181 protein-coding genes, 1 tRNA gene and 2 rRNA genes (1 of these 184 cut by a window edge) are annotated in these 230,686 nt (G+C 68.1%); 102 read left to right on the top strand and 82 right to left on the bottom strand.

Going from position 1 to position 230,686, the window contains the following annotated elements; all coding sequences use genetic code 11:
* Positions 1-84 (top strand): 23S ribosomal RNA (locus EBN03_RS11135); the annotation flags it as partial.
* 58 nt (positions 85-142) lie between these two features.
* Positions 143-259: ribosomal RNA gene (gene rrf / locus EBN03_RS11140) — 5S ribosomal RNA — on the top strand.
* A 132-nt stretch (positions 260-391) separates the two neighbouring features.
* Here rrf and EBN03_RS11145 read toward each other — a convergent pair.
* Both EBN03_RS11145 and EBN03_RS11150 read right to left on the bottom strand, forming a co-directional pair.
* On the bottom strand, positions 392-937 hold the full coding sequence (locus EBN03_RS11145) for a hypothetical protein (protein WP_122187924.1): 546 nt from the start codon (positions 935-937) through the stop codon (positions 392-394).
* Between the two features lie 234 nt (positions 938-1,171).
* Positions 1,172-1,516, bottom strand: coding sequence for a hypothetical protein (locus EBN03_RS11150; RefSeq protein WP_122187925.1), 345 nt, complete (start codon positions 1,514-1,516; stop codon positions 1,172-1,174).
* A gap of 418 nt (positions 1,517-1,934) precedes the next feature.
* On the opposite strand from EBN03_RS11150, the gene EBN03_RS11155 reads away from it, so the two are divergent.
* The 4 genes from EBN03_RS11155 to EBN03_RS11170 all read left to right on the top strand — a co-directional run bounded on the left by EBN03_RS11155 (position 1,935) and on the right by EBN03_RS11170 (position 4,501).
* Positions 1,935-2,705, top strand: a complete 771-nt coding sequence (locus EBN03_RS11155) for a rhomboid-like protein (RefSeq protein ID WP_122187926.1) — start codon at positions 1,935-1,937, stop codon at positions 2,703-2,705.
* Complete coding sequence (locus EBN03_RS11160) at positions 2,702-3,421, top strand: rhomboid-like protein (RefSeq protein ID WP_122187927.1); 720 nt, start codon at positions 2,702-2,704, stop codon at positions 3,419-3,421. The genes EBN03_RS11155 and EBN03_RS11160 overlap by 4 nt, the downstream gene beginning before the upstream one ends.
* An 88-nt stretch (positions 3,422-3,509) precedes the next feature.
* A complete protein-coding gene (gene nucS / locus EBN03_RS11165; RefSeq protein ID WP_122188349.1) occupies positions 3,510-4,190 on the top strand; it encodes an endonuclease NucS in 681 nt (226 codons plus the stop codon).
* An 8-nt stretch (positions 4,191-4,198) separates the two neighbouring features.
* Entirely contained in the window at positions 4,199-4,501 is a 303-nt protein-coding gene (locus EBN03_RS11170; RefSeq protein WP_122187928.1) for an ATP/GTP-binding protein, read from the top strand.
* Between the two features lie 96 nt (positions 4,502-4,597).
* On the opposite strand, the gene EBN03_RS11175 is transcribed toward EBN03_RS11170, so the two are convergent.
* Complete coding sequence (locus EBN03_RS11175) at positions 4,598-5,563, bottom strand: hypothetical protein (protein WP_122187929.1); 966 nt, start codon at positions 5,561-5,563, stop codon at positions 4,598-4,600.
* Between the two features lie 86 nt (positions 5,564-5,649).
* Positions 5,650-6,120: a methylmalonyl-CoA epimerase gene (mce, locus tag EBN03_RS11180; RefSeq protein WP_233608318.1), complete on the bottom strand. Its 471-nt coding sequence runs from the start codon at positions 6,118-6,120 to the stop codon at positions 5,650-5,652.
* Positions 6,121-6,260: 140 nt separating this feature from the next.
* On the opposite strand from mce, the gene EBN03_RS11185 reads away from it, so the two are divergent.
* The 3 genes from EBN03_RS11185 (at position 6,261) to EBN03_RS11195 (ending at position 8,834) form a co-directional block, all read left to right on the top strand.
* Positions 6,261-7,442: an acetyl-CoA C-acetyltransferase gene (locus EBN03_RS11185; protein ID WP_122187930.1), complete on the top strand. Its 1,182-nt coding sequence runs from the start codon at positions 6,261-6,263 to the stop codon at positions 7,440-7,442.
* Positions 7,443-7,561: 119 nt separating this feature from the next.
* The gene (locus EBN03_RS11190) at positions 7,562-7,927 is read left to right on the top strand and encodes a DUF3817 domain-containing protein (RefSeq protein ID WP_407671120.1); all 366 of its coding nucleotides are present in this window, start codon (positions 7,562-7,564) and stop codon (positions 7,925-7,927) included.
* 61 nt (positions 7,928-7,988) lie between these two features.
* Positions 7,989-8,834 (top strand): tetratricopeptide repeat protein, encoded by an 846-nt coding sequence (locus EBN03_RS11195; protein WP_122187932.1) that lies wholly within the window; start codon positions 7,989-7,991, stop codon positions 8,832-8,834.
* 86 nt (positions 8,835-8,920) lie between these two features.
* On the opposite strand, the gene glgB is transcribed toward EBN03_RS11195, so the two are convergent.
* Both glgB and EBN03_RS35005 read right to left on the bottom strand, forming a co-directional pair.
* Positions 8,921-11,077 carry a 1,4-alpha-glucan branching protein GlgB gene (glgB, locus tag EBN03_RS11200; RefSeq protein ID WP_233608319.1) on the bottom strand — a complete coding sequence of 719 codons (2,157 nt, stop codon included), beginning with the start codon at positions 11,075-11,077 and terminating at the stop codon, positions 8,921-8,923.
* Entirely contained in the window at positions 11,074-13,080 is a 2,007-nt protein-coding gene (locus EBN03_RS35005) for an alpha-1,4-glucan--maltose-1-phosphate maltosyltransferase (RefSeq protein WP_122187934.1), read from the bottom strand. The genes glgB and EBN03_RS35005 overlap by 4 nt, the downstream gene beginning before the upstream one ends.
* A gap of 207 nt (positions 13,081-13,287) precedes the next feature.
* On the opposite strand from EBN03_RS35005, the gene EBN03_RS11210 reads away from it, so the two are divergent.
* Together EBN03_RS11210 and glgP are read left to right on the top strand one after the other, a co-directional pair.
* Positions 13,288-14,046 (top strand): dienelactone hydrolase family protein, encoded by a 759-nt coding sequence (locus EBN03_RS11210; protein ID WP_122187935.1) that lies wholly within the window; start codon positions 13,288-13,290, stop codon positions 14,044-14,046.
* Positions 14,047-14,112: 66 nt separating this feature from the next.
* Positions 14,113-16,689: an alpha-glucan family phosphorylase gene (gene glgP / locus EBN03_RS11215; RefSeq protein WP_122187936.1), complete on the top strand. Its 2,577-nt coding sequence runs from the start codon at positions 14,113-14,115 to the stop codon at positions 16,687-16,689.
* Between the two features lie 123 nt (positions 16,690-16,812).
* On the opposite strand, the gene EBN03_RS11220 is transcribed toward glgP, so the two are convergent.
* Positions 16,813-18,315: an MFS transporter gene (locus EBN03_RS11220; RefSeq protein WP_199742737.1), complete on the bottom strand. Its 1,503-nt coding sequence runs from the start codon at positions 18,313-18,315 to the stop codon at positions 16,813-16,815.
* A 79-nt stretch (positions 18,316-18,394) separates the two neighbouring features.
* Here EBN03_RS11220 and EBN03_RS11225 point away from each other — a divergent pair, with 79 nt between their 5' ends.
* Both EBN03_RS11225 and EBN03_RS11230 read left to right on the top strand, forming a co-directional pair.
* Entirely contained in the window at positions 18,395-19,039 is a 645-nt protein-coding gene (locus EBN03_RS11225) for a TetR/AcrR family transcriptional regulator (protein WP_122188352.1), read from the top strand.
* Positions 19,040-19,153: 114 nt separating this feature from the next.
* A complete protein-coding gene (locus tag EBN03_RS11230; RefSeq protein WP_122187937.1) occupies positions 19,154-19,624 on the top strand; it encodes a hypothetical protein in 471 nt (156 codons plus the stop codon).
* Here EBN03_RS11230 and EBN03_RS11235 read toward each other — a convergent pair.
* Both EBN03_RS11235 and EBN03_RS11240 read right to left on the bottom strand, forming a co-directional pair.
* Complete coding sequence (locus EBN03_RS11235) at positions 19,619-21,676, bottom strand: AMP-binding protein (RefSeq protein WP_122187938.1); 2,058 nt, start codon at positions 21,674-21,676, stop codon at positions 19,619-19,621. The two genes, EBN03_RS11230 and EBN03_RS11235, sit on opposite strands and share 6 nt — an antisense overlap.
* A 329-nt stretch (positions 21,677-22,005) precedes the next feature.
* Positions 22,006-24,045, bottom strand: a complete 2,040-nt coding sequence (locus EBN03_RS11240; protein WP_122187939.1) for an ATP-dependent DNA helicase — start codon at positions 24,043-24,045, stop codon at positions 22,006-22,008.
* A gap of 309 nt (positions 24,046-24,354) precedes the next feature.
* Here EBN03_RS11240 and EBN03_RS11245 point away from each other — a divergent pair, with 309 nt between their 5' ends.
* The gene (locus EBN03_RS11245; RefSeq protein WP_122187940.1) at positions 24,355-25,212 is read left to right on the top strand and encodes an alpha/beta fold hydrolase; all 858 of its coding nucleotides are present in this window, start codon (positions 24,355-24,357) and stop codon (positions 25,210-25,212) included.
* Between the two features lie 116 nt (positions 25,213-25,328).
* Here EBN03_RS11245 and aosR read toward each other — a convergent pair whose 3' ends face one another.
* Together aosR and clpS are read right to left on the bottom strand one after the other, a co-directional pair.
* Positions 25,329-25,898 (bottom strand): oxidative stress transcriptional regulator AosR, encoded by a 570-nt coding sequence (gene aosR / locus EBN03_RS11250; RefSeq protein WP_122187941.1) that lies wholly within the window; start codon positions 25,896-25,898, stop codon positions 25,329-25,331.
* 52 nt (positions 25,899-25,950) lie between these two features.
* Positions 25,951-26,307 carry an ATP-dependent Clp protease adapter ClpS gene (gene clpS, locus EBN03_RS11255; RefSeq protein WP_199742738.1) on the bottom strand — a complete coding sequence of 119 codons (357 nt, stop codon included), beginning with the start codon at positions 26,305-26,307 and terminating at the stop codon, positions 25,951-25,953.
* 95 nt (positions 26,308-26,402) lie between these two features.
* On the opposite strand from clpS, the gene EBN03_RS11260 reads away from it, so the two are divergent.
* From EBN03_RS11260 to EBN03_RS11300, 9 genes are all read left to right on the top strand, one after another.
* On the top strand, positions 26,403-27,713 hold the full coding sequence (locus EBN03_RS11260; protein WP_122188354.1) for a nicotinate phosphoribosyltransferase: 1,311 nt from the start codon (positions 26,403-26,405) through the stop codon (positions 27,711-27,713).
* Between the two features lie 25 nt (positions 27,714-27,738).
* The gene (locus EBN03_RS11265) at positions 27,739-28,338 is read left to right on the top strand and encodes an isochorismatase family protein (RefSeq protein ID WP_122187942.1); all 600 of its coding nucleotides are present in this window, start codon (positions 27,739-27,741) and stop codon (positions 28,336-28,338) included.
* A gap of 72 nt (positions 28,339-28,410) precedes the next feature.
* The gene (locus EBN03_RS11270; RefSeq protein WP_122187943.1) at positions 28,411-28,827 is read left to right on the top strand and encodes a Mov34/MPN/PAD-1 family protein; all 417 of its coding nucleotides are present in this window, start codon (positions 28,411-28,413) and stop codon (positions 28,825-28,827) included.
* An 18-nt stretch (positions 28,828-28,845) separates the two neighbouring features.
* Positions 28,846-29,124, top strand: a complete 279-nt coding sequence (locus tag EBN03_RS11275) for a MoaD/ThiS family protein (RefSeq protein ID WP_122187944.1) — start codon at positions 28,846-28,848, stop codon at positions 29,122-29,124.
* A gap of 2 nt (positions 29,125-29,126) precedes the next feature.
* Positions 29,127-30,089 (top strand): PLP-dependent cysteine synthase family protein, encoded by a 963-nt coding sequence (locus EBN03_RS11280; protein ID WP_122187945.1) that lies wholly within the window; start codon positions 29,127-29,129, stop codon positions 30,087-30,089.
* 138 nt (positions 30,090-30,227) lie between these two features.
* Complete coding sequence (locus EBN03_RS11285; RefSeq protein WP_407671124.1) at positions 30,228-30,878, top strand: rhomboid family intramembrane serine protease; 651 nt, start codon at positions 30,228-30,230, stop codon at positions 30,876-30,878.
* Positions 30,879-30,950: 72 nt separating this feature from the next.
* Positions 30,951-31,718, top strand: a complete 768-nt coding sequence (locus tag EBN03_RS11290; RefSeq protein ID WP_122187946.1) for a cyclic nucleotide-degrading phosphodiesterase — start codon at positions 30,951-30,953, stop codon at positions 31,716-31,718.
* A gap of 216 nt (positions 31,719-31,934) precedes the next feature.
* A complete protein-coding gene (gene rph, locus EBN03_RS11295) occupies positions 31,935-32,696 on the top strand; it encodes a ribonuclease PH (RefSeq protein ID WP_122187947.1) in 762 nt (253 codons plus the stop codon).
* Entirely contained in the window at positions 32,696-33,325 is a 630-nt protein-coding gene (locus tag EBN03_RS11300) for a non-canonical purine NTP pyrophosphatase (RefSeq protein ID WP_122187948.1), read from the top strand. The genes rph and EBN03_RS11300 overlap by 1 nt, the downstream gene beginning before the upstream one ends.
* A 174-nt stretch (positions 33,326-33,499) precedes the next feature.
* Here the strand turns inward: EBN03_RS11300 and EBN03_RS11305 are convergent, their stop codons facing one another.
* The 3 genes from EBN03_RS11305 to EBN03_RS11315 form a co-directional block, all read right to left on the bottom strand.
* Positions 33,500-33,910 carry a DUF3817 domain-containing protein gene (locus EBN03_RS11305; RefSeq protein WP_122187949.1) on the bottom strand — a complete coding sequence of 137 codons (411 nt, stop codon included), beginning with the start codon at positions 33,908-33,910 and terminating at the stop codon, positions 33,500-33,502.
* A 38-nt stretch (positions 33,911-33,948) separates the two neighbouring features.
* Positions 33,949-34,365: a transcriptional regulator gene (locus EBN03_RS11310; RefSeq protein WP_407671126.1), complete on the bottom strand. Its 417-nt coding sequence runs from the start codon at positions 34,363-34,365 to the stop codon at positions 33,949-33,951.
* A 71-nt stretch (positions 34,366-34,436) separates the two neighbouring features.
* Entirely contained in the window at positions 34,437-35,312 is an 876-nt protein-coding gene (locus tag EBN03_RS11315) for an oxidoreductase (protein WP_122188357.1), read from the bottom strand.
* A 132-nt stretch (positions 35,313-35,444) separates the two neighbouring features.
* Between EBN03_RS11315 and EBN03_RS11320 the strand changes: the two genes are divergently transcribed.
* The 3 genes from EBN03_RS11320 (at position 35,445) to yidC (ending at position 38,871) form a co-directional block, all read left to right on the top strand.
* Positions 35,445-37,469, top strand: coding sequence for an MDR family MFS transporter (locus tag EBN03_RS11320; protein WP_122187950.1), 2,025 nt, complete (start codon positions 35,445-35,447; stop codon positions 37,467-37,469).
* Positions 37,470-37,556: 87 nt separating this feature from the next.
* On the top strand, positions 37,557-37,850 hold the full coding sequence (locus EBN03_RS11325; RefSeq protein ID WP_122188358.1) for a DUF6412 domain-containing protein: 294 nt from the start codon (positions 37,557-37,559) through the stop codon (positions 37,848-37,850).
* Positions 37,851-38,016: 166 nt separating this feature from the next.
* Complete coding sequence (gene yidC, locus EBN03_RS11330) at positions 38,017-38,871, top strand: membrane protein insertase YidC (RefSeq protein ID WP_122187951.1); 855 nt, start codon at positions 38,017-38,019, stop codon at positions 38,869-38,871.
* Between the two features lie 4 nt (positions 38,872-38,875).
* On the opposite strand, the gene EBN03_RS11335 is transcribed toward yidC, so the two are convergent.
* The 4 genes from EBN03_RS11335 to EBN03_RS11350 all read right to left on the bottom strand — a co-directional run bounded on the left by EBN03_RS11335 (position 38,876) and on the right by EBN03_RS11350 (position 42,275).
* The gene (locus EBN03_RS11335; protein ID WP_147471537.1) at positions 38,876-39,313 is read right to left on the bottom strand and encodes a hypothetical protein; all 438 of its coding nucleotides are present in this window, start codon (positions 39,311-39,313) and stop codon (positions 38,876-38,878) included.
* Between the two features lie 227 nt (positions 39,314-39,540).
* Positions 39,541-39,963, bottom strand: coding sequence for an uL11 family ribosomal protein (locus tag EBN03_RS11340; protein WP_122187953.1), 423 nt, complete (start codon positions 39,961-39,963; stop codon positions 39,541-39,543).
* A gap of 75 nt (positions 39,964-40,038) precedes the next feature.
* Entirely contained in the window at positions 40,039-41,631 is a 1,593-nt protein-coding gene (locus EBN03_RS11345; RefSeq protein WP_122187954.1) for a GMC oxidoreductase, read from the bottom strand.
* A 104-nt stretch (positions 41,632-41,735) separates the two neighbouring features.
* Complete coding sequence (locus tag EBN03_RS11350) at positions 41,736-42,275, bottom strand: YdcF family protein (RefSeq protein ID WP_325052074.1); 540 nt, start codon at positions 42,273-42,275, stop codon at positions 41,736-41,738.
* 159 nt (positions 42,276-42,434) lie between these two features.
* On the opposite strand from EBN03_RS11350, the gene EBN03_RS11355 reads away from it, so the two are divergent.
* Positions 42,435-42,917, top strand: a complete 483-nt coding sequence (locus EBN03_RS11355; RefSeq protein ID WP_122187956.1) for a methylated-DNA--[protein]-cysteine S-methyltransferase — start codon at positions 42,435-42,437, stop codon at positions 42,915-42,917.
* A gap of 1 nt (position 42,918) precedes the next feature.
* Here the strand turns inward: EBN03_RS11355 and EBN03_RS11360 are convergent, their stop codons facing one another.
* Complete coding sequence (locus tag EBN03_RS11360; RefSeq protein WP_122187957.1) at positions 42,919-43,293, bottom strand: hypothetical protein; 375 nt, start codon at positions 43,291-43,293, stop codon at positions 42,919-42,921.
* Between the two features lie 185 nt (positions 43,294-43,478).
* On the opposite strand from EBN03_RS11360, the gene EBN03_RS11365 reads away from it, so the two are divergent.
* The 3 genes from EBN03_RS11365 (at position 43,479) to EBN03_RS11375 (ending at position 44,898) form a co-directional block, all read left to right on the top strand.
* A complete protein-coding gene (locus EBN03_RS11365; RefSeq protein ID WP_122187958.1) occupies positions 43,479-43,682 on the top strand; it encodes a DUF2191 domain-containing protein in 204 nt (67 codons plus the stop codon).
* A complete protein-coding gene (locus EBN03_RS11370; RefSeq protein ID WP_122187959.1) occupies positions 43,676-44,092 on the top strand; it encodes a PIN domain-containing protein in 417 nt (138 codons plus the stop codon). The genes EBN03_RS11365 and EBN03_RS11370 overlap by 7 nt, the downstream gene beginning before the upstream one ends.
* An 80-nt stretch (positions 44,093-44,172) precedes the next feature.
* Positions 44,173-44,898 carry a VIT1/CCC1 transporter family protein gene (locus EBN03_RS11375; protein ID WP_122187960.1) on the top strand — a complete coding sequence of 242 codons (726 nt, stop codon included), beginning with the start codon at positions 44,173-44,175 and terminating at the stop codon, positions 44,896-44,898.
* Between the two features lie 37 nt (positions 44,899-44,935).
* On the opposite strand, the gene EBN03_RS34090 is transcribed toward EBN03_RS11375, so the two are convergent.
* Together EBN03_RS34090 and EBN03_RS11380 are read right to left on the bottom strand one after the other, a co-directional pair.
* Entirely contained in the window at positions 44,936-45,091 is a 156-nt protein-coding gene (locus EBN03_RS34090; RefSeq protein ID WP_158675594.1) for a hypothetical protein, read from the bottom strand.
* A 74-nt stretch (positions 45,092-45,165) separates the two neighbouring features.
* Complete coding sequence (locus tag EBN03_RS11380) at positions 45,166-46,161, bottom strand: acyl-ACP desaturase (protein ID WP_122187961.1); 996 nt, start codon at positions 46,159-46,161, stop codon at positions 45,166-45,168.
* Between the two features lie 360 nt (positions 46,162-46,521).
* Here EBN03_RS11380 and EBN03_RS11385 point away from each other — a divergent pair, with 360 nt between their 5' ends.
* The 5 genes from EBN03_RS11385 (at position 46,522) to EBN03_RS11405 (ending at position 54,769) form a co-directional block, all read left to right on the top strand.
* Complete coding sequence (locus tag EBN03_RS11385; protein WP_122187962.1) at positions 46,522-47,769, top strand: KasA/KasB family beta-ketoacyl-ACP synthase; 1,248 nt, start codon at positions 46,522-46,524, stop codon at positions 47,767-47,769.
* A 94-nt stretch (positions 47,770-47,863) separates the two neighbouring features.
* Positions 47,864-49,723 (top strand): long-chain-fatty-acid--AMP ligase FadD32, encoded by a 1,860-nt coding sequence (gene fadD32 / locus EBN03_RS11390; RefSeq protein WP_199742740.1) that lies wholly within the window; start codon positions 47,864-47,866, stop codon positions 49,721-49,723.
* Positions 49,724-49,886: 163 nt separating this feature from the next.
* Positions 49,887-50,093, top strand: coding sequence for a hypothetical protein (locus EBN03_RS11395; protein WP_233608320.1), 207 nt, complete (start codon positions 49,887-49,889; stop codon positions 50,091-50,093).
* A gap of 92 nt (positions 50,094-50,185) precedes the next feature.
* Positions 50,186-51,733, top strand: coding sequence for a hypothetical protein (locus tag EBN03_RS11400; RefSeq protein WP_122187963.1), 1,548 nt, complete (start codon positions 50,186-50,188; stop codon positions 51,731-51,733).
* Between the two features lie 270 nt (positions 51,734-52,003).
* Complete coding sequence (locus EBN03_RS11405; protein WP_158675595.1) at positions 52,004-54,769, top strand: MFS transporter; 2,766 nt, start codon at positions 52,004-52,006, stop codon at positions 54,767-54,769.
* Positions 54,770-54,976: 207 nt separating this feature from the next.
* On the opposite strand, the gene EBN03_RS11410 is transcribed toward EBN03_RS11405, so the two are convergent.
* A complete protein-coding gene (locus EBN03_RS11410) occupies positions 54,977-56,098 on the bottom strand; it encodes a DUF475 domain-containing protein (RefSeq protein WP_122187965.1) in 1,122 nt (373 codons plus the stop codon).
* A 203-nt stretch (positions 56,099-56,301) separates the two neighbouring features.
* Here EBN03_RS11410 and EBN03_RS11415 point away from each other — a divergent pair, with 203 nt between their 5' ends.
* Both EBN03_RS11415 and EBN03_RS11420 read left to right on the top strand, forming a co-directional pair.
* Positions 56,302-58,017 carry an aldehyde dehydrogenase family protein gene (locus tag EBN03_RS11415; RefSeq protein ID WP_199742741.1) on the top strand — a complete coding sequence of 572 codons (1,716 nt, stop codon included), beginning with the start codon at positions 56,302-56,304 and terminating at the stop codon, positions 58,015-58,017.
* A 21-nt stretch (positions 58,018-58,038) separates the two neighbouring features.
* Positions 58,039-59,622, top strand: coding sequence for a GMC family oxidoreductase (locus EBN03_RS11420; RefSeq protein WP_122187967.1), 1,584 nt, complete (start codon positions 58,039-58,041; stop codon positions 59,620-59,622).
* 188 nt (positions 59,623-59,810) lie between these two features.
* On the opposite strand, the gene EBN03_RS11425 is transcribed toward EBN03_RS11420, so the two are convergent.
* The 6 genes from EBN03_RS11425 to EBN03_RS11450 form a co-directional block, all read right to left on the bottom strand.
* Positions 59,811-60,176, bottom strand: a complete 366-nt coding sequence (locus EBN03_RS11425; protein WP_122187968.1) for a histone-like nucleoid-structuring protein Lsr2 — start codon at positions 60,174-60,176, stop codon at positions 59,811-59,813.
* 184 nt (positions 60,177-60,360) lie between these two features.
* The gene (locus EBN03_RS11430) at positions 60,361-63,111 is read right to left on the bottom strand and encodes a DUF5682 family protein (RefSeq protein WP_122187969.1); all 2,751 of its coding nucleotides are present in this window, start codon (positions 63,109-63,111) and stop codon (positions 60,361-60,363) included.
* The gene (locus EBN03_RS11435; protein ID WP_122187970.1) at positions 63,108-64,220 is read right to left on the bottom strand and encodes an ATP-binding protein; all 1,113 of its coding nucleotides are present in this window, start codon (positions 64,218-64,220) and stop codon (positions 63,108-63,110) included. Before EBN03_RS11435 ends, EBN03_RS11430 begins: the two co-directional genes overlap by 4 nt.
* An 8-nt stretch (positions 64,221-64,228) precedes the next feature.
* The gene (locus EBN03_RS11440) at positions 64,229-65,635 is read right to left on the bottom strand and encodes a vWA domain-containing protein (protein ID WP_122187971.1); all 1,407 of its coding nucleotides are present in this window, start codon (positions 65,633-65,635) and stop codon (positions 64,229-64,231) included.
* Positions 65,632-67,017 (bottom strand): hypothetical protein, encoded by a 1,386-nt coding sequence (locus EBN03_RS11445; RefSeq protein ID WP_122187972.1) that lies wholly within the window; start codon positions 67,015-67,017, stop codon positions 65,632-65,634. Before EBN03_RS11445 ends, EBN03_RS11440 begins: the two co-directional genes overlap by 4 nt.
* A complete protein-coding gene (locus EBN03_RS11450; RefSeq protein ID WP_122187973.1) occupies positions 67,014-67,520 on the bottom strand; it encodes a hypothetical protein in 507 nt (168 codons plus the stop codon). Before EBN03_RS11450 ends, EBN03_RS11445 begins: the two co-directional genes overlap by 4 nt.
* A 192-nt stretch (positions 67,521-67,712) precedes the next feature.
* On the opposite strand from EBN03_RS11450, the gene EBN03_RS11455 reads away from it, so the two are divergent.
* Together EBN03_RS11455 and EBN03_RS11460 are read left to right on the top strand one after the other, a co-directional pair.
* Positions 67,713-68,888: an NAD(P)/FAD-dependent oxidoreductase gene (locus tag EBN03_RS11455; protein WP_122187974.1), complete on the top strand. Its 1,176-nt coding sequence runs from the start codon at positions 67,713-67,715 to the stop codon at positions 68,886-68,888.
* Positions 68,889-68,903: 15 nt separating this feature from the next.
* Positions 68,904-69,797, top strand: a complete 894-nt coding sequence (locus EBN03_RS11460) for an RNA polymerase sigma-70 factor (RefSeq protein ID WP_122187975.1) — start codon at positions 68,904-68,906, stop codon at positions 69,795-69,797.
* Positions 69,798-69,800: 3 nt separating this feature from the next.
* On the opposite strand, the gene EBN03_RS11465 is transcribed toward EBN03_RS11460, so the two are convergent.
* Positions 69,801-70,700, bottom strand: coding sequence for a LysR family transcriptional regulator (locus EBN03_RS11465; RefSeq protein WP_122187976.1), 900 nt, complete (start codon positions 70,698-70,700; stop codon positions 69,801-69,803).
* 101 nt (positions 70,701-70,801) lie between these two features.
* Here EBN03_RS11465 and EBN03_RS11470 point away from each other — a divergent pair, with 101 nt between their 5' ends.
* Entirely contained in the window at positions 70,802-71,839 is a 1,038-nt protein-coding gene (locus tag EBN03_RS11470; protein ID WP_122187977.1) for a YeiH family protein, read from the top strand.
* On the opposite strand, the gene EBN03_RS11475 is transcribed toward EBN03_RS11470, so the two are convergent.
* Positions 71,825-73,339, bottom strand: coding sequence for a carboxylesterase/lipase family protein (locus EBN03_RS11475; RefSeq protein WP_233608321.1), 1,515 nt, complete (start codon positions 73,337-73,339; stop codon positions 71,825-71,827). The genes EBN03_RS11470 and EBN03_RS11475 overlap by 15 nt on opposite strands.
* A gap of 220 nt (positions 73,340-73,559) precedes the next feature.
* On the opposite strand from EBN03_RS11475, the gene EBN03_RS11480 reads away from it, so the two are divergent.
* Positions 73,560-75,113 (top strand): acyl-CoA carboxylase subunit beta, encoded by a 1,554-nt coding sequence (locus EBN03_RS11480; protein ID WP_122187979.1) that lies wholly within the window; start codon positions 73,560-73,562, stop codon positions 75,111-75,113.
* Positions 75,114-75,156: 43 nt separating this feature from the next.
* Here the strand turns inward: EBN03_RS11480 and EBN03_RS11485 are convergent, their stop codons facing one another.
* Entirely contained in the window at positions 75,157-75,423 is a 267-nt protein-coding gene (locus EBN03_RS11485; protein ID WP_122187980.1) for a hypothetical protein, read from the bottom strand.
* A 503-nt stretch (positions 75,424-75,926) separates the two neighbouring features.
* Between EBN03_RS11485 and EBN03_RS11490 the strand changes: the two genes are divergently transcribed.
* The 4 genes from EBN03_RS11490 to EBN03_RS11505 are packed head-to-tail and all read left to right on the top strand — an operon-like array spanning position 75,927 to position 79,011.
* Entirely contained in the window at positions 75,927-77,999 is a 2,073-nt protein-coding gene (locus EBN03_RS11490) for an MMPL family transporter (protein WP_233608361.1), read from the top strand.
* Positions 78,000-78,058: 59 nt separating this feature from the next.
* Positions 78,059-78,325, top strand: coding sequence for a metal-sensitive transcriptional regulator (locus EBN03_RS11495; RefSeq protein WP_122187982.1), 267 nt, complete (start codon positions 78,059-78,061; stop codon positions 78,323-78,325).
* A gap of 13 nt (positions 78,326-78,338) precedes the next feature.
* The gene (locus EBN03_RS11500; RefSeq protein WP_122187983.1) at positions 78,339-78,581 is read left to right on the top strand and encodes a YgaP-like transmembrane domain; all 243 of its coding nucleotides are present in this window, start codon (positions 78,339-78,341) and stop codon (positions 78,579-78,581) included.
* Between the two features lie 28 nt (positions 78,582-78,609).
* Positions 78,610-79,011, top strand: coding sequence for a DUF302 domain-containing protein (locus tag EBN03_RS11505; protein ID WP_122187984.1), 402 nt, complete (start codon positions 78,610-78,612; stop codon positions 79,009-79,011).
* Here EBN03_RS11505 and EBN03_RS11510 read toward each other — a convergent pair whose 3' ends face one another.
* Genes EBN03_RS11510 through EBN03_RS11530 form a run of 5 tightly spaced genes read right to left on the bottom strand, consistent with a single transcriptional unit; the run spans position 79,012 to position 83,787 of the window.
* Positions 79,012-79,635, bottom strand: a complete 624-nt coding sequence (locus EBN03_RS11510; RefSeq protein ID WP_122187985.1) for an ester cyclase — start codon at positions 79,633-79,635, stop codon at positions 79,012-79,014.
* 14 nt (positions 79,636-79,649) lie between these two features.
* A complete protein-coding gene (locus EBN03_RS11515; protein WP_147471538.1) occupies positions 79,650-80,141 on the bottom strand; it encodes a hypothetical protein in 492 nt (163 codons plus the stop codon).
* A gap of 21 nt (positions 80,142-80,162) precedes the next feature.
* Complete coding sequence (locus tag EBN03_RS11520) at positions 80,163-82,655, bottom strand: FtsX-like permease family protein (RefSeq protein WP_122187987.1); 2,493 nt, start codon at positions 82,653-82,655, stop codon at positions 80,163-80,165.
* A complete protein-coding gene (locus EBN03_RS11525) occupies positions 82,652-83,389 on the bottom strand; it encodes an ABC transporter ATP-binding protein (protein ID WP_199742742.1) in 738 nt (245 codons plus the stop codon). The genes EBN03_RS11520 and EBN03_RS11525 overlap by 4 nt, the downstream gene beginning before the upstream one ends.
* On the bottom strand, positions 83,389-83,787 hold the full coding sequence (locus EBN03_RS11530) for an SRPBCC family protein (RefSeq protein WP_122187988.1): 399 nt from the start codon (positions 83,785-83,787) through the stop codon (positions 83,389-83,391). The genes EBN03_RS11525 and EBN03_RS11530 overlap by 1 nt, the downstream gene beginning before the upstream one ends.
* A 384-nt stretch (positions 83,788-84,171) precedes the next feature.
* Between EBN03_RS11530 and EBN03_RS11535 the strand changes: the two genes are divergently transcribed.
* The 10 genes from EBN03_RS11535 to EBN03_RS11580 all read left to right on the top strand — a co-directional run bounded on the left by EBN03_RS11535 (position 84,172) and on the right by EBN03_RS11580 (position 104,655).
* Positions 84,172-90,558, top strand: coding sequence for a type I polyketide synthase (locus tag EBN03_RS11535; RefSeq protein WP_267899275.1), 6,387 nt, complete (start codon positions 84,172-84,174; stop codon positions 90,556-90,558).
* Positions 90,555-91,484 carry a metallophosphoesterase family protein gene (locus EBN03_RS11540; protein WP_122187990.1) on the top strand — a complete coding sequence of 310 codons (930 nt, stop codon included), beginning with the start codon at positions 90,555-90,557 and terminating at the stop codon, positions 91,482-91,484. Before EBN03_RS11535 ends, EBN03_RS11540 begins: the two co-directional genes overlap by 4 nt.
* Positions 91,481-91,717 (top strand): hypothetical protein, encoded by a 237-nt coding sequence (locus EBN03_RS11545; RefSeq protein WP_122187991.1) that lies wholly within the window; start codon positions 91,481-91,483, stop codon positions 91,715-91,717. Before EBN03_RS11540 ends, EBN03_RS11545 begins: the two co-directional genes overlap by 4 nt.
* Positions 91,714-92,286 (top strand): hypothetical protein, encoded by a 573-nt coding sequence (locus EBN03_RS11550; RefSeq protein WP_122187992.1) that lies wholly within the window; start codon positions 91,714-91,716, stop codon positions 92,284-92,286. The genes EBN03_RS11545 and EBN03_RS11550 overlap by 4 nt, the downstream gene beginning before the upstream one ends.
* Complete coding sequence (locus EBN03_RS11555; RefSeq protein ID WP_199742743.1) at positions 92,283-93,818, top strand: flavin-containing monooxygenase; 1,536 nt, start codon at positions 92,283-92,285, stop codon at positions 93,816-93,818. Before EBN03_RS11550 ends, EBN03_RS11555 begins: the two co-directional genes overlap by 4 nt.
* Positions 93,815-94,675 carry a class I SAM-dependent methyltransferase gene (locus EBN03_RS11560; RefSeq protein ID WP_122187993.1) on the top strand — a complete coding sequence of 287 codons (861 nt, stop codon included), beginning with the start codon at positions 93,815-93,817 and terminating at the stop codon, positions 94,673-94,675. Before EBN03_RS11555 ends, EBN03_RS11560 begins: the two co-directional genes overlap by 4 nt.
* Positions 94,672-96,066 (top strand): NAD(P)/FAD-dependent oxidoreductase, encoded by a 1,395-nt coding sequence (locus EBN03_RS11565; protein WP_122187994.1) that lies wholly within the window; start codon positions 94,672-94,674, stop codon positions 96,064-96,066. Before EBN03_RS11560 ends, EBN03_RS11565 begins: the two co-directional genes overlap by 4 nt.
* A 62-nt stretch (positions 96,067-96,128) precedes the next feature.
* Positions 96,129-97,043 carry an alpha/beta fold hydrolase gene (locus tag EBN03_RS11570; RefSeq protein ID WP_158675596.1) on the top strand — a complete coding sequence of 305 codons (915 nt, stop codon included), beginning with the start codon at positions 96,129-96,131 and terminating at the stop codon, positions 97,041-97,043.
* Positions 97,040-103,174 carry a type I polyketide synthase gene (locus tag EBN03_RS11575; RefSeq protein ID WP_122187996.1) on the top strand — a complete coding sequence of 2,045 codons (6,135 nt, stop codon included), beginning with the start codon at positions 97,040-97,042 and terminating at the stop codon, positions 103,172-103,174. Before EBN03_RS11570 ends, EBN03_RS11575 begins: the two co-directional genes overlap by 4 nt.
* 17 nt (positions 103,175-103,191) lie before the next feature.
* The gene (locus EBN03_RS11580; RefSeq protein WP_122187997.1) at positions 103,192-104,655 is read left to right on the top strand and encodes a beta-ketoacyl [acyl carrier protein] synthase domain-containing protein; all 1,464 of its coding nucleotides are present in this window, start codon (positions 103,192-103,194) and stop codon (positions 104,653-104,655) included.
* Between the two features lie 94 nt (positions 104,656-104,749).
* Here EBN03_RS11580 and EBN03_RS11585 read toward each other — a convergent pair.
* Positions 104,750-104,834, bottom strand: a tRNA-Leu gene (locus EBN03_RS11585).
* A 380-nt stretch (positions 104,835-105,214) separates the two neighbouring features.
* Here EBN03_RS11585 and EBN03_RS11590 point away from each other — a divergent pair.
* Both EBN03_RS11590 and acpS read left to right on the top strand, forming a co-directional pair.
* Positions 105,215-114,520 carry a type I polyketide synthase gene (locus EBN03_RS11590; RefSeq protein ID WP_199742744.1) on the top strand — a complete coding sequence of 3,102 codons (9,306 nt, stop codon included), beginning with the start codon at positions 105,215-105,217 and terminating at the stop codon, positions 114,518-114,520.
* Positions 114,521-114,893: 373 nt separating this feature from the next.
* Positions 114,894-115,313: a holo-ACP synthase AcpS gene (gene acpS, locus EBN03_RS11595; RefSeq protein WP_122187999.1), complete on the top strand. Its 420-nt coding sequence runs from the start codon at positions 114,894-114,896 to the stop codon at positions 115,311-115,313.
* A gap of 12 nt (positions 115,314-115,325) precedes the next feature.
* On the opposite strand, the gene EBN03_RS11600 is transcribed toward acpS, so the two are convergent.
* Positions 115,326-115,937, bottom strand: coding sequence for a TetR/AcrR family transcriptional regulator (locus EBN03_RS11600; protein ID WP_122188363.1), 612 nt, complete (start codon positions 115,935-115,937; stop codon positions 115,326-115,328).
* A gap of 333 nt (positions 115,938-116,270) precedes the next feature.
* Here EBN03_RS11600 and EBN03_RS11605 point away from each other — a divergent pair, with 333 nt between their 5' ends.
* Positions 116,271-117,569, top strand: coding sequence for a hypothetical protein (locus EBN03_RS11605; protein ID WP_147471539.1), 1,299 nt, complete (start codon positions 116,271-116,273; stop codon positions 117,567-117,569).
* Positions 117,570-117,629: 60 nt separating this feature from the next.
* Here the strand turns inward: EBN03_RS11605 and bcp are convergent, their stop codons facing one another.
* On the bottom strand, positions 117,630-118,103 hold the full coding sequence (bcp, locus tag EBN03_RS11610; RefSeq protein WP_122188001.1) for a thioredoxin-dependent thiol peroxidase: 474 nt from the start codon (positions 118,101-118,103) through the stop codon (positions 117,630-117,632).
* A gap of 127 nt (positions 118,104-118,230) precedes the next feature.
* On the opposite strand from bcp, the gene EBN03_RS11615 reads away from it, so the two are divergent.
* Positions 118,231-118,458, top strand: a complete 228-nt coding sequence (locus EBN03_RS11615) for a DUF3618 domain-containing protein (protein WP_122188002.1) — start codon at positions 118,231-118,233, stop codon at positions 118,456-118,458.
* 66 nt (positions 118,459-118,524) lie between these two features.
* Here the strand turns inward: EBN03_RS11615 and EBN03_RS11620 are convergent, their stop codons facing one another.
* From EBN03_RS11620 to EBN03_RS11635, 4 genes are all read right to left on the bottom strand, one after another.
* On the bottom strand, positions 118,525-118,851 hold the full coding sequence (locus EBN03_RS11620) for an excalibur calcium-binding domain-containing protein (RefSeq protein WP_122188003.1): 327 nt from the start codon (positions 118,849-118,851) through the stop codon (positions 118,525-118,527).
* Positions 118,852-119,050: 199 nt separating this feature from the next.
* Positions 119,051-119,386, bottom strand: coding sequence for a hypothetical protein (locus EBN03_RS11625; protein WP_122188004.1), 336 nt, complete (start codon positions 119,384-119,386; stop codon positions 119,051-119,053).
* 4 nt (positions 119,387-119,390) lie between these two features.
* Positions 119,391-119,846: a MarR family winged helix-turn-helix transcriptional regulator gene (locus EBN03_RS11630; protein WP_122188005.1), complete on the bottom strand. Its 456-nt coding sequence runs from the start codon at positions 119,844-119,846 to the stop codon at positions 119,391-119,393.
* Positions 119,847-119,928: 82 nt separating this feature from the next.
* Positions 119,929-120,570 carry a TetR/AcrR family transcriptional regulator gene (locus tag EBN03_RS11635; protein WP_233608322.1) on the bottom strand — a complete coding sequence of 214 codons (642 nt, stop codon included), beginning with the start codon at positions 120,568-120,570 and terminating at the stop codon, positions 119,929-119,931.
* A gap of 383 nt (positions 120,571-120,953) precedes the next feature.
* Between EBN03_RS11635 and EBN03_RS11640 the strand changes: the two genes are divergently transcribed.
* Together EBN03_RS11640 and katG are read left to right on the top strand one after the other, a co-directional pair.
* The gene (locus EBN03_RS11640; RefSeq protein ID WP_407671143.1) at positions 120,954-121,358 is read left to right on the top strand and encodes a Fur family transcriptional regulator; all 405 of its coding nucleotides are present in this window, start codon (positions 120,954-120,956) and stop codon (positions 121,356-121,358) included.
* Positions 121,359-121,361: 3 nt separating this feature from the next.
* Positions 121,362-123,578 (top strand): catalase/peroxidase HPI, encoded by a 2,217-nt coding sequence (katG, locus tag EBN03_RS11645; RefSeq protein ID WP_407671144.1) that lies wholly within the window; start codon positions 121,362-121,364, stop codon positions 123,576-123,578.
* Between the two features lie 58 nt (positions 123,579-123,636).
* Here the strand turns inward: katG and EBN03_RS11650 are convergent, their stop codons facing one another.
* Together EBN03_RS11650 and EBN03_RS11655 are read right to left on the bottom strand one after the other, a co-directional pair.
* Entirely contained in the window at positions 123,637-124,761 is a 1,125-nt protein-coding gene (locus tag EBN03_RS11650; protein ID WP_122188365.1) for a nitric oxide synthase oxygenase, read from the bottom strand.
* 276 nt (positions 124,762-125,037) lie between these two features.
* A complete protein-coding gene (locus EBN03_RS11655) occupies positions 125,038-126,474 on the bottom strand; it encodes a glycoside hydrolase family 27 protein (protein ID WP_233608323.1) in 1,437 nt (478 codons plus the stop codon).
* 304 nt (positions 126,475-126,778) lie between these two features.
* Between EBN03_RS11655 and EBN03_RS11660 the strand changes: the two genes are divergently transcribed.
* Together EBN03_RS11660 and EBN03_RS11665 are read left to right on the top strand one after the other, a co-directional pair.
* Positions 126,779-127,615, top strand: a complete 837-nt coding sequence (locus EBN03_RS11660) for a helix-turn-helix transcriptional regulator (protein ID WP_122188008.1) — start codon at positions 126,779-126,781, stop codon at positions 127,613-127,615.
* A 72-nt stretch (positions 127,616-127,687) separates the two neighbouring features.
* Positions 127,688-128,449 carry a glucose 1-dehydrogenase gene (locus EBN03_RS11665; RefSeq protein WP_122188009.1) on the top strand — a complete coding sequence of 254 codons (762 nt, stop codon included), beginning with the start codon at positions 127,688-127,690 and terminating at the stop codon, positions 128,447-128,449.
* A 3-nt stretch (positions 128,450-128,452) separates the two neighbouring features.
* On the opposite strand, the gene trpF is transcribed toward EBN03_RS11665, so the two are convergent.
* A complete protein-coding gene (trpF, locus tag EBN03_RS11670; RefSeq protein WP_122188010.1) occupies positions 128,453-128,995 on the bottom strand; it encodes a phosphoribosylanthranilate isomerase in 543 nt (180 codons plus the stop codon).
* 151 nt (positions 128,996-129,146) lie between these two features.
* Positions 129,147-130,370: an oxygenase MpaB family protein gene (locus EBN03_RS11675; RefSeq protein WP_122188011.1), complete on the bottom strand. Its 1,224-nt coding sequence runs from the start codon at positions 130,368-130,370 to the stop codon at positions 129,147-129,149.
* Positions 130,371-130,527: 157 nt separating this feature from the next.
* Between EBN03_RS11675 and EBN03_RS11680 the strand changes: the two genes are divergently transcribed.
* On the top strand, positions 130,528-131,223 hold the full coding sequence (locus EBN03_RS11680; RefSeq protein ID WP_122188012.1) for a TetR/AcrR family transcriptional regulator: 696 nt from the start codon (positions 130,528-130,530) through the stop codon (positions 131,221-131,223).
* A gap of 172 nt (positions 131,224-131,395) precedes the next feature.
* On the opposite strand, the gene EBN03_RS11685 is transcribed toward EBN03_RS11680, so the two are convergent.
* Positions 131,396-132,628, bottom strand: a complete 1,233-nt coding sequence (locus tag EBN03_RS11685) for a glycosyltransferase (RefSeq protein WP_122188013.1) — start codon at positions 132,626-132,628, stop codon at positions 131,396-131,398.
* A gap of 294 nt (positions 132,629-132,922) precedes the next feature.
* Here EBN03_RS11685 and EBN03_RS11690 point away from each other — a divergent pair, with 294 nt between their 5' ends.
* The 6 genes from EBN03_RS11690 (at position 132,923) to EBN03_RS11715 (ending at position 140,916) form a co-directional block, all read left to right on the top strand.
* Positions 132,923-133,744 (top strand): FAD binding domain-containing protein, encoded by an 822-nt coding sequence (locus EBN03_RS11690; RefSeq protein ID WP_122188014.1) that lies wholly within the window; start codon positions 132,923-132,925, stop codon positions 133,742-133,744.
* Positions 133,741-136,455 (top strand): molybdopterin-dependent oxidoreductase, encoded by a 2,715-nt coding sequence (locus EBN03_RS11695; protein ID WP_122188015.1) that lies wholly within the window; start codon positions 133,741-133,743, stop codon positions 136,453-136,455. The genes EBN03_RS11690 and EBN03_RS11695 overlap by 4 nt, the downstream gene beginning before the upstream one ends.
* Positions 136,456-136,465: 10 nt before the next feature.
* Positions 136,466-137,425 (top strand): antibiotic biosynthesis monooxygenase, encoded by a 960-nt coding sequence (locus EBN03_RS11700; RefSeq protein WP_122188016.1) that lies wholly within the window; start codon positions 136,466-136,468, stop codon positions 137,423-137,425.
* 241 nt (positions 137,426-137,666) lie between these two features.
* Positions 137,667-139,160, top strand: a complete 1,494-nt coding sequence (locus tag EBN03_RS11705; protein ID WP_122188017.1) for a WS/DGAT/MGAT family O-acyltransferase — start codon at positions 137,667-137,669, stop codon at positions 139,158-139,160.
* A gap of 82 nt (positions 139,161-139,242) precedes the next feature.
* Positions 139,243-140,241, top strand: a complete 999-nt coding sequence (locus EBN03_RS11710; protein WP_122188018.1) for a S8 family serine peptidase — start codon at positions 139,243-139,245, stop codon at positions 140,239-140,241.
* Positions 140,242-140,469: 228 nt separating this feature from the next.
* Positions 140,470-140,916 (top strand): SRPBCC family protein, encoded by a 447-nt coding sequence (locus EBN03_RS11715; RefSeq protein WP_122188019.1) that lies wholly within the window; start codon positions 140,470-140,472, stop codon positions 140,914-140,916.
* A gap of 99 nt (positions 140,917-141,015) precedes the next feature.
* Here the strand turns inward: EBN03_RS11715 and EBN03_RS11720 are convergent, their stop codons facing one another.
* The gene (locus EBN03_RS11720) at positions 141,016-141,201 is read right to left on the bottom strand and encodes a hypothetical protein (RefSeq protein ID WP_147471540.1); all 186 of its coding nucleotides are present in this window, start codon (positions 141,199-141,201) and stop codon (positions 141,016-141,018) included.
* A gap of 216 nt (positions 141,202-141,417) precedes the next feature.
* On the opposite strand from EBN03_RS11720, the gene EBN03_RS11725 reads away from it, so the two are divergent.
* A complete protein-coding gene (locus EBN03_RS11725) occupies positions 141,418-142,341 on the top strand; it encodes an SGNH/GDSL hydrolase family protein (protein WP_158675597.1) in 924 nt (307 codons plus the stop codon).
* Positions 142,342-142,422: 81 nt separating this feature from the next.
* Positions 142,423-143,214 carry an SAM-dependent methyltransferase gene (locus EBN03_RS11730; RefSeq protein WP_122188022.1) on the top strand — a complete coding sequence of 264 codons (792 nt, stop codon included), beginning with the start codon at positions 142,423-142,425 and terminating at the stop codon, positions 143,212-143,214.
* A gap of 19 nt (positions 143,215-143,233) precedes the next feature.
* On the opposite strand, the gene EBN03_RS11735 is transcribed toward EBN03_RS11730, so the two are convergent.
* Positions 143,234-144,241, bottom strand: coding sequence for a hypothetical protein (locus EBN03_RS11735; protein WP_122188023.1), 1,008 nt, complete (start codon positions 144,239-144,241; stop codon positions 143,234-143,236).
* 210 nt (positions 144,242-144,451) lie between these two features.
* Here EBN03_RS11735 and EBN03_RS11740 point away from each other — a divergent pair, with 210 nt between their 5' ends.
* From EBN03_RS11740 to EBN03_RS11755, 4 genes are all read left to right on the top strand, one after another.
* Entirely contained in the window at positions 144,452-145,474 is a 1,023-nt protein-coding gene (locus tag EBN03_RS11740) for an alpha/beta hydrolase (RefSeq protein ID WP_233608324.1), read from the top strand.
* Positions 145,475-145,511: 37 nt separating this feature from the next.
* Entirely contained in the window at positions 145,512-146,402 is an 891-nt protein-coding gene (locus EBN03_RS11745) for an aromatic prenyltransferase (RefSeq protein ID WP_122188024.1), read from the top strand.
* A 37-nt stretch (positions 146,403-146,439) separates the two neighbouring features.
* Positions 146,440-147,330 (top strand): helix-turn-helix domain-containing protein, encoded by an 891-nt coding sequence (locus EBN03_RS11750; protein WP_122188025.1) that lies wholly within the window; start codon positions 146,440-146,442, stop codon positions 147,328-147,330.
* 86 nt (positions 147,331-147,416) lie between these two features.
* Positions 147,417-148,289 (top strand): SDR family oxidoreductase, encoded by an 873-nt coding sequence (locus EBN03_RS11755; protein ID WP_199742745.1) that lies wholly within the window; start codon positions 147,417-147,419, stop codon positions 148,287-148,289.
* Positions 148,290-148,348: 59 nt separating this feature from the next.
* On the opposite strand, the gene EBN03_RS11760 is transcribed toward EBN03_RS11755, so the two are convergent.
* Together EBN03_RS11760 and EBN03_RS11765 are read right to left on the bottom strand one after the other, a co-directional pair.
* Positions 148,349-163,114, bottom strand: coding sequence for a GNAT family N-acetyltransferase (locus EBN03_RS11760; RefSeq protein ID WP_122188026.1), 14,766 nt, complete (start codon positions 163,112-163,114; stop codon positions 148,349-148,351).
* Positions 163,114-163,986 carry a zeta toxin family protein gene (locus EBN03_RS11765; RefSeq protein ID WP_147471541.1) on the bottom strand — a complete coding sequence of 291 codons (873 nt, stop codon included), beginning with the start codon at positions 163,984-163,986 and terminating at the stop codon, positions 163,114-163,116. The genes EBN03_RS11760 and EBN03_RS11765 overlap by 1 nt, the downstream gene beginning before the upstream one ends.
* A 130-nt stretch (positions 163,987-164,116) precedes the next feature.
* On the opposite strand from EBN03_RS11765, the gene EBN03_RS11770 reads away from it, so the two are divergent.
* Positions 164,117-164,695, top strand: a complete 579-nt coding sequence (locus EBN03_RS11770; RefSeq protein WP_158675598.1) for a TetR/AcrR family transcriptional regulator — start codon at positions 164,117-164,119, stop codon at positions 164,693-164,695.
* Here the strand turns inward: EBN03_RS11770 and EBN03_RS11775 are convergent.
* From EBN03_RS11775 to EBN03_RS11795, 6 genes are all read right to left on the bottom strand, one after another.
* Entirely contained in the window at positions 164,682-166,313 is a 1,632-nt protein-coding gene (locus EBN03_RS11775) for a hypothetical protein (protein WP_122188029.1), read from the bottom strand. The genes EBN03_RS11770 and EBN03_RS11775 overlap by 14 nt on opposite strands.
* A gap of 138 nt (positions 166,314-166,451) precedes the next feature.
* Positions 166,452-166,913, bottom strand: coding sequence for a hypothetical protein (locus EBN03_RS11780; RefSeq protein ID WP_122188030.1), 462 nt, complete (start codon positions 166,911-166,913; stop codon positions 166,452-166,454).
* A gap of 913 nt (positions 166,914-167,826) precedes the next feature.
* Positions 167,827-168,177, bottom strand: a complete 351-nt coding sequence (locus EBN03_RS33685; protein ID WP_147471542.1) for a hypothetical protein — start codon at positions 168,175-168,177, stop codon at positions 167,827-167,829.
* Positions 168,159-173,690 (bottom strand): putative T7SS-secreted protein, encoded by a 5,532-nt coding sequence (locus EBN03_RS11785; protein ID WP_158675599.1) that lies wholly within the window; start codon positions 173,688-173,690, stop codon positions 168,159-168,161. Before EBN03_RS11785 ends, EBN03_RS33685 begins: the two co-directional genes overlap by 19 nt.
* 59 nt (positions 173,691-173,749) lie before the next feature.
* Complete coding sequence (locus EBN03_RS11790) at positions 173,750-174,334, bottom strand: type VII secretion target (protein WP_147471543.1); 585 nt, start codon at positions 174,332-174,334, stop codon at positions 173,750-173,752.
* Entirely contained in the window at positions 174,327-174,713 is a 387-nt protein-coding gene (locus tag EBN03_RS11795) for an SseB family protein (protein WP_122188033.1), read from the bottom strand. The genes EBN03_RS11790 and EBN03_RS11795 overlap by 8 nt, the downstream gene beginning before the upstream one ends.
* Positions 174,714-175,049: 336 nt before the next feature.
* Between EBN03_RS11795 and EBN03_RS11800 the strand changes: the two genes are divergently transcribed.
* Positions 175,050-176,453 (top strand): amidase, encoded by a 1,404-nt coding sequence (locus EBN03_RS11800; protein WP_122188369.1) that lies wholly within the window; start codon positions 175,050-175,052, stop codon positions 176,451-176,453.
* Positions 176,454-177,175: 722 nt separating this feature from the next.
* Here EBN03_RS11800 and EBN03_RS11805 read toward each other — a convergent pair.
* The 4 genes from EBN03_RS11805 to EBN03_RS11820 all read right to left on the bottom strand — a co-directional run bounded on the left by EBN03_RS11805 (position 177,176) and on the right by EBN03_RS11820 (position 180,666).
* On the bottom strand, positions 177,176-177,598 hold the full coding sequence (locus EBN03_RS11805) for a DUF6463 family protein (protein WP_122188034.1): 423 nt from the start codon (positions 177,596-177,598) through the stop codon (positions 177,176-177,178).
* Between the two features lie 280 nt (positions 177,599-177,878).
* Positions 177,879-178,901 carry a 4-hydroxy-2-oxovalerate aldolase gene (gene dmpG / locus EBN03_RS11810; RefSeq protein ID WP_122188035.1) on the bottom strand — a complete coding sequence of 341 codons (1,023 nt, stop codon included), beginning with the start codon at positions 178,899-178,901 and terminating at the stop codon, positions 177,879-177,881.
* Positions 178,898-179,863, bottom strand: coding sequence for an acetaldehyde dehydrogenase (acetylating) (locus EBN03_RS11815; RefSeq protein WP_267899279.1), 966 nt, complete (start codon positions 179,861-179,863; stop codon positions 178,898-178,900). Before EBN03_RS11815 ends, dmpG begins: the two co-directional genes overlap by 4 nt.
* 11 nt (positions 179,864-179,874) lie before the next feature.
* The gene (locus EBN03_RS11820; protein WP_122188037.1) at positions 179,875-180,666 is read right to left on the bottom strand and encodes a 2-keto-4-pentenoate hydratase; all 792 of its coding nucleotides are present in this window, start codon (positions 180,664-180,666) and stop codon (positions 179,875-179,877) included.
* 103 nt (positions 180,667-180,769) lie between these two features.
* Here EBN03_RS11820 and EBN03_RS11825 point away from each other — a divergent pair, with 103 nt between their 5' ends.
* The 13 genes from EBN03_RS11825 to EBN03_RS33695 all read left to right on the top strand — a co-directional run bounded on the left by EBN03_RS11825 (position 180,770) and on the right by EBN03_RS33695 (position 191,645).
* A complete protein-coding gene (locus EBN03_RS11825) occupies positions 180,770-181,549 on the top strand; it encodes an IclR family transcriptional regulator (RefSeq protein WP_407671130.1) in 780 nt (259 codons plus the stop codon).
* 96 nt (positions 181,550-181,645) lie between these two features.
* Complete coding sequence (locus tag EBN03_RS11830; RefSeq protein WP_122188039.1) at positions 181,646-182,488, top strand: alpha/beta fold hydrolase; 843 nt, start codon at positions 181,646-181,648, stop codon at positions 182,486-182,488.
* 11 nt (positions 182,489-182,499) lie between these two features.
* Entirely contained in the window at positions 182,500-182,775 is a 276-nt protein-coding gene (locus EBN03_RS11835; RefSeq protein WP_122188040.1) for a hypothetical protein, read from the top strand.
* Positions 182,768-183,616, top strand: coding sequence for a DODA-type extradiol aromatic ring-opening family dioxygenase (locus EBN03_RS11840; RefSeq protein WP_122188041.1), 849 nt, complete (start codon positions 182,768-182,770; stop codon positions 183,614-183,616). The genes EBN03_RS11835 and EBN03_RS11840 overlap by 8 nt, the downstream gene beginning before the upstream one ends.
* Complete coding sequence (locus EBN03_RS11845) at positions 183,613-183,963, top strand: non-heme iron oxygenase ferredoxin subunit (protein ID WP_199742746.1); 351 nt, start codon at positions 183,613-183,615, stop codon at positions 183,961-183,963. Before EBN03_RS11840 ends, EBN03_RS11845 begins: the two co-directional genes overlap by 4 nt.
* Positions 183,960-185,285 carry an aromatic ring-hydroxylating oxygenase subunit alpha gene (locus tag EBN03_RS11850; protein ID WP_122188042.1) on the top strand — a complete coding sequence of 442 codons (1,326 nt, stop codon included), beginning with the start codon at positions 183,960-183,962 and terminating at the stop codon, positions 185,283-185,285. Before EBN03_RS11845 ends, EBN03_RS11850 begins: the two co-directional genes overlap by 4 nt.
* On the top strand, positions 185,269-185,808 hold the full coding sequence (locus EBN03_RS11855) for a 3-phenylpropionate/cinnamic acid dioxygenase subunit beta (RefSeq protein WP_122188043.1): 540 nt from the start codon (positions 185,269-185,271) through the stop codon (positions 185,806-185,808). Before EBN03_RS11850 ends, EBN03_RS11855 begins: the two co-directional genes overlap by 17 nt.
* 13 nt (positions 185,809-185,821) lie before the next feature.
* Positions 185,822-186,640 carry an SDR family NAD(P)-dependent oxidoreductase gene (locus EBN03_RS11860; RefSeq protein ID WP_122188044.1) on the top strand — a complete coding sequence of 273 codons (819 nt, stop codon included), beginning with the start codon at positions 185,822-185,824 and terminating at the stop codon, positions 186,638-186,640.
* Positions 186,637-187,794 (top strand): NAD(P)/FAD-dependent oxidoreductase, encoded by a 1,158-nt coding sequence (locus tag EBN03_RS33690; protein WP_158675600.1) that lies wholly within the window; start codon positions 186,637-186,639, stop codon positions 187,792-187,794. Before EBN03_RS11860 ends, EBN03_RS33690 begins: the two co-directional genes overlap by 4 nt.
* A gap of 17 nt (positions 187,795-187,811) precedes the next feature.
* On the top strand, positions 187,812-188,783 hold the full coding sequence (locus tag EBN03_RS11875) for an NAD(P)H-dependent flavin oxidoreductase (protein WP_122188046.1): 972 nt from the start codon (positions 187,812-187,814) through the stop codon (positions 188,781-188,783).
* A gap of 49 nt (positions 188,784-188,832) precedes the next feature.
* Positions 188,833-190,383 (top strand): class I adenylate-forming enzyme family protein, encoded by a 1,551-nt coding sequence (locus EBN03_RS11880; RefSeq protein ID WP_147471544.1) that lies wholly within the window; start codon positions 188,833-188,835, stop codon positions 190,381-190,383.
* A gap of 104 nt (positions 190,384-190,487) precedes the next feature.
* Entirely contained in the window at positions 190,488-191,090 is a 603-nt protein-coding gene (locus EBN03_RS11885) for a TetR/AcrR family transcriptional regulator (protein ID WP_158675601.1), read from the top strand.
* A 126-nt stretch (positions 191,091-191,216) separates the two neighbouring features.
* Complete coding sequence (locus tag EBN03_RS33695; protein WP_147471545.1) at positions 191,217-191,645, top strand: hypothetical protein; 429 nt, start codon at positions 191,217-191,219, stop codon at positions 191,643-191,645.
* On the opposite strand, the gene EBN03_RS11890 is transcribed toward EBN03_RS33695, so the two are convergent.
* Positions 191,615-192,103: an SRPBCC family protein gene (locus tag EBN03_RS11890; protein WP_233608325.1), complete on the bottom strand. Its 489-nt coding sequence runs from the start codon at positions 192,101-192,103 to the stop codon at positions 191,615-191,617. The two genes, EBN03_RS33695 and EBN03_RS11890, sit on opposite strands and share 31 nt — an antisense overlap.
* Before the next feature lie 85 nt (positions 192,104-192,188).
* Here EBN03_RS11890 and EBN03_RS11895 point away from each other — a divergent pair, with 85 nt between their 5' ends.
* Positions 192,189-192,818, top strand: a complete 630-nt coding sequence (locus EBN03_RS11895) for a TetR/AcrR family transcriptional regulator (protein WP_122188050.1) — start codon at positions 192,189-192,191, stop codon at positions 192,816-192,818.
* Between the two features lie 388 nt (positions 192,819-193,206).
* Positions 193,207-193,824: a TetR/AcrR family transcriptional regulator gene (locus EBN03_RS11900; protein ID WP_122188372.1), complete on the top strand. Its 618-nt coding sequence runs from the start codon at positions 193,207-193,209 to the stop codon at positions 193,822-193,824.
* Positions 193,825-193,881: 57 nt separating this feature from the next.
* Here the strand turns inward: EBN03_RS11900 and EBN03_RS11905 are convergent, their stop codons facing one another.
* Positions 193,882-194,391 carry a hypothetical protein gene (locus EBN03_RS11905; protein ID WP_122188051.1) on the bottom strand — a complete coding sequence of 170 codons (510 nt, stop codon included), beginning with the start codon at positions 194,389-194,391 and terminating at the stop codon, positions 193,882-193,884.
* 1,054 nt (positions 194,392-195,445) lie between these two features.
* On the opposite strand from EBN03_RS11905, the gene EBN03_RS11910 reads away from it, so the two are divergent.
* Entirely contained in the window at positions 195,446-195,817 is a 372-nt protein-coding gene (locus EBN03_RS11910; protein ID WP_233608326.1) for a DUF6463 family protein, read from the top strand.
* Positions 195,818-196,003: 186 nt separating this feature from the next.
* Here the strand turns inward: EBN03_RS11910 and EBN03_RS11915 are convergent, their stop codons facing one another.
* The 13 genes from EBN03_RS11915 to EBN03_RS11975 all read right to left on the bottom strand — a co-directional run bounded on the left by EBN03_RS11915 (position 196,004) and on the right by EBN03_RS11975 (position 215,392).
* Entirely contained in the window at positions 196,004-196,597 is a 594-nt protein-coding gene (locus EBN03_RS11915) for a DUF2867 domain-containing protein (RefSeq protein WP_122188053.1), read from the bottom strand.
* Between the two features lie 359 nt (positions 196,598-196,956).
* The gene (locus tag EBN03_RS11920) at positions 196,957-198,036 is read right to left on the bottom strand and encodes a quinone-dependent dihydroorotate dehydrogenase (RefSeq protein ID WP_122188373.1); all 1,080 of its coding nucleotides are present in this window, start codon (positions 198,034-198,036) and stop codon (positions 196,957-196,959) included.
* A 278-nt stretch (positions 198,037-198,314) separates the two neighbouring features.
* A complete protein-coding gene (locus tag EBN03_RS11925; RefSeq protein ID WP_122188054.1) occupies positions 198,315-199,160 on the bottom strand; it encodes an alpha/beta fold hydrolase in 846 nt (281 codons plus the stop codon).
* A gap of 28 nt (positions 199,161-199,188) precedes the next feature.
* On the bottom strand, positions 199,189-199,977 hold the full coding sequence (locus EBN03_RS11930; RefSeq protein ID WP_122188055.1) for an alpha/beta fold hydrolase: 789 nt from the start codon (positions 199,975-199,977) through the stop codon (positions 199,189-199,191).
* Between the two features lie 111 nt (positions 199,978-200,088).
* The gene (locus EBN03_RS11935; protein ID WP_122188056.1) at positions 200,089-200,502 is read right to left on the bottom strand and encodes a DUF6463 family protein; all 414 of its coding nucleotides are present in this window, start codon (positions 200,500-200,502) and stop codon (positions 200,089-200,091) included.
* Entirely contained in the window at positions 200,499-200,909 is a 411-nt protein-coding gene (locus tag EBN03_RS11940; RefSeq protein ID WP_122188374.1) for a DUF6463 family protein, read from the bottom strand. Before EBN03_RS11940 ends, EBN03_RS11935 begins: the two co-directional genes overlap by 4 nt.
* A 1,390-nt stretch (positions 200,910-202,299) precedes the next feature.
* Positions 202,300-205,029: a caspase, EACC1-associated type gene (locus EBN03_RS11950; protein WP_122188058.1), complete on the bottom strand. Its 2,730-nt coding sequence runs from the start codon at positions 205,027-205,029 to the stop codon at positions 202,300-202,302.
* Positions 205,026-205,397, bottom strand: coding sequence for an effector-associated constant component EACC1 (locus EBN03_RS11955; protein ID WP_122188059.1), 372 nt, complete (start codon positions 205,395-205,397; stop codon positions 205,026-205,028). Before EBN03_RS11955 ends, EBN03_RS11950 begins: the two co-directional genes overlap by 4 nt.
* 321 nt (positions 205,398-205,718) lie before the next feature.
* Positions 205,719-207,530, bottom strand: a complete 1,812-nt coding sequence (locus EBN03_RS33700) for a hypothetical protein (RefSeq protein WP_147471546.1) — start codon at positions 207,528-207,530, stop codon at positions 205,719-205,721.
* Between the two features lie 59 nt (positions 207,531-207,589).
* Positions 207,590-208,339 carry a Wadjet anti-phage system protein JetD domain-containing protein gene (locus EBN03_RS33705; protein ID WP_147471547.1) on the bottom strand — a complete coding sequence of 250 codons (750 nt, stop codon included), beginning with the start codon at positions 208,337-208,339 and terminating at the stop codon, positions 207,590-207,592.
* A gap of 272 nt (positions 208,340-208,611) precedes the next feature.
* The gene (locus tag EBN03_RS11965; protein WP_122188061.1) at positions 208,612-213,093 is read right to left on the bottom strand and encodes a coiled-coil domain-containing protein; all 4,482 of its coding nucleotides are present in this window, start codon (positions 213,091-213,093) and stop codon (positions 208,612-208,614) included.
* On the bottom strand, positions 213,090-213,824 hold the full coding sequence (locus EBN03_RS11970; protein WP_122188062.1) for a hypothetical protein: 735 nt from the start codon (positions 213,822-213,824) through the stop codon (positions 213,090-213,092). Before EBN03_RS11970 ends, EBN03_RS11965 begins: the two co-directional genes overlap by 4 nt.
* The gene (locus EBN03_RS11975; RefSeq protein WP_122188063.1) at positions 213,821-215,392 is read right to left on the bottom strand and encodes a hypothetical protein; all 1,572 of its coding nucleotides are present in this window, start codon (positions 215,390-215,392) and stop codon (positions 213,821-213,823) included. Before EBN03_RS11975 ends, EBN03_RS11970 begins: the two co-directional genes overlap by 4 nt.
* A gap of 388 nt (positions 215,393-215,780) precedes the next feature.
* On the opposite strand from EBN03_RS11975, the gene EBN03_RS11980 reads away from it, so the two are divergent.
* Genes EBN03_RS11980 through EBN03_RS33710 form a run of 3 tightly spaced genes read left to right on the top strand, consistent with a single transcriptional unit; the run spans position 215,781 to position 220,434 of the window.
* Entirely contained in the window at positions 215,781-217,787 is a 2,007-nt protein-coding gene (locus EBN03_RS11980) for an ATP-dependent nuclease (protein ID WP_158675602.1), read from the top strand.
* Positions 217,787-219,292, top strand: coding sequence for a UvrD-helicase domain-containing protein (locus EBN03_RS11985; RefSeq protein ID WP_122188065.1), 1,506 nt, complete (start codon positions 217,787-217,789; stop codon positions 219,290-219,292). Before EBN03_RS11980 ends, EBN03_RS11985 begins: the two co-directional genes overlap by 1 nt.
* A 50-nt stretch (positions 219,293-219,342) precedes the next feature.
* Complete coding sequence (locus EBN03_RS33710) at positions 219,343-220,434, top strand: AlbA family DNA-binding domain-containing protein (RefSeq protein ID WP_147471549.1); 1,092 nt, start codon at positions 219,343-219,345, stop codon at positions 220,432-220,434.
* Here the strand turns inward: EBN03_RS33710 and EBN03_RS12000 are convergent.
* The 4 genes from EBN03_RS12000 to EBN03_RS12015 form a co-directional block, all read right to left on the bottom strand.
* The gene (locus tag EBN03_RS12000) at positions 220,431-220,766 is read right to left on the bottom strand and encodes a creatininase family protein (RefSeq protein WP_233608327.1); all 336 of its coding nucleotides are present in this window, start codon (positions 220,764-220,766) and stop codon (positions 220,431-220,433) included. The genes EBN03_RS33710 and EBN03_RS12000 overlap by 4 nt on opposite strands.
* A 147-nt stretch (positions 220,767-220,913) precedes the next feature.
* The gene (gene metG / locus EBN03_RS12005; protein WP_122188069.1) at positions 220,914-222,647 is read right to left on the bottom strand and encodes a methionine--tRNA ligase; all 1,734 of its coding nucleotides are present in this window, start codon (positions 222,645-222,647) and stop codon (positions 220,914-220,916) included.
* Positions 222,648-222,714: 67 nt separating this feature from the next.
* On the bottom strand, positions 222,715-223,410 hold the full coding sequence (locus tag EBN03_RS12010; RefSeq protein WP_122188070.1) for a hypothetical protein: 696 nt from the start codon (positions 223,408-223,410) through the stop codon (positions 222,715-222,717).
* Positions 223,407-224,954, bottom strand: coding sequence for a pyridoxal phosphate-dependent decarboxylase family protein (locus tag EBN03_RS12015; protein ID WP_158675603.1), 1,548 nt, complete (start codon positions 224,952-224,954; stop codon positions 223,407-223,409). Before EBN03_RS12015 ends, EBN03_RS12010 begins: the two co-directional genes overlap by 4 nt.
* Before the next feature lie 353 nt (positions 224,955-225,307).
* Between EBN03_RS12015 and EBN03_RS33715 the strand changes: the two genes are divergently transcribed.
* A complete protein-coding gene (locus tag EBN03_RS33715; protein WP_147471550.1) occupies positions 225,308-226,378 on the top strand; it encodes a hypothetical protein in 1,071 nt (356 codons plus the stop codon).
* The gene (locus tag EBN03_RS12025) at positions 226,375-227,268 is read left to right on the top strand and encodes a PfkB family carbohydrate kinase (protein ID WP_122188073.1); all 894 of its coding nucleotides are present in this window, start codon (positions 226,375-226,377) and stop codon (positions 227,266-227,268) included. Before EBN03_RS33715 ends, EBN03_RS12025 begins: the two co-directional genes overlap by 4 nt.
* On the opposite strand, the gene EBN03_RS12030 is transcribed toward EBN03_RS12025, so the two are convergent.
* Entirely contained in the window at positions 227,244-227,915 is a 672-nt protein-coding gene (locus tag EBN03_RS12030) for a nucleoside/nucleotide kinase family protein (protein WP_122188074.1), read from the bottom strand. The genes EBN03_RS12025 and EBN03_RS12030 overlap by 25 nt on opposite strands.
* A gap of 221 nt (positions 227,916-228,136) precedes the next feature.
* Between EBN03_RS12030 and EBN03_RS12035 the strand changes: the two genes are divergently transcribed.
* From EBN03_RS12035 to EBN03_RS12040, 3 genes are all read left to right on the top strand, one after another.
* A complete protein-coding gene (locus EBN03_RS12035; RefSeq protein WP_147471551.1) occupies positions 228,137-228,820 on the top strand; it encodes a DUF5753 domain-containing protein in 684 nt (227 codons plus the stop codon).
* 645 nt (positions 228,821-229,465) lie between these two features.
* The gene (locus tag EBN03_RS33720; RefSeq protein WP_147471552.1) at positions 229,466-229,792 is read left to right on the top strand and encodes a hypothetical protein; all 327 of its coding nucleotides are present in this window, start codon (positions 229,466-229,468) and stop codon (positions 229,790-229,792) included.
* A gap of 161 nt (positions 229,793-229,953) precedes the next feature.
* A protein-coding gene (locus EBN03_RS12040; RefSeq protein ID WP_122188076.1) for an N-6 DNA methylase crosses the window boundary here: on the top strand, positions 229,954-230,686 show its start. It continues 1,337 nt past the right edge of the window; the window shows 733 of its 2,070 coding nt (coding positions 1-733); the start codon lies at positions 229,954-229,956; its stop codon lies beyond the right edge, outside the window.

Below are 230,686 nucleotides of genomic sequence, written 5' to 3' on the forward strand. Positions count from 1 at the left end.
CAGATCATTGGGTTGATAGGCCGGAACTGGAAGCCCTGTAAGGGGTGGAGGTGACCGGTACTAATAGGCCGAGGGCTTATTAACGAAGGTGCTACGCGTCCACTGTGCGGTTCTGGAGCAACACACGATAGCTCCATAGAGTTACGGCGGTTATAGCGGTGGGGAAACGCCCGGTCCCATTCCGAACCCGGAAGCTAAGCCCACCTGCGCCGATGGTACTGCACTCGCCAGGGTGTGGGAGAGTAGGACACCGCCGGAACATACATTGCCGAGAGCCCCGACCGATACGGTCGGGGCTCTCGTGCGTTCGGGGAGTGTTTCTCGAATTATGAAGGCCCCCAGCTGATGCTGGGGGCCTTCGTGCGTTCGGTGACGCTCACGCGCGGAAGCGCTACATGACAACCACGTGCTGCGGTACGACGTTCGGATCAGCGGCACCGACGGCCGCGCCGACCGCCGCACCCGACAACGCGAAGCTTCCGCCCCCGATCAGGGTGGCTGCCGTGACTGCCAGGGTCGCCGCGGCACCGCCGGCGAGTACGGTGGCGGCACTGCCGGCGGCCTGCAGCAGCAGCACCGGAACGACGGGTCCGGCGGTGAGAGCCACCAATTCGTCGACGGCCGAACCGATTCCGGCGCCGACGACAGCGCCGTTACGGACCGGGTCACTGGGCATCGCCCCTCCGGCACTCCCCAGCGTGCTCGGCGCGGCGGCCGGGACGTCCGGGTTCTGGATCGCGTCGCTGTTCTGCGCGGTCGGGTTGTCCGCGATGTTCTGCAGTGCGAGCGGCGCGGTGGCCGGCTGCACCGCCGGGTCCGGCTGCGCGACGGGGTCGGCGGCCGCGGCCCCGGCACCCGCCAGCGTGACGGCAGCGGCCAGCGGTAGCGCGGCGGCGATGAGCAGACGGCCGGTGCCGGCGGAGACTCGTCGAGTCATGAAATATGTCCTCCCCGACGCCCGAACCGCAGGCCGGTATCGAACGAGACACGCCCCCAACCGAATCGGACGTCAAAGCCTGATTCGTACTCGGATATCTGTACCGGACCGCGCACACCCGCGCAATCCGGCGTCCGGTGATCAGGACTTCGAACGCGCCATAGCCGAGCGTCCCGGTATTGCGGTCAGGGCTCTTGCCTCCCGGTCGACGAATCCGATTGGTGCGCTTATCACTCAGGGCAGGACCTGCGGCACCACGTCCGGGGCGAAGAGGCCGACGAGTGCTCCGATTCCGGCACCGGCCACGCCGTCGACGACCGCCTCCAGCGGTACGGTGATCGGTGCCATGAAGACGCCGAACAGACCCTGGAAGGCGCCGAAGGCAGCGCCGATCCCGGCGCCCAGCGCGGCACCGTTCTGAATCGGGTCGGGGAACTGCGCGTTCGGGTTGGTCGCGATGTCCGCGGCCGGGGTGGACGCGGGTTCCGCCGATGCGACGCCGGCACTCAGGCCGATCGTCAGCGGAACGAACGCGATGAAGCAGGCGCGGCGCGCGGCCGCAGCGAGGGTACTGGTCATGGCGCGACAGTAATGTCGGTCCGCTGTCTCGTCGGGGCGTCGAATCGGGTGTCGCCGAATCGGTCCGAATCACCGGCGCAATAATCGTTTTCGCCGGAATTCCACTGCTGAGCGCAACCGGCGAATTGGGCAGTATTGTGCCGGGGGTTGCACATCGGAGCCCGCATTCTCGATGCGACGGCCGCCTCCAATTCGGGTCGACCGGATCGGCTGGACCCACACCGCCGCGTCCTGAACCTCGGTTACCTGCGGAATTCGCCCGTTAAGGTCCTGTATCCGCCGGGGCGAGGTCCCTTGACGGCCGGTACGCTCACAGGGCTCTCCCAGCCGACGGCGAGGATGCCTGTAGGGCCGGGCTTCAGTATGGAAGCGATCCGGTGATGCGCCGGGAGTCCGTCCGTACCGAGGAGGCGAGAACATGGTCGTGCTGGAGACGCCGCGTGCCGACGCGGGATCCGGGCTCGTGCTCGCGTCCACCCCGCACACGCACCGCCGGCTGGGCCGGCTGCTGCTACCGGTCACCTGGGGGTACGCCGCGCTGCTGGTGGCGGTGACCGTGGCCGTCGCGTCGGCTGACGAGGCCACCCGGTCGAAGCTGGTGCGGCACGCCAGCACCAACCTGCACAACCTGCTGCACGGCCGGCTGGGCACGTTGTTCTCCAGTGCCTTCGTGATCGGCGACAGCGTCACCGCCCTGGTGGTTATTCCGCTGCTGGTGTGCCTGCTGGCCCTCGCCGAACGGCGCTTCGGATCCGCACGCCTGGTCCACATCTTTCTGTCCGGGCACGTCGGTTCCACCCTGCTGGTGGCGGCCGGGCTGCTGTTCGCCGTGCGCCACGGCTGGGTGTCGGCCGCGGTCATGCGGGTCGACGACGTCGGCATCAGCTACGGCGCCATGGCGTTGATCGGCGCGTTCGTGGCGGTGGTCCCGGCTCGCCTGCGGGTGGCCTGGATCGTCTCCTGGCCGGCCGTGGCGGTCGCCGGCATGGTGCTGGGCGGGACGTTCACCAACGTCGGCCACTTCGTCTCGGTCTGCATCGGCCTGCTGGCCGGAGCGTGGCTGTGGCGCACGGGCCGGATCACCGCCATGCGCGGCGGCCGGATCACCGCGCTGCGCTGGTCCGCGCGGATCGATCTCGTGTTGCTGGCTTCTGCGGCAGTGCTCGGGTACACCATGCTGATCGGGTGACGATCTTCGGCGGCACCCGACGCGGTTCCGGTGTGGTGCCGTCGGCGCGGGCCGGTGGCCGTCGCTGGTTGCCGGTGACGGTCGGTTACACCGCGGCGCTCGCGCTGGTGTCGGCGCTCTGGGCCGGAGCCGACCCGGACATCCAGCTGCGGACGATCGCGGACACCAGCACCAATCTCGACAACCTCGCTCACCACCGGTTCGGCACGCTGCTGACGAGCGCGTTCGTGATCGCCGACAACGGCACCGCGCTGCTGGCCGTACCGTTGCTGGCGGGCCTGCTGGCCCTGTCCGAGCGGCGCTTCGGTTCCCGGGCCACGGTGTCGGTGTTCCTGACCGGTCACGTCGGCGCGACGCTGCTGGTGGCGGCCGGGCTGTGGTCGGGGGTGCGGCGCGGCTGGTTCGACGCCGACGTGTGCTACGCCGTCGACGTGGGTGTCAGTTACGGCGCGATGGCGGTGTTCGGCGCCGTGGCGGCGGTGGTGCCCGCGGTGTGGCGCGCGCCGTGGACGGTGGCCTGGCTGGCGGTCGCGCTCGAGGGCGTGGTGCGGGGCGGCGATTTCACGAATGTCGGCCACCTGCTGTCCTACCTGCTGGGTTCGGTGGCCGGTCTCGTGCTCGCCCGGAACTCGCCAGCCGCACGTTCGCCCAGCTGGCTCGACCTGCAACTGCTCGCGTGCGGCGCCTTCCTCGCGAGTGCCTTCCTGCCCGCGTGAGTATCGGGTGCGCGCTGCCCGTTGCGCGGGAGTCGCGTCCGAGGTACCCGTTGTTCGGTGGGCGGCCCGCTGTCCTAGAGTGGCCCGGGTGCGCCTCGTGATTGCTCGTTGTCAGGTCGACTACGTGGGTCGGCTCACCGCTCATCTCCCGATGGCCCGCCGGCTGCTGATGATCAAGGCGGACGGCTCGGTGCTGGTCCACTCCGACGGCGGTTCCTACAAGCCGCTGAACTGGATGAGCCCGCCGTGCTGGCTGGAGGAGCGGGATTCGGAAAGCGTTGAGCCGGCGAAGCTCTGGGTGGTCACGAACAAGGCCGGGGAGGAACTGCGGATCACCCTGGCCGAGATCGAGCACGACTCCGAGCACGATCTGGGTATCGATCCCGGCCTGGTGAAGGACGGCGTCGAAGCCCACCTGCAGGAGCTGCTGGCCGAGCACATCGAAACCCTCGGTGCCGGTTACTCGTTGATCCGCCGCGAGTACATGACCGCGATCGGCCCGGTCGACATCCTGTGCCGCGATTCCACCGGTGCCACGGTCGCGGTGGAGATCAAGCGGCGCGGTGAGATCGACGGCGTGGAGCAGCTGACCCGGTATCTCGAACTGCTGAACCGGGATCCGCTGCTGGCGCCGGTGACCGGCGTGTTCGCCGCCCAGCAGATCAAGCCGCAGGCTCGCACGCTCGCGACTGATCGCGGAATTCGTTGTGTCACTCTCGATTACGATGCGCTGCGGGGCACCGAGAGCGACGAGTTCCGGCTCTTCTGAGGTTCCGTATGCCCAGACGAAGGCCGAAGCGGCCGAATCCGCGGGGGGACCGGGAACCGCGCCCGATCGGGGACGTCTTCGGCCGCACCGAATCCGGTCCGGGTGACGACGAGAACTATGTCGTGCGAACCGTTTCCGGTGCGCGGGCGGTGAAGACCTATCGCTGCCCGGGCTGTGACCACGAGATCGCGCCCGGCACACCGCATATCGTCGCCTGGCCGGCCGACGGCGGCGAGGACGACCGCAGGCACTGGCATACCGGTTGCTGGCGCGGCCGTCGGACCCGCACCATCACCCGCCGCTGGTCTTGACCGAAACATGAAGGCCGCCTCCGGAATCCGGAGGCGGCCTGGGTCGGAATGGGTCTAACTTTTACGTTGTCGCCCTACTGGTGTGGTGCGCGTCGATCAGGCTTTCGCGTCTTCGAGAACGTCTTCCTCGGAAGAGTCCGCGATGGCCTTCTGCCGGCCGTTGGAGGGCTTGCCGGCCAGGGACCGGGCTTCGGGTGCGCCGTCGAGCAGTTCGCTCTCGCGGTTGACCGCGGCCAGCATGGCCGGCACCGAGTCGAGCTGACCACGAATACCCAGCAGCTGGGCCAGGACCCGGCCGCGCAGCACCCGCATCTCCTCCGCCAGTTCCTTGGCGTGGGCGATCTTGCGGTCGGCGGACTGGGTGGCGTTGTTGACCAGGCGGGTGGCCTCTTCGGTCGCTTCCTTGATCCGCTGTGCGGCATCGGCGCGGCTGGAGGCCTCGAGCTCTTCCATGGCCTTGGTGAGCTTGGTGCGACGCTCGGCCATGGTGGTCTCGAAGTCCTGCTGGGTGGCCTTGCGCTTGGCTTCGGCCTCCTTGGTCAGGCGGTCGGCCTCGGCGTTGGCCGCTTCGATGATCTTGGTCTGCTCGGTGCGCGCGTTGGTCAGCGTCTTCTCGAACTCGACCTCGAGCGCCTCGCGCTTCTCCTGAGTCTCCTTCAGCAGGGACTCGTACTTGCCGCGCATCTCGGTCGCCTGCTGCTCCGCGATCGAGATCATCTCGGCCGCTTCGGCCTGCGCCTGCGCGCGGACCTCGGAGGCCTCGTCGGAGGCCAGCCGCAGCATGCGCGAGATGCGGTCACTCATGCCCTCGGCAGTGGTCGGGGGAACCGACAGCCGGTCGACCTCCTTGCGGAGCTCGTCGATCTCGTCGCGCGCATCCTCCAGCTGGGCGGCCAGGTTACGGGCCTGGGCGGCGGCGGCATCGCGATCGGTTGCGGTGACCCGCAGCTCGGCATCGAAACGGTCGAAATAGTTACTCACCTCGTCGCGGTCGTAACCCTTCCGAACTACGGAGAAGGGCAACGCAACGAAGCGATTGCGATCGGGCTCAGTGGACGACATGCCCCACAAACTACAGCCTGTGGTGCGGGCATGCGGACTCGACCGGGAATGTCGTTACGACAAGTTTGCGCGGCCGGAATCCGCTACTAGTGAGTAGGATTGGCGCTGGGCTCGACCAGCTCGATGAGCACACCGCCAGCATCCTTGGGGTGCACGAAGTTTATCCTCGAACCCGCCGTGCCGCCGCGAGGCGCGTCGTAGAGAAGTCGCAGCCCGCGTGCACGCAAATGAGTCGCGACGGCCTCGATGTCCGTGACCCGGTAGGCCAGTTGCTGCAGGCCGGGACCGTTCCGGTCGATGAACTTCGCGATCGTCGATTCCTCGTTGATCGGGGCCAGCAACTGCAGGGCAGTCGCGCTGTCCGCCGCGGCCGGCAGCGAGAGCATCGCCTCGTGCACACCCTGGGCCGCGTTGACCTCGCGATGGGTCTCGACCATGCCGAGGTTCGCGGCGTACCAGGCGACGGCGGCGTCGAGGTCGGGAACCGCGATTCCGACGTGGTCGACGGCGATCACATAGTCGCCGGGAATGAATTCGGACGTTTCGGTGGCACTCACCCTTCGAAGGTAGCGCGACCTCGTGCCCGATGAGGTGGTGGTACCGGTTACCGTGGAGTAGGTACTTGGGCCGGTCCTGGATCCGGCATCTCGTACCGTGGCGAACGTCCAGGGTCTGATCCACAGAAGCGAGGCACATCGTGACCACAACCTCCGTCATCGTCTCCGGTGCGCGCACCCCGGTCGGCCGGCTGCTCGGCGGTCTGAAGGACTTCTCGGCCGCACAGCTGGGCGGTATCGCCGTCAAGGCCGCGCTGGAGAAGGGTGGCGTCGCGCCCGAGCAGGTCGACTACGTGATCCTCGGTCAGGTGCTGCAGGCCGGTGCCGGGCAGCTGCCCGCCCGCCAGGCCGCCGCGGCCGCCGGTATCCCGCTGAGCGTGCCCTCGCTGCTGATCAACAAGGTCTGCCTGTCCGGGATCAACGCGATCGCGTTGGCGGACCAGCTGATTCGGGCCGGCGAGCACGAGATCGTGGTGGCCGGCGGCATGGAGTCGATGAGCCAGACCCCGCACCTGCTGCCCAAGAGCCGCGAAGGCTTCAAGTACGGCGACACCACCCTGGTCGACCACATGGCCTACGACGGCCTGCACGACGTGCTCACCGACCAGGCCATGGGCCTGCTCACCGAGGAGCGCAACGACCTCGACAAGGTAAGCCGAGAGGACCAGGACGCCCTGGCCGCCCGCTCGCACCAGAACGCCGCCCGCGCCTGGAAGGACGGCCTGTTCGCCGACGAGGTCGTGCCGGTGCCGGTCCCGCAGCGCAAGGGCGACCCGATCTACGTCACCGAGGACGAGGGCATCCGCGCCGACACGACGGTCGAGTCGCTGGGCAAGCTGCGCCCCGCCTTCCGCAAGGACGGCACGGTGACCGCAGGTACCTCCTCGCAGATCTCCGACGGCGCCGCCGCGGTGGTCGTGATGAGCAAGGCGAAGGCCGAGGAGCTCGGGCTGAGCTGGATCGCCGAGATCGGCGCCTCCGGTCAGGTCGCGGGCCCCGACTCGACGCTGCAGGACCAGCCGGCGAACGCCATCCTCGCCGCCTGCGCGAAGGAAGGCATCACCCCGGCCGACCTGGACCTGATCGAGATCAACGAGGCGTTCGCCGCGGTCGGCGTCTCCTCGATCCGCAAGCTCGGCTACGACGAGGACAAGGTCAACGTCAACGGTGGTGCGATCGCGATCGGCCACCCGCTCGGCATGTCGGGCGCCCGCATCCTGCTGACCCTGGCCCACGAGCTCAAGCGCCGCGGCGGCGGCGTCGGTGCCGCGGCCCTGTGCGGTGGCGGCGGTCAGGGTGACGCCCTGATCATCAAGGTTTAGGAAGTATCGACCGGTCCGGACCGAGCAGGACATTCCTGCTCGGCCCGGACCGTTGTGCTGCCCACGGTGTGACGGGTCCAACTACGAATGGTCGTAGAAGGTCCGGCACAATGGGGGTCATGTCTCTCTTCGATCTGAGCACCACTGCCAAGCGGTTCCGCTTCGTCGCCGTGCTCGAGGCGATCTCGTGGGTCTTCCTGATCATCGGCATGGTGTTCAAGCGGTTGGAGCACCCGGTGCTGTGGCCGGTGAAGGTCTTCGGCATGACCCACGGCATCATCTTCGTCGCCTTCGTCGTGGTGACGATCCTGGCTGCCCGAGAGCTGCGGTGGTCGCCCGGTGTGACCGCACTGGCCCTGGTGTCGAGCATCCCGCCGTTCTGCACCGTGCTGTTCGAGGTGTTCGCGGTGCGCAAGGGCCTGCTCGGTGAGCTGAGCGCGAGCCCGATGGGTGCCGCCCCGGCGTCCGCCGCTGTGGGTTCGTGACACACTGGAGATCGTGACCCGACCTGCCGCTCGCCGTCCCTCACCCGCCGCTGCCGCTGCCATGTCCGGTGCGGTCGACCTGTCCGCGCTCAAGCAGCCGCCCGTCGCGGCCGGTGACATCCCCGCCGCCCACGCTGTGACCGAGGCCGACTTCGAGGCCAAAGTCCTGCAGCGCTCCATGCAGGTGCCGGTGATCGTGGCCATGTACTCGCAGCGCAGCCCGGGCAGTGTCGAGCTGGTGAAGCTGCTGGAGCGGCTGGTCGGCGAGTCCGGCGGGCAGTGGGATCTGGCCACCGTCGAGGCCGAGGCGAACATGCGCATCGCGCAGGCCTTCGGCGTGCAGGGCATCCCGACGGTGATCGCGGTGGCCGGTGGCCAGCCGCTCGCCGACTTTCAGGGCGCGCAGCCCGAGGAGCAGGTCACCCAGTGGCTGTCGGCGGTCGTGGACGCGGTGCGCGGCCAGCTGCCCGGTGTCGGCGAGCCCGCACCCGAGCCGGAGGACCCGCGTTTCGTCGCGGCCGAGGAGGCCATCGCCAACGGTGATCTGGCCGGCGCCGAAGCCGCCTACGAGGCCATCCTGGCCGCCGAGCCCGCCAACGGCGAGGCCAAGGCGGCGCTGCGTCAGCTGCGCTTCTACTCCCGCGCCCGCGACCTCGAGCCCGCCGCGATCGCCGCGGCCGACGCCGCCCCCGACGACATCGACGCCGCGTTCGCCGCCGCCGACCTGGAAATGTTCAACCAGGAGCCCGAGGCCGCCTTCGATCGCCTCATCGGCCTGATCAAGCGCACCGCCGGCGACGACCGCACCCGGGTCCGCACCCGCCTGATCGAGCTGTTCGAACTCTTCGACGCCGCCGACCCGATCGTCAAGGCCGCTCGGCGCAAGCTCACCACCGCGCTGTACTGACGCCGCGAATTCTGTCGGCCTGCCTCGTCTTTCGATGAGGCAGGCCGATTGCGTTGCGGCCCTTTGGCTGCGGACGGGCCCCGCCGCTACTCCGGCGCGAGCCAGATCGCGCTGTTGGGGGCCAATGTGACTGTGGCCGAGGCCGGGCGCCCGTGCCAGGGTTCGGCGACCGCGTCCACTCCACCCAGGTTGCCGATTCCGCTGCCGCCGTAGGCGATCGCGTCGGTGTTGAGGATCTCGCGCCAGCGGCCGGTACTGGGCAGGCCGAGGCGGTAGTCGCGCAGTTCGGCGCCGGAGAAGCTGAAAACGCAGGCGACGACCGCGGATTCACCGGTGCCGTGGCGGAGGAAGGCCAGCGTGTTGTGCTCGCTGTCGTCGGCCTCGATCCACGCGTAGCCGCCGGGCGAGGTATCGCGGGACCAGAGTGCCGGGTGGGCCCGGTAGGCCGCGTTCAGGTCCCGGACCAGAACCGAGATGCCCTGGTGCAGCGGATTTTCCAGCTCGTGCCAGTCCAGTCCGTCGTCGTGGGACCACTCCAGCGACTGTCCGAAGTCCTGGCCCATGAACAGCAGCTGCTTGCCCGGGTGCGCCCACATGTAGGACAGCAGGACGCGCACCCCGCAGGCCTTGGCCCAGTCGTCGCCGGGCATCCGTGACCACAGTGTGCCCTTGCCGTACACGACCTCGTCGTGGCTGATCGGCAGCACGTAGTTCTCGCTCCACGCGTACACCGTCGAGAAGGTGATCTCGTTGTGGTGCCAGCGGCGATGCACCTGGTCGCGGGCCAGATAGCCGAGCGTGTCGTGCATCCAGCCCATGTTCCACTTGAAGGTGAACCCGAGGCCGCCGACATCGACCGGCCGGGTCACCCCGGGCCAGGTGGTGGACTCCTCGGCGATCGTCACAACGCCCGGATAGCGTTCGTGCACAGCGGCATTCACCTCGCGCAGGAACTCGACGGCCTCCAGGTTCTCCCGCCCGCCGTGGATATTGGGTTCCCAGCCGCCGGACGGCCGCGAATAGTCCAGGTACAGCATCGATGCCACGGCGTCGACGCGTAGCCCGTCGATGTGGAATTCCTCGATCCAGTACCGCGCGTTGGCGACCAGGAAGTTGCGCACCTCGTGTCGGCCGTAGTTGAAAACGTAGGTGCCCCAATCGGGTTGCTCACCGCGCCGCGGATCCGCGTGCTCGTAGAGCGCGGTGCCGTCGAACCGGGCCAGCGCCCAGTCGTCGCGCGGGAAGTGCGCCGGTACCCAGTCGAGAATGACGCCGACCCCGGCTCGGTGCAGCCGGTCGACGAAGTAGCGGAAGTCGTCCGGGGTGCCGAAGCGCGCGGTCGGCGCGTAGTACCCGGTGACCTGGTAACCCCACGAACCGCCGAACGGGTGCTCGGCGACCGGCAGCACCTCGACGTGCGTGTACCCGTGCGCGGTGACGTACGCGGCCAGCTGGTCGCCCGCCTCGCGATAGGACAGGCCGGGCCGCCAGGAACCCAGGTGCACCTCGTAGACGCTCATCGGATCGTTGACCGGTTCGGACCGGGCGCGGGCGGCCAGCCACGCGTCGTCCTGCCAGATGTGCTCGCGTTCGGTCACGATCGACGCGGTGGCCGGCGGCACCTCGCCGGTGAACGCGAACGGGTCGGCGTGGTTCGTGGTACGCCCGTCCGCGCCGTGCACCCGGTACTTGTACAGCGCGCCCGGCCCGATCCCGGGCACGAACACCTCCCACACGCCCGACCCGCCGAGCCGCCGCATCGGGGCGGCGTTCCCGGTCCAGCCGTCGAAGTCGCCGATCACCGCCACACCGCGCGCGTTCGGTGCCCACACCGCGAACGAGGTGCCGTGCACCGGGCCGCCGGGTGTGTCGTAGCTGCGGGGATGCGCCCCGAGGACCTCCCAGAGTCGTTCGTGCCGGCCCTCGCCGAGCAGGTGCAGATCCATCTCGCCCAGCGTCGGCAGGAACCGGTAGCCGTCGGCGTCCACCACTGTGCGGCCCTCGGGATAGACGGCCAGCACCCGGTAGTCCCCGACTTCGGCGTAGGGCACCATGCCCTCGAACACGCCGTGCCCGAGGTGCTCGAGCGGATGCTCGGCGTCGCCGATCCGGATCGCGACCGCCTCGGCGTGCGGCCGCAGCACCCGGATCTCGGTGCCGTCGGCACGGCGGTGCGCGCCCAGGACCGTGTGTGGGTCGGGGTGCGTACCGGCCGCGAGCAGCAGCAGGTCCCGCCGGTTCACGGGTGAAAGGTCCTGCGGTAGGCCAGTTCCCGGCGTGCCGCCGCCGACACCGGCGGCAACGTGAAGATGTGCGCGGCCGCGTGCACCGGGTCGAGACGAACGTAATTGGTTTGGCCCCAGTGATATTCGGCGCCGGTCACCTCGTCGAACACCACGGGGTGGTCGTGCCATTCGCGGCCGATGGCCGGCATGTCCAGCGACACCATGCCCTGTTCGGCGCCCCACGGGTTGAGGTTCACCACGATCAGCACCGCGTCCCCGGTCCCCGGATCGACTTTCGAGTACGCGAGCAGTGAGTCGTTGTCGGTGTGGTGGAAGGTGATACAGCGCAATTGCTGCAGCGCCGGGTGCGCGCGCCGGATCTGGTTGAGCCGGGTGATCCACGGCTCCAAGGATTCTCCGCGGGCGGCGGCCGCGGTGAACGGGCGCGGCCGCAGCTCGTACTTCTCCGAGTCGAGGTACTCCTCGCTGCCGGGGCGCACGGCCTGGTGTTCGAACAGCTCGAAACCGGAGTACATCCCCCAGGTCGGGGCGAGGGTGGCGGCCAAGGTGGCTCGGACGGCGAAGATTCCGGGCCCGCCGTGCTGGAGGCTCTCGTGCAGGATGTCGGGGGTGTTGACGAACAGGTTGGGCCGGGCCTCGTCGGCCTTGGCGGCCAGTTCGCGGCCGAACTCGGTCAGCTCGTGTTTGCCGACCCGCCAGGTGAAATAGGTGTAGGACTGGCCGAATCCGCGCCGGGCCAGGCCGTAGAGCCGTGCCGGGACGGTGAACGCCTCGGACAGGAAGATCACGCCGGGGTCGGTGATCCGGATCTGGGCCAGCAGCCATTCCCAGAAGTCGGCCGGTTTGGTGTGCGGGTTGTCGACCCGGAAGATGGTGACGCCCAACGCGATCCAGTGCCGCACCAGGCGCAGCACCGCGGCGTAGAGACCGTCGGGATCGTTGTCGAAGTTCAGCGGATAGATGTCCTGGTACTTCTTCGGCGGGTTCTCCGCGAAGGCGATGGTGCCGTCGGGCAGCGTGGTGAACCATTCCGGGTGCTCGGTCACCCACGGGTGGTCCGGTGCGCACTGCAGTGCCAGGTCCAGGGCCACTTCAATGCCCAGTTCCTTTGCCGTGCCGACGAATTCGACGAAGTCCTCGACGGTGCCCAGCTCGGGGTGGATGGCGTCGTGGCCGCCCAGCGCGGAACCGATCGCCCACGGCGAGCCCACGTCACCGGGCTCCGCGGTCAGAGAGTTGTTGCGGCCCTTGCGGTTCACCTCGCCGATCGGATGCACCGGCGGCAGGTAGACCACGTCGAAACCCATGGCCGCGATCCGCGGCAGGTCCGCCGCCGCCGTGGCGAAGGTGCCGTGCACGGGCCGGCCCTCGCTGTCGCGGCCCCCGGTGGACCGCGGGAAGAACTCGTACCAGGAGCCGTACAGCGCGCGGGTGCGTTCGACGAGCACCGTGTGCTCGCGACCCCGGGTGACCAGCTCCCGCAGCGGCGTCTCGCGCAGGATCTCCCCGACCTCCGAGCCGAACGCCGGCCCGACCCGCGCGGGCAGCTGCGCGTCGCTGCGCAGGGCGGCGGCGGCATCGGTCAGCAGCTGCCACTGGGCGCGGGGCACCGCCTGGGCCGCGCGCTCCAGCAGCCGGGCACCCAGTTCCAGATCGTTGGCCAGGTCGGCCGCGCTCTGGCCGACCGCCAGTTTGGCTTCGACCGCCGCCCGCCAGGTCGTGATCGGGTCACTCCAGCCCTCGATTCGGTAACTCCACAACCCGGGCTCGGTGGGGGTGAACACGGCGTTGTACACGTCGGGCTGGTATTCGGGCTGCATCCGGATGCGCTGGGTGCGGCCGCTGCCCGGGGCGCGCACGGCCAGCGTCGCCGCGACGGCGTCGTGCCCCTCGCGCCACACCACGGCGCGAACCGGAAATACCTCGCCGACCACGGCTTTGGCGGGGTACCCACCGGGAATCGCCGGTGCGGTGTCGTCGATGGCGATGCGGCCGGTCACCGCACCACCCTAACGGCTGGATCGGACCGCCGGGGGCAGCCGCAGCGCGCACCGGCCGACAGGCGACCCCGACGCGGCCGGATCGAGCGCCGGCCGCCCGGCCCCGGCGTGCACCGGGCGGTCCGGCCCGCGAATCCCCGATCAGGCACCCACCCGGTGCTACGGTGTCGGATTGCCGTGCCGGATTCCGTCAGGAAGGTGCCCCAGATGACTGCGGTACAGGGTGCGTCGGTGGATGTGCAGACCTCCGACGGTGTAGCCGACGCGTACTTCGTCCACCCCGCGGACGGTGCCGCGCACCCGGCCGTACTGGTGTACACCGACGCGTTCGGGCTGCGGCCCGTGGTCCGCGCCTTCGCCGACGATCTGGCCGCGCAGGGCTATACGGTCCTGGTGCCCAACCTGTTCTATCGCGCGGGATCCGCGCCGGTGCTCGAACTGCCGGGATATATCGACACCTCGGTGCGTCACGACGTCTTCGACTCGATCCGCCCGCTGATCGCCGCGCTGACCCCCGCCACCGCCATCTCCGATGCCGGTGCCTACCTGGACTTCCTGGCCGCCGCACCGCAGGCCGCGCCGGGTCCGGTCGGGATCGCCGGTTACTGCATGGGCGCCCGCCTGGGCTTGCGCACCGCGGCCGCCTACCCGGACCGGGTCGCCGCGGTCGGCTGTTTCCACGGCGGGAACCTGGCCAACGACGCGCCCGACAGCCCGCACCTCGAGGTGGGCGCGATCACCGCGGAACTGTATTTCGGCCACGCCGACCAGGATCCCTCGCTGCCCCCGGCCCAGATCGAGCGCCTGGAACAGGCCCTCCAGACCGCTGGTGTGCGCTATGCCGCCGAGGTGTACCCGGGCGCGCACCACGGCTACACCCAGCCCGATACCGCCGCCTACAACGCCGAGGCCGCCGACCGGCACCGCACCGCGCTGCTGGCGCTGTTCGAGCGCACGCTGAAGTAGACGCGGCACGGTTCGCTCCGGCTCGTAGCCGCCGCCGGAGATGTCCGGACCTGTAGTGTCGTCCCGGTGAAGGCACTTCGTCGATTCACCGTCCGTGCCCACCTGCCCGCCCCGCTGGCGGCGCTCGGCGACCTGGCAACGAATCTGCGCTGGTCCTGGCACACACCGACCCAGGATCTGTTCGCCCAGCTCGACCAGGCACTGTGGGTGCGGGTCGGCCGGGACCCGGTCCGGATGCTCGGTGAGGTTCCCGCCGCGCGGCTCGACGAGCTGGCCGGTGACGAGGCGTATCTGCGGGCGGTCGAGTCGGCGGCGGCCGGGCTGCGGGAGTATCTCGGCCGGCCGCGCTGGTACCAGCAGTACCGGGCCGAGGGCGGCGCGCCGGTGGCGGGGATCGCCTACTTCTCCATGGAGTTCGGTGTCACCGAGGTGCTGCCCAACTATTCCGGTGGTCTCGGCATTCTGGCCGGTGACCACCTCAAGGCCGCGTCGGATCTCGGCCTGCCGCTGATCGGTGTGGGCCTGCTGTACCGCTCGGGCTATTTCCGGCAGTCGCTGACCGCGGACGGCTGGCAGGTGGAGCGCTATCCGGATCTGGATCCGCAGGGCCTGCCGTTGACCCTGCTGACCGACGGCGGCGCGCCGGTCCTGGTCCACGTTCCGATGGCGGAGGGGCGGATCCTGCGGGCCCGGGTGTGGATCGCGCAGGTGGGCCGGATTCCGTTGCTGCTGTTGGATTCCGATATCGCCGACAATGATCCGGACCTGCGTTCGGTCACCGACCGGCTCTACGGCGGCGATCAGGATCACCGGATCCGGCAGGAGATCCTGGCCGGGATCGGCGGGGTCCGCGCGGTGCGCGCCTACACCCGCGCGCACGGCCTGCCCGACCCCGACGTGTTCCACATGAACGAGGGCCACGCCGGCTTCCTCGGCATCGAGCGGATCCGCGAATTCATGGCCGGCGGACTGGATTTCGACGCGGCGCTGGCCGCGGTGCGGGCGGGCACGGTCTTCACCACGCACACCCCGGTGCCGGCCGGGATCGACCGTTTCGCCGCGGCACTGGTCCGCCGGTACTTCGGCGGCGCGCATGGGGAACGCGAATCTCCGCTGCTGCCAGGCGTTTCGGTGGACCGGATCCTGGCCCTGGGCCGGGAGGCGGACCCCTCGGTGTTCAACATGGCCCACCTGGGGCTGCGACTCGCGCAGCGGGCCAACGGCGTGTCGCAGCTGCACGGTGAGGTGAGCCGGGACATGTTCGCGCCGCTGTGGCCGGGCTTCGATCCCGCCGAGGTGCCGATCGGCTCGGTCACCAACGGGGTCCACGCGCCGACCTGGGCCGCGCGGGAATGGATCGACAAGGCAAGGGAATTCGTCGGTCCCGAACTGGTCGAGGAGGCGCGCGGCTGGGAGCGGCTGCACGACGTCGACCTGCGGGAGCTGTGGTCGACCCGGAATGCGTTGCGCGGCACCCTGATCGATGAGATCCGCCGTCGGCTGCGCGTGTCCTGGCTGGAGCGCGGTGCCGTCGCGGCCGAATTGGACTGGGTGGACCGGGCATTCGACCCGAACGTGCTCACCATCGGTTTCGCCCGCCGGGTACCGACCTACAAGCGCCTGACCCTCATGCTGCGCGACCCGCAGCGGCTGCGCGCGCTGCTGACCGATCCCGAACGCCCGCTGCAGCTGGTGGTGGCCGGTAAGAGCCACCCCGCCGACGACGGCGGCAAGGCGCTGATCCAGCAGGTGGTCCGCTTCGCCGACGACCCCGCGGTCCGCGACCGCATCGTGTTCCTGCCCGACTACGACATGTCGATGGCCCGCTACCTGTACTGGGGTTGCGATGTGTGGCTGAACAATCCGCTGCGCCCGCTGGAGGCGTGCGGCACCTCGGGCATGAAGTCGGCGCTCAACGGCGGCCTCAATCTCTCCATCCGCGACGGCTGGTGGGACGAGATGTACGACGGCGAGAACGGCTGGGCCATCCCCACCGCCGACGGCGTGCGCGACGAGCACCGCCGCGACGACCTGGAGGCCGCGGCCCTCTACGACATGCTGGAACGCTCGGTTCTGCCGCGCTTCTACGACCGCGACGCCGACGGCACTCCGGTGCGCTGGATGGAGATGGTCCGCCACACCCTGCAGACCCTGGGCCCGCGGGTCCTGGCCTCGCGCATGGTCCGCGACTACGCCGTCGGCTACTACACCCCGGCCGCGGCCGCCTATGCGGCCGTTGCGAATTCGGACTTCGCCGGCGCGCGCGACCTCGCCGAGTACCGCCGCCGGATCGAAGCCGCCTGGCCGCAGGTGAAGGTCCGCGGCGTGGACAGCTCCGGTCTGCCCGGCTCACCGCTGATCGGCGCGCCGTTCTCGCTGCGCACGCAGATCGACCTGGCCGGACTCGACCCCGCCGACGTCACGGTCGAAGCCGTGCTGGGCCGGGTGTCCCAGGACGACGACCTGTCGGACGTCACCACCGTCCCCATGATCCACACCGGCACCGACAACGGCGCCCACACCTACACGGTGGACACCGAACTCCCACTGTCCGGTGCGGTCGGCTATACCGTGCGGGTGCTGCCGAACCACGAACTGCTGGCCACACCGGCCGAATTGGGGCTGGTCGTCGCGGCCGTGTAGCGCCGCGACCAGGACGAGCCACGACCGATCGGACGGACCGGCGCACCGCAGCAGACGGCACATCCGGACAGCCGAAGGCCACACCTGCTCGGCAGGTGTGGCCATCGACGCTCCGGTGTGTGATCAACGGGCAAGGGCGAGTTCACCGTTGGGCTCGGCGACCGTAGGCGCGACCGGCTCGCGCAGGCGAGCGGACAGCAGCAGCGCGACGGCGCTCAGTGCGGCGGCGGCCAGGAACACCAGGCCGGTGCCGGACACGAAGGCGGACATGGCGTGCTCGTGCGCGGTCCCGGTCAGGCCGGTGATCCGGGTCATGCTGACGCTGGGGGCGGTGGATTCGAAGTAGCCGTTGAGCAGCGTGCCCGAGGCGGCCGCGCCGACCGCGGTGCCCAGTGACTGGAAGAAGCGGATGCCGGTGGTGGCGACGCCGAGCTGGTGGCGGGGCGCGGCACCCTGCACGGCGGTGATCAATTTGCCCAGCAGCTGGCCGAATCCGAGCCCGAGCAGCACCAGTTCACCGCGGATCAGCCACAGCGAGGTGTGCTCGCCGGTGCAGGCCAGGGCGGTCAGGGCGGCGGTGAGCAGCGCGGTGCCGGTGAGCAGGGCGGTGCGGGTCGACCAGTCGAACTTGCCGCCGGCCAGGCCGGACACCATCAGCCCACCGGCCATGAACGCCAGGTAGGTGCCGGCGTCGGTGGCGCCGATGCCGCGGGCGGTCTGCAGGTAGAGCATGAGGTCGATCATCGCGCCGCCCATGACGGCGCCGACCAGCGCTTGGATCGCGAAACCCTGGCGCAGCACCGGAACCGAGAACAGTGACAGCGGCAGGATCGGCTCGTCCGCGACGGCCTGCCGCCACACGAACAGCGCGAGCAGCACCACGGCGGCGGTGATCAGGCTGAGGATCGTGGGCGAGCCCCATGCATACTGGGTGCCACCCCATTCGCAGGTCAGCAGCAGGGCACCGGTGAAGCCGGCGACCAGGGCCGCCCCGATCAGGTCGATGGCCGCCCGGGTGGTGTGGGCGGGGATGCGGACGGCCCACAGCAGGCCGGCGACGATCACGGCGCCGAGCGGCAGGTTCAGGTAGAAGATCCAGCGCCAGTTGCCGTTGTCGGCGAACAGGCCGCCGACCAGCGGGCCGAGCGCCATGCCGAAGCCGGCCATCAGGCCGCCCAAAGCGCCTGGGCCCTTGCCCTTTCCGGGTCCGGCGAGCTGGGCCATGACCACCATGGTCACGCTCATCAGGCCGCCGGCGCCGAGTCCCTGCACGACGCGGAAGGCGATCAGTTCGGTCATGGTTGCGGCGGCGCCGCAGAGGGCGGATCCGGCCAGGAAGACCGACAGCGCGCCGACCAGCACGCGCTTGGCGCCGAAGATGTCGCAGAGGCGCCCGTACAGCGGCAGCATCACGGTGGCCGCGAGGGTGAATCCGGCTACCAGCCAGGTGACGTGGCCGAGTCCGTGGACCGGGTCGAGATCCCGCACGATCGGGACGATGGCGGCGGACACGATATTGCTGTCCAGGATCGCCAGGATCATCGTCAGCAGACAGAGCAGCTTGGCCACGCCGATCTGGTTGGGGGACATGGGGTTCGCCGGTGCGTCGGCGGTGTTCGCGTTCATGGGAACGACTGTAGAGAATAATTTATACCCGGTCAATATTTGATCTGGGATCAACTTTGATCCTGGTACAGTTATGGTCATGACCGAGAGACTGAGCCTGCGTGAACGCAAGAAGATCGAGACCGCGCGGTCGATCTGGCGGGTGGCACTGGAGTTGTTCGTGGAGCACGGATTCGACAACGTCTCCGTCGCCCAGATCGCCGCCGCCTCGAACGTCTCGAAGATGACCGTCTTCAACTACTTCGGCACCAAAGAAGACCTGGTCCTCGGCCCGATGGAGGAACACCTCGGCGAACTGGCCGCCGTCGTGCGCGAGCGCGAGCGCGGCGAATCGGTGGTCGCGGCGGTGCGGCGGCACTTCCGCGCCGCACTCGCCGACTTCGACCCGGCCAGCGGCCTCAACGACCAGACGGGTGTGCTGGATGTGCAGCGACTGGTCCGGCAGACCCCGGCCCTCGCGCAGCGCGCCCACGACTTCCACAACCGCGCACAGGAATTGCTCGCCGCCGAACTCGTCACCGAAGCCGGCGACAGCGACCCGACCACGGCGCGTGTGGTCGCGGCCCTGCTCGTCGCGGCCCGGCGCGCCCTCGTCGCCGAGAACCACCGTCGGCTGCTCGCGGGCGAATCCGCGGATCAGGTGCTCCCCGACGCGATCACCGCGGCCGACAACGCCTTCGAACTCCTCGAACGCGGGCTGGGGGACTACGGCACCCGCGCCTGACGCCGTCCCCGGTGTCGCCGGAAATGTCTGCCGCACAAGCGCATCGCAAGCCGATCATTGGCGATCCCGGCAACAGTTCGGGTCGTCACAGCGATTCGAACCAGGGGAGCGGTCATGTCGGACGTACAGGACGGATTCGGCCGGACGAGTACCGCGGTCGACCAGTCGGGACTGCTCGCCCTGGTGTTGAGCGCGGACGTACCGCGCCTGCGGGAGGAGATGGCGCAGGCCGCCACGCTCGCGGCCACCGTGCCCGAGGCGACTGTCGACGGTGTGGTGGTGGCACGAGGCTGGGGGACCTGGACGGTTCCGGTCGCGCCCGGCACGCACAGTGTGATGTTCCGCTGCCACGTCTACGGAAACGTCCGCCGGGTCGCGCAGGCGCAGGTGCGGGTGGAACCGGCGGGCAGAGAACAGGTGTACTACCGGGTGCGGCGCGACGGGACCGCCGGTGCACGAGCCGGGCGGCTGCCGGGTTCGGCCGGGTCCGTGGGAATCGCCCGGATGGTCGTGGGACTGACGATGCTCTCGATGATGCTCGGCCTGCTGGTGCTGATGCTCGCGCTCGTCGCCGCGATCCTATGAGCCCGGCGGGCCGGTGAGGCTGTTGCGCAGGATCTTTCCGGTCGCATTGCGCGGCAGCGCGTCGACGAAGGTGACGTCACGCGGTACCGCGAAGCGGCCCAGGCGATTTCGGACGTAGGCGCGGACCATGTGCTCGTCCAGACCGGAATCGGGGTACTTGACGATGAAAGCGGCCAGGCGCTGGCCGAATTCGCGATCCGGCACCCCGACCACGGCGACGTCGAAGACCTGCGGCAGGTAGGCCAGGGCCTCCTCGATCGGCCGGGGGAACACGTTCTCGCCGCCCGAGCTGATCATCTCGTCTTCGCGGCCCGCCACGAACAACCGGCCGGCGGCGTCGAGGTAGCCGAGATCGCCGGTATCGAGCATGTCGTCGACGGCCTCGGGCGCATTCGCGTCGACGTAACCGTCGAACAGCAGCTGGTTGCCGACGAAGATGCGCCCCACCACGCCGACCGGCACCGGCCGACGGTCGGGGCCGAGGATCGCGATCCGGGTGCCCGACGGCGGTTTTCCGGCCGTGGTCGGTGCGATCCGCAGGTCGCCGGGGTCGGCGATCGCCGCCCAGGACACCTCGGTGGAACCGTAGATGTTGTAGAGAATCTCGCCGAACGCGGCGCGGAAGCTCGTCACGGTCGCACCGGAAAGCGGTGCGCCGCAGCTCAGTACGACCCGCAGGCTGGACGTGTCGTAGCGGGCCCGGATCTCAGGGGGCAGGGCCAGGATCCGGTTCACCAGCACCGGCACCACGATCAGGGTCGTCACCTTGTGCGCGGCGACCAGACGCAGGCAGTCTTCCGCGTCGAACCGCTGCGCGAGCACGACGGTCGAACGCAACGCGGTACTGAGCTGCAGGGCCGCCAGACCCCAGGTGTGGAACAGCGGTGCCGGGATCAGCATGATCGCGTTCATCTGCAACGGAATTCGGGACAGCAGTGATACCACGGGCCCGAAACCCTTGGGGTGTGGACGTTTCGCGCTCTTCGGGCAGCCCGTGGTGCCGGAGGTCAGCACGATCAGCTGACCGGGCTGGCGCGGTTTGGTGGAATACGGTGCGCCGGAATCGATCAGTGCGCTGACCGTACCGCGCCACCCTGCCGGTGCGGGCCCACCGGTGGCGTAATGCGGTACTTGGTCGGGAAGGTAACGCAGCAGTTCGGCCAGCGCAGGTTCGGCGAATATCGCGGCGAATCTGTGAATTTCGGCCACTTCGGCTATCCCGACCGCCGCCATGCCGGTGTTCAGCAACACCATGTCGACACCGAGTTTCGTAGCGGCGACAAGTATTTCGACCAGTTCGGCGGAATTGCGGGACAGGACACCGATCGTCGTCCCGGCGCCCTGCCCGGCCGCGGCCAGTGCGCCGGCCAGGCGTGCGCTGCGCTGGTGGACCTCGGCGAAGGTGCGGACCCCGCCGTCGTCGATCAGGGCGGTCCGGCGTGGCGAATGAGCTGCGGCACTGGCATATCCGCCCGCCAGGGTGAACCCCCAGGTGTTCAGCTCGGCGAGCTGGCGCATAGCGATGTCGGGGCGGACCGTACGCATCACGCCCGTGCTGAGGACCTGCCGCACGGTCTCGGCCTGACTGCGGATCCCGGTGCCCTCCACCTTGACCACGGTCGCGGTCGGCGCGCCGGTGGCGATATCGGCCATGCGCTGCAATCCGGCCCGGATCCATTCCTGCACAACGGAATCCGATACCGAGTCCAGGGCCGGGTGCAGCCGATCGACCGCCACGCACGCGACCCGCACCTGTGTGCCGTCACCGTGCTCGAGCAGCCGGACCGACGCCGAGGCGTCCAGTTCGGCGCACCGCAGTTCCAGCGCCTCGGGCTCGCGGCCCGGGATCAGCGTCACATCGAGCGTCCGGATCTCGGAGGTCTCGGTGCCGAGCCGGAGATGGAGCCGGATACCGGTAGCCGAACTCATCGGTTCGCACGCGCCGATACCCGGGAACAGGCGCGCATAGCTGTCGGCGTCCAGGAGCAGATCCCAGAGCTCTCGGCGCGGGACCGTCACCTCGGTCGCCACGTCGATCACATCGGTAACCACGGGTGCACTTCCGAGCGGGCCGGGTCGAGAATTCTCGGTTCGGCAGTCATCGCATTTCTAACTACCGAAGCGGGTGCGGGTCAAGCGGAAGCGGACGGGAATGCCGGAGCCCGAGGGAATTTCGCAAGTCGATGCCCCCGGTCTGCCGCTCGGGCGACGCGGGGGCATCGGGGCGATGCGGCGATGAGGGAATTGGGGGGTCACCACCGCACCGCAGTCCAGAATAATTCCGATCGAAACAAATGTCCCGATTGTGTGACGGCATCGATCGTACGTCGGCGATGTGCCCGCAATCACGGCCTGCGTGGGGTGAACTCGGGGGTGATAACTCAGTTCGGTGCGCCGGTGAGCCGCCGCAGCGCCTTCTCCACGATCTGTGGGTCGGAGGTCTCCCAATACGGCGGCAGCGACGCCCGCAGGTAGCCGCCGTAACGGGCCGACACCAGGCGGGAGTCGAGGATCGCCACCACACCGCGGTCGTCGGGGGCCCGCAACAGCCGGCCCGTGCCCTGGGCCAGCAGCAGCGCGGCGTGATTGGCCGCCACCGCCAGGAACCCGTTGCCGCCGCGGGACTCGACCGCGCGCTGCCGGGCGACCAGCAGCGGGTCGTCGGGCCGCGGGAACGGGATGCGGTCGAGGATCACCAGGCTGAGCGAGGGGCCGGGCACGTCGACGCCCTGCCACAGCGACAGCGTGCCGAACAGTGAGGTGGCCGGGTCCTCGGCGAACTTGCGGACCAGCAGGCCGGTGGCGTCCTCGCCCTGGCACAGCACCGGGGTGTCGAGCCGCTCGCGCAGCGCCTCGGTCGCGGCCTTGGCCGCGCGCATCGAGGAGAACAGGCCCAGGGTGCGGCCGCCGGCCGCGCGGATCAGGCGCTCGATCTCGTCCAGGAAGGCCGGTGTCAGGCCGTCGCGGCCGGGCGGCGGCAGATGTTTGGCGATGTAGAGGATGCCGGCCTTCGCGTGATCGAACGGCGAACCGACATCGAGCGAATTCCAGCGCAGCACACCGGCGTCCGCGGGCGCCTCGGCGCCGTTGGCCAGCGCCGGGTCGACCTTCCCGCCGGACTGGGCGGGCAACCCCCAGGTGACCGCGAGCCCGTCGAACGACCCGCCCACCTGCAGCGTCGCCGAGGTCAACACCACCGTGGCGGTGGCGAACAGGCGGCTGCGCAGCAGGCCGCCGACCGACAGCGGGGCCATGTGCAAGGTGCGGCGCTCGACGTTGCGGACCTCCTCGGCGGCGAGCCAGATCACGTCGCGCTGGGCGGCCGGATCGGGCTCGTCGAAGGTGGTGAGCACGCGGACGGCCGCATCGTGCACCTCGTCGATCGCGGCCAGGGCCAGATTGCGGGCGGCCGTGGTCTCCGGGTCGGCGGGGGCGCCGCCCTGCGGGGACAGCGCGGTGCGGCAGTTCCACGCGGCATCGCGGATCAGGGCCAGCACCGGTGCCGCGCCGTCGGGGAGACTGGACCACCGGCCGGGCGTCAGCTCGTCGAGGAAGGTGTGCCAGGCCTCGGCGGCCTGGTCCAGCCGGTCGATCTCGCGTTCGTCGACGAGTTTGCCGCAGCGGCGGGCGGCCGCGGTGATGGCGGTGGTGGACAGTTCGGCGGTGGCGACGCCGGTGACCCGGTCGACCAGGTCGTGGGCCTCGTCGATCACCACGACATCGTGTTCGGGCAGCACCTGGATGCCGCTGATGGCGTCGATGGCGAGCAGGGCATGGTTGGTGACGACCACGTCGGCCTGCCCGGATTCGGCGCGGGCCCGCTCGGCGAAGCAGTCCTGGCCGAACGGGCAGCGCGACTTGCCCAGGCACTCGCGCGCGGAGACGCTGACCTGCCGCCAGGCGCGATCGCTGACGCCGGGGGCCAGCTCGTCGCGGTCGCCGGTCTCGGTGTCGGAGGCCCATTCGTTGAGCCGCTGCACCTCCCGGCCCAGCCGGGAGATGGCGAACGCGTCGAACAGCTCGGCCTCGGCCGGCTCGTCCGGGATCACGCTGTTGATCTTGTTCAAGCAGAGATAGTTGTTGCGGCCCTTGAGGATCGCGAACTTCGCCGCCCGCCCGAGCGGCTTCTCCAGCGCCTGCGCCAGCCGCGGCAGGTCGCGGTCGACCAGCTGGCGCTGCAACGCGATGGTGGCCGTGGACACCACGACCGTACGACCGCTGGCGACCGCGTGCCGCAGGCTGGGCACCAGGTATGCCAGCGACTTGCCGGTGCCGGTCCCCGCCTGCACCGCGAGATGCTCCTTGGTGTCGATGGCGTGCGCCACCGCGGCGGCCATGGTCTGCTGACCGCTACGCGACACCCCGCCCAGCGCCTCGACCGCGGTGGTCAACAGGCGGGGGACGGTGGGGAGTTCAGGCACCCGAGCAGAGTACTGCGCGGCACCGACAAGGCCGCGCGGGCCCGAAGCGCCGGCGCGGGCCCCGAAGGGCTCGGTGCGGGCTCGAGCGGGCGGCGGAGGCTCGAGCGGGCGGCGGTGTGGCCCGGGCGGGCGGCGGTGTGGCCCGGGCACGCTCGCCGGTGCGGCGGTGTGGCCGCGGCACGATCGGACCGCGTGCGGCCGCTGCGGTTCGGGCGCGGCAAGGTGTGCGGGAACGGATCGCGGTCTGGTCGGCGGCAGCCCGGTCGGCGTAGCGTCCTGGGGGAAATCGCATCCGAGCGAGGGGGACTCATGGCATCGACCTGGGCGGAATGGGTAGCGGGCGGGGAGCGCGTCGATCTCGACGGATCGACGGTGTTCGTGCGGCAGGACGGCCCGCCCGAGGGGCGGCCGGTGACCCTGCTGCACGGGTATCCGACGTCCTCGCACGACTGGGCGCCGATCCTGCCGGCCCTGGTGGACGCGGGGTGCCGGGTCACCGTGCTCGACTTCCTGGGCTTCGGCGCGAGCGCCAAGCCATACCCGCACGAGTACCGGCTCACCGCGCAGGCCGATCTGGTCGAACGGGTCTGGGAGCACTTCGGCGGCACCGAAACAGCTTTGGTCGCACACGATTACGGGGTCAGTGTGGGCCAGGAGCTGCTGGCCCGGGATCCGGCCCGGATCACCCGGATGGCCTGGCTCAACGGCGGCCTCTACGTGGACCTGTACCGGCCCTTGGCGATTCAGCGCGCGATGATCGGTCCGGCCGGAAAACTACTGGGCCGCTTGATGACCGAGCGCAGCTTCCGGCTGACCCTGGACCGCATCCTGGGCCGCCCGGTACCGGTCGCGGAGCTGCATCAGATGTGGCTCGCCATGACCGCCGGTGGTGGACTGCGAGTTCAATGGGCGCTCAACCGCTATCACGCCGAGCGGCGGGCGCAGGCCCAGCGCTGGCAGCGGGCTCTCGAGTCGTATCCCGGTCCGACACTGTTCGTCTGGGGCCCGGCCGATCCGATCAGTGGCGGTCATCTGCTCCCGCGACTGCGGGAACGGTTGCCGCGGGCCGAATTCGTCGTGCTCGACGACGAACCCGCGACCGGTCACTATCCGCAGGTGGAGAACCCGGCCGCGGTCGGATCCGCCCTCGCCGCCTTCCTGGCCTGAGCCGATCACCGCGACCGACGGGTTCGATGCTCGGCAACCCAGCTGTCCAGTGGGCTTGACGTAGCCGGATGTGCGGCACGGTTGCGGCGGTCGTACAGCGCTGTCTCCGGGCCCGGCTAGGGCGCCATGGCGGTCAGCAGGGAATCCTGCATCCAGGTGAGCCAGTGGTAGACGTCCAGATGCGGCGCCCGCGGGTCGGCGGAGTCGAGGCGATCCGGGGTGTCCGCGTCCACGCCCAAGGCGGTGCCCAGGGCCAGCCGCACGTCGTTGAGCGCGGTCAGCCAGGCGTCGGCCTGCTCGGCGGTGAGCACGATCTTGCCGCCCTGCGGCGGCAGCGTCTCCAGCACCACCGAGCCGGCGGCGATCTTGGTCGCGATGATCTCGGGCTCGTGCAGCCCACGCAGCGCGCTGTTGAGGCCCGCGCGCTCGGCATCGGGGGAGCCCGGCTCGCTGCGGTGGAACTCCGGCAGCAAGCGGGCCAGCCGGGGGTCTTCCGGCGGGGTCGTATTGCCCACCTGCAGCCCCGTCAGGGCGGCCAGGTCGTCCTGGGGGGCGGACTGGGCCCGATCGGTCAGCAGGCCGGTGACGGCGCCGACGAGCGATCGCAGCACCTCGGCCTCCCGCGCGTCCATCTCCGAGCGCAGGCGCAGCCCGCTCAGCGAGGTCTTCCTGGTCCACTTGCGCACGGACCTACGGTATCGCCCGAGCGTGCCGGTGCCCGGAGGTGGTGGTCGCGGGTTATTTGTCGCGTTGCATCGTGGCCCAGAGTCCGGCCGCGTGCAGGCGCTGGACGTCGTGTTCCATCTTGTCGCGGGAACCGGCGGACACCACGGCCTTGCCCTCGTTGTGGACCTGCATCATCAGTTCGGTAGCTCGCGATTTGCTGTAGCCGAAGAGCTTCTGAAAGATGTAGGTCACGTAGTGCATCAGGTTCACCGGGTCGTCCCAGACCACGGTCACCCACGGGCGGTCCTCCGCCTCCAGGATCTCGGTGGCCTCGACCGCTTCGGGCGTGGCCTGCGCCGCCGACATACCCGAGTAACCACCGGCCGGACCGGCAACGACCCGGACGATGTCCTCTTTGCACAGAGCCATAACCAAGAGGGTACGACCTCACCCCGAATCCACAACAGAGGTGTTCACGTGCGCGCCACAGGCGGCGTGGTCCGGGGCGCTCTACAGTGGCGACCGTGTCCACCCCCTTGCGTGCCGCCACGTCGCTGCTGACCGACCAGTACGAGCTCACCATGCTGGCCGCCGCGCTGGCCGACGGGTCGGCGGCCCGCGACTGCAGCTTCGAAGTCTTCGCCCGGAGGTTGCCGCCCGGCCGCCGCTACGGTGTCGTGGCGGGCACCGCCCGCCTGCTCGACGCGCTCGCCGAGTTCCGCTTCGCCGAGCCCGAACTCGAGGTCGTCGCCGCCTTCTCCGACGAGCGCACCCTGAACTGGTTGCGCGAGTTCACCTTCGGTGGCGATATCGACGGATACCGCGAGGGCGAGCTCTACTTCCCCGGCTCGCCGATCCTCACCGTGCGCGGCAGCTTCGCCGAATGTGTGGTGCTGGAGACCCTGATCCTGTCGATCCTCAACCACGACAGCGCGATCGCGTCGGCCGCCGCCCGGATGGTCAGCGCGGCCGGCGGCCGGCAGCTGATCGAGATGGGGTCGCGCCGCACCCACGAACTGGCGGCGCCGGCCAGCGCCCGCGCCGCCTACCTGGCCGGCTTCGACGCCACCTCGAACCTGGAGGCGGTCCGCAGCTTCGGGATTCCCGGCGCGGGCACCAGCGCGCACGCGTTCACGTTGCTGCACAGCGGATCCGACGGCGCTCACGAGGCCGCGGCCTTCCGCAGCCAGATCGAGACCCTGGGCCTCGGTACCACCCTGCTGGTCGACACCTACGACATCGCCCAGGGCGTAGCCACCGCGATCGAGGTCGCCGGACCCGAATTGGGCGCGGTCCGAATCGATTCCGGAGACCTGGGCGTGATGGCCCGTCAGGTTCGCGAACAGCTCGACGCGCTCGGCGCGGTCCGCACCCGGATCGTCGTGTCCGGCGACCTCGACGAGTACGCCATCGCGGCACTGCGCGCCGAACCGGTCGATTCCTACGGCGTGGGCACCGCGCTGGTCGTCGGATCCGGGGCGCCGACGGCCGGGATGGTCTACAAACTGGTCGAGGTCCAGGGCCGTCCGGTCGCGAAACGGTCCAGTCACAAGGAGTCCCGCGGCGGCACCAAGCGTGCGGTGCGGCTGTCCCGGCGCAGTGGCACGATCGTGGAGGAACTGGTGTTGCGGGCCGGGCAGGACGCCCCGGCCCAGGAGGCGTTCACCGTGCGGGACCTGCAGATCCCGCTGGTCCGCGGCGGTAAACCGGTCGCCGACCTGCCGACCCTGGCCCAGTCGCGTGAGCTGGTGGCGCGCGGCCTGATCAGCCTGCCCTGGGAGGGCCTCAAGCTCTCCGCCGGCGAACCCGCGATCCCGACGACCTTCCTACAATGAGGGCAAGCCGGTCGATGGGAGCGAAATGACCACGGCACTGATCGTCGTCGACGTCCAGAACGACTTCTGTGAGGGGGGATCACTAGCGGTGAACGGGGGCGCGGCGGTGGCGGCCCGGATCAGCGCACACCTGGCGTCCCACGACTACGACGTGGTCGTGGCCACCCGCGACTACCACGTCGACCCGGGCGGCCACTTCTCCGATCAGCCCGATTACGTGGACAGCTGGCCGCCGCACTGCCGCGCCGAGACCCCGGGCGCGGAATTCCACCCCGCCTTCGACACCACCCGGGTCGAGCAGGTGTTCTCCAAGGGCGCCTACAGCGCCAGCTACTCCGGTTTCGAGGGCGTGACCCCGGTCGGCGAACCGCTGGCGGACTGGCTGCGCGGCCGCGGCGTCGACAGGGTGGCGGTCTGCGGTCTCGCCACCGACCACTGTGTGCGTGCCACCGCGCTCGACGCCCGGGCCGCCGGTTTCGACACCGAGCTGCTGCTGGATCTGAGCGCCGCGGTCGCGCCGGCGAACACCGGCAGGGTGCTCGACGAACTGCGCGACGCGGGCGTCGCGGTGAGCGATGAGCAGCGGGATCGATCACAGGGCCCGCAGGGCGCCCGCCGGGAATAGGCGAATATTCTGGACAGTTGACGACAGCTGTGCGCCCTGGTGCTGCTGTGGCGCTAGCGGAAGGAATCGACTGTGCTGGTTATCCGGGCCGACCTCGTGGCGGCCATGGTGGCGCACGCTCGCGCCGATCATCCGGACGAGGCGTGCGGGATCATCGCCGGACCGGAGGGATCGGACCGCCCGGAACGAATCGTGCCGATGATCAACGCCGAGCGCTCGCCGACCTTCTACCGCTTCGACTCCGGCGAACAGCTGAAGATCTGGCGCGAGATGGACGACAACGACGAGGAACCGGTCGTGGTGTACCACTCGCACACCGCCACCGAGGCCTACCCGAGTCGCACCGACATCTCGTTCGCGTCCGAGCCCAACGCGCACTACGTCCTCATCTCGACCCGCGACCCCGAGCAGCACGAGCTGCGCAGCTACCGCATCGCCGAGGGCGTCGTCACCGAAGAGCCGGTGCAGATACTTCCCGCACAGGTCTGACAGATACAAGGAGTAACCATGCCGGTCACCGTGTCCATCCCCACCATCATGCGTCCCCTCACCGGCGGCGAGAAGCGGGTGCAGGCCAGTGGCGCCACCCTCGCCGCGCTGATCGACGACCTGGAGAGCAGCTACGCGGGCCTGAAGGCGAAGCTGCTGTCGGACGGCAAGCTGAACCGCTTCGTCAACATCTACATCGACGACGAGGACGTGCGCTTCGCCGGCGGCCTGGACGCCGAGGTGCCCGAGGGCGGCTCGGTCACCATCCTTCCCGCCGTCGCCGGTGGCGCCGCGTAATCATGGCGCGCTACGAGTCGCTCATCGCCACCCTGGGCAACACCCCACTGGTGGGCCTGCGCACGCTGTCGCCGAAATGGGACGGCGACGACCACGTGCGGTTGTGGGCCAAGCTGGAGGACCGTAACCCCACCGGATCGATCAAGGACCGTCCGGCGCTGCGGATGATCGAGCAGGCCGAGGCCGAAGGCAAGCTCACCCCGGGCTGCACGATCCTCGAGCCGACCAGCGGCAACACCGGTATCTCGCTGGCCATGGCGGCCAAGCTGAAGGGCTACCGGCTGATCTGTGTGATGCCGGAGAACACCTCGGTCGAGCGGCGTCAGCTGCTGACCATGTTCGGTGCCGAGATCATCGACTCCCCGGCGGCCGGCGGCTCGAACCAGGCGGTCGCCATGGCCAAGGAGATCGCCGCCGAGCACCCGGACTGGGTGATGCTGTATCAGTACGGCAACCCCGGCAACGCGCTCGCCCACTACGAGGGCACCGGCCCGGAGATCCTGGCCGACCTGCCGGAGATCACGCACTTCGTGGCCGGCCTGGGCACCACCGGCACCCTGATGGGCACCGGCCGGTTCCTGCGCGAGAAGGTGCCGGGCATCGAGATCGTCGCCGCGGAACCGCGATACGGCGAACTCGTCTACGGCTTGCGCAATCTCGAAGAGGGTTTCATCCCGGAGCTGTACGACGAGTCGGTGCTGACCACGCGTTTCTCGGTCGGCCCGTACGACGCGGTGCGGCGCACCCGGGAGTTGGTGGGCGAGGAGGGCATCTTCGCCGGCATCTCCACCGGCGCGATCCTGCACGCCGCGATCGGCATCGGTAACAAGGCGCTGAAGGCGGGCAAGACCGCCGACATCGCGTTCGTGGTCGCCGACGGTGGCTGGAAGTATCTGTCGACCGGCGCCTACGACGGCACGCTCGAAGAGGCCGAGGAACGGCTCGAAGGCCAGCTCTGGGCCTGACGAATACCTGAGCACCCCTGCGGCCGGGCCGCGGATCGGTACCCTCGAAGAAACGAGGACCGGTTCCGCAGTCCGGCCGTCGGCGTCGAGGCGCCGGCCGCGCTGTTCAACCAGCCCGGTCCCACGGGAGGTGATCGCGTGACCACTCCGATCGGGAGTTCCGGTGTGCCGCAGCAGCGTTCGAGTGGCACGGGAGTCGAGGTGGCGAAGCAGTCGGTGGTGCTCACCGTCGGGTTCGTCGCCCTGCTGTACGCGATCGAGGCCGTCAATGTCGCGAGCGGGCAGCGACTCGATCAGCAGGGGGTGCGCCCACGCAGCCTCGACGGGCTGACCGGCATCCTGTTCGCGCCGCTGCTGCACGCCAATTGGACCCATCTGATCGACAACACCGTGCCGGTTCTGGTGCTGGGTTTCCTGACCTTGCTGTTCGGGGTCGGGCGCGGACTCGCGGCGACCGCGATCATCTGGGTGGTCGGCGGCGTCGGGGTGTGGCTCACGGGAGATATCGGCACAGTGGAGATCGGGGCCTCGGTGCTCGGGTTCGGCTGGCTGACCTATGTCATCGCGCGCGGCTGGTTCGTCCGCTCGTTGTGGCAGATCGTGGTAGGTCTGGTGGTCGCGGTGTTGTGGGGCTCACTTCTGCTGGGTGTGTTGCCCGGACAGCCCGGAATCTCCTGGCAGGGCCACCTGTTCGGGGCGGTGGGTGGATTGGTGTCGGCCTGGGTACTCTCTGGGGATGCACGTCGTCATCGTCGCGAGGAAATCGGCCGGCGCGCGTCGGCCGGGTGAGCAAACGTCCGGCCGGGTGCGAAACGGGGGGATCGTCCGGTGAGTGAATCCGCAGCGTGGCAGCATGGGGACATGCGCCTCACGGTCATCGGATGTTCGGGCAGTGTGGCCGGTCCCGATTCGCCGGCGTCGGGCTATCTGCTGACCGGTACCGACATGACGCCGACCGTCATCGATTTCGGTCCCGGCGTCCTGGGTGCCCTGCAGCGGCACGTGAATCCGTCCGATGTCGACATCTTCCTGACTCACCTGCACGCCGACCACTGCCTGGACCTGCCGGGGCTGCTGGTCTGGCGGCGCTATCACCCGACCCCCGCGGTCGGGCGGGCCACGGTGTACGGCCCGTCGGACACCGCGCTGCGCATCGGTAACGCGTCCGCGGAGATCGGCGGCGAGACCGACGACTGGTCCGACGTCATCGACATGCGGCAGTGGACGGTCGGCGAGCCGATCCCGTTCGGTCCCGGCCACACCGTCGAGGCCCGCCGGATGTTCCACCCGCCGGAGTCCTACGGCCTGCGCATCACCACCGCCTCGGGCCGCGTGCTGGTCTACACCGGCGATACTGCGCTCTGCCCGGAGGTGTTCGAGCTCGCCGAGGGCGCCGATTTCCTGCTGGCCGAGGCCTCCTGGACCCACGACCCCGACAACCGCCCGCCCGGTATCCACCTCTCCGGCACCGAGGCGGGCATGATCGCCGCCCGCGCCGGCGTGCGCGAACTCCTGCTCACCCACATCCCCCCGTGGACCTCCCGCGAGGACGTGATCGCCGAGGCGAAGGCACAGTTCGACGGCCCGGTCCACGCCGTCTCACCGGGCGAGGTCATCGACATCTCGTAGAGCTCGAGGATCGGTTCGCGGACAGAGGTCTGTGTCCGCCTCGGGATACGGTCGCATGTGGGTCGTCTCGGTGATCGAGATCGGGTCGCCGGTGCCGTCGGCCCGAGTGGTGCCCGCCGTAGCGTTTCGGTCCTGCCGTCGCCCGGCGTCCGGGCGCGGACCCGCCGTTTCGGTGCCGTGCTCGGTGACGGGCGGGTGGCACAGTAAGGTGCTCGTGTGTCGAGACGAGCGGATGGCAGGGCGGACGACGAGCTTCGCCAGGTGACGATCACGCGTGGATTCACCACGCATCCTGCGGGTTCGGTGCTCGTGGAGTTCGGGCAGACGCGGGTGATGTGTACCGCCAGCGTCACCGAGGGGGTGCCGCCGTGGCGGCGTGACTCCGGATTGGGCTGGCTCACAGCGGAATACGCGATGCTGCCGGCCGCGACGCACACTCGCAGCGGGCGAGAGTCGGTGAAGGGCAAGGTCGGCGGGCGCACCCAGGAGATCAGCCGGCTGGTCGGGCGCTCGCTGCGGGCCTGTATCGACCTGGCGGCGCTGGGCGAGAACACCATCGCCATCGACTGCGACGTGCTGCAGGCCGACGGTGGCACCCGGACCGCGGCGATCACCGGAGCGTATGTGGCGCTGTCGGACGCGATCACCTACCTGGGCGCGGCCGGCGCGCTGACCGACCCGCAGCCGATCTCGTGCGCGCTCGCCGCGGTGAGTGTGGGCGTGGTCGACGGCCGGGTGCGCCTGGACCTGCCGTACGAGGAGGACTCGCGCGCGGAGGTGGACATGAACGTGGTCGCCACCGACACCGGCACGCTGGTCGAGATCCAGGGCACCGGTGAGGGTGCCACCTTCCCGCGTTCCACCCTGGACAAGATGCTGGACTCCGCGCTCGCCGGTTGTGAGCAGTTGTTCGCGATCCAGAAGCAGGCGCTCGCGCTGCCGTATCCGGGCGTGCTGCCCGAGCCGAAGAAGAAGTGATGGTCCGCCGGGTCCTGGTCGCCAGCCGGAACAGCAAGAAGCTGAACGAACTGCGCCGCATCCTGGCCGACGCGGGCGTGGCCGGGCTCGAGGTCGTGGGCCTGAACGAGGTGCCGGCGTACCCGGAGGCCCCCGAGACCGAACCGGACTTCGAGGGCAATGCTCTGCTGAAGGCCCGCGAGGGCTTCGCGGCCACCGGATTGCCCTGTGTCGCAGACGATTCCGGGCTGTCGGTGGACGCGCTCAACGGTATGCCCGGTGTGCTGTCGGCGCGCTGGTCGGGCCGCCACGGCGACGATGCCGCCAACAATGCCCTGCTGCTGGCCCAGCTGGCGGACGTCCCCGACGACCGTCGCGGCGCCCGTTTCGTCTCGGCCTGCGCCCTGGTGAGCGCCGCCGGAGAAACCGTGGTCCGCGGCGAATGGCCGGGCACCCTGCTGCGAACCCCGGTGGGCACCAACGGCTTCGGCTACGACCCGCTGTTCGTCCCCGAGGGCGGCACCCGCACCTCGGCCGAGCTCGACCCGACCGAGAAGAACGCCGTATCACACCGAGCCCGCGCCCTGACGGCCCTACTTCCGGCGCTGCGCTCCCTGGCGATCTCGGAAAATGCCACCAGCGACAACTGATTTCGCGCGGGCCGGGTAACTCGCCGGGTACGCCCGGGATCGGTGCGGCGACTCACCGCCGCCACGGGTTGCCGACAAGCGACGGCATTCGGCCGTCCGCTCAAACGCGGAGTGGCGGGGGAGCACTAGGCCGTCCGCTCAAAAGCGGAGTGGAGGGGAGCACTCGACCCCCGCTCAAACCGCGGAGAGGCGGTAAGCGGCGCGGACTTCGCGCGTGCGGTAGTGCTCGCACACGAACGAGAGCAGCGGAATGGTGCCGGCCAGCGCGGTGATCAGCGTGGTGGTCCACTTCCACCGTGCCTTGATCGCCAGGTCGACGGTGACGACCAGGTAGATCATGTAGAAGATGCCGTGGACCTGGCCGATGTAGAACAGCCAGTGCGGTGCGGTGTGGCTGTCGGACAGGATCAGGTACTTGTAGACCATCTCCGCGCACAGCACGAGCAGCCATACACCGGTGATGTAGGCCAGCACCCGGTACCGGGTCAGCGCCGAGGCGATCCGTGCGGTCTTCGCGGTTGCCTGGGGTGCGGCGGCCGTGGCCTGCGCGGTGGCGGTTTCGGTGCTGTTGTCGGTGCTACTCACCGGCGTTCCTTTCGGGATTCGATTCTCGGTGCGTGCCCTCAGCCGGCCCGGCGGGCGTCGTCCGCTGACGGTAGCCGCCGTCCGTGCAGGGCCGCCAGCTGCCGGTTGTACTCGGTCACGACGCGGTCGGCTTCCTCGACCCGTGCGGCCGGGCGCTCGGGCAGCAGGCCGGCGGGCAGTTCGGTCGGTGCGGCCGTGCGGGTCGCGACCGGCCGGGGTTCGCCGTCCTCCTCGACTCGCGCTTGCCGCTCGAGCCGCAGGAACCGGAAGAAGGCGTACACCACGAACCCGGCGAACAACGGCCACTGCAGGGCGTACCCGAGGTTCTGCGCGGTGCCGGAGTTGGAGTCGAACCGTCCCCACTGCCACCAGCCCAGGAGCAGGCAGGTCGTCGCGGCCGCGATCACGAGCAGGATCAGGCCGAGGCGGCGGAACAGGGCAGGCACGCCCACCACGGTACTCCGCTACTACAAGTGGCCGTAGTCGGAGTGCGCGCGGACCGGCCCGGGCAGCGGGGACGGCGGGTTCAGAACCGGTAGTGCACGTCGGTGAGTTTCTCCGATTCCTCCCACAGCCGTCGCTGCAGGTCACGGTCCTGGGAGAGCTTGCTGGAACCGCACGCCCGGACCGGCCCGCGCATCCCGCCGAGCTGCCGCGGACCCCAGTAGACCTCCGGGTCGGCGTCGGTCTCGGTGGCGGCGAACAGGCTGGACTCGGCCGCCTTGCGCGGCGAGTGGCCGAATATCGCGACGAACGGCTTGGACACCCAGTCCAGTGGTGTCTCGGTGCGGGTGAACAGGTCGGTCGCGGCGACGCCCGGATGCACGCCGTAGGAGCGGACCGTCGAGCCCGCGGCCGCGAGCCGGTGCTGCAGTTCGCGCGCGAACATCAGGTTCGACAGCTTGGCCTGGCCGTAGGCGACATTGCGCTGGTAGCGCCGGTTCTGGTAGTTGAGGTCGTCGACCCGCAGGGTGGGGGTGTGGCGGTGGGCGATGCTCGCCAGCGTCACGACCCGGTCCCGGATCCGGTCCAGCAGCAGGCCGGTCAGCGCGAAGTGCCCGAGATGGTTGACGCCCCACTGGGTTTCGAAGCCGTCCTTGGTGCGCGAGAACGGGATGTTCATCAGGCCGGCGTTGTTGATCAGGACGTCGATCGGTCCGGTTTTGTCGGCGAATTCGCGGATCGAGGACAGGTCGGCCAGGTCCAGCGCGGCGACCCGGACGTCGCCCTGCATGCTGTTGGCGACCGACTGCGCGGCCATGGTGTTGCGGCAGGCCATGATCACGGTCGCACCCCGGTCGGCCAGGGCCCGCGTGGTGTGGGCGCCGATTCCGCCGTTGGCGCCGGTGATCACGATGGTGCGGCCGGACTGGTCCGGCATCTGGCTCGGCTTCCAGGTCATCTGTGTCATACCTCACGAGTGTCGTCGGAGATCGGTGCGCGGCGGGTACCGGACCGATCTTACTTCAGAGTAAGTTACTGGCGCCTGCCGTGTCGTAGCTCTCGGTTACGGGGGCCCGACAATACTGACCGAATGACCGTCGCGACCTCGAACGACGCGCCTGTGCAGGTGAGTCGGGCACGCGCCAATGTCGTGTTCGTCACAATTGTTCTCGGCATGCTCATGGCCGCCCTCGATCAGACCATCGTGTCCACCGCGCTGCCCACGATCGTGGCCGATCTCGGCGGCTCCGGGCGCATGTCCTGGGTGGTCACCTCCTACCTGCTGGCCGAGGCGGTCGCGACCGCGCTGGCCGGAAAGTTCGGTGACCTGTTCGGCCGCAAGGTGGTCTTCCAGATCAGCGGGCTCGTCTTCATCACCGGTTCGGCGGTGGCCGGGATCTCGAACGGCATGGCGATGCTGGTCGCGGCGCGCGCGGTGCAGGGCGTCGGCGCCGGCGGGCTCATGGTGACCGCGATGGCGCTGATCGCGGACGTGATTCCGCTGCGCGATCGCGGGCGCTACCAGGGTGCGATGGGCGCGGTCTTCGGCGTGACGACGGTGATCGGCCCGACCCTGGGCGGCCTGTTCACCGACCACGCCAGCTGGCGGTGGTGCTTCTATGTGAACGTTCCGATCGCGATCCTCATGGTCTTCGTCGCGCAGCGCACGATCCCGCGGATCCGGGCGGCGGCCAAACCGGTGGTCGACTACGCCGGGATCGCGGTCATCGCGGCCGGGGTCAGCTGCCTGATCCTGGCGCTGGAGTGGGGTGGCCACCAATACGCTTGGGGGTCACCGGTCATCATCGGCCTGTTCGTGGCGGCGGTGATCCTGATCGCGGTCTTCGTCTTCGTCGAGTCCCGCGCGCGCGAACCGATGCTGCCGTTGCGGCTGTTCCGCCGCAACGTCTTCACCGTCTGCTCGATCCTCAGCTTCATCGTCGGCTTCGCCATGCTCGGGGCGATGACCTACCTGCCGACCTATCTCCAGTTCGTGGACGGTGTTTCGGCGACCCAATCGGGTTTCCGGACTCTGCCGCTGGTGGCGGGCCTGATGTTCACCTCGATCCTGTCCGGGCAGATCGTCGGCCGCACCGGCCGGTACAAGATCTTCCCGATTCTCGGTACGGCGGTGATGGCGGTGGCGCTGTGGCTGATGTCCACGATGGGTCGCGATACCGGTACGTTGCGGGAATCGTTGTACATGGCGGTCATGGGCCTGGGAATCGGGCTCGCCATGCAGGTGCTGACCATCGCGGTCCAGAACACCGTGCCCTATTCCGATCTCGGCACCGCGACTTCCGGGGTGACCTTCTTCCGCACGCTCGGCAGCACATTCGGCACGGCGATCTTCGGCACCTTGTTCGCGAATCGGATCGGGCCGAATCTGCGCGACGCGCTGGCGAAAGTGCCCGAGGTGCCGCCAGCGGTGGCGCAGAGTCCGCAATTGTTGCGCAAACTTCCACTGGCGCAGGCACTTCCGATCATCGACGCGTATGCCGAAGCGATCAACTATGTGTTCGAGTGGGTGATTCCGGTGGCGGTGCTCGGTTTCGTGGTGTCCTGGTTCCTGAAGGAGGTGCCGCTGCGCGGTGCGGCGCGGGCCGAGGCGCCGGAGATGGGCAACGGCTTCGCCGCCCCGGACTCGCCGGATCGCGAAGTGCTGCTGGAGCATTCGATCGCGTGTCTACTGGGCAAGCTGCGGGCCAAGGAGATTCCCGGACCGGACATCCTGACCGAGGTGGACAGCGAACTCGGCCCGGACCAGGCCTGGGCCCTGGCCCAGGTGCGGCTGCTGCAGCGCTTCCGCGGTGGCGCCACCCTCGCCGCGATCGCGGCGCCGCGCCGGATGCCCCCGCAGGTACTGCAACCGGTCTACGACCGCGCCCACCGCTACGGCTACATCGAATGGGACGGCGACAAGGTCCGGTTGACGCCGACCGGCCAGGCCGAATTCGACCGGGTCGCCGCGGGCTGGCGGAACTGGGTAGGCAGCCAGATCGCCGAGTGGGACGGCGAGGATCCGCGCGATCGCGTGCAACTCGAGCACGCCATGGACAATGTAGCTATGCGATTGCTGGACGAATTCGAGGGCGCCGCCGCCTTCGCCGAGTGAGTGCCGCACCGCCGCATCGCGAATCGGACCTGTGCGGGTGACCGACAAGTCGCCGTCGGGGCCCGATCGCGGAGTACTGTGCGAATCATGGACACCCGGATTCGATCGACGGCAGTTCTGCTGTGCGCGCTCGTCGTTTCCGTCTGGGCCGCGGTGGCCCTGTCGGCCGGTGAGCCGAATTCGCTGCTCGCGGTGGGCACCGCGGCCGTGCTGGCCCTGGCGGCGGTCGCCGCGCAGGCCGCGCACCGCCGTCCGGTTCCCGCGCGGGTGCGGACGGGTCTGCCCGTCTCCGCCCAGCAGCGGCGGGGAAGTTATCTGCGCCAGAGCAATCCGGATACCGCCGGCCGCACGCGCCCGCGCGCGCCGGGCGGGTGCGCCTGACCGGTCGCGTCGCGGACTCGTCCGTGGACGCCCCCCGGTCGCCGTGTGATCCCGCCGGGCCGCATTGTGGACCGGCGGTAACCCGCCCGACGTCCCCTTCGCTCGTCGCGTGACCCCGCCGTCCCGGCCCCGGTGCGCGGCGGGCACCTCACAGTGAGGTGTCCCGATGCTCGATTTCGTGTATTACCCGGTGTCCGCGGTGCTCTGGCTGTGGCACACCGGATTCGCCACGGTCCTGGGTGTGGCCGACGGTCCCGCCTGGGCCCTGGCCATCGTCTGTCTCGTCGCGACGTTGCGCGTGCTGCTCTACCGGCCGTTCCTGGCGCAGGTGCGGTTCTCCCGGCAGCTGGCCGTGATTCAGCCCCGCATGCGGGAACTGCAGCAGCGGTACGCCGACGACCGCGAGCGGCTGGCCGCCGAAGTGGCCGCGCTGCAACGCGAGCACAGGTTCAACCCGCTGGCCGGCTGCCTGCCGGTGGCGGCGCAGCTGGTGATGTTCATCGGCCTGTTCCACGTGCTGCGCAGCTTCGACCGCACCACCGCCGGATCGTCGCTGCTGCCGTTCGCGGGCAGTCACGCGCGCCTGACCGCCGCGCAGAACGCGGCGACGGCGAACTACGTGTTCTCCCCGGAGCAAGTGCAGTCGTTCCTGCACGCCAAACTGCTGACCGCGCCGCTGTCGGCCACGCTGGCGACCTCGGGCGGTTCGTTCCTCGCGGTCGCGGTGGTGGCCGTTCCGCTGGCGGTGCTGTCGGGTGTGATGTCGCATCTGACCGCGCGGCATTCGATCACCCGGCAGACCGCGCCGACACCGCAGCTCGCGGTGATCAACCGGATGACGCTGTGGCTGTTCCCGTTGGGCAGCTTGATCAGCGGGCTGCTGATGCCGATGGGCATCCTGGTCTACTTCGCCAGCAACAGTGTCTGGACGTTCGTGCAGCAGTATCTGGTGCACAAGCACCTGGGTCCGGTCTCCGAGGCCGTGGTGGTCGGCACGACCACGGAGTCGCCGGACGACTGAGGTGTCACCGGTGGCCCGGCCGGGTGCAGACCGTGCGCCGGGCCGGGCCGGCGGCGACGGCCGTCGCGACGGTGACGATCTGGTCCAGGGCCACACCGGCCGTCGCGAGCCGGGCGACGATGCCGAGCCGGCGTTCGGCGCTGTTGGGCCGGATGGTCACGTCGTCGCGGCCGCGGCGGGCCACGAACACCCGCTGGCGGGCGTCGTAGCGCAGTGGCAGTCCGTCGCGCACGGCGAGATACGCGCGGATGTCCAGGTCGCGATGACGTACCGGGTCGATCTGCAACGCCTCGATCCGCCGTTCGGCCTGGTCGCGCAGCAGCTGGGCGCGGCCGGGCTCGAGGTATTCGGTGCGGCGGGACAGTTGCCAGCGGTACTCCGTGACAGCCTTCTGCAGCACGGCGCGGTGCCGGTCGCATACTGCAGCCAGCTCATCGGACATCGATATGCCTTTCCTTGGGATGCGGGATTACTTTGTGCTGCACCCGGATCGGCGTCCGATGAGTCGATTGTGGCAGGAGGGTCCGACAACTCCCGCCGGTCACCCACCGTCCGCGATCGCCGAGTCGACCGATCTCCTCGCCGGTGGAGTCTATCGAACATGTGTTCGAAATTCGACTCCGTTCGGCACGGCGGCTCGGCTGGGCGTGTCGCGCGCCGCGGTCGTGGTCAGTCGACGACCGCGATGCCCATCGAGCGCGCGGTACCGGCGACGGTCCGCATGGCGGCCTCGACGTCGGTGGTGTTCAGGTCGGGAAGTTTGCGGAGCGCGATCCGGCGCAGCTGAGCGCGGGTGATGGTGCCCGCGGTCGTGTGCCCCGGCCGGGCCGAACCGGCGTGGCCGGCGGCGGCGCGGATCAGCGTGGCCGTGGGCGGCGTCTTGAGCCGCAGCGACCAGCGCTTGCGCGCGTCGACGGTGACGACCGCGGGGACGATCTCCCCGCGTTGCCCGGCTGTGGCGGCGTCGTACCTACGCTTGACCTCGATCACCGGTACGCCGGTGGGCCCCAGCATCTTTCCCAGCGTCATCATCGACGCGTTGCCGGCCTCGAGTTCCATCGTGATGGTGAGAACGGCCTTTCCGATAGCCATAACTCACGGTGGCGCGACGGCACCTCGGTGTGGTGTCACAGTGATAACACTTGGACATCAACGCATTCCGGCTGATCATGACCTTCCGGACAGCGCCTTCAGGGTGTCGGCCAGGCGTACCGCGAGGGCGACGGCAGTGAGGGTCGGATTGGCGTGTCCGGCGGTCGGGAACACCGAACTGCCTGCGATGTACAGGTTTTCGACCCCGTGCACCCGGCAGTTCACATCCACCACACCGTGTCGCGGATCGGACGACATCCGGGTGGCTCCGGTCGGATGCGCCCAATCGGTCAGGGGCACCGCGAGTTCCGAGCCCGGCCGCGCCCAGTCGGCGAGTTCCGGTGCGGGACAGCCGAGCCGGGCGAACTCGGCGACGGCCAGGCCCGCGGCACGCCGCGCGGTGCGGTCCTCGGCCGGATGGGTGCGCCAGTCGATCCGTGCGACCGGTTGGCCGAGCCGATCGGTCCGCTCGGACAGGGTGATCCGGCTGTCCGGGTCCGGTGGCTGTTCGAGCATGCAGCGCAACTCGATTCGATCGAGCCGCCGGGGCAGCCCGGTGTGCTGGAACAATCGGCGGCGCGCCCCGCGGGCCAGCAGTCCCGCATCGGCCACCGCGCGTCGTAGATCGTGCCGGTCACCGCGGCCGCGCAGCAGCCGTTTGACCGAGTCCCAAGGGTCGTCCGCGCTCGGCACCTCCTGGAACCACAGCGCGCAGTTGAGTAGTTCCTCGCGCCGCTGGATCGCCTCGGACAGCGCGACGCCGTGCAGGAAGGTGTGCGATCCCTGCGCGGTGCGGACCACGTACTTGCCGAAACGCCCGACGTCGCCGGTGGGCCCGAGCGTGGCGACCACACCGCAGCGGTGGTCCATCAGATAGCGCCCGACCCGGTCGTGTCGATTGCCCACCCCGGCCGGCACGATCCGCCGCGAGGCCAGCAGCAGGCGCGCGTTCTCGATTCCACCGGCCGCCAGGACGAACCGCTGGGCGCGCACGATCCGGACCCGCCCGTCTGCGCCGGTCACCTCCACCTCGTGCACCCGGCCGCCCGCCGGATCGGTGGTCAGGTGGGTCACTGTGGCGTGCAACAGGACTCGCACACCGGGCGCGGTCCGCTCGGCCAGGTGCGGGCCCAGCCGCAGGCAGTCGAACCGGTCCACGGGGTCCCGGCTGATCTGCCAGAAGTAGGGGCGCAGCAGCTCGGCGTCGAGTTCACCGGCCGGCCGCGCGCGCCCGGCCAGCGCCCAGAACGCGTCGTCGTTGAACCCGCTGCCCGGGCCCAGGCCGAGGTGCCGCGCACCGCGATCCAGGTAGGGCCGCAGCTCGGCGGCGCCGATCGGCCAGCCGGAATCGGGGACCCAGGAGCGCGGTGCGTAGTCGATGTCGTCGAAGTAGCCGCAGCGCCCGCTCCAGGTGTGTGTACTGCCACCGAGCATCCGGTTGCGCGCGCTCTGCAGGGGAGTGGCCCGGGCGGCGCCGGCGTTGTCGTAGTCGTTGAGCTCCTCGTCCGCCGGATCTTCCTGCCGCCCACCGCTTTCCAGGACGAGTACGGCGAGTCCGGAACCGGCCAGTTCGCTGGCCACGGTGATTCCGGCCGGGCCCGAGCCGATCACGCACACGTCGGCGGTGAGCTCCGCGTCGCCCGCCCGGTCCAGTTCGCCGATCCGCATCCTCGCCTGTCTCTCCGCGTGCCGGCCCGCAGCCGAAACCGCCTGCCGCGGCGGCAGGTTCGAGCATAGGGGCCGGGCGGCACCGGTGTCGGGCGGACCGCGGATCAGCAGCCGGGGGTGAGCAGCGCGCGCACGTACCCGGCCGACTGGCGGACGTACATCCACGACCAGTACCGCAGCCCCTTCTCCGCGGGGCTGGCGATCATGGTGAGCTCACCGTGGAAGCATTTACCCACGATGTAGCGCGCCCGCGACACGTGCGGCGTATTGGTGATCACGATGATGTGCCGCCAGTGCTGGGCAGCCGCCCGTCGCGCGATCTCCTGCGCCTCGCCCTGGGTGGTCCACGGGTCGGGGACGAAACAGTCCACGTGGAAGCTGAATCCGCCGTCGCAGTACTTGTCCATCACCGAGTCGTCCGCACCGGTCGACCGGGAGATGAGCAGTTCCGGCGCGTATCCGCGCTGCGCCAGGTCCAAGCCCAGATCGAACCGGGCGTAGGCGGTTCCACCCAGCACGACGATGGCGTCGGCGCGGCGCAGCAGGTCGATCTGCGGCGAGACGTATACCGGCCAACCCGCCGCCACGATCCCGGCCGTCAGCACGGTGAGGGCGACGAGGACGACGACCACAGCACGCAGCACCCGCACGGGTCGAACCGTACCTACCACCGCTGAGAAGCCGATGTGCGGTGTCCGGTTCGGCCGAGCGGGACGTTCCTGGCGTATTCCCGCCAGTACTCTGGGCGCCCGCGGGACACAGTAGTGGTGCGGGCGTGCGACCCGAATGCGGAAAGGACGTTTATGACCCGGTACACCACGTGGGCGAGCCCGCTGGGCGAACTGCTGCTGGCCGGTACAGCCGCCGAATCGGGGATCGCCCTGACCGGGCTGGCCCTGCCCGGTGGCCCGGCGGTGCGGATCGAGCCCGACTGGGTGTCCGACGCGAGCGCGTTCGCCCCGGTCGTGGCCCGGCTGGCCGCGTATTTCGCCGGTGAGCGGATCGAATTCGGATCCGAGTTCGCGGTGCCCGGCACCGAGTTCCAGCGGCAGGTGTGGCACGAGCTGGATCGCATCCCGTACGGCACGACGACCGGATACCGCGAGATCGCCGCCCGGATCGGCCGTCCGACCGCCGCCCGCGCGGTGGGCGCCGCGGTCGGGGCCAATCCGTTGCTGATCGTGCGGCCCTGTCACCGGGTCGTGGGCGCCGGTGGGCAGTTGACCGGCTACGCGGGCGGATTGGCCGCCAAACGGCGACTGCTGGAGCTGGAAGGCGCCCGCTGACTCAGACCCGGCGCCGGGCGCGGATCGGGGTCGGGTACGGCGCGAATCGATGGTGGACGTACTGCAGCGCCGCCAGCAGGATCAGCGCCAGCGCGGCACCCACGAAATCGCCGGTGGCGACGCCGAGGATCGCCAGCCCGCCGAAGACCGGGAGTTCCAGCAGCGCACACCAACCCAGCAGGCGTAGTCGTGCCGAGTGGGCGTCCAGCCAAGCCAAGCCGTCGTCGACGATGTCGCACGCGGTCTGCGGTGCCACCAGGCCGTCACCGACCTGGACGAACATGTGCACAGCCTGATCGCGGGTGATTCTGCCCAGCCAGGCGTCGTCGATGAGCCGCTTGCCCTCGACGGCGACCTCTGTGATGACCGCGTCCACCCGGCCGAGTCTAGGAGCAGGATTGCGTGACGGGCCGGTCAGTCGCGAAAACGGTTCCGCCGAACCGTGATTGGGCCCGATTTCGGCGCACGCCGCGCCGCCCGGATACCCTCCGGCAGGCGGACATCCACCTTGGCGTACAACGGATATCCCGATATCCTGACCCCCGACATCAGGAGGATTGGATGGCGAAAACCAGCGTCGACGTGGACATGGCGAAGGTGAACCGGGCCAAAGAGGTCCTGGGTACCGAAACCCTCCGCGACACCATCGATGCCGCTCTGCGCGAAGTGATCCGGATCGACTCGGTGCGCCGGCTGGTGCTGCTCGCCGAAGGCGGCGCGTTCTCACCCCTGCTGACCGAGGACGACGAGGAGGGCCGGTGGTGAACGGGTACCTGGTCGACCGCAGTGCTCTTGCGCGCCTGCATCTCGCACCCGTCCGGGACGTGCTGGTACCCATGATGGACCGGGCACTGGTGTCGATGTGCGGTGTCACCGAACTGGAACTGCTCTCCTCGGCACGGACCACCGCCGACCGGGTGCGGGTGAAGACCATGCTCAACGAGGCCCTGGAATGGGTGGACACCCCGGAAGACCTGTGGGACCGCGCCTCCGAGCTGCAGGCCGTGCTGACCAGCCGGGCGCGTGACCACGCCACCTCGATCGCCAGCCTGGTCGTCGCTGTCACCGCCCAGGACCTGGGTCTCACTGTGCTGCACTACAACGCCGATTTCGACGCGATCGCCGAGCACACCGGGCAGGCGACGCACTGGGTCGTTCCCGCCGGTGTCGTATAAGGCATTCACGCAGGTAAACCTCATTTCGGTAAGGCTTCCATGGCTGGAAACGAACCGAAACAGTCCGTAACGTCGACGCCGTGCACGATGAGACAACCGCGACGCTCACCCATTCCGAACCACTAGGCGGCACAGGTGGTCTGTCCGGCCGGCTGAATTGGCTGCGTGCGGGAGTGCTGGGCGCCAACGACGGAATCGTGTCGGTAGCGGGCATCGTCGTCGGTGTCGCCGCGGCCACCACCGATTCCCGGGCCATTCTCACCGCCGGAATCGCGGGTACCGTCGCGGGCGCGGTTTCCATGGCGCTCGGTGAATACGTCTCGGTCAGTACACAGCGCGACAGTGAGCGCGCTGTGCTCGATCTGGAACGCCGGGAGCTGGCCGAACAGCCCGAGGCCGAACTGGCCGAGCTGGCGGCCATCTACGAGGGTAAGGGGCTGTCCGCGGCCACGGCCTGGAAGGTGGCCGAGGAACTCACCGAATTCGACGCGTTCACCGCCCACGCGGAGGCAGAACTCGGCATCGACCCCACCGACCTGACCAATCCGGTCGCGGCGGCGCTGTCGTCGGCGCTGTCGTTCACGCTCGGGGCGCTACTGCCGCTGCTGGCGATCCTGACCCCCACCACCGTGCGCCTGCCGATCACCGTGGCGGCCGTGCTGGTGGCGCTGGGCCTGACCGGTGCGGCGGGAGCGCGCCTGGGCGCAGCGCCGGTGCGGCGCGCCACCATTCGAGTTCTCGTCGGTGGCGCGCTCGCGATGGCCGTCACCTTCGGGATCGGGCACCTGGTCGGACTTGCCGTATAAGGCATTTCCCGGGCAGGGGCCCGGGAAACGAGTCGGTTCAATTGTTCTCGGGATGCAGGCGGCTCAGCAGAGTGCGCAGCTTTGCCTGGCGTTCGGGGTCGTCCACCCGCCAGGAGAAGTGCACGCCGCCGGCCGATGTAGTGGCCCGGGCCAGACGCTTCCGGGCGACTGCAGGATCGATCGATGCGGTCATGCACCTAGTGTGCACTCAATAGCTACTTTCGGGCAATGTGGCCTGCCGCTCGAGGCCACATTGCAACCAAATCCTCAGAGATTGGCGCCCACGGTCTCCCGGCGTTTTGCCTCGCGGGCGAGTGCGCGATCCCGCTGTTCTTCGAACTTCGCGCAATCTTTGTGCAGCTTGGCCAGGGTGGCGGCCAGTTCGTCGCGCTTTCGCTCGCCCACTTCGCCGAAATCATTGCGTTCGAAAATATTCCATTTCCGAAGAACCGGCATGACGACTTCCTCGATGTGTTGCCGCACATCGTAGATGCCGTGTTTGGCCATCAAAACACCGTTGCGGCGCCAATCCGGCATCCCGGCACCGGGCATCTCGAACACGAACAGGATGTCGGCGACCGCCGACATCGCCTGGTCCGGCGTCAGATCCAGCGCCGCCTGCAGCAGATTGCGGTAGAAGATCATGTGCAGGTTCTCGTCGGCGGAGACGCGCTGGAGCAGGCGGTCGGCGATCGGGTCGTTGCACACGCGGCCGGTGTTGCGGTGGCTCACCCGGGTGGCCAGTTCCTGGAAGGTCACGTAGGACACCGTGTGTAGGAACCCGATGTCCATCAGATGCGTGGCGTTGCCGCCCCTGGTGAGCACCATGTGGGACGGGCTGTAGCCGTCGCTCACGAACCCCAACCGGGCGTTCTCCAAGGCGATCGGATCGACCGACCGGGTCACCAGCAGGTAGTCGCGAATGGCGGTGCTGTGGCGGTTCTCCTCCGCGGTCCAGCGCCCCACCCAGGTGCCCCACGCGCCGTCCAGCGACGTGTTCTCGGCGAGTTCGCGATGGTAGGAGGGCAGGTTGTCCTCGGTGAGCAGATTGGTGACGAGCGCGGCCCGGGCGACGTCGCTGAGTTCGGATTGCGAAGGGTCCCAATCGGTTCCGTCCATCGTGGCGAAGTTCCGGCCCTCGGCCCACGGCACGTATTCGTGCGGGAACCACTCCTTGGAAGTCGTCAGGTGCCGGTTCACCTCCCGCTCCACAACGGGTTCCAACTCCATCATCATTTCGAGCTTGGTCAGGTTTCTGGACACAGGATGTGCCTTCCTCGATCGACTGACGTGCATTCGGTGACGCTGGATCGAACCGGTAGAGTGCCTTTCGCGCCCGAGTGACTGCGTGTCCTTGCCGAAACCGGGGCGGCCTCCCGCAGATAATGTAGACCTTCGGGGACGGTGAGCGCACGGCGCCTTGGGGACCCGCCATTCCGGGGGCACGCGTCCACCGGCCGCGCTGTACCGATTGACCGCTTTTCCTGTTATGTAGCTGGTTGCGCCACACGGCGTTTCGGCGACTGTGCGTAGTCGACTTGGTATGCGCAAGAATAGGTCTACGCGAGCTCGTTCGTTTTGCACCAGAAGGACACTGTTGCCTTGTGAAAGTGAGCCCGATCGATGAACGCAAGTCGAGGCCGAGCCGAGTATCCGTCCGTCGTCGTAACCGGCCTGGCCGCCACCACATCCATCGCCGGAGATGTCGACGCGACCTGGAAGGGTCTGCTCAACGGTGAGAGCGGTATCGACGTACTGGAGGACGATTTCGTCGACCAGTTGGAGCTGCCGGTCCGCATCGGTGGCCACCTGAAGGTGTCGCCCGACGTGTCGCTCTCCGCCACCGAGGTCCGGACCATGTCCTACGTGCAGCGCATGGCACTGGCTCTCGGTCGGGAGGTCTGGGCCGAGGCCGGTTCTCCAGCAGTGGATCCCGATCGGCTGGGCGTCTCGATCGGCACCGGCCTGGGCGGTGTCGAGGTCTGGCTCGAGGGCCACAAGCGCATTCGACACGGCGGATACCGGCACATACCGCCGAACACCGTGTCGATGACCATGCCCAACGGCGTGGCCGCCGTGGTCGGTGTGGAGCTGAACGCCCGAGCGGGGTGCTCCACACCGGTCTCGGCCTGTTCGTCGGGTGCGGAGGCGGTGGCGAACGCCTGGAAGATGATCGTGATGGGCGATGCCGACGTGGTCGTCACCGGCGGCGTAGAAGGCTCGATCCAGGCGATTCCGATCGCGGCCTTCTCGATGATGCGGGCCATGAGCCAGCGCAACGACGACCCCAAAGGCGCCTCCCGGCCGTTCGACGTCGACCGGGACGGATTCGTCTTCGGGGAAGCCGGCGCCATGCTGGTGATCGAATCGGAGGAACACGCCAGGGCGCGCGGAGCGCGCGTCCACGCCCGCCTGATGGGCGTCGGGGTCACCTCCGACGCGTTCCATCTGGTCGCCCCGGATCCCACCGGCGGCGGGGCCGCCCGGTCCATTGCCCGGGCGCTGGAAACAGCCGGATTGACGAAAAAGGACATCGCGTACGTCAATGCGCATGCGACGGCAACCTCGATCGGGGACGCCGCCGAGGCCAATGCGATTGTCGCGGCTATCGGAAAGCATGCGGCGGTGTACGCGCCGAAGTCCGCATTGGGGCACTCGATCGGTGCGGTCGGCGCGCTCGAGTCCGTATTGACCGTCCTCAGTATTCGGGACGAAATTATTCCGCCTACATTGAATTTGGACAATCAGGATCCCGAAGTGGACCTGGATGTCGTACACGGTGAGCCCCGACGCGGGCGTATCGACTACGCCGTGAACAACTCCTTCGGATTCGGCGGGCACAATGTCGCTCTTGCCTTCGGCAGATACTGACCGCTGTAGGTGTTCGGCTGCTAGTGTCTGGGATCCGGTGTCGATCCTTCGGTCATCGCACGGCGTCGTGCCGTCGCGCGAAAGAGGATAGGAAATGATCGGCGAGACTTTCGAAGATTATCTTGACGAGCAGGGCAATATTCACATCTACAACGGAGTGACCCTGCTGGAGCTGGTCGACTACCACTCCCGCGCCAATGGCGAAGCATTGGCCTACAGGTTCATCGACTACTCACGGGAACGTGACGGTGTGACCTCCGAGCTCAACTGGCAGCAGTTCGCGACCCGCCTGCGCGCGGTCGCGGCCCGGCTGCAACAGGTGACCGAGGTGGGTGACCGGGTGGCGATCCTGGCCCCGCAGGGCTTGGACTACGTAGTGGGCGTGTTCTCGGCGGTCTTCGCCGGGACCGTGGGTGTGCCGCTGTTCGACCCGGCCGAGCCGGGCCACACGTACCGGTTGCACGCCGTGCTCGGCGACTGCGAGCCCAAGGCGATCCTCACCACGGTGTCGGCCGCGGCCGGGGTACGGGAGTTCTTCCGCGACACGCCGGTTGCCCGCCGCCCGCGGATCATCGCCGTGGACGCGATCCCGGACAGCGTCGGCACGGCCTGGGTGCCGCCGGATATCCACCTCGACTCCGTCGCGTACCTGCAGTACACGTCCGGGTCCACGCGCGCCCCGGCCGGTGTCGAGATCACGCACCGCGGGGTGGGTACCAATCTGCTGCAGATCGTCGACGCCATCGGTATCGACGAGAACTCCCGCGGGGTGACCTGGCTGCCCCTGTTCCACGACATGGGCCTGCTCTGCGTGATCATTCCGGCGGCGCTCGGCGGATTCATCACGATCATGTCGCCCAGTGCCTTCGTGCGCCGGCCCTACCGGTGGATCAAGGAACTGGCCGCCGACGGCAGCGGCCTGTCCACCTACGCGGCGGCACCGAACTTCGCGTTCGAGCACGCCGCTGTGCGTGGCCTGCCCCGGCCGGACGAGGACCTGGATCTGTCCAACGTCATCGGGCTGATCAACGGCAGCGAGCCGGTCTCGGTCACCTCGATGAAGAAGTTCAACGACGCCTTCGCCCCGTTCGGGTTGTCCAAGACCGCGATCAAGCCCTGCTACGGGATGGCCGAGGCCACGCTGTTCGTCTCCGCCACCCGGGCCGAGGACGAAGCCAAGGTCGTCTACGTGAACCGGCAGGAACTCAACGCCGGCCGGATGGTCGCGGTCGACGCGGACGCCGCGAACGCGGTCGCGCAGGTGTCGTGCGGGTACGTGGCCCGGTCGCAGTGGGCGGTCATCGTGGACCCGGCCACCGGTGTCGAACTCGCCGACGGTGAAGTCGGCGAGATCTGGTTGCACGGAGCGAACATCGGCCGCGGTTACTGGGGCAAGCCCGAGGAGACCGCCGCGACCTTCCACAACCGGATCACGTTGCGGCAGCCCGACAGTCACGCGGCCGGGGTGCCCGCGGACGGGCACTGGATGGCTACCGGCGACTACGGCGCCTACTACGACGGCGAGCTCTACATCACCGGCCGGGTCAAGGATCTGGTGATCGTGGACGGCCGCAACCACTACCCGCAGGACCTGGAGCTGACCGCGCAGGAGACGTCACCGGCCCTGCGGCCCGGTTTCGTGGCGGCGTTCTCGGTGACGGCCCGGGAACTGCCCGCACACCTGTCCGGCGGTGGCGATTCCGAGCAACTGGTCATCGTGGCCGAACGTGGCGCCGGGGCGGCCAAGATCGAGGCCGAGCCGATCATGGAGATCGTCCGCGCCGCGATCGCCGAGCGGCACGGGGTGGCGGTGCGGGATCTGCTGTTGGTACCGGCGGGGTCGATTCCGCGCACGTCCAGCGGCAAGATCGCCCGGCGGGCCTGCAAGACGGCCTATATCGCGGGCACCTTGCGCGGTGGCTACAAGCAGCAGGATTTCCCCGACGCGGTGTGACCGGCCGGGAGCCGGTTCCACACCGTGGATCCCGGCCCCCGGCGGTGCCCGCACCCGCGCTGACATGCGGTTGTCCGGGAACTGTCCCGGTTCACCAGCGCTTTCGGTGAGCTAATCTCGAGTCACAGCAGGCCTTTCGCCCGGCTACGCCGGAAGGACGGACATGGAGTACTCGCTCGCGGAAATCATGGCGGTGGAAGCACATTCGCACCCGGTCGGGGAACTGACCGTCGCGGACGCCCACCGGGTCATGCAGCTGCACACCGAATGCACCGTCGAGGGCTGCCGCAACAAGCGGGCCGCATACCTCACCCTGGTGCGGGCGGGGCATCTGGTACCCGACAGTGGGCGCCCGCACTGGTTGCTCTGACTACCCGCGTCGAGCAACTGTGGCAGACTCGGCACGGCACGATCCGTCCCTTCGACGACCGTGTTTTTCGGTACACGGGAGTTGGGATAGGCATGGAGTCCGGTGCGGTCGGTGAACAGACACTCGACGAGCAGCTCCGGGAGCTGACCGAGCAGGTGGCACTGGACCGCCGGGCGGCGGTCGACCGGTCCCCGGAGACCGGACTGCAACTGGCGGCGTCGCTGGCCGCGCTGGCCCGGGCCCAGTTGGGTACCGGCGCCGGGGAATCGGCGCGCGCCGGCGCGGCGGCCGCGCTGGAACCGGCGCAGGAAGCCGTGCTGATCCGCCTGCACTGGCTGGCGCACGGTTCCGCCTCGGCGCGGGAGGCCGGTGCGTTGACCGAGGCGCTGCGGCTGTTCGAGCAGGCGACCCGGGTGATCGGGCACCGGGAACTGGCGACCAACACCATCCGGCAGGCCTGCGACGCGTATCGCTATGCGGCACAGCGCTATCCGGCCGCCGCAGGGGTGTGCGCGGACGGGTTGTCCAAGTGCGGTGTGTGGTTGTGCCGGATGGACCCGGACGCTGCGGTGGCAGCCAGCGAGGAGGCCGTGCGCATTCGCGCGGGGCTGTTCGCGGCCAATCCCGAGCAGTCCGCGCGATACCTGGCCAGCCTCAATATGCTGTTGCGCACCTTGATGATCGGCCGCGGCCGTAAGCAGGCGCTGGCCATGTACCGCGAGCGGTACGCCGCGTGGACTTCGCCGGAGATGACCACCCGGCTGCGCGAGACCCCGGTCGAGGAACTCGATTTCACGATCAAGACCGCGAAAGCGCTGGCGAAACTGGACTGCCGGACGCTGGATCGCGCCGGTTACCTTACCCAGCAGGGCATTCTGTACCAGACCGACGGTGACCTCACCACCATCGAGGAGATCAACTGGAAGCTCGGCCTGGTCGGCTTGAAGCCGCTGGCCGCCGGTGCGCTCGCGGATCCGCCGTCGAAACCGGTGGAGATCTCGTCGTCCTTCGGGGCACTCGGGGTGCGCTGCACCGACCCGGACGCGCTGAACAAGGTGCGCGACGCGGTGATCGCGGCATACGCGGCCGACGGCGCCGCCCTGACCGAATCCGACACCGTCCGCAACGGACACGAATCCCATTGGCGCGCACCTGATCCGCAGCTGAACTCGGGCACCGTGTTGGGTGCCGACGTCGTGCTGCTGGAGCGGTCCGGCGGCTGGATCGCGGTCAAGAGCCTGCACTGGGAACTCACGCCCGTCGGTGGCAACCCGCTCGCGCGGCGGCTGTCGCGGCGCTGGCCGGTGATCGCGGTGAACGCCACCGAGAACATCGCCTACGAGCTGTGCCGCTACGACGACGGCCGCGCCACCGAGTACGCCGCGCTGGGCCGTCCGGCCGGGCAGGCGGCGCTCGACACGGCGCTGGCGCCGTTGAATTTCGCGGCACTGGCCGACTTCGGTGCCGACTACGCGTCCGAGACCCAGGTGCGTTCGGCCTTCGGCAACAGCAGCCTGTTCGCGAAGGTCACGGAGTTGCCGCTGAGCGGAATCCGGCAGACCGGATCGTCGCGAGCGTCCGGCTTCGGCTCGTCGATCCTGTTCTTCCGTAACGGGTCCGGGGCGCGCCAGCAAGGCTGAGATACCCGGGCGGTATCCGCTGCCGCCCGGCCGCTGGGCCTGCGTGGTTACGCTCCGCTGCCGCCTCCGGCCCGGAAGATGCACCAGGCGGAGGTTGGTGCTCCGGATGTGCTGGGTATAGTTGCACCCCGTCGTGCGCGGCGGCCGAGGCCTCCGCGCACCCCATGACGACCCGGTCGCGCGATGGATGGCGACCCGCTAGGCATTCGTTTTTCGTTCACGGTTACTCACGCACGTTTCACGCACAGCCGACTGAAACAGGGCCTCACCATGACGAATACGCTCACCCGGGAGCCGGTGAAAGTGCCGGCTCCCAGCCCGAAGACGCTGTCGCACCGGCAGATCCTGTCGGTGTTGTCCGGATTGTTGCTGGGGATGTTCCTGGCCGCGCTCGACCAGAACATCGTCAGCGTCGCCATCGTCCGGATCGCCAACAGCCTGCACGGTTTCGACAAGCAGGCCTGGGTAACGACGGCCTACCTGATCACCGCGACCATCAGCACCCCGCTGTACGGCAAGCTGGCCGACATCTACGGCCGCAAACCCTGCTACCTGATCAGCATCGGGATCTTCGTGATCGGCTCGGCGGCATGCACCTTCGCCACCTCGATGTATCAGCTGGCCGGCTTCCGCGCCTTCCAGGGACTGGGCGCCGGTGGCCTGATGTCCTTGGCGTTCACCATCATCGGCGACCTGGTCCCGGTGCGCGAACGAGTGCGCTACCAGGGCTACTTCATGATGGTGTGGGGCGTGTCCACCGTGCTGGGCCCGGTGCTCGGCGGGTTCTTCTCCGACTACCAGCACCTGGGCGGTCTGGCCGGCTGGCGCTGGGTGTTCCTGGTGAACGTGCCCATCGGGCTGTTCGCGCTGTTCGTGGTGTCGCGCAGCCTGAATCTCGCGCACGTGCCGCGCAAGCAGCGGGTCGACTGGCCGGGCGCGATCGCGCTGGCCTTCACCGTGGTGCCGTTGCTGATCGTCGCCGAACAGGGCCGCACCTGGGGCTGGACCTCGCGGCGCGCGGTGCTCTGCTACTGCATCGGCTCGGCGAGCCTGATGATTCTGTTGATCATCGAGCAGCTGATGGAGGATTCGGCGCTGATCCCGTTGCGGCTGTTCGCCGATCCGACGTTCGCCGTGACGATCGCCGGCGGGTTCGTCGTCGGCGTGGCCATGTTCGGCGCGATCTCGATGGTGCCGCTGTACCTGCAGGTGGTGCGCGGATACTCACCGACCAAGTCGGGCCTGATGATGCTGCCGCTGGTGCTGGGGATCATGGTGGGCTCCCAGCTGGCCGGGCAGATCACCAAGGTCACCGGCCGGTACAAGTTCCTGCCGGTCGCCGGTACGGCCGTGATCGCGCTCGGGGCGCTGCTCTACGCGCACGTGCACTACGACAGCGCCGTCTGGCAGCCGCTGTGCTACAGCGCGATCATCGGATTCGGGCTCGGCGGATGCATGCAGACCCTGATCATCGCCGCCCAGAACGCCGGACCGCGCGCGGATCTCGGCGTTTCCACCGCGACGGCGACCTTCTTCCGGCAGATGGGTGGCACCCTCGGGGTGGCGGTGTTCCTCACCATCCTGTTCAACCTGCTGCCGCGCAAGATCCTGCACGCGTTCGGCGGTGCACTGCCACCCGGGTTCGACGCGGACCGGCTGAACGGCCTGCAGAGCAACACCAGTGGGATCGCGGCACTTCCGCCGGAGTTGCGGCGGCCGATCCTGATCGGATTCACCGACGCGCTACACGCGGTGTTCTACGCGGGTGCGGCCGCGGCCGTACTGGCCTGCGTGGTGCTCGTGTTCATGCGCGAGATACCACTGCGCGACGCCGCGGCGCCCGCGGCCGAACCGGCGCCGGAACCGGCCGAACCGGTCGACCTCGAACCGGTGGAATCCGGCGAGTACGTGTACGAGATTGTGGCCGGGGGTGATTCGCCGAATCGGGACCTGCCCGACGACGGCCCCGCCGAGCCGGACGAGCAGACCGAACCCGATGTCCCGCTCACGGCGGTCGCCGAGTCCACCGTGGTGCCGGAGGCGGACACCGAGCCCGAGCCGGACCCCGAGGAGAGCGACATGGCAGACCCGGACGACACCGACGTGGCCTACCTGAACCTCGCCCAGGTGCCCGACTATCCGACCGACGAACACGCGGTCCTGAGCTTCGGCCCGCACAGTTCGCAGACCGGGGAGACCGTGGACCCCCTCACCGTCACGGCCGCTTTGACCGGTGGCGCAACCGATTTCATCTACGACCCGCTCGGGCAGCCGCCCGCGGAAGGGCCGTGGTTCGCCGGGCGGGTGCAGCGCGAGGACGGCAATCCGGTGCCGGGCGCGGCACTGACCCTGATCGATCCACGGGGACACCAGGTCTCGCGCGACACCGCCCGCGCCGACGGCGAATTCACCCTCGCCGCACCGGAACCCGGCAGTTACGTGCTGATTGCCGCCGCCGCCGGCCACCAGCCCACCGCGGTGAACGTGGTCATCGGCGAACGGCCGCACGCCATCGACGTGACCCTGGCCGGGGCGGGCGAGCTGTCGGGTGTCGTGCGCGGCGGCGGCGAACCGATCGCCGGGGCGACCGTCACGCTGGCCGATCTGCACGGTGAGGTGGTCGGCGCGGCGGTCACGGGGCCGGACGGTTACTACACCTGCCGCGGAATCATCTCCGGCACCTACACATTGGTGGCGGTGGCCGACCACATGCGCCCGGCCGCCGGGACGCTCGTCGTCCCCGAAACCGGGCTGCTGCGACACGATCTCGAGCTGGCGCCGATGGCCGTGTTGGAGGGTGCGGCGTGGGCGGACGGCCGGGCGGTCGCCGATGCGCAGGTGACCGTGCTCGATGCCACGGGCGAGCTGATCGCCCGCACCCACACCGACGAACTCGGCCACTACCTGGTACCCGACCTGCCCGAAGGGGTGTACACGGTGGTCGCGCGCGGCTACCCGGTCGTCACCAGCCGAGTCGCCATCGCGGGGGCCGAGACCACCCACGACCTGGTGCTGGGTTACGAAGCGCTGGACTAGGACCGGGGCGGCCGCCGCTCGGCGCGGGACGAACCGGCCGCCCGGCGGGCTAGGGCTTCGGGTCCGACCGCTGGGCATCCGGGTCGTCGCACGGGCAGTTCCGGGGTCGGCCGCGAGGCGGCCCGGTGCGGCGGCGGTCGGATCCCCGGCGGCATCCGTCGGGGTCCTGGCAGCTGGACCCGGTCCGGAACGGCCGGCCGGGGCGGATCAAGGGTGGACGGATTCCACCTCGGCCGTGGGCAGTTCCACCGCGGTGGTGGGGGCGTCGAGCGTGCGCTGCTGCCGCCGGTTGTAAGCGATGCTGCCGGCGAAGGCGGCCGCGATGATCGCGACGCCGATGAGGCCGCTGACCAGCTCGTCGACGTGGTTGCCGGTGGAGTACAGCAGCACCAGGGCCAGCGCGCCGATCGCCCAGTGCGCGCCGTGCTCGAGATAGACGTACTCGTCCAGGGTGCCGGTGCGGACCAGGTAGATGGTCATCGAGCGGACGAACATGGCGCCGATCAGGCCCAGCCCCAACGCGATCAGGATCGGGTCGGCGGTCACCGCGAACGAGCCGACCACACCGTCGAACGAGAACGAGGCGTCCAGCATCTCCAGATAGAGGAAGCCGAAGAAGGCGGCCCGGCCGACCAGAACCGTGCCCGAGGCGGGCTTGCGGGCCCCGGCCGGCGCCTCGTCGGAGTCGGCGGTGGAGTCGAAATGGTCGGCGAGACCGTCGACCAGGAAGTAGGTGACCATGCCGAGTACGCCGGCGACCATCACCACGTCGGCCTTGTTGTCGGGCGCGACCAGGCCGGCGGTGATCACCAGCACGATCAGCGCCACGACGACCGGGAACATCTGGAACCGGCCCAGCCGGGCCAGCGGCCGTTCCAGCCAGGACAACCAGGTCGTCTCCCGTTCCGCGCAAACGAAGTTCAGGAACAACAGCAGCAGGAACATGCCGCCGAAGGTGGCGATCTTCGGATTGGCGTCGGTGAGCAGCGAGACGTAGGTGGGGCTGCCGTCGGTGGGCGGGTCCAGCGCCAGGTCGAGCGCGCGGATCGGGTCCAGGTGGGCGCCCACCGCGACGACCAGCAGCGGGAACAGCAGCCGCATACCGAGAACGGCGATCAGCACGCCGACGGTCAGGAACAGGCGTTGCCATCGATCGCTCATCCGTTGCAGCACAGTCGCATTGACCACCGCGTTGTCGAACGACAGTGACACCTCGAGGATGCCGAGGACCGCGGTCAGTACCACGGCCTGCGGACCGCCGTACACGTACGCGACCAGCAGGGCGAACGCGGCGACTACGAACGAGAAGGAGAAGACACGCACAAACATGACGCGGCCTTTCGTCAGCTGTGGCTTCCGTCGAACGAATTGTGACAGTTTCCCGGGTGAGACGACAATTGCCGCTGCACAGCGGCGTGCCGCCAGTCCGCTGCCCTTCTGGTGACCGGCCGGTAAGGTTGGGCGCCGACGGCTCACGCATCGGCAGGTGAGCCACGGCCGTCCGCGAACCCTCGACTCGACACGGAGCCCTCGTGGTAACTGACAGCACCTCCTCCTCGCACGCCGCAGTGGATCAAGCACTCTCCGAGCTCGCTGAAGGTGAGAAGCGCTGGGCCGCAATACCTTTGGCCGAACGGGCGCGGTTGTTACGCCGGATGCGCGATCTGACCGGAACGCACGCCCAGGAGTGGGTCACCGCCGCGCTCGGGATCAAGGGGCTGGACCCGGAATCGCCACTGGCGGGCGAGGAGTGGATCTCCGGGCCGTACGTGCTGGCCATCGCACTGAGCGCGCTCGCCGAGTCCCTCGACGCGCTCGCCGCCGGCCGCAGCCCGCTCGAGGGCGCCACCTTCGGCGCCGCCGGCGACCACGTCACCGTCCAGGTCCTGCCGATGTCGATCTTCGACAAGCTGTTGCTGAACGGGTACTCCGCCGAGGTGTGGCTGGAGCGGGGCGTCAGCTCGGCCGCGGCCCGCGTCAATGCCGGTCTGGGACAGAAGGAACCGGAACGCACCCAGGGCATCGCCGCGGTCCTGGGCGCCGGCAACATCTTCTCCATCGCGCCGCTGGACGTGCTGTACCAGCTGATCGCCGACAACCGGGTCGTCGCGCTCAAGCTGAACCCGATCACCGACCCGCTGCTGCCGGTGCTGGAAAAGGTGCTGGCACCGCTGATCGAGCTGGGCGCGCTGCGGATCCTCACCGGCGGCGCCGAGGTCGGTGGCTACCTGGTGCAGCACCCGTCGGTCACCCAGGTGCACATGACCGGCAGCGCCGCCACCCACGACGCGATCGTGTGGGGCCCGGGCACCGACGGCATCGAGCGCAAACTGCACGGAACACCGCTGCTGGACAAGCCGATCAGCAGTGAACTGGGCGGCGTCTCGCCGACCCTGGTGCTGCCCGGCCGGTGGAGCGCCGCGGACCTGACGTTCCAGGCCGAACACATCGCCACCCAGCGACTGCACAACGGTGGCTACAACTGCGTCGCGGCACAGGCCGTCGTCGTCTCCGCGGACTGGGACCAGAAGGATCGGTTCCTCGCAGAACTGGAGAAGGCGATCGCGAACGCGCCGGCCCGGCCGGCCTACTACCCGGGCAGCGACGAGCGGGTGGCCGTCGCGCGGGTGAACTATCCCGCCGCCGAGAACCTCGGCGCGTCCGGCGAGCGGGTCCTGGTGACCGGTTTGGACCCGGCGGGCCGTGAGCCGCTGCTGAACACCGAGTACTTCGCGCCCGTGCTCGGTGTGGTGGAACTGCCCGGCACCGGCGCCGAATTCGCCCGCGCGGCAGCTGAATTCGCCAACGAGAAGTGTGTAGGCACCCTCGGCGTCAACATCGTGGCGCACCCGGCGACTCTCGGCGAGCTGGGCACCGACTTCGACGGTGTGATCGAGTCGCTGCGGTACGGCACCGTCGCGATCAACGCCTGGACCGCGGTCGCCTACCTGACGCCGACCGCCTCCTGGGGCGCGTTCCCGGGCCACACCATCGACGACGTGCAGAGCGGGATCGGCGTCGTGCACAACGCCCTGCTCATCGACCGCGTCCAGCGGACGGTGGTGCGCGGGCCGTTCCGGCCGGCGCCGCGCTCGATCGTCAACCGGGAGTTCACGCTGGCCCCCAAGCCGCCGTGGTTCGTCACCAACAAGACCGCCGGACAGACCGGGCGTCTGCTGGCCGAATTCGCGGTCGCGCCGAGCTGGTCGCGGCTGCCCGCCATTTTCGCTTCCGCACTGCGTGGCTGAACGGGATAAAAGGATCAGAAGATGACGTACGTACCGCCCGCCGCCGACTATGTCGTGGTCGGCACCGGTTCCTCGGGCGCTGTCGTGGCGGCCCGGCTCAGCGAGCGCTCGCAGTACGAGGTGGTCGCGCTCGAGGCCGGACCGGTGGACAAGAACCAGTTCATCCACATTCCGGCCGCATTCTCCAAGCTGTTCCACAGCGACCTCGACTGGAAGTACCTGACCACCCCGCAACCGCAACTGCACGACCGGCAGATCCTGTACCCGCGCGGGAAGATGCTCGGCGGCTCCTCGTCGATGAACGCCATGATGTGGGTGCGCGGGTTCGCCGCCGACTACGACGACTGGGCCGACGCCGCGGGTGAGGGCTGGGGTTTCGAGAGCGTGGTGGAGTACTTCCGCCGGATCGAGGCCGTCGAGGGCACCACCGAACCCGACCAGGGCACCGACGGCCCGCTGATCATCTCGCGCCAGCGCAACCCGAACGAGTGGACCGCACGTTTCCTCGAGGCCGTGCAAAAGGTCGGATTCCAACTTGAGACCGCGAATATCCAAGAGCCCGAAGGGTTCACCGAGACCATGGTGAACCAGCGCAACGGCTCGCGCTGGTCGACCGCCGACGCGTACCTGAAGCCCGCGAAGGGGCGCCCCAACCTGCAGGTCATCACCGGGGCCCTGGTCACCCGGGTGATCTTCGAGGGCACCCGCGCCGTCGGCGTGGAGTACCGCATCGGGGATGAGGTTGCGGTGGTCCGGGCGAAGAAGGAGGTCGTGCTCTGCGGCGGTGCGATCAATTCGCCGCAGCTGCTGCAGCTTTCGGGCATCGGCGCGCCGGATCTGCTGGCCGAGCAGGGAATCCCGGTGGTGGCCGCGGCGCCCGAGGTGGGCGCCAACCTGAGCGACCACCTCACCGCGCTGCTCGGGTACGGCGTCGCGGGCGGCACCCTGGCCGACGCGGAGAAGCCGCTGCAACTGATCAACTATCTGACCCGCAAACGCGGCATGCTCACCTCGAACGTGGGCGAGGCGTACGGTTTCGTGCGCAGCCGCAAGGACCTCGAATTGCCCGATCTGGAGCTGGTTTTCGGTCCGGCGCCGTTCTACGAGGAGGGGATCGGCACCTTCACCGGGCACGGTATCGCGCTGGGCACGGTGCTGGTCAAGCCGGAGAGCCGGGGCACGGTCACGCTGCGGTCCGCCGATCCGGCGGCGGCGCCGCTGGTCGATCCGCGCTATCTCTCCGATCCCGGCGGAGTCGACCGGGCCGCCATGCTGGCGGGGCTGCGGCTGGTGCACAAGATCCTGCACACCGAGCCGCTGGGCTCGAAACTCGGTCCGCTGCTGCAGCCCAAGCGGGCGCAGGCCGAGCTGGACGACCTGCTCGAGGAGGCGCTGACCTGGTACAGCCACACCCTGTACCACCCGACCGGCACCTGCCGGATGGGCACCGACGCCGGCAGTGTCGTCGACCCGGAACTGCGCGTGCGCGGGGTCGAGGGGCTGCGGGTGGCCGACGCCTCGGTCATGCCGACCATCATCCGCGGGCACACTCACGCACCGGCGGTCGTGATCGGGGAGAAGGCCGCCGATCTGATCGCGGGCTGAGACAAACCGGTGCACTGTGGCCGTTCGCATTCGCTGCGGACGGCCACAGTGGCATCTCGCACAGAAAATGGGTCGGCGCCCGAGTCCCTTGTCTGATTTATACGAACAGCCCGGAACCGCTGGCTGCGGCCGGGCTGTTTGAATTCGGGTGGTGACGCTGCGGTGTCACCGTCGAACCCCCTGAACGCTCAGGCGGTTGCCTGGCGGTATGCCTCGACGAGCTCGGACGAGAGCCGCCCGCGGGTGGACACCTGGCGGCCGTTCTCCTTGGCCCAATCCCGAATCTTGTTCAATTCGGCCTTGCTCAGCTTGCCGGCGGAGCTGCCGGTACGGACTTCCGTCTTCCGGGCTCGGCGGGCGCCGGAAACCTTCCGGGCGTTGGCGGTGTAGCGCTTGAGAACGGCGTAGAACTCGTCGCGGTTCTTCGCGCCCAGGTCGATTTCGTATTCGACGCCGTCGACCGCGAAGGAGATCGTGGGATTCGGAACGATGTCCGTATCGATCGGCTCGTTGCTCAGATCGTCATAGATTTCCACAATAGTCTTCTGTGCCATTGGCGCAGATTAACACGGTTTGTGTTGCAATTGCCAACCAGGTTCGGTCCCGGATAACTGTTTGCCGGTGCGGATTCCGTTCCTTTGGATACCGTAAATAGCGACATTGAACGGTTCGTCGGCGTTGCCGGGTGGTTCCGGACAAGGGCCCGGAACTCACCGGCAACGAAGACGAAACGTGAACTCAGTCCGTACCGAGCAGTTCGGTCAGTGCATCGGCGGTGGTCGGATATGCCGTGAGCAGCTCGGCGACCGCGGAACTGTCGTTGTCGGCGGCCGGCCGCTGCCAGGTACCCGCACAACCGAGCAGTTCCGCCAGGGCATCCGTGGTGTCCGGATAGGCGTGCAGCAGACCGGCGACGGCCCGCGGGCCCGGCCCCGCGGCGGCCTCCGGCGCCGGGCCGGTGGGCTCGGCCCAGGGTGCGGTCCACCCGTTCAGAGCGTTCCGGGTGGCCGGCATCGTGCGCGCTGCCTCCCGGACCAGGACCGGGACCAACTCGCCCGCCTGATCCCGCAGGGTCGTCACCAGCGTGGGCAGCCAGGGCAGCAGCACCCGATCGGGCAAGCGGCCGAACGCCTTCGACAGCAGTTCGACCGCGAACGGCTTCAGCGCCGGCGCCGGATCGATCGCCTGGACGAAACCGCTGAGGTAGCGCGGGAAGGCCGGCAACACCAGCGGATTTGCCAGCATCTCGTCGCAGCGGGAACGCAGCTGTTCCAACGGCAGCGACCCGAGCTGGAACCGCGCGGCCCACAGCAACGCCACCTTCTCCGGGGACTCCGGATGCGATTGCGCCACCGCGAGTTCCAGCTGGGTGCGATCGCAGCCCAGCGAGATCGCCAGGTGCTCCATGCCGAACAGGAAGCCCAGCATCGCCGCGACCTGGCGGGGCCCGGTCTCCTCGTCGGTGAAGGTGCTGGGAAGCAGGGTGCAGTAGTGCGCGTAGCCCGCGCGCACGAATCGGGCGCACCAGTGCGGCAATTCGGTGCCCGAGGACCGGAAGTGGTCCAGCAGCACCCGGATTCGGCGCAGCACCACCGGGGCGTCGTCGACGGTGCGTTCGGCGGCCAGCAGATCGACCGCGCGGGAACCGAGTTCGTCGGCCAGCCGGGCGGAACCGAGGTACACCAGCGCGTCCTCGACCGCGGCCAGCGCGGTGGCGGCGGTGGCGTCCGGTGCGGCGACCGACCGGCGCAGCCGTTGTTCGAGCACCTGCTCGACGGTGACGCCCTCGTAGCCGAGCTCGACCAGTGACCGCTGGTGGCGGCCCAGATCCAGGTCCCAGCTCTCCTGGATCGCGCGCTCGCCCAAGCCGTGCGAGCCCATGATCGGGCGGGCCGCCTGCGCCGGCAGCAGGCGGCGCAACAGCCACAACAGATCCGAGCAGGGCCGCAGGTGCGGGTCGGCGCGCAGATCGAGCAGGGCGCGCTGCACCCGGCGCTTGGACAGGTCCAGGCCCAGCGGTTCCAACCGGTCCAGGACGTCGCGGGCCAGCGGCGGCAGCGCCGCGTACCCGACCTGGCCGATCCGGTCGCCGCCGAGCAGGATCTCGCACAGCCGCCGCACGTCGCGCCGACCGGGCACCCGATCCTTCTCCAGGCAGGTGACCGCCGCGTCCTGGAAGTCGTAGGGTGTCGGCCGAGCCCGGTTCCGCAAGCCCGCCAACAGGATCGAGGTCTCGTAGATCGCGATGGCGTCGGCGGTGCTGGCGAGATACCCGTTGCGGCGGGCCAGCCGCACGATGTCCACCGACCACTCCCGCAGTTCGGCCTCGTCGAGCGGATCGAGCGCCGGTGGGCGGGACAGGAATTCGGTGAGCTGGTCGGTCACCCGGGTCGGGACCGTGATCGCCGGCAGGGCCGCGGTACCGGTGCCGGGCTGCCCGGCCAGCTGGAACGGGCTGAGCTTGTTGCGCCGCAAGGCTTTCGCCCAGGTGGCGGCCGCGATGGATACCGAGCCACCGGCCGATCCGAACTGGGCCTCGATCGCCGAATGGCTCGACGGCACGATGCCGTAGTGCCAGACCGTCTCGGTCCGCGGGCTGATCTCGAACTCCGCGGTAGCGGCCAGGCCGAACTGCTCCACCCGGGAGGCCGCGTGCGCCGCCCCGCACACGTACAGGCAGCGCGCCGGGTCTGTTCCGGTGGCGGCCAGGTGTTCCCGCATCCGGGTCCACATGTACCGCTCCCGGTCCTCGTCGACCGCCGTACTGCCCCGGCGCAGCCGCCGGAACAGGCTGCCGATCAACACCAGGACCTGACGGTAGGTGTCGTAGTCGGCCCCCACGAGGGGCTGCTCCACGTACTGGTCCCACCACTCCGACCAGTGCCGCACCTTGCCGTGATGCAGCAGGAACTGCTCCAGCTCGGCGAAACGTGGTCGCAGATCACCGATTTCGAGGCCCACCGCGTCCCCGTGGAGTTGTTCGGCGTCGGCGGGCTCGGCCTCGGGCGCGAACCGCTCCTCCCTCGGCGCCCACTGGAACACGTGATCGGTGGATCGATCCACCAGCACCAGCTCGACACCCGGGGTGTCGAGCGCGTAGGCGATGGCCTGGTACTCCGCCGAGGACTCGGTGATCGGCGCGATCACCGAGAGCGGGGCCAGCTCGGCCGGATGCCCGGCCACGTCGCCGGCGAAGGCCTGCAGCGCGACCGGAAGCTTGCAGTTGCGCAGCTCGTCGACGACCGGCCGCAGGTCCTCGCACAGCTCCAGATAGATCACCGCGGGCTGCTTCTCGCGCAGGCGCCGCACCATGGCCAGTGCCGAGGCCGGCGAATGGTGGCAGACCGGGAAGATCTCCAGCTCCTCCGACAGCGCGCGATCGACATCGTCGACGATCCCGGCCAGGATGTCCGCGGCGGCGTCCGCCGGCCCGGCGAACTCGGCGGCCGCCTCGGCCAGCCGCTCCCGCAGCGCGGCAAAGGAATTCACGACAGCCTCGCGATCGCCGCCCGGCCGCCGTCGAGAAATTCGGCCCACTCGCCACCGCGGTCCTTGCTGCGCGGCTCGACCACGCCGTGCAGGTACTTGTTCATGATGGCCAGATCCTCGGGCGCGCGCCGGGTCAGGGTGCCGACCAGGGCGCCCGCGAGCGTCTCCGCGCTCAGCGTCTTCTCGCCGAAGAACTGGCTGTGCAGGATGGCGTCCTCGAGCACACCGATCTGCTCGGCGGTCGACAACGCCGACTCCAGTTTGTCGTCGTCGCCGGTCGCGGCCGCGGCGACCGCGCGCAGATCGGCGAAGCTCTCCAGCAGGATGTCGAGCAGGGTCGGCGGCAGCTCCAGTTCGATCTCGTGCCGGCGCAACAGTTCCTGAGTGCGGAACCGGACGATCTCGGCCTCGCTGCGCTTGTTGGACACCACCGGGATCCGGACGAAGTTGAAGCGCCGCTTGAGCGCCGAGGACAGATCGTTCACCCCGCGGTCGCGGCTGTTGGCCGTGGCGATCACGGAGAATCCCGGCTGGGCGAAGACCACGTTGTCCTCGTCGAGTTCGGGCACCGAGACGTACTTCTCGGACAGGATCGAGATCAGCGCGTCCTGGACGTCGCTGGTGGCCCGGGTGAGCTCCTCGAAACGGCCGATCACGCCCTGTTCCATCGCGGTCATGATGGGCGAAGGGATCATCGATTCGCGGGACTGGCCCTTGGCGATCACCATCGAGACGTTCCACGAGTACTTGATGTGGTCCTCGGTGGTACCCGCGGTGCCCTGGACCACCAGGGTGGAATTGCGGCTGATCGCCGCGGACAGCAATTCCGCCAGCCAGCTCTTACCGGTACCCGGGTCGCCGATCAGCAACAGGCCGCGGTCGGACGCCAGGGTGACGATGGCGCGTTCGACGAAACTGCGGTCGCCGAACCATTTCTGCTCGATCTCGCGGTCCAGGCCGTCGGCGCGTTCGGAGCCGAGGATGAACAGCCGCACCATCTTCGGGCTCAGCCGCCAGGCGAAAGGCTTGGGCCCGTTGTCGATCGACTCCAGCCAGTCCAGTTCCTCGGCGTATTTGGTTTCGGCGGGGGCGCGCAGTACTTCGGACATGGTGACTCCTAGTCGAGAAAGTTCTTGAGTTCGTTGACGAGTTTGTTGATCCGCCCGGAAAGAACCGGGGTACCGAGGTTCTTGAATCGCTCGCGGAACCAGGGATTGACGCTCTGCTGCCCGGAGCTGCCGACCGAACCGACCGGAATGAACTTCACGCCGGAGCGGTACAGGGCGGCCATGCTCTCGAAGAGCTCCTGGCCCTGCCATTCGTAGAAGTCCGAAATCCACACCACCACGGTGTTCTTCGGATCGGCGACCTTCGGCTGGGCCAGGGTCATCGCGACCCGGCCGTCGGTGCCGCCGCCGAGCTGGGTGCGCAGCAACACCTCGAACGGGTCGTGTACCCATGGGGACAGATCGAGTGCGTCGGTGTCGTAGGCGATCAGGTGGACGTCGACCTTCGGCAGACCGGCGAAGATCGAGGCCAGGATGGTGCAGTTCACCATCGCGTCCACCATCGAGCCGGACTGGTCGACCACCACGATCATGCGCGCCGGCACGGTCCGCTTCGCGGTCTGCCGGTAGTAGAGCCGGTCGACGTAGAGGCGCTGGTCCTGCGGACTCCAGTTGGGCAGGTTCTTCCAGATCGTGCGGTCCATGTCGAGATTGCGCAGGATCCGCTTCGGCGGTATCGAGCGGTCCGGGCTGCCCACGGTGCTCTGCTGCACCTGGGTGCGCAGCACGGCGGCGACCTCGTCGACAAAGCGCCGGATCAGCGCCTTGGCGTTGGCCAGCGCCAGGCCGGACAGATTGTGCTTGTCGCGCAACAGCTGTTCGACCAGCGACATGCTGGGGGAGAGCTGGGCCGCCAGATGCGGATCCGCCAGCACCTCGCGCAGCCGCATCCGCTCGACCAGCCCGGCTTCCAGATCGGCCAGGACGGTACGCAATTCGCCGGCGCCCTCGGTGCCGAGCGCGCGCCGCAGCCAGGCGGCGTCGGCCTGCCAGGCCGACAGCTGGGTGGCGCTGACCGCGCCGGACCCGGTGGCGAAGATGTTCAGCAGCAGCTTGGAAGCCAGTGCGGCCGTGCGTACTTCGTGGTCACCGACGGTCTCGATGCCCGCGCGCTCGTCCGAACCGAGCGGGCCGGAATCGAGCGCGTCCGCACCGGCCTCGTTCGAATCGGGCGTGCCCGAATGGGCCTCGCCTGCCTCGATGCCGTCCGGATCTGCGCCGGGTGCGGCATCATCCGGCCCGGTCAGGTCGATACCCTCGAACTCCGGTCCGAGCTCCGGGTACCGCTGTACGACGGTGTCCACCGACACCCGGGCGTCGAGCAGCGCGGGCGGTAGACCGGCTTCGTCCACGACCGCCGCGCTCACCGTCTCCAGTGCGAGTTGCGGTTCGTCGACGAAGATTCCGGCCAGCAGGCGCCAGTACAGAACTTGGCGCCGAGTTTCGTTGTCGGTCATTTGCGCAAGAGCCGTCCTGCTCGTTCCCGCAGCACCGCCACGGGGTCGCCCGTTTTCGCCTGGGCCTTGGCGGCTTTCGGGTCGACCGGGCCGAGTGCCCAGTCGCCGTTGTGCAGGGTGACGACCTCGCCCTTCGTCGTCCGCCGGACTGCCAGTGGGCGGATCGACCAGTGGCCGCCGTCCCAGCGCAGCAGGCCCAGAACGGCTTTCGCCGTGTTCACCGCGGCCGGGGTGAGCGGGCCGGCGGCCGGCAACCGGTCGAGCTCCAGCGGGATCGAGTGCTCGCCCAGGCGCGCGACACCATCGGAGACCTGATGGCCTTCCAGCAGAATCGGTTCGGCGATGTACACCGGGTCGCGATCCAGGGGCGCCGCCGCCGGTGCCACCGCCTGTGGCAGTGCCACGGTGGCCGTGGTGAACGGGTCGGCGGGTTCGCCGGCTGTCGCCCGCTCGTCCTGCCACAGCAGGTCACCGGTCGGGAAGGCGGGCATATCGGTGAGCTCCAGTGTGCGGTGCTCGGCCAATGCGGCCAGCAGCCGTGGATGCTCGCCGAGCAGCTGCCAGACGGCCGGTCCGGAGATGGTGGCGACCTTCGGCGCGCCGACTCCGATCCGGACGCGCCGCGGTGGCCGGCCGGCCTGTTCGAGGATGGCGTGCACCTGGATCTGCACGGCTGTGCCGTGCTCGTGGATGTCGGTGCCGAGGACCAGCAGCCGGCCGGATACCGGTTCGGCCGGCCCGTGACCGTCGGATTCTGTTGCGCGCCATGTCGACAGCACCGCCCGCGACCACAGGTCGGCCCAGCGCCGGACCGGCACCCACGGCTGGGCGGACACCGGAACGCAGGCGGCCAGCTCGGCGGCGAAACCGTCGACGAGCACCGCCGACCGGCGCAGCGACGGTTCGTCCAGCAGGCTCTCGACGGTCCGGTCCGCGGCGGCCAGCAGGTCGTCACCGACACCCTGCCAGCCGGTGATGGCCAGTTCGGTGAGCCAGGCCCGCGTGGCGACGGCGGCGGCCGGAACCGGGCCCGCGGCGGGTACCGGCGCGGCGGTCGCGCGCTTGCGGCCCAGGGCACTGTCGCACTGTTCGAGCAGCGCGTCGTGCACCGCGCCCGATACCGCGGCGCGGGCGGCGGCCAGCGCGGTGAGGTGCTCGGGGCCGACTGTGCCGGCTCGCACCTGCTCGGCCGCGTCGGCAACCGCGGCTGCCAGCGGGGATCCAGCGACGGCTGCGGCCAGGGCGGTGCAGGCCGCGGCCTGCCGGTCGTCCAGGCGGGCCAGCCCGCTCACCAACACTCGATCGAAGTCGGCGGTCAGTTGTTCTGCGGCCGCCAGGCCGGCGATCGGCGCGGTCAGCGCTTCCCATTGCGTGGCGATCATCGACGCACTCCTGTCGCGGGGAACCACTGCAGCTCGGGCAGCGGTGCCGACCAGGCCGGCAGTTCGAGGTAGGTCAGGTGACGCAGGAACCGGCCGAACACCTCGGCCGCGGGCGCCGGATCGCGGTGGCCGGACAGGCTCTGCGCGACCGTGGACCCCTCGGGTACGTCGACCCGCAGGTAACGCGCCACCCGCTCCTGACCGAACTGGGTGACGCCTTCGGCGATCAGCTCCGTGAGGTGCTTGCACGCGTAGCCGTGGTTCAGCCCGCCGCACGGGCGATTGTTGTTGGTGCTGCAGCTCAGCCCGTGGGTGCCCGAGGTCACCGAGGCGACATAGACGCGGCCGATGTCCGAGCCGCTGGACACCACCCCCTGCAACCGGCCGCCGGCCAGTTCGACGAACGGCACCTTCGCGAGCTTGCGCGGCGCGAGCGGCGCAACCAGCGGCAGCGCCGCGGTGTGTTCCCAATCAGGCTCGGCGCCAGGTGAATTCGAATCCATCGCACATCCCTCCCGTTCGATCGCGATGGGGTCGAAGGTAGGGGAGAGGTCCGACAAGTTCGGCGCCGCCGGCTATGGGAAGTATGCGGCTGTGCCACTGTGTGATGTGGATCACATTATGGTCTGTCACGTCCGGGCCGGTTCGTTCGTCCCATGGTCGATCCAGAAAGCGAAACCGGAAGGAAGATCGCCATGACCACGACCCCGAACACCCACCGCATCGTCGTCCTCGGTGCCGGCTACACCGGGATGCTGGCCACCGTGCGGCTCGCGCGCCGGACCCGCCGGCGCGACGTGCGCATCGTGCTGGTGAACCCCTCACCGCGCTTCACCGAACGGCTGCGGATGCACCAGATCGCCGCCGGCCAGGAACTGCCCGACCACCGGATCCCCGACCTGCTGACCGGCACGAACGTGGAATTCGTCGCGGCCGCCGCCACCGCGATCGACCCCACGGCCCACACGGTCGCGCTCACCGACGGCACCGAACTCGGCTACGACACCCTGGTCTACGCGCTCGGCAGCACCACCGACACCACGACCGTCCCCGGCGTCGCCGACCACGCGTGGACCCTGAACGACCCCCGCACGGCACACCGGTTCGCCGCCCGCCTCACCGAGGTCGAGGCCGCCGCGGGCGCGGTGACCATCGTCGGCGGCGGGCTCACCGGCGTGGAAGCCGCCACCGAGATCGCCGAAGCCCACCCCGGCCTCGCCGTCACCCTGATCGCCACCGCGGAACCCGGCTCGATGATGGGCGACAAGGCCCGCGCGCACCTGACCGCGGCACTCGACCGGCTCGGCGTCGTCCGCCGGATCGGTGTCCAGGTGACCAAGGTGCTGCCCGACGCGGTCGACCTCACCGACGGCACCACCCTGGCCACCGACCTCGTGCTGTGGACCGCGGGTGTGCGGATGGCGCCGCTGGCCGCCGCGGCCGGAATCGCCACCGATGACCGGGGCGCGATCCGCACCGACCCCACACTGCGGTCGGTCTCGCACCCGGAGATCTACGCGATCGGCGACGCGGCCGTGATCGAACAGGCCTGGGGTACCGTCCACGGCACCTGCCAGAGCGGAATTCCCAGTGCTGGGTACGCTGCCGACGCGATTGCCCGGAGGTTGCGTGGTAAGCCGGTACGGCCGTTCCGGTTCGGCTACGTGCACCAGCCGGTGAGCCTGGGCCGGCACGACGCGGTCATCCAGTTCACCAACGCCGACGACACTCCGAAGCGCTGGTACCTGAAGGGCCGGGCCGCGGTCGCCTACAAGGAGACCGTCAGCAACAGCCCGTTGCCGACCTTCAAGTACAGCCGCTGGGCGAACCTGCCGGTCGCGCTGTCGAAGGGCGGCAAGGCCACCCGATGACCGAAGGAGTAACCGATGACGGCGAAATCCCCGGAGCTACCGGCGGATCCGTTCCTCGAGCATCGGCGGCTGCTGTTCGCCACCGCCTACCGCATGCTGGGCAGTGTCGCCGATGCCGAGGACGTCGTGCAGGACACCTGGCTGCGCTGGCAGGGTGCCGACCGTGCCACCGTCGCCCATCCCAAGTCGTATCTCGTTCGTACCGTGACGAACCTGGCGCTGGACCGGCTTACGTCGGCCCGCGCCACCCGGGAGACCTACATCGGCCCGTGGCTGCCCGAACCCCTGCTGACCAGCGGGCCCGACGCCGCCCGGGACAGTGAAGTGGCCGATGATGTGTCGACCGCGATGCTCGTGGTCCTGGAATCCCTGAGTCCGGTCGAACGCGCGGTCTTCGTGCTGCGCGAGGTGTTCGGGTACTCCCATGCCGAGATCGGTGACATGCTCGGCCGGCCCGAAACGACCGTGCGCCAGATCGCGCACCGCGCGAAATCCCATGTGCAGTCCCGCCGTCCGCGCTACGACACCGACACCGAGCAGCGTCGGCGGATCACCGAACAGTTCATGGCCGCGGCGTCGGGCGGCGATCTCGAATCGCTGATGGGGCTGCTGGCACCCGACGTGACGCTGTGGAACGACGGCGGCGGCAAGGTCACGGCCGCGCGGCGGCCGCTGTACGGGCCCGATCATGTGGCTCGCTGGTTGCTGGGTGTGCTGGCCAAGCCGATCAGCGCGGACGTGGTGCTGGAACCGGCGATCGTCAACGGTGAGCTGAGCGTGCTGGCCGCCGTCGGCGGCATGCCGATCGGCTCGTTCACCTACGACATCGCCGACGGGCGGATCCAGAACGTGCGATTCCAGGTCAACCCGGACAAGATCTCGGGTCTCTACCCCGGCGAATACCGGTAGCGGTCAGCGGTTTCCGCGCGTGATCTGCCCGATCAGGGCACCGGCCGGGCCGGACAGGGTGCGGGACCCGCGCCAGACCGCGCGCAGCGTCCGCGGCAGTTCGAGGTCGGCGACCGCGACCGCGACCAGTTCCTTGCGGGCCAGTTCGTCGCCGACCGCCAGCGTGCTGACCACCGCCGGCCCGACACCGGCCAGCACGCTGGTCCGGATGGCGGCCGCACTGCCGAGCTCGAGCAGCGGGTCGGCGCGGTGGTATTCGGCCAGCGCGGCGTCGAGCGTGCTGCGCGTGCCCGACCCGGGTTCGCGGACCACCAGCGGAGTGCCCGCCAGCTGGGCGATCGTCAACGGCCGCCGCCGCCGGGCCCAGCGATGCTCGGGCGCGACCACCACGATCAGCCGATCCAGGGCGACCGGCGCGTGCCGCAGACCGGCGGGCACGTCCGGGCTCTCGATGAACCCCACATCGCAGCGGCCGGCCGCCACCAGATCGCAGACTTGCCGCGAATTGTGCACCTGGAGATGGATTTTGGTGTCCCGGTGGGTGCTGCGGAAGGTGCCGAGCCAGGCGGGAAGCAGGCATTCGGCGACGGTCAGGCTGGCGGCCAGGGTGAGTTCGGCCTGCTGATCGGTGCGCAGGGCGGTGGCCGCGTCGAGCAGGCGATCGACGTCGGCGAGCACCTCACGCGCCCAGTGCACCAGGACTCGCCCCGCCGGGGTGAGGGTCGAGCCGCGGGTGTTGCGCTCGAGCAGCGGCATGCCCAGCCGGCGTTCCCAGCGGGCGAGGGCGCGGCTGGCGTTGGGCTGCGCCATGCTGATGGCCCGGGCGGCCGCCCCGAGGCCGCCGTGGTCGTCGACGGCGACCAGCAGCTCGAGCAATGCCAGGTCAGGTCGGGTGGGAGCCATGTCGAAAGTATATGGACCGGGAGCAAGCCATATCACTGAGATATGTGTCGATAGCGGATTGCGGGCTATCGGCAACGACCCGCGGCCCGCAGTGTGGAGTCATGACCCGACTCGAGCCGCTTCCCGCCACCGCGCCCGCTCGCCCGCGTCCGTCGCCGCCGCGCGTCACGGCCCTACTGCCCGGCCTGGCCGTCACGTCGATCGTCGTGGCGGTGCTGATGCTGGTCCACCACTGGCTGCCGCAGGTGAGCCCGCTGCTGCTGGCCATCGTCGTCGGTGCGGTGGTGGCGAACATCGATACGCTGCCGCAGCGATTGCAGCCCGGGTTGCAGTTCTCCGCCAAGCGGGTGCTGCGGATTGGCGTCGCCCTGCTCGGGCTCCAGGTGACCGTGGGCGATATCGCGGGACTCGGGCCGGGCGTGCTGGCTGTGGTCGTGGTGATCGTGGCCGGCGGGATCGCCGGAACCCTGTGGATGGGCCGGCTCCTGGGCCTGAGCTGGACCCAGCGGCTGCTCATCGCGTGCGGATTCTCGATCTGCGGTGCCGCCGCCGCGGCGGCCGTCGACGGGATGATCGACGCGAAGGACGAGGAACTGGTGACCACGGTCGCGCTCGTGGTGGTGTTCGGAACCTTGCTGATCGGCCTGATTCCGTTGCTGGCCGGTGTCTTCGGGCTCGACGCGCGGACCGGTGGTATCTGGGCCGGTGGCGCGGTGCACGAGGTGGCGCAGGTGGTCGCGGCCGGTGGGGCGATCGGCGGTGGGGCGTTGACCGTCGCGGTGCTGGTGAAGCTCGCGCGGGTGGTGCTGCTCGCGCCGGTGCTGGCCGTGGTCGGGCTGCGGGTCCGGCAGCAATCCCGCGGGCGCGCGGATGCCGTTGCGCCACCACTGGTTCCGCTGTTCGTGGTGGCATTCCTCGGGTTCGTGGTGCTACGCAGCACCGGCACTGTCCCGGCTTCGGTTCTCGGTGTCGCCGGTGTGGCCCAGACCGCCCTGCTCACCGCCGCCATGTTCGCGCTGGGCACCGGCGTCCGGATCGCCGCCCTACGCCGGGTGGGACCGCGCCCGCTCGTGTTGGCCGCGCTGTCGACCGTGTGGGTGTCGGCAATCGCGCTGGCCGGTGCGCTACTGGTGGGCTGAGGCCCGGCGCCGGGCGAGGGAGCTGCGCAGGGCGCGCAGCTCCGCGCCGCGCGGATCGGACACCTCGCCCGCCGCGGGATGGTCGAAGATCCGCACCTTTCGGTCCGGCTCGTCGTAGCGGGACCAGCCCGGATCGCCGTCGACGGCGAACCGGACCCACGCTCGGTGCATCTGGCCTGCCAGCGGCTGCGGGGGATCGATCCCGGTCAGGCTGGGCAGGCTGTCGAGCCGGTCGAAGACGAACGGGAGCTCCACGGCGTGGCCCGCGTCCAGCCGGGCGACCGGTGTGGGCCAGCGGAATTCGTACCGGTACTGCGGGATGCCCTGCGCGGCACTGTGATCCGCGAGGCGCAGCACGTCGTCGGTGAAGGTTCGGTCGGTCATGATCGCGGCGAAGACGTCCGCCGGGCCCGCCGCGGGGCGGCTCGCCGCGTAGGTCTCGGCGAGATCGGGGGTCAGGCCGCAGAACGCCAGCAGTGGCGGCAGGGTGTCGGCGGTGATCGCGGCGTCGCGCCCGACCGGGAAGACGAAGAGCCGGAAGTCGTCCCGGTTCCAGCCGGCCAGCAGCGGTACGGTCCGATGGCCCGGTGTGGTCAGCACGTCGATCGGCCGGCCGGACAGTAGATCGCCGTCGATCACGGGGAAGAAGCTCAGGATGCCGCCGCCGGCCTCCAGCACGGACTCGCCCCACACGGCCGGATTCGGATCCAGGGCCATCGCGGTGGCGATGGCGTCCTGCGCGGCTTGCAGCCGTTCCAGTGGTACAGCGCCGAAAGCAGCTGCGGTGCATTCGATTCCGAGTTGCTGCGCGAGCCGGGCGGCCAGCCGGTAACCGTCCTCGGCGGTCGCCGCCGCGGATCCGTTGGCGCTCTGCACGGCGGCCCGCCGGAACAGCCCGCGCGCGGCCGGTGCCGCCAGCAGGCTCAGCACACTCATTCCGCCCGCCGACTCACCGAATACCGTCACATTGTCCGGGTCGCCGCCGAACGCCGCGACGTTCTCCCGCACCCAGCGCAGTGCCGCGACTTGGTCGTGCAGGCCGCGATTGAGCGGGGCACCCGGCACCGCCGTGAACCCGGAGATCCCCAGCCGGTAATTGACCGACACCAGCACCACGCCGTCGCGGGCGAAGGCCCGGCCGTCGTAGACCGGGCCCGCGTTCGAGCCGCGGGTGAAGGCGCCGCCGTGGATCCACACCAGCACCGGCAGGCCGGAACCAGCGGGATCGGGTGTCCACACATTGACGTTCAGATACTCGTCGCCGAGGAGCCGCACGCCCGGCAGCAGCGCCTCGACCGGCGCCGGATACGGCGACTGCAGACAGTTGGGACCGTGTGCGCTGCCGTCGCGGACACCCGTCCAGGGGACCACCGGCCGGGGCAGCTCGAAGCGAGCCGGCCCCACCGCCGGCGCCGCGTGCGGAATCCCCAGAAAGGCGTGGACTCCGTCGGCCTCGAAGCCGCGTACCTGGCCGCCGGTGACGGAAACAATCGAATCCACGGGTAACTCCTGCCGCGCCGTCGTCGACGACACCCGCGCAGACCAGGCGGGCATTCCCCACGGTAAACCCGAGGTACCGCCGCTGACCGGGGAACTGTGACCGAGACCGAACCGCGGGCCGATTTCGCTGTGAGGTATCCGCTAGTCGGATGCATCGTGTCGGGCCCCACACCCCTGCGTATATCGTTGCGGCGAAATGTGAGTTGGGAGGCGCCGGGTAATGAGTACTACGCAGGGCAAGCTGGAGCAGCTGCGCCACATCTTGGCGGTAGCGGCCGAGCCTGCGGGTGAAGCGGCCATCGCCAAGCGGGCGAAGAAGGGCATCCCCAGCGTCCGGGACCGGGTGCACGCGCTGCTCGACCCGGGTACCTTCATCGAGATCGACTCGTTGTCCCGCCAGTCCGGCAACGACCAGGCCTTGTACGGCGACGGGCTGGTCACCGGGCGGGGTCTGATCGACGGCCGGCCGGTCATCGTGATCGCGCACGACCCCACGGTGTACGGCGGCTCGATGGGTGAGGTTTCGAGCCGGAAGCTGACCAAGGCGCTCGACACCGCCTTCAAGCTGCGTCTCCCGGTGGTCCAGCTCAACGATTCCCCCGGCGCCCGGATCCAGGACGCGGTGGCCTCGCTGGCCTTCTTCGCGGTTCAGAGCGAGAAGGTCGAGAAGCTGTCCGGCCTGGTGCCGCAGGTCTCGATCATGCTCGGCAAGTGTGCGGCCGGTGCGGTCTACGGCCCGATCAACACCGACTTCCTCATCGCCACCCCCAACGCGAGCATGTATGTCACCGGGCCGGAGGTCATCAAGGCGGTCACCGGCGCCGACGTCACCGACGAGCAGCTGGGTGGTGCCGTGGCCCAGGCCCGGCGCGGGACCATCCACAACCTGGTACCCGACGAGGCCGCGGCGTTCCAGCTGGCCCGCGACTACCTGAGCTACTTTCCCTCGAGTTGTATCGAGGAGCCGCCGATCGTCAACCCGGGTCTGGAACCGGAGAAGACGTCGTCGGACCTGGAGCTCGACCGGATCATCCCGGACTCCGATCGCGCCGGCTACGACATGCACGACATCCTGCTGCGCCTGTTCGACGACGGTGAGTTCCTGGAGGTGCGCGCGACCAACGCGCCGGCGCTCATCACCGGATTCGCCCGCGTGGACGGCCGACCGGTCGGCGTGATCGCCAACCAGCCGCTGGTGGGGGGTGGCGCGATCGACGCCGCCTGCTCGGACAAGGCGACATGGTTCATCCGGCTCTGCGACGCCTTCAACATCCCGTTGGTTTTCGTCGCTGACACCCCGGGCGTCATGCCCGGTCTGGATGAGGAGGAGAACCTGGTGATCATCCGCGGCGGTCGTACCCCGCGTGCGATCATCGAGGCCACGATCCCGATCATCCAGCTCGTGGTGCGCAAATTGTACGGCGGCGCATACGGTTTCATGGGTGCCAAGCAGCTCAGCGGTGACCTCAGCCTGGCGTGGCCGACCGCGCGGGTCGCGGTGATCGGCGCGGAGAGCGCGGTCGACATCATCGGCAAGCGGCAGCTGGAGGCCGTGCCCGAGGAGCACCGCGCCGCGACCCGCGAGTTCCTGATCAACCAGTACAACGACACGATGGCGACGCCGTGGGTGGCGGCCGAGCGCGGCTACATCGACGCGGTGATCCAGCCCTCGGACACCCGTCTGGAGCTGCGCAAGGCCCTGCAACTGCTGCGGGACAAGCCCAAGGACAAGACGGACTTCAACCCGCGCAAGCACAGCCTGTACCCCATGTGACAGCGCCCGCCGGCCGATCTACGGGATCGGCCGGCGGCCGGTATTAACCGTCGCGGTGTGCCCGCCGCCAGGCCGAGATCGATGTGGCCAGGCCACCGACCAGTGTCACGACCACCACGACCGCGACCAGGATCAGTGGCAGGACGGTCCCGGCTCGCCCGGCGCCGCTGCTGCGGATGAGCAGTGCCGCGCACAGCGGGCCGGCCAGAGCGAGCCCGGCACCGATGAGCACCAGGCCGACCGTGGTCAGCGTCGCGGGGCTCAGCGGCTTCCCGAACAGCGGGTGTGCGGATCGTGCGTCGAAGGCCATCGTCCTGCCCTTTCGTCACCTGCGGCGAGAATGCAAAGAACTGGCAATCAAAACGTACAATCCGAACACCTCGGGTGCTGCCTCGGTAACCGAATCGTCGCCGAAAATGACACCGGGCGCAGCCGGCTGACCGACGGTGCCGCCGCGGAATTCGGTCGGGCGGTGTGGGCGGCACGGCTACCGATCGTTCCCTGGCCGCGGCGATATCTGCGACGGTTCGGTCGGGCACGCTGATCAGGAGATCGCCGGCCCATTGAATCCTGGCCCGGCCCTCGTATCTCCGCCGTCATCGAATTCCTGCTGTTTCCGGCGCCAGGGTGTGATCGATGCCGCATCGCGTAATACCCCTGGGGGTATAGAGTGGCGGCAAGGAAAATACCCCCGGGGGTATGAAGGGAGTGAGAGTGTCGAACCGCAGCAACTACAGCCGGACAGCGGTGGCAGAGCCGCCGCCGTCCAGCGTTCCGATCACCGGCGGCCTGCTGGCGCGCCTCGGCGCCGCCATGGCCGGCCACACGCGCATCGTCTTCGGTGTCTGGCTCCTGGTCCTCGTCGCCCTCGGCGCCGCCGCACCCAGCGTGTTCAACTCGCTGGCCGGCGCCGGATGGCAGGCCGATGGCTCGCAGTCCGTGCAGGTCCGTGAGCTCGCCCAGCAGCACTTCGGCGGGAACTCCTCCGCCGCGGTCCAAGTCGTCGTGCATTCCGATACCGCGACCGTCGCCGACCCTGCCATGCGGCACGTACTCGACGGCGTGCGCGCGGAACTCTCCGGAGACGCGCGGTTCGGCGCGATCGTCGATCCGCAGCCGGGGATGACGATCAGCCCGGATGGTCACACCGGCATCCTGGTCGCGGGCGCCGCCGCATCCACCGACGACATGGTGAAGGCCGTCGACGAACACAAGGCGGCACTGAACGCCTTGGCGGGCAACGGGATCGAGGTGTACCCGACCGGTGCCTCGGCGCTGTGGAGCGACTTCAACGCCGCCAACCACAACGCCATGATGAAGGCCGAGATGTTCTCCTGGCCGGTCACACTCGCGATCATGGTGCTGGCTTTCGGCTCACTGGTCGCCGCGGGACTGCCGCTGCTGTTGACTGTCGCCGGTCTGGTCGCCTCGGCCGGTGGCCTGGTCCTGCTGAACCACGTCACACCGATCTCGGTGTGGGCCATGAACTTCGCGATGATGTTCGCGCTCGCCCTCGGGATCGACTACGCGCTGTTCCTCGTCGCGCGCTACCGCGACGCCCTGACCCGGGCCGCCGATCCACGCCGTGCCGTGGCCGAGACCATGGACACCGCGGGCAAGGCCGTGGTCCTGTCCGGCCTGACCGTGCTGGTCAGCCTCTCGGCAGTACTGATCGTGCCGGCGCCCGCGGTGCGGACCATGGCGGTCGGCATCATGCTGTCGGTGGCGTTCGTGCTGATCGCGACGCTGACTCTGCTCCCGGCCACCCTGGGCGCGCTGGGGACGAAGGTGAACGCCGGTGCGTTGCCCTACGCGAAGCGGCAACAGCACCGGTCACCGCGATTCGCGCGCTGGGGACAGCTGCTGCACGACCGGCCGTGGCCGTTCGCGATCGGCGCGCTGATCGTCCTGGTCGCCCTGGCGATTCCGGTGTTCGGGTTGAAGGTCGCGATGCCGTCCATCCAGGTGGTGCCCGAAAGTGCCCCGGTGCGGCAGGGGTACGAGCTGGTCCAGCGCCAGCTCGGTGCGGGCGCGCCGGGTGCGCTGCAGATCATCGCGCCCGCCGGTGAAGCCGAGGCCACCGCGCGAGCGGCGGCAGGCGTGGACGGGGTCGCCATGGTCACCCCGCCGCAGCCCGCGGCCGACGATTCGGGTCTGGTGATGATGCAGGCCCTGCCGAAGGTCGACCCGTCGGACGCCCGGATGGGCACGATCCTGGACGACCTGCGGCATCAGCTGCCCGATCGTGCTCTGGTCGGCGGCGCGCCCGCGGAGAACCTCGACCTGCAGCAGGCCCTGAACCACTACCTGCCGATCATCGTCGGCGTGATCCTGGTGCTCGGCTTCGCGTTGCTGCTGGTGGCGTTGCAGGCGCCGCTGATCGCGGGCCTGGGTACGCTGGTCAGCCTGCTGTCGACCGGCGCGGCCTTCGGTGTGGCGAAGCTGATCTTCCAGGACGGGCACGGTGCCGGGCTGCTGGGCTTCCACCCGCAGGGCTTCCTCGACGGGTGGGGACCGGTGTTCTTCTTCGCCATGATCTTCGCGATCGCCATGGACTACACCGTGTTCCTGCTGGCCACCGCCAAGGAACACTACGAACGCACAGGTGACCCCGAGGCGGCCCAGATCGACGGGCTGGCCCACTCCGGGCGGGTGATCTTCGCGGCCGCGGCCGTGATGGTGGCCGTGTTCTTCACCTTCGCGCTGGCGGATCCGTTGCCGCCCAAGGAGATGGGCATCATCCTGGGCGTCGCGGTGCTGCTCGACGCGGTCGTGGTCCGGCTGGTGCTGTTGCCCGTGCTGCTGCGCCTCACCGCGCACGGTGCCTGGTGGTCGCCGCGCTGGCTGCGCAATATCCTGCCGAATATCAATTTCGCTCATCACTGAGCAAAACCTCCGGTGTGCCCGCAGTGGGCACACCGGAGGAGAACGAGAGGAGTCCGCTCATGGTCGGCAACGACGAGAACATCGCCACGGTGCTCAACCGCCTCCGCCGCGCACACGGTCAGCTGGCCGGTGTCATCGGCATGATCGAACAGGGTCGCGACTGCAAGGACGTCGTCACCCAGCTGGCGGCGGTGTCGCGGGCGCTGGACCGCGCCGGATTCAAGATCGTCGCCACCGGCCTGCGGGAATGCCTCGACAAATCCGAGAACGCGTCCGAGCCGTTGACGGTGGACGAACTGGAAAAACTGTTCCTCGCACTAGCCTGAAAGAAGAAACGCCATGCCACTCTCCGTCCGACGTCGCACCTGGTCCGTCGCACGCATCGTGCCGCTCCTGGCCGGATCGCTCGTTCTGCTCAGTGTGGTTCTGGCGGTGACGATCTCACCGTGGTCGCTGGTCCTGACCACGCTGGTCGGCGCGAATCTCGTGTTCTACAGCGTGGCCGGCTGGTGTCCCGCCACGTTGCTGATGACCCGGCTCGGCGTGCCCGCCGAGCCGGCCACCTGTCCCACCGGCCGCTGACAGCGTCCACGACGAAAGGTTCGGCACAATGACTCTCGCACTCACGACCACGCTGCACGCCGACTTCGACGACGCGATCGCACGGACGAAAGCCGCGCTCGCGGAACAGGGTTTCGGTGTTCTCACCGAAATCGACATGGCCGCGACCCTGAAGGCCAAGATCGGTGTCGACATGGAGGACTACCGCATCCTCGGTGCGTGTAACCCGGCGCTGGCCGACCGGGCGGTCGGTGTGGACCGGCAGATCGGACTGCTGTTGCCCTGCAACGTCGTCGTCCGTCGCGACCCCACGGAATCCGACACGGTGATCGTCGAGGCGATGAACCCGGATCTGATGGTCCAGGTCACCGACCAGCCTGACCTGGAACCCATCGCCGCCGAGGCCGGCGTCCGGCTGCGTGCCGCCCTCGACGCCCTCGGCGCGAACTGATCAGCCCCGGCGCCCGTGCCAGGCGCGCAGCGCCGGGGCGATCAGGCGTTGCATCCGGACCACCATCCGGAACAACGGGGTTCGGGGCGCCGGAAGCAGGCCGACCTGGCGGGCCAGGTCGAACAGGTCGGTGGTGGTGGACCAGCGGGCGAGCCGGCCGTCGCGCAGTTCGTAGATATCGACGCCGTGGGTGTCGAAGAAGCGGCCGGTGGGTGCGATACCCAGCGGGGAAGGACCGCCGGCCATATCACCCGCGAAGGTGCCGCGCATGCGCCACGGCGCGGCCATACCCGAGCCGAGCAGCGCGAAATACGGTGTGCCGGCGAGTTCGAAGCGCACGTCCGGGAAGGCCTGCCAGGTCGACAGCACCACTTCGCGCAGTGCCGCACGGCCGGTGAGGAATTCGCCGAACAGGGACGGATCCTCGTAGCGGACGTCGTCGGTGACCAGGTCCAGGATCGCGTCGAGATCGTGGCGGTCCCAGGCGTCGAGCCAGCGCACCGACCAGTCCCGCCACGCGGTGGCCTCGGCGGCCACTCGCTCGATACAACCGGATACGAGTTCGGGTACCGCACTTGCCAATTCGACCGAAGTCCGGCCGTCGACCAGGGTGGGTTCGAGCATTGCGCGGCCTCCGCTCAGTTGCAGGAGGTGGACGTGAGCTGGGTATTGGCCAGCATCTGACACGCCCAGGCCTTCTGCAGCTTCCAGCGCCCGCCCTCGGCGACGAACGGGACGTAGGCCTGGCCTTCGACCGGCTTGCCGTTGAGGGTCAGGTTCGCCGTGGCCTGCATGACGCCGTTGCCCTGGTATTCGACCGAGGTCACCGTCATGGTGAGCTTGTTGGCGCCGCCGGCCTGGGTCAGCTTGTCGACCAGATCGGGGTCGGTGTCGGCGCCCTGGATCGCGGCGATCTTCACCGCCCGCGGGGTGTTCGGGTCCAGCGCGATCATGACCCCGGCATTGAGATCACCCGGCCCGGGCAACGGGATCGGCGGCTGGTCGGCGGCGAGAGTCGTTGTGGTCGTGGCGGATTTCGCCGCGCTCGGCGTGGAGTCGTTGCAGGCGGTGGTGAGCAGCAGGCCGGCGCCGACCAGAACCGCCATCGCGAGGTATCGAGTTCGTGTCATGGAAAAGGTTCTCCTGCTTCGTCAGTCGATGGAGATGGCGTCGATGATGTTGAGCCGGGCCGCGCGCCGCGCCGGCGGCACCGAGCCGAGCAGGCTCAAACCCACTGCGGCCCCGGCGAATACCAGCACCGAGAGACCCGGGGTGTAGCCGATGTCGATGCTCATGAAGTCCGGTGCGGCGCTGTCGAAGAAGTACTGCGCGGCCAGCCCGAACAGCAGGCCCAGCACACCGCCGACCGCGCCGATGCCCGCCGCCTCGGCCAGGATCATGCGGAGGGTGACCCGCCGGCTGGCGCCGATCGCGCGCAGGACACCGATTTCGCGGCGCCGCTCCAGTACCGAGAGGGTGAGGGTGTTCAGCAGCCCGATCGCGGCGATCAGGACGACGATCATCCACACCGCGTTCGCGACGGCCGAACCCTGGCGGATGGCTCCCGCGACCGCGTCGAGCGACTGCGTCCCGCTGTAGACCTGCACGCCGGCCGGCGCGGCGTTCCGGACGGCTTGCAGCACGTGGTCTTTGTCCACGCCGGGCGTGGCGTCGAGCTGGAGCAGGGTGTCGCCCGGCCGGTCGAACCACTCCCGCATGAGCGGCAGGCCGATCCCCGCGGACCCGGTCAGGGCCGAGAAGTACGACACCACCTCGAGAACCCGGATATGTTGCAGCCCTTGCGGAGTGCGCATCGTGATCTCGTCCCCGGCGTGCGCGCCCAGCGCCCGGCTCAGATCCCGGGACAGCACGACCCCGCGGCCCGCGACCAGCTCGGCCCGGGTCCGGTCCGAGACCTGCTGATAGAGCGGGCTGACGCTGCCGTCGGCGAGGCCGTAGAGCAGGATCTTCTGGTCGCCGAGCGTCGCGTAGGCGAGCTGTCCCTCGGTCACCGTCGCAACCCCGGGCAGCTTCGCGAGATCGTCGGCGAGACCGGACGGCAGTGCGCCGGTGGGATATTCGTCGGGCGGCTGCATCGACACCCACACATCCACGTCGCCGACCGAACCGAGCGAGGTCCGTGCCCCGGTGAGCAGGTCGTTGTTCGCGCCGGTGATGGTGACGGTGACCGCGACCGCCATGAACACGGTCATCAGGGTCGCCCAGACCCGCCGTGGCGCGCGTTCCAGGGTGGCGGCCGCCAGCTCGCCCGCCCGGCCGCACCACCGGGCCACCCGGGCGGCCGCCCACACCAGCTGGTCCCCGGCGGCGAAGCACGCCGTCAGGGCCGCGCCGAAGAACATGGTCAGCGCGGCACCGGAGGCCAGGAAACTGCCCAGATGCAGCCGGATCAGCCCGACCGCGATGACGAGGTCACCGATCGCGGCACACAGGGCGGCCCGCCGCAGCCACGGCCTGATCCGGTCGGCGGCCGACGCCCCGACCGGCGCCAGAGCCTCGATCGGTGACACCTTGTACACCTGGTAGGCCGCCGTGCCCGAGGCGGCCACACTCGTGCACACCGCCGCCCCCACGGCGAACGGGATCGCGTATACCGGTAGCGAATACGTGGTCCGGGCCTCCACCGCCTGCATCAGCGCGACCGGCAGCGACCGAACCGCCATGCGGCCCAGCGCGATTCCGATCAGCGCGCCCAGCAGGCCGCCGGCGAAACCCACGACGGCCGCTTCGGTGAGCAGATCGGCGACGATGGTCCGGCGCTGCCCGCCGACCGCGCGGAGCATCGAAATCGTCGGCCGCCGTTGGGCGATGGCCATCGACATGGTGGTGTAGATGAGGAACGCGGCCACGATGAAGGCCAGCGCCGCACCCATCAGGGTCATGTACTGCAGGATGCGGATGCCGTTGCCGGTCTGCACCGCCCGCACACTCGGTTCGGCGACCAGGGCCCGGCCGTTCACCGCCGTGTCGACGGCGGAACGCAGCTCTCCCGGTGCGGTGTTCGGCGCGGCGACGATCAGGACGGAGTCCACCCGCCCCGGATGCTGGGTCACACGCTGTGCGACGGCCAGCGAGGTGAGCACGTAGTGGCCCTCGTTGAGTCGCGCCGCGGTGCCGCCCTCGATCACTCCGGCCACCGTGACCGTCCGCGATCCCAGACGCATCGGTTCGCCGGCGCGCACGCCCACGCCCGGCCCGGCCAGCACGCCGTCGGGTGTCGAGATGAGCGCGGCCAGTTGGTGTTCCACCGGGCCCTGCAGCGCGCTGCCCAGGGTGGCCGCCGACCCGTCGGCGCCGAGCAGCAGCAGTGATCCGCGGTCGGAGTCGGTCCGGGTGCGCACCATGGGTACGGCCTGCGCCACGCCGGGTATCGCGGCGATGTCGTCGCGGATCGAGACCGGGAAGCCGGAGTCGGTGACGGCGGTGACCTCGAGCGACGCGTCGCCCGCCAGACCACCGACCAGCCGGTCGACCGAGCCGGTCAGGGAGCCGAAGATCCCCAGCACCGACACCAGGAACGCCGCCGAGACCGCCATGACGGTCACCGCGGCGAGGGTGCGGCCCCGGTGGGTGGCGAACTCCCGCACACTGAACAGCCGCCAGCGGTCCAGCAGCGCCCTCATCCGGGATCTCCGGCCGGCTCCGTGCCATGGCCGCCGGAAAGGCTTGGTGCACTGAGAATTTCGTCGCTCACGAGGCGCCCGTCGGCGAGGCTGAGTACCCGGTCGGTGCTGCGGGCGGCGTCACTGTTGTGGGTCACCATGACGACCGCGCGCTCCCGGCCGGTGTCGTGCGCGATGTCGGTGAGCAGCGCGAGGATGTCGGCGCCGGTCCTGGAGTCGAGGTTGCCGGTGGGTTCGTCGGCGAGGATCAACGGCGGATCCATCAGCAGGGCGCGCGCCAGCGCCACCCGCTGCATCTGCCCGCCGGACAGTTCGGCCGGCCGGTGTTCGGTGCGCTCGCCCAGGCCGACCAGTTCGAGCAGCTCCAGCGCGCGGGTCCGGGTGGTGCGTAATCCCTTGCCGTCCAGCAGTTGCGGCACCGCCACGTTCTCCCAGGCGGACAGGGTCGGCAGCAGGTTGAAGAACTGGAAGACGAATCCGACGTGGTGCCTGCGGAATTCGGACTGCTGATCGTCGCTCAGCCCGCCGATCTCCTGGCCGCGAAAGCGGATCGATCCGCTGTCGGGGCGGTCGAGCGCGCCGAGCAGATGGAGCAGGGTGCTCTTCCCGGCGCCGGACGGCCCGACCACCGAGACGAATTGACCGGCCTCGATCGTCAGGTCGATGCCGTCGACGGCCCGCACGTCCTGTCCGCCGATCCGGTAGGTGCGGACGACGCCGGACAGCTCCAGCATCAGGATGCCGATCCGGTGATCTCGTGCAGCTTGTCCATCGAGCCGGCGAGCTGGGTCTGGGCATCGTTCTCGATCAGCTGCGACAGCTGTTCGGTCAGCACCGGTCCGTCGAAGTCGCCGGCGATGGTGAGCTCGCAGCCGCCCGGCCGGCGCGCGATGGCGAAGGTGAATTCGCAGGTGATCCCGGCCGGGCTGCTGCCGGCCAGGGTCAGTTCCATCGGCGGCTTGAAGGCCACGACGGTGAGGTCCAGGCGCTGGGTCATGCCCATCAGCCGGATGTTCTGCGCGAGTTTCGAGTTCACTCCGATGTTCGTCGGCGGCGCCTCGGCGAATCCGCCGTGCATCTGGAACCAGTCGCCCCAGGTGGCGGTGTCCGCGATAACGCTGTAGAGACGCATGGGATTTACGGATAATGCTTTGGTAATTTCGAATTTGGCCACGGCGAACGCCCTCCTGGTGATTACGCAGCAAACAAAGTCCGAATCGTTTATCGGCGCCTTGTTGGGACCCTGTCCCGGACTCCCCCCGGGGAGTGTTGCATGGCATGAATGTGGCTGTGAGCCTTCATGATCCGACCATCAGATGCAAGTAACTTGCGGTAACGGGAACCCTCGTGGTGAAACCGGTTGCAGGTGTTCTGATCCTCGGTTACGCTGGCCGCGACCACGGGGGTCTAGTTCTGATCTCGCAATTCGAGATGTCCTGGCCGTATTCGGCCGATATCTGTTGAAGTATGTTCTAGCTGCGCTTATTACGCGTATGTTGGGGAATGGGGATTTGTCGTGCCCGAAAATCTCTCGCCGGATTCTGTTGCCATCGTCGGAATGGCGTGTCGTTTTCCGGGTGGAATCGACTCTCCGGAATCATTGTGGCGCTTCCTGTCCGACGGAAAACATGTCTCCAGTAAATTTCCCTCCGATCGGGCCATGACCGAACTCGCCGATATGGCGTCGCCCGAGGTAGCGGCGGCCATGGCCCCCATGGGCGGCTTCATCGACGAACCGGGCCTGTTCGACCCGGAGTTCTTCGGGATCAGCCCGCGCGAGGCCCGGGCCATGGACCCGCAGCAGCGAGTGGTGCTCGAATCCACCTGGCAGGCCCTGGAAGACGCCGGCATCGATCCGAATACGTTGCGCGACACCGATACCGGCGTCTACATCGGCGCGATGGGCGGCGACTACGCGTATCTCATCCCCGGCCAGAAGGACCTGGACCCCGGCTACGTCTCGCTCGGCGTCAGCCAGAGCGTGCTCTCCGGGCGCGTGTCCTACATCCTCGGTCTGCAGGGCCCGACGATGAGCATCGACACCGCGTGCTCGTCGTCGCTGGTCGCGATGCATCTCGGTGGCCGCGCCTTGCTGGCGGGCGAGTGCTCGCTGGCCTTGGTCGGCGGCGTCTCGATCATGTCGACCCTGACCGGGTTCTTCGCGCTCGGCCAGCACGGGGCCATCTCCAAAGCCGGGCGCAGCAAGCCCTATTCGGCCGACGCGGACGGCTTCTGCATGTCCGAGGGCGTCGCGATGCTGGTGCTGGAACGGCTGTCGGACGCGCGTCGCAACGGCCACCGGGTCCTCGCGGTCATGCGCGGCGGCGCGGTCAACCAGGACGGCGCCACCAAGGGGCTCACCGTCCCCAGCGAGCACGCCCAGCGCAAGCTGATCGCCGCCGCGCTCGCCAGTTCGGGCCTGTCGGCCGCTGATATCGACGCGGTCGAAGGGCACGGAACCGGCACGCCCGTCGGCGATCCCATCGAACTGCGGGCCCTGTTCGACACCTACGGTCGGGAACGCGCCGCCGGACAACCGCTCAGACTGGGTTCGATCAAAGGCAACTTCGGCCACACCCAGGCCGCGGCCGGCGCGGCCGGTGTCATCAAGATGGTGCAGGCCATGCGGCACGGTGAGCTGCCGGCCACCGTCAATGTCAGCGAACCCACCGCGGCGGTCGACTGGCCCAGCGGCGCAGTGGAATTGGTGACCGAGCGGGTCGCCTGGCCCGAGCCCGGCCGGCCGCGCCGCGCGGCGGTGTCGTCGTTCGGTATCGCGGGCACCAACGCGCACGTGATCCTCGAGCAGGCCGACGAACTCGCCGAGGAACCCGAGCCCACGCCGGCCGTTGTGCCCGTGTCGGTGTGGCCGATCTCGGCCCGGACGCCGGAGGCGCTCGCGGAGCAGGCCGCACGGCTCGCCGAACACGTCAAGTCCCATGCGGAATTCGGGCTGCGCGACGTGGCCCGCGCGCTGGGTACCACCCGCGCGACCTTCGAGCACCGCGCCGCGGTCGTGGGCAGCAACCGGGTCGACATGCTCACCGGCCTGGCCGAGATCGCGGAGCACAAGCCGGTCGGGCCGATCCGGGGCCAGGCCCTCGACCGCCAGGTGGTGTTCGTCTTCCCCGGTCAGGGTGCCCAGTACGCGGGCATGGCGGCCCAGCTGATGGACGAATCCCCGTTCTTCGCCGAGCGGATCCGGGAATGCGAGGCGGCCTTCGCCGCCACCGTCGACTGGTCGCTGACCGATGTGCTGCGCCAGGCGGAGGGCGCGCCGTCCATCGACCGGGTCGACGTGGTCCAGCCCGCGCTGTTCGCCACCATGGTTTCCCTGGCCGCCCTGTGGCGTTCGTTCGGCATCGAGCCGGCGGCGGTGCTCGGGCACTCGCAGGGCGAGGTGGCGGCCGCCTACGTCGCCGGCGCGCTGTCGCTGCAGGACGCCGCCCGCATCGTGACCATGCGCAGCAAGCCGCTGCGCAGCCTGCCCGGGTCCGGCGGCATGGCGTCGATCAACGCCCCGGTCGCGCGGGTGCGGGAACTGATGACCGGGATCGCGGACCTCTACATCGCCGCGATCAACTCGCCCGCCACCACGGTGGTGGCCGGTGGCGCGGACGCCGTCACCGAGGTGATCGCGGTGGCCGAGCGGAACGGTGTGCGCGCCAAGCGGATTCCGGTCGACTACGCCGCGCACACGCCGCACCTCGACCCGCTGCGGGCCGAGTTGCGGGAAGCGGTGGCGCCGATCGTGCCCCGGGCCACCGACGTGGTGTTCTTCTCCACGGTCACCGGCGACGTGCTGCCGGGTGAGGAGCTCGGCCCCGACTACTGGTTCCGGAACCTGCGCGAACCGGTCGATTTCGAGGCCGGTTTCCAGGCCGCCTTCGAATCCGGGTACAACGCGTTCCTCGAGATGAGCGTCAACCCGGTGCTCACCGCCGCCATGCACGAATCCCTGGACCAGTTCGGCTCTTTCGCCGACTCGTGCCTGATCGTCGGCACGCTCAAGCGCGAGGACGCGGGCATCCGCCGCTTCCTGACCGCGATCGCCGAGGCCCATGTGGGCGGGGTGTCGCCGGACTGGTCGGCCCTCTACCCGCGGCGCTCGACCCGCCCGGTGCCGCTGCCCTCGTACGCCTTCCAACGCGAGAAGTACTGGCTGGCCAGCACTTCCGGCGCCAACGGCGGGAAGCCCAGTGGCCTGGGCCTGGCCGAGGCCGGGCATCCGTTGCTCGCGGCGATCACCGAACAGCCCGGCGCGGACCGCTACCAGTTCACCACCCGCCTGGCGCTGGCCACCCACCCGTGGCTGGCCGACCACGCCCTGCACGGCAATGTGCTGGTGCCGGGCGCGATGCTGCTCGAACTCGTACTGCACGCCGGCGACAAACTCGGCAGCCCGCGGGTGGAGAAGCTGACCATGTACACCCCGGTCACCCTGCCCGCCGAGGACGCCATCCACGTGCAGGTGGTGGTCGGCGAGCCGGACCGCAAAGGCCGGCGCAAGGTGGCGGTGTACTCGCGTCCCGAGGTCAAGGACGCGGCGCCCGGTGCGAGTCAGTGGAGCATGCACGCCGACGGATTCGTCACCGCCGCGGGCACTTCTGGTGACGGCGAGGGTCTGGAGCTGTGGCCGCCGGTCGGTGCGGAACCGGGAGTCGAACCGGACCGGGCATACGTCATGCTGGCGGCGCTGGGCTACCAGTACGGCCCGGTCTTCCAGGGCATGAAGTCGGTGTGGACACGCGGCGAGGATGTGTTCGCCGAAGTGGCACTGCCGGATTCGGTGTCCGACGCCGACAAGTACGGTCTGCATCCGGCGCTGCTGGACGCGGCCATGCAGTGTGGTGCGGCCGCTGCCGCGCTGATGCCCTCCGAGCCGGGTGCCATCCGGCTGCCGTTCGCCTGGGAGCGGGTCGAACTACGCGCGGTCGGCGCGAAAGCGTTGCGGGTCAAGCTGACTCCCGCCGGGGACGACCGGCTGCGCTGGATCCTGGCCGACAGCGGCGGTGCGCCGGTCGCGGTGGGCACCCTGCAGGTGCGCACGATCTCCACCCAGAAGCTGGCGACCCGCGGGCTGTCGGGCCGGCAGGACGCGCTGTTCGGTGTCGACTGGCTGTCGGTTTCGCTGCCGCGCGTGCGCTTTTCGGCCCGGTCCGGGGAATGGGCGGTGGTCGGTGCCGAGCTGTCGGGTGTCCCGGACGACGCCGCCCTCACCACCTATCCCGACCTCGCCGCGCTCGACGCGGCGGTCACCGCCGGCACCGAGGTCCCGAAGGTCGTGGTGCTGCCCCGGCTGGCGGCCCACGCCGGCGCCGAACGCGGCGCCCAGCTGACCACGGCGGTCCGTGACGAACTGGCGGACCTGCTGCGGCAGCTGCAGGCCTGGTTCGCCGACGAGCGGTTCGCCGAGACCCGGCTGGTGCTGCTCACCCGCGGCGTGCAGGGCGCGGACCTGGGCGAGGACGTATCCGACCTGGTCGGCGCGACCGCGTGGGGTCTGGCCCGCAGCGCGCAATCGGAGTATCCGGACCGGCTGCAGCAGATCGACCTGGACGAGGGCGACATCGGCCTCGATCAGCTCAGCTCCGCGGTGCACTCCGACGAACCCGAACTGCTGCTGCGGCGCGGCGAATTCCTCGGCCGCCGAGTGCGTTCCGGCCTGGACAGCGCGGCCGCCGCGGGTGCGCGCCTGGCCGGACCGTGGCGGCTCGACATCCCGGCCTCGGGCAACGTCGACGACGTCGCCCTCGCCGAGGCGGCCCCGGCGGCCGACGACGCCCTGCCCGCCGGGTCGGTGTCGGTGGCGCTGCGGGCGGCCGGACTGTCGTTCCCGGTGGCGCTGACCGCGCTGGCCACCGGAACCGGAGCGCCGGAGCGGCTCGTGCACGAGGCGGCGGGCGTCGTGGTCGCGGTCGCGGCCGACGTGACCGGATTGGCGCCCGGAGACCGCGTTTTCGGCCTGTTCGACGAGATCGCGGCGACCGCGGTGACCGATCGGCGCCTGCTGGCCTCCGTGCCGCCGACCTGGTCGTTCGCGCAGGCTGCCGCCGCGCCGGTGGCGTATCTGACCGCGCTGTACGCGCTGCGCTCGGTCGCGAACGCGCAGGCAGGGGAGCGGGTACTGGTGCACGCCGCCACCGGTGGCGTGGGCACCGCGGCGGTGAACCTGGCCCGCCGGTTCGGCTTGGACGTCCTGGCCACCGCGGGCGACCGCAAGTGGGATACCTTGCGCGGCAACGGCTTCGCCGAGACACACCTGGCCGACTCGCGGTCCGCCGACTTCGCCGAGCGGTTCGCCGGCCTGCCCGCCGATATCGTGCTGAACCTGCTGCCGGACACCTTCACCGACAGCTCGCTGAGCCTGCTCGCGCCCGGCGGCCGATTCGTCGAGATCGCCCGCGACGTGGTGCGCGATCCCGAGCGGGTGCGCGCCGACCACGACCGGCACTACGCGAGTTTCGAACTCGGCGCCCTCGGCACCGACGTGCTCGGCGGCCTGCTCACCGAGCTGTCGGGGCTGTTCGTCGACGGGACCTTGCCGCCGCTTCCCCTGCACCGCTTCGATATTCGCCAGGCGTCGGCCGCGCTGCGCATGCTCTCCGAGGCCCGGCACACCGGCAAGGTGGTGCTCACCTGGCCGACTGCGTTCGATCCGGAATCCACCGTGCTGATCACCGGCGGTACCGGCACGATCGGGGCGATCATCGCCCGGCATCTGGTCGCGGCCTACGGCGCCAAGCATCTGCTGCTGACCAGCCGCAGCGGGGCGGCCGCGGCGGGCGTCGACGAACTGGTCGCGGAACTGAGCGCCGCCGGCGCCGAGGTGACGGTCGCCGCCTGCGACGCGGGAGACCGTGCGGCACTGGCGAAGACGATCGAGGCCATCCCGGCCGCGCATCCGCTCGGCGGTGTGGTGCATCTGGCCGCGGCCCTGGCCGACGCCACGTTCGCCGCGCTCACCCCTGAACATCTGGACGCGGTGCTACCCGCCAAGGCCTACGGCGCCTGGCACCTGCACGAGCTGACCCAGCAGCTGGATCTGTCGATGTTCGTGTTGTTCTCCTCCGCCGCGGGCACTTTCGGGAGCGCGGGCCAGGCCAACTACGGCGCCGCGAACGTGTTCGCCGACAGTCTCGCGCAACACCGGTACCACCGCGGCCTCGCCGTCACCTCGATGGCCTGGGGCTGGTGGGCGGAGGACACCTCCAACACCGGCGGCATGGACGAGAAGGACCGGGCCCGCCTGACCCGGATGGGCGTGACACCCATGCCGACCAAGGAGGCACTGGACCTGTTCGACGCCGGCCTGCGGACCGGCCGGCCCTACGTGCTGCCCATCGGCATCGACCTGTCGCTGTTGCGGATGGCCGCGCAGGTCACCGAGCTGCCGCCGTTCTTTCGGGCACTGCTGCACACCCGCCCGCGGGCCACCGGGCAGGTCAACGACTCCTCGCAGCTGGCCAAGCGACTGGCGGGCCTGAGCCCGGCCGAACAGCACGAGGTGGTGGTGGACCTGCTGCGCACACCGATCTCGATGGTGCTGGGCTACAGCACACCGGACGCGGTGCTGCCGGATCGGGAGTTCACCGAAATGGGTGTCGACTCACTGAGTTCCATCGAACTGGGCGCACACGTGCGGGCGATCACCGGGGTGAAGCTGGCCAACTCGGTGATCTTCCAGTACCCGACGGTGAACCTGCTGGCCCGGCACGTGCTCGAGCAGGTCACCCCACAGGACGCGGAACTGGCCGACCCGATCGTGGCCGAGGTGGAGATGCTGCTGGAGCGACTCGCCGCCATCCACGCCGACGCGCAGATGCCAGGCGAGATGCTGGCCCGGCTCACCGGTGCGGTCGGTCGGCTCGGGGAATCGGCTGCCCCCGAGGCGGTTTCGTGAGCCGGTTGCTCGCGGTGAGCGACCTGCACCTCGGTCACACGGGGAATCGGGAAGTGGTGGAAGCCATCCGGCCCGATTCCCCCGACGACTGGCTGATCGTGGCGGGCGACGTGGCCGAGAAGCCCGCCGCCGTCCGCTGGGCCCTCGCTACCCTGCGCGACCGGTTCGCGCAGGTGATCTGGGTGCCCGGCAACCACGAATTGTGGACCACCGCACGCGATCCCGCGCACCGGCGCGGCGAGGGCCGCTACCTGCACCTGGTGGACATGTGCCGGGCCCTGGACGTGGTCACACCGGAGGATCCGTATCCGGTGTGGTCGGGCCCGGGTGGTCCGGCGCGGCTGGTGCCGATGTTCCTGCTCTACGACTACAGCTTCCTGCCCGCCGGAACCCGCAGCAAGCAGGAGGCGTTGGCGCTGGCGCAGTCGCGCGGCTCGGTCGCCACCGACGAGCAGCTGCTGATCAGCGACCCGTATCCCAGCCGGGAGCAGTGGTGCGCGCAGCGGGTCGACTACACCCGCGGCCGGCTCGACGCGCTGGATCCCGCGGAGCCGCTGGTCCTGATCAACCACTTCCCGCTGACCCGTCGTCCGGTCGAGCGGCTGCTGCGCCCGGAGTTCGCGCTGTGGTGCGGCACCGAGCGCACCGCGGACTGGCACCGGCGCTACAACGTGCGCTGTGTCGTTTACGGGCACTTGCACATTCGCCGCACCGACGAGATCGACGGGGTGCGCTTCGAGGAAGTGTCCGTGGGCTATCCGCGGGAGTGGCAGCGACACGGCCTGCCCGAACCGTTGCTGCGGGAGATCCTGCCCGGTCCGGCTACGGGTCCGGCCGCCGCGCGCGGCCGCCGGGCCGCGGCGCGCGCCTGGGGCTCGATCCGCGGCCTGACTCGACCGAACCACCGAGGAGCGGTGCCACGATGACCGAAACGTCCACCGGGAGAAAACAACTCGAAGCAGCGCTGGGGGCCGGTCCGGACGCCGTGGCGATGCTGTCCGACGACCAGTGCGCCGACCTGCTGTCCCTGCTCGACGCCGCACCCGCGCGGGACCGCGCCCTGGCCGAGGCGGAACTCGCCCGGAATCTGGCTCGCGAACCCCGCGCCCTGCGCTTCGTGCTGCGGGTGGCGCTGCTGCGCCGGAGGCGGCGGTCATGAGCGAGTCGACGACCCGAGACCAGCTGGCCAAGCTGGCCGCCGTACTGCACGTGCCCACCGAGCGGATCGACTACCTGAGCGCCGTGGGCGGTGAGCGACTGGCGGTGCTGCGCGAGCAGATCGTGGCCGCACTACACACCCGCTATCCGGCGGAGTACCGGCGTTATTCGGCGCTGGCCGGCCGGGTGCCGCTGCGCTACTCGCTCCCGCTGGCCACCCGCATCCTGCCGCCGCGCATTCTGGGCCGCTCGTTGTCGACCGTCCTACTCGCGGGCCAGAGCGACGCCTCGCTGGCCCTGCTGGCGCAGATCGATCCGGTGATCGTCGCCGACGCCGCGCCGTTCATCGACCCGGCCGTCGTCGGCGAGCTGGCCCAGTGGGCGTCGCCGGAGCTGATCCACGGCGTGATGGAGGAACTCATGGCCCGCAACGACTTCGACACCGCCGACCTGTTCGTCGACAGTGTGATCGGCCAGGTGATGACCGGCACACCCGCACCGGCGACGGCACGGCCGGCGCCCGCACGTGGCCTGCGCGCCCGGCTGGGCCGGTTCCGGCGGCGGGCATGAGCGCGGCGGGCGTGACCGAGGTCGAGGTGGTCGTGGTCGGCGCCGGATTCTCCGGTATCGGTACGGCGATCCGCCTGCGCCGGGCCGGAATCCACGACTTCGTGGTGCTGGAGCGGGCCGGCGAGGTCGGCGGGATCTGGCGGGACAACACCTATCCCGATGTGGGCGTGGACATTCCGATCTGGGGCTACTGCTACTCGTTCGAACCGAACCCGAACTGGCGGCACGCCTACGCCAAAGGTGAGGAGCTGCGGTCCTACGCCGAACACTGCGTCGAAAAGTACGGGGTGCGACCGCATCTGCGTCTCGACACCGAGGTGAGCGGCATGCGGTTCGACGACGATCGCGACGAGTGGGTAGTGACGACCAGCCGGGGAACCTACCGGGCACGCTTCGTGATCCATGCCTTCGGCGCCCTCGGCCGGCCCAAACAACCCGAGATCGCCGGGCTGGACGAATTCGCGGGCGCGGTGATCCACAGCGCCCGGTGGGATCACGAAGCGAAGACGAGTGGTCGGGTCGCGGTGATCGGCACCGGTTCCTCTGCGGTGCAGATCATTCCGGAGGTCGCCGACAGCGCCGCGGAGCTGGTGGTCTTCCAGCGCACACCGATCTGGGTGATCCCCAAGCCCGACTTCCCGGTCCCGCGGCTGCTGCGCTGGGGTTTCCGCCGGTTGCCGTTGCTGCTGTCGATCCCGCGGTGGATCGTGCTGGTGTGGCTGGAAGTGCTGTACAACGGTGTCTTCCGGTTCAAGCTGCCGTTCGTGGTCACCCTGCTGGAACGGCTGGCCGGCGCCGCCCTGCGCCGCCAGGTGCCCGATCCGCGACTGCGGGAACGACTCTCGCCGAGCTACCGGTTCGGCTGCAAGTTCCTCACGCTGTCCAACCGGTACTACCGGACCTTCGCCCGCGAGCATGTGCGCCTGGTGTCGGCGGATATCGAGTCGGCCGACGCCACCGGGATCCGCACCGCCGACGGTGCGCATCACCCGATCGACACTCTGATCCTGGCCACGGGTTTCGAGGTGTTCGAGCGCACCAGCCTGCCGCGGTATCCGATCCTGGGCGCGGGTGGCACCGACCTCGGCGACTACTTCGCGGCGAACCGGATCGTCTGCTACGAGGGCGTCACGCTGCCGGTCTGCCCGAACGCGTTCATCATTCACGGTCCCTACTCGATGACCGGGTCGTTCTTCCTCACCATCGAGAACGCGGCCGCCCACGCCGTCCGATGCATCACCGAAGCCCGGCGGCGCGGCGCGACCCGGGTCACGGTCACCGACGAGGCCTTCACCCGGTTCGGGGACGAGATGATCGCCCGGCAGGCGAGTTCCATCTTCTTCAACTCCAATTGCGAGCAGGCCCGCAGTTTCTACTTCGATCGCAACGGCGACGTACCACTGTTCCGGCCGACCACCAGTGTCGAAGCCTGGTGGCGCATGCGCAGATTCCCGTTGACGGACTACGTCTTCGGCAGCCGCATCGACGCCGCCCGACACCGGGAACCGGCCGGGCACGGGGAGGCACCATGACATCACCGGCAATCGGGCACGTCTCCGAGACCGCGCGCTGGGTCGCGGTCTATCGTGCTCTGGAATCCGCACGCCCGGACGCCCTGTTCCACGACGAGCTGGCCGCGGTGCTGGCCGGCGAGCAGGGGCGGGAACTGGCCCGCTCCGGAATGCTGCCGCTCGGTGCCCGCGACCACTGGCCGACCGTGGTCCGGACCCGGCTCCTCGACGATCTGATCCTCGACACCCTCGCGCAGGGCTGCGACCGGGTGATCAATCTGGCGGCGGGCCTGGACACCCGGCCGTTCCGGCTCGCGCTGCCCGCCGAATTGCGTTGGTACGAGGTCGATCTACCGGAGTCGGTGGCCTACAAGCAATCCCGCCTCGCCGGCCGGAAAGCGGCCTGCGAGTGGATCGCCCGGCCACTGGATGTCACCGACGCCGCCGCCACCGCGGACTTCCTCGCCGAGGCGACCGCGGGCGCCCGGGCACCGCTGGTCCTGACCGAGGGACTGCTGCCCTACCTGCGGGCACCGCAGGTCGCGACCCTGAGCGGGCTGCTGCGGGCGGCCGGCACCCGGTGGTGGGCACTGGATCATTGGTCGCCGGCCATGCTGCGGCTGGTCAATCTCACTATGGGCAGCGAACTGGGTTCGGCGCGTTGGACTTTCGCGGCGACGCTCGGTTCGTTCCGCGACTGGCGGGTCGAGACCGCGCGGTCGACCTTCCGAGCCGCCGCGCGGTGGGAACGGTCGCCGCTGCCGCTGCGGGGTTCGGCGCTGCTGCCCGAGGTCGCGCCCGGCCCGCGGCTGGATCGCTCGCTGCTGTGGTGCGGCGCGGTGCGCATGACGCCCCGCGGCGACGGGGTAGCGGGATGAGTTCGGTCCTGGTGCTGGGCGGCGGTTTCGCCGGCCTGCTGGCCGCCGCCGCGGCCGGACCGTACGCGGACACGGTCACCGTGGTCGAGCGGGACGCCTATCCCGTCGAGCCGCAGCCGCGGCGCGGCCAACCGCAGGCCCGGCACCCCCATTTCCTGGCCCCGGGTGGCGTGCTCGGAGCGGAGCGCCTGCTACCCGGCGTGACGGATCGGCTGGCGGCGCTGGGTGCCCACCGGATCGGGGTCGGAGCCGACCTGCTGTTCCGTGCGGCCGGAGGCGGCTGGCTGGACCGCGCGGACACCGGGCGGGTCGGGATCAGCTGCACCCGGAATCTGCTCGATCACGCTGTGCGCGAACTGATCCGGGAACAGTACCCGGTGATGTTCCGGACCGGATGCGATGCGGTCGAGCTCATCGGCGACAGTCGCGCGATCCGCGGTGCGCGGGTGCGGGACCTGCGGACCGGTGCGGTCGACGAGTACGAAGCGGACCTGGTGATCGACGCGACCGGCCGGGGTTCCCGGGCCGCGGCCTGGCTGGACCGGCTCGGGATCGCGGTGCCTGGGGCGGAAACCGTCGACTCCGGGCATGCCTACGCCACCCAGATGTTCCGTGCCGCGCCCGGCGCCGAGTCGGATTTCCCCATGATCCTGATCCAGGCCGACGGCCGGTCCGGGCGGCCCGCGGCCAATGCGATTCTGCTGCCGGTGGAGAACGGGCAGTGGCAGGTCGCGGTCGGCGGCACCCGGGGGATGTCCCTGCCCACCGACGACGCCGAATTCCGTACCTACGCGCGGGATCGTCCGGCGGACCCGCTGCTCGGCGACATGCTGGCCGGAGCCGAATCGCTCAGCGGCACCATGGTTTCCCGGAGTTCGGGGAACCGGCGGTGGCGCTTCGACCGCATCCGGCACCGCCCCTGCGGTTTCGTGGTTACCGGTGACGCCGCGACCGCGCTGAATCCCGTGTACGGCCATGGGCTTTCGACGGCGGTGCGCTGCGCCACCGCGATCCGGGCCACCCTCGCCGCGCGGGGCGCCGACCCGGTGGCCGCCGCCGGGCTGCAGCGGTCGATCTGCCGGGCCGCGAGCGACCCGTGGCAGATCGCGACCAGCCAGGACCGCCAGTTCAGCGCCACCGACGGTGCTCCGCTGTCGGCGCTCGAGCGTGCACAGCTGCGCTACGGCGAACAGGCGCTGCGGGCCGCGGCGTACCACCCGGCGGTCGCGGCGATCGTGTCGGACGTGATGTTCCTGGCGCGCCCCGCGCGGTCGATGGGGCATCCGGTCGTGGCGGCGGGCGCCCTGCTCGGGTCGCGCCGGCCCGTGCGATCCGAAGCACCGTTGAGTGCCCGGGAATTCGGTTTCCGGACGAGCGGGCGGGTCGCGTGAGGTGCGCGGTGCCGGTCCTGGCGACCGCGTTCCTGACGTCGCTGGCATCAGCGAGTGCGGTTGTGGCAGAGGCGGATCCGGTGCTGCCCGCGTCCGCGGACAGCTGGGTGACCGGGGACGGCGGGGTACGCCTGCGGGTGCACGAGTACGGGCCGGCCGCCGGCCTGGCACCGACCGTGGTGCTGGTCCACGGCTACCTGTCCACCTCTCGTGCCTGGGATCGGGTGGTGTCCCGGCTCGTGCCGGACTATCACGTGGTCACCTACGACACCCGCGGCAACGGTGAGAGTGATCATCCAGCGGCACCACAGGATTACGCGCTGCCGGTCCTGGCCGACGATGTCGCGGCCGTCATCGACGCCACCGCCGGCGGGCGGCGCGTGCATCTGGTCGGGTGGGACTGGGGTGCCGGTGAGGGCTGGGAGGCGTCGGCGCGACCGGACATCGCGCCGAAAATCCTGGACTTCACCGCGATCTCGGGTCAGAACCTCGATCTGTGGGGGCAGTGGCTGCGGCGCAGTGCGAGCGATCCCGCCGAATGGCCGGCCGTGCTCGATCAAGCCGTCCGCTCCTGCTACATCGCGCTCTGGGACGTGCCGGGGCTGACCGGCGTCCTGTGGAACACGGGTGTCACGGGAGCCGTTCTCGACGGGTTCGTCCAGCTCACCGGTGATCCGCCGCCCCGTGTGCCGCCCGCGGACGGGCTGGCGTCGCTGAATCGCTACCGCGCCAACGTCTTCGCTCGCCTGAGCGCGCCCACCTACGCGAAGGTCGCGGTGACCGGTGTCCACGTGATCTACGGCTCGCGCGACCCGTACGTCGGCGCCGCGGTCCAGACCCGGGCCCTCGCGGGGGCGGCCGACCAACTGACATTCACCGAAATCGACTCGGGCCATTGGTCTCCCGTCACCGATCCGGAGCCGCTCACGGCGGCGATCCGCGCCGGCTTCGGCGCCGATCCAGGAGGTACCTCATGAACGAGCCCATCGCGATCGTCGGCATGGCCGGCCGCTTCCCCGGCGCCGACGATATCGACGCGCTGTGGGAGCTGCTGGATTCCGGCGGCACCGCGATCGACACCGTTCCCGTCGAACGCTGGGATGTGCAGCGGCCGCTGGGCGGTGGCAAACGAGTGCCGACGGTCGGCGGATTCATCGGTGGCGTGGCGGAATTCGACGCCGCACTGTTCGGCATCTCGCCGCGCGAGGCGGCGGATCTGGACCCGCAACAGCGGCTCATGCTCGAAATCGCTTGGCGGGCGCTGGAAGACGCCGGCACGCCGGGAACCGCTCTGCGTGGCACCCGCACCGGCGTCTATGTCGGCGCGTCCTGGCACGACTACGACACGCTGCGCACCCGGGGCGATATCGGCCCGACCCAGCACAGTCTGGTCGGCACCGCGCTGGATATGATCCCGGCCCGCCTGTCGTATCTGCTCGGGCTCACCGGGCCGAGTATGGCCGTGCAGACCGGATGTTCGTCGGCGCTGGTTGCGCTCGACCTGGCCGTGCGGGCACTGCGGTCCGGCGATGTCGAATCGGCCGTCGTGGGCGGCGTCACGCTCGTGCTGGGCCCGGACGTCACGATCGGGTTGACCCACTTCGGTGGCCTGTCGCCGCGGGGACGCTGCGCCGCCTTCGGGGCCGGTGCCGACGGGTTCGTGCGCGGCGAGGGCGTGGCCGCGGTGTATCTCAAGCCGTTGCGGACGGCGCTGCGCGACGGTGACCGGGTCCGGGCACTGGTCACCGCGACCGTGACCAACAACGACGGCGGCGGCGAGAGCCTGGTCACCCCGCACGGGGCCGGACAGCGGGACCTGTTGCGGCGCGCCTACGCCGCGGCGGGAGTCGACCTCGACCGTCTGGCCTACCTCGAGGCACACGGAACCGGCACGGGGCGTGGAGATCCCATCGAGGCCGAGGCGATCGGCGAGGTGCTGGGTCGGCCGCGTAGCCGGGCGGCGGGGCCGCTGCGGATCGGCTCGATCAAGACCAACATCGGGCACCTGGAGGCAGCGTCCGGGATCGCGGGCTTGATCAAGGGCGTGCTGTGCCTGGAACACGGGACGATTCCGCCGAGCCTGCACGCCGCCGAACTGAACCCCGATATCGACTTCGACGCCCTGAACGTGACGGTGGTACGGGAACGGACACCGTTACCGGCCGGGCCGATCCACCTCGGCGTCAACTCCTTCGGCTGGGGCGGGACGAACGCCCACGCGGTACTCAGCCGGGCGGAATCGGTTCCCGCACCGGCGGCCTCCGGCACGGATCCCGGGTTCCTGCCGCTCTCGGCGCACACCACCGAGGCGCTGGACCGGCGGTGCGCCGATATCGCCGATCTGCTGACCACCCGACCCGGTGAGCTCTCGGCGGTCGCGGCGGCACTGGCCCGGCGCAGTCACCAACTCGACAGGCGCACAGCGATTTTCGCCGACGAGGCGGATTCGGCGGTCGCCCTGCTGCGCCGATGCGCGGCCGGTGCCACCGACGACCGGGCGGTCCTGACCGGACGTGCCCGCGAGGTCGGCCGCGTCGCGTTCATCTTCCCGGGTCAGGGCGCCCAGTGGCACGGGCTCGGCGCCGCGCTGTACGGCGTCGACCCGGCCTTCACCGCCACGATCGACGAGTGTGCCGCCGCGCTGGCGTCGCAGGTGGACTGGGATCCGCTGGCGGTGATTCGCGGTGCGAGCGGACCGGATTGGCTCGACCGGGTCGACCAGGTCCAGCCGGTCCTGTGGGCCCTGACGCTCGGCATCGGGGCGATGTGGCGGCGGATGGGCATCGTGCCCGATCTGGTCGTCGGGCACAGTCAGGGGGAGATCGCGGCCGCCACCTTCGCCGGGGCGCTGACCATCGCCGACGGTGCGCTGGTGGTGGCCCGCCGCAGTGCCGCACTGCGGGCGGTCGCCGGCAGCGGCGCCATGCTGGCGGTCGAGCTGCCCGCAGCCGAGATACCCGCCTGCATAGCGGGTTTCGAAGACTCGGTGACACTGGCCGTGCACAACGGCCCGACCTCGTGCGTGCTGGCCGGGGACAGCGCCGCCATCGAGGTGCTGCACGAGATCCTGTCCGCCGACGGCATATTCAGCCGTCCGGTGGCGGTGGACTATGCCTCACACAGTCCGCACATGGAACCGTTGCGCCCCGGTCTGGCGACAGTCCTGGCCGACGTACGGCCCGGACCGGCGCCTATCGAGATGCTGTCGACGGTGACCGGGCGGCCGTGTGCGCCGGAGGAACTGGACGCGACGTACTGGATCGAGAACCTGTGCCGACCGGTCCGATTCGCGGACACCATGCTGTCGGCTCTCGATTCCGGCGTCACCCACGTGATCGAGATCAGCCCGCATCCGGTGCTGACGCCCGCCCTCGAACAGCTGGCCGCCACCAGACCCCAACCGGCCGTGGTGGTTCCGTCGCTCTACCGGGACCGTGACCCGGTGGCGGAACTACGGCGCAGCCGGGCCCGCGCCTACCTGAGCGGGCTGTCCCCCTTCGCCGATGTGGCCCGATCCGCCACGATCACACTGCCGCCGGGGCCGATGCAGCGCGGGTCGTTCTGGCTGCCCGACGCACCCACAGTCGGTGCGGACGCCGACGGGCTTCGGGTACCGGTGTATCCGAGCGTCGCGGAATCCGGTGTGTGGCAGGCGAACATCTCTCTGTCGCGGGAACGCCAGGACTGGCTGGAGGACCATCGGGTAGGCGACGCCGTAGTGGTGCCCGCCGCATTCATGACATCCTTCGCGACGGCGGTCGCCCACACTCGCTACGGACGTCGCCCGGCCGCGCTGTACGACATCCGGTTCACCTCGGCCCTGCCACTGTCCGCCGCCCCGGCGCGGTTGGACCTGACCCTGCGCGAAGACGTCACCGGCGGAGCGAGTTTCGAGCTGCGGTCGCTGCCCGCGGGCGGCGAGAACTGGACCGTGCACGCTGTCGGCCGGGTCGGCTATCACGCCGGGCACGCTCCCGCCCCGGAACTGTCCGCCCCGGTCGCCGAGAAGGTCGTCGAGGTCGACGAGTTCTATCGGGCCTGCGCGGAGCGCGGCCTGAACTACGGCCCGGAATTCCGCGGCGTGCGGGCGATCCGGCGTACCGATCTCGGTGTGCGCGCCGAAGTGGTGCTCGGCGAGCGGTCCCGGGCCCAGACCCGCCCGGGGGAGTTGCACACCGTGCTCGCCGACTGCGCGCTGCAACCGGCGCTGTTGCTGTTCGACGATCCGCGCACCGTCGTCCCGGTCGGGATCCGGGAGTTGCTGCTCTACCCCGAACCGGCCGAATTCGTCGACGCCGCACAGGTGTACGCGGTCCGGACCTCGGACACCACCGCGGACATCGACCTGTTCGACCCAGCGGGCACACCGCTGGCCGCGATCCGCGGACTCGCGCTGGCTGCCATCGATCCCGCGCCGTCGGACGGCCGGAGATTCGATCGGGAGTTCCGCTTCGTCCTGCGGCAGGGTGAGCGCCCGGCGCCCGCCGAACCTGGGGCGGATTTCGTCTTGGCCGGCGCCGCCGCCTGGCATCCGGCGCTGGCGGAAGCACTCCGGGCCCGCGGTGCGCGGATTCGCGACACCGGCACCGCGCTGGAGCGCGGCACGCTGGTGTACTGCGCGCCCACAACCGATCTCGCTGATCAGCGCACCGGCCTGCTCACCGTCGCCGAAGTCGTGCGAGCGCTGACGAATGATGGTGCCGCCCCGGCGCGGCTTGTGGTGGTGACCGCCGCCGCCCAGCCCACCGGCCCGGACGACGACGTGGATCCGGGCAGCGCGATGTTCTGGGGCTTCGTTCGTGCGCTGCGGCGCGAACATCCGGAACTGTCCGCCACGTTGATCGACATCGGTGGTGCGTCCGATATCGGCGACTGCGCAGCCGAACTGGTGGCCATGCCCGGGGACGACCAGGTGGTGCTGCGCGAGGGCCGGCGCTACGCCGGGCGTCTGGCACAGGGCGAAGCGCTCGGCGGCGCGCGGTCCCGGCCGTGGCGGCCGCGGCACCGGCCGTTCCGGCTGCGGCAGGCCGCCGAACGAGGCTGGGACGGGCTGCATTTCGCACCGCTTCCGGAACGTCGGCCCGGTCCCGGCGAAGTCCTGGTCGACATAGCAGCCGCGGCGGTAAATTTCATCGACGTCATGAAGGCGGCGGGAACCTATCCGGACGACTCGGCGGGCGCCGGGACATTCGGCGCCGAGGGAGCGGGCGCGATCCGCGCGATCGGTCCCGGCGTGTCCGGCCGTGCCGTCGGTGACCGGGTGATCGCCTGCGGTTCAGGCACATTCGCCACCCAGGTGGTCGTGCGCGCTGATCACACCGAACCCATTCCGGCCGGCTTGCCGGACACCACCGCGGCGGCATTGCCGCTGGTGTACACCACCGCCTGGTACGCCCTCGCCACGCTCGCTCGCGTCACGCCGGGCGAGAGGGTGCTGATCCACTCCGGAACCGGTGGCCTGGGTCTGGCGGCGATCGCCGTCGCCCGGTACCTCGGCGCCACGGTCCTCGCCACCGCCGGTTCGCCTGCTCGCCGCGACTACCTGCGCCGGGAGCTCGGGATCGCCGACGTCTTCGACTCCCGCGGCGCGGTCTGGGCGGACGAGGTGCTCGCGGCGACCGGCGGGGGCGGTGTCGACGTCGTGCTGAACTCGCTGTCCGGCGCCCACATCGATCGCGGGCTCGACGTCCTCGCCGAGGACGGCCGCTTCCTGGAGGTCGGGAAGAAGGACATCTACGCGAACCGGCGGCTGGGCTCGCGCGCCTTCGCCAAGGGCATCAGCTTCACCGCCGTCGACCTGGCCGGTCTACTGAGCCGCCGGCCGGAACGGTTCGCCACGGCACTGCACGAGACCTGGCAGCTGGTGGCGGCCGGGGCCCTGCCCGCCCTGCCGGTCGAGGTGCACCCGTTCGCCGCGGCACCGGACGTGTTGCGGCGGATGGCGCGTGGCGACCACATCGGAAAGTTCGTGCTCGACCGGCCGGAGACGGTGGTCGATATCGTGCCGGAAGCCATGCCGGACGGCCGGTTCCGCGCCGACGGCACCTACCTGGTCACCGGCGGTCACGGCGCACTGGGCCGCAGTCTCACCCGCTGGTTGCTCGAGCGCGGTGCCGGATGTGTCGTCGCCCTGAGCCGCACCGGGAACGACGGTGAGATCCCGTTGCACCAATTCGATCTCGAGCCCGCGGGCCTCACGGGGTCCGTGCACAGCCGCCGCGTCGATGTCGCGGACCGGAATGCGCTTGCCGCGGTGCTGGATTCGCTGCGTCCGGAGGTTCCGCCGGTGCGCGGCGTCTTCCACGCCGCCGGCATTCTCGACGACTCCACGGTGCGCCGCATCACCGCCGACCAGCTGGAACGGGTGCTGCGGCCGAAGGTGGACGGCGCCCGGCACCTCGACGAACTCACCGCCGGTGACCCGCTGGATCTGTTCGTGCTGTTCTCCTCGGCGGCCGCGCTGCTCGGGAACGCCGGGCAGGCGGCCTATTCCGCCGCCAACTCCTACCTCGACGCGTTCGCCGTCTCCCGGCGCTGGGCAGGGCGGCCGGCCACCAGCGTGCAGTGGGGCCCGTTCGCTGGGATCGGATTGGCTGCGGCACAGGATAATCGGGGCAACCGGCTGGCCGCGGCCGGTATGGACAGCTTCACCGCGGCCGAGGCCTGGGCGGCGCTCACCGAGTTCCTGGGGGAGGACCGTCAGGTGGTCGCGTACCTGTGCTTCGACGCGCGCCGCTGGTTCGACACCTACCCCGACTGCGCGGCCCAACCGAGCTGGGAAGCGTTGCGGGACAACGCGCACCGCGGTAACGGCCCGGCGGCCAGCGAATTCCGTTCCGCGCTCGCGGCGGCCGGGGAACCGGACCGTCCGAATCTGGTGCTCGGCAAGATCGTCGAACTCGCGGCGGGCGTGCTGCGGCTCCCGCCGCAGGACCTCGACATCCGCACCCCGCTGCGATCGCTGGGCCTGGATTCGCTCATGAGCCTGGAACTGCGCAACAAGCTCGAATCCACTTTCGCCCTGCGGCTCTCGCCGACCGTGCTGTGGACGTACGGGACGGCGGAGGCGCTCGCCGGCGCCCTGACCGACGAGGTCGCGGCGTCCTGACCACCAGGAGAGACAGCATGGACGAACCGGAATCGCCCGCCCCGCAGGGCGCGGCACTGCGCCGGGCCACCGATACGATCCGGCGGTTGCGGACCGAACTCGCGGAACTCCGCGCCGCGGGCCCGATCGCGGTGATCGGCGCTGGGGTGCGGCTCGCGGACGGGATCACCGACCTGGACGGCCTGTGGTCGGCTCTGTCCGGTGGCCGCGACCTGACCGGCGATATGCCCGCGCATCGGCGCTGGCCGTTCGAGGACGAGTGGGCGCAGCTTCCGCTGCGTGGCAGCTTCGTCCCGGACGCGCTCGATTTCGATCCGGACTTCTTCGGCATCACCCCGCGTGCCGCGCAGGCCCTCGATCCGCAGCACCGCCTGCTGCTGGAGGTGACCTGGGAGGCGTTGTGCGACAGCGGTATCAATCCGCCGGGACTGCACGGCGCCCAGGTGGGAACCTATGTCGGAATCAGCGGACGCCAGGACTACGCCGACTGGGCCCGGCAGTGCCCCGACGCCTACTGGGCGCTCGGTAACGGGCACTGTCTGGCCGCCGGCCGGATCGCCTACACCTTCGGCTTCACCGGTCCCGCGCTCGCGATCGATACCGCCTGTTCGTCCGCCCTGGTGGCGGTGGTGCAGGCCGTGCAGGCACTGCGGCGCGGCGAGGTCGATCTCGCGCTGGCGGGCGGCGTCAATCTCGTTCTGGCCCCCGGATCGACGCGCGCGATCAATCGCACCGGCTCGCTGTCGCCGGACGGGCTGTGCCGGGCGTTCGATGCCCGCGCCAACGGGTTCGTCCGCGGTGAAGGCGCCGCGATGTTGACCTTGAAACGGCTGGCCGACGCCGAGCGCGACCAGGACCCGATCCTCGGGGTGATCCACGGTGTGGCGATGAACCAGGACGGCCGGACCTCCGGATTCAGCGCCCCGAACGCCGAGGCGCAACGTCGGGTGATCGAGGCCGCGCTCGCCGACGCCGGCCGGGACGCGGCCGAGATCGGGCTGGTCGAGGCGCACGGCACCGGCACCTCGCTGGGCGACCCGATCGAGTTGAGCGCGATCGTGGCCGCGCTCGGCACCCGCAACGGCGGCCGGCCGCTGCACGTCGGCTCGGCGAAGACCAACGCCGGGCACCTGGAGGCCGCGTCCGGGTCGCTCGGCTTGCTGAAGGCGCTGCTCACCGTCCGGGAACGCACGGTGCCGCCACTGGTCCACTTCGACACCCTCAACCCGCGAATCGACTTGCGGGGGTGCGATATTCGGTTCGCCGACCGGGCACAGCCCTGGCCGGATCCCGAGTCCGCACCGCTGGCGGGGGTGAGTTCCTTCGGGATCATCGGCACCAATGTCCATGTGGTCGCGGGGCCCGCGCCGGTTCCGACGGCGCCGGTGCGCCCACCCCTGCCGCGGCCGGACTGGAAGCGCGTGCCGTGTGTGCCGGCCTTCCTGGGCGATGCCCCGCCCGGATACGTCGTGCCCGCCTGACGTTTTCGCCACCTGCCCCAGCCGGCGGCCGCAGTGCGGTCGCCGGCCGGTGGTGTGTGGGTCGCCGGGCGATAGCCAGGACCTGTCCGAGAGCTGGTGCGCGAGGGGGGACTTGAACCCCCACGTCCGAGGACACTGGAACCTAAATCCAGCGCGTCTGCCTATTCCGCCACTCGCGCGTGATGGTACGACCGTCCAAACTCTACCGGGCGACGCGCCGTAAACGAAGTGGCGCTGCGGTGTTTCGTACCCATCGGTAACCCTAGCTGGGATTATAACAATCATATAACGGCCACCGCGGGGGAGGCTCGGGTTGCTCGATTCCTGGCGTGCCCGGGACCGGCGGCTTTCAAACATGAGGGGGAGTCATGTTTTGTGTAACTCTGGTACGTCCGTACCGAAATACCCGCGGGTAGCGATCCGGGCCGCCGGCAAACGTGAGGCTTTCCTCATGATTCTGTGTCATTCTCTGCGTCGACCAGGCGTTTCTTTTGGGCTGCCAGCGCATGGAGAAACCGCCTCGCCGGGACGAGCGGACACGAGAAGGAAGTCGAGAGTCTTGACGATCAACGAGAACATCGGGACCGGAGCACGTAAGGCCGCGCGCGCGGCTGCGGACCGAGGGATCAGCTCGTCGCTGCTGGATCGGCTACGGGAAGGGCAGCCCTACGCGCTGGCCTTCGGGGGACAGGGTGCCGTCTGGCTGCGGGAACTCGAGGAGATCGCGCACGACAGCGCCCTCGAGCCGGAACTGACCGCCCTCGTGGCCGAGGCCGCGGCCCGGCTGGAACCGGTTGCGGCGCAGTTGCTGATGGCGCGCCCGGTCGGCTTCGACCCGATGGCGTGGCTGATGGACGCCGAACTGCTCGACGACGAGCCCGCCGAGGACGAGAGCCCGTCCTCGCTGCCGTCCGACCAGGCGCTGCGCTCCGCCGCCGTCTCCATGCCCGGTGTGTTCCTCGCCCAGGTCGCCGCCCTGCGCGCGCTGCGCCTGCAGGGACTCGACACCACCGCCTTCCCGCCCACCGCGGTCGTCGGCCACTCCCAGGGCCTGCTCGCGGCCGAGGCCGCCCGCGCCGCCGGCGCCCGCGACGTCGAACTGCTCGCCCTGGCTCAGCTGATCGGCGCGGCCGGCACCCTGGTCGCCCGCCGGCGCGGACTGATCCCGGTCGGCGGCAAGTCGCCCATGGTCGCGGTCTCCAACGTCGACCCCGACGCGCTGCGCGCGGTGATCGCCGATGTCGCCGCCACCGTCGACGTGGCGTCCGCTCCCGTGCTGTCGATCCGCAACGGCCGCCGCCGAGTCGTGTTGTCCGGCACCGTGACCCAGCTCGAGCGGGTGCGCCGGCGCTGCGCGGAGATCTCCGCCGAGCAGACCCGCGACCGCGAGGCCAAGAAGCGCGGCGGCGCCGTGTTCGCCCCGGTCTTCGAAGACCTCGAGGTCGAGGTCGCCTTCCACCACCCGGCCCTCGCCGACACCGTCGACTACGTCACCGCGTGGGCCGGCCAGTGCGGACTCGACACCGAGCTCGCGGCCAAGCTCGCGCAGTCCATCCTGGTCGACCCGGTCGACTGGGTCGAAGCCGTCGACTACGTGACCTCTTCCGGCGCGGAGTGGATCCTGGACCTCGGTCCCGGTGACCTGCTCACCCGGATCAGCGGCGGCTCGGTGAAGGGCACCGGCGTCGGCCTGGTCGCCGCCGCCACCCGGCCGGGTCAGCGCGAGCTGTTCACCCCGGGCGCCGCACCCGAACCGGCCCGCGCCTGGTCCGAATTCGCGCCCGTTCCGGTCCGGCTGCCGAACGGCAAGATCGTCGTCGAGACCTCCTTCACCCGCCTGACCGGCCGCTCGCCGATCCTGCTGGCCGGCATGACCCCCACCACCGTGGACGCGAAAATCGTTGCGGCCGCGGCCAATGCGGGCCACTGGGCCGAGCTGGCCGGTGGCGGTCAGGTCACCGAGCAGATCTTCGCCGACCGCGTCGCCGAACTGCGCACCCTGCTGCAGCCCGGCCGCGCGGTGCAGTTCAACTCGCTGTTCCTCGACCCGTACCTGTGGAAGCTGCAGCTGGGCGGCAAGCGCCTCGTGCAGCGCGCCCGCACCGCCGGCGCCCCGTTCGACGGTGTCGTGGTCACCGCCGGCATCCCCGAGCTCGACGAGGCCGTCGCGCTGATCGAGGAGCTGACCGAGGTCGGAATCCCGCACGTCGCCTTCAAGCCCGGCACCGTCGCCCAGATCCGCGCCGTGCTGCGGATCGCGGACGCCGTCGGCGACTACCCGGTCATCATGCACATCGAGGGCGGCCGCGCCGGTGGCCACCACTCGTGGGAGGACCTCGACGACCTGCTGCTGGCCACCTACGCCGAACTGCGCAGCCGCGACAACGTGATCGTCTGTGTCGGTGGCGGCATCGGCACCCCGGAACGCGCCGGCGAGTACCTGACCGGCGAATGGTCGCGCGCCCACGGCTATCCGGTCATGCCGCTGGACGGTGTGCTGGTCGGCACCGCGGCCATGGCCACCCTGGAGGCCACCACCGCGCCCGACGTCAAGCGCCTGCTGGTCGAGACCCCCGGCACCCCCGACTGGGTCGCCGCCGGCCATGCCAGCGGCGGAATGGCTTCCGGCCGTAGCCAACTCGGCGCCGACATCCACGAGATCGACAACTCCGCCTCGCGCACCGGCCGCCTGCTCGACGAGGTCGCCGGCGACGCCGACGCCGTCGCCGCCCGGCGCGAGGAGATCATCGCGGCCCTGGACCGCACCGCCAAGCCGTACTTCGGCGACGTCGCCACCATGACCTACACCGAGTGGCTTGAGCGCTACGTCGAACTGGCCGTCGGCCTGGACCGCGCCACCGACTTCGACTGCGGCAGCGACTTCGGTGACATCGTCGCCGACATGAACCGGTCCACCTGGCTCGACATCACCTGGCGGGACCGCTTCGCGCAGATGATGCGCCGCACCGAGGCCCGCCTGAACCCGGTCGACCGCGGCGAATTCGAGAGCCTGTTCGCCGACGACGCCGAATTCGAGCAGCCGGTCCGCGCGCTGTGCCGGCTCAAGGAGACCTACCCGGCCGTCGGCGCGACCGTCCTGCACCCCGCCGACGTCCCGTTCTTCGTCGCCCTGTGCAAGACCCCGGGCAAGCCGGTCAACTTCGTACCCGTCGTCGACGCCGACGTGCGGCGCTGGTGGCGCTCGGACTCGCTGTGGCAGGCCCACGACCCGCGCTACTCGGCCGACCAGGTCTGCGTCATCCCCGGCACGGTCGCCGTCGCCGGTATCACCCGCGCCGACGAGCCGGTCGGTGAACTGCTCGACCGCTTCGAGAAGGCCACCGCCACAGCCCTGCTCGCGGCCGGTGTGGAACCCGGCGCCGCCCTGGGCCGCCGCCGCACCCCGCTGACCGCGGGTCCGATCGACCTGGTGCTCGGCGCCCCCGACGTCCAGTGGTCCGGCCGCACCACGCTCAACCCGGTACACCGCCTCGGCGCGCCCGGCGAGTGGGTCGTCGACGACGAGGGTGCCCGCCACCCGGCCACCGGCGCGACCCTGACGCCGGTCCCCGCCACCGCCGCCGGTCACGCCGCCGTCGAACTCAGCGTCCCGCTGTCCGCGCGCAACACTGTCGCGATCCGGATCACCGTGCCCGACTCCGTCCTCGACGGTGGCGCGCCACTGGTCACCGAGGACGACGCGGCTGCCGCGATGTCGGCGCTGCTCGGTGTCGCCGCCGGCCAGGACGTGCCCGAGGTGCGAGTTGTCGACGGCGCCAAGGTCGCCCACGTGAACGTCGCCTGGACCCCGGACCGGATCGCCGACCACGCCGGCGTCACCGGCGCCGGACTGCCCGCCACCCTCAGCACCCTGGGCCGGACCGTGCCCGACGTGCTGGTCGGTGCCTGCTGGCCCGCCGTGTTCGCCGTCCTCGGCGCCACCCGGACCGCCGGCAACCAGGCCGTGATCGAGGGCATGCTGGACCTAGTCCACCTCGACCACCGCATCGAACTGCTCGCCGACCTGCCCGACGACCTCGCGATCCTCGCGGTGCGCGCCGAGTCCGGCGAGGTCGTCGACACCGACCTGGGCCGCGTCGTCGAGGTGCGGGTCAGCATCGGAGCCATGCTCGAGCACGGCGGCCTGGAGACGCCCGTGGTGGCGAACCTGGTGGAGCGCTTCGCGATTCGCGGCCGCACCGGTGCCGGTGAGCTCACCGACCCGCCGATCGCCGGCGGTTCCGCCCCCGAGGCCACCGATACCCCGCGCCGTCGCCGGCGTCAGCTGACCCTCACCGCGCCGCACGCCATGGGCGCGTTCGCCGAGGTGTCCGGTGACCACAACCCGATCCACACCAGCGACAACGCCGCCAAGCTGGCCGGCCTGGGCAGCCCGATCGTGCACGGCATGTGGCTGTCCGCCGCCGCACAGCACGCGGTGTCCGCGATCGACCCCGAATCGCCGCTGCCCGCGCGGACGCTCACCGCCTGGACCACCCGGTTCCTGGGCATGGTGCGGCCCGGTGCGCGCATCGACGTCCGCGTCGAGCGCATCGCGGTGGACCGGGGTTGCGAGATCGTCGAGGTCTCGTGCCGGGTCGGCGGCGAGCTGGTGATGGTCGCGACCGGCCGGCTGGCCGCGCCGCGCACCGTCTACGCCTTCCCGGGCCAGGGCATCCAGACCAAGGGGATGGGACTGGACGCGCGCACCCGGTCGAAGGCCGCCAAGGAGGTGTGGGACCGGGCCGACAAGCACACCCGCGAGGCGCTCGGTTTCTCCATTCTCGCTGTGGTGCGCGACAACCCGACCTATCTCAAGGCGCGGGGCGTGGAGTTCCGGCACCCGCACGGCGTGCTGCATCTGACCCAGTTCACCCAGGTCGCCATGGCGGTCCTCGGGTGCGCTCAGGTCGCCGAGCTGCGCGAGGCCGGTGCCTTCGTCGAGGGCGCCATGCTGGCCGGTCACTCGGTCGGTGAGTACAACGCCCTGGCCGCGGTCGCCGGTGTGCTGCCGCTGGAAGCGGTGCTGGAGGTCGTGTTCCAGCGCGGGTCGGCCATGCACGAGCTGGTCCCGCGTGACGCCAACGGCATCAGCAACTACCGGATGGCCGCCATCCGCCCGTCGCAGTTCGGGCTGGCGGACAGCGACGTCGAGGCCTTCATGGCCGAGATCTCCACGGCCACCGGCGAATTCCTCGAGGTGGTGAACCTGAACCTGCGTGGCAGCCAGTACGCCATCGCCGGTACGGTCGCGGGCCTCGAGGCGCTGGAGGCCGAGATCGAGAAGCGGGTCGCCGAATACGGTGGCAAGCGCGCCTTCATCCTGGTCCCCGGCATCGACGTGCCGTTCCACTCGACCGTGCTGCGCGACGGTGTGCCGGAGTTCCGGACCAAGCTGGAAGACCTGCTGCCCACCGACCTGCACCCGGAAATCCTTGCCGGGCGCTACATTCCGAACCTGGTGCCGCGGCCGTTCTCGCTGGACCGCGAGTTCGTCGCCGAGGTCGCCGGTTACGTACCGTCCGAGCCGCTGGCCGCCGTGCTGGCCGACTGGGAGGGCTGGTCCTCCCGGCCGGGCGAGCTGTGCCGCGTGCTGCTGATCGAGCTGCTGGCCTGGCAGTTCGCCAGCCCGGTGCGCTGGATCGAGACCCAGGACCTGCTGTTCACCGAGGTGGAGCACGGCGGTCTGGGCATGGAGCGCTTCGTCGAGATCGGTTTGGCCGCAACGCCGACCGTCGCCAACCTGGCCTCCAACACCCTCAAGCAGCCGGAGTTCGGCAGCGCCCGGGTCGAGGTGCTCAACATCGAGCGCGAGCGGGCCGCCGTCTTCGCCACCGACGTCGACCCGGAGCCGGTGGACGACGTGGAAGAGGTTGCGGCCGAGTCTGTTCCGGCTGCTGCCGCCCCCGCGACCGCCGCGCCGGTGGCCGCCGCCCCGGCCGCCGCGTCCGGCCCGCGCCCGGCCGACCTCACCTTCGGTGCGGCCGACGCCACGCGGGTGCTGATCGCGCTGTGGACCAAGCTGCGCCTGGAGCAGATCGGCCCGGTCGACACCATCGAAAGCCTGTGTGACGGTGTGTCTTCGCGTCGCAACCAGCTGTTGGTGGACCTCGGTTCCGAGCTGTCGCTGGGCGCCATCGACGGTGCCGCCGACGCCGACATGAGCGCGCTGTCGGCCACCGTCGAGCGCCTGGCCCGCACCTACAAGCCGTTCGGTTCGGTGCTGTCCGACGCGATCGGCGACCACCTGCGCAAGGTGTTCGGTCCCTCGGGCAAGCGGCCGGCGGCGATCGGCGAACGAGTCAGCAAGACATGGGAATTGGGTCCGGGCTGGGTGCACCACGTGACCGCCGAACTGTCGCTGGGCACCCGTGAGGGCGCCAGCGTCCGCGGTGGTGACCTGGGTGGCCTGGTGTCCGGCGCGCTCAGCGACGGTGCCGCGGTGGATGCCGCCATCGACGCGGCCGTGCAGTCGGTCGCCGCGCAGCGCGGGATCAGCGTGTCGCTGCCGGCCGCCGGTGGCGGCGCGGGCGGGACCGTGGACGCGGCCGCGCTGGGCGAGTTCACCGAGCAGATCACCGGCCGCGACGGCGTGCTGGCCACGGCCGCCCGGGTGGTGCTCGAGCAGCTGGGACTCACCGAGCAGGCGTCCGCGCCGGAGGCCACCACCGACACCCTGGTGGACCTGGTCTCGGCCGAATTGGGCAGCGACTGGCCGCGTCTGGTGGCTCCGGCCTTCGACCCGCGCAAGCCGGTGCTGATCGACGACCGCTGGGCCACCGCGCGGGAGGACCTGGTCCGCATGTGGCTGGGCACCGACGCCGAGCTGACCGACTTCGACGCCGCCGGATTCTCCGGCGCCGGAGAATCGGTTGCGGCGCAGGCAAACTGGTGGCGCAAGCGGGCCATGGGCGAGGCCCGCTCGGTCCTGGCCGCCGCCTACGGCAAGATCGCCGAGGCCGCGCTCGACACCACGCCCGGTCAATGGTCCCGTGAGACCGCCGTGATCACCGGTGCCAGTAAGGGTTCCATCGCCGCCGCGGCGGCGGGCCGCCTGCTCGCCGGCGGTGCCACGGTCATCGTGACCACCTCCAGCCTGGACGACACCCGCCTCGCGTTCTACAAGCAGCTGTACCGCACACACGCCCGCCACGGCGCCGCGCTGTGGGTGGTGCCCGCGAACATGGCTTCCTACACCGACATCGACGCCCTGATCGACTGGGTCGGCAACGAGCAGACCGACAATGCCGGTGGCGCGAAGGTTCTCGTGAAGCCGGCGCAGACCCCGACCATGCTGCTGCCGTTCGCGGCGCCGCGAGTGGCGGGCGACCTGGCCGACGCCGGGGCCCGGGCCGAGCTGGAGATGCGGGTCCTGCTGTGGTCGGTCGAGCGGCTGATCGGCGGCCTGTCGCAGCTGGGCGCCGACCACGACGTCGACTCGACTCTGCACGTTGTGCTTCCGGGTTCGCCGAACCGCGGCCTGTTCGGTGGTGACGGCGCCTACGGCGAGTCCAAGGCCGCGCTGGACGCGATCGTCGCCAAGTGGCGGGCCGAGAAGTCGTGGGCGCAGCGAGTCACGTTGGTGCACGCCCTGATCGGCTGGGTGCGCGGCACCGGACTGATGGGGCACAACGACCCGCTGGTCGACGCGGTCGAGGCGGCCGGGGTGCGCACCTGGTCCACCCAGGAGATGGCGGACGAACTGCTGAAGTCCTGCACCCCGCAGGCGCGTTCGGCGGCGGCCACCGACCCGCAGCAACTGGACCTGACCGGTGGACTGGCCACCGCGAAGCTCGACCTGGCCGCGCTGGCCAAGGAGGGCATGGAATCCGATTCGGCCGCAACCGAATCCGAGGCGGTCGAGTCCACGGTCCCGATGGTGGCGGCCCTTCCGGCGCCCCCGATGCTGAGCTCGGCGCTGCCGGTACCCGAATGGGGCACGGTCACAGCCGATCCCGCGGACCTCGTGGTCATCGTCGGTGCCGGCGAGCTCGGCCCGTACGGTTCGGCGCGTACCCGCTTCGAGATGGAGGTCGACGACCGCCTCTCCGCGGCCGGCGTGCTCGAGCTGGCCTGGACCACCGGCCTGGTGGCCTGGGAGAACGACCCCAAGCCGGGCTGGTACGACACCGAAACCGGTGATTACGTCGAGGAATCCGAGCTGGCCGACAAGTACCACGACACCGTGGTCGAGCGCTGCGGCGTGCGCCGCTACGGCGACGACGGCGCCATGCTGGACAACAGCTCCCCGCTGCTCACCTCGGTCTTCCTGGACAAGGACCTGACCTTCGTGGTGACCAACGAGGCCGAGGCGCGCGCTTTCCAGGCCGCCGACCCCGAGCACACCGTGGTCACCCCGGTCGAGGGCAGCGGCGACTGGCAGGTGATCCGCCAGGCGGGCACCGAGATTCGCGTGCCGCGGCGCGCGAAGCTGTCCCGGACCGTCGGTGGCCAGATCCCGCAGGGCTGGGACCCGACCAAGTTCGGTATCTCCGCCGACATGGCGTCCTCCATCGACCGGGTGGCGCTGTGGAACATCGTGTGCACCGTGGACGCCTTCCTGTCCTCGGGCTTCACCCCCGCCGAGCTGATGAGCTGGGTGCACCCGTCGCTGGTGGCCAACACCCAGGGCACCGGTATGGGTGGCATGTCGTCCATGCGGTCGCTGTACATCGACAACCTGCTCGGTGAGGCACGGCCGAACGACATCCTGCAGGAGGCGCTGCCGAACGTGGCCCTCGCGCACGTGGTGCAGTCCTATGTCGGCAGCTACGGCGCCATGGTGCACCCGGTCGCGGCCTGCGCCACCGCCGCGGTCTCCGTCGAGGAGGGCGTGGACAAGATCCGGCTCGGCAAGGCCGAGGTCGTGGTGGCCGGTGGGTTCGACGACCTGGGCATCGAGGGCATCGTGGGCTTCGGCGACATGTCGGCGACCGCGGACTCGGCGGCCATGTCCGCCAAGGGAATCAGCGACCGCTACTTCTCCCGGGCCAACGACCGCCGGCGCGGCGGCTTCGTCGAATCCCAGGGTGGCGGAACGATTCTGCTCGCCCGCGGTGACGTGGCGGCGCGCCTGGGTCTGCCGGTCCTCGGTGTGGTGGCGTACGCGCAGTCCTTCGCCGACGGTGTGCACACCTCGATCCCGGCCCCCGGCCTGGGTGCCCTGGCCGCCGGTCGCGGCGGTGCGCACTCGCGCCTGGCGAGCTCGCTGCGCGCGCTCGGTGTGGAGCCGGACGACATCGCGGTGCTGTCCAAGCACGACACCTCGACCGCGGCCAACGACCCCAACGAGTCCGAGCTGCACGAGCGGCTCGCGACCGCGCTGGGCCGCTCCGAGGGTGCCCCGCTGTTCGTGGTCTCGCAGAAGGCGCTGACCGGTCACGCGAAGGGTGGCGCGGCCGCCTTCCAGATGATCGGCCTGTGCCAGGTGCTGGAACAGGGCGTGGTGCCGCCGAACCGCAGCCTGGACTGTGTCGACGAGAAGATGGCCGAGTACCCGCACCTGGTGTGGGCGCGCGAAACCCTGCGCTTCGGTGACCGTTTCGCACTCAAGGCCGGTCTGGTCACCTCGCTCGGCTTCGGTCACGTCTCCGGTCTGGTGGCGCTGGTGCACCCGCAGGCGTTCCTGCAGGCGCTCGACCCGCAGCAGCGCGAGGAGTACCAGGCCCGGGCGCAGGAGCGGCAGCTCGCGGGCCGGCAGCGGTTCACCGAGGCGCTGTGCGGTGGTGCGCCGCTGTACGAGCGGCCGGCCGACCGTCGCCTGGGCGCCGAGGGCACGCCGGCGAAGAAGATCCGCGGTCTGGAGGCCGAGGTGCTGCTGTCGGAGCGGGCTCGCCTCGCCGACGACGGCACCTACTCCGTCTAGGAAGGCACCTACTCCGTCCAGGAAGCGGCAGCGTCGCCGCTTTTCTCGGTCGGCTGCCGGACGCGCCCGGCGGCCGACCGGGCAGCGGGACCGGGTAATGCGGCCGGATCGGGTGTTTCGGAACCCCATCCGATCCGGCCGCTGCCGTGGTCCGGCTGCCCGCCCGGTCACCCCCATCGTGTGAGACATGGTGGGGGTGACCGGCTTTCGCGGACCGGTTCGAACGCACGACGGTCGCCCGGCACATGAGACACGACAGCGGCGTGTGTGTGATGGCGGCCGAGACAACTGGTAGGTTGCGGACATTCGCGCTCTACTGCGCATCTACGCCGGGGCGATCCTCCGGCGGTTCCCCTGCGGTGAGGAGTACGACGTGACAATTCTCGGTATCGGCCTGGACCTGGTGACGATCTCCGAGTTCACCGAGCAGCTGCAGCGGGCCGGCACGACGATGCTGCGGGAGAGCTTCACCGCCGGCGAGCGCCGCTACTGCCAGAGCAAGGTCACCGACCCGGCGCGCAGTTTCGCGGCCCGGTGGGCGGCGAAGGAGGCGGTGCTCAAGGCGTGGGCGTCGTCGCGGTTCGCTCGCTCGCCGCAGATCGGGGACAATCCGTATCCGCTGATCGAAGTGGTGAACGACGCCTGGGGGCGGCCCAGCATCAAATTGCACGGGCTGGCAGCGGAATTCCTGCCCCGGGTGCGGGTGCACCTGTCGCTGACCCACGACGGCGACACCGCGGCCGCGATGGTGGTGCTGGAGGATCCGGGCGAACTCGCGGATCTGATCGGCTGAGCCGCCACGGGCTCAGCTCATCCGAGATTCCTTCTCCGCCACCATGAGATACGCGACCATCAGTCGCTTGAGCTCACCGACGGCGGCCTCGTGGCTGAGCCCGTCCTGGACCGAGAAGTTCAGCATCGAGTAGACGACGTGCACCAGCACCCGCGCCATCATGGACCGGCGGTCCGGCGGTGTGCGCGGCATGAGCGGCCGCAGCATGTGCGCGACGACTTCGGCGAATTCCTTCTCGTGCAGTGCGCCCGTGGACCGGGTGGCGGGGGTCGACTGCATCGCGAGCCAGACCGCGCGGCGGGCCGGGTCGGTCAGCCACAGGTTGGCCATGTTGTCGACGAGCTGGTTGGCGTGGCGCAGCCAGTCCATCGACGGGATCGCGCCCTTGAAGTCGGACAGCTCGTGGGAGACCGCGACCAGGTCCTGGCGGTTCAGTTCGCACACGATCACGTACTTGTTGGCGAAGAACTGGTAGAGCGTGCCGATCGGCACCTCGGCGCGGGCGGCCACTTCCTCACAGGTGAACGACTCGAAACCGACTTCCACCAGCAGCTCTCGCGACGCCTGCAACAGGGCGTCGAACTTGCGTTTGCTGCGTTCCTGGGTGGGTCGCCGTCGCGGCATCAGCTCTTGCGGGTCCTCCTGCAAGGCCAACGCCGGATCCGGTCCCTTCGACCCGTCAGCCCTGCGCGCATCCACCACGGTTGTCAAGGTTAGTCCGGCAACACGCGGAAGACACGCGGACCGCCTCGGTCACGCCGGGTTCGCCGGTGATAGTGCGCTCGCGGCGATGGTGTGGCGCCGCACACATGCCGAGTACCTGCAACCGAATCGAACTCGTGGCGGACCCATCCAAAGCCGATGTGGCGCCGAACACATATCGAGTACGTGTATCCCGCGTCGGACTGGACGCATTCCCAGCGCTGGCTTTGCAGGATGAATCGGAAGGCGTGTTCTGTGGCAGCACGATCTGTGGTTTCGCTCGGAGTCTCCGTTGATCGCGACACCGTGCACGGTGTCGCGCTGGCCGAAGGCGGCGACCGCCTGCCGGACCGGGTGCGCGACCGGCGCACCGCCGAAATCGGTGATGAGCGCGGCGATCTCACGGCGGCGATCGAATCCGTGCTCAGCGATCTGGCCGGCGCCATCGAGGACGAGTGCGACATTTCCGGTGTGGCAGTGGCCTATCGGGACGCGGCCGAGCGGCGTGCGGTGGTCACCGGTCTGGCGGCGGGCACGTGGCACGACGCGTCGCTGGTGTCGGTGCGCTCGGCGCATCTCGCGCTCGCCGCGGCGTCGAGCTGGATGCACGAATTCGATTACGTGGTGGTCTGCGAGGTCGGTCCCGGGCTGCAGGCGTTCTCGTTGATCGGGCCGGAACGCGACCGGGTGGTCGCGGCGATCACCGCCACCGCCTCTGTGGTCAACGACGAGACGATCGGCCTGGCGATCGCCACCGCGTGGGACCAGTTCGATGTGGCCGAGGCGCGTCCCGACGCGGTGGTGGTCGTCGGCACCGCCACGGCCGCCGTCACCGCGGCCCTGGAGTCGGGGTTCGCGGCTCCTGTCATCCCGTGTGCGTTGGCCGAAGTCGGCCCGGCGGTCGGCGCGGCGCTGGTCGCCCTGCCGGAGGTGGAGTCCGAAGCGGGCGAGCCGGCCCGTGGTTCCCGCCGCGGCGTGGTCCTGCTCGCCGCGGCCGGTGTGCTGGCCGGTGGTCTGGGGATCACCGCCGCCTACGAGCTGGGTCAGGGCGCGGCGGCCCCGACGTCCCCGGTCCAGGTGGACGCGCACGGTACGGCCGACGACCACAAGCTGCCCGAGGCGCCGCAGGCCGGTGCGCCGGTGCAGCGCCCGTCCGCGGTGGCTGCCCAGTCGGATCTCAGTGTGCCGGAATATGTTCCGGTTCCCCCCGAGAGCGTTCCCGGCGATATCTCGGCGACGGACACTTCCACCGGCCCGGATGGCTCGTCCTGGGACGCGGGCGGCGGTACCCAGGGCACGACCGAGGACGCCGACACCCCCCAGGCGGTCACGCCGAACCTGCAGACGACCGATGCCGGCCCGGACACCACCCCCGGCGATTCGCCGAGCGACGGTTCACCGTCGAGCTCGGCCACCGGTCACGTGACCACGAACTCCGACCCGCGCACCTCGAACCACACGAGCAACAGCCCGGCCGCCGCTGCCGACTTCGGCGCCTGGTGGGAGAACCACTGGCCGCAGATGGTGCAGTGGGCGCTCACCCCGAACGCCTGATCCGCGAACCCGCCGAGCCCGGGACCGAGGTGGTCCCGGGCTCGCTCGCGCGCCGGCCGGTCAGACCGACAGGTCGCGGCGCAGTTTGGCCACGTGGCCGGTGGCGCGGACGTTGTACTGCGCCACCTCGATCCGGCCCTGCTCGTCGACCAGGAACGTGGAGCGGATGACGCCGGTGACGGTCTTGCCGTACATGGTCTTCTCGCCGAAAGCGCCCCAGGCGATCAGTGTGGCGCGGTCCGGGTCGGACAGCAGCGGGAACGTGAGTGCTTCGGCGTCACGGAATTTCGCGAGTTTCGCGGGCTTGTCGGGGGAGATGCCGACGACGTCGATGCCGGCGCCGTTCAGCTCGGCCAGATTGTCGCGGAAGTCGCAGGCCTGCTTGGTGCAGCCGGGGGTGCTGGCGGCCGGGTAGAAGTACACGATCACCTTGCGGCCCCGGTAGTCCGACAGCGAGACTTCTTTGCCGTCGGCGTCGGGCAGGGTGAAGGCGGGAGCGGTGTCACCTGGGACGAGTCGGTGGTTCTCGGTCATGTCAGCACCGTAACCGACGCGGCGGACAGTGCCGGGCCGCCACCGTAGTGACCACCGAGGCCGTCCGGGCCGGGCAAGTAAGATTCGCGGTAAGTGCAGCGCCAATCGGACGAATACAGGAGACGACGTGGCCAAGGATGACACCGAGCGGATCGAGCGCGAGATCCAGGAAGCGCGCAACCGGCTCGCCGGGACGCTCGACGAGATCGCCATGCGCGCCGATCCGCATCGTCTGGCCGACAACACGAAGCAGGCCGTGGTGGCCAAGCTGAACGAGCCGCCGGTGAAGTACACGCTGATCGGTGGCGGCGTCCTGGTCGTCCTGCTGGTGCTGGTGAAGATCTTCCGTCGCTGACCGTCCGCGACTCGTACACCCGGTGCGGATCCGCGCCGGGTGTTCGTCGTTCGGCCGCCGACCGGGTCAGACGGTGGGGCAGGCCATTCCGGTGCCGTCGGGGTCGAGGTGCGGGGAGTATCCGGGCTCGCCCCGGAACAGCGGCGCCACGCCGGCCGCGCGGGCGTCGTCGCATGTGGCGTAGGTGCCGCGCGCCGAGCCGGTCTGCTCCAGGCCGGCCGAGCCGACCGAGCCGACCAGATCGTCGATCACGGAGGAGCCGGTGCCGGCCGAACCGGTCGAGAGTGCCTGTGCGACGGGGGTGTACGCGGGCTGGGCACCCGCCGCCGCGGCGAGCGGGAGCGGAGTCAGAAGTCCGGAACCGACGATCACGACGAGCCTGCGCAGGTTCATTTCGTCCCTAATGTCAGTATTGGATTCGGTTGCGGCACACCGGTTCACGCAGGTCGGGAAGTGTGCCGAACCGCCGAGTGTACGGCTCGGCGCCGAGTGGTCCACGGCGACACGGCGATCCGGCGGCCGCCCGCGCACCGCATCCGGACATACAGCCGATTCGATTGGGAAGCAACGGGATCGATCGGGCATGCCGGGTTCAGGACTGCGCGCCGGGTCCCGTCGTCCAGGGCTTCACCGCGGGCTTGACCCACAGGATCTTCTCGTCGGTGTGCTCCCGCACCGCCGCGGGATGCCCGGGGTGGCGCACGGCCCACGCGTCCTTCTCGTCGAGCAGCGCGGCCGTGGCGATCCAGGTCTCGTCGGTGCTCGGCGGATTGGTATCGGCCGCGCGGGCCAGCTTGCGGCGCACGGCCGGCGCCAGTGCCAGCAGTTCGGCGCCGGTGATGCCGCGCTGCCACACGTAGGCGGCCAGCCGCCGCGCCTTGTCGGCGCGGCCCTGAGCGGCGTGGTCGGTGTGGGCGTAGTCGGTCACGGTCTCACCACGCCGAGGGCCGGACGCGGCCGGGACGCACGACCTGGCCCAGCATCCCGCGCAGCGCGGCGACGGCCGGCACCCCGAGCGCGGCGGCCCAGCGGTCGGCGTACGCCGCGGCGGCCGCGTCGGCGGCCCGGGTCACCGCCCAGCCGCGGTCGGTGAGGGTGATCAGCCGGGCGCGCGCGTCGTCCGGGTGCGGGTTGCGCTCGGCGTAGCCCTTGACCACCAGTTCCTCCACCAGCTGGCTCGCGGCCTGTTTGGTGACGCTGAGATGTTCGGCGATCTCGCCGACCGTCGCCCCCGCCGGTGCCATCCGGGCGAAGGCGAAGCCGTGCACGGGCCGCAGGTCGGTGAAACCGGCGGCCGTGACGCCCGCGTGGACCACATCGGTGACCTCCGCGGCCGCGCTCAACAGCAGCAGCGGCAGATCCTGGGCGGGCGAGGGCGTACCGGACATGTATGCATCATCCCATCGGTCACCGCCGTCCAGCCGGGCCGCCGAAGTTCCCGCACACCGGACTGCCGCGGATCCGGGTCGGTCAGGCTGCCGCGATCCGGGCGCTGATGAAGGCGGCCAGCTCCGTGCAGATCTCGTCGATCGTGGGTGGGTTGTCCGCCATGGCGAGTTCCTGCGCCAGCGAGTTCACCGCGCCCAGCACGGCCACGATGAACAGCCGGTAGTCGCCCGCCACGACCTCACCGCTGTCGATCGCGGGCTGGGTGTTGCTCAGCAGCACTTCGCCCATGCGGGCCCGCCAGCGCGCCCGCCACTGCTCGACGGCCGGGCTGACCCCGATCACCTCGACGAAGCAGACCCGGGCGGTCTTCTTGTCGCGGCAGGTCACCTCGAAGTAGGCGCGGAACGCGAGGGCGATGCGGGTGGCCAGCGGTAGTGCCGGATCGACGCGCAACGCGGCCAGCGCGACCGCGGCCTCGGTGGCGATGGAGTCCGCCAGGGCGATGAGCAGGTTCTCCTGGCTGCCCATCTCCTCGTAGAAACTGCGGGTCGAGATGCTGGCGCCGGCGCACAGCTGCTCGATGGAGGTGCCTCGGTAACCCTGGGTGCCGTACAACTCCAGTGCGGCGGCCAGCAGGCGTTCCCGCCGCCTGCCCGCGCGTTCTTCCGGTGTCCGTCCCGCGTAGTGGCGCCCGGATCGGGCGCTCTCGCCTGTTGCTGTCACTGCTTCGTCTGCCTCACGCCTGCGCCGGCCGATCACGCGGCCGCTGGATCTGTTCGGAGCGTCCGCCGGATCTCGTGCCGCATTCGCCGAGACTGGGGATTGTCTGTAGACAGCCTCAGCGAGCATTGCAAAATAGAACCTTCGGACTGTGAAGTCCGAACTCGCTGACTTCGGTTGATCAGCGTATCCGACATGCCGGACAGTTCCAATCCGCATAGTTCCGAATGGCTTCGGATCCGTGGAGTCCGTGGGGTCCATATGTGTTGGGCGTGTGGGTGTTACGGATCCGCGCGCTGCCGACCGGCGGGCGGAAATCAATACTTGAATGCTTCAAGGTTTGGGACGATACTGGGGCCGTGTCCACGACGTCGGAGTTCGAGCACATGCTGCGCGGAGCTTCGCTGCGCGTCACGGCACCGCGGCTCGCGGTGCTGGCGGCTGTGCACCACAACCCGCACTCCGACACCGATTCGCTCATCACTCTGGTGCGCGAGACGCTGGATTCGGTCTCCCATCAAGCCGTCTACGACGTATTACGGGCACTCACCGCTGCGGGGCTGCTGCGGCGGATCCAACCCGCGGGCTCGGTGGCCCGCTACGAAACACGGGTCGGGGACAACCATCACCACCTGGTGTGCCGGTCGTGCGGCGTCATCGCCGACGTCGACTGCGCCATCGGGGACACACCCTGCCTGACCGCATCCGACGATCTCGGGTTCGTCATCGACGAGGCCGAGGTCGTCTACTGGGGCACCTGCCGGGCCTGTCTAGCCGGCTCCGGGTCCTGACCGATTCGATCCACCCGTCCTGGAGGGATTCACTTGACCGACAACAACGAAGCAACCGCTTGCCCGGTTACCGGGCAGCTCATGCATTCCACCCAGCGGGGCAGCAACCGTCCCTGGTGGCCCGACCAGCTCAACCTGCGCATCCTGTCCCAGCACCCCGCGAGCGCCGACCCGATGGGCGCGGACTTCGACTACGGTGCCGCGTTCGAAAGCCTGGACCTGCCCGCGGTCAAGGCCGACATCGCCGAGATCCTGACCACCTCGCAGGACTGGTGGCCGGCCGATTTCGGCAACTACGGTCCACTGATGATCCGGATGGCCTGGCACTCGGCCGGCACCTACCGGGTCGAGGACGGTCGCGGCGGTGGCGGCACCGGCCAGCAGCGTTTCGCCCCGTTGAACAGCTGGCCCGACAACGCCAGCCTGGACAAGGCCCGCCGCCTGCTGTGGCCGGTGAAGAAGAAGTACGGTCGCAACCTGTCCTGGGCCGACCTGATCATCCTGGCCGGCAACGTGGCCCTGGAGACGATGGGCTTGCAGACCTTCGGTTTCGGCGGTGGCCGGCCCGACGTCTACTCGCCCGACGACATCTACTGGGGTCCGGAGTCGACCTGGCTGGGCGACGAGCGCTACACCGGAACCCGGCAGCTGGAGAAGCCGCTGGGCGCGGTCCAGATGGGCCTGATCTACGTCAACCCCGAGGGCCCGAACGGCAACCCCGACCCGCTGGCCGCCGCGATCGACATCCGCGAGACCTTCGCGCGGATGGCGATGAACGACGAGGAGACCCTCGCGCTGATCGCCGGTGGCCACACCTTCGGCAAGACCCACGGCGCCGGCAACCCCGACCTGGTGGGCCGCGAGCCGGAGGCGGCGCCCCTGGAGCAGATGGGTCTGGGCTGGAAGAGCGCCTTCGGAACCGGTAAGGGCGGCGACGCCATCACCAGTGGTCTGGAGGGCACCTGGACCCCCACTCCGACCAAGTGGGACAACAGTTTCCTCGAGACGCTGTTCGCCTACGAGTGGGAGAAGTTCAAGAGCCCGGCCGGTGCCTGGCAGTGGCGGCCGACGGACCCGGCGGCGGCGAATCTCGTTGTCGACGCCCACGATCCGTCGAAGACGCACCCGCCGGTCATGTTGACCACCGACCTGTCGCTGCGGTTCGACCCGATCTACGAGCCGATCGCGCGCCGGTTCCTCGCCCACCCCGACGAGTTCGCCGACGCGTTCTCCCGCGCCTGGTTCAAGCTGACGCACCGCGACATGGGTCCGATCGCGCGCTATCGGGGCCCGGAAGTGCCCGCCGAGCAACTGATCTGGCAGGACCCACTGCCGACGGTGGAGGGCCCGCTGATCGACGCGACCGACATCGCCACCTTGAAGCAGGCGATCGCCGATGCGGGACTGACGGTTTCGCAGCTGGTGAAGACCGCGTGGGCATCCGCGTCCTCGTTCCGCGGCACCGACAAGCGCGGTGGCGCCAACGGTGCGCGGATCCGGCTGCAGCCGCAACTGGATTGGGCGGCAAACGAACCCGATGCGCTGGTCGTCGTGCTGCGGGCGCTGGAGGCCGTGAAGGAGGAGTTCGACCGCGGTCCGAAGACGGTGTCGCTGGCCGACCTTATCGTGCTGGCCGGTGGTGTCGGTGTCGAGCTGGCCGCGAAGCAGGCCGGTTTCGACCTCGAGGTGCCGTTCACGCCGGGCCGGGCCGACGCCACCCAGGAGCAGACCGACGTCGAGTCGTTCTCGGTGCTGGAGCCTCGGGCCGACGGTTTCCGCAACTGGGTGGCCAAGGGGCAGACGGTGCCCGCCGAGTACCACCTGCTGGACAAGGCGAGCACGCTGAACCTCAGCGCGCCGGAGATGACCGTGCTGGTCGGCGGTCTGCGCGTGCTGGGTGCCAATGTCGGCAACTCCCCGCTCGGGGTATTCACCGACCGGCCGGGCGTGCTCAGCAACGACTTCTTCGTGAACCTGCTCGACATGGGCATCACCTGGAAGCCGACCTCGGAGGACAACGACACCTTCGAGGGCCGCAACACCGCCGGTGCCGTGGTGTGGACCGGGAGCCGGGCCGACCTGGTCTTCGGTTCCAACTCCGAATTGCGGGCCCTGGCCGAGGTTTACGGTGCCGACGACGCGAGCGAGAAGTTCGCTCGGGACTTCGTCGCGGCCTGGGTGAAGGTCATGGAGAACGACCGCTTCGATCTGAAGCGGTAGTCCTGCGCACGCAGCGGGCCACCCGGTGTCGTCGCCGGGTGGCCCGCTCGCGTTCGGTTCAGGATTCGGCGCGGTGTGCGAAGGCCGGGCGCAGTTCCGGGTCCGGTGGATCGAAGTAGCGGTGGAAGGTGGGGGTCAGCCCCGAGGACAGGGGCGGGTTGACCCAGGTCCAGTCGGTGGGGCAGCGGCGCCCGGCGGCGGCCTCGCGCTCGACGTGCTCGCAGAACTGGCGGGCGGCGGTGTGGTGGTCCACGATTCGCACGCCCGAGCGCTGAAAGCTGTACAGCACAGCGCGATTCAGTTCGACGAGCGCCTGGTCGCGCCACATGGTGCGGTCGGCGGAACGGTCCAGGTCCATGCGGTCGGCGATGGCGGGCAGCATGTCGTAGCGGTCGGTGTCGCTGAGGTTGCGCGCGCCGATCTCCGCGCCCATGTACCAGCCGTTGAACGGGGCGAACGGGTAGGTGACGCCGCCGATCTCCAGGTCCATGTTCGAAACAGCCGGTAGCGCATGCCATTTCAGCTCGAGTTCGGGGAACCAGCCGAACTCGGGGTGTTCGATGTCCACCTCGCGGACCAGTTCGGGCGGCACCTCGAACCAGTGCACCGCGCCCTCGGGTGTGCGGATCAGCAGCGGCAGCACGTCGAAGGGTGTGCCCGCGCCGCGCCAGCCCAGGCGCTGGGCGAGGTCGGTGGCGCGGGTGTTGCCCGGATCGCCCAGGACGGTGCCGTCCGGGCGACGGTAGCCCGCGTAACGGATCAATTGGCTACTGAGGATGCGGAATTCGCGCCCGTCGGCGTCACGAGGTGGTCCGACGGTGAGCAGGCAGCGGATGGCGCCGCCGTTGGTCGCGGCCGAAAGGTGTTGCCAGCACGCCTCGGCCAGTTCGGGTGCCGAGGTCAGGTGCCGGGCATCGATCAGCGCCAAGGCTTTCCAGAACTTGCGCCCGACGCAGCGGGCGTGGTTGCGCCAGGCCAGCTGGGCACCGATCAGGATCTCGTCGGAGGTGTGGGTGTAGGTGCCGGTGCGGCGCAACTCGTCCCGGGCCCGGCGGCGCCGGTCCGGTGGTGCGCCGGCCAGTTCGGGCAGCGCGAAGAATTCGTCGCACTCCCGCAGGCGCCGGCCCAGGTCCAGCGGGGGCGGTGCGGCGCGGTCGGGGCGGCGGAACAATACGGATCTCATCAACGATACTCCGGTGGTGCCGAGGCGCAGCACGATCGACCTGCACCGGAACAAAGGTGCATTCCCCGTCGATCGCGACGCATTCGAAACTTTGCTCACACATGTCCGACACCCCTTGTGAGGTCGCGCGGACCTGCACCACGATAGCCCGCGATGCGCCGAATGCAGCCGGAACGGCTGAATTCGCCTCCCGCAGAGCGTAATTCGGCCAAGGTACGGGTATCGCCTAAGGGTGCTGCGTGTTCCAGCGACCGCCCGGCGACCCTGCGGACCGGGCTAGCGGCCGGGAGTCACCCGGAGCAGCACGACGCCGTGTGGTGGCACGGCGGAGGCGGTGAGCGGACCGGTCGAGTCGGTGGTGGTCCGGTCCCAGAGGTCGCGGACGGTGTAGTCCCGGGCGGCCGGGAGTCCCACTGCCGTGGCGGTGGTTTCGATCGTGGCAGGTGTGTCGGACCAGTTCACCAGCGCGACCGCCGCTGAACCGTCGGCCAGTGGTTTGACCACGACCCGGTTGTCGCCGGGCAGCGCGGCGCCCTGCGCCATCAGCGGGTCCTGGTCGACGGCGATGACCTCACGGTTGGTCAGGAGTTCGCGGGTCTGCTCGGACATGGTGGTGATGTCGTTGCCGGCGATCAGCGGTGCGGCCAGCATCGCCCACAGCGAGAAGTGGGTGCGCTGTTCGGTTTCGGTGAGGCTCACCACGGGCTGGTTCAGCGCGGTCAGCACGTCCGGCGGCAGCGTGAACAGCTGGCCGATCGCAGCGCGCTGGGCGGGAGGCAGCTGTTCGACCGGGGGCGTCGTCTCGATCGAATTCATGTGGGAACCGAGGTATTCGGCCATTTGTATCCCGACGACCAGCATGTCCGGGTCGTCGACGAAGCCGGGTCCGCTGTGGCGCGGCGCCCTGGTGGCGGCGTCGAACAGCTCGGTCACACCGAGCATGGTGAACAACCCGGCCGGCACGCCGTCGGTCGGAAGAGGGTTGTGCCAGATCGGAACCAGGTCGTTGTCGATCCGCGACATGTCCGCAATGCCGGACCAGTCGTACACGGTGGTCAGATCCGGATCGGGCGAACTGTCCGGGTTGATGCTGTAGAAGATGTCTCGGCCGCTGTGCCGCAACGCGTCTCGCATGGCGGTGAACACCGGGACCTGGGTGTCGTGGTCGGTGTCCGGGCCGCACCAGTCGTATTTGAGATAGTCGATGCCCCAGGTGGCGAAGGTGCGGGCGTCGGCCTCCTCGTGTCCCAGGCTCGCGTTGTCCGGTGTCTGGCCGCAGATCTGGTTGTACGGACTGGAATACAGGCCCAGCAGCAGGCCGTGGTCGTGGGCGTAGGCGGCGATCGCCGCCATGCCGTGCGGGAACGAGGTCGGATCGGCCTGGATATTGCCCGCGGCGTCGCGCTCGGGCGCGGCCCAGCCCGCGTCCAGATTCACGTACCGGTAGCCCGCGTCCCGCATGCCGGAGGCGACCATCGCGTCGATGGTGGCCTCGACCGACTTCTCGTTCAGCGCGATACCGGAGTTCCACGAGTTCCATCCCATCGGCGGTGCGACCGGAGCCGGGTCGGCCGTCGCCGGTTCCGCTGTCCCGCAGGCGATTCCGATGATCAGTGCCAGTACCGCCGCCCAGCGGGTGCCGGGTGCGGTGGTCCGCTGCCGGGGTCGCGGCGTGGGGGTTGTCAACGACGACAGCCGATTCCGGGCAGGCACGGGTGCTCCTCCGAGGGTCTGGCGACGGGGGTTCTGGCCACGTCCGACTGAACTGGACTGACGTCCAGTTTTAGTGTAACTGCCGATCGGCTGCTGGACCCCGAGTTCGGTGGCCTGTTTGAACCGTTGCATCGCCGCTCGCCGGGCGAGAGCTCCACGGAACTGGACACGTCGACCGCGTAGGGGTTGGTGCCGCACGATCACGGCGGCCACATTGCTGTATCGGCTGCGGTACGGGTATTTCCCCGGGGACGGTGGGTGTTCCAGCGACCGACCGGCGACCGGGCCGGTGTTAGCGTGGCTCATGGCCGGCACCACCGCACAGCGTCGACACGAGTTGCTCCGGGACTTTCTGCGCAGTCGCCGTGCCCGACTCGGGCCGGCCGATGTCGGTCTGCCGGTAGTCGGACGGCGCCGGACGCCGGGGCTGCGGCGCGAGGAAGTGGCGCTGCGCGCCGGAGTGGGCGTGTCCTGGTACACGTGGCTGGAGCAAGGGCGGGACATCACGGTCTCGGCCGAGGTGCTGGACTCGGTGGCGGCGGCCCTGTTGCTCGACGAACCGGAGCGGGCGCATCTGTATCTGCTGGCCGGGCTGAATCCGCCGGTGCCGAGCGCCGGTGCCGCGGGTACGGTGACCGCCGCACTGCGGCAATTGCTCGACGGGTGGGCGCCCGGACCGGCGGTGCTGCGCGACCGGTATTGGAACGTACTGGCATACAACGACACTGCCCGGGAGCTGTTCGGATTCGACGGCACTCCACAGAACTGCCTGGTCACCTTCTTCACCAATCCCCGGTATCGCGCCCTGGCACCGGTGTGGGCGGCCGCAGCCCCCGCGGTGGTGGCGGCGTACCGGGCGGACGCCGCGCACGCACCGGACGACCCCGAATTCCAGCGGGTGATCCGGGATCTCGCCGCGCGCAGCACGGAATTCGCGGCCCTGTGGGAGCGGCACGACGTGGGGGTGCCGGTGCCGGCCGTCAACGCACTGCGTCATCCGGAGCTGGGGGAACTGTTCTTCGACGCGATGACCCTGACCGTGACCGACGCACCGAATCTGCATGTGGTGCTGTACAACCCGCAGGCCGGCACGGACACGGCCGTGCGGCTGAGCCGGCTGGGGCGAGCGCGCTCGGCCTGACCTGCCTGGTGGTGCCGGACCTACGATAAGCCGGCACTGGATAGCCGGCTGCCGGGCCGCGAGGCTGATGCCATGACGCAGTTCAGTTCTCGATTCGCCGGCAAGATCGTCCTCGTCACCGGCGGTGTGCGCGGCATGGGTTTGGCCACCGCGCACCGCATGCTCGCCGAAGGCGCACACGTGATCGTCACCGGCCGGGACGAGGATCGGCTCGCCGCCGCCGTCACCGAGCTCGGCGACCGGGCGCTCGGAATCCGCGGTGACGCGGCGAATCTCGCCGATCTGGACGACCTGGTGAGCACGGTGCGTGATCGATTCGGGCGCCTGGACGTGGTTTTCGCGAATGCGGGTGTCGGCGCGTTCCAGTCCGTCGACGAGGTGACCGAGGCCGAGTTCGACCGGGTCGTCGGCAACAACCTGAAGTCCGTGTTCTTCACCGTGCAGAAAACCCTGCCGCTGCTGCCGGATCGGGCGTCGATCGTGCTCAACGCGTCGTTCGCGCCGTACCGGGGTGTGTCCGGCGCCGCGTTGTATACGGCGTCGAAGGCCGCCGTGCACGGTCTGACACGGTCGCTGGCCGCCGAACTCGCTCCGCGCGGCATCCGGGTCAACTCGATCAGCCCCGGTTACACCGACACGCCGGCCTTCCGGGCGGAACTCCCGCCGGAGGCGCAAACCGCCGCCGGTGGCAGTACCGCCGCGGGCCGGATCGGCACCGCCGTGGACGTGGCGGCGGCGGTGGCGTTCCTCGCGTCCGACGAGGCCGCCTATATCGACGGACAGGACCTGCTGGTCGACGGTGGTTTGATCACGGTCGTCCCGGCGGCCGGGTAGAGCTCAGCCGCCGAGTTCGGTGGCCCGCTTGAAGCGCTCCATCGCCGCGCGGCTCTTGACGCCCGGGGACAGCTCTACCGAACTGGACACGTCGACCCCGTACGGGTGGTGGCGTTCGATCACCGCGCCCACATTGCGATCGTCGAGCCCGCCGGCCAGCACGATCTTGCCGGGCTGGGCGCGCACCCAGTCCGGGAACTCCTCGAAGATCCCCGAGCCGGTGCTGGCGTCGTAGAAGAAGTATTCGCTGGGCTGACCGGGTGCGGGCGGTTGCGCCGAGCAGAAGGCGAGGTTGGGGAGGTCGGCCCAGGTGTAGAGCTGGACGACGTCGAACGCGTCCGACACCTCGGCCACCTCGGACCGGTCGAAGGCCACCACGAAACTGGTGATCCGATCCCGGGCATAGTCCGCGAGCGCCCGTGCCTGCTCCGGTGTGCGGTACCGCTTGCTCTTCGGTGTGGCGACCACCCCGATCGCGGAGTATCCGAGCTCGACCGCCCAATCGATCTGCTCGGTGGTCGTCAGTCCACACACCTTCACGAACATCGCATTCGCCCTTTCCGTCGCCGCCTGAGCAGGCTATCCGTACCGGCCCGAGACGCCGGTGCCCAGGCCTGCGATTTCTGGGCACCGGCATTCGGTCCGCGGCGGGCGTCCGGCTCTCCGCGGTACAGCGCGGGGAGCCGGTTCGCGCGGATTATCGGTTGGTCTGCGGGATTTCGATGCTGACCGGCATGCGCAGTTCGGCCAGGTACCACATGGCGAACTGACGCAGGAACTCGTCGAACATCCAGTAGGGGGCGTCCACGGGCGGGACCACGCCGAGGATGCCCTCCCGGACCGCGACGAAGGGCCCCCAGGCGACCTCGAGCAGCGGACTCCACACCGGCTCGCGCGGGATGGCCAGCCAGTCCGCGATCTTGTCGCCCATGATGAACCGGGTGAACGCGCCGAGAATGCCCCGGCTGATCAGGGTCAGGTCCAGATCGGCGCCGAGATCGAGCAATTGGTCGGCCAGGTAGTGACCCTCGGCGGTCGGCGCCAGCACCGGGTCGAGGACCTGCTGGGCCTGTGCCTCCGCTTGGTCCCAGGTGGCGGGCAGGTATTCCTCGCGGATGCCGAGCAGATGGCCCGACAGCTGCCAGGTGTGCAGGTAGCCCTCGGATTCGCCGGGGGCGATCGGCACCTTCCAGGCCCGGAAGTTCCGCATGATCGTGGTGGCCAGGCTGTGCCAGGTGATCATGAGGTCGTCCTGGCTGATCGGGGTGATCGCCTCGGGCCAGTACGGCGACTGCGGCAGCAGATGCCGGACGGCGGCGTGGATGATCCGGGTCTTCACGCAGGTCACGATCATTTCGCCGTCGGGGGCGAAGGCGTTGACGGTGCCGATGTCGTAGCCGAATTTGGCGGTCTTGGCGATTCGGTCCTTCATGTGCGAGCCGCCGCGCGAGTAGTAGACCGCGCGGGCCTCGTGCGGGATGACCGTGGACATCATGCCGCTGGCGAAGGCGTAGAGCACGCCCAGGTACAGGCCGCGCTTCTTGTTGAACTCGAAGCCGGCCGCCATCTTGTCCGGGTCGGCCCACGACGGGAGTTGCCGCGCGCCCTCGATGAAGTCGGCGAGGTTCTTCGGCAGTCCGTCGGGGAGCGGCTGCCCGTTGCGCGTCCAGGTCGCGAGCAGCCGATTGACCTGCGGCACATCGGCATTGTCCATGACGTCGGCCAGCACCTGGTCGGCGTCGGGGTCGAACAGGGTCAGCGGGTCGGCGCCGCCGCCGCTGCCCAGGATGGATCCGGTCGGCGACCACGACCAGGGTTCCGCGCGCGCCGTTCGCGCTCCGAGGGTGACCGCGCTGACGGCGCCCAACAATCCGCCGCCCGCGCGCAACGCGTCACGCCTGCTGAGCCGGTGTGCATCCATGCCAACATCCTCTTCATCGAGTGATACAGAGATACATCATTCGTATCCGTGTATCTTCAATGACAGCACACTGAGATCGCCATCACAACCGGTCGGCGAGATTCACTACGCTCGAGGCGCCGGTCCACGCGACGTCGGACCGCCGGAAAGGAACCACATGGGGCTCGAGCCAACGCTTCCCGAACAGGCGCCGGACACCACGTCACTGCTCGTGCGCGCCTACGCCGCGGCGGTCGACGGGACCGGCCCGGACGACGACATCCGCACCCGGGTGCTGGACGCCGCGTGCGAGCAGTTCGCCCTTCTGGGCGTCCGCCGCTCCACCATCGACGACGTCGCCAAACGGGCGGGCGTCTCCCGCATCACGGTCTACCGGCGGTTCGCCACCAAGGACGCCCTGGTGGAACAGGTTGTGCTGCGCGAATTCCGGCGCTATTTCGACCAGTTCCTGATCGATATCCGGGACGCGCACACCGCGGCGGACCGGGTGGTGGTCGGCTTCGTCAGCTCGCTGCGCGCGATTCGGAACAACCCCATCATCGGCGGACTGCTCGCCGCGGAACCGGATATGCTCGCCGGCACCATGATCGGCGACCACGGCCGATCCGTCGCCAGCGTGCGGGAATTCGTCGCCGGTCAGCTACGGCGCGAACAGCGCGCCGGCACCGTCTCGGCGGAGATCGACGCGGACCTGGTGGCCGAGTTGATGGTTCGCATCTCCGCCTCGTTCCTGGCGATCCCCAGCCGGATCGTCGACATCGACGACGACGCGCAACTGACCGCCCTCGCCGTGCAGTATCTCGTGCCGATGCTCGAGCCGCCACGAACCACCGATTCCCGAACCGAGGAATAAGGAGAAATGATGAACCCGTACGTTTTCGTGCAGAACCTGTTGAACCAGCTGGATCTTGCTTCCGCCACACCGGCGCCCGTCGGCTATCACGCGGCCGGGCCGTACTGACGGCCCTGGGGCGGAACCGAATTCGATCGCCCCGCACCGGACGCTGCCGGTCCGGGGTGCTCCGCTAACCCGAAACCTTGCGTGCCGGTACGTTTTCGGCGACGAATCGCTCCAGCAGATCGACGGTCTTCGGCGCACCGTCGTCTTCGAAATCGACCGCGAACCGTGCGGCCCGCTCCGCGCATTCCGGCGCGAGCACTTCTTCGAGCGCCGCGGTCATGGTGGCCGCGGACAGCCGCGAAAAGCTCATCACCGCACCGATCTTCAATTCCCGCAGGCAATGACCCCAGTACTTCTGGTCGCCCAGGAACGAGCACACGACCGAGGGAACCCCGGCCCGCAATGCCGCGGCGGTGGTACCGGCGCCGCCGTGATGTACGACGGCCGCGCAGCGGGGGAGCACCGTCGCGTGATCGACGCTGCGCACCATGGCCACATCGCCGGAACAGGTGTCCTCGACCTCGTTCCAGCCGCCGACGAACAGCATCCGGCGGCCGAAGCGGCGGCACGCGGTCTGGATCTGGTCGACGGTGGCACCCAGATCCGGGATCGGCATCGAGCCGAAACCCACATAGACCGGGGCGGAACCGGCATCGAGCCAGCGGGTGAGTTCGGTGTCCTCGTCGGCGACCCGATATCCGGCCGGCGGGGTCACGAATCCGACGAAGGGATTGCGGCCGCCCCATTCCTGGCGCAGCCCCGGAAACAGTTTGTCGTCGTAGACCTGGATGGCGAGTTCGGCCGGTGCGGGCCGCCCTGCCTCCAGCCGGTCGACCTGTCCCTTGATGTCCAGCGCTCGCACACCCAGGCCCAGCTTCCAGGCCGCCTTGTTCAGCGCGCCGGGAATTCGGGTCCCGAAGTCGTTGGGCAGCACGGCAACTGTGCGGCTGGGCCGGACCGGATAGAAGTGCAGTACCGCGAACGCGGGGGCGCCGATCCGGGCGGCGACACCCCGCGCCACCTCCTCGTCGACGAGTCCGCCGACGACCAGATCCGCGTCCGAGTCGAGTGCCAGCAGATCGGCGGCCATGGTGTCGAAGCCGTGATGGGATTGTTCGCGCAATGACCGCAGCCGCGCGATCGGACCGACATTGCCGATTTCGGTGTCCGAGTGCAGCGAGACCCGGGTGTCCATTCCGCAGCCGGCGGCGGTCACACCGTTCTCGGCGGCGAATTCGACGAAGTTCGGCGGAACCGCGAGTTGAACCTCGTGCCCGCGACGCATCAACTCCTTGGCGACCAGGACGCCCGGTTGTACGTCACCTCGGCTGCCGCCGAATACGAGCAGTGCTTTCACTGTTCCCCACCTTGTCGGGTGCTATCGAAGAGAGCGTCCGCGCTGCTCAGAGCCCTCCCGGCCAGTTCCCAGGCCAGCGTGAACTCTACTACTGCCGCCGTTGCCGCGCCGGAGTGCGGCCACCTCGATCCGGCCCCGGATGGGCATCAATCGCAGCAATTCATAGCGGTTGACAATAACTCGCGGCGAATGCAATCCTGATTCATTGCCGCGGTGACGTGCCTGTCGTTGCCGCTCTGTCGAATTGCGGCGATCTGCCGCGCAGCATCCGGTGACGAGTCCGCGGAGGCTCGGATGGATCTGAACACCGTCGTCGACGTGATCCGCCGGCCGCCCGCCCGGCCCGGCGCGGACTGGCAGATCGGCGACACCTGGCTCGCCGGCGGAACCTGGTTGTTCTCCGAGCCGCAGCCCACCGTCCGTCGGCTGATCGACCTCACCGGACTCGGCTGGCCCGCCCTCGTGCCCGGCGAGCACGGACTCGAGATCGGCGCCACCTGCACGATCCAGGAGCTGTACGACTTCGTGCCACCCGGTATCCCGCCGGGCAGCGGCCTGTTGCGCACCTGCTGCGAGGCACTGCTGGCCTCGTTCAAGATCTGGCACGCCGCGACGGTCGGCGGCAATATCTGCCTGTCGTTGCCCGCCGGGCCGATGATCACCATGACCGTCGCCCTCGACGCCACCTACCGGCTCTGGTCCGTGGACGGCAGCGAGCGGACCGTCACCGCGCGCGAGTTTGTGCTCGGCGATCACGCGAACGCGCTGCGGCCGGGGGAGATCCTGCGCAGCGTGCACATTCCCGCCTACGCGCTACGCAAGCACGTCACCCACCGCCGGTTCACCCTGACCCGGCTGGGCCGCTCCACCATCTTCCTGGTCGCGACCCGGACACCCGGCACGCACGATCTGGTCCTGACGATCACCGCGGCGACCACGCGCCCGATCGTGCTGGCCTTCGACCGAGTGCCCGACGCCGAAACCCTGCGCGCCCGGATCGACGGGATACCGGCCGAACTCTGGTTCGCCGACGCCAACGGCACCCCGGCACACCGCCGGCATCTGGCCGAGCACTACGCGGAGGAGATCCGGCTCGAACTCGGAGGCACCCGATGACCTACACCGTCAACGGCAAGACCTTCTCCCAGGAGCCGCGCCCCGGTCAGTGCCTGCGGACCTTCCTGCGCGACCTCGGCTGGTTCGGGGTCAAGAAGGGCTGCGATGCCGGCGACTGCGGTGCGTGTTCGGTCTGGCTCGACGGCCGCCCGGTGCACAGTTGCGTCACGCCGGCGTTCCGCGCCGACGGCCACGAGATCACCACCATCGAGGGGCTCGGCTCGCCGGAGGACCTGCATCCGATGCAGCGGCAGTTTCGCGACGCACCGGGCTTCCAGTGCGGATTCTGCACCCCGGGCATGATCATGACCTGCGCCGCGCTGACCGACGGGCAGCGGGAGGACCTGCCGCGTGCGTTGCAGGGAAACCTGTGCCGCTGCACCGGATATCGGGCGATCGAGGATGCGGTCGCGGGCCGGGCGGCGGTCGAGGAGGCGACACCGGGCCGTGCGATCGGCACCAGCGTCGGCGCGCCCGCCGGGACCGCGGTGGTGACCGGGCAGGCCGAGTACACCATGGACGTCGCGCTGCCGGACCTGCTGCACATCAAGGTGCTGCACGCGCCGCACGCCCACGCGCGCATCGTGTCGATCGACAAGTCCGCGGCGCTGGCCGTTCCCGGCGTGCATCGGGTGTACACGTGGGAAGACGTGCCGCGCAAGCTGTTCACCACCGCGGTGCACACCGACCATCTCGTCGACCCCGACGACACCTACATCCTCGACAACGTGGTGCGGTTCGCCGGCCAGCGGGTGGTCGCGGTGCTCGCCGACACGGTCGCCGCCGCGGAGGAGGGCTGCCGTCGGGTCGTCGTCGAATACGAGGTGCTGCCGGCGGTTTTCGATCCCGAACAGGCGATGGAACTCGACGCGCCGCAGCTGCACGGATCCGGTGACCCGTTCGCACCCGACCCGGTGCACAACATCCTCGTCGAGGTGCACGGCGAAATCGGCGACATCGCACAGGGATTCGCCGACGCCGAGGTCGTGCACGAGGGCACCTACCACTCGCCCCGGGTGCAGCACGCGCATCTGGAGACGCACGGTTCGATCGCGTGGCTGGCCGAGGGCCGGCTGCACGTGCGGACCAGCTCGCAGTCGCCGTGGGTCTGTCGAGGCAAGCTGGCGCACCTGTTCGGCCTGCGACCCGATCGGATCCGGGTGTACTGCGAACGGGTCGGCGGTGCGTTCGGCGGCAAGCAGGAGGTGCTCAGCGAGGACCTGGTGGCGTTGGCGACCTTGGATACCGGCCGCCCGACCTGCTGGGAGTACACCCGCGAGGAGGAGTTCACCGTCGCACCCACCCGGCATCCGATGAAGATCACGGTGAAGCTGGGTGCGCGCGCCGACGGGACACTCACCGCCGTGCAGGTCCGCACGGTGTCCGACACCGGCGCCTACGGCAACCACGGTGGGGAGACGCTGTTCGCCGGCGGTTCCGCGATCGCGGCATATCGTTGTCCCAACAAGAAATTCGACGGCTATGTGGTCTACACCAACACCCTGCCCGCCGGCGGGATGCGCGGGTACGGCATGACGCAGCCGGTCTTCGCCATGGAGTCGGCGATCTGCGAACTGGCGGTCGCGCTGGGCATGGATCCGGCGGAAGTGCGGCGCCGCAATATCGTCCGGCCCGGCGACGCGCTGCTGGCGTACGCGGACGAGGCCGACGACGTGTCGTTCACCGAGGACGGGCTGGGCGCGTGCATCGACCGGGTGGACGCCGCGCTGCGCGCACATCCGAACGAGTATGCGCTGGGCGAGGATTGGCTGATCGGCCACGGCACGGCCGCGTCGATCCACGAGACCGCGCCACCGACCGAACACATCTCGGTCGGTCTGGCCACCCTCGGCGACGACGGCGTCTACGAGATCGCCGTGGGCACAGTCGAATTCGGTGAGGGCACCTCGACCGCGCACGTCCAGATCGCCGCACACGAACTCGGCACCACCCCCGCGCGGATCAGGTTGGTGCAGGCCGATACCGACCGCACCCGGTTCGATACCGGGGCGTTCGCCAGTGCGGGACTGTTCGTCAGCGGCAACGCGGTCGAGCGCAGCGCCGCCGCGCTGCGCGACCGGATCCTGCGCTTCGCCGCCGCGTACACCGGGGTGAGCCCGGCGGAATGTGCCCTCGCCGACGACGTCGTCCACTGCGGCGGCACCCGGATCCCGCTGACCGAACTGGCTGCGGCGGTACGACTTCGGGGCACCCGGCTGACCGAGTCGCGCAAGGCCTACGGGTCGCCGCGCAGCCTGTCCTGCAACGCGCACGGTTTCCGGGTCGCGGTGCATCGCGTGACCGGCGAGATCCGGATCCTCTACAGCGTGCACGCCGCCGATGCCGGGGTCGTCGTCAATCCGCAGCAGGTACGCGGCCAGATCGAGGGCGGTGTGGTCCAAGGGCTGGGGTTCGTGCTGACCGAACACCATCTGATGCGGGACGGTGTCGTGACCAATCCGGCGCTGCGCACCTATCGCATCCCGGCCTACGCCGACGCGCCGCGCACCGAGGTGCTCCTGGTGCACTCGACCGATTCGGCAGGCCCCGTGCGCGCCAAGGGAATCGGCGAATCCTGTATCAACCCGGTCGCACCGGCACTGGCCAACGCGGTGTACGACGCGACCGGTGTCCGCTTCCGCGAGCTGCCGCTCACACCGGACCGGATCTTCGCGGCCCTGAACTCGATCCGGCTGACCCCGACCGGCTGAGGAGCCCCCGATGCCGTCCGGCGCCCCGGCCGACCACGCCGCCACCGTCATCATCGGCGAGCAGGTGCGGCCCGGCTGTGAAGCCGCATTCCTGTCCTGGCAGCACGAGCTGAACAGCGCCGCCGCGCGGTATCCGGGATTCATTGCCGCGCACGTCGATCCGCCGACGCCCGGCCGGGCGCAGTGGTCGACGATCTACCGCTTCGACTCGATCCCGAACCTGCGCGCCTGGATCAACAGCGCCACCCGGCAGGATAGTCTCGCCGTGGGCCGGCGCTACCTCGAGGGCCTGCCCACCCAGCAGATCGTGACCGGTGACGCCGCGCCGCCCGACACCCTGGTCACCACCGTGGTGACCCACCGGGTGCCACCGGAGCAGGTCGCGGAGTTCCTGGACTGGCAGGAGCGGCTCCGCTCGGCGGAGAGCAGCTTTCCCGGCTTCCGGGGCTCGGAGATCTTCCGCCCGGTCGCCGGGGTCCAGGACGAGTGGACCGTGCTCTACCGCTACGAAACGGCCGCCGACCTGGACCGCTGGCTGACCTCGGCGCAGCGGCAGCGGCTGCTCGACCAGGGGAAGCGGTTCAGCGACTTCCGGCTGCGCACGATCGACGACTCGTTCGGCAGCTGGTTCGTGTTCGACGAGAACGGAACCCGAGAGCAGCCGCCGTCGCGGGTCCGAACCTCGATCGCGGTGTGGGTCGGCCTGTATCCGACGGTCGTACTGCTCACCCTGGCCATGACGCCCGAACGGTTCCCGCTGTGGCTGGGGATGTTGATCGGAAATCTGTTGTCCAGCTTCGTCATGACCTACGTGACGATGCCGCTCTACGTGAACCCCTTGCTCGGCCGCTGGTTGCAACCGTCGGCCGAGTCGTCCGGCGTGCGCGGGGCGCTGCTGATCGCCGCGGTGATGGCGTGCTGGACGGTGCTGTTCTGGCTACTGACCGCGGTGCTCTGGCATCTCGGATGAGGGCCGCCGACCGCGGCCGCGTGGGCGGATTGTGCTGACGTTCGTCCTGATCGGCACTACACTCGTACCCACGTCGACGCCCTGGACCTGCAGCGTCGGGTTCGGCGTCGATCGAATCTCCGCGCCCGTGCCGCGATGCACGGAAATCGCACACCCAGGTACGCCACGACCGGCGGGCGCGGCTTCGGCTGCGCTCGTTCGGGCGCGGGTTCCGATACCGAGACCCATCCCGGGAGGGATCATGAGCTCGACGACAACCTACGACCGGCAGCTCGGTGTCCGGCTGCTGACTCCGGGCCAGATGCTTTCGGCCCCAGACGATTCCACGGTGGACATGTGGGTTCCCGCGACGCGCACCGAAGCCCCGCCGCGGCAGCTCAGCCCGCTCGACCGCCAGATGCTCGACGTCGAAACCGACACCACCCCATTACATGTCGGCGCGCTGGTGCTGCTCGACTCCGCGGCCGCGGAACGCCCGCTGGACGTGGTGTCGCTGCGCCGGTTGTTCGCCCGCCGCCTGCACCGGATTCCGGCGCTGTGCCGTCGGCTGCGCACGGTACCGCTCGGCCTCGACCAGCCGTATTGGGAGACCTGCGGCACCGTCGATCTGAGCTACCACATCCGCGACGTGCGCCTGCCCGACGGTGCCGACGACCGGCAGGTCGCCGACTACGTGGCTAGACAGCACGAGGCGCCGCTGGATCGGAGCCGGCCGATGTGGGAATGCCGGCTGCTGTCCGGGCTTTCCGGCGGGCGACAGGCCGTGTACATGAAGGTGCACCACGCGGTGATCGACGGTGTGTCCGGCGCCGAGATCATGGGTGCCGTGCTCGACGCCGACGCGACGGGTACGCCCACGCTGCCACCGGCGGGTGCCGTGCCCCAGGATCGAGCCCCCGGCCTCGCGACGATGCTCGCACGCAGCCTGACGAACGTGGTCGAGCGCCCGGGCGCCGGGATCCGCTCGCTCCTGAGCGCGGTACCCGCGCTGCTGCGTTCGGTCGACGATCTGCGGCAGCGGCACCCGGATGTGCCGTTCAACGAACCGAATACGGCGGCACGCAGTTTCGCCTTCGTCTCGTTGCCGCTGGACCAGGTCAAGGCGGTCAAGAATACTGTCGGCGGGACGGTCAACGACGTCGTGATGACCCTGTGTGCCACGGCCGTCCGGCAGTGGATGCTCGACCGCGGGATCGCCGCCGACCGGCCGCTGCTCGCCGCGATCCCGGTATCGGTGCGCACGCCGGAGGAGTTCGGGACGGCGGGAAACCGGTTCTCGGTCATGCTGAGCACGCTGCCCACCGACGAGGCCGATCCGCGGCACCGCCTGAAGCTGATGCACGAGAACATGGTGACGGCCAAGGCCCACTTCCGTTCGCTGCCACCGGACATCCTGCACCAGGCCGGGGCACTGCTGACCCCGCTGCTGCACGGCCTGCCGACCCGTGGCCTGCTGCGCGCCGCCGCCTCGAGCCTGCCGCTGGTCAACCTGCTGGTGTCGAACGTTCCCGGGCCGCAGATCCCGCTCTACCTCAACGGAATTCGAGCACTGGGCAGCTACCCGGTCTCGGTCCTGACCCCGCTGTCGGGCGGCATGAACATCACGGTCATGTCCTACGACGGCCACCTCGACTTCGGCATCATCGCCTGCCCCGACACGGTCCCGGACATCGACCGCATCGCCGCCGGTCTGAAACAGGGCCTAGCCGAACTGTCCCGAACCTCGGCCGGCTAGGCGGGTTCATCGAATATGGTCGGCTGTCGGTTGCCTTGCGGGGCACCGCTGTTCGCTGTGTTCGAAAGGAAATACCCGCTCGATGAAGAGATCGATGCGCGCGATCGGCATTCTCGCGATCGCCGCCACCACGGTGGTGCTCGGCACGGGATCCGGCGCCGCGACCACCCTTCCGGCTCCTGGCTGGGCCTTGACGAACATCAACATCGGGTCGGTGACCTCGACCGGGGCGGGCGTGACCATCTACGTCCTCGACGGCGGAATCGACTTCGGCAACCCGGATTTCGGTGGCCGGCCCTCGCTTGCCTGGGACTATTCCGGTGACCCCACCACTCCGCCCGGCACCACCGTGGAAGCGGACGGCAAGACGATCGACGGCCACGGCAACGCGATGGCATCGCTGGCCGCGGGCACGAAATGGGGTGTGGCGAAGCAGGCCACCATCAAGGACGTGAAGGTCGAAGCCTGCGAATGTCCCGATGCCGGAAGGATGATCGCGGGCATCGACTTCGTCGAGAGCGACGTCGCGGCGCACAACCTGCAGAACAAGGCGGTCGCGGTCATCTCGTCGAATTGGTACGGGACGCAGGACGACATCAAGAACGCCGTGAACGGTCTATGGGCCGCAGGCGTTTTCGTGGCGGTATCGTCGGGCAACAACCAGTCGGTGCTGATGACCGACAACGCCTGCTCCTGGCCCCCGGCGAACGCGGCCGGTGCCGTGGTCGTCGGAGCCAGTGACGTGAACAACGACGAGGCGTACCAGGAGGCGGTCCGAGCCGACGACGGTTCCACCATCCATTGGGACTCGACCTTCGGCCCCTGCCTGGACATGTTCGCCCCGGGCGTTCAGGTCCCGGCCGATATGGTCGGCGGCGGCGACGAACTGGTCAACGGCACCTCCTTCGCCGCACCCCTGGTGGCCGGCGCCGCCGCGCTCTACCTGTCGAAGTTCGGCCCCACCCCGCCCGCCACGGTCAAGTCCTGGCTGCTGGCCCACGCATCCGCCATGCACACCACCCAACAGAGCTGGATCTTCGGCCCCACCCCGACCAAGCTGCTCAACCTCAGCGGCCTCTGATCCAGGTCCCGTCGCGGAACTACAGTGATACGTCGGGCTACAGCCCAGGAATGGAGCCAAGACATCGTCGATTACTGCGACGTACTCTTGCCGCAGCTCACACACGCATTCTGAGCTGAGTCTCGTCGCGATAGCCGGCCCGGGCTTCCAGGTGTCGTGTTTCTCCAAGAGGTGGGCTGCTCAACGGCATAGCGTGGGTGTCACTCCGATGACGAAAGGCGGTTCCGGATGCCCGGCTTCCCCGACGCTGTTGCCAGTACGACCGTTGCGAGCAGTCCCACGCGCGTGTGGGCGGCGCTCACCGATCCGGAGCAGATCGCGCAGTATTTCTTCGGCACCCGCGTCGTCACCGATTGGCAGGTCGGTGGGCCCATCACCTGGTCCGGTGAATGGCAGGGGCATCGGTACGAGGACCGTGGCCGGGTGCTGGAAGTCGACCCACCGGTCCAGCTCGCCGTCACGCACTACAGCCCCCTGACCGGGTTGCCGGACGTGCCGGAGAACTATCACACCGTCACGTGGACGCTCACCCTCGAATCGGGTGGCACCGAGGTCACCATCCGGCAGGGCAACAATCGGAGCGAGGCCGACGTGGCGGAATCGGAGAAGACCTGGAACATGGTGCTGGCGGAGCTGAAACTGTTTCTCTCCGAGGAGGGTCGGGGCTCGGACTGACCCTCGTACTGTGCGAATGCCTGCCCGCCCGACCGGCCGCGGCGAACCGGCCGATCGGGTCGGCGCCGCGGCTCGGCGGCACCGGCGGTCAGGCGACGGTCACTTGGCTTGCAGATCGTGCAGCTGGTCGCGCAGGCCCAGGGTCGCGTAGATCTGGGCCTGCGCCTGTACGGCGCGAATCTGGTCCCAGCGCTCGGGCGGCGGCGCTGCCTGCCGCGTGGTCTCGTCGAGAAGTTTGGCTGCCGACTCCGCGTATTCTTCCGCTTTCTTCGTGTAGTGGCTCATGACCGCGACCGTACGCCGTTCCACCGGGAGGCGATCGATTGTCGATAACGAATCGGTCCCTCCCGGCGAACGGCCAGGTCAGAGAACTTTCCGATTTGTGCACCTGGCTTCGGCGCGCTGATTGCCGGGAACCGGCCGTCTCCACCCCGGCCGCGCCCTAGGATGCCGGTCAAGATCACCCGTCCAGGACGGGATACGAAGTTGGAGATTGGCACAATGTTCTCGACCAGGTCGGCCCGGTGGGCAGCTTTGGCGGTGCTCGCTACCGCATCCCAGTTCACCGCGCAGACCGCCGCGCACGCCGACGACACCGCGACGGCGCCCGGCAAGAAGATCGTCGTCCTGGGTGACTCGTTCGCCGCGAACCCGCCCTACCAGCACTGGGACGATCCCAACGTCTGCCACCGCGGTGCCGACTCGTGGCCGAACCAGCTCGGCGCCCTGACCGGTGTCGCCGGCACCGACGACTTCGTGGACGAGTCCTGCTCCGGCGCGACCATCGACACCGGCGCCGGCTACAACATGATCGTCCAGTCCAAGCTCGCGGCCGCCGACGGCGCGTTCGGGCCCGACACCCAGCTGGTGGCGGTGCAGGTCGGCATCGCGGAGTCGTGGCGCGACGGCACCAACCCGTTCCTGGACTACGTGCACGACGCCGCCTGCTACGGCACCTGGGGCAGCACCAAGAACTGCATGAACAACGACCAGTCGTGGCTGACCGACACCGGCACCCTCGACGGCGCCGGCTACGCGGGCCGGATCGGCAAGGTCGTCGACTACGTCCGCTACTACGCGCCGAATGCCCGGATCGTGCTGCTCGGGTATCCGGAGGAGTTCGCGCCAGGCAGCACGAACCTGTGCACCCAGTCGGACATGTTGCCGGGCTTGACATTTCCCAAGCGAAACGACGCGATCGCGCACTACCTGGACCGCCTCGACAGCGCCCAGCGCGACGCGGCCCAGCAGCTCGGCGTCGAATTCATGGACGTGCGGGCCATCACCGCAGGCCACGACGGTTGCTCGGCCGATCCGTGGGTGGGTGACGCGACCCCGATCGGCACGATCGAGGAACTGCATCCCCGCGACGGCGGCAACAAGGCTGTGGCACAAGCACTTGCGGCCCGGGTGGCCGGGAACTGACAACGCCCTGAACGAGCCGCCTGCCGACCGTTCCCCCGCCGGCGTGCCGGCTGCTACGCTGCGGGGGATCGAGGAGGTCTGGTGTCAAGCGACCGGCCGGCGCCCGAGGGCGTCGATCCGACAAAACCGAACGCGGCCCGAATCTACAACTATCTGTTGGGCGGCAAGGACAATTACGAGGCCGACCGGATCGTGGCGCAGCGGATGCTGTCCATCGCGCCCGACAACCGGACCCTGGCCACATTCAGTCGTGCGTTCCTGACCGGTTCGGCGAAGATGGCCGCCGAGGCGGGAATTCGGCAGTTCGTGGATATCGGATCGGGGATTCCGACCTCGCCGAGCGTGTACGAGACGATCACGGCGATCGATCCCGCGGCGCGGCTGGCCTCCATCGACTACGACCCGGTCGTGTTCGCGCACACCAACGCCATGTTCAGCGATCTGCCCGGTGTCACACCGATGTTGGGCGATTTCCGCGACCCCGATGACATCATCGAGCGACTGCCGGCCGAGGCGGGGATCGATCTGTCCGAGCCGATCGCGATCCTGCTGGTCGGTGTGTTGCACTTCGTGCTGGAGGACGAACGTCCGGGCGAGGTCATGACCCGTTTCCACGAGGTGATGGCGCCGGGCAGCTATGTGGCGTTCACCCACGGCGCCACCGAGAGCGACGAAACCTGGGTGCAGCAGACGGTGACCGATACCGTCGGCAGCACAGCGCAATTCGTCTTCCGCTCGCGCGCCGATGTGGCCACGATCTTCAAGGGTTTCGACCTGCTCGACCCCGGCGTCGTCCCGGTCCAGCACTGGCTCGGCGACGATCTGCCCGACACCCGCATGGTGGTGCTCGGCGGCATCTGCCGAAAGTCATAGCGGACCAGGCGAATTCGGCTCAGTCTGCGGCCGCGAGCGCGTCGGCCCGGGCGACGAGGGTCTCGGCCACCTCGCGGGTGTGGCGGCCGAGACCGCAGGCGCTGGCCACGGCGTCGACCGGCCGGCCGAGCGCGCCCTCGATCAGGTGCAGCGTGTGCACGAGTTCGGCCTCGGTGGGTTTCTCGTGCACGAAACCCGCCACGAAGGCGGTCGCACCCAGCTCCAAATCCGCTAGGGGAGCGTAGAACTCGGGCCGACTCGACGGCGGTAGGTCGCCGGCCGCGAGCGGGCCGTGGATGTACTCCAGGGTGCGCCCCGAAGGCCATTGCCGGGCAACGGCATTGGCGAGATGCACCAGCGGTCGAGTGTCGCGCAGGGTGGTCCGGGCCTTGTTGCGGCGGCCACCGAGACACAGGTGCACACCGAGGCGGGCGCCTTCGGGCGCCCGGGCGGCCAGCGCGCAGATCCCGCGGCTCAGGCCGAGCGCCGCGTCCACCACGCGGTGCAAGGGCTGCGCTGCGGCCAGCAGCACCAGTTCGGCGGGTGCCTCCAGTTGCAGGACGACGTCGCCGCCGGTCACCTCGTGCACGGCGGCCATCTCGGCGGCGGTGGCGTCGGTGAACACCTGCCGGTGGGCGAGCACGCCGGGCAGGCCCAGTGCCACGAATCCCAGGGTGAGGTCGGTCGGCATGCCGATCTGCAGTGCCGGACCGGACGCGCCGCGTAGCCCGGTGTAGCTGGGCAGCGCCTCCCGCGCCTCGCACGCGTACCCGAGAGTCATTGCGCCGCTGTCGAACCCGGGCCGCAGCCGGTGAACGGTCCGGTCCGGCCGCTCCCGTCGCACCCGTAGTGCCCCCTGATCGACCAGCCCGTCGATGATCGGCTGGAGATAGGTCTCGTGCCGCCGGATCTCGCCGGTGGGCAGCGTGCGCAGCCGCGAGCCCGCGCCGCGCATCATCGCGTGCATCGCGTCGTCAGTACTGTCCGCCGGGAAACTTCCGACGAAATGGACAGCTCGATCGGCCATGTCGGCATCGTAGTGGCGCATCCGCGCCGCCGCCCCGTGTGATGATGGAATCCACTGGGGCGAAACCGAATCCACGCCGGTCGACACGCGGGGAATTCGGTCCGGCCCCTTGCACGGCGTCGCGGCGGCCGATATCGTGCGCCGATACAACCGCATAAGGCCGGGCCGTCGGGCCTCGTCTTCCGCATCTCGTCAGAGGGAGCGCTTCGCGTGCGAGTCTCGAGGTGGGCACGAGTCGTCTTCGCCGTAACTGTGTCGGGCTGCTTCGCATCCGGTGTATCGACCGCCGACAGCGGGCCGGATACGGTGTCCTGCAGTTCGTTTCCGATCGCGGTACCGCAGGGCCGGCTGGCCGCGACCCTGTGCCTGCCGCCGGGCGGGTCCCGCACCGTGATGGTGTTGATGTCGGGCTCCAATTTCAACGGCAGCTACTGGGATTTCGGCTACGAGCCGCAGACCTACAATTTCCGCCGGGCGATGAACGCCGCCGGCTACGCCACCCTCGTGGTCGACCGGCTCGGTAACGGCGACAGCACCCATCCGGAGAGCCTGACCCTGACGGCCACCGGCACAGCCCAGGACCTGCATGACATCGTCCAGGCCGCCCGGCAGGGTCTCGACGGCTCGGCGCCGTTCGACAAGGTCGTCACCGTCGGCCACTCCCTGACCTCCGGCACGTCGGTCATGGAGGCCACCAGCTTCCACGATGTGGACGGCATTCTGCTGACGGGTTATTCGCACGCGGTGAACGTCCCCGAGACGCTGAGCGTGATCGCCACCTACCATTCCTCCGCCGACGACCCCGAATTCGCCGGACGCGGCTTGGATCCGGGCTATCTGACCTCGCGGCCCGGCACCCGGATGCACGATTTCTTCGACCCCGGCGACGTCGACCCGGCGGTACTCGCCATGGACGAGCAGAACAAAGAGGTCTTCTCGCTGACCGAATATCCGGACGGGATGCTGTCGACGCTGCCCGGCATGTCGAATTTCATCACCGCCCCGGTGTTCATCGTGGTCGGGGGCCGGGACCGCATGCTCTGCGGAATCGATTACGCCACGTGCGCGAACTCGGCCACACTGCAAGCCGAGGAGGCGCCGTTCTTCGCGCCGGAGGCGCGGTTGCGCACGTTCGTGCTGCCGGGCAGCGGCCATGCCGTGAATCTGGCGCGCAATACCACCGACTATCAGGCGGCGGTCGTCGACTGGCTGAATTCCACCGTCGGAAACTGACCGTCCCGCAATCAGATCGCCGCACGCCGGAGGAACCATGAGCACATCCGAGGATTCGACCCTCGACCGGCTGCGGCGGGATCTGCGGGAATTCGCGCGCCTGTCCGAGGCGAGCTACGAGCCCGCGGTCGTGGACCCCGTGCTGGCGGCCCTGGCCGACCTGTGGACCGGTTCCTGGATCGGGGTGCGGACCACCACCCACCCGGTGGGGCAACGCGAAGTGAGTGTCCGGCTGATGAATTCGAGCCCGGACGCCGATCCGGTGGGCCGCCTGCGCGCCGCGGGGCTGCTGACCTTCACCGGGCATCCGATGGAACGCCTGCTCGCCGCGATCTCCGCCGCCGTGCCCGTGCGCTGGGGCGTCGACCTCGCGGTAGCGAGCGGAGTGCAGAAGGTGTGGCTGGTCTTTCCCGAACTGCTCACCGTGCAGCGGATGCTGGAGTTCCCGGACCTGCCCGCCGCCGCCCACGCGCACGCGGTGCATCTGGCGCGCTACGGCGGCGATATCGGCATGATGGCAGTGGATTTCGTCAGCCACACCATGAACTGGTATTCGCGGGTATTCGCCCCGGGCCACCTCGGGCCGGCCGATATCGCCACCATTCTGCGCGAGCTGAACTTCGCGTCCGCCGCGGACACGGAACTCGCGCTGCTGGCGCGCACGTTCAATGTGTATCGCACGTTCTCCTGGGACGCACCGGGCATGCGGCGCATCTGTTTTCCGGTGCGCACCGACGCCATCGGTTTTCCGGCCGGAGTCGACCCGGTGCTGGACCGCTTCGTCGCCGGAGCGCCCTACGCGGACACTGGGTCCCGTGGATTCGTGTTCTACGCCGCATATGGTCCTACCGGTCGGTATTTCAAGGTGCAGGCCGATTACACGTCCACTCGGCACGCGGCCTTTCCCGGCGGTACCCGCCCCAGCTAGCATCATCGGATAGCCAACATGACAACGGGGAAGTCCGATGACGTCAGTACCGGAGTGGAAAGACATCGCCACCTCGGCTTCAGCCCAGCGTGGCCCGACGGCGTTGCGGATCATGGTCGGCGGTCAGCTACGAAAGCTACGTGAGGCCAAGGGGATCACGGCGAAGGACGCGGGGGAGCACATCCGCGGTTCCTACGCCAAGATCAGCCGGCTCGAGCTCGGGCGGACCGGCTACCGGGAACGCGACGTCAGCGATCTGCTGACCCTGTACGGGGTCGACGATGCCGAGCAACGCGCATCGTTCCTGGAGCTCGTGCGCATGGCCAACCAGCAGGCCTGGTGGCACGGATACAGCGATCTGCTCCCATCCTGGTTCGAGAACTATCTCGGGCTCGAGGGAGCCGCACAGTCGATCAGAACCTTTGAGGGACAACTGATTCCGGGCCTGCTGCAGACCGACGACTACGCGCGGGCGATCGTCGGCATGGCCCTGGACAAACTGGACGTGGCGCGCCGGGTGGAGTTGCGCCGCAAGCGCCAGGAGATCCTGTCGGTCCCCGGCGGCCCCACCCTGTGGGCGATCGTGGACGAATCCGCCCTGCGTCGCCCGGTCGGCGGACGCGACGTCATGCGCGCCCAGCTCGAACACCTGCTGGCCATGTCGCACCGCCCCAACATCACCATCCAGGTGGTCCCGTACGCCGCCGGCGGCCACGTCCCGATGTCCGGCTCGTTCACCCTCCTCCGCTTCGCCGAGGACGAACTCCCCGATGTCGTGTACCTGGAACAGATTTCGAGCGCGCTGTACCTGGACAGACCCGAGGACCTGGAGACCTACCGCCACGTCATGGACCGGCTGAGCATCCAGGCCGCGACGCCTTCCGCGTCCCGCACCTTCCTGGCCGACGCGGCCCACGACCTGCGCTGAGGTAACGACAGCTCGGTCCTTCCGGGCGGGGAAGTAACGGATTCTCGTGATGTGGCCCCCGGTGCTTTACCGGAACTGTTCATGTCATGAGCAGCACAGAGATTCGCACCGACCAGCCGACCATCCTCGTCACGGGCGCCACCGGCGCGGTAGGCCGCCACCTGGTCGCCACCCTCCTCGAGCGCGGCGCATCGGTCCGCGCCCTGACCCGCAAGCCCGCCGACACGAACCTGCCCGCCGGGGTGGAGGTCGTCGCCGGTGACCTCGCCGACGCCGCGACCCTCGGCGCCGAGGTGTTCGACGGTGTCGACCGGGCATTCGTCTTCCCCGCCCGCGGTATCGACGTCTTCATGGACGCGGCGGTCGCCGCGGGCGTACACCGCTGCACGGTCCTGTCCTCGCTGGCGGCCGCACTGGAGTTCCCGCGCGACCACGGTTCGGCCAGCCAACTGCACCACAGCGCGGTCGAAGCTGCCGTCACCACCTGCACCGACGCCTGGACCATCCTGCGCCCCGGCACTTTCGCCAACAACCTCCTGGAATGGCGCTGGCCGATCACCTCCGGCGCCACCCTGCGGGTCCCCTACCCGACCTCCGCCCAGGCACCGGTCCACGAATACGACGTCGCCGAAGCCGCAGCCGAAACCCTGTTGTCCGACAACCACATCGGCGAGATCATCCCGATCACCGGTCCGGAAGCCCTCACCCGCGCCGACCAGATCGCCACCCTGAGCACCGGCCTGGGGCGCGACATCCCCTGGGAAGAGATCACCGCCGACGAATTCCGCACCGAGATGGCGCAATTCATCCCCGCCCCGATCATGAAGATGCTCCTCGACTACTGGAGTGACACCGTGTCGACCCCCGACCGCCCGCGCCCCGCCACGGTTGTCACCGGCAAGCCGGGGCGCACCCTCGCGGACTGGGTCACCGACCACCGCAGCGACTTCGGCGCCTGACCCACGGCAACGAAGTGCCCTTCCGCTCCGCGCTGGAAGGGCACTTCGCCTGCGCCCACCTACGGGCCGCCCGGTGCGGTGGTCCCGGGGTTCGCCAACTGCCGCAGACCGATGACCCAGATACCGTCGCGCAGGTGAGGCGCGTCGAGGACCTCGAAGCGGCAGCCCGGCGGGAACAGAACCTCGTCCTCGTGCTCGTACGCGGACAAGGCACCGAGTCGGCGTCCGCCACCCTCGGACAAGATCTCGAACCTGACGTTCCCCGGGAACGGCTGCCGCACAGAAGTGCTCACCGCGGCCGGATCGATGTGGACCGGTGTCCGACCGAGCCGGCCCTTCCGGTATCGGCGCAGCAGTGCGCGCAGCTCGGCAGGGTCCTCGATTCGGATGCCGCGAACGGTTCGGCGGGGCTGGTCGGGCCGGCCGTACGGTTCCAGGTGGCGGAGACCACTGACCATGGCGTCGAGTAGCGGGCGGAGCCGTGCCGTGCGATCGGGATCGCGCGCGCGCAGCGCATCGTTGACGGCGCGGTCGAGTCGGCCCGTGTAGGCGCGGACGGCGACCAGAGCGGGCAGGGGGATGCCGTCGAATTCGGGATGTTCGGCGACGATCCGGCGCACATCCGCCAGATGCCGGTCGTAGTCGAGGCCGAAATCCCGCATCAGATGCGGCAATTCGGCGTACGCGAGCACGGTGTCGGGGGATTCGGGACTGATCGTCCCGGCCATGCGTTCGATACCGTGCGGCACCGTCGATCTGCCGGCCGGATCGAGGAACAGGCCGCGCGCGGTGCTGGGAAAGGACCTGTCACCGAACGGTTGTGTCTTTCCGGTCTCCGAGTCGATTCTCAGCACGGTGTCGTCGTAGTTGACCAGCACATCGGGTCGTTCGTCCGCGTCGAACACGATCACCGACGACCCTGGGCCCAGCCGAGTCGACAGATACCGCACGTGGTCCGGGCTCGGGAGCGGTCGGACGTCGGTGGCGGCGTCGCCGAGCAGTTCGGCGGCGGTCATGGGGGCGTCGTGCGGGTCGCGGGCCGGTACGGAGAAACGATCCGCACCGTACAGATCCGCCAAGATCCGCATGACAGCACGGGCGGGATCGTCCGGGAACGCGGTGGTCTCGTCGCCGGTCGATATGGCATGCGACAGTAGGGTTTCCAGCTCCGCCGTGCATTCCGCCTCCGTGGTGGCGGCCGCGTCGCGCCGCCGTCGCCACTGCTCGGCCTCGTCGACGGTGTCGGCGGCGCCCCGGCGAATCTCGGCCACGGCACCGAGCAGCCGGGCCCGCAACAGCCGGCGCGCGGTCGCGTCCGCGTTCCTGACGGCTTCGGTTGCGGCAGAACACCGTTCGAGATCGGCGAGCAGTGTCGCGTGCCGTGGGTCGGAGCTGTCGTGCCTCGCGCGAGCGTGTTGTACCGCCGTCCGGATCGGTGTGCCGGGTTGCAGGCCCAACAGCTGCCGCGCTCGATCCGCCGCGACAGTCGTCCGATGCAGGGCCGCCGACGCCGCCCGCCGAAGGTGTTCCACGTCGACGGTGGGCGATTGCGCGCCGTCCGGGCCGGCGGTGGCGTGATGGGTGAGGAAGTAGCGGTCGGCTGGCAGCTGTGACCCGACCGGCCCGTCCAGCGAACCCAGGTAGTCGTCTGCGGTGGGGGCGGGATACACCACGGCCGTAGCGGGTTCATCGGCGCCGAGAGGCCGGTAGGGGTCGACGATGCCCTTCCAGACCGCGAACACGATGCCGTGCGCGGTGGTCAGCACGAACGGCGCAACCACGTCGGTATGGATCCGGTGGGTCCGGCCGGACAGCAGCACGGCGACAGTGCCGGGCGGCTGATCCGCCAGATGTCTCAGTAACGCCGACGTCGTGGGGAATTGCGAGACCGTACCGCCGGCGCGGCGGACCAGGTCGTCGCGTGCCGCGGTAGCGGTGAGTGACGGCAGCAGATCCACGGTCGCGCCCTCGGCGGCGAGCAGGCGTGCCGTGAGCAACGCCATCGCGGCCGCGCTGGGCTCTGCACGGTTGAGCGGATGGTAAGGCGGCGGGAGTTGCTGCGCCGCCAGCGCCACCTGCAGTGCATCCTCGAGCCGGGTGACAGTGCGGTCCAGGCGCCGAGCGGTGGCCTCCGCTGCGCGTCGGCGCTCGCGCAGCTCGGCGAGTTCTTTGGTTCGCCACCGGCGAATGGACTTTCGGGTCTGTACCGCGCGGGCGTCGAGCTCGGTGAGCAGATCACGTTCGAGGTGACGGAATCGCTCGTCGATCTCGGCTGCGTGCCCGATGTCTTGCGCGAGTGCCCGCTGTCGGCGAATCGCGATGCCTTCGAGTAGCTTTTTTCGTTCGGCGGCCAAGACGTCCATCGCGTGCCGGGCCAGCGGATCGGATTCCAGACCGGTCCACAGGCCGCCTACTGCATCGTTGCCGCTCGCGCCGGCACGCATCCAGTTCCGGGCTTCGGCGTCGATGATCCCGATCCGGCACTCGTCGGCGATGCTGTGCCAGTACTGCGATTCGACGATGGCGCGGAGCATCCGTTGTGCATTCGTCTCCAGCTCCGTCAGCAGCGCGGTCAGCAGGTAGTGGCTGCGCACGGTGGCGATCTGTGAGTCGCTCGCCCGGATGTCACCGGAGTCCAGCTGCTGCACGAGCCGCGCGGGGTCCGATTCGGCTCGGTGCGGCAATTGCTCGACCACCGCGCGAAATTCCGCGGCCACCGCGGCGCTGTGCGCGTGTACGTCGTGAATGCCGGTCAGCAGCTGCTGAGTTCGGAAGAAATCACCCCACCGCGCGAGGCCCGGCTGCGCGCCGTCGACGGCCTCGGGCCGGAGATGCGCCGGAGCGAGCTCGGGCCGGAATTCCAGGGCGAGTCTGCGTGCCCCCGGCCCGTAGTAGTGGGGATCGTCCTCGATCACCTCGAAACCGACCTTCTCGTAGAGGATCCCCGCCCGGCCGTTTCGCGGATCGACCTTCAATTGAACGGTACGAAGACGCTGCTGGTGTGCCCAGCGGACGGCGGATTCGACAGCTTGCCGCGCCGAACCCGGCTTGATCGACCCCACCCCGATGATGTCGGCCATGTTCCGACGGCCGTCCGCCGTGGACAAATTCGCCTGCCTCGGATCGGACCGCACGGCGACCATACTGTAGGCGACCATGTGTCCCTGCTCGTTCTCCACGACGAAGGTGTGGATACCGTGTGCGTCGATCAGCTGACGCAGAATCGCGTAGGGATAGGCCAGGTCCGGTCCGAACGCTTGCTTGTCGACCTCGTGCAGTTCGGCGATCCGGTCCGGGGCCATCTCCCGAACGGCGAGACCGCCCATCGGGACCGGGTCGAGCGCAGCGCTGCGCTCGGGCCACGCGTCGTCGGGTTCGTTGTGCGCGTGCGGAAAATGCAGGGCCAGCCGTGTCCGGTGCGCTCCGGGACCGGCGTGATCGGGCAGTGTCTCGCCGACCGCGAACCCCTGTGACTCGTACCAGCGGACGGTGTCGCCGGTCGACGACCCGGCATCGGTGGGCAGCAGAATGTCGACCTCGGTGATGCCGGCTCCGGACAATGCCGCCGACAAGGTGCGGAGCAGTTGCGTGCCGTATCCCAGGCCCCGATCCGTCGGCAACACGACGTGGCGCAGGATTGTCGCCTTCCTCGCGTCGCGGTCTACCGACGCGATGATCGCACCGTGCACGCCGGTGGAATCCCTTGCCAGATAACAGTATTCCCCCCAGGTATCGACATACTGCCGCCAGACGAAATCGGGCAGGGCATCCGGTCCGTTCGCCTGGTCGTCGACGGCATGCGCCAGCGGCCAGTCCTCGATCGGGATCGGCGCGCGGTCCGACCACCGCGGCCGGTCGGGGTCGTGCGGCTCTCGGGTGAACCGCAGCTCGACCAGGCCGCGCTGCTCGGACACGTCTACCGCGCGGAAACCCATCCGGTGTGCCAGCCAGCGGGCCACCTGCCCGTCGGGGACGCGCAGCAACGCGGCGAACGGCTCTACGCCGTGCGCCCTCAGCTCGTGGTAGCGGAGGAATTCGGGACTGCCCGCGAGCCATCGAGTGTGCACGGCCGCGACAGTCGCGTACTCGGCCGCCATGCCGTCCCACTGGGGTTCGATCTGCGCCCACGCCGCGACCGGGTCGGTGACCCCGGTGGTCTCCAGCAGTAAGCGATCGTCGTGCGCGCGGGTCAGCCGCGGGGACGATTCCGGGTCGGTCTGCGGCAGCCGTACGGTGACAACGTGTTTGCGCTCGGCGTTGGGGATCGCGGTCGATCCGCCCGAGCCGGCTGCCGGCTCCCCGGAGTCCGTCGCGTTCAGTACCTCCGCCAGTTTGGCGGCCGCCTGTTGCAGGCGGGCATCGACCACCGTTCGCGTGACTTTCGGCTCGTCGGCCCGCAAGACCCGGACGATCTCCGGGGTGGTCGTCTCCACCGTCGACCGGCCCAGTCCGAAGTACAGTTCGGCAACGGGCCGTATCTTCGGGGTCAGTACCGACAGTGCTTCCCGTACCTGTTCCCGCCGGCCGTCGTCCAACTGCTGCCACACGGCTTCGAGCGGGCTGAGGGCGGCACTGGGCAGATGGGTGGCGGGCAGCCAGGCGGTCATGACGATGGCGGCTCGGTTGAGGTTTCCCCGGACGGTCTGCGGGCTGATGCCCAACTCTGCCGCTGTCTCCTCGATCGAGAGTCCGCGCAGCCAGTGCGCCGCGGCCGACGTCCGAAGGGCGCCGTCGAGCCGTTCGACAGCGGCCTCGACCAGTGGGCGCCGATGTTCCAGGTTGTCGTCGACGACCAGGGCGGGCGCGGGGGCCCGGTCGGCGGTCAGGTATCCGGCGGCGCGTGCAGAAAGCCACGCGGTCATCCGGACGCTCGCTTCGTGCCGCAGTGACCGGACTCTCGTGGGTGTGATGCGCATCGCGGCGGCGATTTCGCGGTCGGTCCAGCCTGCCTCGGTGAGCCGCACGCATCGCCGCTCGCGATGCGGCAACTGCCGCATGTCGCGCCGGCGCGCCGCGTCGGTGGCCTGCCGGACCGTCGGCGAGCCCCAGTCCCGGGGGACGCGGGTCTCCGCCGGACGGGCCGCCGGTGCGGCGGTTTCGGTGCCGGAAGGGGACTTCGGGACGGTGTCGGGGGCGCCGGGGGCGATGGCGGCGGCGAGACGGCCGATGAGGATGTCGCGTAGCGGATCTAGTTGTTCCGCTTCCACATTCATAGCTTTGGCGAGCCTGGCTCGACGTCGGGCCGGGGTGTCGGACTTGCCGGACGGTCGCGCGAGGTTGTCGAGATATCGACGGCAGTCGGCGTTGGCGGGATCCTCGAGGGCACGCCGGAACTCGTGCAGGGGCGCCGTGGCCAGCACACGTCCGTTGCCCCGAGCGAGATCGACACCATCGTGCTCGAGCGCGCCGCACACCACACGGCGAAGGACCGCGTAACCGTGGAACTGGTTCACCTGCTCGCGAATGAGCCGGTCGAGTTCGTCCGGTGGGGTCCGAGGGCCGGCGATCGGCCGAATCCGGTCGACGACTGCGTCGATGAGTTCGGCGTCGACGCCCCTGCCGGCCGACATCAGTCGAGTGACGCGACTCGTCAGCGGGTCGGTATCCGGTATCCGGACCGTGATTACTCGTCTGCCGCCGGTCTCCTTCGCGGCGAGCGTCGAGGGGCCGCCGTCGTGCCGATGCCGGACGATCGGCTCGTTCGGGTCGGCCAGGATTTTCTCGATGAGCCTGCCCATCTGGGCGGGGCGTTTCCTGGGTGTCGCGCCGATGCTGTCGCCGAGGTGCAAGGCCAGCAGCCCGGCCGCGTGGTCGTAGTCCGTCGGGCGGGCCATCACCCACCCTGCTCTGGTGCGTACCAGCCGGGCAGTGATCGTCTCCAGCGAGCCGACGCGCACCGGTATCTCCACGCGTTCGTCCGGGCGATGCCAGGTCGGGGGTACCTCGGCGTCACGCGACCATCCCGGCGCGGGTAGTTCACCGAGCAGGACCTCGAGGGTGACACGGTCGGCGACCGTCTGCGGGGACTCGCCCGCGCGTCTTCTGGCCCATGCCTGGGACACCCCACCGGGGAGATCCATCGGCAGCCCCCCCGACCATGTGTCGATATCCGGCATCGAATCGGCGGGGTCACCGGGTGACCGCTTCCGGATTCTCCTCGCCCGGCCGCGGGGTGGCCGGATGGCGCGCTCGCTCAGGTAGTGCCCGAGCAGTCGCGTTTCGACCGCGGTGCGCACGATGCGGCGCGCGGCGTCCTCGACCTCGACCGGGTCGAGTTCGCGCGGCAGTTCTCCGGCGTTGATCTCGAGGTAGCGGATGCGGATGTCGTCGCGGTACAGGATGTCGGTGTAGCGGGGGTCCAGGCGGGCGAGTTCGCCGAGCCATCGAGCGTGCATGCCCGCGGTGGCGGCGACCACGAGTTCCTCGACGCCGTCGCCGCGGTCGATCCGGGCGACGTGGTCGGTGAGGAGGGTGCCGTGGTCGGCGCCGGTCATCTCGTCGGTCAGGGCGGTGGCCGGGTTCGCTGTGGCGTCGGCGTGACGCCGGTGGACCGCGAAATACCGGTCTGCGTGCTCGCCCAGCTCGCGTAGGGCTCGGCGCCGATCCCGTGTGGAGGCGTCCGGTGGGTCCTGGTACATCTCGTACGCGGTGCGCCATTCCCCGGGACCGAGTTCGGGGTCCGGCAGGTCCTGGATGGCGGCGATGTCGCCGAATCGGTCGCGGACATCGTCGAGTTCGGCTCGGAGATCCCGCAGCAGGCGGTCGTGGTAGGCGGGTGTCGGGTCGAGCGGCGCGTCGGCTCGGTCGAACCACGTCGCGTGGACGGCGATCACGCCGTCGGGGGTCCTGGTCGACTGCGCCGCACGCTGATCGTCGTTCCGCGCGACCTGCAGCCGGCCCGCGTAGTCGCGCTCGAGCACGTACTTCACGGTGCGGCCGTCGGCGTATCGCTCGCTGACCCGAACGCGCCCATGGTCTAACACCGCCAGGTGAGCGTGCAGGGCGGCGCGGTCGGGGTATTCACGGGCGAACCCTGCGGCCGGCTGCGCCGCGGTGGGATCACCGGCCGTGACAAGGCGACCCGTGAGAGGTGAATCCGATTGGGGTCGTGGCGGATTCGAGTGACGAACGGGAGCGCTCCGATCGAGCGCGGGCACATCGGCGTCGGCGCTCCGATCGAGTCCGTCGCGTCGCGGGATCGTGCGCCGGAGGTGGTGGGTCAGCAGGCGCACGTCGTCGGCCTCGACCCCGCCGAACACCCGCGCGATCTCGTCGGCGACGTCGTCACGGCCGAGCGGTGGGGCGAGCCGCACCCGGCTGCCGCCCGGCAACTCTTCGATGCGGAAGAAGATGTCGGTCGGCCCCGGCAGCCGAAGGGTCGCCGTGCGGTGACCGGGTTGTGCCGCCCAGTCCGCGGCGACGGGCGGCGGCTGGGACCAGTCGCGGACCGGCAGCTGCTTGCGCTCCCAGAGGTCGGCGACGATGCGGCGGATAGCGTCGGTGTCGGGTACCTCCATGTATCCCAGAGTGGTCGTGGGCGCGGTCCCTCCGGACTCGTGCCGGGCCAGTTGCGCCATCCAGTCGCCGATCGAGTCGAGGCTAAAGCCCGCGCCCAGACATCCCCGGACGGTCCACTGCGCGAGTGCCGCCTCGTAGTCGGCGCGGTATGACCGCTCGACCTGCTTGCTCGGCAGTTCTTCGACCTGCCCGTCCTCGATCCCGAGGTACCGCATCCGAGTTTTCTTGTCGGACAACGCGTCTGCCACCGAAACGGGTGAGTCCGGCAGGCGCGCGGCCTCTTCCAGGCGCATCATCAGGTAGCTGGGCGGTCCGGCGACCCACACTTCCCTTCTCCCGCGGCGGGTTTCGACGACCGCGACGTGGCCGGTCACGTGGTGGACGGCGCGTTCGCCGACCGCGGCGGCAATGGCCGCGCGCGCGATCGCGCCGTCCGGGTCGGTATGTCGTGCCTGTGCCAGGTAGATCCTGGGCAGCAGCCGCTCCAACTCGTCGAGGTGGGCCAGGCGCGTCGCGACTTCGCCGAGAATGGGCTGATACTCGCCGTCCGGTAGGTCGTCGCCTACCGCCAACGATTCCTCGATCTGCGCGCGATCGGCGTACGCCAACTCCCGCCACCGCTGCAGTTCCGCCCGCCAAACAGGTTCCGCCAGTGCCTCTTCGGGGTGATCGATGCCCGCGCCCGCGGGCCCGACGCGGGCCGACAACCACGCGCACGACGCCCACAGGCTGTCGATGTACGACGACGTCGGATGGGCGGGTTCGCCGCTTCGATCCCGGAGGAACACCCCGTCGCCGGCGAGCACGGACTGAGCGCCGGGCCCCAACATCCGGTGCCACTGCCCGATCTCGTCCTTGTCCGACATCGGGTGACCGGCCCGGGGGTCGGCCGGGTCCATCGGCGTGGGCCGGCCGCTGCCGCCGGCGGGAACGCGAGGACCGCGCAGTGGGGTTGCGGGACAATCGGTTTCGGGCACCGCCGGGTGGGCGGCGGTCAGCTCGGTTTCCGACGTGCCGTCGGGATGCTTGAAGATGGCGAAAACGTGTGGCACATCGAGCGGGTCCAGACCCGGCCGGTACTCGTCGACGATTTCGAGCGTGTCCGGGGACACGGGCTGGGCGTCGACGGGTTGCGCGGAAATCCGGTCGCTGCATCGGATCTCGCCGTCTACGCCGCAGCTCCACAGCTCGACATGGGTCAGGCGCGGGCCTCGGGCGTCGTGGTACTCCAGAGCCACTGCGGCTTTCGCGCCGGCGCCGAGCTCGCGCAGGTGTGCCGCGACCTTGTCCAGCGCGGACCGGCCGTCGGGTCGGTCGAGCGGGTCGGGGGTGAATCCGTTGCGGTGCCAGTCCCCGCCCGCGAGCTCGGCGAACCGGCCTGCGGTGATCGTCTCTCCGGGTTCGGGTGATCGACCGCCGAAGTGTGCCAACACGTACTCGGCGCAGCGGCCGGTCGGTCCCTCCAGGGCATGGACCAGCTCGGTGTGCGCCGCTCCGATCTGCTCCGCCCGCTGCGTCTCGAGCACGACGAGCAACGGCGCGTCGGGTAGGTGGCCACTCGGCGCGGAAACGAGCCAGTCGAATTGAGCGACGGTGATGCCGTCCGGTTCGAGAAAGTTCGCGATCGGGTCGATGATCGGGTCGCCGATCCGGCCCGGCTCGCCCGGAACCATGCCTGCCCTTCGATACACGACGACTTCGGCGTCGCGACCGTGATCGGCGGCCGCGTAGTGCCGCCTGCTCGCGCGGATACCTCGCGCCAGCATGGCCGTTCGGTCGCCGTCGAGCTGCGGGTCCAGTGACGGCAGGCCGAACACGACGGCCGTGCTGAGGCCGGGGTGACTGCCGTATTCGCGTCCCATCTGGAAGGCGATGGCATTCGCGATACCGGCGGGATCGAGTTCGTCGGTCAGCATGCGGATGGTGACCCGGTCGGTCAGGTCGATCGATCCGATGGAGATCACGACGGGCTCGATCGACAACAGCCACACCGGCAGCCCGGGCATGCGGGTGGACGCCGCGGTGAGCACGGCCGCCACCTGTTCGAGCTGGTCCAGCCGGAACTGGTCCGCGAGGTGCAACGCGTCGGCCGTGCGGAGCAGCCGCAACTCCCGCAGTTGGGCCGCGAGCCGGTGCATATTGGCGCGGTTACGCCACACGCCCGGCACACCGGCCAGATCGGCGGCGTCGGGATCGCTCAGGACGATGTCCCACGCGTGTTCCGCCTCGACGAAGGTCTGCCATGCGGCGGCCACCGCCGCCGGCCCACGGGCGGCCGTCAGTCGCAGCGACGCGCCCAAGCGCAGCCCGTTGGCGCGTGCCGCCGGGTGGACCTCGACGATCCGGGGCAGGACGGAGTCGGGCGTCTCGGCGACCGAGGACGTGGAGGTGTGATCGGCCGGATCCGGGTGCTGATCGCGGTCGGCCGGTGGGAAGCTGCCGCGCTCGGCGTCGTGGTAGTCGTCGTGGTTGCCGGGGGGATTGCGGTGCAGCGACCACGGGTCGCGGGACCGCCCCCACAGGGGCGCTTCGTCGGGTTGGGGGCGATTTCGGAAGATCGGCCCCCGTTCGGGTTCGCTGAGCGGGCTGGGAGCCCAGAAGGGGCCGGCGCCGTCGCGGTCCGGGGTTCGGGTGGGCTTCAGCTTGCGGGCGTCAGGATCTTTCCCGGTCGCCGGTGGCGCATTTCGTCCGCTCGGCGGTGGGTCGTCCGGTGCGCCAAGGGGTTCCGGTTCGATGCGAGGCGGGCGGTCGAACCGGCCGCCGGCCGTGACGCGTGTGGGCGGCAGCGTGCCCCACGGCGTGGGGGCGGGGCTGGTGGTATCGGCGAACTCCGCGGGCACATCCCGATTCCGGCGGGAACGGTCGGGGCTCTTCCTGGGCGGTATCCGGCGGCGCGGCGACCACGGCGTCCGGGTCAGCCACGGGTTGTTGGAACGGGACGATTCGGACGGTGATATCTCGTCTCGGGTGCTGATCGGTGGGACTTGCGGTGCGGCACCGGTGTTCGGGACGAGGGCACCGAGCGGGTCGACTTCCCCGGTGTCTGGTTCGGCGGGGATCACCGTGGTGACGGTGTACGAGGTGGTGCGCCCGAGTCCGGTCCGGGCGGCGGGGCGGTATCGGTTTCCGTCGTCGGTGTGGTGGGGAGCGCCTGTGGTGCCGGTGTGGCTCGATGCGTCGATCCACAGGTCGGGGCGCAGGGCCGCGCCGAGTCCGGTGGCGTGCTGTCGGTCCTGCTCCGCCTGTCGCATCAGCCGGACTGTGTCGGCATGGGGGCGGTGCGGTTGTGTGTCGGGATGGGCGACTGCCGGACTGCCGATATCGATGCCGGGTACTGTTGCGGCGCTGTGGTTTTCGGCTCCATCATCGGTCGAACCGTCGTGGCGGATCAGCGGGGTTTCGGTGGTCGACGGTGTGGCGGCGGGTGCGGCGCCGACCGTGGCGGCCGCTGGACTGTACGAGTGATCGGTCGTCATCGGATCCCGGAGCAGGGACCGAGCCGGCGGCAGGACGGCGACGGTCGACCGGGACGCGGTGGGCTGGGCCGGGGATCGCGCCGCCTCGTTCGCGGCGGCCTGCGCGGCCGACCGCGCCGGAACGGCGACAGGCGGGGATTGCCGCGGCGACGACAGCCCGGCCGCGGTCTCGGCGGCCGGATCGTGCGGCCGGTACCGCCGGATGAATTCCTCAGTGGCACGCTGATGCGCCTGTCGCTGCAGTTCGGGTACGAGCGAGCGGATTCGGTGGCTCGCGTCCAGCACCGCGTCGTGGGTGGCGGGGGTGGGTTCGGTGTGGTGGGCGGCGGCGGCCTGTTCGAACTGGATCACCGCGGAGCGAACACCGTCCAGGTGCATGGCCTTGCGGAGCAGCGCGTCCTGCGGCGACATCAACGCCTGCGCCGTGCCGTTCTGGCCGTTGCGGGCGGTGCGGTTCTTGCCCTGTTCCCAGATGTAGGACTGTTCGGGCACCTCGGTCATCCACACGTGCAGCCCGCCTCGGGCGAGTGCCGCGTCGGATACCGGGATGTCGACGCCGCGTTGCCCTTGGCGGTTGATGACGAGAATCTTGCCTTGTTGCCCGGCGGCTTCGACGATCTTCTGCAGCTCGGCCTCCCGGTGCTCGCCCCAGGCGGCCATCCGCCGTGCGTCGACCGCCTCGATGGCTTCCTCGGGTATTCCGGCCCGCACCAACGCCCGATACTGTTGTCGGACCAAGTCGTTGCGGTGGCAGAGGATCGCCTGCGCACGCCCCTGCCCGGCGTCGCGCATCGCGACGGCGTAGTCGGCGATGGTGTTCAGCTTGACGCGGGTGTTCGCCACGACCTCGGGCTCGCCCTCGACCAGTCGATGTTCTTGGGAGCGGGGGCTTTCGAACGGCGCGGGCAGACCGTACACCGTGGTCAGGACCTCGCCGAGGTCGGTCAATGTGCCGGACCCGCCCGTGACATGGTCGAAGAAGCGGTTCGTGCCGTAGATCTCCTGTGCGGTAATACTTTTCGCCGTATCCGGGTCGGCGCGCACCACGATCCGGTGCTGATCGGCGGTGATCCGGGCGGCTTCGGCAGCCCGGATCTCCTTGGCCTCGATCGCCTGGGCGAGGCTCGCCTTGCCCGGCTCCGCGCTCCACCGTGATTCGCTCGTGGTCTTCGGATTGTCTTGCAGGCCGTGCTCGCCCTGGTCGATGATCACGATCTTGCCCTGCGGGCTCATGGTGTAGTGAACCTCGCTGCGACAGGTGAATTCGGCTGCGGCGGCCATCTCCAACCGCGACAAACCCATGTCCCGCAACCATTGTCGCCCGCCGGGGAGCTGCCGCACCACCTCGATGCCCTGCGGTGTCAGCTTGGCCTGACCGTCGTACCAATACTGGACCCCGACCTCGACGGTCCCGTCGGGCCGATCGATGTCGATCTCCTCCGCGAACCGCGTCAGACCGAAATGCTCGTGCGAGAGAGCGCCCGTGCCGAGCGCTTCGGCGAGGAAGTCGTGCACACCCAGCACCTCGTCCCGGACCTGGTCCGGTGCGGCCTCCTGCACGCCTTCGGAGCGGATGAACGTCTTCTCGCCGCGGTCGATGATCGCGTCGAGTTCGTCGAGCCCCACATGACGCGGCGGTTCATGACCGGCGTTGCATAGATGCCCGGTCGTCTCACCGGTGGCCACCACGATCGCCGGGCGCCCTGCCACCACCGGCCCGAACCCGGTGTTCTGGTCGGCGAGAAACACATCGATCCCGAACCCGGCCAATACTCGCTTGTACTCGGTGTATTCCCGGAAGGCCAGTCCGTCTTCGGTGGTCACCTGCAGATACGAACCGTGCCGCAACGCCTGCCGGGTCGCATACGCCAGGAACGTCAGCGTCTTACCCGCACCGGGCTTCATCTCGACCGGCCGGTGCTCCAACTGTCGCGCGGCCTCCACCTGCTCCGCGTACATCACTTTGCCGCCCGGCAGTTCGTCGGTCACTGTGCGCCGCCGGATGATCTCCATCATCGCCACCTGCGATTCCCGTTCGGCGACAACCGGATCCAGATCCGGATCAGCGAGGGAGAACAGTCCGGCGTGCAAGACCTCGTCGGGAAGGTTGCACAACCGCAACTCCTGGGGAACATGCTCGCCGGAACGGGCGTGGAAATCCGCCAGCACCTCGGCTGTCTCGGACCGGTGGCCCGCCGGCGGCGAACCCGCACCGTCGTCGACGAGACCCGCCGCCGCGGCGTCTGCCGGGATCTCCTGGCCGGATTCCCGCGACATCACGCCGGGCTCGTGCGCCGTACTCTGCTCCGGATGCGGACCACCGCCGGTCGCGGACTTCCCGGGCCCGTCGACGCTCGTTTGCGCCGCGGTATCGGCGTGTTCACCGGCGGACGACGAAACACCTTTCGGCACAGATGTTCTCGGTGCAGGATCGTGCGATCCGGTGTTCGGTTCTCCCCAGGGTGCCGATGCACGGCCGCCGGGTCGCAGCGGCGCGGTGACCCGCGTGGGTTTCGGCGGCACGAGGACTTCCGGGGCGGTCGCGATCTGCCCGGCCTTCGCCGTCACTCGCGGTGGCGTCGCCGACCGGTCCGCGACGCCGACCGGCGCGGACTTCGATGCCGCACTGGCCGACGCCCACATCGATCGCGATCGCGCCGACGGCACGGGCGCACCGTCGGAATCCGACCGCAGCGATTGCAGCGGAACCCGCGACGGCTGCTCCACCCGGCCGGTGGAGGTAACGCGTTGCGGCCCCGGCGTCACCTCCGAGAACTGCAGCCGCGCTGTCGCCTTCACCAACGGTGCGACGCCGTCCAGCTGCTGTGACATCGCGGACCCCGTCGGTGCGACGCCGTCCGGCCGCGACGGCCGGTGGCCGAGACGGTCGAGGGCTGCGGACGAATCGGCCGGATCGATCGACGTCGTTCCACCGGGCGCGTGTCCATTCGCCGCGTGTACCGCGCCGCCGATCATCGCCCCGGCCAGTCCACCGCCGGCGGCGCCGATCAACTGGCCCCAGGTCAGTTTCTCGTGTGAGAGCGGACTCGCCGCCGCCGCCCCGGCCGCCGCTCCGGCCGCGCCGGCCACACCGCCGGTCGCCAATGTCTCACCGGCACGGGCGATCCGGAGCAGCAGCGTCGAGTCCAGGTGCTCGGCGAGCCGCTGGTCGAGGCGGCTCACGACCGGGCTCAGGGCATGGCCGACCCCGAACCCGGTTACACCACCCACACCGCCCGCAACGGCGTTCGGCACCAGTTTTCCGACATCGACGCTGTGATAGGCGGCCAATTGCGCCACCAGGGCCGGGAGGGTGCCTTGCACCGCACCCGCCAGCGCCGCCAACCGCAGCCCGCGCCCGCCCAAGCGCGACACCAGCGTCTCGATGATCCCGCGGACCTTGGCCCGCGTCGCACCGAACAGTGCCAGGTCCTCGGCACCCGCGGTGGCCGGGAACATCACCGCTGCCGCGGCTTGCGCCACCAGCTGCGACAACGCGACGATGACCTCGACCTTGCTGAATACCGCGTCACTGGTCGCCGCTTCGACTTCTTTCGCCAAAGCGTCCAGGCCCGAGCATATTTCGCGCCCGATCGACGTGATCTGCGCTCCGGCCGACTGGACCGCGCCGAGGAGCTCGCTCTCTCCGGCAGCCGCCAACTGCCGCATCAGGTCATCGAAGGCCTGCATGGTGCTGTCGAGGTCTCGCACCGTGTCTTCCAACACGGCCTTGACCTCGTGCATGAGGTCTTCGTCCATCTCGGGGAACTGTTGTCCCGCCCCGGCGGCTACTGCCCACCGCGGGATGTCGGGAGGTAACTTCAGCGTCATCACATGTCCGCTGCGGGCGGGGTTCGGCCGATGGTGATCCGGTAGCCCGAATCGTCGAACAGAGCGGTCACGTCGGAGGTCTGCCGCGGTTCGTCCGCCGCGGTGCGGACCACCACATCGAGGCGACGCTCCACCGCGTGGCGGATGGCCATCACCATCCAGAGCACGACATCACCGAGCACATCGGCGTCGACGGCCACGGCGGCGCGTGGATGGTAGGCCGTGTACAGGTCGGGATCGACTACGACACAACGGCGTTCGGCAGCGATGCGCACCGTGTCCTGGTGTCGTGCCGCCGAACGGCACAACACCAGGGCGCTGGGTTCGCCGCGCGGCCCCGCGGCGAGAAAGGTCTCCGGAACGATGTCGTGCTCGAAAATGGCTGCCAGTACGCCGGATTCGACCCTCGCGGGCGGCTGTGGGACCGGTGTCGGTTTCATCGCCGCCCACCGCAGTGTTTCGACGATCAGGTCGACGTATCGGGTGTCCGCCGCGGTCAAGCGCGCCAACCATCCCCGACGGCAATCGCGGTGGAAGCGAACCTGTTCGATGTCCAGCGGCACGGTGCGGGCGGCATCCCACTCCAGCAGGGAACAGTGCGCCATCCGGCTCAACACCAGCATTGCCGCGTCGTCGGGCGATTGTGGCGACACCATCCGCGCCGCAGTCTCCGCCACGAAAACAGTGCGAGCCGAGGCGGCCAGCTCCCCATCAGCGTGGTCACGGGCGAACGCCACGTCGATCAGGGCCCGCTCGGTATCAGGTCCGAAGCCGTTGTCCAGCACCAGATCGCGGCCCGCGAGCGCCGCGGCCAGCGCGTCACCGAAGGCCGCGCCCAGCACGTGCGGCGAGCGCTCCGCACCTGAACTCACCGGTTCCCATCCTTATCGAGATGCCGCAGCAGCCGGAACATCCCACTTACTTACCAATAGGTAAGTGGCAGGTGAATGAAATTATAGGCAGAGGTTGCGGATAGGATGGGGTTCCCACCATGGAGGAGATGTGCCCAGGGAGAATGACACCCGCCGTACCGCGGCGCGGATTCTGGACGTCGCGGAGCGACTGGCCCAGACCCGGGGTTTCAATGGTTTCAGCTATGCCGACATCGCTCCTGAGCTGGGAATCTCCAAGGCCGCCCTGCACTATCACTATCCCGGCAAAGGAGCGCTCGGTCAGGCGCTGATCGAGCGTTACGCTGCCCGCTTCTTCGGCGCCCTGGCGGCATTCGACGACGAGCCCGCCCATAGCAGGCTGGACAGGTATGTCCAGTTGTATGTGGGGGTGCTCAGTGAGGGGCGGATGTGCCTGTGCGGGATGTTGGCCGCCGAATACGCCACGCTGCCGGAGCCGGTGCGCGACGCGGTCGTGCGGTTCTTCGCTCGCAACGAGCAATGGCTGGAAAGCGTTCTGGCGCAAGGACGTCGGGAAGGGACCGTGCGAGCCGACGGCTCACTGCGTGAGGCCGCACAGTTGATCATCAGCTGTCTGGAGGGTGCGATGCTCATCGCCAGGACCAGCGGTGGTGTGCGACAGTTCGAAGCAGCCGCGGCGAACGTGCTGCGGGCAGTCAGCGCGATATAGGTCTTCCCGGGGTATGCCGGGAAAGCACCAGAGGTAGGCGTTGCTCCGGATCGGCCGCGCCGACCAGGAGGCGGTACAGCACCCGGGCGGGCGCGGAGGCGTTGTCGCCGTGCAGGTGTACCTGGGTGAATGCGTCGGCGAGAGCGTTGCCCGGGTGCAGGCGCCGACCGTCGAAGGCGCGGCCACTCAAACCGCTTCTGCGCCAATCTCGATAGGAGTCGAGGGTCGTGCGCCGGCCGTCCGCGGTGCTGACGGTGGGCAGGAAGTCGGTCAGCAGCGCGCGTTGCGCGGCCTGCCGGGCCCGGAAACCTCCCGCGACATCGAGTGCGTGTCCCAGTTCGCTGACGATTGCCCAGTACACCGGCCGCTGTTCCGATCCCGCGACCAGCTCGTGGTCTGCGACGGCCGCGCGGACGCGCTCGGCCAACCGCCGCGGATCGCGAGCAGCGTTCGCGGCCAACATGATCCGCGCTGTATACGGGTGCGGACCGGCCCGACCCGGCTCCCAATTCCACATCGAGGCGGATATCCGGCCATCCGGCAACTCGGCGATCGTCGCCGCACGCAGATCGATCGCCGGATAAAGAGGCAGCACATCCTCGAGAGCGGCCGCGAACTCGGTGCGGACGGCGTCATCGACATCCGGCGCCTCGAACCCGGAAAGTGCGACCCCATGTCGCTCGCTCAGCGACCGGATCCGCGCCGCGGAACTCTTGCCTGGCTTCTTCGAGCTCTGTCCAGGCTTGTCGCGCTTCCCTTTTCCGTGCGGACCGCGTGGCGACGATTCCGGCTCTTCGGCCGGGCCGCCCGGACGCGGCTGCCCCGGCCCGGGGGCGGTCGCACCGCGCGGTGCGGACCAGGGTGACGGGTGAACGGTCGCACCCTGCGGCGGGGTCGGTGATGCCGGGAGATTCATCGGCTCGGTTACCGCGGCTGCCGGCGCCGGAGGTGTGGTGCGCGGTGTCGGCACGCCCCGGCTCGGGGTCTCCCACGGCGACGGTGTGGGTGCCCGGGTGCGATCCAGGGGTTGGGGCGGCCGGTCCGGCGGCTGGCTGGGTGGGTTTCCGGATGGTGGTCGCGCGACTTGCGGTGCCGGTTGTGGTTGTGGCGATGTGGTTTTCGGCACGGCGGCACTGGACTGCGGCTGGGCGTCGGCTCCCGCGACCGTGGGAGTGAGCGAGCCGGCTGTACTCGGGTGCGGCGATTGCGCCGCGACCGGTTCAGCTGAGAGTGATTGTGCGGCAGTAGGAGTGGTTGTGTCGGGCTCGGCCGCGCCGGAGAGGGACGGTGAGTCGGTGGTCGAGGGTGGACTGTTCTCGATCGTCGCTGCTCCCGAGACGTCCTGGTCGACCAAAGCCTGTGCGGCCCCGGCCAGGTTCTCGCCCTGGGCGCGGATCCCGGCGGTCACGGTCTGCAGCCCGTCGACCAGTTGGGCGAGAGCCGGGAGATAGGACTTCGCGAAGGTCTGGCCGGGCCGATCGCGACCCCACGGCTCGCCCCGCAGCGCGAGCCCGGCCTTCAGTTGCCGCAAGGACTCCGAAACAGTGTCGGCCAGCGCCACGTGTTCCCTGGCGATCCGCATCACATCGTCGAGGTCGACAGCCAGCCGATCCGCCACTCTCGGTGCCCTTCTGCCGCAACCTACGCGATCAAGCTTACAAAGCTTCCCGATGGAGGTGAATCGATTCAGTCGAGCGCATGGCGGCCCGCCATCTCCTGCCAGGAGATCGCGGGCCGTCGCTGTCTGTATCGGCCGCTACGCGCTCGAGCCGAGGCCGCCGAGCAGCCCGGTCAGGCCGCTGCTCCCGGTGCCACCACCGGTTCCGCCACCGGTCGTCCCGCCGACCGTGATCGACGGGCCCTCGGTGGAGTCGTCGGCAGTACCCCACTGGGCCTGGGCGTATGCGATACCGGTGGTCATGGGCGTGCCGGGCGTGCAGGAGCCGACCTTGTACTGCGCGCTGAAGACCGGCGCGACACTGGTAGGGCCGACATCGGAGACCACCTTCAGCCCGAGGGTGTAGAAGTCGGCCGCGATGTAGCCGGGGGCGATCTCGATGTACGGCTCGACCTGGTGAGCACCGGCCGCGTCGGTCAGCTTGGCCGACCCGGGAACATAGGTGAGGCAGGTGGGGTGAAAGTCCTTGAACCAGTTGTACGTCACCGCGGGGGACTGCACGCGAGAGAACGTGGTGCTGACGGTAATCGTGTCACCCACCGCGGGCGTGCCGTTACTGATGGTGCGGGAGAACTGCGACTGGTTGTCGTTCCAGGTCAGCGAGACGGGCTGCGCATCCGCGGCCCCGGCAGCGAACAGACCCCGATCGCAGCCGCAGCACTCACGACAGAATGTTCATTGTGCGTCCCATACGAATTCCCTTGTATTTCTCTGAGTGCATTCGATCGTGAGCCGTCCGGTTCACGTCGATGAATCCTAGAATTCGGTGCGGGGGAAGAGAAACCAGAATTTGTGGACTGTTGACAATCAGTACTTGTGACAGGCCGGGTGCATCTAGCCCACTACCATGGGTGTGCCTCGCCTCGATGCGGTGTTCAGCCGGATGAAATCGGCCACTGCCCCGGCATCTGGTCCGATGAGCTTGACACGTGCACTGATCGGTGGAGTTATGAAGTCCATCGGGCGCCCATACATGTAAATAGCTGCTACTCGAATATTCAAATCCGGCGATTCCACTCCCTGGAGGGTTCGGCCGAAGGTTATCAGGTCGCCGCAGCGAACAGCGCCGGCCACGCACCGCACGATGACGTACGCGCAATCGTGCGCAAGCACTTGCGCGGTCAGTGCCTCGAGCACACCTCCCCCAGCGGCCGTCATGGAACCGCCAGAAACGACCTGGTCGTTTCCGGATCCAGAGTCTCGGGATACAGCCCGACAGGGCCTCCGGTGACCCGGTAGACGATCGACATCAGGGTGATAGTCTCCTCGAGGTCTGCGAGCGCAGAAAAAGACTCTCTCTCGCATGCTCGCCGATATGCAAGCGGGACCCATCCGAAGCCGTCCACGAAATCGTAATCGGCAACTTGACCCCGAACCCACCCCTCAATTTCTATTCAATCTGTCCATCGCCTTGAGCTGGCCCAGCTATAACACTGTGGTTCCGGCGCGCATGTCACGGCTGAGCGGGCCTGTCGAGAATTTTCATGTGAAACAGAATATTTCCGGTAGTGCTGTCTGCTAGGAAGTTACGAGATCTACCAGAGGTATCGATAATTTCCAGCCACGATATATCATCGTGGGGATAATTTTCCAGAAGGTGCACCAGGGACAGAGTGAATGCCTTCAACTCTTCGTCGTTACCGGTTCGGTTCAATCGTTTCGTATAAATCCCTAGAAGTTTCACGCGCGGCACAACGCCGATTTCGAAGCGTGCGACGTCCTCGGGTGAATCGGCTGCGCCCTTATCTATCACCCCTCGATTTTTGGCGTCCAAAATCATACGCTCTATTTCGTTTCTGTCCACGGTCCTCCCAAGTAGCTCGTTTCGGCACCCTTGACGGTGCCCTCGATGGTAACTTCATATTCTTGATATGCGTACGATACACCCGGAACGCGCGCGTAGCCTATACCGTCGGCATTTGGTATCCGCAGAACGATTCCGGGGCCGGCGCCATCCTGGCTGAACGCTAGTGCGGTGTCGTAATCGGTTGTCCACGACGTGAAGATGCTGTCGGTTCTGCCGCCTGCATGTAGACCTGCATCGGTGATCTCGCCACCTACGGGCTCTGCAATCCCGTTCTGGGCGTTTTCGTACGCGCGTTGCCAGTGCGGGAACATGCTGCCCTGATCTCCGTACGGAACTCCCCGGTACAGATATGGAGACTCGTTCGGGTCCCAGCTTCCGCCATTGACGGTCGGGGTGCACTCGTTCGGTACAAGTCCAAGTGGATCACACCATCGCAGAGGGTTTCGTGGATACGTTGACGGATTCGAAGATGGAGAAAGGCCAAGCGGATCTTGGGTCAAGTAACGTCCGCTGCCAGGATCGTAGAATCTGTGAAGATTGTAGTGCAAGCCGGATTCGGAATCGTAGAACTGACCAGGAAGCCTAATTGCTGAACCCATTGTCCCCTGCCATGTGGTATCGCCCCACAGATCGGCGCGCGATGTTCCCATGACGGTCATTGTGTTGATGTCGATAAGCGCATTAGGCGCGCCGCTCAGTCCTGCGGCAATCGCGCATCCGGTACTGGTCCCATTTGTGCTTCGACGTTCGGTAATTGGGATATGGGTGTGTGGTAGATGGGCCCATTCGGTCGATGAGCTGTCCCCGTGTTCCTCAACTAGTCGCGTGTTGTCCCATATGTATTCGAATCGCTGGACTGAAATGCCGTCGCGGTTGAGATGCTGCTTCGACACTCGGCGGCCGAGTGCATCATAGGTATATCGCCACCATCGTTCATCCGGCGTCCATACATCGATGAGCTGATCGAATGCGTTGTAGCGGAAATGCCATATCGCTGGCTTTCGTGACAGGCGCTTTGTAACCCGGCGGATCAGACGGCCGCCGGAGTCGTAGTAGTAGCGGTTTCGGCCAGATCGAATGAGCAGGTTGTTGTGGTATTCACGCTTGCCGTCGTTGTCTGGATCATCGGCAGAGGACATAGGGACCTGCGTGGAACTGGCGTCAGGTGGTTCGGGAAGCGATCGGGTGATGTTGGACAGCGGGTCGTATACATAGGCCTCGGTCAGGGCGCTGTTGTTGTGGATGGTAGCCACACGGCCAAGAGAGTCGATTTCGTATCGACGCTCCTCGGGCTCTTTCTCAGGCAATCGGAGAGTGTGTGTTGTGAGGTAACCGTCTGGGCGGTAGGCGTATTCATCGTGACGGACGGTCGAGGGTGCCGGCCGTGGTGCGTCGCCGAAGTTGAGGTCCAGAGAACTGGCGGGGAAGGCAGTGACTGTTTGGGATGCCACCCGGCCGGCAGGGTCGAACGTCTTATGGATGTCGAGTTCGCCGATGCGCCAGCCAGTCGTGCGGCCGAGACGGTCGTAGTTGAAATTGATGCGGTGGCCATGGGCGTCGAGTGCGCGGATGCGGTGAATACTGTCGTATGTCCAGCCTGATACACCTCCGGATGGCGTAATCCGGCGGATGCGGCGTCCGAGGCTGTCGTACTCGTGGCGCATCGGCTGCTGATCGTCGAGTTGCTGAGTCTCGAGCAGGCCGGCGGAGGTATAGCTGTTGATGAGGGTGTGGATCGGTTCGCTGTCGACACCACAGATTGCGGTGAGGATTCGGCCCACCCGGTCGTAGGTGAATTTCTTGTATTCGCCTGTGGTGGCTGTGATGTCGGTCAGACGGCCGAGTATGTCGTAAGTGTGCTGTTTGGTGATGCCGGACGCGGCGGTGGTCGCCGCAACACGGCCTGCCGAGTCGTGGTGGTAGGCGATGGTGGCGCCGGAATAGTTGGTCTCGGCCTTCAATTGCCCCGCGCGGTCGTACTCGTAGGTCCAGCGTTGTCCCAGCGGGTTGACTACACCGGTCAACCGTCGTTCGCGGTCCCACAAGTAACGGGTGACGGACCCGTCCAAATCTGTGCGCGATAGTAACTGGTCGAATGCGCCGTACCTGAGACTGATTGTGCCGCCGGAGCGGTTTGTATGGGTGAGCTGGTTGCCCTCCCCATCGTAGGTCCAGGTTTCGCTGTTGCCGTCGGGGTCGGTGCGGCGCAGCAACTTCCCGGAAGGAGACCACTCGTAGCGGGTGACCTGCTGGAGAGCGTCGGCAACGGTGATCGGACGACCAAAACCGTCGCGCTCGACGTAGGTTCCCGCACCCGCGTTGTCTACGATCGTTACTGGCAGACCTGCGCCGTCGGCTTCGACGGTGGTACGGCCGCCGATCGCATCTGTAGTAGCGGCAAGGGCACCAGTTGGGTGATAAGCGAATTCGGTACGCGCACCGTCCGCCGTTACGACCGCAGCGAGGTCGCCGTTTTTCGTCCACTCCTGCTGTCTGATGCTTCCGTCGGCATCTACGATCTTCGTCGGCCTTCCGCGTGTGCCGTACTCCACGCGGATCGTTGCCCCGTCGGGCCGAGTGATCTGCGCTACGTCCCCATCGCCGGTGTAGGTGTAGCTGGTGACTGCCCCGTCCGGCGCGATCACTCGCAGCGGCCGGCGTTCACTGTTGTAGTCTGTATGTGTTCGCGCCCCGACCGGGTTGACGTGGTCGCGCAGGCGGAGGTCTTCGTCGAAGCCGTAGGTGTCGACGCCGCCGTCGGTGCTGGTGACGGTGGTGAGAGAGCCTGTGCCGTCGGCGAATCGGAGGTAGTCGTAGTCGGCGTCGAGAACGCCGCCGATGCCGCGTTGGCGGATGACCTGGCCGGCTTCGTTGTAGGTGTTGACCATCTGGTTGCCGTTGGAGTCGGTCCAGGAGGTCATGCGGTGGTGTTCGTCGTAGGTGAAGCGGGTGAGGGCTCCCACTCCGTTGGTGACGCTGGTGAGTTCGCCTGCGGTGTAGGTGAATTCACGCACCATGACCGGCGTGCCGCGGTCGACGATGGCGAGGCGGGTGACGCGTCCGTTGTCGGCGTCGACCAGGACGCGGTAGCCACCGGAGTGGCTGACCTCGATGGGTTCGCCGTTGCTGTTGTAGTGGAAGCGGATTCGGTTGCGATGGCGGTCGGTGATCGCTGAGACGGCGTAATTGCCGAGACGGGAATCCAAGGAGTCCAAACCCGGCTCGGGGGCGAAGTGCCACACCAGTTCCCGGTGCTCGTCGTGGATCCGGTAGCCGCCGGTCTCGGTGCGGGTGAGAGTGATGTGCTTGTTGCCGGTGACCGGGACGACCGCCTCGCCGACCGCGGCGTGGGGGTAGGCGAGCATGATGCCGTCCTCGCCGAGGAAGGTCACGCCCTCGTGTTCGACGACGATGCGCTGGTCGAGCGTGCAGGACCAGGAGCGGCCGAACCAGCGGCCGAACCGGTAGCTCGAGCGGTGCCGGCGGCCCAGCCGTAGCGGCAGTACACCGGGCAGGTCGATATCGGTTTCGGGTAGGAGGAACTCGCCGGTCGCGATGTCGACCGGGTCCTTGCAGGTCGGGGTCTGGTCGTCGGATCGGTCGGTCTCGTGATTGTTGTCGCGGGCAACCGAATTGGCGTCCTGGTCGACTGCGTTCCGGGTTTCCGGCGTCGACGGCTCGTGGGCAGGGTCTTTGGCCGGCTCGCCGGCACTCGGGTTGTCTCCGGTCGCGGGGTGTTCAGGCGACGGCGATCCGTCCGTCGGATGCGGCGAGTCGTGGGGCGCAACCGGTTCGGTGGTCGAGGCTGGGGCCGGGTGCTCGGAACCCGGCATGGTGTCTGCGGGGAGGGACGGCTCGGTGGGACGGCTTCCGTCCGGCACCTGTGGTTGCTCGCCGTTCGGTGCGGGACTGTCCGAAGCTGGTGCCGGTGAATCAGGCTGTGCGGGAGCCTCGGTCGGTCCACCCGGATCCGAACTCACCGGACGATCCGCATTCGGCGGCGGAGCGTCCGACCCTGGGGCAGGCGAATCAGTATGTGCGGGCATGTCTGTCGACGCACCCGGATCCGTGCCTGCGGAGTGATCCGGGTTCGGTGCGGGTGTCTCCCCGCCGGGTGCCGGTGAATCAGGCTGTGCCGGTGCGTTGTTCGGTGCACCGGTGTCGGTACTCCCGGAATGTGTATCGCCCGGCACATTTTCGGCCGGGGGAGCCTCCCCGCTGGGTGAGGGAGCACCTGTCGGCGCTTCGGTGCCAGGAGCTGCGGAGGTGGGATGAGTGTCGGCTGCCGGGCTCGAGCCGAGGTCCGGCTGGGCCTCGGGTATCTCCGGTTTCGGTGCCGCCGCCGCTACGTCGCGGGTGGCGTTCACTGCCGCCTGATCGGCCGCGGTGGAAGCGTCCTCCGCCGCGACCCGTGCCGCGTTGGTGCTGAGTTCGGTTGCGGTGTCGGCAACTTCGGCGGTTACGGTCTCCGCCGCGGTCCCGCCGCCGGTCGCGAGGCCGATCACGACCTGACCGGTCAGGTTGCCCAGCGCGTGGCCCGGATCGTTGGTCGCGTCGTTCCACATCGACGACACGACGGCGCCGGGATCCGAACCGGCCACGACCATTCCGGCGTACAGGTCGGTCAGCCCGGTGACGTATTGCGCCGGATGGGTGAGGTTGTAGGGGTCGGTCGGGTCGATCTGGCGGACGAACTGGACCAGCCCACCGACCGAGGACAGCAGTCCGGAATCGAAGTCGAGCTGGAAGTCCTGCCAGACATCGGAGGCATCCGAGAGATCGGCTTTCATGCGATCGGTGAACGACGGCACCTCGGGTGCTTCGTTCATCGCCTCGCGCAGCGCGGTCACTGCGGTGTTCGCGGCATTGTCCCGGTCGGCGCGGGCGCCGCCCAGCATGTCGCGGGCATCCTGGTAGGTCGTCGACCAGGAGTCGATCGATGCCAGCGAATGCTTGTCCTTGTACGCCTGGGACTGCGAGTTCCACCAGTCGGTCTTGGTCTTCTTGTCCTTGTCGGCCTGGTCCCAGAGGTCGACGGCCAGGCCGGCTTTCTTCTGCGCCGCGGTGACCTCGTGACCCCATGCATCGAGCGCGTCCGCGGCCTTCTTCATCGCGTCCGACGCCGTTCCCCACAGCGCCGGGTGTTTACCGAACTCGGTGTGGAAGGAATCCGCCGCTTCGCCGGTCCAGTCGGCGGTGTCGATCTTCTTCAGCGCGGTGCCGGCCTCGTCGGTGGAGGTCTGCATCTTGCGCAGCTCGCCGACGGCCTTGCCGATCGCGGTCGCGTCGCCGTGGACGAGTTCCTTGGGATCCTTCGTCTCACCGAGTTGCTTTTCCGGGATCTCGTCACCGGCGGCGTCGGCGAGGTTGCGCGACAACCAGTTCAGGGCTGCCGCGTCACCCGAATCACCGATCCACGACGCGGCATCGGCCAGCGCGCCGGTGGCTTTCGCCCCTGCACTCTCGACACCGTGGACGGCCTTGTCCGTCCACGACTCGAGGTCGTCCATCCACCCCATCAGCTATCCATCCCCCGAAAGCCTTGTCGCACTGCCGAAACCGTGTCCGGTTACTTCTTCGCCGCGTTCGCCTGGATCTGGGCGGCCTGGTCCATCACCCCGGTATGCCAGCCGCTGGGCAGTCCGAGCACATTGCTGTTGGCGGCGACGTTCATCTTCTGTTCGTCGAGCTTCATCTGCTGCCACGCCTGGTCGAACGAGGTCGACGAATAGTCCGGGTGGGCAAGCTGGTTGATCGGATTGGTCAGAATGTCCTGCCAGGACTGGGCGTCGATCTGCTGGGTCGTCAGGTGCGGGTTGCCGGTCGCGTCGGCGACCAGTTCCTTCAACGCGTTCGACACCGTGTCCTGCTGCTGCTGGTAGCGGCCCGCCGCCACCCCGGCGGACTTCGCGAGGGAGTTGGCGGACTGAACCAAGGTCCGAACACCCCACGACCAGCGGTCCGCGAAATCGGAGAAGGCTTGTTGGACAGCGAGTTTCCCGGTGTCCTGCTGTGACAACGCGATCTGCGAGAATCCCCGTCCCGAGGCGGCGGTGTCCTTGGTGCCGATGTCCTGAAGGTCTTTGATGATGCCGGTGATTCCCTCGGCTGCCTGCTTCAAGGTTTCAGGGTCGACGTTCAATTGATCAGACACCGGCCGGGCCCTCCGCCTCGTCGACCCGCGGCGGGAACGCCATCGGCCGCGCACCCGCGATATCGACCAGAACACCGGTCGGATCCGGGCGCTGTTCGGCGTAGTCGACCAGCCAGCGCCCACGCACGGTGTGATGGCGGTACACCGCGTCCGCGTCGACTCCGCGTGCGTTCTCGAACGCGGCGTACTCGGCGAGAGTGGTGAACGCCGTCATCCAGCGCACCCCGCGCACGGTGGAGGTCCACACTCGGTCGTCGGAGGTGATCGGCACGATCAGCAACGAGTCGCGCACCGCCGCCCGCAACACATCGGCCTGCCCGAAACCGGAATAGAACGCGGCGATCTCGGACCGCAAGGGCCCGCTGTCGACGATGTCCACCCCTACCACATCCCCCTGGCCCGATATGGCCGAATTGCAACCTCTGGCCAGAGGCTACCGGGGTTCGGTTCGGTCGTCCAAGTGGATTCGCGCTGTGGCACAAGGACTGTGCGCCATCAGGGACTCGGCTGGGATCGGCGTCTGAGCGTGGTACGGGTCAGCGTGTGAGCGTCGAATCGGCGACACGGGGACGGCGGCCTTCGCTGCCCGCGAATTCGACCTGGCGTCGGGGTTGCGATCACGGTCGGCGAATACCTGGGCGCCCGACCAGGAGCGGTGCAGCATGGGGCGGTTCGATGGCTCGGAGCGAGGTTCCTCGGGATCGGTGTGGTTGTGATGGCGGAGTTGCATGAGTTGAGCGCGCTGGAGCAGGGTGCGGCCGTGCGGTCCGGTGAGGTCGGGGTGGTGGAGCTGGTCGAGCATCACCTCGCGCGGATTGCTCGGCTGAATCCGGAGTCGCACGCGTTCCTGACGGTGACCGTCGAGCAGGCGCGGGCGGCGGCACGCGCCTTCGCCGGTTCGGAGTTCGAGCAGGCCTCACCGCTGGCCGGGGTGCCCACCGCGATCAAGGATCAGCTGGGCGTGCCGGGCACGCCGACGACGTTCGGGTCGGCCGCGTTCCGGGACCACCGGCCCGAGATCGAATCTGCGGGAACGGCTTTGCTGCGGCGCGGTGGCCTGATCAGCCTGGGCAAGACGAATCTGCCGGAGTTCGCGGCCGGCCTGTACACCGACAACGATCTGACCGGGTCGGTGCGCAGCCCGTGGGACCGCACCCGCACCGCGGGCGGCTCGTCCGGTGGCGCGGCGGTGGCGGTGGCGACCGGGCTGGTGCCGGTCGCGCACGGAACCGACGGCGGCGGTTCGATCCGGATCCCGTCGTCGGCGTGCGGGCTGTTCGGACTGAAGGCGTCGCGGGGCCGAGTCAGTAACGGCCCCAACGGGATCGACGTCACCGGCCTGAGCTGCCATGGGCCGCTGGCCCGTACGGTCCGCGACGCCGCAGCCTTCCTGGACGTGCTGGCGATCCCGCAGACCGGTGACCCGTACCGGGCGCAGCAGTTGCCGCCGGGGCAGACCTACCTCGCCGCGGCCGACGCCGAGCCGGGCCGGCTGCGGATCGGCGCGTACGCCACCGGCGCCGGACCGGAGGCCGCCCGCGCCTACCGCGAGGCGATCGACCTGCTGGTCGGCCTCGGGCACGACGTGATCGAGATCGAGAACCCGGCCGAACCGGCGGTCGCCGAGGCATTCGCGGTGGTGTGGTCGATCCAGCAACTGCACCACCAGGTGCCGCCGGAGCGGGAGGAGCTGCTGCGTCCGATCAGCCGCTGGTGGCGCGAGTTCGGCCGCCAGGTCACCGGTGAACGGTTGTTCGCGGCCCTGGCGACGCTGCAGTTGGGCGGCCGCCGGGCACTGACGGCGTTCGCGCCCTACGACGCCATCCTCACCCCCACCCTGGCCCAACTGCCGCCGTCACCGGACTGGTTCACCGCTCCCGACGACCGGCTGGTCGAGCTGGCCAGGCAGGGCGAGGTCAGCCCATACGCGGGCTTGTTCAACGTCACCGGCCAGCCGGCCGCGTCGCTGCCGCTGCACTGGACCGAAGACGGCTTCCCGGTAGGTGTCACCCTCGCCGGCCGCCCGGCGGGTGAGGCCCAGCTGCTGTCACTGTCGGCCCAGCTCGAGGCGGCCCGACCGTGGGCGCACCGCCGACCGCCGGTCCCGGCCGACGTGTGACAGCCGGCTGCGGTGGGACGCACCGACGACCCAGAACACCCGCCGCGCGCTGGAATTCGCGGCGACAGCTGCCGGGTACCAGCGCGGTTCGCCGGATGCCGCGGCGCTACAACCTCGCTGCATTCGCCTTCGATACCCGCCGGTCGAATCTGATCGGCAGGTGATGCCGAAACGCTCGCTGCCGTAACGCAAAAAGACCACCCTGGCGATCCACCTGGATGGTCTTTTCCTTATTGTGCGCCATCAGGGACTCGAACCCCGAACCCGCTGGTAGAGAGTTTCTGTCGATGTGCTGGTGGCGCTCATGTTCAGGTGATGGTGGGTGGTTCCGGGATCGAGTTATTGGTGGTCGACGACCTGGTGCTACCGGCGGTTCGGTCGCGCGGGACCACCTACCGTCATCCGGAATTCTTGGGGATAGTTTTGGGGCGGGACCATCCTTCCACCGGTGTCTTCGCTGTGGACAAGCGCGGTCGTGGAATCGGGGGCTTCACTTGTCCGGTCGAGGTAGTGGGCGGTGATGTCGGCGCCAGTGTTGGGGACCGCTTGGCAGCCTTGGCAGCTCGCCTGTTCGGTGCCATAGGGCGACGGCGGCGGGACCACCGAACTCCGCTACAAGCCGAGCATGGATCTCTTCGTACCCATCGGCGATCGCGGCACTGACCGGCGCGGGGGATCCTGGCCGGCTACGAAGCCGACGACTCCTACGTCGCCTGGCCCGATCACGCAGTGGGGACGTGAAACGGTGAGCGATTTTCGAAGGCTGTGCTGCGTATGCCGCGCAGGAGCAGAATGGCGGCGGCTACCACCAGCGGCGCCGGGGTCGGCTCGACGATCACCGCGCACACGGTGCCCCAGGTGAGAACCGTCCAGGCGAGGAATTCCGGTGGAACGACGCCTCTTCGATTCATCCACACCACGAGCAAACCGACGAGTGTGAGGGGCAGGCCGAAACCGGCTGGGTTTGCCCAGAAAGCGTTGGCCGACGTGGTGTCCTCCCACCAGTGGCCCCACAGTTGCAACGACAGCCAGTCCCCGAAGGACGCCGAACTCAGCAGTAGCCCGACAGTGAGGTGTCCGGCACCGATGAACGTGAGGATAACGCCTGCCCATTTGATCATTCGATTCTCGCGTTGCTGCTCCATGTCGACCCTCCAGGGCGTTATACGGGACCGTTCAACCCGAAGCTTAAGCCCGGATATACGCCTCCGTATAGATGCTGGAGGTGTGGCAGACAGCACGCTGCTGGCGTTCCGGGTGCATCGAATTTGATTGCGCCCTAAGGCTTTGGGCCGGTCGGTCGGTCGGTCGCCGGCGCGGTGATGTAGATCCGGCCGCCGCGACCAACGGCGGGCATCCTCACCTGCCACATCGCGGTGATCGCGATCCTGCTCCGGCTGCTGTGCACCGCCGACCGGCCCGACGTCAGGCCGGGCGCCGTGCGCCGGCGATGGTCAGGGCGATGTCCACGAGCATGTCCTCTTGACCGCCGACCAGTCCACGTCGCCCGGCCTCCATGAGCAGGGTGCGCGCGTCGACGTCGTATCGCTCGGCGGCGGCCTCGGCGTGCCGCAGGAAGCTGGAATACACGCCCGCATAGCCGAGAGTCAGTGTCTCCCGGTCGACGCGGACCGGCCGATCCTGAAGCGGGCGAACGAGATCGTCGGCCGCATCTTGCAGGGCGAAGACGTCGCAGCCGTGCTGCCATTCCAGCAGGTTCGCGACCGCGATGAATGCCTCGATCGGAGTGTTCCCGGCACCTGCGCCATGTCCGGCGAGCGAGGCGTCGACGCGGATGGCGCCGTGCTCGACGGCGGTGACGGAGTTGGCTACCGACAGCGAGAGATTCTCGTGGGCATGAATGCCTATTTCGGTCCCGTGGTCGAGAATGTCGCGGTATGCCCGAATGCGTGCGCCCACATCGTCCATGGTGAGCCGACCACCGGAATCGGTGACGTAGACACAATGTGCGCCATAGCTTTCCATCAGTTTGGCCTGTGCGGCCAGATCCGGGGCCGACGCCATGTGGCTCATCATCAGGAAGCCCGCGACGTCCATGCCCATTGCGCGAGCTATCGAAATGTGCTGGGCGGCAACGTCGGCCTCGGTGCAATGGGTGGCGATGCGCACTGATCGGACGCCGAGATCGTAGGCGTGGCGCAGATCGTCGACTGTGCCGACTCCGGGGAGCAGCAGCGTGGTCAGGCGAGCCCGCCGGATATTGGCGGCGGCCGCTTCGAGCCACGTCCAGTCGCTGTGCGAGCCGGGACCGTAGTTGACCGATCCGCCCGAGAGACCATCACCGTGGGCGACCTCGATGGCGTCCACGCCGGCGGCGTCGAGAGCTGCCACGATCGTGCCGACGTCCTCGGGTGCGATCCGATGGCGAACCGCGTGCATGCCGTCGCGCAGAGTGACGTCCTGTATGTAGAGGCTGGTCGGGCTCATCGGGCATTCTCCTTCTGCGACTGTGTGATTCGCTCCGCGACCTGGATGGCCGCCGAGGTCATGATGTCGAGGTTCCCGGCGTAGGCGGGCAGATAGTCTGCGGCGCCCTCGATCTCCAGGAACACCGAGACCCGGTGGGTGGGCATCCGGTCTGCGCGGTCGGCCAGCAGGGTGTGCACCGGCTGGTCGGAGGGAATCGCGTCGATCTGGACCTCCTGTTTGAGGCGGTAGCCGGGTACGTAGGCCGCGACGTCGGTGACCATGTTCGCGATCGATGCCCGGATCTGCTCGTGGCTGCTGGGGTCGGTGGCCTCGACCAGGCAGTAGACCGTGTCGCGCATGATCAGCGGCGGCTCCGCCGGATTGAGAATGATCACCGCCTTGCCGCGCTCGGCGCCGCCTACCACTTCGATTGCGTGTGAGGTGGTTTCGGTGAACTCGTCGATGTTGGCCCGCGTGCCGGGGCCCGCCGACCGGGATGCGATGGAGGCGACGATCTCGGCGTACGCCACGTGCGCCACCCGCGAGACGGCGGCGACGATCGGAATGGTGGCCTGGCCACCGCAGGTCACCATGTTCACGTTCGGGGCGTCGAGGTGATCGCACAGGTTGACCGCGGGCACGACGAAGGGACCGATCGCGGCGGGAGTCAGATCGATCATGCGTTTGCCCAGCGGTGCGAGCCGGGCGTGGTTGTGTTCGTGCGCCTTCGCCGACGTCGCGTCGAAGACGATGTCGATGTCGTCGAAGCATGGCATGCGCAGCAGGCCCTCGACCCCTTCGTGTGTCGTCGGAACCCCGAGGGCCGCCGCACGTCGGAGACCGTCGGAGTGTGGATCGATGCCGACCATGACGGCTGGTTCGAGGGACCGGGAGCGCCGCAGGAGCTTGACCATCAGGTCGGTGCCGATGTTCCCGGACCCGATTATTGCGACCTTGGCGCGAACATTACTGTCGCTCAACGGATTACCTTTCATGAGAAGGACGCCGACACGTGGCCGAGTCCGTGGATGTACACATCGACGACCACGCCCGGTCGGACGGGCCGCATCGGCCCCAGCGCACCCGACAGGATCACCTGCCCGGCCCGCAGCGGATCGCCGAAGTCGCGCGCCGTCCGCGCCAGCCAGGACAATGCGTGCAGGGGGTCGCCCAGGCAGGCGGCCCCGGTGCCGGTCGACACCACCTCGCCGTCGATCTCCATGCGCATGGTGACCTCGGCCGGCTCCAGCTCGTCGAGGGTGCGGTGCTCCTCGCCGAGGATGAACACACCGCTGGACGCGTTGTCGGCGACGGTGTCAGCAAACGAGATGTCCCAGTCGGCGATTCGGCTGTCGACGATCTCCAGCGCGGCGACCGCCGTGCCGACGGCCCGGCGGCATTGGGTATCGTCGAGCGGCCCGTCGGCCAGGTCCGCGGCGAGGAGGAAAGCGATCTCGGCCTCCGCGCGGGGCTGCAACAGTTGTGTGATCGGAATCTCGCAGCGATGTTCGAAGGCCATGTCGGAGAACAGGACTCCGAAATCGGGTTGGCCCACGCCGAGTTGCCGCTGAACCGCTTCGGATGTCGCACCGATCTTGCGGCCGACCACCGTAGCGCCCCGGGCGATCCGGACGGCGTTGAAGTGCGTTTGTATTCGATAGGCGGTGCGCACGTCGTCCGCGTCGATCAGATCGCGTAACGGTCGACACGGGCGGCGGGTGGCTGCGGCCTCTGCCAGGCGCGACGCCGCGCGGGCGACGGTCGCCTCGTCGACACATGACATGACAATCTCCCTTCTGTCGTACTGTGAGGGCGGCGATCAGTCCACCTCGGCCCTCGCGGCCCGCGCAGTAAATCCGGTCCGGTGAGTGGACCGGTCGCAGGAAATGAGGCATCCCATGACTTCCAGCCTGGATCCGCGCTCGGTACTGGGACGGATCGTGCTGATCCTGGACGCGTTCGAGGTCGAGGACCATGCGGTCGGCCTGTCGGAGCTGGTCCGGCGCACCGGGCTACCGAAGGCCACCGTGCATCGGATGTGCCAGGACTTGGTCGCCGCGCGCTTGCTCAGCCTGTCTTCGGCGGGCTACAGCCTGGGGCGGGGATTGTTCGAGCTGGGTCTCCGGGCGTCCGTCGAGCGCGCGCTCTCGGAGGTCGCTGTTCCCTTCATGCAGGACCTGTATGCCCGCACCCGCGAGACGGTCCACCTCGGTGTGCTCGACGGCGACGAGGTCGTCTACGTCAGCAAGATCGGCGGTCATCGCCAGGTATCCGCACCGTCCCGGGTGGGTGGTCGAATGCCTTTGTACTGCACGGCAATTGGGCGAGTTCTGCTCGCGCACTGTGATGCGGCGACCGTCGACCGCATTCTGTCGGGCCGCCTGATTCGGCGCACCGCGCGCACGATCGTCGGACCGGGCCTGCTGCGCGCTCAACTGGATCGCGTGCTCGAAGCGGGAGTCGCCTTCGAATACGAGGAATCCTCGGCCGGGGTCGCCTGTATTGCCGCTCCCATCCTCGGCTCGGCCGGCCAACCTCTTGCCGCAATCTCGGTTACCGGCTCCACCTCGCGCTTTCGACCCGCTGAACATGTCGATCCGGTGCGCGCCGCCGCGACCGGTGTGGCATCCGCCCTCGCCCGGCGGCCGCGGTTGAACCCTCGTTGACCCTTCCGCCTCTTGACTACCGGTGGCGGACGGTCCTATCGTTCGATCAATCAATCAATCAATTGATCAATCGAACGTTTGGAAGGGGTCGTGCCCATGCCGCGAAGCGTTGCCGACCGTGATGTCACGCGAACGCATGTCGTCGAGGCCGGAGGAATTCCGACCAAAGTCCTGACGGCGGGGTCGGGCCGGCCGGTCGTGCTGTTGCACGGTTCCGGTCCTGGAGTCTCGGCGGCCGCGAACTGGTCCAGCCTGATCCCGGAGCTCGCCCGAGATTTCCTGGTGATCGCACCCGATATCGCGGGATTCGGGGGTTCGATCGGGCCCGCGGGCACCGTGTACGGGATCAAGCTCTGGGTGCGGCAGCTCATCGAGTTGCTCGACGCGCTGGAGCTACCTTCGGTGACCTTGCTGGGCAACAGTTTCGGCGGTGGGCTTGCCCTCGCCGCGACACTCAAGCATCCGGGGCGGGTCGACGGGCTCGTCCTGCTCGGCACCCCGGTGGGCACCTTCGAGATGACCGAGGGGCTGCGGTCGGGCTGGCATTACGAACCACACGAGGCCGAAATGCGGCGAATCCTGGAGATATTCGCGTACGACCCCGCCCTGGTCACCGAGGACATGGTTCGGGAGCGGTACGAGGCCAGTGCCCGTCCCGGTGCGCAGGACGCCTACCGGCGACTCATTCCCGAACCGGGTCTGGCGGGCACACCCGTCAAGGGCGTACCGGAGGAGTCGCTTCGCGCCATCAACCAGCCGACGCTGATCCTGCACGGCAGGGAAGACAGTGTGATCCCGGTCGAGCTGGCATGGCGGGCCGCACACCACATCCCGAACGCCGACCTGAAGGTGTTCTCGCGGTGTGGCCACTGGGTGCAGTTGGAGCGGCGCAGCGAATTCCTCTGCGAGGTAAGCGATTTCCTGGGCAGGCTGCGATGAGCCGATCGGGAGTGGACAAAGCGCTCTACGACATCGTCGCCGGCAAACAGGCGCGCGAGGGCTTCGTCTCGGATACGCCCGGATTCCTCGACCGATACCGGCTCGACGCGGACGAGCGCGCTGCCGTCGGCGGCATCGACCTACCGGCGCTGCGGGATCGCGGTGCGAACCCCATGTTGCTGTGGGGCCTGTGGATGACCTTCGGCGATCGCAGCCTGCCCGGTTATCTGGCCGAACTCCAAGGCGGCCATAGCCTCTCGATTCGGAAGGAACCCAAGAATGGCTGAGCTGGTGGGCGGATTCCTGGTGCCGCACGACCCGATGGTCCTCACCGATCCGCAGGCGCCGCCAGAAGCGGTCCAGGAGCGGATCACCGAGGCGTACGCCGAGGTGGCAAGGCGGGTGGCCGATCTCGCCGCCACCACGCTGATCATCATCGGCACCGACCATTATCTGCTGTTCGGACCCGGCTGCCTGCCGCAGGCGCTGATCGGCAGCGGCGATGTAGACGGTCCGCTGGAGCGTCTGCCCGGCATGCGCAGGCGGCAGTTTCCCGACAACACCGCGTTGGCACGGCATCTGGTGAGCCACGGGCACCGCACCGGAATCGATTGGGCGGTGGCCGATTCGCTGACCGTCGATCATTCGGTCGCGATCCCGTACTTCCGCATCGGCCTCGATGCGGAACTTCCGGTGATTCCGATCTATCTGGCCTGTGGCGTCGAACCCATGCTGCCGTTGCGGCGGGCCGAGCAGATCGGGCAGAACCTGAAGGAGGCCGTGGAGAGCTGGGACGGCAACGAGCGGGTGGTCGTCATCGGCAGCGGTGGCATCAGCCACTGGGTCGGCACCGGCGACATGGGCCGGGTGAACGAGCAATTCGACCGCATGGTGCTGGATCTCGTGACCGCCGGAGATGTGGCGGCGCTCGTCTCGCTCACCGATGACTACATACTCGAGCACGGCGGCAACGGCGGCCTCGAGATCCGCAACTTCATCGCCGCCATGGCCGCACTCGGCTCGTGCACCGGCGATGTCATCGCCTATGAAGCTGTGCCGGAATGGATTACCGGTCTCGGCTTCGCCGAACTCATCCCGAGCCGGGCCGCAGAAGGGCTCTCCTCATGACCACCGGAACTTCGGCGCCATGCAATGTCGGGCCGGTCGGTCTGCTCGACGGCCGGGAGATGGTGCGCGTGACGCCGCAGGGATGGCCGCCACTGCTGATCTACCGCGTCGACGGCGAGATCTACGCGACCGCCGATACCTGCACCCACGCCACCGCCTCACTGTCGGAGGGCGAACTGGAAGGCCACACGATCGTCTGCCCGGTGCACTGGGCCGAATTCGATGTCCGCACCGGTCGCGCGCTGTGTTTTCCGGCCACCCAGGCGCTCGAGACCTTCGAGGTGTCGGTCGAGGACGGCCAGATCTATGTGCGCGGAACCAATAGCAATGGAAGTGACAAACCATGAGCAAATCGGTCTCGACGATGGTCGGTCCGCAACTGTTGAGCGAAGGCCGGCTGCCGCGCGACATCTTCTGGTCGCAGGAGATCTACCAGCTGGAGCTCGAGCGCATCTTCGCCCGCGCTTGGGTGTTCATCGCCCACGAAAGCCAGCTCCCGCACACCGGTTCGTTCCTCACGACCCGCATCGGTGAGGACGAGGTGATCGTCGTCCGCAACCGCGACGGTCGGGTGGGGGCATTCCTGAACAGCTGTCCGCACCGGGGCAACCGCGTATGTTCGGCGGAGGTCGGGGTCGCGCGCGGATTCGTCTGCAATTATCACGGCTGGTCGTTCGGGCTGGACGGGTCACTGCGCGGCATGCACGAGTCCGGTTCCTACGACCGCGAACCCGGCTTCGATCGCTCCCGACTGGGCTTGACCCCGGTGGCCCAGGTCGAGGGTTACAAGGGCCTGCTGTTCGCGACCTTCGACCCGAGCGCGCCGGCGCTCACCGAGTTTCTCGGGGATTTCACCTTCTACCTGGACGTCATGCTCGACAATGACCCGGGCGGAACAGAATTCGCAGGCGGCTGCATCTCCTCGATCCTGGGCTGCAATTGGAAGATTGCCGCGGAGAATTTCGCCGGCGACGCGTTGCACGCCGGATGGACGCATGCGTCGGGTGCCGAGGCGATGCTCGGCGGGCCGGTGGCGACGCTCGGTGACGAGGCCAACGAGAGCTACCACGTCAATACCAACGGCCACTGCTGGGAATTCAACCTCGACGGCGTCGGCAACGCGGCCACGCTCGGGGACAAACGCATCATGAATTACCTGCGCGAGCAGCGCGGCGCGTTCGAGGCGCGGCTCGGAGCGACCCGGGCGAAGATGGTGGGCTCGGTCAGCTCGGCCAATGTCTTCCCCAACTTTTCATTCCTGCCCGGCCAGAACACCTTCCGCACGTGGCAGCCGCTCGGTCCGCACAAGACCGAGCTGCGCACCTGGGTACTGGTGAATTGCAATGCGCCGCAAGAGGTCAAGGACGCCTGGCGTAAGGGCGCGATGCTGACCTTCTCGCCGTCCGGTGTCTTCGAGATGGACGACGGCGAGAACTGGGAAGGCTCGACGCACAGCAATCGCGGATTCGTGACCCGGCAGCAGCCCCTGCACTACGGGCTCGGCCTGGCAAGCCGAGTCGATCACCCGGAACTGCCCGGCAACGTCTACCGCGGGCAGATCAACGACGCCAATCAACGAGCGTTCTACCACCAGTGGTCGAAGATGATGAGCTCGACCGACTGGGCCGAACTCCTGGACAAAGGGCCGCACGATGACACCGACCGCTGACCCGCAATCGATCGAAACCGTGGACACCGACCTCTATTTCGAAGTAATGGCCTTCGCCGCGCGGGAAGCGCGACTACTCGACGAGGAACGCTATCCCGAATGGCTGGCATTGTTCACCGAGGATGCGACCTACTGGGTGCCGGGCATCGAGAACCGTGGCCGCCACGATTGCTCGGGCATCTACGCACCGCACCGCATGGCGTACTTCGATGACACCGTCGCCGATCTGCGGCACCGGGTGGACCGGTTCACTGCGCCGACGGCATGGGCCGAGGACCCGGCGACCCGGCATCTGCATGTCATTTCCAATATCGAAGTCGAATCATGCGATACCCCTGGGGAACTGTCCGTGCGTTCGGTCTTCGTGAACTACCGCGGTCAGGGCAGCACCGACTCGGCCGTGCTCTACGGCAGGCGGGTCGACCGGTTGCGACGGGTAGACGGGCAGCTGCGCATCGCGGCGCGCAAGGTGGTGCTGAGCCACGCGACGCTACCCGCCAAGAACATCAACACCTTCTTCTGATGGGACATTTCTGATGGGTCGACTGGAAGGGCAGGTCGCCCTCGTTACCGGTGGCGGTGACGGCATCGGGCGCGCCGTGGTCGAACGGTATGTGCGCGAGGGCGCGAAAGTGGTTGTGCTGGAACGGGACAAAGAGCTAGCGAAAGCGATCGAGGACGCCTACCCCGAGCCGGTTGCCGCCGTCGTCGGCGATGTCCGCGATCCCGCGACACACGTCACGGCCACCAGATGCGCGCTCGACATGTTCGGGCGGCTGGATGTCTATGTCGGCAATGTCGGTGTGTACGACTACGGCGCGAAGCTCGACGACCTGGAACTCGCACAGCTGCCCGGAAATTTCCACGAACTCTTCACCACCAACGTGCTCGGCTATCTGCTCGGCGTCCGGGCGGCGAGCTCCGCACTGCGTCACCGCCGGGGCTCGATCATCCTCACCAGTTCCTCGAGCGGAACCTATGCCGGTGGCGGCGGCGCACTGTATGTGGCGTCCAAGCACGCGGTGGTCGGGCTGGTCCGGCAACTCGCCTACGAATTCGCGCCCGACGTGCGAGTCAATGGCATCGCACCCGGGGCAACGCGCACTGGACTGACCGGCGTGACCGGTCTCGGCGGAGACCGTCACCTGCGCGAGGAGACCGGGATGCTCGACAGCATCGCAAAGACGATTCCGCTCGGATTCGTCAGCGAGCCCGAACACCATACCGGTCTCTACGTCGCGCTGGCCTGCGCGGCAGACACCGGATTCGTCACCGGCGCGGTCTTTCCCAGCGACGGCGGATTGGAAGTGCGCGGCCGGCGGGCCGCACGCTCGACCGGCGAGGCCACACCGTGACGCGGCCCGACAGCGTGGTCGTGGTGGGCGGCGGTCTGGCCGGGCACACCGTGGCAGTGACATTGCGCTCATGCGGCTTCCACGGTCGGCTCACGGTGATCACTCAGGAGTCGACCGACCCCTACGATCGTCCGCCACTGTCGAAGGACCTGTTGGCGGGAGAGCCGATCCAGCCCACCCTCAGCCCCCACCTCGCCGATCTCGGGATCGAACTGCACACCGCAACTGCCGCAGTCGGCATCCGGCCGCACGAAATCCTCACCACAGCGGGACGATTCCCGTTCGAGGCCGCTCTGCTCGCACCCGGACTGCGGGCGCGCCGACTGCCGAGCGGGCATGGCGCGCCGGCGGCCAACGTCCTGCGGAGTCTCGAGGACGCCGTTGGTCTGCGTACCGAACTCACCACGGGCCGCAGGGTGCTGATCGTCGGCGCGGGCTTGATCGGGGCCGAGGTCGCCACGGCCGCCGCAGCTGCCGGCTGCCGGGTCTCGGTCATCGGCCCCGACCTCGGCCCGGCCCTCGCCGCCGTGCCCGATTCGGTGCACGACGAGATCCGAGGGTGGTACGACGACTGCGGCATCCGGCTGACGACCGGGGTCCAGGTTCTCGAAACCACACACGACGGAGTGCTACTCAGCGATTCCAGTCGTCGCGCCGCCGATCTGGTGATCGCCGCGATCGGCGGAGCACCGGCGACGGCGTGGCTGCACGGTTCACCGATCGGCCTGGATCCGGCAGGGTTCATCACCACGGACGAGCACCTGCGCACCGACCTACCCGGTGTCTACGCGGCGGGCGACGCGATCGCCTGGCCCTCGGCCCGCTACGGACGCGCGATGCATCTCGAACACTGGCACCACGCGGCCGACTCCGCACAGATCGCAGCCCGGAACATCCTCGGCGCCAACGAAACCTATGATCCGCTGCCCTACTTCTGGTCCCACCAGCTCGGCCACAGCCTGCACTACATCGGCCGCCACGGCCGGGCGGATCCGGCCGAGATCCGCTCGGATACCCGCTCCGGACGGGCGGTGACCTGGACACGCGGCGGGCGGCCGACGGCCGTACTGGCCCTCGACGCGCCGCACCTCGTACGTCGTGCCCGCGCGGCGCTGCAAGCGGCTGATCGACCGGAAATCGGTGCAATGCAATGACAAATCGGAAGAGGAACATGGAATCCGGCAATCGACAATTCGCCGACCTCGTCGCGTCGCTGCGGATCCCGGTGATGGCGGCCCCGATGTTTCTGGTGTCGGGCACCGAGATGGTCACCGCCGCAGCGTGTTCCGGAATCATCGGTACATTTCCCGCCGCGAACGCGCGCACCATCGATGATCTGGGCGGCATGCTCGAGGGCATCGCCGCCGGAGCCGGTGGGGGAGCGTGGGGTGTCAATCTCATCGTGCACCGCACCTATGACCGGCTCGAGGCCGAACTGGCCTTGCTGCACGAGGCCGCGCCGGCTCTGGTGATCACCGCGCTCGGTACTCCGCAGCGTGCCCTCGACGCCGTACATCGCTGGGGCGGATTGGTTTTCGCCGATATCAGCACGCCCGAACAGGCCCGGCGCGCCATTGCCGCAGGCGCTGACGGTCTGGCCGCCGTCTGCTCGGGGGCCGGGGGACACACCGGAAAATACAGCCCCTTTTCGCTGATCGCCGCGATCCGCGAATTCTGGGACGGACCGCTGATCGCCGGCGGCGCGGTGTCTTCCGGCGCGGGCATTCTCGCCATGCGCGTCCTCGGCGCCGACCTGGTCACCATCGGCACCCGGCTGCTCGCGACCACGGAGAGCCGCGCGGCCGAGGGACACCGCCGGATGGTGATCGACGCGACGATCGCGGACATCATCACCTCTGACCGCGTGACCGGGGTTGCCGCGAACTGGCTCGCCGAGAGCCTGAACCGGCACCGGGCGATGGCCGGCGGCCCGACCGGGATCGACTTCTCCGGCGCGATCGCCGATTCCAAGGCCTGGCGGGACGTGTGGTCGGCCGGGGAAGGCGTCGGCGCAGTCCTCGGTCCGGAGTCCGTCGCCGAGGTCGTGGCCGCGCTCGGCGCCGAATATGACGCGGCACTGGCAGGCGTGAGAGCGGACGCGATGCCTGAGCTCACGCAGCCCGTCGCGAACATTCCCGATTGATCACCCTGAAAGAACTCAGCAAGATTTACTGGAGGTTGTGGTGGCCGCTGTGACTACCGAGGATACGACGGCCCGACCGGAACGCGAGCCGTCCGCCAGCGTGGTCGAATCCCTGCGCCGGGCAATGACCGATGCGCCCGATCGAACCGCGATCGTCTGCGGTAACCGGACCCTGACCTTCGCCGAACTGGGCCGTTCGGCGGTGGGTCTGGCACGCCGCCTTTCCGAGTCGGTCGTGGCCGGACATCCGGTCGCGGTCGTCATGCCGAACGGCCCCGAGCTGTCGGCCGCGATCTTCGCCGCCTGGCTGGCGGGTGCGCAGGTGGCCCTGATGAACCCCGGCTTCACCGGCCGGGAACTGCGCCTGCTGCTCGAACGGTCCGGGGCGAGTGTGGTGCTCACCGCGGCCGGCGCCGCCGATCAGGTCTTCGCCGCGGCGGAGTCGCTCGGTCTCGAACTCGTCGTGGTCGGCACCCGCGAGCTGGACCTCGAAACATGGTGCGGCGACGAGACACTCACCATCACCGACGACCAGCTGCCCCCACCGGATCGGCTGGCGACCATGATGTTCACCGGAGGCACCACCGGAGTGCCCAAAGGCGTCGATCACACCCACCGCACCCTGATGCTTACCGTCCTCGGCATGGAGGGGTGCTGGCCGACTCGTCCCGGTGCCGAGGTGTGGCTGAATGTGGCGCCCTCGTTTCATATCTGGGGGTTGCTGATGGGCATCCTCAATCCCGTTTACGGCCACGCCACGGTGGTGATCTGCCAGGGATTCAAGCCCGATGCGGTGGCTACCGCCATCCGCGACCACCGGGTCACCGTGTTCGGCGGCGGTCCGGCCGAGATCTACGCCGGTCTGCTGTCGAGCGAGCACGCCAATCGCGCGAACCTGTCGACCGTGCGGGTGTGCCCGGGCGGCGGATCGCGGTTCTCCGCGGCGCTGCACGATCGCTGGCTGCACCGAACCGGCGTGGTGATCCGCGAGGCGTACGGCATGACCGAACTCGCGCCGATCACCTGCAATCGCTCGGACATGTCCCCACGGCCGGGTTCGGTCGGGTTGCCTGCCGCTGGGGTCGAGGTCCGGGTCGTCGATCCGGACAATCCACACCGGCTCGCGAATGCTCGGGAAGCCGGTGAGATACAGGTCCGCGCACCGCACATGACGATCGGCTATCACGATCCGGCGCACAACGACGGGGCTTTCGCCGACGGTTGGCTCAATACCGGGGATATCGGTTATCTCGACGAGGACGGCTTCTTGTTCATCGTCGATCGTATGAAGGACATGCTCATCGTCGGCGGCTTCAACGTCTACCCGCGCGAGATCGATGAGACCCTGTGCCATTTTCCGGGAATCCTCGATGCCGCCACCGTGGGTGTAGCCGACGAGCGGCGTGGCGAACGTCCGGTCTCGTTCGTCGTCGTCGACGCCGGCGTGGTTCTCGACCGAGCAGAGCTGGCCGACTACTGCACGGCGAATCTGGCGCATTACAAACAGCCCCGAGACGTTCGGGTGGTCGGGCAATTGCCGAAAACCGCCGCGAACAAGATCGATCGTGTCGCCCTGCGGAAGATGGCGGCAGACATGTGATGTGGCCTGACGCCGGTCGGGCGTCCAGCGCACTTCCTGGATCCTGCTGCGGGCTAAGCTGACTTGTTCGATTTCGGAGGAACTATATGGTGGGAGGCCCACGTGTGGCTGCGTCGACGCCGGTCGAGGGGGAGTCGGCCTGGGAGGACAAACGGCGGCGAATTCTCGACGGCGCCGCCGCTGTCTTCTCCTCCCGCGGGTACAGCAAAGGCACCACCAGGGAAATCGCGGCCCAACTCGACCTCAGCCAGCCATCCATCTATCACTACGTCGGATCGAAGGCAGACCTGTTGCGCGAGATCGCGTTACAGGTCGATCGGGACATGACGGCCGCGCTGCACGACGGCTTGGCGGCGGCCCGCGACCCGGTCACCCAGCTGCGGGCGATCATCACCCGATTCACCTATGCGGTGATCGCGAACCATCTCACCTTCGCCGTCTACCGCAGCGAGCAGCGCTGGCTGGAGCCGGCGGTAGCCGAACAAGTGCAACGCGACGAGCGCGAATTCGTCGCCACCGTCCGGAGTGTCGTCGAAAAGGTGCAGGCGCTCGGGCAGCTTCCTGACGCGCCGTCGTCGGTGATCACCTTCGCGATTCTCAATATGGTCAGCGAAAGCTATCGCTGGTATCACCAGGGTGGCTCGCTCGACCCGGCGTCTATCGCCGACGCCTATTGCACACTCATCGGGCTACCGCCGCGGGATTGACGGCAGCCCAACGTCATTGTCAGTAGCGTTAGCCTCGATGTTTCGCCGGGCCGTCGGCCCAGCCTGATCGGTCCGAGGCGCAGTCGGCACCGGCTGCGACCGCCACAGCCAGGTCCAGCCACGATCTTGACCGGATCGTGGCTGGCCAGCGGCTTGTGCCGCCGCGCCGACACCGCCGCCTGTGATCCCGTCGAGTCAACCTTCAGCGCGCTCGACCGCTCGAACCGTCCCATCGGCTGTCGCGCACAGCATCGGATCGCCATCGGCGGGGATCGCGAAGATCCGGCATTCACAGACTGCCTGGCGGCGGGTGGCGTCAATCACTTTGGCGATCGCGCGCAGGCGCGCGCCATTGGCCGTTCGAAGGCGGGTGCGGTGGTCGTCATCGGGCGGCTGCGGATTCGTTGGTGGGGTTGGGGCGCACGGTTTCCCGGTCCGCGACCCGCCGTGGCGTCGCTCAGCGCACCCGCAAGGTCGCTGGTGGTCAGCCACGGCGTGAAGTCGCGTCGAATCGTCCGGCGGGACTACCGATGGACCTTGTTCTTGCGGACCTGATCGCTGTGGATCCTTGCGCGCAGGAAGCGAACGTAGCGGCTGTGGTGGCTCGTCGGCGTCGCCCCCGGAACCAGTGTGGTCTCGGCGCAGTCGAGTGAGTCTTCCAGCGCCGCGTCATGCAGCCAGCGCCAGGCGAGGGGCCAGGTGAAGCGATCTCTTCCGTGGGTTCGCATGATCAACTCGTGCGTCAGCCGGGTGTGTGTGGCGTCCAGCTCTTCCACGATGAATCCGTGTGTCCCGTCGAAACCGGCCGGACGATGGAACCGGAACTGCACTTCGCGCCCGGGCACGTACTTCACGCAGGTGTAGCGGATCGGCCCGTGGCCACCGATGGCACCGACGCCCAACGGTCGATCGAACCGCATCGCGGGCCACTGCTGGATCGGCCACAGCCGGTCGTCGTCGGTGGCCAGCGTGTCGAGCAGCTGGCCCACCGCCTGCGCATCGGCTGCGATCACCCGACTGTGGATATTTCTCACCATGATCAGGACCCTTCATTTGGCGATTACTCTCTAATTGCAATTAGAGAGTAATCTCTAGCTCGTGTCAAGGAAACCAACGCACACCCGCGACTCACTGCTTGACGCCGCTGCCGACCTGGCCGCGTCCCATGGCGCCGCCGCGGTCACGATGAGCGCGGTCGCGGCTGCCGTGGGCGCGCCGAGCGGCTCGGTCTACTACCGCTTTCCCGACCGGGCGACGCTACTGGCAGGACTGTGGCTGCGTACCGTGGATCGATTCCAGAGCGGCTTCCTCGAGGCCTTGCGTATCGACCCTCCGCAGCGAGCCGCGATGGGGGCCGCGCATCACGTGACCGACTGGTCGCGACGGCACCCGACCGAGGCCGCGGTATTGCTCGCGGGCCGGGAAGCCTTCGGGTTCGCGCAGTGGAGTGCCGAATCCCGAGATGTGGCCGCGACGCAGCAGGCTCGAATCGACGATGCGGTACGCGAACTCGGCGATCGGCTGGGCTACCACAGTCGGGCCGATCGCGAACGGTTGGCTCTGCTGATCGTCGAGTTGCCTCATGCGGCCGTGCGGCGATGCGCGCGCAAGGCCGGCGCCGACCTGGCCGACGCCGCCGCCGCCGTCGACCGGATCGTGCGTGATGCGCTCGGTGAAGGCGCCGGTACCCTATCGGATGCTCCATCGGACCCCGCGCACACGGGCTGACGATTCGACGATCTTTCGACGAAGCCCATCGTTCCAACCGGCCGAAGAGTCCGTTCGGTTTGACCAGGACCATCATTCGCGGCTCGCATCCGTCGAGGGTCGGGACTCAGCGGAGGTGTGCCACCTTGTGTCCGGTTGTTCGCCAGCTCCGAGCGCTGATTCACCGTGGAGTTCGTACAGGTTGTTCGGAGGTGCCTGCCAGGCAGACCCCTGGCGCAAGACCGTTCGGCAGCGATTTCATGGATCCGCCATGGCTTTTCGATATGCGCGGGTGCGGGGAAGTCGGTTGGGCATGGCATCGCCCTCCGTCAGTTATGCGGAAACGTATAATTAAAGGCTGGATCGGTTATACGGTCCGTAGAACGTTGCGAGGGAGGTGGTTCACGGCATGGGTGCGCTGCGCACACCACGCGAGACATGGATCGACGCGGGGCTGGCGGCATTGGCCACCGGGGGCGTCGATGCCGTGCGAATCGAGACGCTCGCCAAGGCTCTCGGAGTTACCAAGGGCGGGTTCTACGGCTACTTCGCCGACCGTGAGGCGCTGCTGACGGCAATGCTCGACACCTGGGAGCGCGAAGCGGTGGACAATGTGGTCGAGGAGGTCACCCGGGGTGAGGGCAGCGTTCTCGACAAGGCCCGGCTGGCTGGTCATCTCACCTTCTCCGGCGATCGGTTGCTCCCCATCGACCTGGCCATCCGCGACTGGGCCCGCCGCGACGGCGCCGTCGCCGAACGTCTGCGCCGAGTCGACAACCGGCGCATGGACCTGCTCCGCGATGCGATCGGCACAATCTGCTCAGATCCTGACGAGGTCGAGGCTCGGAGCCTGCTCGCATTCTGCGCAGCTATCGGCAGCCATTTCCTCGCCGCCGATCATCCCGGCCGTACTCGGGAAGAGGTCATCGCGCGTGCGGGAGACCTGATCCTGAATCGTGCGACGGGTGAGCGGCCCGACCGTGCGGGTGCGCCAGATGGACATACAGTCGGACGAATTTCGCCATGATCTGTGGCCGTAAGGATTCAATGACTGGCGACCGACCGGTCACTCGGACCGTGAACCTCATGGCCTGGCGTAGCGCCTGCGAGCGTAGGCGGCGGTGACTGCGATGACCAGAGGCCCCCAGGCCAGCAACGGTGCATAACACAAACCCATGACGACACCCGCCGTGCCGTGCGGAAAGTCGGGGTCCGTCAGCGGGCTGCGTGGCGACAGAGCGACCGCGGCGGACAACGTCGTCACGGCCAGTCCTCCTAACGCGGCGGGAACGATGGCGACCAGTGGATGGATACGACGACTGCCCAAGACCGGGATCCACGCCGGCACCCACTCGCCCCAGGGTCGGACCAGGCCGAGGGTGAGTAAGGCCGCGCTCTGCGACACCAGGGTCAAAATCCACACGTAGGTCACGAAGGTCGGTCCGTGGTAGAGCCTTCCCAGTTCGCCGGTGAAGCCGACATCGACCCCGAATCCGGCCGTGACTCTCCATATGCACGAGGGGATCGTGCATCCGACTGTGGCCCATGCGGCGAGCTCGGTCCAGCGTGGGACTTCCAATTCCTTGTCGGTCATGGCGGTTGAACTCCATTCTGCGAAAGTCTGAGGCGCGGCAGATGATTCCAAGTTATACGCATGCGTATAACTTCTCACTGTAGACCCACGCGGATCCACGCCTTTCCGCCCATGGCGATGGCGTCGTAATCGTCGTCGTCCGGTCGACGAGTCGGCGGATCCCCGACTCGGGCCCGTATGTCGACCCCGATCCCTCGGCCCCTTCGGTCCACACCACCGTCATCTCCAGGCTGGGACGACGAAGACGTTCTATGAACCCGGCAACCCTGGTCGGCGGGGGCGCTACCGATCCTGCAGCGCCGACTGCGTCGGTCCGTGACGCACCCATCGAAGTGACCGTGCTGTCGTTTTGGACGACCACACCGATGCGGGCTGCATCTGATCAAGCAGTCGTTTCCGGACAACGCCGTAGGCCGGCTCCCTCTGGTGTCCTGAATCGTGACTCGGCCGGATCAGGAGAATCTGGATCAACGCCGCGAAACACCTTGGCCGCCAAGGGGTGTGCCGAGATCTGAAGTCTCGGCGGTTGCCCGCGCCGACGAAGTGATCTGGCCTGAGCCCGTCTTCACTGCCACGTGGGTGTGAAAGGCGGTGCCGCAACTGCATTCGCGTCGTCGGTGTCTGTTCGACGCGACGTGCAAGGTCGAGTCATGGTGTGCTTCCTCACCTCGGCAGCAACTGTACGAGGGCGTACGGAATCGGCTAAGGTCGTTCTATACGTAACCGTATAGAAACTGCCCTAAGGCTTCCTCGACCTGCCCACATATTCCGACACTCGTCGGCCCTGACTGCTCGCCTTGCGGAGATGGATTGTCCTGCAATCGATTTAGGCCTCCATCGAACGAGAGGGTGATAGCTGTACGGCGACGCCGACCTGCGTCGAGGTGGACAATAGTGACCTCGCGGCGACCGTCTACCTACCTACCTGCCTGACCGCGAACGCCCTGGGCACTTGCCAGCTTGCCCGATAGAGCCCTGTGGACAACATGGTGCTTTGGGAAGGTTCCTTACGCCCAAAGGTCCGAGAGTCGATTTTGCGCAGCGCATTCGCCGCATGGATTCGTCGGGCGAAGTCATGCCATCGCAAGAAGAGTGGAAGAGCGTGAATTCAAGAACTCGATTCCCCGCTGTCGGCACCATGCTCACCCTCATCGGGGCGGTCCACGCAGCGCTGGGCACTGTCATCTGGGTGACAAAAGACCAAGACGCTGAGCTTTCGTTCTGGTTCACCGCGTTCGGCGTCGCCGCGATCACCCTCGGTGTCAGCGTCATCGAGGTGGAGCGGGCCCGCGGCTACGTCACGGCACCGATACTTGCTGCGATCGCGGTGCTAACCGGTTTCGGGCTGGCGTTCGAACCCGTATCCGGGTTCATCATCGTCCTCGTTCCCGTCGCGGTAGGAATCCGTGGATGGATTAGCAGATGAGGCACGCAGTCGCGTCGCAGGTCTCGGTACTGCCGATCCGGCTCGGTGAGGTGCCGTCGTAAAAAACGAGCGCCACTCGTCGACCCGCCGGCAACCGGTCCCGGCTGACCTCATTCCTATGCTCAGGCCGATAGCGCATGCATCGACTTCTACCCCAAGTGCTTGCCGACCTCCTCGGATCGCTGCTCACTGTCGCGCAATGGCATTCTCCTGCCATTGACGTCCGATGGAGCGCATCAGCGCCCCGTACACCCCGACGTAGCGGAACGGCTTGATGCCGGCCATGTAGATGGCGCCAAGGAGCCCGTTGGGCTTCACCAGCACCGCCATCTGGCCTCGATAGCTGCTTCCGTCCGGGACCCAACCGAGGTGCATCACCGCATGGACAGTCGCGTTGCACATCTCGGCTGCCCACTCGTTCTCGGTCTGGTAGAGGGACCGGAACGGCGACTTGCCGAGGTCGGGGCCGCGGGGTCCCTCGAGTAGATCGGCCGGTAAGCGGTCATAAAGCGACGGCACTCGGGCGCCGGTACCGGTGTCGGGCCGGTCCCAGCCGAGCAACGCGCCGAGCCGCCATCGGACGGTGAACAGCGCCCGCGAGACGAAGCCGTCACCATTGACACCGCCGCTGACGCCGTCGGCGAACTGGCGCACCAACCACGCGAAGTCGTCGGGCCCGCCGGGGGTGGGCAACGCCCACACATCTTCGACGGTGAAGTCGTCGGCGATGTCATGGATGCGCCATGGGCGGTCGGTGTGGGCGGTTCGAGGAAGTCTCATGGCTGCTCCGATCTATACGGTGGCGTATAGATTGAATCTAATCGATCTATACGCTCCCGTATAGATCGGAGTGGTAGTGAGGAAGCACACCATGTGCGAGTTCAATCGCGCGTCGCGCCCGATGAATGGCGCGTGGACTCGCCGACGAGGCGCACACACGCAGCCTCGGACTTGTCATTCCGCCCCGCGGGTGCTCGGATCAGGTCCGAATGGTCCGACGAATCGGTCGCAATCGACGACTGAATACACGAACTCACCCGCCCGGGGCCCCGAGCAGCCCGAAATGACATCGTCCATGGACGTTCTCAACTCCACCGGCTTCGGGTGTTCCGTCTCGGCTGAGTGTCCGGGGCCGGTTGTCAGGCGCGCGTTCTGTGTGCGGCGCCGACGGCTTCGGAGAGATTGGTGTAACCATGGGCGCGGAGTCTGGCGGCGAGGCCGCAGTGGATGTGTTTGGCCCACAGCGGGCCGCCGGCAATGAAGCCGGTGTAGCCCTGCAGGAGGGAGGCGCCGGCAAGGATGCGTTCCCAGGCCTGATCGGCGGTTTCGATGCCGCCGACGGAGATGAGGATGACCTCGTCGCCCACCCGGGTGTAGAGGCGGCGCAGGACTTCGAGAGAGCGGTTGGCGAGGGGCGCGCCCGACAGGCCGCCCGCGCCGATCGGTTCCACGTCTGCGGCAGGGGTAGCAAGGCTGTCGCGGCGGATGGTCGTGTTGGTGGCGACGATGCCGGCCAGCCCGAGTTCGACGGCGAGGTCGGCGACAGCGTCGATCTCCTCGTCGGTGAGGTCGGGGGCAATCTTGACCAGAACGGGGACCGAAACGGTATCGAGGACCGCCTGCAGGATCGGGCGCAGCGAGGCCACCGCCTGCAGGTCACGCAGGCCGGGAGTGTTGGGGGAGCTGACATTGACGACCATGAAGTCGGCCAGCGGGCCCAGCAGTTCGGCGGAGGTAACGTAATCGCCTGCGGCGTCCTCGGGTTCCACAATCTTGGTCTTCCCGATATTGGCGCCAATGGGGATGCCGCCGGGACGTCGGTGGGCCAGGTGTTCGGCGGCCGCGGCTGCGCCGAAGTTGTTGAAGCCCATGCGGTTGATGAGCGCCCGGTCCGCGGGCAGGCGGAACAGCCGCGGGGCCGGATTGCCGGGTTGGGCCTGGGCGGTGACGGTGCCGATCTCGGCGTAGCCGAAACCGAGCGGACCCCATGCGTCGACGCCGGCGGCGTTCTTGTCGAATCCGGCGGCCAGGCCAAGGGGTGCGGGGAAGTCCACACCGAAGACGTGGGTCCGCAGGATCGGATCGTCGGCCACCAGAAGCCTGCTGGCCAGCGCGCGGCCCGGGGCGAAGCGGGTCGCGAACCACATGGCGGCGAAGGCCAGGTGGTGGATGCGTTCCGGCGGCAGCAGGAACATTATCTTCAGCAACACGCTGTACAGGCGCTCGTACATTGGTGGGTAAATCTCCGCCTCGGGTATCGGGGGACAGTAGGAGGTTCGTCGACTAGCAGCGAGATCGGAAGCGGGAAAGGCCGCCTTGATCGGAAGACTGACGTGGCACAGACACAAGTGGTGTTTTCGGCGTTGTCTCCTGGAAGCGCAAACCGCCAACACAGTCACGACGGTCGCAGCCAGAGCGTTGAACCGATCCAACCGCACCTGTCATGTGCAGGACCGTGCAGACCACCCACCTCAAAGAAAGAAGCGGCCCGAATCCGTCACGGTTCAGCTTGCTCAGTGGCAAGTTCACAGTGAGGAGTCCGTGAGTCCAGGAACCCGATGATTTTGGCGTGGAAGCCGTCCGGGTCCTCGCCTGGTGCGCCGTGTCCCGCGTCGACTTCGGCGTACTGAGCATTGGTGATGGAGGCAATCAGCTGTTGTTGCTGTTCGGCCGGGACGAGGCGGTCATGAGCGCTGGCCAATACGAGCGTCGGTGCGGTGATCCGTCCGAGCATGTCTGTGAGATCCACACTGCGGTCGACCTCTGTTTGTCGGTCGGCACCAGGCGCGATCACACTCGTGAGTTGGTTCACGACTGCGATGTTCTCCTCGGCCTCGACTTGCTTCCAGTAGAGCGGACCGAAGGCCATCAGCGGCAGCATTTGCGCGAAAGAGTTCGTGTTGTATCGAGCATCGTTGTGCAGCAGGCTGATCCAGTACCGGAACTCCGCGTCCATGCGAGTGTCGGTGCGCACCCAACCGGCATGCATCAGAAGCGAGAGTGCGCGCTCAGGTGCGGTGGCGGCCACGTATGCGGCGATCACCGCGCCAAGTGAGTGGCCGACCAGGTGGAACCGGTCGAGCCCCGCATGGTCAGCGACGGCTCGTACCTCCGCTGCCAGATCGGCGAGGGTGAGCGGCCCGCCGTGGTCAACGGTGTCGCCGGAACCCGAATAGTCCAGCGCGACAACCGTATACCGGTCGGCGAGTTCGGCGGTCAATCCAGTCCATTGGGCACGACCGGCGGCCGTGCCGTGTACCAGAATCACGGCGGGGCCAGTGCCGGTGCGGTCGTAAGCCAGGGTGGCGGGCCCCCCGCTGAGCCGAACGGTCGTGGTGTGCATGACGAATAGTCCTGATCTGTAGTGCGGTTCAGTCAGTGAGGGAGTCGGAAGCGAAGCCCGCCAACGCGTTCCGCAACGCGGCGTTGAACTCGGCGGGCTTCTCCTGCTGGGGCATGTGTCCCGCACCCTGGATCACGGTGACCCCGGCACCCGGGGTGTGGGCAGCGCATGCCTGTGCGACCTCGACTGGGATCTCCGCGTCCAATTCGCCGTGCAGATAATGGATCGGCGTGCGCAGCTCCGGTAGCCGTGGGCGAGGGTCGTACTCGGCGAATACGTGGAACTGCTCGTCGATGTACACTCCCGCGTCGAGGATCTGGCGCACGGTCCAGTCGATCAGCGCGGGGCTTGTGTTCGGGGCGAACCAGTTCGGCACCCACTCAGCGGCGAAAGACACACGGTTGTAGAGCATTTCGTGAATGATTTTCGGTAGCGGCATACCCTGCGCGGGCCAGTATGCCGGACCGTCCACGGCGACGACGCCGCCGAGCAATTCTGGGTGATCCATCGCCAGTTCGGTGGCGAAGGTGGCGCCCATCGAAACGCCGATAACGATGGGCTGGCTGAGCTCGAGCGCTCGAATGAAAGCCACCAGGTCGGCGATTACGCCTTTCATCGTATTGCCGACTGTCGGCCGATCCGACCGGCCGCATCCACGCCAGTCGAGGGTGACCACACGGAAGTCGTGGACCAATTCGGCTTGTTGCGCGCCCCAGATCCGCCCGCTGGTACCCCAGCCGTGCAGGAACAATAGGGTCTGCCCGGTGCCCTCATCCTCGAAGTAGAGCTGGGCGTCGTTGATCGTGAGGTACGGCATTTTTGCCGCTCCTTTCGTGGTGGTGGGATCTTCTGTGATGGCCAGTGCGTTGCCTGGTCCCTGGGGCCCGTCGACAGCACGCGGTTTGCGCTGGTGGGCACGCCGGCCCGGCTATGTCAGGGCTGCCTCGGCCACGGTGTCGTCGTCGCGGGCGGCGCGGCGGGCGCCGATCAGCAGCAGGACGGCCGCGAGCAGGAGGAGAAGCAAGGGTGAGGGCCCGGAGAGAACGGCGGTGATCAGGGTCCAGGACGCAACGCTCCATGCGATGAACGATGGTGGGGTGATGCCGTGTCGGGTCATCCACAACACCGCCAGGCCGATCACGATGAGTGGCGGGCCGAAACTGAACGCTGTGTACCAGAACGCGGCGGTGGTGTGGCTCATCGCGACGAGGTCGCTGTTCTGCTTTTCCCACAATGCCCAGGTGAGCCAGTCCTGGCCGTAGTGGGGGATGGTTTGTGTCAAGGCGCCCATCGTGTGTCCGACGCCGCACAGCGTGATCAGCCAACCGGCCCACCTGATCATTGGAATTCTCCGTTTGCCGTCTCTGAGCCAGATTGCGACGCGGCGCGGCGGATTCCGGCCAGCAGTAGACCGCACGCGATGACGATGATCGGCCACGGGGTGCGGATGAGGGCCGTGGCTATGAGCAGGCTCCAGATGCCCAGTGCCCAGGCGAGGAACTCCGGCGGGGTGATGCCGTGGCGTTCCATCCACAGCACCGTGACGCCGACGAGGACGAGTGGCACCCCGAAGCTGGCCACCGACAACCAGAATGCGCTGTTCTCCGGGCTCATCGCGGAGAGATCGTCGCTCCACAGTCCGCCGCTGAACCAGGTCCCGGCATGACGTGCCGCCCGCTCCAGCGTCAGCGCGAGCAGTGTGTGTGCGGCTCCGAAGACGGTGATCAGCCAGCCTGCCCATTTGATCATGTCGAACACCCTTTGATAGTCGATGGCGGCACGCCCGAGGTTGTTATACGGTCCCGTATAACAAACACTAGGCGCTGTTATGCGGTGCCGTATATACCTGGATCTGTGAGAGGAGCCACACCATGGGGTTCCCGGACCGGTCCTGCTGGTCCTTGCCGCGCGCCGATCGACACCAACACGGTGGCGGGCTGCCGTCTGGATCAACACATCCAGGCCGTTGCCGCCGCAGGGGTGAAGCCGATGGCTCGCCTGCACAAGGTGATCCTGACCGGCATCATGGGCCTGGCAGTCACGGCGCCCACACCGAGAATCCGGTCCGTGACACCTCCCGCCTGCGCCGGCGAAAGATCAAGCCGCAGATCATCGATCGGTAGCGCCTCGACGGCCTGCGAGAACAACTTCGGGAATGGTTGGCAGTCAACGAGATTCCGGGAACCCGCGCGTACACCCATTGGCCGATGCGGGATCGGGTCGTCGTGGACGTTGCAGACCTGATTCTTGGCAGGGGCGTGCGGCCAGGGGAGGCTCTGGCGGCATCCTGGGATCAGTCGGACTGCAGTCGGAACCGGCGACTCTCACCGTCTCCGTGACCGTGGTCCGGCTGAACTGTTCCGGCAGGAGTGGGCGAAAATCGTTGCAGGGCACCGGATCGTCGCCTTGCCCGGGTTCGCGGTCGACATGCTGAAGCGGTTGCGCGCTGGCCCGATGTACTGGCGCATGTGCGAGGTGAAGGGACGACTGAACAGGCATCCGATTCGTCGGATGCGCTGCAAAAGGGTTCGGATAGAACCAGGTGACCACAAGTTTCGGTCGGGAATTTTTGGTGTATTTTGGCGATCGGCCCAAACTCCGGGCCCGTCAGACTGGGATACCCAGTCTGACCTGGTATTCAAGTGCGCCATCAGGGACTCGAACCCCGAACCCGCTGGTAGTCGCTGATTGATGACCGAGAAGCTGGTCAAAGGCGGTTTCTCGCTTGTGAAACCTGTTGGCGCACTTGGAAAAACACTTGGAAAGCCTTACCTATCCTGGACTGGAGGCGTTTCGTCCCCTTGGGTGGCCGACTATTTCCCAATTCGGACTGGGTGGTCTGGTTCAACTGTGGCTGTGGCAGATCGTTACCACGCTGACCGAAGTTATCCGGCTTCGCTTTAGGTGCCACACCTCCACCGCTATCAATGGCAAACACTATGCAACGACGATGGCTCTGCAAACCAGCCCCCAACTGCCGCCAGCCGCGCTTTCTGTGCCAGGCTCGGTACTGGGCAAGCGCAGCCCATCCGCGAGGTCCTGGGCCGGCGCTGATCGTCAGCACCGCAATCTAGGTTACTCGGGATCGCTTGAGGGCAGTTCTCAAGTGCTTTTGCTCGTAGCGGCCGGCGTACAGCCTTTAGAATTGCTGTAGCGACGTCTGCGACCAGCCTGCAGGAAGGGTTCCGGCAAATATCCCTCTATGTATCAACATCTCGGCTGTGTTGAATGCTTCGATAAAGTTCGACCGATTCACCCACGGCTTTGCTGTAACGTGACGGAACCAATCATCCTCCTGAAATCTGGCCAGGGGTATCTCGTAGAGGTTGCGATTGCCGAGTATGGCGGATTCTGTTACAGTCCAGTCATTGTCGATGATTTGGAAAATTCTATTCACAGAATCGTTCTGTCCGTTGCGGATTGCCTTCAATCCGGTGAGGAGTAGGCTTGACAAGTGAGAGAATGTCTGGTCGGGTGCGTATCGCCCTTCGCCTTCCCAGAATGGTGTCGTACGAAGGCGGGCGGCGAGGGATGTGCACATGTCGATAAATGATTGACCAGCGGACCACTCTATTTGAACAATTGGATCAAGGTTGCGACGCTCAAGATGTACTGGAATGCAATCTGGTGACCACTCGCTCGGGTGGGGAATCCTCACGTACGTGGCGGACATGAATTCCAGCGGTGCGCGTACCCCGTATTTGCTAATAATCCCGAGCTCGTCTGCCCTCAGTAAGGCTCTGGATGCTGTTGAAAAATTCGGGCGATCGCCAGCGGCCGTCAACAATTCGGTGTCAGGCTCCCATTCTTTCCTGAAGCGCTCAGCCAGTAGTTCGGAAATGCTGGCTTCAGCCGCGCTACCCGAAGTGTCTTCTACGGCGGTCTCGGGGCTCAAGCCCTTTTCCGTGTAATGATTTGAGATATCACTGATCTGTGGGTCCCATCGGAATGGTAATGCGCGGTGGCGATCCTCGTCTCCAGGCTTGTGCGGCACTGCTGGGGCGCCCAGTGGTGATAGAATGGCTCCGGGTTCAGATACTTCTATCGCGAGAGGCAGTTCTAGGGAGTTGACGTGGTCTGTGGCATCACGAAATTCATCCTTAAACTTCCGTAGTTCCGCACGTGACGCCTTACCCGAAGCGTGTTCGAATTGTTCCCACAGCGCATTCCAGGGCACCCGGGTTTCGCGGTGTATTGTGCGGGAGCATGCTGCAAGCCACAAGTACACATCGATGGTCAGTAGGGTTTCCCATGGGTGCGTCATCACACGCCAGTCGATTGGCGTTGGGTCATAGACGATTTCGTCGAGGTAATCTACTGACAACTGGATTCTCATGTCCGGCACCGCGTCTAGTACAGGCGTGGCACCGCTGCCATGCTTAATGTCTATGTGTGACAGCACATTGAGCATGCGTTCGTGCGCGGACCGATTGTTCTTGTCGGCGACCGTAAGGCGGGTTCCGAAGATCCGCTCGATCTGTTCGAGAAGTTGAGCAATGGTTCCATCTGGTCCGCTGGTGGCGTCTACGCCCGTGGTGGCGAAGAATCCCTTTTCAGGGTCGGTCGGGTATAGTTCCGCCTCCCCAGTCCGGATTGCCTCACTGCACATCCAGATCACCAGCTGACGTGCCATCAGCCCGTGTGGAAGCCTCGCGACGATCGCGTTGTTGTCGGCATCCCGGGTGACCCCGGGTTGCATGGTCACTGTCAACGCTCCGTTGTGGCGCCTGAGTAGTGCACCCGGATCGGGCGCTTGGCGCGGCCATCCGATGTCGGTGAGCAGACGTGGTGCGTAAAAGGATCTGTCACTGATCTGAGCGAGGTGGAAGGGGTCCGACGGTTTCGGCGGGCTGGTTGCCACCGGAATCCCTGTGGAGTCGCTGGCGAGGGCCACACTTGCAGCTGCACCTTGCGTCAGTGTGTCTTTCCAGTCGTCCCGGGCTCGATCCTGATGCTTGTCGGAGTTGTCGCTGATGGTTTTCTCTTGTGGACCGCGGGTGAGCGTTTCGGGTTGGTTTGCTGCCGAGTCATCACCGGCGCTTGCAGCAGCTGCCTTGTGGTACCACCACTCTGCCGTGTCGAGTTCACCCTGCTCCCCAAGGAGAAAACCGAGCTTATACATGGAGACCACCTCGCCGAGGTGTGCGTAAGCGCGGAGTGCATGCTCCGACTCTGCTTGCCCGAATAGGCGGATCTGTCCGGCGATGTTGATGTTGCGCCGTTGAGGGCGGGGATGGCCGTCGCAATGCAAACGCCGGTCGGTTTCCTCGTACAGCGTGTCGAGTGTGCCCCCAGGTGCCGCTGTGGCGGCGTCTAATAGTGCACCGGTGAATGCGGTGTGGCGGTTTCCCGCTGGCGCGAAGGATGGCTCATTGGCAGAGGATGAGGTGATCGTATAGGTGCCTCGGAGGTCGGTTTGCCCGGCGATCAGGCCAGGTACGTCGGCGAGGGCTTCGAATGCGCGGCCGGCGAAACAGCAGTCCAGGATGAGAATTCGTACGCGGGCCGGACTATCGAGGACTTCCTCCCGCAAGACCTCGAACGGGGTTGTGGTCCAGCGGATGTCGTCCGGGTTGCTACCCGGGACAGTGAGATGGAGGCGTCCGCGGCGGTCCAGAAGCCCGTGCCCGGTGTAGTACATCAGTAGCACCTCGGTGGCTGCCCGAGCTGCACGGCCGACCGCGCTGCCGAGGCGCGTGAGGGTCGGGTTCAGCACTATCTCGCATTGCTCGCTGGTGAAACCGCCGCCGGTGCCACTAAGAAGCGTGGCCAAGCCTGCGAGGTTCGCCGCGGCCGCGGGGACCGGTGTGAGGTGGTCGTAGCGGCTCGTGCCGATCAATACTGCGCGGGATTGTCCGGCGCCGGTCACGACTGGTCGGCTGGCAGCTCGAGCAGATCCCGCAGTTCCCGCATCACCTGAACGGAATCGACGCGGGCGGCGTCGATTTCCAGGTGGGCGCCATCGCTGCGGGTGAGTGTGAGTTTCAGGTCGGAGTGGCGGTGGGTCAGCCACGTACGCAGCGATATCGACAGCGCGGATGCGATTCCGCCACTGCCAAGAGCCACACCCAAGGCTTCGTATATGCCGTTGCTCATCTGACCTGCGTCGGCGGTGCCGACCAGCGGATGCACTCTGCCGCGTAGTACGTCATCGTGGACGAACCAGTCCAGCAGCGCCAGCAACTCGTCCGGGCCGGCATCGGTCCGGATCGCCAAGTCCGAATTCCCCTCCGTCACAGGAGATATAATGCCCCATCGGAGGCTACGATTCCTACCGATCCGATTTCTTATGTGCGCGTGGAGAAGAGTTCAGGAGCGGGCCACCGGAGGTCGGCGGGTGGCACCGCGTCGCGTCATGCGTGGTGCGACCCGCTGCATGGGGTGGCGCTTGTCAAGATCGGCACATCGTCCCAGCTCGTAGCTGGTGATCCGCAGACTCTGCCTCAATGCCGAACCCAGAGACTCGGTGCTAGGGGCGGGCCAATGTTTGCTTGACGCTTGCCCACTGCGATGCGCCTCAGTTAGGCGCAGCCTGCCGCGTTGTACCCATCCGAGGCTCTACTCCTCAATGTCGGACTCAGCCCACCACGGGTCGTATGTGTGGACGATCGGCTGCGTCACATGGTGGTACCGCAACCCGAGCGGTCCGCCGGCATTGCCGTCGGGCATGTCAATGAACCACCTCAGGACGTCATCCGACTGGAGGTGTGGTTGTTGGAGAGCTTCGATGAGCGCAGGTGCTCCTTGGAAGTTGAATGGCTGAGGCAGGGCCAGCCCACCGGCAACTGCATCTTCGACGATGCGTGTGCAGATTGAACGCCAGCGCCCTTGACCCCACCAGCTGCTGGTGAAGCTGGTCGACCCAGCGATTGTCATCAAGCGCAGCGTGGTGTCGGGGCCGAGAATGTCCATGTCAACCCGGCCCCATTCTTCAAGCTGCTCCTGCACAGATGATTTCACTGCCGTCCAGCCAGTACCGAACAGCTTGAGAACCGGCTGTCCGTCCGGCAGTTGGAGTCCCGAACCAGTAAGGTCATGCTGGATCGCCTTCCAGTCGATGCCCTCGAATGGATCGATGTGGGGCAGGATCGCCTGGGTAACAGCAATATTGACTCGGGCCATCAGGACATCGCCGGGGAGGTGGTGCTCCTCGACGGCGGTTCCATTCCGCCAGCACCACATGGCGATCCCAATGGCCGCGATATCTGGGATGGCGTCTGGGAACACATCGCAGCCGAGCAACCCGACGATATGGTCGAAGTGGCGGCGCAGATGTGGGTCTGCGGCAATAGATTCCATGAGGGCTTGTGCATCCATTTGCCGGTACGCCATGGCGGGTACCAACAGATTCCGTAGCTGGCTTGCGCGGAATTCAACCACGGCATCAACAGCGGCGCCTTCTGCAATTCGGACTCTGGTTGCATCCAGCAGGCCGAGCTGTCCCGCTTGCCGTTCGATCTCTTTCACTGCGTCATCCCCGTGGAGTGGAGCGGCGACCTCGATCGCCTCATCCAAGACCGAGATGGATTGAGGATGTTCGCCGCATACGTCTTCGTATGGCGCCCAGGTCATGGCGCAGTCCAGAGGCCGGTACTCCACCGTAAACCATGCGTCTGTGCGGTTCAGGTCAGCGAACAATACTGGACCGAATTCTGCATCCCAGTCGGAGTCGTAGGAATCGGGGATATCCCATCCGGACCAGCCAAGTGGACTCAGAAGGTCGACAAGGCGATCAACGTACCCATCCCATTCGGTGTCAGTCGGGCGAACGTCTTTACGCGGACCGGACTCGGCTGCGGCGATTTCGCTCTGGATGATCGCTTCGAACCGGCGACGGCGAAGGGACTCGGCTGATTCACCCTCCTCGCGTACGACTCCGGTGACTTGGTCGAGCCATGCGGAATTGTCGGCAATCTCCTGTTTGCGGCATCGGGCACAGAGGTAGCGATATGGGTTGCCGAATCTCTCGGCGTACCGGGTCAGTGACCGAACCTCGCCACACATCACGCATGGACCGCGGCTCTTCTTCGGCCACCAGAGCCACCATTCCCCGCCGTAAGCGCCGGAGTCAGGTACCAGGCCATGCCCGACCAGAGCGGCGGCAAGAGCCTCCAAGTGGCCGTTGTTCCGGTACCGCGCAGACTCGTACAGCTGATCATGCACTGCGAGAAGCTCTTCACCGGTCGGGGCGTCTTCACTGTTTGCTCGGTGTCGACGCAGAACCCAGACTGCGCGAGCTACAGCTTGCACCGTGGACGAATTCGAATCGATCGCCGCCAGGTCGTCTCCAAGCAGAGAACTCGACCGACCTCGGACGATCGCCACAGCCTGCTCAAGGTCGGACAGTTCGGGACCCGCCGGAGTCTCCATGCCTGAAGCCTACCTGCCGAATTCGCAGGCTGTGGTTGGTATACGAAGTCCTGCGATTGTCACCGCAGTCTGTCTATCCATCGGGCGAGAGCAGAGACTGGGACGGCTTCTTGTGCAACCCGACCGTGAGCTGAGCGGATGTGGGCTAGCTGTGACCACAATTCGGGTCCGAGGAGGCGATCGCCATACACGTTGGACCAATCGACGGTGCCGCGGTCTTGGATGGGGCGGTCGGCCATCGCCGACCACAGGGCTGTGACAGGTCTGACCGGGACAGCGGTTGATGCGAGGGTCGCGGATTCGGCGATCGCGATCCCGTGAGGGTCGAAATCACCCCAGTACCATGCAGTCCCGGTGACGGGTCCACGACCGCCGACGTCAACGCGCAATGAGTCGACTTGGGCCGGAAACGTACGTCCGCTGCCCCAAGCGATGGCGCCGATCGGATGGTTCGTGGCACTGCTCAGGAGTTCGTTGAGAACCCAGTAGGTGTCGCTGTTTTCGACGATAAGGACGTCGGGGCCATGTCCTGTGACTGCTGCAGGCAGGGGCGGTGGGTAGCGGGTGCAGGCCAGTAGATCCAGGGTAAGCCGGCCCGAATCGAATAGTGTGGTGCGGGTGAGATCGTCGAGTCTCTTTTCTTTGCCGAGGATTTCGGCGGATCGATAGCGAACCGGGACGACCGGAATCGAATGATTCGCATGGTGGCCCAGCCAGGTGTTGATCGCGACGAGGTCGGAGAAGAGTTCATCTGACAAGGTGCGTAGTGAGGCGGCCCAGCCCAGTTCCGCACGCCAGGCGTGTGTCACCCACGGTTTAGACTTCGGAGCCGCGCGACAAGCTGGGACGGTGATGTGGCTGGGCCACGGTCGTCTCGATGACCGGGCCGGCAACTCGATAGTCTTGTCGTCGGCCAAGATTCGCAGGCACTCCTGCAGATCGTCGGTTTGCTGGGGGCTGCCAACGAGCCGCGGGGCGGCGGCACACCACAGTCGCCATAACGCGTCGTTCTCGACACGGACAGAGCCCCGGGCAAGGAGTGCGGCTCGTAGCGCCGCGACCTCAGATGCTCGAACACTCATCAACGGATCTCGTAAGTGATGGCGTCCAACCAGTTCTGGTTGGAGCGTGGGTCACGCTCTCGCACAATCGATTCCACGACATCGATTCCGTCGACGATCGTTTCCCGCAGCCTCAGGAACGACAGATTGCGCCGCAGATCGCCGTCGTTGCGCAGTTTGACGATCACCGACCCCGCGCCGGTGAACGCGGCCTCGACGGCAGGATCGTGGAGGCCGGTCGCGCAGACGAGTTGGACTCCGGTGTGAGCGGCAAGCCGGTGTTGCATCTCGATCAGCGGTTCGGCCGATGCCGCGCCGAACGGGTTGTCCAGCAACAGGGTTCCGGCAGGTCGTGCTCCGCCCTGCCGGTGCGCGGAGCGCACACGGGACAAGGCGCAGTAGACCAGGACGGCGAGGGTGAGCACTTGACCGCCGGAGAACTCGTGAGGGATCCGGTCCGGCGGGCAGTATGCGACGTGTCCGTCGATGCGCGGTTTGAGGATCTCGATCGACCATGCCCCCGCTCGGGATCGGCTGACTACGGTGTCGCGGACAGCGTCTGCGAGCCAGCGTGCCCGCACGTCGGCGGATTTGGCCCGCTTCGGATTATCGGCCAGTTCGGTCGACCAGGTGTCGACTCGGTCGGCTAAGCGTGCCATCGCCTCGACGGCGGGTGCCTCCTCGAATCGTATTTTTATCGCGGGATTGTCCGAGAGGTCCCCGAGGCCGGCGGGGAGTCGCGATGATTGGGAGACCTCACGCAGCATCCGCCGCTGAGTACGGCATAGTGCCAGTAGATCGTCGCACAGGATATTCCTGTGCACATCGAGCTGTTCCAGATCCGCGCGCGCAGAATCGGTCACGGTCCGAATTCGGCGGGCCAGCACCTGTGCCTCGGCGACGAGGTCAGCTTCCGGCAAGGACCGGATTCGGATGATGTCGGGCGTCTCCAGGGCGGCAAATCGTGGATCGGCAGCTGTTGCACGAACTTTGGTAACCGCGGTGTGGATCGCATCGCGCGCTTCGCGCGCGGCACGATCCCTATCCTGATAGTTCTTGACGTGCGCGCGCATCTCCTCGCGAGCCGTGTCGGACGTCCCGTGGAATACCGCAACTGTCGGAATACGTTCGGCGGCCCACATTTCGGTGGTGAGGGTGAATGAGTCGAGGTCTGTCTTTACCTCAGCATGCAATCGCTTGGCTTCTTCATGCGCGGTTTCGGCCGCGTCGCGGCGGGTGCGCATCTCGAGGTTGTGGCCCTCGAGCCGCTCGAGCAGCTCGGCAATATCGTCCGAACAGGTTGGCGACCATTCGGTCGACGTGAGGTCGATGTAGTTCTGGTGGTCCGGTGACGGAGGCTCCGCATCGGCGAGGTCAGCGCATGCTTTCTCATAGGCCGATCTCGCTCCCAGATGGGCCAGGTGCACGTGGTCGAACTCCGCTTGGGCACGTAGCTGTGCGTCGGTGAGCGTTGTGGTGGTGCTGGCTTCTATTGTGTCCGAGAGAATCTCTGCTTGGCGAACAGTGTCGGTGCCGTGGCGTTGGGTCTGGCTCGACGCGCGACTGACGGCCCTGTTGGCGTCCTCGAGTCTGGCCGCCTCGACCATGCCGTGCTCGGCCTTGGCAAGCTCGTCGCGCAGAGTCTCCCAGCGGGTCCGAAGGATCGCAGGGTTACCTCCGGGGTCGATGCCGGACTCGTCGACTCCGAGTTCGGCTCGCTCCCGGCGGTAGGCTTCGCAGTCGCTGCGGAGGTTGGCGGCCTGCTGGACCGCCGATTTGTAAGACTCCGCCGCCTGCTCCTTGCAAGCGGCGGCTTCGTCGCGCATAGACTTCGCGCGGCCGAACCTTGAGTCGATGCCAACTATCGCGGCCTCAGCTTGTTCGGCGTCCTCCCATTGCGTAACCAAGTCTTTGGCGGCCTTGGCGTGTTCGCCCGCTATGCCGGCGTCGGTGATCAGCTTGCGCTGTTCGGCTCTCGCAGTTGCCGCAAGTGTCCGCAGCCGGCCCTGGTCGGCGGTAAGACCCGCCACTTCAGCTTCGGCTGCGCGCCGTGCGTCCGCCGCTCGTCGCGCGGCTCCATCCAAGTCCTCTCGCGTGACTGAACCCCAGCGCCGCACGAACTCACGACACTGGGCCTCACTCGCACGGTATCGTCGCGAGCTCGCGGCCGCCCGCTGCGCTTGCTCGTCGTGCTGTCGCGCCGCGGCTTCAAGCTCCTGTCGCATCTCGGCGGCCCAGCGTCGGTCCCAGGTCGCTCGATGGGGGATGACGATGTGGCGGAACGGAATCAGTTGCGGCGCGGTCGTCGCGGTGGTCGGCGGAGTGGTGACGGTCACCGGAGTCCTGGTGTGCAGCTCGCTGTCCAGCAACAGTCGCACCCCGTCGTCGAATCTGTTCCGATCGGAGATCACGACCCCGCTCGCAAGTTCCAGGTTGGCGGCGATGAACGGCTCGCGTGCGTCGGCATCGACGATATTGGTTTCGATCCATTGCAACCCCGTGACGGATCCGATCCCGGCGTTGGTGAGCACGCCGAGTACGTCCAGGACATCCTGTCCGGTCGGTGCCGTACCCGTCAGATCCAGCATGCTGAGTTGGCGATACGCGGCCTCCGCGGTCGAACCGTGTTCGGTAGCGCGCGCATCAGCAGTGTGTGCGGCATCGGCCGCGAGACCGGCGACCCGGGTTAGTGTCTCGCTGTCGTCCGCTTCGGCGCCGCCCAGCTCCACGATGGTGGGGTCGGCACCAACCGCGGCGAGGTCGGTGCCGATGGCGTCGGCTCTCGCTGTCGCCGATTGTTCTTGTGCGCGAAGGGCGATCAGGCTCTGTCCGATACTCACGATGGCGTCACCGAGTTCGTCGAATCGTTGCTCAGCCGCTTGCTCCTGTTGGGCGGCGGCCTCGGCGGCGCGATTCGCTGTTGCCCAACTATCCTGCCATCGGCTTAGGCATTCGCCTGGGCTCTCGTGCTCATGCAGCCAGCCTGCGGCACCAGCGGTGCTACTGCTCTGGCGGGCAGTGTCGATGGTCGTTCGGGCACGTGAGCGCTCGTCGGTGAGTTTGGAGAGTTCGATGCGGGCATCGGTCTCTTTCCGCTCCGACTGCTTCTTCAGCTCGTCCGCGGCTTGAGCTCGATCATCGGCGTTATCAGCTCCCACTGTGGATTCCGCGATCAGCGCGTCGAGCCGGCCCGCCAGCTCGGCAGCTGCTTTGGTGACATCTGTGCGCAGCGGTCCCAGATCCGCATCGGCCTTGTCGTAGGCTTGCCGAGCAGCCTCGGCCGCTTCACGTGCGATGCGCAGCGCCAGGACATCGCCGACCGCCCGCCATGCCTTTGCCCTACTGTCCGCCTCGGCTGCTATTCCCTTAGCGTCCTCGACCTTCTGTTCTGTGGACGTAACTCGGGCACGTGCCTGCTCGAGGACCAACTGTTGACGGATATCGCTGACTCTGTTGTAGTCGCGGCGGGCATCAGCGAACGTGCGACCCGTGGCGATGACAGCGGCATCAATTTCGGCAAGTACCCGGTGGTCCTGGGCGATGCGGTTCAGCAGTGAAGTCACATGTTCGCCACCGAGCGTGATCGTCTGTAGCAGAAGGCCTTCCGCCATCTGTCGAGTTTCGGCCAGCTGGGCTAACTGCTCGGTCAACGGCAGGACTGCATCGCCGAAGCAGGATCGGTCGGCTAGGGACGATCGTTGTGCGGCTAAAACTGCATAGGTGCCGAGCTTCTCGGTGAAGATCTCCAGATCACGCTGATCGTTCAAGGCCGCGACGAAGAATCGCACCACATTGTCCGGCGAGTCGAACGACTGCAGCAGCTGTTCCGCGCCGGTCTCCGAATCGTTCATACGCATCTGGTACCCGAAGAGGACTGGGTCGATGTTGGTGTGCCGTTCCAGCGCGGAGGTCCAATCCTGTTGCGTGTCAACGAGCATTCCGTGCGTATCGGGATGTCCGTCGATCAGGTTGTCGACTGCGGACCTGAAGTGCCGATACGTCATGCGCCGTCCCTCGGAGATGAACGGCAGATCGTCGATTCCCGGCAGGCCGGGCCCAGTGCGGAACAGATACCAAGCGCGATGCATGTTGGAGGTCGAGCGCATCTTGTGTGGCGGCTGGCGGCGACCGTCCTTCCACTCCATCATGGTGCCGGTTACCGTGCGGTGCCCGGTGACGGAGTCTTCCCATTCGCATACGACGTGCGACGTATCGCCGGTCAGCACGTAGTCGCCGAGGATCTTCCCGCCGACTTGTGCCCGTGCAGCGGGCACGATCAGGCTGCATATCAGGGTGATCAGCGTCGATTTGCCGCCAGTGTTGGTGAGAGACAGCAGAACTCGTGCGGCCGCGCCGGATCCGGTGCTGAAGTCCAGATCGAGGGGATCGAACCGGGCACCATCAGGTCCAACTCCGTGTAGACGGACCCGACGCAGCCGCAGTGGTGGTGTCGGAAGTTCCTGGGCGGGCAGCTGGTTTGCATCGAACAAAGATTCGGTCATGCCAGGGTCGCCTCGTGAGCATCTGCAGAGCGGTCGGCCAGACCGTTCACCAGGCGGAAGAGGTCGGAGTCGTCGCATAGTGTGCCGACCGCGTAACGAAACCGAGGTCGAGCGGCCCACACGCCACCGTCGGTATCGCCCTTGGCGGCAAGAAAGCCTGCTTCGGCAAGGATCTTGCAGACCTTGGCGACGAGGCCGGCGCGGTCCCCGGTCGAGCGGCGCCGGGCATTCGGTCGAGCGGGTGACAGGTCGATCCATCGCCGCCATGCCTCGACCAGATCGTCGTCGATATCGCTGTCGTCCGTGCTGTTCTCCGCGAGGGACTCGGCCACCCGGTCCAGGGTGTCGACGACCGACTGTGTGGTGAACACGGCGATCCTGTCAGGGTCGTCCAGCATGCTCGAATCCGGATAGGCAGTTCGCGCCACCGCCAGGATCACTGCGCCGAGCACCGCGCGATGGTGTTGAGGTGCACGCTTCGACACATCGGTGACGGTCAATCGCAATGGTGAGTGATTGCGTGCGGTCGCAATGATGCCGTCTCGGTCGTCGACATCGAGATCAAGTCCCGCGCCGGCGAAGACCTCATCGACGGCGGAAGCGAAGTCCGGCTCTTCGTAGTATCTCCGAACCAGACGATGCAGTTCCTCGTTGCGAGCCGGTGTCTCCTTCGGGCGGGCCGCCCAAGCCAGGAAGCGACCGATATCCTCATGCGCACTCGAGGATTTCACTCGGGTCCCTCCTGCCTATCATCGATCCGGTTGGGAACCTGAGCCTTCGATGTGGGAACTGCGATGTCTGCGCTCAACTCGGCCGGAATCAAGAGTAGATCCTCCGACCGAATCATGTTGGAATCCAACGTCTTTCCTGTCGCGACGGCGACCACAAGCCGGTCTCCTGCCGATCTGCCGGCCAAGTGCGGTGCCCAAGCATGATGAGCCGTGTGGACGACGGTCGCTGCCAGAATGCTCGGATCTAGGGTCTGGCCCTCGTCGGTGTCCAGTTCGGTGGCATCAGTTTCCGCAGTGTGTTCGATCCTTGCCAGAAGTTGTGACAGTCGGACGGGCTCGGACAGGCCAGCGAGCAGCGCTTCGGCGACATCTTCGTAAGCGTCCCACCATTCCGGGGTGTCGACCGAATCGATCTCGGGTGGTTCGTATTCCGCACCGAGTTCAGGAGTCCGCGGAGGTGTGCACAGTTCATCGGTCATGGTTGTCAGTGACGGCCACCATCGAACGTGTAGTCCACCCGCAGCTGCCAACAGGCGGTCCGCCGCGCGAGCGGCGCGTTGTGTCGGTCCGGCCAACAGAGGCACCAGTAGGTCGGCTCCGAGATCGGTGCGGTGGGTGCGGCGGGGTGGACGCGCGAAGCGGTCGTCCAAGGCCTGCCTCAGTGCGCCACGCGCTCCGATCAGATGGCGATGCAATTCGCTGTGCCGGTAACGGCATTCACGCAGGATTTCGAGGAGTCGGTTCACTGCGTCGAGCTGTGTCCGATCGGTGATCGCGGAGCGCCGTTCGTCCACGGTTTCGAGCAGCGTCGTCTCGGCGTCGAGGCGGCCCCTGACGTGGTCGAGCGCCGCGTTGAGATAGGCGGGCACATCGCCGAGCCAATCGTGGGTGTCCGGATCGATGAGGGTGTCGGCGACAACGCGCCTGATCCGCTCCTGGTACTCGATCGACCGATAGCGTGCAACGCGTGCAATCTGGACTGCCGACGCCACCGCTCCACGTTCGATCAGCGCCGCCATCTGGGCTTCGTTCGCGATCTGCGCAGCCTCGATGTCGAGATCAAGGGCGTCCACGAAGATATTGATGGCTTGCTCGGACGCGCGCAGATGCTCGAGCCCGTCTGTGCTGTCCGGGTGCAGATACAGCAGCCGGAATCGCTGTTGCCGCCAGGTCGGGCCGTCGGCCGTGTGCACCAGATGCCGAACCACCTCCACATCGATGGTGACGAGCGAAACGACCACGCGCTCAGCGACCTTCGCCCATTCGCGAGGGTCGGCGTCCGGTACCTGCCTGCCGGCCTGCTCGGTTGCGTAGACGAGTGTCTCGTCCCACGTCCTCCCAGACGACAGCCCCATCGCCAGCGCAACCTGATCGATCACGGCGAGCGCGATCCGGAACAGGTCGTAGTTCGCCCAGAAGTCGCCGTCGAGGCTGGATTTGGTCCTTTCCAAGTCGGTAAGGATCTGAATCGGGGCCAGTGCGCGCCGACGTCTCGTGATGGAGTCGTCGTCGGTTGGAATGGCGATATTCCAGCTGTCGGTGTGCTCGAAGTCGTCCAGTTCTGACATCAGCGGCCCCCCGGTTCCTGCGCCCGTGATCGGCAGGCGACGCCAGTGATCAGGTAGATGATGCCGACCACATAAGAAGATGGTGGCCCAGCCGAGAGAGCCGGCGGCAACAGGCACCAGAGTACCGACGACGAAGCTGGCGCCGCTCGCAATCGAGGGGTAGCCGCGTTCAGCCCGCACTGGGTACCGCTGGTCAGATCAGATGCCCAACTTCTGAAAATCTCAGAGAGAGAGGCACGCTCGGGGAGTAGCCGTCATCGAGCCCGGACCGACGCCGGGTTTTGTACCCGAGCGCGGATGTTCCGATCATGGCGAGGTAGCCTGCCGCAGGGGCTGTGTCGGGGCGGCTTGTCGATATTGGCGCGATTCGGCATTGCGAGGGGTTGTCGTGCATCTGCGGAAGGTTCGTGTAGAGGGTTTCCGGGCGGCTGCGACGTCGCCTGTGTCCGTGGAGTTCCCGGGCCGGTTCAGCCTGTTGGTGGGGTCGAACGGGGTCGGGAAGACCACGATCAACGACGCAATCTACTGGGCGCATGTTGAGCGGTTCCCGCAACTTCAGCCGCCAGATGCGTCGGTTCTTGGCCCAGCGCCACGACGGATCGATGTCGAGTACGCAATGGAAATCGACCCGGCCTTGGAGGGTGCGCTAGGCCAGGCGCGGCGGGCGGAGGGCTTAGGTGCCCCGATGTGGCGGCGGACGTTGGAGCGGTCGCTGGGCCGGATGCGTGCTGTCGGTATCGATTCCACAGTCGACGGTCACGAGCAGGTACGGCTCGTCTATCTGCCCGCGTTGAGGAACCCGGTCGACCAACTGTCGCGGCGGGAGACCGGGGTGCTGTTGGAGCTCATGCGGGCCGAACAGAAGCGCAACCCGACAGGTGGATCGCTGGCTGAAGTTCGTGCGCAGGCAGAACATCTATTGGCGAGCCTGACAACCCAGCAGTTGCTCGTCGATGTCCAGGGGCGAATTGCGGAGAACTTGAAGGACGTGACAGGCGGTGTCCAGGAGCACTTCGCGTTCCTCGGCACTCAGCGCGTCGATGATGCGTATCTGGCACGGGTCCTGGAGCTGCTGCTGGCAACGACCGCGAACGCGGGCGACGCTCGCCGACTTGAGGGTGCGAGCCTGGGGTATGTGAACCTGCTTCACATCGCGGTAACGCTCGCTGGCATCCCGGATCCGTCGAAGGCGGCGGTCGGTCCGCCGCAACCTGCGCCCGGACTTCCGACAGGTGGGCGGGATTCGGAAGTCGGGCAGGAACTCTCGGAGCAACGGCGTGTGCTGGAGCGGTCACTGACCGAGGAAGAGGAGGTTGTCGCGGCGCGGGAACGCATAGCGGCGACCGACCAGTTGGCGGAGGAGCAGCAGGATTCGTTCTGGCCCAATTTGTTTCATGCGACGGTGCTCATCGAGGAGCCTGAGGCACACCTGCACCCACAGCTTCAGCACGGCCTCATCCGATACCTCCGAGCGAGCACAGTCGCGCGTCCCGACCTTCAGATCATTGTCTCGACCCATGCAGGTGAGATGGTTTCGGCGTGCAAGCCCGACGATCTGGTCATCGTGCGTCGCGACTCAAGTGGTGAAGTTGTCTCGCGAATGGTCGCGAATATCCCCTGGGATCCGGCGATGGGGCGCAAAGTACGCCGAATGACGGAGCTGCATCTGGACGCGAGCCGGTCGGGCGCGCTGTTCGCCGAACGGGTGGTGCTGGTTGAAGGCGTCACTGAGGCAGCATTGTTGCGATCCTTCGGGCGGGCATGGGCTGCGAGCGACAACAGTAAGCGCGCTTTTATCGATGCGCTCGCGGTCGTCTACGTCGGCCACCGCGTCGGAGAGTGGCCGGTTCGCTTGCTGGCAGAGCCAGGCTATGAGTTGACCCGGCAGGTTGCACTGCTGTCCGATACCGACGAGCGCGGCGACCCGCTGCCAGCGCCGAGTCCGCCCCCATGGCACGCTCATTTCGCAGGCTCGACCCATGTCGGCGTGTTCTGGTCGGCGCCCACACTGGAGCCAACGCTCGTCACGGGCAACGAGATGCTCGTCGCGAAAGCCCTCGAATTGTGCAACAAGAGTCTTGGTGATGTGCCGACAGCCACGAATATTGACGCCTTCTTCAGGGAGAAGAAGAACAAGCCGATGAAGGGTGAGTTCGCGTTTGAGTTGGCTGCTCAGGTCGAGGACAATCTGGGGACCACGGTCGTGCCGGCGCAGCTGGTCGAGCTGTTCACCTGGCTGTGGAATGACCATGTCGCGATTGCCGCAGCATCTCTGATGGCGGACGATGTGACCGACTCGGCGGCGGGCTCGGTTGAGACGGCCGAGGATGGTGGACAGCGTGACCTGCTCGCCGTAGATGGCAACACGATCGACGCGATCGACACGGTGCCCTGATGGGGATAAACCTCACTAGCCAGCAGGTGGTCGCAGCGGCTGCGGACGATCGGCTTGTCAACATCGTGTCCGCGCCAGGATCGGGCAAGACGACCGTGGCAGCAGAGCGGTTCGGCTATCTTCACCACAAGGACCCCGACGGGCGGCGCGGTGTAATTGGGATGAGCTTCAATAGAACCGCAGTCGGGGAACTTCGTAGCCGGATCGCGGCCCGGTGGGGCCGCCAGGCATTCGCGTTCCCGAACTTAGTGACTACTATCGACGACTTCCACGTCCGGACAATGAAGTATCTTCTGCGCTGCGGACTTCTGCGGTGGCCGAACGGCCATCATGACATGGAGGTCATCGATGACTACTCCAGCAAATCCGGATACCAGTTGATCGAGGTCAACGGTTGGCTTCGGATTGCGAGTTGCAAGCTCGACGGCACTGTATTCAGCGACAGTGTCCGCGTGAAGAAGCCGACTTACGGGCTCGGTCGCGCTGGTGACCATCGGCCAGTCCTGGAAGCGGGCTGCGTGAGCCACGACGACGTGAGGCAGATTCTGCAGGCTGCGATGAAGCTGAACGGAGTTCAGGACGCTATCGACGACTGGATGGTGAAAAACTATCGTCATGTTGTTGTCGACGAGGTGTACGACGCCGACGAGCTCGACCTCCGCGTAGCTTCTCGGTCAGCCACGCTGGGCATCGGGGTCACAGTCGTCGGAGACCCCTGGCAGGTGCTGTACGACTGGCGTGGCGCCACCCCACAGAAGGTGAAAAGCAACCTCCTGGACAGGCACGAATTCAGGAGGTTTCACCAGTCGGAGTCGTTCCGCTTCAAGACCACACAGATGCAAGAGCTTACCGACAGACTCCGAGCTGGCAAGTCAGTCAAGCTGCCTTCGATTGCGAGCGATACCATCGACATCGCGCTGGCGCGTCACTGGATGGAGCTATGGAATGTCGGCGATAATATCCTGCCGCTGGCGTTCCGGTCACTTTTCACCAGCGAGATCGATGCGATCCTCTGCCTCTTGCTCGATATCGTGATTGGATCAAAGCTGGGACTATCAGCGTTCGGCCGGCAAAATGCATTGACACGCCTCGGTCTGACCGACGAAGCCCTGGCGGGTTTCCGCGACACGGTACTCCGTCCGGCCCTGGCTGACCTCGTCGCAGACGTGCCCGCGGGCACAGTTCTTGAGGGACTCCGGGCACGTGCTGGCGAATACGGACGGAGGCGGCCTCGCAAAGCAAAAAATGACAGCATTCGTGAAGGCGAACTGGAACACCTTCGTGTGCGGCTCAAGCGCCACGTCCTTGTCCCTGGACTGACTGTTCACCAGGCCAAGGGTCGCGAATGGAATCATGTCGGAGTGGTGCTGAGCGTAGGACAGGAACGCATGCTCGACGACGGGCTCCGCGAACTTGAGCCGGAACACTGCGTGCTTTACGTGGCGCTGACCAGAGCGAAGTATTCCTGCGGAGTATTGCGCAATCCGCACGAATTGGGAATCTGATACAAGACATGTTTGCTAGGAGTAGGATCAGCATCATCCCGAAGAAGGTCATGCTGAAACGTGGGAGTGTTGCAGTTCTTGATGACGGGCGATATTGGACGTTCGACGGTATCGAACGAGAATCAGATGACTACAGCGATGCCGTGGCTCATATCGCTGACCTGACCGCAGTGCCAGCTGCTGACCTGCAGGCCGCTCTGCGGCGGTACGTGACTGTCGATGACTATGAGGCGCCGAATATTCATGTCGTGGTTGAAGGAGATCAGGACTTCGACCTCGAATATCTTCCATATTCGCCGGTCTCGTTCACGCTCGTCGACAACCGGCTGGTTATGGATCTCGATGTGAACTTCGACGAGTCCCCCGAAGACGGTGAGACGCTACGTATAACGCAGCGTGTCGCGCCGCTACTCGATCGAAAGCGGATGTCGCTGATCAGTGAGGAGCAGGACAGCAGTGACGATGGACGATGGTGGAACGTAAAGCTGAGACTTGGTGTTAGCATTCGAGGTAAGAATGTGGGGTTGATCGCTCACGATGGCCTGGAAGTCGTTGCTCTCCTGAACGCGACAGCTGGCCAGCTGATGCAGAGCAATGTCATCGACTTGTTGCGTAGTGGGTTCGCGGGTGCTCTCGTTGGCCAGCCTGAGGGTGATTGGCTTGAGGTGAAGCGGGAGCATTACGACCTAAGGAGTGAAGCTGGACAGATTAAACTTGCACGAGCGGTCTCTCAGTTCGCCAATGCACGGGACGGCGGTTTGGTGATTGTCGGGTTCGCCACCAAGAAATATGCTGGCCAAGATCTGATCAATGCTGCTACACCGACACCGCCTGATCCGGCGATCCGCCGCCGCTACGTCCAAGTGCTTCAGAACCGAATCTATCCGCCACCGGATGATCTTCGAGTCGAGGTGATCGCCGGCTCCGATGGCGACTTTACTCTGATAGAAATCCCGCCACAGCCTGAAGAACTCAAACCTTTTCTCGTGTACGGAGCCGTCATCGAGGGGCGGGTGAACAATACTTTCGTATCCATTGTCGAACGTCGCGACGATGAGGGAATTCCGATGTCGATAGCCGGCATCCACTCTACCCTGGCAGTCGGTCGGGCACTCCTGCGCCGGGGGCACCTGCCCGATTAAACCGGGTGCGAATATTTTATGAATGCCTGTGCGGCAGCGTTGGGGGAGGTCGCGAGATTGCCGCGGACTATTTGGTAAGGCGCCCGGTAGCCGCCAATATTGGATTGCATCGTGGTATTCGACAGGACGAAATTGCCGCCGTGGCCGTTGACGATGGCCAGCTTATCAAGCCTCGCCTGCACCAACGACACGCGGGTGTCCGCGATCATCGCGGTGAGGATATTGGCGATCGTCCCGGGCGATTCGTCGTGTTCGTGCGAGCAGCCAAACGTGATCGGTGGAAGCAGGAAACCGGACACCACTGAGCGATCTCGGTGGCGATGGACAAGCATGGGGCAAATGGTCGTCTCATTGTTCGAAGCTGTCGACAGGCTGCCCCAGCATGGACGCATGACGCCTGGTTTCGTCGACCCAGTTGGCGCTGTTCAGTTGGTTTGGCCTCCTCGCCTGTCATCGCAGGGCAGCACGAGTCCGGTGATTCACAGCTGCACCTGCCGGTCGTCTGCGCCGAACCGACTCCTCCAAGAGGACACTTCGTCGTCGGTGATCTTGGCGAACAGTACCGGGGGAACGGTGAATCCGGTTCCCGGCTGCAACCAGGACAACGCTTCGACATCGTGGCCCTCAGGCCACCCCAAGCCAGCAATGTGGGGTTCCTGCTCATGCCACAGGCTTCGGAGGGTTGCCGCCGTCGTAGGGATAACCGGTTCGGAGATGACCCCGAACAGGAAGATCAGATTGGCTGCAGTGCGGAGCGTGAGGGCCGCGGCATCGGGCTCGGTCTTGATCTGAGTCCAGGGTGCCTTGTCGTTGATGTACTCGTTCGCGAGGCTCCACATTGTACGCAACGTGGCTGTCGCCTTGCGCAATTCGATCTCGTCGAGATGGCGTTCGTAGTCGGCAAGCAACTGCGAGAGCCGTTTGCCGAGTTCGTGTTCCGCGGCACCGGGCGCGGAGCCCGCCGGAAGCTGTTCGCCGAATCTCTTGGCGCAGAACGTCAGGACACGATTGACGAAGTTGCCGAGGACGTCGGCGAGGTCCTTGTTCGTCTGAGATGCGAACAGCTCCCAGCTGAAGCTGACGTCGTCGGATTCCGGAGCGTTGGCGATCATGAAGTACCGCCAGTAGTCGGCCGGCAGCAGCTCCAGGGCGTCGTCGGTGAAGATTCCGCGATGCTCGGAGGTGGAGAACTTCCCGCCGTAGTAGTTCAGCCAGCTGAACGACTTGATGTAGTCGACCATCTTCCACGGTTCCCGCACACCCAGCTCGGTCGCGGGGAACATCACCGTGTGGAATGGGACGTTGTCCTTGCCCATGAATTCGGTGTAGCGCACATCTGTGGTGTCGTACCACCAGGACTTCCAGTCCGGGCGGGCCGGATCGGCATCCGACCATTCCTTCGTGGCGGCGAGGTATCCGATCGGTGCATCGAACCAGACGTAGAAGACCTTGCCGGCCGCGGCGAGGTCAGGCCAGGTATCGGCCGGTACTGGTACGCCCCAGTCGAGATCGCGAGTGATCGCCCGATCCCGTAGGCCCTCGGCGAGCCACTTCCGCGCGATCGACGTCGCGAGGTGAGGCCATTGGCCGCTGACCCGATCGATCCAGTCCTCCACCTCCGGTTGCAGTTTGGACTGCAGCAGGAACAGATGACTCGTCTCGCGGACTTCGAGATCGGTGGAGCCGCTGATCGCCGATCGGGGGTTGACGAGGTCGGTCGGGTCGAGCAGCCTGGTGCAGTTCTCGCACTGGTCGCCGCGGGCGCGCTCATAGCCACAGTGCGGGCAGGTGCCGGTGACGTAGCGGTCGGGCAGGAACCGGCCGTCGGTAGCCGAATATACCTGCCGAACCGGACGTTCCTCGACAAAGCCGTTCTCGAAGAGCTTGCGAGCGAAATGCTGTGTGATCTCGATATTTTGGTGCGAGGACGTCCGGCCGAAGACATCGAACGACAGCCCGAACCCGTCGTAGATCGCCTTCTGTGTGGCGTGCGCTTGTGCGCAGAACTCTGCCACAGTCAATCCTGCTGCGGCAGCGGCCAATTCGGCGGGCGTGCCGTGTTCGTCAGTGGCGCAGACGAACAGCACTTCGTGACCGCGGGCCCGCAGGTAGCGAGCGTAGACGTCTGCGGGCAGCATCGATCCCACCAGATTGCCCAAGTGTTTGACCCCATTGATGTAGGGCAGGGCGCTGGTGATGAGATGCCTGGTCATCGCGACGGTTCCCCTCGGCTCGGAAGATGATGATTCTGGCGCACGAACCGCGCCGACTCGGGCGATCCTACTCACCATCGCCGGCCTCTGGTGTGGTCGACAGCAGCTGGGCAGGGAGAGTGCGTTCGACGAACGACTGGACGTGTCGCACAGTGGCCGGATCAGGTTCGAAGCCTAGCCAGTTGTCGCTGGATATCCCTTGTCCCAGAAGGTATTCGATGACCGTGTCCGGCTCGAGGTCGACCTCGAATGCTCGCAGATCTTCGACCGCGGCGAGGACCAGTCCCGCCTGGGCGCGAGCGCGCAGCCCCTCGAGGCGAATGACGTCCTCGCTCCAGGTGAGCGTGCGCTGAGCGAGCACGCCGGTGACGAACAGTCTGGCCCGCATGTACTTCGACCCGAGGAAGTCGGGGTGGCGGCGCACGGGGATCAGCCGCGGGCTCCCGGAGAACACCGTGCAGGTGCTGGCCTGCTCGAGTTCGTCCCAGTCCACGAGCACCTTGTTGGTGTACGGCACCTCCTCATCGAGCGCCAAGCCGTGGTCACGGCTGTAGCCGATGATCGCGTCGGTCAGCTGGCGCACTGCCGCAGCACTGCGTTCGCCGATGAACAGCACATCCATATCTGACGGAGCTTTCTGCCGCATTCGACCGTACGAGCCGTAGAGCACGACGGCGCGGGGGCTGTTCGCCGGCAGGACATCTAGGGCGGCTTGCCGCATCGCGCGCAGCGCTTCGGTCGATGCTCGCTGGTTGTCGTTCATTCGGCTCTCCGCTCGATGAAGTAGTCGGCCGCAGTGTCGAGCAGGTTCGTGAGGTCGTCGTCGTTGATCAAGCTGTTGCCGGACATGAACCGCAGCACTGGGTGTCGGTAGCCGCGGCCGAGGCCGAGTCGGTTCTCAGAGTCGGGCAGCTCGAAGCTGTGCAGGTAGATGGCGCCGTCGGCGAGCATCCGCTCGTAGGCGACGGTCGTGAGGGCGGCGGACTGCTGGGCGGTCTCGATATCGAACGGCAGTGTCGTGCCGGGTGGGATCACGGTGAAGGCCACCGAGTTGATGCTGACGTCGTTGAGCCGCACGAAGTCGCGGTGCTCGTCGACCAGTTGAGCGAAACGGTGCGCGGTGCCGATGCGGGATTCGATCATCCGCCCGACGCCGTCGACACCGAGTGCCTTGATCAGCATCCAGGTGCGCAAGCTCTGGAAGGAACGGCTGCCGGTCGCGGGCGTGATCTGGCCGAATGACCGTGCGTGCCGCAGGATCAGCTCGGACTCGGTCGCGAGCAGAGCAGCGTCGCCGGGCGTTCGCAGCAGCAGAAACGAACTGGTGTACGGCACGCTCAAGACCTTGTGCGGGTCCAGCATTACCGAGTCGTAGACCGATAGCCCGTCCAGCCGCTGCCTGAGTCGACTCGAGAACAACAAGCTCGTCCCGTGGCAACCGTCGCAGTGCAGCCACGCATCGGGATAGTGACTGCGGACCACTTCGGCGAAGCCAGTCAGGTTCTCGATGGTCATCGTGCGGCTGTCGCCGGCGTAGCAGACCGCCATGATCACGTGCTCGTTCGCTGCGCGCGCGGCCCTGAGATGGCGGTCCAATTCGTCCAAGTCGTAACGGAAGTCGCGTACCGGGTGGAGGACGGTGGCGGTATTGCCCAGTCCGGCCCATGCTGCCGCCGCCGCGATTGTGTAGTGACCGATGCCGTCAGGCAGAACGATCACCGGTTGTACCCCTGCTGGCAGACCGTCGGCGCGGCTGCCGGGGTAGGCCCGCTCGCGCGCCATGAGTACGGCGGCGAAGTTTGCGCTGGTGCCACCCGTGGTGGGGATGCCGCCGACTTCCAGTGCTGTCGTCGGAGGGGCTGCGGCGACCTCGAATCCGGCCAGTTCGCGTAGCCAGCGGATGAGGGCGATCTCCATCTCCGTCGCTCCGCGTGAACAGAAGTCCGCGTTGATGAGGTTGACGTCGATCAGCTCGCCGAGGATGGCACCGGCCACGGCGGCGAGATTGTTGCCGGCGTCCGGGAACCCGGCGAACATCGGCGACGCGAAGTTCGGCATCGTGGGCAGGTACCGGGATTCGAGGTCAGTCAACAGCACAGGCAGATCGCATGCAGTCTCGGGCAGCGGCTCCGTGGCGATGGCGTCCAAAGCGTCGTTGTCGCGGGTAGACATGAAGCGTCGTCGGTACTTGAAGGCCAGCCCGATATCGACGACTCGCCCCAGCAGTTCACGCGCGCTGGCGCGATCCAGGCCGCCGGGGCCGAGGAAGTCTGCGAAATATGCTGTAGTGGATACTGCTTCGTTCATGCTGAGCTCTTTCCATTCGCATCCGCCGGCGAACCGGGCTAGCGGAGGGCTACGGTCACGGGCACAGGCCAGGTGTTCGACACAGGGCGAGGCGTGTCTGGCACATGCTGGGACTGCACGACTTCCAGTTGGGTCGGGGTCGCCCAACCGGCGTGGCATCGGCATCGAATGCGGCAACCACTGTGACTGCGGTGGCCATCCAGTTGCGGTGCATACGGTGCCTCGTGTCGCTCAAGCGACACACACCTAGTGTCGGTCTGAGGACAGTGCGATTCCAGGTAGATATGCGGGCGAAAGTCGTTGAAAGCGGGTATTTTTCGGAGGATTCCGACCGATTGCGAGGGGAGCGGCGAGTGGTCGACATCGACTGGACCGCCCGTGAGATCGAGGCGCTCGGTCGCGCCTTGCGGCTCAGCCCACCCGAATTGGCTCGTGAGCTCCCGGTTGCGGCCAGCACGATGCGTGAGTGGCTCGACGGAAAGACCGGCGGGATGCGAGCATCCAGCAAGCGACTCCTGCAGAGCGTTCTCGATGCGGCACCGCCGGAGGCAGCCGCTCGGTTCGCGGCTGAAATAGCCTCCGGGCAGGGGGATTCGACCTCGAGCGCGTCGTCGGCCGAGATGGCATCTGCCGAGCTATCTCGGATCTCCTCTGCCGTGGTGGTGGATACAACAGTCCAGGCGCCGTCCAATCTGTCTGGACTCGCAGGTTGCGACGATCTACACGGCTTCCTGGGCATCGATATGACCACCGCCGGTGCAGCTTTGGTCTACCCGACCTTCGAGCTGAGTCCAGAGGCTGTAGTCGCGATCGAAGCCGTCGGAATCCCGAGACAGCATGTGTTCGGCAAAGTCAACTCCGTGTTTCCGGTTGCACATCGCATCGACGTGCCGGTGGCGTTGGCGGACAACGACTTCCGGGCACTCCTCTACGTGCACCAGCTGCTGCAGCGCGATACGCGGATCGACACCGTGATCGTGCCCGATCATGAGGCTGTTGCGGATCCCGACCGCCCGTTGATCAGCTTCGGTCTGTCATCCAACGATGTGACCCACATGGTTCTCGAGCTGCCGAATCCGATGTTCTCCGTGGAGAACGCGACCCGCGGCAACGAATTCCTCGAGTACGTCCAACTCGCCGACGGGCGGGTGTTCTCGTCGAGCTACCAACGCAATGTCGGGCTCATCGTTCGACTGCGGCCATCCCCGCAGTTGTATCCACATCGCTGGTGGTTTCTGTGTGCCGGGTTGGGGCCGAGAGGCACATCCGGCGCGGCGTGGCTACTCGCTACGCACTGGCGCATGCTGCAGCAGCGTGTCGGCGACAATCAGTTCGTGGCCGTGATCAGTTGCCGGACCTTCAGTGACCAGACAACAGTGCTGGAACATCTCTACATCGACGACCGAAAGGACGGGCTCGAGTGACGGCGCTCTTCGTCGGACTGGCCACGCTGGATGTTTCCAACCTCGTCGATAGCTATCCCGCTGAGGACTCCAAAACTCAAGCGGCCGAAAGCTTTATCGGAGCGGGTGGACCGGCAGCGAACGCCGCAGTGGCTCATGCGCTGCTCGGCCGGGGCAGGGACACGATGCTGCTGACCGCACTGGGCAACCACACCCTGGCCGACATCGTGCTGCGTGATCTGCGGTCGCACGGCGTGGAGGTCGTCGACGCCACACCGGGGCGGCGGGACCAGCCTCCGGTTTCGTCGATCGTCGTTGCAGCAGAAAATAATACGCGAACAATCGTGGGTCTCGATGCCGCTCGGATCGCCGCACCATTCCTGCCGCAGTTCTCGGCCCTGATCGACAACGCGAGCGTGGTTCTGGTGGATGCGCACCATCCAGAGCTCGCTGTGTCAGCGGCCAGGTTGGCACAGCGTTCAGGTGTGCCGGTAGTGCTCGATGCCGGCCGTTGGAAGCCCGCGCATGCCGATCTTTTGCCTTTGGTCGACATCGCAATCTGTTCAGCCGCGTTCGATCCGCCGGGAAGCCGGGCCAGAGATGGTGCAACGGAACTGCTGGACTACCTGACATCGCAAGGCGTTTCCTGTGCCGCCGTCACCGGAGGTGCGGATCCGATCCTCTACAGCGGGACGAGCGGTCACGGGAAGATCGAAGTCGACCAGGTCGACGCCCTCGATACGCTGGGCGCGGGCGACATCCTGCATGGAGCCTTCTGCCGGTTCTTCAGCGCCAACGGCGATTTCGTCGAGTCACTGTCTGAGGCCGCGACAGTGGCCACCGAGTCGACGCGCTCGTTCGGTACTCGATCGTGGGCCCAACGGATTCACCCGGACACAGCGGCCCGGTAGTGGTCGCCGTATTGCTGGAGGATCAGATCTGCATGACCGCTGGTGGCGGCAACGAGGCGCGCGTTGGGAAGGTCGCTGGAGGCGACCTTCTGCTGGGCCTCTGCCAGAGGCTTGCCGCCGCGGAGGTGGCGATCGATCAGGCGCTGTTCGATCACCGATTCGTCGGCTGACAGGAACCACGCTTCGTCCAGCAATGTACGTACGGGTCGCCAGTCTTCGTCGTCGAGGAGGAGGTAGTTGCCCTCGACGACCGCGATCCGATGGACATCGAACTGGAGTTTGTCGGGGACCGGATCGTGCAGCGCGCGATCGTATGCCGGCCAGCTGACGATCGTTCCGGGCGTCGACTCGTGTAGCCGCCGAAGACGCGAGACGAACTCCGCAACCGCGAAGGTGTCGGGCTCGCCCTTGCGATGCAGCGCGCCGAGGGACCGCAGCTCGGCATTTGTGCGGTGAAAGCCGTCCATCGGGGCTATCTGGGCAGTCCCCGGCTTCAGCGCGTTGATGGCGTCTGCCAGCGCCTCGGAGAGAGTGGACTTTCCAGCGGCCGGCGGCCCAGCGATACCGACGACCCACCTGCGATCGACAGCTTCGGCAGCGTTCAACACGTGGTGGGCGAGGTCGGTCAATGTGATGTCATGACCCATCAGGAATCCCCCTTGGCTTGCAATGTGTGCGGCGTGGCGCGGTCGCAGAGCTGATCCGCAAGGGTTTCCAGCTAGGTCCGTCGTATCGATCTCACGGGCGGCCGTTCGATGTCGACCCTACTTCGGCTTCGCCCTGATCGCGGTCGGGCGGAAGGGAAATCGGTTCTTACCCTCTGCTTTCGTCTCTTGTCGGTCTGGAATCGACAGCCCTGCGTGCCGCAGTGTCGAGGACGCACATCATTCGGCGCTCCACGACCGGGTCGCTCGGCCAGGCGGAGTGCGCTTCATCAAGCAGGGAAGAGGATCCGATGAGTTACTCGTCTTGGTACACCACATGCGCAACAGGCCTGGCGCCGCTGCAGCGCTCTCTGATCGTCCTGGAGGACCGCGCAGAACTGCTGCGGGAGTGGAACCCGGAACTGGTGAACGGTCTGCTGCAAACCGAAGCCTACGCACGTTCGGTCCTGGATCGCTGCATCGGAATCCTCGGTGTACCAGAAGATCTCAATGCCGTCGTGCAAGCTCGCATGCAGCGCCAGGAAATTCTCGACAGGGAAGGACACCGGTTCCGGATCCTCATCGGTGAGGGAGCATTGCGGCGGGTGGTCGGCAACCACACGCTGATGGCCGGGCAGCTGTCGCACCTGCTGACGATTCTTGAGTCCCGCCCCCACGTCGAGATCGGAGTCGTGCCGATGACAGCCGAATTCTTGGCCCCGACCCCGGCCTTCTCGATTCGCGATGACATCGCGGTCGACACCGAAACCGTATCGGGTGAGGTCGTGACCACCTCTGCAGACGACGTCGCACTGGCGGCGCGAACATTCGAACTGCTCTCCACCACAGCCGTATTCGGCTCGAAGGCTCGAGACTTGATCGCCCGTGCGCTGGCCGAGCATCGCTGACGGGGCAGGGCGTCCATCCGTCCGTGCACGCTTTGGAAGGACGAACGCCCGTACAGCGAGACGCGCGACCCACCAGCTGTTCCAGCATCCGGACGCGCTACGGGTCAGCTGGAATATGCTCCTGAGGGGTGGCAGACCTGCTCGAACCTTTGGCGGCGGGTCAAATTCTGTATGTGTCCGCTGGCTGAGGCGGCTTCCAGAGACCAACGGGACATGAGTGATGCAGCCCGGTTGGAGCGGTCGCCGAAGCCTCAGGACCCCGACGTACTGATCCAAGTGACGGTGCCGAGCTTGCACAGGCCACCGCTGATATTTCTGGCCTGTATGACTGCTGCACAACGGTTTTCACGCGAATGGATGACCTATCGTCCCGGAGACACCGTCTCAGTGGGTTCGGTACCCAACGGTCTGACTGCGCCCCGGCTACCAGCCGAACGACTCTGGACCGATCCGTAGCAGCAGCCCGGCCTTGGCTGGACTCCGGAACGCCATGATACCGACCACGAATTCGATGAAATCTGGAAAAGAGCGATGTCATTCGATACAGATCATGAGCCGGACCCCGCAAACCAGTCGTGCCGCGACTCAGCAGGTGAGCCTTCGACTGCGTTGGTGCTACCGACACGGACCGTCCCGGTTGCGTCTATGGCCACAGCGCGCAGTGACATCGGGCTGGACGCCGAGCACCTCGCGGCCTTTTTGACGGCGCTGCGCTGGTGGGCGCAGAAGGACCGCCTGCGCTTCGCCGCCAACATTCAGTCAACGCAACGGTGCGCAGGCAACGGACGAATGAACTCGTCGACTCCGATCGCGGCAGCGAGGGCAGCCCAGCGGTCACCAACGCCTGTGCCGGAATCGTCGACAACGACGCTTCCTACTGCCACTGGGCCGCACACCGGCTCAAACGACATCTACCCCAACGCGCACATGGTGCACCCGCCGGCTGTCGATCCCGACGGCTCGCCGCCGTAGTGCGTGGGTCGGTGCGACGAGGACCGGGCCACAAAGGCAGAGTATCTGTGAACTCAGTCAATGGGTGGAGTAGTGTCCTGGGGTGACCTCTCGACATGGCGGTCTTTTTGGCTGCGTGAAGCGCTGGGGACCGTTACCCGACTGACTGATGCGGAGATTGGATGCACCAGAGCGAGGCGGTACCGGTGACCTTGGCGGAGATTGCCAGGCTGGCCGGTGTGGGACGTGCTGCGGTCAGTAACTGGCGGCGACGGCACGACTCGTTTCCGGCTCCGATCGGTGGAACGGATGTCAGCCCACAATTCTCACTGACCGAGATCGAGGAGTGGCTGCGTGGTCAGGGGAAATTGCACGAAGGTGGCGGACGGGAGCGTTTGTGGCCTCAGTTCGATGCATTGGGGGATCGCAGCGAAACCGGTTTGGCCATCGCAAAGACCGCGCTAAGCCACGACCCGCGCGGTGCGACTTTACTGTCGGAGCCGAAGTTCGATCTGCCTCGCGCTGCGCAGCAACTGGTCGACCAGACAACCGGCGCGACTGCACGGGTGGGGGTCCGGGAGACCTTCGATTTTCTGCTCGGTCGCTGGCTGGACACTCATGTCCGGCAAGTCAGTTCTACGCCCCGTGAGTTGGCTATGTTGATGGCCGAGGTTGCGCAACGTCTGTGCATGTGTGACGACAGCACGTCGCGGACTGTGCTCGACCCGGCCTGCGGCACCGGCGGCCTTCTGAGCGCTGCCGTGGAGGTGTTGGCCGGTGGCCAGGACCTGCTCACGCTGGCGGGTGTGGAGAAAGATCCAGTGCTGGCGGCCCTTGCCGTGGCCCGCCTTTCCTTGGGCGTTTCGGACGAGGTCGAGCCGCAGCAGCTGGCCGTCGACGTTCGGACCGGGGATT

It is taken from the genome of Nocardia stercoris (assembly GCF_003696265.1).
Lineage (GTDB): Bacteria > Actinomycetota > Actinomycetes > Mycobacteriales > Mycobacteriaceae > Nocardia > Nocardia stercoris.

Excerpts from the sequence above, each read along its gene's own strand:
- EBN03_RS11145 (WP_122187924.1), bottom strand. The coding sequence starts at position 937 with ATGACTCGACGAGTCTCCGCCGGCACCGGCCGTCTGCTCATCGCCGCC.
- EBN03_RS11150 (WP_122187925.1), bottom strand. The coding sequence starts at position 1,516 with ATGACCAGTACCCTCGCTGCGGCCGCGCGCCGCGCCTGCTTCATCGCG.
- EBN03_RS11155 (WP_122187926.1), top strand. The coding sequence starts at position 1,935 with ATGGTCGTGCTGGAGACGCCGCGTGCCGACGCGGGATCCGGGCTCGTG.
- EBN03_RS11170 (WP_122187928.1), top strand. The coding sequence starts at position 4,199 with ATGCCCAGACGAAGGCCGAAGCGGCCGAATCCGCGGGGGGACCGGGAA.
- EBN03_RS11175 (WP_122187929.1), bottom strand. The coding sequence starts at position 5,563 with ATGTCGTCCACTGAGCCCGATCGCAATCGCTTCGTTGCGTTGCCCTTC.
- EBN03_RS11190 (WP_407671120.1), top strand. The coding sequence starts at position 7,562 with ATGTCTCTCTTCGATCTGAGCACCACTGCCAAGCGGTTCCGCTTCGTC.
- EBN03_RS11195 (WP_122187932.1), top strand. The coding sequence starts at position 7,989 with ATGTCCGGTGCGGTCGACCTGTCCGCGCTCAAGCAGCCGCCCGTCGCG.
- EBN03_RS11210 (WP_122187935.1), top strand. The coding sequence starts at position 13,288 with ATGACTGCGGTACAGGGTGCGTCGGTGGATGTGCAGACCTCCGACGGT.
- EBN03_RS11220 (WP_199742737.1), bottom strand. The coding sequence starts at position 18,315 with ATGAACGCGAACACCGCCGACGCACCGGCGAACCCCATGTCCCCCAAC.
- EBN03_RS11225 (WP_122188352.1), top strand. The coding sequence starts at position 18,395 with ATGACCGAGAGACTGAGCCTGCGTGAACGCAAGAAGATCGAGACCGCG.
- EBN03_RS11230 (WP_122187937.1), top strand. The coding sequence starts at position 19,154 with ATGTCGGACGTACAGGACGGATTCGGCCGGACGAGTACCGCGGTCGAC.
- EBN03_RS11245 (WP_122187940.1), top strand. The coding sequence starts at position 24,355 with ATGGCATCGACCTGGGCGGAATGGGTAGCGGGCGGGGAGCGCGTCGAT.
- clpS (WP_199742738.1), bottom strand. The coding sequence starts at position 26,307 with ATGGCTCTGTGCAAAGAGGACATCGTCCGGGTCGTTGCCGGTCCGGCC.
- EBN03_RS11265 (WP_122187942.1), top strand. The coding sequence starts at position 27,739 with ATGACCACGGCACTGATCGTCGTCGACGTCCAGAACGACTTCTGTGAG.
- EBN03_RS11275 (WP_122187944.1), top strand. The coding sequence starts at position 28,846 with ATGCCGGTCACCGTGTCCATCCCCACCATCATGCGTCCCCTCACCGGC.
- EBN03_RS11280 (WP_122187945.1), top strand. The coding sequence starts at position 29,127 with ATGGCGCGCTACGAGTCGCTCATCGCCACCCTGGGCAACACCCCACTG.
- EBN03_RS11290 (WP_122187946.1), top strand. The coding sequence starts at position 30,951 with ATGCGCCTCACGGTCATCGGATGTTCGGGCAGTGTGGCCGGTCCCGAT.
- EBN03_RS11300 (WP_122187948.1), top strand. The coding sequence starts at position 32,696 with ATGGTCCGCCGGGTCCTGGTCGCCAGCCGGAACAGCAAGAAGCTGAAC.
- EBN03_RS11315 (WP_122188357.1), bottom strand. The coding sequence starts at position 35,312 with ATGACCTGGAAGCCGAGCCAGATGCCGGACCAGTCCGGCCGCACCATC.
- EBN03_RS11320 (WP_122187950.1), top strand. The coding sequence starts at position 35,445 with ATGACCGTCGCGACCTCGAACGACGCGCCTGTGCAGGTGAGTCGGGCA.
- EBN03_RS11325 (WP_122188358.1), top strand. The coding sequence starts at position 37,557 with ATGGACACCCGGATTCGATCGACGGCAGTTCTGCTGTGCGCGCTCGTC.
- yidC (WP_122187951.1), top strand. The coding sequence starts at position 38,017 with ATGCTCGATTTCGTGTATTACCCGGTGTCCGCGGTGCTCTGGCTGTGG.
- EBN03_RS11335 (WP_147471537.1), bottom strand. The coding sequence starts at position 39,313 with ATGTCCGATGAGCTGGCTGCAGTATGCGACCGGCACCGCGCCGTGCTG.
- EBN03_RS11340 (WP_122187953.1), bottom strand. The coding sequence starts at position 39,963 with ATGGCTATCGGAAAGGCCGTTCTCACCATCACGATGGAACTCGAGGCC.
- EBN03_RS11345 (WP_122187954.1), bottom strand. The coding sequence starts at position 41,631 with ATGCGGATCGGCGAACTGGACCGGGCGGGCGACGCGGAGCTCACCGCC.
- EBN03_RS11355 (WP_122187956.1), top strand. The coding sequence starts at position 42,435 with ATGACCCGGTACACCACGTGGGCGAGCCCGCTGGGCGAACTGCTGCTG.
- EBN03_RS11365 (WP_122187958.1), top strand. The coding sequence starts at position 43,479 with ATGGCGAAAACCAGCGTCGACGTGGACATGGCGAAGGTGAACCGGGCC.
- EBN03_RS34090 (WP_158675594.1), bottom strand. The coding sequence starts at position 45,091 with ATGACCGCATCGATCGATCCTGCAGTCGCCCGGAAGCGTCTGGCCCGG.
- EBN03_RS11385 (WP_122187962.1), top strand. The coding sequence starts at position 46,522 with ATGAACGCAAGTCGAGGCCGAGCCGAGTATCCGTCCGTCGTCGTAACC.
- fadD32 (WP_199742740.1), top strand. The coding sequence starts at position 47,864 with ATGATCGGCGAGACTTTCGAAGATTATCTTGACGAGCAGGGCAATATT.
- EBN03_RS11395 (WP_233608320.1), top strand. The coding sequence starts at position 49,887 with ATGGAGTACTCGCTCGCGGAAATCATGGCGGTGGAAGCACATTCGCAC.
- EBN03_RS11400 (WP_122187963.1), top strand. The coding sequence starts at position 50,186 with ATGGAGTCCGGTGCGGTCGGTGAACAGACACTCGACGAGCAGCTCCGG.
- EBN03_RS11405 (WP_158675595.1), top strand. The coding sequence starts at position 52,004 with ATGACGAATACGCTCACCCGGGAGCCGGTGAAAGTGCCGGCTCCCAGC.
- EBN03_RS11410 (WP_122187965.1), bottom strand. The coding sequence starts at position 56,098 with ATGTTTGTGCGTGTCTTCTCCTTCTCGTTCGTAGTCGCCGCGTTCGCC.
- EBN03_RS11420 (WP_122187967.1), top strand. The coding sequence starts at position 58,039 with ATGACGTACGTACCGCCCGCCGCCGACTATGTCGTGGTCGGCACCGGT.
- EBN03_RS11425 (WP_122187968.1), bottom strand. The coding sequence starts at position 60,176 with ATGGCACAGAAGACTATTGTGGAAATCTATGACGATCTGAGCAACGAG.
- EBN03_RS11435 (WP_122187970.1), bottom strand. The coding sequence starts at position 64,220 with ATGTCCGAAGTACTGCGCGCCCCCGCCGAAACCAAATACGCCGAGGAA.
- EBN03_RS11440 (WP_122187971.1), bottom strand. The coding sequence starts at position 65,635 with ATGACCGACAACGAAACTCGGCGCCAAGTTCTGTACTGGCGCCTGCTG.
- EBN03_RS11445 (WP_122187972.1), bottom strand. The coding sequence starts at position 67,017 with ATGATCGCCACGCAATGGGAAGCGCTGACCGCGCCGATCGCCGGCCTG.
- EBN03_RS11450 (WP_122187973.1), bottom strand. The coding sequence starts at position 67,520 with ATGGATTCGAATTCACCTGGCGCCGAGCCTGATTGGGAACACACCGCG.
- EBN03_RS11455 (WP_122187974.1), top strand. The coding sequence starts at position 67,713 with ATGACCACGACCCCGAACACCCACCGCATCGTCGTCCTCGGTGCCGGC.
- EBN03_RS11460 (WP_122187975.1), top strand. The coding sequence starts at position 68,904 with ATGACGGCGAAATCCCCGGAGCTACCGGCGGATCCGTTCCTCGAGCAT.
- EBN03_RS11465 (WP_122187976.1), bottom strand. The coding sequence starts at position 70,700 with ATGGCTCCCACCCGACCTGACCTGGCATTGCTCGAGCTGCTGGTCGCC.
- EBN03_RS11470 (WP_122187977.1), top strand. The coding sequence starts at position 70,802 with ATGACCCGACTCGAGCCGCTTCCCGCCACCGCGCCCGCTCGCCCGCGT.
- EBN03_RS11480 (WP_122187979.1), top strand. The coding sequence starts at position 73,560 with ATGAGTACTACGCAGGGCAAGCTGGAGCAGCTGCGCCACATCTTGGCG.
- EBN03_RS11485 (WP_122187980.1), bottom strand. The coding sequence starts at position 75,423 with ATGGCCTTCGACGCACGATCCGCACACCCGCTGTTCGGGAAGCCGCTG.
- EBN03_RS11490 (WP_233608361.1), top strand. The coding sequence starts at position 75,927 with ATGGCCGGCCACACGCGCATCGTCTTCGGTGTCTGGCTCCTGGTCCTC.
- EBN03_RS11495 (WP_122187982.1), top strand. The coding sequence starts at position 78,059 with ATGGTCGGCAACGACGAGAACATCGCCACGGTGCTCAACCGCCTCCGC.
- EBN03_RS11500 (WP_122187983.1), top strand. The coding sequence starts at position 78,339 with ATGCCACTCTCCGTCCGACGTCGCACCTGGTCCGTCGCACGCATCGTG.
- EBN03_RS11505 (WP_122187984.1), top strand. The coding sequence starts at position 78,610 with ATGACTCTCGCACTCACGACCACGCTGCACGCCGACTTCGACGACGCG.
- EBN03_RS11510 (WP_122187985.1), bottom strand. The coding sequence starts at position 79,635 with ATGCTCGAACCCACCCTGGTCGACGGCCGGACTTCGGTCGAATTGGCA.
- EBN03_RS11515 (WP_147471538.1), bottom strand. The coding sequence starts at position 80,141 with ATGACACGAACTCGATACCTCGCGATGGCGGTTCTGGTCGGCGCCGGC.
- EBN03_RS11520 (WP_122187987.1), bottom strand. The coding sequence starts at position 82,655 with ATGAGGGCGCTGCTGGACCGCTGGCGGCTGTTCAGTGTGCGGGAGTTC.
- EBN03_RS11525 (WP_199742742.1), bottom strand. The coding sequence starts at position 83,389 with ATGCTGGAGCTGTCCGGCGTCGTCCGCACCTACCGGATCGGCGGACAG.
- EBN03_RS11530 (WP_122187988.1), bottom strand. The coding sequence starts at position 83,787 with ATGCGTCTCTACAGCGTTATCGCGGACACCGCCACCTGGGGCGACTGG.
- EBN03_RS11545 (WP_122187991.1), top strand. The coding sequence starts at position 91,481 with ATGACCGAAACGTCCACCGGGAGAAAACAACTCGAAGCAGCGCTGGGG.
- EBN03_RS11550 (WP_122187992.1), top strand. The coding sequence starts at position 91,714 with ATGAGCGAGTCGACGACCCGAGACCAGCTGGCCAAGCTGGCCGCCGTA.
- EBN03_RS11555 (WP_199742743.1), top strand. The coding sequence starts at position 92,283 with ATGAGCGCGGCGGGCGTGACCGAGGTCGAGGTGGTCGTGGTCGGCGCC.
- EBN03_RS11560 (WP_122187993.1), top strand. The coding sequence starts at position 93,815 with ATGACATCACCGGCAATCGGGCACGTCTCCGAGACCGCGCGCTGGGTC.
- EBN03_RS11565 (WP_122187994.1), top strand. The coding sequence starts at position 94,672 with ATGAGTTCGGTCCTGGTGCTGGGCGGCGGTTTCGCCGGCCTGCTGGCC.
- EBN03_RS11575 (WP_122187996.1), top strand. The coding sequence starts at position 97,040 with ATGAACGAGCCCATCGCGATCGTCGGCATGGCCGGCCGCTTCCCCGGC.
- EBN03_RS11580 (WP_122187997.1), top strand. The coding sequence starts at position 103,192 with ATGGACGAACCGGAATCGCCCGCCCCGCAGGGCGCGGCACTGCGCCGG.
- EBN03_RS11600 (WP_122188363.1), bottom strand. The coding sequence starts at position 115,937 with ATGCCGCGACGGCGACCCACCCAGGAACGCAGCAAACGCAAGTTCGAC.
- bcp (WP_122188001.1), bottom strand. The coding sequence starts at position 118,103 with ATGACCGAGAACCACCGACTCGTCCCAGGTGACACCGCTCCCGCCTTC.
- EBN03_RS11620 (WP_122188003.1), bottom strand. The coding sequence starts at position 118,851 with ATGAACCTGCGCAGGCTCGTCGTGATCGTCGGTTCCGGACTTCTGACT.
- EBN03_RS11630 (WP_122188005.1), bottom strand. The coding sequence starts at position 119,846 with ATGTCCGGTACGCCCTCGCCCGCCCAGGATCTGCCGCTGCTGCTGTTG.
- EBN03_RS11640 (WP_407671143.1), top strand. The coding sequence starts at position 120,954 with ATGCTGCGCGGAGCTTCGCTGCGCGTCACGGCACCGCGGCTCGCGGTG.
- EBN03_RS11650 (WP_122188365.1), bottom strand. The coding sequence starts at position 124,761 with ATGAGATCCGTATTGTTCCGCCGCCCCGACCGCGCCGCACCGCCCCCG.
- EBN03_RS11660 (WP_122188008.1), top strand. The coding sequence starts at position 126,779 with ATGGCCGGCACCACCGCACAGCGTCGACACGAGTTGCTCCGGGACTTT.
- EBN03_RS11665 (WP_122188009.1), top strand. The coding sequence starts at position 127,688 with ATGACGCAGTTCAGTTCTCGATTCGCCGGCAAGATCGTCCTCGTCACC.
- trpF (WP_122188010.1), bottom strand. The coding sequence starts at position 128,995 with ATGTTCGTGAAGGTGTGTGGACTGACGACCACCGAGCAGATCGATTGG.
- EBN03_RS11675 (WP_122188011.1), bottom strand. The coding sequence starts at position 130,370 with ATGGATGCACACCGGCTCAGCAGGCGTGACGCGTTGCGCGCGGGCGGC.
- EBN03_RS11680 (WP_122188012.1), top strand. The coding sequence starts at position 130,528 with ATGGGGCTCGAGCCAACGCTTCCCGAACAGGCGCCGGACACCACGTCA.
- EBN03_RS11690 (WP_122188014.1), top strand. The coding sequence starts at position 132,923 with ATGGATCTGAACACCGTCGTCGACGTGATCCGCCGGCCGCCCGCCCGG.
- EBN03_RS11695 (WP_122188015.1), top strand. The coding sequence starts at position 133,741 with ATGACCTACACCGTCAACGGCAAGACCTTCTCCCAGGAGCCGCGCCCC.
- EBN03_RS11700 (WP_122188016.1), top strand. The coding sequence starts at position 136,466 with ATGCCGTCCGGCGCCCCGGCCGACCACGCCGCCACCGTCATCATCGGC.
- EBN03_RS11705 (WP_122188017.1), top strand. The coding sequence starts at position 137,667 with ATGAGCTCGACGACAACCTACGACCGGCAGCTCGGTGTCCGGCTGCTG.
- EBN03_RS11710 (WP_122188018.1), top strand. The coding sequence starts at position 139,243 with ATGAAGAGATCGATGCGCGCGATCGGCATTCTCGCGATCGCCGCCACC.
- EBN03_RS11715 (WP_122188019.1), top strand. The coding sequence starts at position 140,470 with ATGCCCGGCTTCCCCGACGCTGTTGCCAGTACGACCGTTGCGAGCAGT.
- EBN03_RS11720 (WP_147471540.1), bottom strand. The coding sequence starts at position 141,201 with ATGAGCCACTACACGAAGAAAGCGGAAGAATACGCGGAGTCGGCAGCC.
- EBN03_RS11725 (WP_158675597.1), top strand. The coding sequence starts at position 141,418 with ATGTTCTCGACCAGGTCGGCCCGGTGGGCAGCTTTGGCGGTGCTCGCT.
- EBN03_RS11735 (WP_122188023.1), bottom strand. The coding sequence starts at position 144,241 with ATGGCCGATCGAGCTGTCCATTTCGTCGGAAGTTTCCCGGCGGACAGT.
- EBN03_RS11745 (WP_122188024.1), top strand. The coding sequence starts at position 145,512 with ATGAGCACATCCGAGGATTCGACCCTCGACCGGCTGCGGCGGGATCTG.
- EBN03_RS11750 (WP_122188025.1), top strand. The coding sequence starts at position 146,440 with ATGACGTCAGTACCGGAGTGGAAAGACATCGCCACCTCGGCTTCAGCC.
- EBN03_RS11755 (WP_199742745.1), top strand. The coding sequence starts at position 147,417 with ATGAGCAGCACAGAGATTCGCACCGACCAGCCGACCATCCTCGTCACG.
- EBN03_RS11760 (WP_122188026.1), bottom strand. The coding sequence starts at position 163,114 with ATGACGCTGAAGTTACCTCCCGACATCCCGCGGTGGGCAGTAGCCGCC.
- EBN03_RS11785 (WP_158675599.1), bottom strand. The coding sequence starts at position 173,690 with ATGGACGACCTCGAGTCGTGGACGGACAAGGCCGTCCACGGTGTCGAG.
- EBN03_RS11800 (WP_122188369.1), top strand. The coding sequence starts at position 175,050 with ATGGCGGAGTTGCATGAGTTGAGCGCGCTGGAGCAGGGTGCGGCCGTG.
- EBN03_RS11805 (WP_122188034.1), bottom strand. The coding sequence starts at position 177,598 with ATGGAGCAGCAACGCGAGAATCGAATGATCAAATGGGCAGGCGTTATC.
- dmpG (WP_122188035.1), bottom strand. The coding sequence starts at position 178,901 with ATGAGCCCGACCAGCCTCTACATACAGGACGTCACTCTGCGCGACGGC.
- EBN03_RS11820 (WP_122188037.1), bottom strand. The coding sequence starts at position 180,666 with ATGTCATGTGTCGACGAGGCGACCGTCGCCCGCGCGGCGTCGCGCCTG.
- EBN03_RS11825 (WP_407671130.1), top strand. The coding sequence starts at position 180,770 with ATGAGGCATCCCATGACTTCCAGCCTGGATCCGCGCTCGGTACTGGGA.
- EBN03_RS11830 (WP_122188039.1), top strand. The coding sequence starts at position 181,646 with ATGCCGCGAAGCGTTGCCGACCGTGATGTCACGCGAACGCATGTCGTC.
- EBN03_RS11840 (WP_122188041.1), top strand. The coding sequence starts at position 182,768 with ATGGCTGAGCTGGTGGGCGGATTCCTGGTGCCGCACGACCCGATGGTC.
- EBN03_RS11845 (WP_199742746.1), top strand. The coding sequence starts at position 183,613 with ATGACCACCGGAACTTCGGCGCCATGCAATGTCGGGCCGGTCGGTCTG.
- EBN03_RS11850 (WP_122188042.1), top strand. The coding sequence starts at position 183,960 with ATGAGCAAATCGGTCTCGACGATGGTCGGTCCGCAACTGTTGAGCGAA.
- EBN03_RS11855 (WP_122188043.1), top strand. The coding sequence starts at position 185,269 with ATGACACCGACCGCTGACCCGCAATCGATCGAAACCGTGGACACCGAC.
- EBN03_RS11860 (WP_122188044.1), top strand. The coding sequence starts at position 185,822 with ATGGGTCGACTGGAAGGGCAGGTCGCCCTCGTTACCGGTGGCGGTGAC.
- EBN03_RS11875 (WP_122188046.1), top strand. The coding sequence starts at position 187,812 with ATGGAATCCGGCAATCGACAATTCGCCGACCTCGTCGCGTCGCTGCGG.
- EBN03_RS11900 (WP_122188372.1), top strand. The coding sequence starts at position 193,207 with ATGGGTGCGCTGCGCACACCACGCGAGACATGGATCGACGCGGGGCTG.
- EBN03_RS11905 (WP_122188051.1), bottom strand. The coding sequence starts at position 194,391 with ATGACCGACAAGGAATTGGAAGTCCCACGCTGGACCGAGCTCGCCGCA.
- EBN03_RS11910 (WP_233608326.1), top strand. The coding sequence starts at position 195,446 with ATGGATTCGTCGGGCGAAGTCATGCCATCGCAAGAAGAGTGGAAGAGC.
- EBN03_RS11915 (WP_122188053.1), bottom strand. The coding sequence starts at position 196,597 with ATGAGACTTCCTCGAACCGCCCACACCGACCGCCCATGGCGCATCCAT.
- EBN03_RS11925 (WP_122188054.1), bottom strand. The coding sequence starts at position 199,160 with ATGCACACCACGACCGTTCGGCTCAGCGGGGGGCCCGCCACCCTGGCT.
- EBN03_RS11930 (WP_122188055.1), bottom strand. The coding sequence starts at position 199,977 with ATGCCGTACCTCACGATCAACGACGCCCAGCTCTACTTCGAGGATGAG.
- EBN03_RS11935 (WP_122188056.1), bottom strand. The coding sequence starts at position 200,502 with ATGATCAGGTGGGCCGGTTGGCTGATCACGCTGTGCGGCGTCGGACAC.
- EBN03_RS11940 (WP_122188374.1), bottom strand. The coding sequence starts at position 200,909 with ATGATCAAATGGGCAGGCTGGCTGATCACCGTCTTCGGAGCCGCACAC.
- EBN03_RS33700 (WP_147471546.1), bottom strand. The coding sequence starts at position 207,530 with ATGGAGACTCCGGCGGGTCCCGAACTGTCCGACCTTGAGCAGGCTGTG.
- EBN03_RS11965 (WP_122188061.1), bottom strand. The coding sequence starts at position 213,093 with ATGACCGAATCTTTGTTCGATGCAAACCAGCTGCCCGCCCAGGAACTT.
- EBN03_RS11975 (WP_122188063.1), bottom strand. The coding sequence starts at position 215,392 with ATGTCAGAACTGGACGACTTCGAGCACACCGACAGCTGGAATATCGCC.
- EBN03_RS11985 (WP_122188065.1), top strand. The coding sequence starts at position 217,787 with ATGGGGATAAACCTCACTAGCCAGCAGGTGGTCGCAGCGGCTGCGGAC.
- EBN03_RS33710 (WP_147471549.1), top strand. The coding sequence starts at position 219,343 with ATGCTGAAACGTGGGAGTGTTGCAGTTCTTGATGACGGGCGATATTGG.
- EBN03_RS12000 (WP_233608327.1), bottom strand. The coding sequence starts at position 220,766 with ATGCTTGTCCATCGCCACCGAGATCGCTCAGTGGTGTCCGGTTTCCTG.
- metG (WP_122188069.1), bottom strand. The coding sequence starts at position 222,647 with ATGACCAGGCATCTCATCACCAGCGCCCTGCCCTACATCAATGGGGTC.
- EBN03_RS12010 (WP_122188070.1), bottom strand. The coding sequence starts at position 223,410 with ATGAACGACAACCAGCGAGCATCGACCGAAGCGCTGCGCGCGATGCGG.
- EBN03_RS12015 (WP_158675603.1), bottom strand. The coding sequence starts at position 224,954 with ATGAACGAAGCAGTATCCACTACAGCATATTTCGCAGACTTCCTCGGC.
- EBN03_RS12030 (WP_122188074.1), bottom strand. The coding sequence starts at position 227,915 with ATGGGTCATGACATCACATTGACCGACCTCGCCCACCACGTGTTGAAC.
- EBN03_RS33720 (WP_147471552.1), top strand. The coding sequence starts at position 229,466 with ATGGCCACAGCGCGCAGTGACATCGGGCTGGACGCCGAGCACCTCGCG.